This window comes from Desulfomicrobium baculatum DSM 4028 (genome assembly GCF_000023225.1).
Classification (GTDB): Bacteria; Desulfobacterota; Desulfovibrionia; order Desulfovibrionales; family Desulfomicrobiaceae; genus Desulfomicrobium; species Desulfomicrobium baculatum.
On the sequence record NC_013173.1, the window covers coordinates 1 to 230,686 of the forward strand.

A 230,686-nucleotide genomic window follows, 5' to 3' on the forward strand; every position below is an offset into this window, starting at 1 on the left:
TAGTTGTGAGTAGCTGCCGGAAGCATTGGAACTTTCACGACTTTAAGGCTTGAAATCAAAATTTCGAGAAATTAGCAGAAAATAGAAGATAATTTTATAGTGCCTGTGTAAAAGTTTTCATCAGGTATTGAAAACTAAATGTTGACAACGGGGGAGGCCCGGTTTTGCGGGACTATGACAGCTTCACGTCAGAGCCACAAAAGCCATGGATAAGAAGGAATTTCCATTATTTTAGCGGGTTGTCCTGTATAGAAAGTGTTGGGCCAAGTTGCGACTGGCTGGATAAACCGGAGTTGTCGCAGACCTGTCGTTTGGCTAGAAACCGTCCCCATGATTGACGCATGGCATCACATTTCGCTTTCTCTTGAGAAGAACCTCACTCCGGGCCATTATCAGCTCTGGATCAAGCCCTTGCAGGGGTGTCTTGATAACGACACGCTGGTGCTTTGTGCTCCCAATTCCTTTGTGTGCACCTGGGTCCGCGAGCGCATGCTCGGCAAGATCAAGGATGCGGCCGCCGAGACCCTGGGCTTTACCCCGACCATAGAACTCTGTTCCGCCCAGGCCGAAGCGCCCGTGGCCGCGCCCGTCCAGCCCGTACCCGCCAGAAAGATCATGACCCGCCAGATGGGCCTGCCCATGGCTCACGCCCTGCCTACGCAGACCGTGCAGAATTGGCGGCATCAGTTCGATGATTTTATCGTCGGGCCTTGCAACAACCTCGCCTATGTCGCATCCCGCAGCTTTTGCCAGGACGTGCAAGGCTCGGATCAACTTTTCCTTTGCTCCGCACCGGGCCTGGGCAAGACCCATCTGGCCCAGGCCATCGGCAGCGAGATCGCCCGGCAGACCAACCGGCAGCATTTGCGGGTTTGCTATCTGAGCGGGGAGGAATTCGCCTCGCAGTTGGTCATGGCCATCAAGGCCAAGGCCGTGGAGCAGTTCAAGGCCCGCTTCAGGTCCAACGTGGATCTGCTTCTGCTCGAAGACGTGCATTTTTTTCAAGGCAAGGAAAAAATGCAGGATGAGCTTTTGAATACCTTGAAATCGTTGCAGAATCAGGGCCGGCGGGTGGTCATGACCAGTACCTTTCTGCCCCGTGAGCTGTCCGACATCGACTCCAATCTGCTGTCCCGCTTTGCGCAGGGGTTCATGGCCGTCATCGACAAGCCCGACTTCCAGACCCGCATGGGTATCATCCAGGCCAAAGCCCAGGCGTCGCAGGTCAGCATGCCGGGCAGCGTGGCCGAGCTTCTGGCCGGCAGGATCAAGACCGATGTCCGCCAGCTTGAGAGCTGCCTGAAAAACATCATCCTCAAGGCCAAGCTCCTGAACATGGATATCACCATGGATCTGGCCTGGGAAATACTGCAGAATTACAACCTCGACAGCGCCTCCATAGATCTCGACAAGATTATCAGCTTCGTCTGCCAGGCCTACGGGTTCGGCTTTGACGACCTGCGCTCCAAGAGCCGCAAGCGCGACCGGGTCATCGCCCGCAACACGGCCTTCTACCTGGCACGCAAGCACACGGAACTGTCGCTCATGGATATCGGGCGTCGCTTCAACCGCAAGCACTCCACGGTCATCAAGGGCATCGCTTCCGTGGAACAGGAAGTCACCCGCAAGACGTCTCTGGGCAATCAGCTGGCCCGCACGATCAATCAGCTCCAAGCCTGATTTTTGGCCGCCCGGCCGCAGCGTTCAAAATAAAAAAAGGCCCATCCGCTCCGCGCGCATGGGCCTTTGTCTGTTGTGGCGCAGTCCTATTCGCCCGCTTTTTCCAGCAGTTTGTTTCCGCGAGACGTTTCAAGGGCGGCGGCGAGGGCCTCGACGATGCGCAGGTCGTAACTGTGTGTTGACGAGCGCAGGTTTTCCAGGGCCTGCTCCGGGCTCATGGCCGGCCTGTAGGCCCGGGGCCGGATCATGGCGCAAAAGCTGTTGGCCACGCTTAAGACCCTGGCCTGGAGGCCGATTTCCTCGTCGTGCAGGCCATTGGGGTAGCCGCTGCCGTCAAGGCGTTCGTTCATCTGATAGATGGCCTCGTAAACGGGCAATTCAAAGTCGATCTGGCGCAGGATGCCTGCGGCATGGTCGACATGTTTTTGTACCAGTTCTTTTTCTGCATCGGAGAGCTGGTCGACCTTGGTCAGGATCGTCTTGTCGATGAACATCTTGCCGATCTGGGACAGGTTGGAGGCGATCTCCACCGTGGACTTGTCTTCGGGGGAGAGGTTCAGGCTGTCGGCCAGCAGGGAGGACACATCGCGCATCAAGAGGGAATGCCCGGCCAGGTAGGGGTCCGTGAATTCGATGGCCTTGACCAGGGCCTCCACGGTCTGAGAGATGGCCTGGCGCTTGCGATCCTCGGCCTGCACCATGGCGGTGATGTCCCGGAATACGGAGACGATGCCTTGCGGGGTGTCGTGATCGCCCTTCAAGGTGACCTTGGTGATCTGGAAATGGTGTTCCCTTGATTTCAGGAAGATGCGCTCGGTCACGGTCACAGGCACTCCGGTCTGCAGGGTCTGGGCATCGGACTGCTCCAGGCGCTTGCCCGTGTCGAAGCCGAACAGGGCGACATCGTCCAGGCCGAGCACCTCGTCTTCCGGTCGCCCTACGCCCTCTGCCAAGGCCGGGTTGGCATAGGTGTAGTTGCCGCTCAGGTTTTTAACGGCGATGAAATCCGGGATCGAGTCGTTGATGGAATCCAGGAAGTTGCGCTGCTGCTCCAGCTCCTGGGCCAGGGTCTGAAACCTGCCGGCGATGCGCTTGTGGCTCTGGCCGATGGTTCGCCACCAGACAGCGCCAAAGAGCAGGCTTGTGACCATGGCGATGAGGCCGGCGATGAGCAGGGAGATCCGGGTGTACTCCTGCAAGCCTTGGGTTGCGCTGCGGGTGTCCACCTCCTGGACGACCCACAGATCAAGATCGGGGACTTTCACGCCCAGCGAAAAGACGGGTGTCTGGGCGCCCAGGCTGTTGCGTTTGTCAAAGTCGAGCCGCTGTCCCGAATCCAGTTCCGGCGGCGAGGACAGGTGTGCGATCCCGCCCGGGCTCCACGGCACGATCTCCTGAAAGCCGGCCTCGGTCATCTGCATGATCCGGGTCCGCTCCCCGCTGGTCGAAAGCGGGGTGTTGGAGAGCAGCGAGGTGATGGTCGTGCCCGCGCTCTTGGTCAGCATGGCCACGGCCACAGCCTTCTTTTCCCCGTTCTCTTCGGCCGTGGAGAAGATCGGCACGCACATGTCGATGACCAGGCCGTTGCCCGTCTGTCGCAGGGGCGAGAAGTGGGGCAGGGGGTAGGCGAAGGTCTTTTTGATCAGCGCGGTCTGACTGGGGGTGAGAGGGGTGACGCGCGAATCGGACCCGATGTAGGATTGCCCGCTGCGATGCACGATGCGGCCGGACAGGAAGCCCGCGAAGACCGTGAAGTCCGCGAAGGTCTGATGCATGAGGGGGAACTGGTCGGTCAGTTGGGCCATCTGATCATAGGATTCCCCTTCGGGGATGATGCCCGTGATGAGAAAGCTCGGATCCGCGTCGATGAGGTCCATGTCCGTGGCATAAAGCCGGAACAGGTCCGAGGAGATGAGCTTGTCCGTCTGTTCGACCAGGCCCGAAAGCCACGCCGAGAGGACTTCGGTGCGGCTGGTGGCCAGCAATTCGAGTCTGCCCCGGATCTGCTCGTGCAGCTCTCCCTGTTTGGCCCGGACGCTCCAGCCTACCCAGGTCAAAAGAGCCACGATGATCAGGGAGATGATGGCGACCCCCATGATCAGTTCCGACCTGTTCTTGCCCATGGCGGGCAGAGCCGCTTTGCTGCTTGATGCTGTCATATTCCCTTCTCCGTTAAGTTTAGTTCGCCACAGGGATGTGCGACCATCGGTGCTCCTCGTTCAAAGAGTATTGCGGAACGTAGTGTCTGTACTTGTCGTGCGTGAAAATCGCGTCGGAGATGTTGTTCAGGATGTAGGCATCTCCATGCGTAAATACTGCCAGAACAGCGTGCGCGATGCCTCTGATGCGGTCCTTCAGCACGACGATGCGCAGCTCGTTCTGCGAAAAGCCGAGCTCCCGCAGGGCAAAGTACTTGATGATGGCGTAATCCTCGCAATCGCCGGAAATTTTTAAAAATTCCTGGGGCGTGGCCCACCAGTCCGAGACCCCGTAGGCGTCCTGGTCCAGGCGATACGGCCATTTGTTGAAAAAGGAGTTGATCATCTTGAGCTGTTCCATGCGCTCCTTGCCCCTGGCCTGTTTCATGATGCGCTGCCAACTGGTCGCGCCGGGCGGACAGGCCGTGGCCGAAGTGCAGCTGCTTAGCGTCTGGATTTGCCCCTTGACCTTGGACAAAATCCGTTTCCATTTGGGCAGGGCGTTGAAATTGCCCCGAAAGGCCGCGCTCTGAAAAAGTCGCAGCGGCTGACCGCCGGTGTCTGCGCCGGCGCTCCGGGCTTGTTCCAATGGCGCTGCGGGCTGGGTCTGCGTGCCCTGGCGCCATACCGGCAGGGCCGCCCTTTGCGTCGGCGAATCCTGATTCTGCTGCGCCTGAGTTCCCTCCGGCGCGTTTGAATCCAGGTCTTGCGCCAAAGCTGCATCCGCTTCCGTGACCGGGGCTTGCTCCGCAGGGACGCTTGCCTGTGTGTCCGGGGGCTGGCTTTGTTCCGTCTGAACATGAGGATCCGCAACCTGGTCCGGTTTTTGGTCCGGTTGAACATCCGTTTGCATTTCTTGCGGCGAGGCCGATCTCGTGGCGTTGTGTTCCTGCTCGGGCCGGGCAGAGATCATTGTTCCGGCGTTCGTGTCTGCCCGTGCGTGCTTCGTCTGGGCGGGCTGGTCGTGCACAGGCGTGCCTCCGGTCCCCATTGCTGCGAAATCGCTTGGAAAGCATAGCGCCGCCGCAAGCAGCAAAAGAGACATGGAGACGGCCCATCTCAATCGGTCAACGCTCCCTCAAGGCGTTCTCCTTGGCCTTGAGAATGGGTTTCAAGAGATAGTCGAGCACGCTTTTCTTGCCGGTCAGGATGTCCACGCTGGCGGTCATGCCCGGGATGATCGGGAGCTTTTCGCCGCGATAGACAATGTTTGAGGCCTGGGTGCGCAGCTTGACCTTGTAGAAGCTTTCGCCCTTCTGGTCTTCAATGGTGTCGCCGCTGATCTGTTCGACGGAACCTTCGAGCCCTCCGTAGATGGAAAAATCATAGGCCGTGATCTTGATCATGGCCTTTTGGCCCGGATGCAGAAAGGCGATGTCGGCGGGTTTGATGTTGGCCTCGATGAGCAGGGTGTCGTCCAGGGGAATGATCTCAAGGATGGGTTCTCCCGGTTTGACCACGCCGCCCACGGTATTCAGGATGACCTGCTTGACCGTCCCTCGCACAGGGCTGCGCACGTCCGTGCGCGTGACGCGGTCCTGGCCGGCGGACAAGGCGTGCAGCTTGGAATTGAGCTCCACCTGGTGCTGGTTCATCTCCTGCAGGGCCGTGGCCTTGAACTCGGCCATGCGCTGGGCCTGGCGTTCCTTGATTTCCTGCGCCGCCTGCTGCGTGCGCGGGATGGCCACGTTGAGGCTCTGCAGGTCGCCGCGCAGGGAGCTGACGGTGCGCTGCAGGGAGATGTATTCGACCCGGGGATACACGTTCTTCTCCATCAGCGGCTTGGCGATATTCATCTGTTCCTGGGCCAGCTTCAGGTCCTGGGCCGCCTGATTGCGGCGGATGGCCATTTCCTGGGCTTCCTGCACGCGCTGCGTGTATTGGCTGCGCAGAATGTTCATCTCCTGGGTCAGTTGGTTCATGCGTGCCTGGTATATGGCCAGTTGGTCACTCACCGCTTTCGGGTTCTTGGTCTGCAGTTCTTCGGGAAATACGGGCTCCGTGCCCGAGGATTCGGCCTTGAGGCGGGCGATGGCGGCCTGGTGCTCCAGCGCCTGGCTGGCCGTGTCCTTCAGGGTGCTCTGGGCCATTTCGTTGCTGATGCGGACCAGGATGTCGCCTTTTTCCACGAGCTGGTTTTCCCGCACCAGGGTTTCGACCAAAATGCCGCCTTCGAGATTCTGGATGATCTGCACCCGCTGGGACGGGATGACCTGGCCCATGCCGCGCGTGACCTCGTCGAGGATGGCGAAGTGGGTCCAGACCAGGAGCGAGGCAAGGAGCAGGCAGATGGTCATGGACAACGCGTAGGCCCAGCGGTGACCCCGGCGATACATGGCCGCGTCGACCACGCTCATGTATTCAAGGTCTGAGTCGGAGTATACTTTATTGCGCATTTTTGGCTCCGTTACCGCGTTTTTGCAGTTCGGCCAGAACTTCATTGCGCGGTCCGTCGGCGATGATTGACCCACCCTCAAGGGCGATGACCCGTGTGGCCAGGGACAACAGGCTCGGTCTGTGGGTGATGAGGATGAGGGTCTTGCCTTTCAGGGCCGAGGAGAGGCGAAGTTTGAGCACGGCCTCCACGCCCACGTCCATGGAACTGCTCGGTTCGTCCAAAATGACGATGTCGGGGTCGAGCAGCAGGGTGCGGGCGATGGTGATGGCCTGGCGCTGGCCGCCGGACAGGGACAACCCCCGTTCCCCGACCTGCAGGTTGAAGCCGGCGGGGTTGTTTTTGATGAAGTCGGTGACTCCGGCGATGGTCGCAGCGCGCAGCAGCGCCTGGTCGCTGACGTGGGGCGCGCCGAGAGTGATGTTCTCGCGCACCGTGCCGTGGAACAGAAAATTGTCCTGGGCCATGTAGCCGATCTTGGCCCGCAGTTCGGCCGGATCGATCTGGCGGATATCGAGGCCCCCGATCTTCACCGCCCCTTTCTGCGGCTCGTAGAGGCCGTTGATCAGCTTGCCCAGCGTGGTCTTGCCTGAACCCATCTTGCCGATGATCGCCACGCGCTCGCCCTGGGCGATGTGCAGGCCGATGTGGGACAGGGCGTTGGTCAGGGCGCTGGGGTATTTGAAGCTCACATCCTCGAAGGTGATGGTGGCGCGAAGGTCCTGATGTTCCGGATGCTGGACGTCATCGGGGCGCTCGCTTGGGATCTGCATGAGCAGGTCCAGGTTCTTGAGCGCCATGCGGCTCTGTTGCAGGCGGGTCAGCATGGCCGCCACCGCGCCCAGCGGAGCCATGGCCCGGCCGACGAGGATGGAGCAGGCGATGAGCCCGCCCATGGTCATCTCGCCTTCGGAGATTCGGTACACGCCCCAGATGATGACGCCGCAATAGACGATCTGGGATGCGAACTGGGTGAAACTTAGGGAGAAGGTACTGAGCGACTTGGAGCGGATGGCCGATTTGGCGCCCATGCCGACGATGTTCTCCCAGCGGCCGAGCATGGAGCCTTCGGCCCGGCTGGTCTTGATGGTCTCAAGGCCGCTCACGGTTTCAACCAGCAAGGCGTTTTTCTGCGTCGATTCCTTGTAACCGCCTTCTATGGCGCGCTTCAGGGGGCCCTGCATGATGATGCCGACCAGGATGACTATGGGCGCGACCACGCCCGGCACAATGGCTATGGGGCCGCCGATGTAGAAGATGATGGTAATGAACAGGATCAGGAATGGCAGATCCACCAGCGCGAGCAGGGTGGTGGAGCTGAAGAACTCCCGCAGGGAATCGAACTCGCGCATGTTGTTGACCAGCGCCCCTGTGGATTCGGGCTTGTGGTCGAGCCGGATGGACAGGATGTGGCTCATCAGCTTGCTGGCGACCAGGATGTCGGAATTGCGTCCGGCCACGTCCACGAAATAGCCGCGCAGGTTCCTGAGCGCAAAATCGAAAAAGAAGGCGATGCCGACACCCACGGCCAGCACCCACAAGGTTTCCAGCGCATTGTTGGGTACGACCCGGTCGTACACGTTCATGGTGAAAAGAGGCGAGGCGATGGCCAGCAGGTTGATGAAAACCGTGGCCAGGATGACGTGCCGGTAAATGGGCAGAAAATGAAAAATGGTGCCCCAGAACCATTGCTTGGTGTTGAAGATCTTCAGCCCTTCGGTCCTGCCGTCCAGACTCGCTTTGGGGCGGGCGAAGACGGCGTGTCCGGTGTAGGTTTCCCTCAGCTTTTCGACCGGGGTGTCAAAGGGCGCGTCCGGGTTCTCGGGCATGATGATGCGGGCCGTGCCGGACGCCACGCTGACCAGTACGCAGGCCGAGCCGTCCTGCATGAGCAGGATGCAGGGCAGGTTCAGGGGGGAAATTTTATCAATGGCCGGCTTGTGCGTGATCTGGGCGTCGATGCCCTCGCGCCGCGCCGCGCGGATCACCGCGTACGGGGTCATGCCTTCCTGCGTGCGCGGCAGGCCCGCTTCCAGCGCCGTGGTGCTGACGGGGCGGCCCTGCATGCGGGATATGACGGACAAACACCCAACCAGCGGCGGGGTGAAATAGACCTGCGAGGGGTTGATCTGGGCGGTGATCGTCGGGCGCGGCTTGGCGGCTGACTGGGGAGCGGAGATGGGAATGGCGACCTTGGGATCATTCATGCGTGCTTGGCCTCAATGATATTGATATGATGCCGGAAACTAAGACGTGCCCTGTCATCTTGCAAGGGAAATTCGGTTTTTTCTCTCACCCGAAAGTATGAGTGGAATACCCGCCTGCGAGCGCCTTATTGGAGCTGTAAGACAAATGTCATACAGAATTCAGGGTGTTAGCTAATGATTACGAGTATCGATAAAATCATACCTTTTGAATTTTTTTCATACTTGACCCTTTTGCTCGGTATTCGCATTAGTAAGTACACAAAGGCAATAAATCTAAGTGGAAATATTTATCATTCCTGCAGTGAGCTTTTAGAGGCAAATGGTGTTCCTTGTTATAAATCGTGAAACGAAAAAATAACGTGACCGCACTGATGAATTGTAAACAAGCTAACGTCCTCAAAGTATTCGAAACTGCAACATGTGAAACCAGGCGGAGGTTATTATGGCTGCTACAACACAAGAATCCAGGCAGACGCTCAGGTCCCCCGAGGCCGGGCAGTCCGTAGTCGTCACCGCGATAGCGGGACAAGACATCGTGCTCGACTCCGCCTTTGATCAGGCCGAGCCGAAAGTGTATGACAACAGTGTTGTCTTCGAGTTTGCAAATGGCGGGCAGGTGGTCATCGAGTTCAGTGATCTCCCGGATGGCCAGGTCCCGAACATCATTTTGGCGGACGGCACGGTCCTCAATGTTCAGGAATTCCTAGCTTCCCTGGGTGAGGGAGATGTGGAGCCCGCAGCGGGCCCTGAAGGCGGCGCCACCGGAAGCGGCGGTGTCGGCGAGTACAGGGACGACGCGGGCAATCTTATCGATGGCGTGGACAAGCTGGGCGGCTTGGATCCGCGTGATTTCACCGCAATTACGGTGGAGGCCCTTGAGGCCGATGCCGATGTCGATGTCGAAGACGTCAATCCTCTGCCTTCGGCAGGACCGGCCTTCGGAGCCGCTGACGAAGACGGACTCCGCATCAGCGAACTGACCATGACCCCCTTTGACGGCAACGACGATGAAAGGGACGGCGATCATCCTGCCCAATTTGCGTATGCCGAAGGAACCCTCAATTATGATTTCGGAGGAGACGGCCCTTCCGCCACGAATCCGTTCGTGTGGAGCCTGGGCGGCCTTGAGGCGCTAGGTGTGGAATCACGCGGGCATGCCCTTCAGTATGAAGTCGTGGATGGCGGTACAACGCTGAACGCTTTTTATATCCTGGGGGAATATCCGTCCGAAGGAGAATACGATTCCAGCGTTGAATTCCAGGAATCCTTCAGGGTGGATGTATTCAGTCTGAACGTTACGGACCTGGCTGCCGGAACGTACAGATTCGAGCTTTATCAGCCCCTTGATCACTCCGTGTCCGGCACGGAAGATGACATCATCTACAATTTTTCCTTCACTCTGACCGATGGTTCCGGAGATTTCGTCGTAGGGGGCCTGAACATGATCGTCGATGACGATTCCCCTGTGGTCACGGCGAATGCCTCCGGCCTGCCTGAATTGATTCTCGACGAATCTCCTGTAGGCGAAGGCGATGGCTCCGGAATTGCCCAGAGCCCTCAGGAGACGTCCAATTTCAGCATCGCAACGGCCATCAGCCTGGACGGATATTTCGCGCTGGGCGTCAATCCTGATGTCGAAAATTCTGAAACCGTGCCCTTTGTATCCATCAATGCCGTCGGCAACGGCCAGCCGGATTATTACGCGTTCACGGTAACTGAAGCCGGCTCGACCGCTGTGTTCGATATTGATTACGGGGGGAATCACGGTGGCAGTTTTGATCCGTATATCCACTTATGGGATTCGGCGGGAGTCCGCATTGCGTCTGACGATGACCAGGGTGGTGATCCGGGAAGTTACAGTGGTCTTGACTCCTATCTGACGTATACATTCACGGCGCCCGGCACCTACTACATTTCGGTGGGACAGTTTCCAGGAGGCAGTACTCCGGATAACCCGATTCCGGTTGGTGGAACGTACCAGCTCCAGGTTTCCTTGCCCAACGCCATTACGGGAGAAGGGCATGGGGACGGAATACGCGTGTTGTCCGCCGATTTCTCCGGCAATTTTGACTTTGCCTACGGAGCTGACGGCCCCGGCATTATAGACAGCGTCGGTTATGAGTTGTCGCTTAGCGAAGAAAGCGTGTCTTCCGGGCTGTTCGCTCTGGGTGAAAACGGCGAGCCGGGCGCGGAGATCATGCTCGGGATGGAAGTGGACGGCTCCATCATCGGCACAGTTGATGGCGGAACTCCTTTCTTCCGCATCAGTGTGGATGGGGCGAGCGGAAGAGTCACTTTCGTGCAGTATGAAAACGTATGGCATGCCGCAGATGATGATCATGACGATTCCGTTTTCCTGGATCTTCCGGAAGGAACGATTCTCTTGACCGCCGTCGCAACAGATGGTGACGGGGATACGACCTCCGCATTTCTCGATTTGAGCACAGGCGTGTTTGGTATCGAGGATGACGGACCGACTCTCAATGTCGAGGCTGATGGCCAGGCAGCGGGCGGTTTGGCGTTGAACCTTGATGAGACCGTGGGTGATGATCGCGGGGCGGATGCCGACGGCAACACTGATGACGACGGCCCTGGGCTGGCTCGGGTCGTGACGTCTCTTGAAGGAGGTTTGACGGCGCTCTTTAATCTCGGAGGCGGCTACGGAACCGACGGAGCCGGCACGACCACGGGCTCTTTGAGCTTCGTGGGCTTTCCGACCACAGGAGGGCTGGAGACAACCCTGTCCTCGACTGCCGGCGGAATGATCACGCTGTTCCTTGAGAGCGGCGCGATTGTCGGACGTGACGCCGATGGCGGCGACCCGGTGCTGACGATCGAGATCGTGGAATCCCCTGCGGATTCCGGGCTTTACCAGCTGCAAACCACGCTTTACGAGGCGCTGGATCACGGCGATGACGGCAATGAGTTCGACTCCGCTCTGGACCTGCTCCTTGCTGACGAAGGCGCCATCAAGCTGCAGTACGAGGTGACCCGCACCGACGCCGACGGCGACAGCGTGACCGAAAGCGCGGCGGTGAACCTGATCGATGACGCCACTTCCGTTTTCAGCTTTGACGACGACGGCCCGACCCTGACGGTGGTGGCCGAGGTTTCGGAACAGGAAGGGGCGCAGCTTGCGATGAATCTTGACGAGACCGTGGGTGATGATCGTGGGGCGGATGCCGACGGAAACGATGACGATGCAAGTCCTGCCCTTGCACAGGTGACGAGCAGTGTGAGCGGAGGCCTGACGAGCCTGTTTGCCGCCCTCGGCGGCGACTACGGTTCCGACGGAGCCGGCACGACCACGGGCTCTTTGAGCTTCGTGGGCTTTCCGACCACAGGAGGGCTGGAGACAACCCTGTCCTCGACTGCCGGCGGAATGATCACGCTGTTCCTTGAGAGCGGCGCGATTGTCGGACGTGACGCCGATGGCGGCGACCCGGTGCTGACGATCGAGATCGTGGAATCCCCTGCGGATTCCGGGCTTTACCAGCTGCAAACCACGCTTTACGAGGCGCTGGATCACGGCGATGACGGCAATGAGTTCGACTCCGCTCTGGACCTGCTCCTTGCTGACGAAGGCGCCATCAAGCTGCAGTACGAGGTGACCCGCACCGACGCCGACGGCGACAGCGTGACCGAAAGCGCGGCGGTGAACCTGATCGATGACGCCACTTCCGTTTTCAGCTTTGACGACGACGGCCCGACCCTGACGGTGGTGGCCGAGGTTTCGGAACAGGAAGGGGCGCAGCTTGCGATGAATCTTGACGAGACCGTGGGTGATGATCGTGGGGCGGATGCCGACGGAAACGATGACGATGCAAGTCCTGCCCTTGCACAGGTGACGAGCAGTGTGAGCGGAGGCCTGACGAGCCTGTTTGCCGCCCTCGGCGGCGACTACGGTTCCGACGGAGCCGGCACGACCACGGGCTCTTTGAGCTTCGTTGGCTTTCCGACCACAGGGGGGCTGGAGACAACCCTGTCCTCGACTGCCGGCGGAATGATCACGCTGTTCCTTGAGAGCGGCGCGATTGTCGGACGTGACGCCGATGGCGGCGACCCGGTGCTGACGATCGAGATCGTGGAATCCCCTGCGGATTCCGGGCTTTACCAGCTGCAAACCACGCTTTACGAGGCGCTGGATCACGGCGATGACGGCAATGAGTTCGACTCCGCTCTTGACCTGCTCCTTGCGGACGAAGGCGCCATCAAGCTGCAGTACGAGGTGACCCGCACTGACGCCGACGGCGACAGCGTGACCGAAAGCGCGGCGGTGAACCTGATCGATGACGCCACTTCCGTTTTCAGCTTTGACGACGACGGCCCGACCCTGACGGTGGTGGCCGAGGTTTCGGAACAGGAAGGGGCGCAGCTTGCGATGAATCTTGACGAGACCGTGGGTGATGATCGTGGGGCGGATGCCGACGGAAACGATGACGATGCAAGTCCTGCCCTTGCACAGGTGACGAGCAGTGTGAGCGGAGGCCTGACGAGCCTGTTTGCCGCCCTCGGCGGCGACTACGGTTCCGACGGAGCCGGCACGACCACGGGCTCTTTGAGCTTCGTTGGCTTTCCGACCACAGGAGGGCTGGAGACAACCCTGTCCTCGACTGCCGGCGGAATGATCACGCTGTTCCTTGAGAGCGGCGCGATTGTCGGACGTGACGCCGATGGCGGCGACCCGGTGCTGACGATCGAGATCGTGGAATCCCCTGCGGATTCCGGGCTTTACCAGCTGCAAACCACGCTTTACGAGGCGCTGGATCACGGCGATGACGGCAATGAGTTCGACTCCGCTCTGGACCTGCTCCTTGCGGACGAAGGCGCCATCAAGCTGCAGTACGAGGTGACCCGCACCGACGCCGACGGCGACAGCGTGACCGAAAGCGCGGCGGTGAACCTGATCGACGATGCCGCCTCCTTCTTCAGCTTTGACGATGACGGCCCGAGCATGGTTGTGGGTGCGATCGCCGAAAGCGGGCTGACGCTGACAACGGACGACGCACAGACCATTGGTGCTGATTTCGATACGGACAGCGTTAATTTTGCCGCGGCCATACAGTCTGCGGTGACTCCGCTTTACGGTTCGGATGGCTCCGGCGGGACGGTGATCAGCGGTTTCGAATTGGCCATCAGTGGCGGTGGCGAATTGGATTCCGGGCTGAACAGCAACGGACTTGATATCATCCTGTCCAAGGACGGTGATGACGTAGTAGGACGAACCACTGCGGGCGAAGTCTTTCGGATCTCCGTGGATTCGACCGGAACAGTGGTCTTGAAGCAGTCGGCCGAAGTCGACCATATCGAAGGTACGCCCAATGATGATCTGATCAGCCTGGCGGATTCCAAGGTTTTCCTTGAAGCCACGGCGACCGTCACCGATGGAGACAACGACGTGGCGACCAGGACGCTCAGCGTGGATCTGGGCGGGAATATTCGCTTTGTCGACGATGTCCCGAGCGCTGAAAACGACTCCGTTTCCGCAGCTGAAAACTGGACCGGGGCCAAGACCTACAACCTGATGCTTATCGTCGACAGGTCGGGCAGCATCAACCAGACCGAGATGCAGGCCGCCGTGGTGGCCATGAACAGCCTCCTCGACAAGTATGCCGAAGTGGCCCTGGGCGGCGAGGCCGGAGTCCAGGTCCAGGTGGTCACGTTCGCGGTGGATGGAACATTGGTGCATGGCTCGCCGGTTTCAATCGCGGAAGCCAAGGCATATCTGGACATCCTCGACAATAGCGGCGGCAGCGGCAACACCAACTACGACGCGGCGGTGGCGGCCGCGACTCCCGCCATAGACGGCTGGCCAGTGGCAACAGCAGATCATGACAACGTGGTCTACTTCATCTCCGATGGCGCTCCCACAGTCGGCAATGGCACTGTCGGTCTGACCAATGCGGAAGAAGCCGCCTGGGAAACAACGCTGGAGAGCCGTGGAGCAACATCCTGGGCTATCGGCGTCGGCACCAGCAACGCCGTTGACGATGATCTGGCCGACGTGGCCTACCCGGATGGAAACGTCCTGTTGGCCAGCAACTTCAACGACTCGCTGCTTGACGCCTTGATCGGCACCGTGCCGGTCCCGACAACAGTCAGCGGCAACGTCCTGGACAACGACGCTTCGGGCGCGGATGGCTGGAATTCCCCGGCTCTGGTTTCGGCCAGTTTCGGCACAGACACACATGTCTTCTCTTCGCCCACTGATTCCCACACCTTTGACCTGGGTCTTGTCGGCTCGGTGCTCCTCAGGGGTGATGGAAGCTACATCTTCACGCCCGCCGAGGACGTGCAGGACGACATCTTCGCCGACCTTCTCTATACGGTTCGCGATGGTGACGGCGACGAGACTGGGGCAACCTTACGGCTGACCACCACGGATCTGAGCGAAGTCACGGCGGTCGGCGACACGGTCACCGTCATCCCCAGCATTCCCTGGGATGGCAATAGCGCCTTTACGGATAACGGCTCCGGAGTGCAGGAAGTCTATGACATCCAGTCAGTGCCTTTCGAAGTTGATGCCGGAGACTCGATCTATCTGACTCTTGAAGTGTCCGAGTTCATCAATCCTCCAAATTCGGGAGGTCAGGGTACGGACAGGATAAAGGTCGATATACTCGACGAGTTTAACACCGTCCGGGCGTCAGTGGTTCTTGAGTACGAGAATAATGCCTGGACCGCGACGGGTGATGGTGTGATAGGTTCCTCGTCGCTTTCCGGAGGCATCGCGACTCTCAATCTCGTAATCGACGGCGTGCCTGCCGGTGCCAATTTGAGGGTGGCCATAGATGTCAACAACCGGACCCCCGGCAATGAGAAGCTGACGGTACAGGCCACCACGCTTGTGGTCGGCGAAGGGGCCGAGTCCTCGTTCTGGCCGAGCGTCGGCACGGCTGCCATGGCTGTGCCCATAACCGGGGATCTCTTCGCCAACGACGCCCTCGGCGCTGAAGGTGCAAGCATCATGGCCGTGGCAGTGGGCGGTCTGGTCTTCACCGACGACAACAGCGACGGTCTCATCGTTGCCACCGGCTCCTATGGAGTGGTTACGGTCAACACCCTGACCGGCGCTTTCGAGTACGCGCCCAATACGACGGGGTCGGTGCCGGATCTCGGGGATTCCGATGTGTTCACCTACACGGTGGCGCAGGCTGACGGAGATTCGTCCATGGCCGATCTGACCATCAACTTCGCGGGCGCCGTCGGACAGACCGGCACCGGAAACTCCGAGACACTGGTGCTGTCTGTGGACACAGGCGGTTCCATGAGCGGCCTTGGCGGAAACGACCATCTGATCGGCGGCGAAGGTGACGACAGCCTCTATGGTGGCGACGGCTCCGATGTTCTTGAAGGCGGCCTGGGTAACGATTACCTCGGTGGCGGCGCGGGCAGCGACTTCCTGTCCGGCGGCGCGGGCAGCGATACCCTGGTGGGCGGTGCAGGTGATGACGTCATGACCGGCGGCGCCGGGCAGGATGTCTTCCGGTACATGGCCGGCGATCTGGCAAACGCCATTGACGGCGACACCATCACCGACTTCGAGTTGGGCGCAGGCGGAGACAGCCTCGATCTGCAGGCCTTGCTCACCGGCGCGACTGCGGGCACCCTCGATCAGTACCTCGACTTCACGGTGACGAATATCGCCGGAGGGGAGGCCACGGTCGAGATCAACGTGGATCCCGCCGGAACGGGCAATCATGCCACCACTCTGGCGACCATCACGGTCACCGGTGTGGGGGCAGGGGATACCGCCGACAGCATCATAGATACGATGATAAATCACAACATAGACATCTAAACCGGACCGGGGGAAAGGGAAGTCCCTTTCCCCCGCTTTTGAAGGACGATGCTCTCATCCCTGTCGGCGACGGCGGGGTATGTCACCATAAGAATAAGGATGGATGCGATCATGAAACCGAATCAGCCAACCCTGCCCATAAGGGAAGATTTCCTCTCCGAAAAAGGTCGGCTTCTGGAAGACGGAAGTGATTCGAATTCGTTGCGAGTCGTGGAGTTCGCGGGTCATTTCGTGCCCGACGATGGCCTGCTCATCAGCCCGCCCACAGGTGGAGAGCTGGCAGTTTGGCCCGATGGAAGCTATGCGTTTACCTCATCTCCTGCTACAGACCCAGGGGTTGCAACCCACTTCAGCTACGTGGTCGAGACCGCCGCCGGTTTGTCATTCATAGGCTCTTTTTCCCTGGGTGAAGAAACGGGAGTGTCCGAGGCCATGCAGGATTTCCAGGCATGGTCCCTGCCTGAACTGATGGATGCCGATGTCGCGGCCGCAGAGCTCATGGCCGATGTCTGGCTAGAAACCATGGAGGGCACCTTGCACGATACGTCGGGCTTGGCCCAGCATGCCGAACATCTGGCCGAACATCAGGCCGCACATTTGGCCGAACATCTGGATTCGGCGACCTTGGACAACGAATTTGACGACGGTCTGGCCCAGCTTATTCTTGGCTCGTTCAATTCGTGAAGCGTCCTCCGGGTCAGAGCATTGATGCCCGGCCGGACTCCGTCTCCTGACGCCGACAAAACCTCCGTATTGCCCGCCGATCACTTTCGCGCTGGCGCAGCCCAATCTCCGCGGATAGCCGTTATTCCTCTTTCAGCAATGAGAATATGCATAGCATGATAGTCATGAGATGGCTTTACGGCTCTTTTCATGGTCATTCTGCTCAGAGTTGAAAGGGGCGTTTATCGCCTGGTAATGCCCGCGCACCGTCCCCGCTCAGATGACATAATTGTCCGTAATCATGCGTAAGTATGAGGCGCAAGACAAGGGTGTATGAAGTCTCAGTATTTCTGTGTAGCGGTTTGATTTCCTCAATCCGCAGAGATGATTAGTGAAATCTGTCATTAGATACGCATTTAAGATTCATACTTCGAATAAAATCTTTCATACTTGACCCCAAGCCTCCATCCCCTCATAAAAAACGTCAAAGAATTTAAGATGGTTGTAATCGGGCATTGAACCCAAATTTTACATAACCCCCCAGGTGGAGGATTTCATGGCTGAAACTCAGAATTCCAAACAGAACGTACAGGCTCCCCAGGCTGGACAGACCGTGGTCGTGAACGCGATTCCGGGCCAGGACATTGTGCTCGAGGCTGCTTTTGATCAGGCCGAAGTGAAGATGGATGGCGGCAACGTGGTTTTCGAGTTCGCAAACGGCGGCCAGGTTGTCCTCGACTTCACGGATCTGGGCGAAGCCCAGGCCCCCAATGTTGTCATGCCTGACGGCACGATTCTGAACATGCAGGAATTTCTGGCCTCCCTGGGCGAAAAAGACATCGAACCCGCAGCCGGGCCCGAGGGCGGCGCTGACGGCAGTGGCGGTGTGGGTGAATATCAGGATGATGCGGGCGATTTGCTTGGTGGCGTGGACAAGCTGGGTGTGCTCGGACCGCGGGCATTTTCGGCTTTTTCCGTGGAGGCGCTGGAGGCCAACGGCAGTATTCCGACCTTGCTGGGCGGGGAGAGTGTCCTCGTGGAAGATGAAAAAATGCTACCTGAAGGTAACGATGAAGACGACGGTGGCGTCGGCTCCGTGACCGGCACTATTGTCGACAACGTGGATTGGGGTGCCGATGGCTTTGGCGAGGTGACCGGCTTCAATGTTGGAGGAGCATCCTTCTCTGCCGGTTCCACGGTTTTTTGGGGTCAGGATGGCACATTTCTGGGAACCTCCGGCGAGGGTGCTGCCGCTTCGCTGGTTGTAGGTGCCGATGGCTTTTACACGTTCACTTTGCTGGACAACATGCTGCTTGGTGAAGGCGTGCAAGGCGAGCAGATTAATGTGCTGGGCACGGTGCAGATTGTTGGTGCCGACACGACCGGTGATGAGGTTGAGATTCCGCTGACGCTGAACGTTCAGGATGATGTGCCGGAGATCGTCGGTGAGATGAATTCCGATACTGCGATCGTCGAAGATGAGGCTACGAGAGGCGGGATTAACGAATGGTGGGATGGTTTGAAAGGAAAGTTCGAAGGAACCATCGAAGATAATGTGAAGTGGGGTGCCGATGAATTTCGGGGAGTTACCGAATTCAGCATAGGTGAGCAGGTTTTCACGGTCGAGGCTGGTGAAAGCACTACCGTTTATTGGGACCAGCACGGCAAACTTCTTTCTCTTGGCGACGAGCCTTCCAATGGCCCGGAAATGAGTTTTGCGAGTTTCGGCAAGGGATACGATGGAGAATTTCGACCTGCCGCATCCCTGGAAGTCAAGAGCGACGGAACGTACATCTTCAGATTGCATGATAACATGCTCCTCGGTGTAGGAGAAAAGGGTGAGCAGATAGACGATCTGGCGACCGTCATGATCACGGGTTTGGACAACGATGGCGACGCGGTTCAGGTGGGTGTGAATCTGCAGGTCCAGGACGATGTGCCGCTTTGTTTGACTTGGCCTGACTACGCTATTGTCGAAGACGAGAAGATGGAGGGCGGCAACAATGAGCCGGGGAGCTGGTTTTTTCCGGACTTGCCGTCCCAGGTCGATGGCACGATTGAAGATAACGCAGCATGGGGAGCCGATGGATTCGGACGGGCTACAACTTTTGAAATTGATGGGTACTCGTTTGCAGTCGGAACTACCGTGTTTTGGAATCAACATGGCAATCTTATTTTGCCCGAGGGTATGGAAGGCGAAGATCAAGTTCAATTTAGGGGAGCTGTTTCGATATCCGAAGTTTCTGAAGAGCCAGAAGGAGCGGCAGCGTCCTTGATCGTGAATGGCAACGGTTCCTATACGTTCACGTTGATAGATAACATGCTTATGGACGGTAAGGGCGAACAATACGACTTGCTCGATCGGGTCAAGGTTAATGCTGAGGATGGAGATGGTGACAAGGTCAGCGTCTATGTGAATCTGATCGTCAAGGATGACAAGCCTGTTTTGGATGAAGATGGTGTGTTGCGCCTCACGTTGGAAGAGGAATCGGTACCGGGAGATGACGGCGTAATAGGGAACAATGAGCCAGGTGACGGTTTGAGTTATACTTCCGGTGAACAGTCCATGCGTGGCGCTGTAAAGTGGGGTGCCGACGATTTTGGGAAAGTTGTTCAGCTGCAATTCGGTTCTGGACGTGGGGTTGTTAGGATTGATGTCGATCAGGAAGATGGCGGCATTGTATATTTTGATGCAGATGGTAATCCTCAGTCAACTTCAGTTGGCTCGGCTGCGATTCTTGAGGTTCAAGCGGATGGCCAATACACGCTTACGGTAACAGGCGCTATGAATCACCTCTTGCAAGGAGAAGATCGCCTTCCCCTTGGTGCTGTTAAAATAATAGCTCAGGATGGCGATGGTGATAAAATTTCTGTGCGTTTAGAAGCAGAAGTTCAGGATGATGTGCCTGTAATCACCGTAACGGACCCAACTCCTGTTCCCGGTATAACCGTACAGTTGGTTGGCAGTGATGCCGGCTATAACAACACCTGGGGCTACTACATCAAGGCTGAGAATGGCGAGCCGGATACTGGCGTGGTTGTGTGGGATTCTGTAAAAAATCAGCCCGTAACAAGCGTGACGTTGCCTGAAGGGGTGCTGCCCGGCCAAGTTGGTTTTTTTCTCATCCCGAACGGCGATTCATTGAACCAAAACCTGACTTCCGGCACGGAGGTGACTTTTAGCTTGGTTAATGGGCAGTGGGTGGTGTCCGCACAAGGAGTGCCCTTGAATGGTGTAGGCGCTCCAGCTTTGTTTGATAACAGCGCGCTGAACGCTGATGGAAAGTCATATATAAATACCGTGGCAACCGGATCAGTCACCGGGAATCAGAATTGGGAAGATGTTTATGGCGGCGGCGATGGCGATTTTAATGATGTTATGCTTAATGTCACCATGCCCTTGCTTGTGGATGACAGCTTTTTGAATGTTGATGCAACCTCCGATGTAGGGCGGGCTCGCTTCAGTGTGGATTACGGAGCAGATGGCGCCGCTGAACTCGAGAGCAAGGTTTATAATTTGACCCTCGAGAAAAATGAATCGGGTCTGGAAGACACGGCGCTGAAGTCCAATGGTGAAAATGCAGCCGTGTTGTTGAAGACGGATGGAAGTACCAAGGTAATTGGTTATGTTTTGGTAAATGGGGTGGAAACCCCTGTGTTTACTCTGTCGGTTAACGCTGCAACGGGAGAAGTGACCCTGGACCAGCACCGCGCGGTTGTTCATCCGACAGCAGGTGACTCCAATGAAATAATCCGGGTTTTGGACGGAGCAATTTTGCTTGAACTCACCGCCAAGGATGGCGACGGTGACTTGGTAAGCGCGAGCCTCGACATAGGACGCATGCTCTATATCGCCGATGATGGTCCTGTGGCCAATGATGATGCCGATACAGCCGTGTGGCAGGTCGACAGGCTTGAGGCTTCCGGTAACGTTCTTACAGGAGTTGGCACGGCCAGCGAAGACGCCGGAAAGGATCTCCATGAAGGCATGACTGATGGTGCCGCCGCGGCAGTTGTCGGCGTGCGGTCCGGCGCAGAGGGTGAAACCTGGGTGGAAGGAGAAGACATCGCCAGCGGCGGAAGCGCGACAGTTTCCGGAAGTTATGGAACGCTGACCATGGAATCTGACGGTGACTATACGTACGCAGGTAAAGTCACAAATCTCGTGCTTAACGCCGATGACAACACGGAAGCGTTTAATTTTGGCACAAGTTACAGTGAAAATTTGGGTGAAGAGCTTCATCTTGACAACGCAGACGGAACAATAGTCAGCGTTGCAAATGGGTTAGGGGTAGCCGGGAAGACGCCTGACACCTCCAATTCCGTGTCCGACCAGCTTGGATTCTCGCCCAAGGAGGGCTCGGAAGCTCTCTCCGTCAATCTCGAGACCATGGCTGTTCGAGCAGTCGTCGATATCTCCAATTTGTACCAGAATGAATCAGGGCAGAGCGGAAATAATGGTGAAACAGGCCGGTGGGAAGCTTTTGATGCTGAAGGATTCAAAGTTGGTGAGGGTTACATTGGAGGGGAACTCTTTGACAATGTCAACGTGCATCAAGGGCAGGTTGAAGTCGAAGTCATGGGCGCAGATGGTAAACCTATAGCGTTTCAGTATATCGTGTTCAGCGCTGTTGATTACCTCGGTGGTGACAAGGCTAACGACAGTTCTGACTACTACGTGAAGGCTGTCAGTTTTGAAGAATACGTAAAGCCTGGATCCGAAGATGAATTTAGCTATCAGATGAAAGATGGCGACGGCGATACCGATAGCGCAACCTTGACCATTACAACCGGTCATGACTTGAGTTCCGGTGACATCGGAGTTGTGCATGAAGATGCGCTTTCCTCTGGAAATCTGGATAATTCTTCTCAAGGTCTGACCACCTCGGGCTCTTTGAACATGGGCGCGGGTGAGTACTCCCTCGTCGCGCCGGTGCAGAAGATCACCTCCGATGGCCACAATGTTGAGTTTGTGGTGGACAACACCGGGGAAGAGTCGATCATGTTTGGCAGGGTTGCCGATGGTGACTCTTTCAGAAACATCTTACAGGTCACGATGGACAAGGGCGACGGTTCTTACACGGTGACTTTGCTTGGGCAAGTTGATCATCAGTATGCGGTTGAGACCAGTGGGAACCCTGATGGAAGTGGCGCTGGTGAGACGGAAATGTTGTACCTGCAGTTTGTTGCTGCAAAAACAGCAGAAGGAACCACAGAATATCAAGGTTTTAATATTAAGATCGAGGACGATGCGCCTGTTATTCTTGCATCGCCGAATTTGGTAACCAACGGCAGCTTCGAGAACCCCGACGTGACGGGTTGGGGAACTTATGGAAATATCCCAGGCTGGAAGGCTGAAGCTGGTCAGATCGAGATTCAGGATTCTGGCGCCGGCGGTGTTGCGGCACAGCATGGTGGTCAGCTGCTTGAGTTGGATGCACATGGCGGAACTGCCACTAATGCTACTGTAACCCAGAGCATACCGACTGCGAATTATGGCAATTTAGTACTAAGTTTCTGGTTTGCATCTCGCGCTTATGGTGACATTGCCGAAACCAACACGGTTAAAGTGTATTGGGGTGATGTCGAGATCGGTGAAATAACCGATTCTGTTGCAGGTCGCTGGACGCAGCATAGTTTCAATGTTGCAGGAAACCCGGATGGTTCAGATGTCGAGCTGCGATTTGTTGGTGCTGGTACAGATGACAGTTATGGTGGCCTTATCGACAATGTGAGCGTGTACAGCATGCCCAGTGTCGATGAAGAAGGGCTGCACGTCGCGACTCCTGTTTTCACGACGGCCTCGTTGCCCGTGCTCTTTGGTGCTGACGGCCCAGGGGATATAGTGGTTGATTTGGATGTTGTCGGTTTGAAGTCGAACGGCGATCAGGTCAGCACGGCCTGGGATCCTTCTAGTCATATTTTGACGGGAACCGCTGGCGGCAGAACGGTTTTCACCTTGGAGGTTGATCTTGATACTGGAAAGTATACATTTTCTTTGAATGATCAGCTCGATCATGCCGCAACTTCTGATTTTATGGCGCTTGACTTCACGTTCACTGCTACTGACGGAGATGGGGACTTTGTTGACGGAACGTTTGCGGTGGGTGTGTTCGATGATGAACCGACCGCACACGCTGATTTTGATGGCGTCACTTCTGTGCCGAATAGTACCGCAGCACCTTTGGCAGTCGGGAATGTGCTGGATAATGATTCGATTGGCGCCGATGAAGACGCGACGGTGACCCATGTTTCGTTCGCGGGCAACACGTTTGCGGTTGATTCAGATGGCGTGTCAGTTAAGGGGAATTACGGCACGCTTTTCATGGAGCAAGATGGTAGCTATGAATATGTTTTGAATGGAGAAACTGTTATCACTAACGGTCTGAATGAGAACTTGGTGAGCATTTATGGGGCTACGACATTACAGATATTTGAGAGTAATAATGGCGTTTTGTCTTTAGATGTTTCTGAAATACAGCCTGGTGGTTATGCTTGGACTGGCGGAGAAAAGAAAGCGGGTTGGGGAGTGACGCAGAAGATGCCTGCCACAATAGATTCAGGGGAGTCGCTTGTTTTCAAATTTGTAGAACCTGTAACGACTCAGACCTTTACGTTTTCTTTAGGTCAGAACAATGCTGGGCAGGCCACGATCCCAAATTGGTACGCATTTTCATCCACAGGTTCTCTGCTCGGATCCGGGAATTTTGCGGACCCGAACAACTCCGGAGAATTGATTCCTGATTTGAAGGTCTCAATTTCTGGTGAAGTTTCTTATATAGTTTTTTCACACCAATCAGCCACCAATTCTCAAGGCTTTGTTATTTCGGGCATCTCATATGGAGAAGGCGATACGGGAATTGACCAGTTCGAATACACCATGCAGGATTTTGATGGAGACGTGTCCAGCGCAAGTCTTTACATAACCTCTGATGAGTACCGGGAAGGAGATGCAGGCAGTAATTCGTTGTATGGACACGAAGGAGACGATATTCTGCTCGGCCTTGGCGGAACGGATACGTTGATGGGTAACGATGGCAATGATGTCCTGCACGGTGGGGATGGCGATGATTTCCTCAACGGCAACAAAGGCGAGGATCAGCTTTACGGAGACGCCGGAAACGATACGATCCATGGGGGCATGGATGATGACGTCATTTATGGTGGGTCCGGTGACGATCTGATATATGGCGACAAGGGTGATGATACAATGTCCGGCGGAGAAGGTCGTGATGTCTTTAAATATGCTGGTGACGCTTTGGAAAATACCACCAATGGCGACGTGATTTTGGATTTCGATTACGATAAGGATCAGCTGGATTTGAGTGATTTACTCAATGGAAAAGATGCAGATGGTCTTGGTGACTATTTGAAGATTGAAAGTTTTGAATCAATTGATTCGACTACTGCTAAGGTCGTTATTCAGGTTGATGCTGATGGCAGTGATAATGATTCGGATTTTTCAACCACATTGGCCACTATTACCATGAATAACTTGGATCCAAGCATCGATGATACCAATATCCTGAATGCGATGCTGGCTGACGGCGCCCTTAAGATAGTTTAAGAGATTTGGAGAGGGGCGCGTTATGCCCTTCTCCAAACTTGATATTAAAATAAACCAATTGACGATTTATGCGAGACCAGCATGGAAAAACTCCCGTCTTCGCCCGTAGGCCTGCATCACGCCCAAACCGGCCACTTCTGGCCTGAGCCGGAATCTTCGGATTTTCTGCGTGTTGTGGAATTCGCGGGCTTCCAGGTTCCCGAGGACGGGCTGGTTTTGGCTCCGCCTTACGGGGGGGAGCTGACTGTCTGGCCTGATGGGCAGTACACTTTCGTCTGTCCTGTGTCCGGGGACGGCGGGCAGTCCATGGTTGCCACGCATTACAGTTATATTGTCGAAGCCATGGATGGCAGCACCTCTTTTGGTACCTTCGCCCTTGGCGAGCAGGCCCCGGAAGAGACCATGCCCGATTTTCAGTCCTGGTCCATGGATGACATTCTGGCTCTGGAGGATGTTGTCGGACTGTCCGTGAATGCGCATGGCCCTGTGGCGGAGTTCATGGGGGTTGATGCCGGCGCGGATTTGGATTTGTCCGGGGAAGCTGGCGGATTCTCGGTTGATGTTCTTGAGCAGATGATTAAAACTTCGTGTGAATCCTGAGTTGTCCTACAAACAAGTAGGACGTTAGTTTTTTATTAGAAAGGGAGTGCAAATCTCCCTTTTTTCATTTACAAGCTCCACTGCGATTATTAGAAGAAAATAAACTAAGTTCGTGTATTACTCTAGCAAGGAGAGGCTGTTTATGAATGCAAAAAAATTGAGCATTACTCTTGTCCTGGCGGTGATGTTTTCGGCCGGTGTGGCTCTGGCCGAAGATAGCATCACCCTTCAGAAAAGCGTTATCGACACTCTTCGATATGCGCCGCGCCTGGAAATGATCAAACACAACCGCGAAGCAGTGGGCCATGATTTGGACAAGTCCAAGGGCCGCTGGTATCCTAAGCTCGACATTCGTGGCGGATATGGAACGGATTCATACGACCAGGAAAACAATCCTGATGATAGTGATTGGGATTCCCGCGGAGAGATTTCCGCGATTCTGAGCCAGCGCCTCTATGACGGTGGCGAGGGTTTCAGTCAGATTCGTCTGGATGAAAGACGTGCGGCTTCCTTGGACTATCGCGTCTTCGACAACGCCGAGTCCCTGGCCCTGGATGCGGTCATCGCCAATATGGAAGTTTACCGTCAGCGTGAACTGCTCTTCCTGGCCGAAGAAAACGCCAAGGCCCATCGCGATATTCTGGGCTCTCTGCAGGAACGCGAAGAGGCCGGTGCGGGTAGCGTGGCCGACGTGAAACAGACCCAGGCCCGCCTGTCCATGGCCCAGGCCTCCATCGAAAAGACCCGTACGGCTTTGCAGGCAGCCTTGAATGAATACCAGCGTCTGACCGGAGTCCTGCCCGGCAAGATCGCCATGGCGCCCTATCCGCAGAACCTCATTCCCGCTTCTCTGGATGAAATGACTGCCCAGGCCATCGGCAACAATCCCAAGATCAATGCCGCAGGTGAAGACGTCAACGCTGAAACCGAGCGCGTCAACATCGCCAAGGCGAATTATCATCCTTACGTTTATGCCGAACTGTCTTCCTCTTATTCGGACGGCGTTGAAAATCAGGAATATTGGGAGCGCACTGACGCGGCCATGGTCCGCTTCAACTGGAATCTGTTCAATGGTGGCTCCGATGTCGCCGCTCACAAGGCTACCAAAGCCCGCAAGCGCCAGGCCCAAGCCGACAAGTACGACCTGACCCTTGCGGTCGAGAACGAGACCAAGACCACTTGGGCGCAGTACAAGTCCTCGCTGAGCGAAGTGAAGGAATACACCGAGGCCGTGCAGTACAACCGCGACACCAAGGGGATCTACCTGGAGCAGTTCGGCGTGGCACAGCGCAGCTTGCTCGATGTGCTCGATTCCGAGAACGAAGTGTTCCAGTCTTCCAGTCAGTTGGTCACTTCCAGCGTGAATGAGCAGATCGCGGCCTACAAGCTTCTGGCCCTGTCAGGCAACCTGATCACGGCTCTTGGAGTTGATCCGGCCCTGTACAAGGACCCCGCCGCTCAGATTGAAGAATGATTCGCCAGCGCGCGAGGTGAAGGATGACTTCGCCTCAACGTGATATCTCAAGCCCTTGCCGGATTCTTTCGGCAAGGGCTTTTTTTACGCATAAAATCTCATGGACAGTGTTACGTGCTCACGCTAGGTAACGACGACTTGGTCGGCAGATGGTGCTCCCAAGCCGCCTCGGCAAGGGCGATTTTTTTGTGTACATGCATCTTAAGGAGCAGAAATGCTTGCAGATTTTGGTAAAAGATTGATTCTGGGTCTTGTGGCCGCCGCCTGCGTGGTGGGCGTGCATGCCGCCATGGTTTTTTCCTCGGTAGGATGATGACACCGGCTTGAGATCAAGCCGCCTGCGAAGATAGCCTGCGTTATAAGAACGCCCGATGACGACCCTGTGCTTGTGCGCGGGGTCTTTGTATTGGTGAGGGAGGGGGGCGTGCCGGGATGACGCCGGAAAAAAAAGTCCCGGAGCGGCAGGGCGATGCTCTGCCGCTCCGGGAGGGAGGAGGGGATTGAGGGAAAACGTTTCTACAGGGTCATGCCGACCTGATAGATGGTCACGGACACTCCGTAGGCCAGGACCGTGTTGAAGCCCACGGAGAAGGCGGCCCATTTCCAGCCGATCTCGCGGCCAATGACGGCCACGGTCACGAAGCACGGGGCGTAGAGCAGTACGAAGGCAATAAGGCTCACCGCCACCCACATGTTCCAGGCAGGGTCGGTGCGCAGTTTTTCGGACAGCCCGGTGCTCTCTTCCGGGTCCACTTCGCCCAGGGAGTAGGCGGTGCCGAGGCTCGAAACGATGACTTCCTTGGCCGCGAATCCGCCCAGCAGGGCGATGTTGGTGCGCCAGTCGAAGCCAGCGGGCCTCGACACGGGTTCCAGCGCCGTGCCGACCATGCCGGCCAGGGAGGAACGCAGGGCCTCCTGGGCTTCGGCGTTGTCGATTTCTGTCAGGGCTTCTTCCAGGGCCTGGTCGTTGTCCCAGCTCATGGCCTGGGTGGCGAGGCGTTCATCCGCGAATCTGGCGGTCTGTTCCTCGGACGGGCCGGGAAAGGTCATGGCCGCCCAGAGCAGGATGGAGATGGCCAGGATCACGGTGCCGGCCTTTTTGATGTACTGCCAGACCCGTTCCCAGGTGTGCAGGCACATGCCTTTCAAGGTGGGCATGCGGTAGGGCGGAAGCTCCATGACAAAGGGCGTGGCCTCCCCCTTGATCACGGTGGAGCGCAGGAGCCGGGCCGCAAGCAGGGCCATGACCCAGCCGCCGAGGGTGATCCAGAACAGGGCGCTGGCTCCGGAGCCCGGAAAGAAGGCCGCGGCCAGGAGCAGGAAGACGGGCACCTTGGCGCCGCAGCTTAGGAAAGGCGCGGTCAGGACCGTGGCGATTTTCTCCTTGGGGCTTCTGAGGGTACGGGCCGCCATGACTCCGGGCACGGCACAGCCGCCGGGGATGCCGCCGGAGATGATGAAGGGCATGACCGAGCAGCCGTGCAGGCCGAAGATGCGGAAGACGCGGTCGAGCATGTAGGCCATGCGCGCCATGTAGCCCGAATCCTCCAGAAAGGAGAGAAAGAAGAACATGATCATGATCAGCGGGGTGAAGCCGAGCACACCGCCTACGCCGTCGATGATGCCGGAGACGATGAGCGAGCTGAGCAGCCCCTCGGGCAGTATGGATGTGGCCGTTTCGCTCAGCCAGCCAAAAAAGGACTCCACCCAGCCCATGGGTATCTCACCCAGGGTGAAGGTCAGTTCAAACATCAGGTAGATTATGGCGAACATGAGAAAAGGCCCCGCCAGGCGGTTCGTCAGCACGGCGTCGAGCTTGTCCGTGATGTCGAAGCGGGCCTGGGTGGTGGGCCGGGTCACAACTCCGTCCTTCAAGAGCCCGGTGATGAACCCGTAACGGTAGTCGGCAATGAGGCACTCCGGCTCCGTGTTCAGGGTCTTGCGGCAATGCTCGGCCAGGGCGGCGGTCATCTGCAGCAGCCGCGAATGCACATCCGGCGTTGACTGGCCCTGGGCAAGGACTTCGGCATCATTTTCCAGGTATTTGAGACTGAGCCAACGGGACGGGTAGCGCCCGTCCATGAAATTGGAGGACTCGATCACGGTCTGCATGGCGTCCAACGTCTCGTCGAGGTCACGGCCGTAGGAGATGCGTAGCTCCGTGCGCGTGGGGCGCCGTTCGAGCACGGCCCTGCGCGCTTCTTTCAGCAGCTCTTCGCGGCCTTCCCCCGTGCGCGCCACCATTTCGAGAATCGGCGTGTCCAGGAGTTTTGCGAGACGCCCCGTGTCGATGATCACGCCTTTGCGGCGGACCTCGTCCATCATGTTCAGCGCCACGATGACCGGAGTGCCGAGTTCCAGGATTTGGAGCACAAGATAGAGCGAGCGCTCCAGATTGGTGGCGTCCAGCACCGTGACCACGGCGTCGGGATTTTTCTCGATCAGAAAATTTCGCGCCACCAGTTCGTCCTGGGTGTAGGCGGTCAGGGAATAGGTGCCCGGCAGGTCGACCACGGTGATGTCGAGCTCATCGATCTTGAGGCGGCCTTCGCGTTTTTCCACGGTGATCCCTGGATAGTTGCCCACATGCTGGCGCGCGCCGGTCAGGTTGTTGAACAGGGTTGTCTTGCCGGAATTGGGGTTGCCCATCAGGGCCATGGTGGCGTTCATGAAACGTTTTCTCCGCTTGTGTTGACGTTGACCATGATCTGGTCGGCTTCATTGTTGCGCAGGGTCAGGGTAAAATCCCGCAGCCTTAAGGCCACCGGATCCTTGAGCGGGGCGCGGCCCATGATGGTGACCTGGGTGCCGGGCACAAGCCCCATGTCGCGAATGCGTCGGCCAAGCTCGCCGGAAGCGCTGATGGAATCGATGATGCCGGATTGATTGGCCTGCATGGATCTGAGGGTGATGGGTTGCTGCATGGGGGCTCCAAGTTAGTTGTGTCTAATCGCATGGATAAAAAAAAATACCTCTGGGCAGAGGCGTGTCGACACGAATGAGGCGTCCGGTCAGTCTTTTTTGGGGCAGCAGTCGTGAAGGGGCTTTGGTTCGAGCGTGCCTGAACAACCGGAACATCCGCAGCACGGGTTGCCTTTCTTGAAATGGCGGCGCAGGAGATAGACGGCCGCAGCGGCTATGATGCCTAGGGTGATGAGCATGTCGAAATTCATATCGTCTCCGGGAAGTGTTTGTCGTGACGAACTTATTATGCGGGCGGATGGTGGGAAGTCAATAAAAATGTTAGGCGTGATGAATAATTTTTTTGCGAAATGTGATGCGCGGGGGAATGCGGTCGTGGTTGTGACGAATGCCCCGTAGGGGCAGACCTGCGTGTCTGCCCTCTTTTCCCCGCGCCTGCCCGTTTTCGGGATGCGTGATGCAGGGCGGCCACGGGGAAGAGGGCGGCCACGTGGGGCCGCCCCTACGGAAATTCGCGGATTATCGGCAATGAGGGGATGATGGCCGGTGGGTTTACGGTTTGATGTACGCGCAGCCCTGCTGCTGCAGTTTAATCAGGGCGACCACTCCGGCGGGCACGGTTTCGCATCCGGGACAGAGGTCTGTTTCGGAGATGTCGAAGGCGCGCAGGGCGTTCTGGCACACGAAGACCGTTACCTCGGCCTGGATCAGGTTTTTGATGCGCTCCAGGAATTCATCCTCGCCGTTCTTGCGGAAAAATTTGACCGCGGGTCCATTGACCAGCAGATTGATGCGTGCTCCTGGTTTGGCGGCGCGCAGGTTTTCCATGTTGGTCAGGGCGATGCGCAGAACCTTTTCTTCGTCCAGGTCCAGGTGAAAGACGACCTTCATCGAGATCTCCTCGGTTGATATTGAAAGTTGAATGGAAACAAGCGGCTTACGATCCGGTGCCGGTGCTACGGTTTTTCATGTTGTCCAGGTGCGTACTGGCGTAAAACGCAGACAGCCCTTCAGGCAAGACTCTGTTTTCGCCTCGGCGCAGGCCGTCGAGGTAGTCGATGGTGCTGTCCAGAATGTCCTTGCCGCCCATCGGGCCATGGGATGGAATGACCTTGCCGACCCCTTCGTGCTTGCGCCAGCGGCGCAGCGCCTCTATCCATGCATCAAGGTCGCAGTCTGCGGGCACGCAGGGCAGGGGCGACTCCACCGCGTCCCCGGCCAGCAGGAGTTCCATTTCCGGGATGAAACCCACGATGGTATCCGGGGTATGCCCAGGCAGGGCGTGCAGCTGGACCGTGATGCCGCCAAGGTCCAGATCAAGGCGGCTCTCGAAGGTGATGTGCGGGGGGATGAGCTTGACCTCGTCCCATTTGCCCGGTTCGCGGGCTTGCATGTCGGCCAGGGTCTGCCGGGCCTCGATGCCGAAGCGATGGGCGCAGCCCACGTGGCCGACGATAATCGGGCTCTGCAAGGCCGCCGTGCCCTGCACATGGTCCCAGTCGGCGTGGCTGTAGACGACTATGCACTGCTGCCCGGCGCAGATTTCGGCGAAGCGGGTCATGTCGCGCGGGCTGGTCAGGGTGTCCCAAATCAGGCAAAAGCGGGTGCCTCGAATCAAGACGCTGCGGACTGAAAATTCCCCCGCGTCAATTTCGTGGATTGCGCTGAAGTGGCTCATGGCGGTCGCTTACGGTGTTTTTGACGGGCAGGGAAGAGGAAACATTGAAGAAAAATCCATTTGAAATAAGGAGCGGTTATGCCGATGCGTAATGTCGATTTTGCCTGGGATGATCTGATCGGTCTGCTGGGCGAAATAGGCCCTTTGACCGTGGCCTGTTCCGGAGGGATTGACAGTCGCTTCCTGGCCCACGCGGGGCTGCAGGCCGGGGTGCCGGTGGAGCTGGTGCATGTCTGCGGTCCTCATGTTGCGCCCGAAGAGTCTGAATACGCCCTCGCCTGGGCCGCGAGCAGGGGGCTGGGCGTCAGACTGCTGCGGTGTGACCCGTTGCATCTGCCCGAAGTCGCGACCGGCTCGAAGGAGCGATGCTACGCCTGCAAGCGTTTTCTTTTCGAGCAGATCCTGTCCGTCGCCACAGCGCCTGTTTGTGACGGCTCCAACTTTTCGGATGCGAAGGAGTTCCGCCCTGGCCGGCGAGCGCTGCTCGAACTGGGTATTCGCTCTCCTTTGGCCGATGCCGGGCTGACCAAGGACATGATTCGTGAGTTGGCCAGGCGGACGGGCCTTGCGCGTCCGGACCAGCAGGCCCGGGCCTGTCTGCTCACGCGTCTGCCGTATGGCCGGACTCCGGACTCGCAATTGCTGGTGCGTCTGGCCGCAGGGGAGCGGGTTGTGGAAGAGAGGCTTCAAGAGGCCGGATATGAGGAATTCCCCTTTCGGCTGCGACTCTGCGCTACAGGAGATTATGAATTGCATCTTGGCCGTGAGATTGATTCATCCCGCCTGCACCATGCATTGGAAGATGTGCTTCGCGCCGCAGGTTTTCCAAGCATCCAGGTGCGTAGCGTGCCCCGATTGAGCGGATATTTCGACAGATTGAACGATGAGCGGGAAACGTAATCCTTTCTTGCAGAGGAGCGCGCCGGGATGCTAGAGAGCGGTCAAGACGATTGATCAGATCCTTTGCGTACGTGCCATGGTGGCGCTGCGCTGTAATCCATGCTTGGAATGATCAATCGTCTTTTTTTATAGCCAGCGTGACCGCTTGAAGATCAGGACGATGCCCGCCGCGGCCAGCGCGACACCCAGACAGAAAGCGGCAAATCCCCATGGGCTCGCGGCTCCGGGGATACCGCCCACATTGATGCCGAAAAGTCCCGTCAAAAATCCCAGCGGCAGGAAGATGACCGTCACCACGGAGAGCATGAACATGCGCCGGTTCAACTGCTCCGTGGCGTGGTTCACAAACTCCTCATGGGCGAGGGCCGCGCGTTCACGAACCGCGTCAAGATTTTCTATGTGCCGGATAAGTTCGTCCGTGGTTTCGCGGATGCGGAAATGATCGTCCGGGCTCATCCATGGCACCTGCTCGGTGGTCAGCCGTGACAGGGCTTCGCGCTGCGGCGCGAGATAGCGGCGTAGCGCGATGGCCTGCCTGCGCAGATCCGCCAGATTCTCGCGGGCCGTGGCTCCGCGATGTTCGACGATTTTCTCTTCCACCTCGGCCATTTTGTCTTCCAATGCTTCGATGACCTCACCGATGTTGTCCGTCATGAGCCTCAGGAGCATCGCCAGGAATTCCCCGCTGCTTCGCGGACCCTGCCCTGCTTCGAGCAAGGTCTGGACAGCTTTCACGGATTTGAGCCGGCGTTTGCGCGTGGAGATGATCCGGCCTTCCTCGATCCAGATTCGTATGGAGACCATGTCCTCGGGTTCGGCGCCGGGGTTGAGGTTCACTCCGCGCAGCGTCAAGAGCAGCCCTTCGCCGTGATGAAGTACGCGAGGGCGTGTTTCCTCATCCAGCAGGGACTCGGCCACGGGAATGCTCAGCAGTTCGGATCGCAGCAGCCAGTCTCGGGCTGTTGCGTCGGCATAGTTCAGGTGGAACCATGCAAGGCCGTTTTCTTGCGGTACGTCTTGTCCCGGCATCCAGGCCTGAAGCGCTCCATGGCCTTGCCCGTCGAGAATCCAGTATGCGTTGGGAGTCGATGAGTTGGGCGTCGTCATTTCATGTGCTCCGCTGTCACCAAGCAATGGCTTTTGCAGGGGGAAGCGCCTATTTCCAGGGCGACCGGCAGGACAGGGGCACGCAATCGGCGCGGACCCAGCGGTCACGGCCTTCCTGCTTGGCCTGGTAGAGTCCCTGGTCCGCGGCCTGGATCAGGTCTGCGGGAATGCATCCGGGAATCGGGATGACCGAGCTCACACCCAGGCTGACGGTGAGCACGCCCCGGACCGGCGAATCCAGGTGTTCGATGGCAAGCTCGGTCACGGTCTGGCGCATGCTCTCCGCCACCACCTGCGCTCCCTCAAGGCTGGTGCCCGGCAGGATGGCCGCGAATTCTTCCCCGCCGTAGCGCGCGACCATGTCGGCGGGGCGCCTCAGCATGGTCGCCAAGGCCAAGGCCACGCGACGCAGGCAACTGTCTCCGGCCAGGTGGCCGTAGCGATCGTTGAAAAGCTTGAAATGATCCACATCCAGAATAATGAGTGAAAGGGGGGTTTTCTCACGCGCCATACGGCTCCACTCAAGGGAGAGCATTTCGTCGAACTGACGCCGGTTGGGGATGCCCGTCAGCCCGTCCAGGGATGACAAGAGCTGCAGCTGGCGATTTTTTTCTTCCAGCTCGGCCTGCAGCAGGTTCAGTTCGGCGATCCTGGCGTCAAGCTCCCGCGTCTTGCACTGCAGGGCCTGACGTTGGCGATGAATCTCGAGAAATATTCGGACCTTGCAGTAGAGCATCTGCGGGTCCAGGGGTTTGAACAGATAGTCCACGGCCCCGGAATCGTACCCGCGGAATATGTGTTGATGCTCGGTATGGCTGGCGGTGACAAAGATGATGGGGATGTGCCGGGTGCGCTTGTTGCCGCGCATCAGTTCCGCCGTCTCGAATCCGTCCATGTCCGGCATCTGCACGTCCAGAAGCACCAGGGCGAAATCGTGGTCGAGCAGGCGGGCCAGGGCTTCCTGACCGGAGCCCGCGCGCACGATGTTCAGCTCCGGGTTTTCCAGGAGGTGTTCCAGGGTCAGCAGGTTTTCCGGGCGATCGTCCACGATCAAGATATCAAGTGGTGTTGTCATGGCTCGGTCCAATCAGGTTGTTCAGAAAGGGGGCGATGTCGCGTAGGGGCAAAACATGGTCCACGTTGGTGGACTCCAGGGCGGCCCTTGGCATGGCTTCTGCCTGGGCCGATTCCGGTGACTGCACGATGGCCACCCCTCCCCGGCGCTTGATGCGGGCCAGTCCTTTGGCTCCGTCCTGGTTGGCCCCAGTCAGGACTACGCCGATGAGCGCGGCTCCGAAAGCGTCGGACGCGGTCTCGAACAGTACATCCACCGAGGGCCGTGAGAAATTCACTTTCGGGTCCACGCTCAAGGTCAGGCTCCCGTCCGCCTCCACCAGCAGGTGATAATCGGGTGGCGCCACGTACGCCACGCCGGCCTGCAACAGCTCCTTGTCCTCGGCCTCCTTGACGGTGAGTCCGCTCACCTCGTCCAGGCGCGCAGGCAGATAGGAGTCCGCCTGCGGCGAGAGGTGCTGCACGATGAGGACCGGCACGGCCAGATCCTTGCGCAGTCCCGGGACAAAAATCTTGAGGGCTTCAAGCCCCCCGGAAGAGACTCCGACGACCACTGCCTTGAACGCTCTCTTCATGCGTCCCTGCGCTTGCGGTATATTTTTTCCTTTTCCCGCACGACTTCAAATTTGTCCGCATGTTTGGAAAATTTGAGGCTTTCCTTGCTTCCCAGGCACAAAAACCCGCCTGGGCACAGACTGTCCACAAAAAGGCCCACCACCCTGTCCTGCAACTCGCGGTCGAAGTAGATGAGTACGTTGCGACAGACGATCAGGTGCATTTCGCCAAAAACTCCGTCCGTGACCAGGTTGTGCTCGGAAAAAAAGATCCGGTCCTTCAGGAACGGGCGCAGCACCGCGCGCTGGTCGTTGGCTGCATAGTAGTCGGCAAAAGAGTTTTCCCCGCCCGCCTGCTGGTATTTGGTCGTGTAGTCCTTGAGCTGCGCCAGCGGAAAGGCGGCTTCCCGGGCCTGTTCCAGAATGGCGCGGTTGAAATCCGTGGCGTAGATCTGCCCCCGCTCGCGCATTCCCGCCTCGTGCAGCAGGATGGACATGGAATAGACTTCCTGCCCGGCGGAGCAGCCCGCATGCCAGATCCTGAAGGACGGATAGGTGCCCAGCATGGGGAGAATATCGTTTCTGAGCGCCTTGTAGAACGGCGGGTCCCTGAACATCTCCGAGACGTTGATGGACAGATCCTGCAGAAAAATCAGGAACATGTTTTCGTCATGCAGGACCGCGTGCTGCAACTGCGAGATGGAACCCAGCCCGGACAGGCTGAGTCGGTACTCGGCGCGTCGCTTGAGGTGGGCCATGGAGTAATTGCGGAAGTCATACCCGTATTTGAGGTAGATGGCTTCCAGCAGCAGGCGCAGTTCGATGCGCTCGGTCTCGGGATGGACGTTCATTTCCGGTACAGCCAGACGCGCAGCAGCGAGAGCAACTTGTCCATGTCCACGGGTTTGGCCAGATAGTCGTTGGCCCCGGCCTCGATGCAGGCGTTTTTGTCCCCCTTCATGGCCTTGGCGGTCAGGGCGATGATGGGCAGGTCTTTGAGCTTGGGATCTTTGCGGATTTCACGCATGGCTTCGTAGCCGTCCATGACCGGCATCATGATGTCCATGAGGACCAGGTCGATTTCGGGATTTTCACGCAGCCTGGTCAGGCTTTCGCTGCCGTCCCTGGCGACCACGACCTGCATCCCTTTTTCTTCGAGAACGCTCGTCAGCGCAAAAATATTGCGCATGTCGTCATCGACCACGAGCACTGTGCGGCCGTCGAGCACGGATTCGGGCTCCGTATCCGTCCGGAGCATGCGCTGCTTTTCCTGGGGCAGATTGGCCTGGACGCGGTGCAGGAAGAGCGTTGTTTCTTCCAGCAAACGCTCGGGGGAGCGCGCCCCCTTGACGATGATGCTTTCTGCGTACCGCGAGAGCCTGCGCTCCTCCTCTTCACTGAGGTCCCGGCCGGTGTAGACGACCACGGGGAGGGTGGACGGCGTCGGCCCGGAGCGCAGTGTCCGCAGCACGTCAAAGCCGGACATGTCGTTAAGCCCGAGGTCCAGGATCATGCAATCGAAGTTCTGGGATTTGAGCAGTCCCAAAGCTTCCGCGCCTGACGCCGCGGTCACGGTCTCCACGTCGCCATTGCCGATCAGTGCGCGGATGGACTCCCGCTGCAAGGCATCGTCATCGACCACGAGCAGCCTGCGCATGGGCTTCTTGATGAACGAGTCAATCCTTTCGAGCAGCGTGCGCAGCGTTTCCAGTTCTACGGGCTTGGTCAGGAAGGCCAGCGCGCCCATGCGCATGGCTTCCAGGCTGCGATCCTCCGCGGAGATGAAGGACAGGGGGATGTGCCGCGTCTTGGGATCGTTTTTAAGCCGTTCCATCACTGTCCAGCCATTCATGCCCGGCAGGATGTTGTCGAGGATGATGGCGCTCGGACCATGAAAGTCGGCAAAGTGCAGGCCGGTTTCGCCGTCGGCCGCCAGCAGGGCTTTAAATCCCATCTCCCGCGCCTGGTCTCTCAGGATGCGGGCAAAATGCTGGTCGTCCTCGATGATGAGGAGCGATTTGTCGCCGGGCTTCAGATTGGCGCGATCGTCCTGCAGATAGGAAATGGGCGCCTCGGCTTGCGTCTTTGCAGGCTGGTGGGGCGTCATTTTTGGCTCGGGGGCGGACACCCGGGGACGGATTTCGTCCGTGGGCGCGTCGGCGTGGTGGCGTAAAGGCAGGATCAGGCTGAAGGTCGAGCCTTTGCCCTCCTGACTACGCAGGCGGATTTCTCCGCCGAGAAGCTTGGTCAGTTCCCGGGAAATGGATAGCCCGAGGCCCGTCCCGCCGTATTTGCGGCTGGTGCTTCCGTCGGCCTGACGGAAGGCCTCAAAGATAGTGCCCTGCTTGTCCTCCGGGATACCGATGCCCATGTCCGTGACCGCGATGCAGATCGCCTCTTCGGCCGAGGGGATGCCTTCGGGCAGATCGACTTCCGGTCCGGGGCGGGAGATGGACAGGGTTACGCTGCCGTGGTCCGTGAACTTGAAGGCATTCGACAGGAGGTTGCGCAGGACTTGCTGCAGCCGGTGCGTATCCGTGAGCATGGTTTCGGGCAGGGCCGGATCCTGTTCGACGAGAAAAGCAACGCCTTTTTCCACCGCGACACCTTTGAAGACCCTTTGCAGGTCCGAAATCATGGATGTCAGCGGCATTTCCTCCAGATGAAGTTCGACCTTGCCCGCCTCGACCTTGGACAGGTCGAGAATCTCGTTGATGAGGCGCAACAGGTCCGCGCCCGAAGAGTTGATGGCCGAGGCCGCTTCCGTCTGTTTCGGGGAAAGGTTGCCTTCCTTGTTGTGCGACAGCAGCTGGGACAGGATGAGGATGGAGTTGAGCGGGGTGCGCAGCTCGTGGGACATGTTGGCCAGGAATTCGGATTTGTATCTGCTCGCGCTCTCCAGTTCCTGGGCCTTGAGCTTGAGTTGCTCCTGGGCGCGCAGCAGCTCCTTGTTCTTGCGGCGGATGGCGCTCTTCTGTTCTTCGAGTTCCATGGCCCGTTCGCCCAGCTTGTCGTTCACGGAGCGCAACTCGTTTTGCTGATCCTGCATCCGCCGCTCGGATTCCTTGAGGGCGCGGGTCTGCTCGGCCAGTTCCTCGTTGGTGACCTGCAGCTCTTCCTGCTGGGCCTGCAGCTCGCTCTGGGACTCTTTAAGCATGTTGGTCTGTTCTTCGAGCTCCTCGTTGGCCACGCGCAGCATCTCCTGCTGTTCCTGCGCCTGCCGCAACAGGTCCGCGATCATGCCCCGCGAGGTGGCCATGTTGAAGAGAACTGCCGTGTTCTTGGCGATGTCGGTGATGAACTGCCTGTGCAGGGGCGAAAATGCGTACTCGCGGCCGACGAGGAATGCGCCGAGCAATTCCTTGCCCATGAACACGGGCGCGGCCAGAAAATGGGCGGGGACGATTTCGCCGGGGCCGAAATGAAAAGGCGGCGCCCCGTCTTCGACCCGGGCGAAGGTCAAAATTTCCCCTTCCAGCGCAGCTTGGCCGACCAGCCCTTCGCCTACGCGCAGCCGGGAGAACTGGCCTTGCCGGTTGGTGAAGGCATAGGAAGAGGTCAGCACCAGTTCGCCGTCATCATGCAGGAAAAAGAGCCCGATTTGGCTGTCCAGATGCTTGCACAGAAATGAGATGAAGAGCCGGGCCAGTTCCTGCGGGCTGTGTTCACCGCGCAGGGTGTCGTCGAGGCCTGTTTTGCCTTGGTTGAGCCAGTCCATGTCGCGCAGGTTGCGGGCCATGCTGTTCAGGGCTTTGGCCAGCATGCCCAGTTCGTCCTTTTGGCGCAGATCCAGACGGGCCTTCAAGTCTCCGGCGGAGATGGCCTCGGCGAAGTTCACGCCCTGTTCCAAAGGCTGGCTGATGCCCTTGGCCAGGCCGTAGGCGCCGGGCGCGATCATGAGGGCCAGCACCGCGCCGGTGACGCAGATGATCAGCAGGAACGTCCAGATGGGGCGCAGAATTTCGCCCTTGTTGATCTTGGAGATGAGAATCCAGTTGGTGCCCAGCACGTCCAGCGTATTGAAGGCCACCAGCACCGTAGTGCCCGCGCTGTCTTCGTAGGTGCCGCCTCCTCCGTCAAACCCCTTGTCCACGGCGTCATGCCAGTATGCCGGCGTGCGAGGCAGGGTGTAGCCGATGACGTAGAGGCCATTGCCCATCGTCTGGATATCACTGCGCATCTCAAACTTTTTTTGGGATTCGAGCCAGCGCAGCAGATAGGATTCGCCTGACTTGCCCAGGCCCTGCCGCGAGGGCATGATCTGGTTGATGAACTCGCCCGAAACGCGCGCGGCGATGACTCCGGCCACGCCGCCCTGCAGGTCGAGGACCGGATAGCCGATGAAGGCGGCCTGACTTCCCCCGCTTGGCTCGTAGGCGCTGAAATCCTCGAAGGCCACGTTTCCACTGCGCAGGACCCTCTCCCAAAGCCTGGCCAGGGCCGTATGGCGGTAGCGCCCGGTGGCCAGGCTGGTGCCAAGCTCCTCGCCCTGGCCGGCGGCGTACATGACGGTGCCGCTGTGGCGGTCGATCAGATAGATGTCTTCAAAGCCGTTGACGGCGATGTAGCCCTTGAGCTGGGAATCGTATCTGCCGTGGATTCTTTGATAGGCACTGGATTCGATGGGGTAGGGTTGGGCCGGGTCTTCCTCGCCGAGCGCGTTCAGGTCGTCCACTGCCTGCTGGGTCTGCCTCAGCCCGGCCATGAGTTTGAGTCCGTTTATGCGTTCGGTCAGAGTGGTCTGCAATTTGTCGCGCTTGATGGCCTGGATGCTGCCGAGTTGTTCAAAGGCCAGATCGAGGAGGGCGTTGGACGCGGAATAGCTGCCGATGAGGGCCACGATGCCCAGAGGAACTATTCCGGTCATGATGAACAGGAACAGGAGCTTGGGCTTCATCCGGATGTTGTCGAAAATCATGGTTCATCCTGGCGCTCTGAAGGGGATGCGTCCCCGAGGTCATGAAAAAAGGGGGCCACTGTGAAATAACTAACTGCGCTTACGTTAAATTTCTTTCAAGGGCAACGCGTCAGGTGCGGATTTCAGGAGCTTTTTTGGACGGTTGCAATAAAAACTACGGCATTGGACTTGCCTTTTGAAAGTGTCGCGCGTAGGTGGGTGTCCATCGTTTTTGTGTCCCGGACATGGTGTCCGGGCGACATGCAAAGGAGATCACAGTGGATTCTGGCGACAGTTGCGGCCCTAGGCCCTACTACCGACATCGTAAACTTTTTCGTCGAGCTTCCCGTCCTCATCGCGCCTGACCAGGCCGCCTGACGGAGCCTCGGCGCTGCGGCAGGTGGATCATGCTTTCCCACACTTTTCGTTCCCGTGCGGTCTTTTGCCGCCGTTTCATCCGCTCCGGGCAGTTGCCCCGGGCTGCGGACCGCTGCGCGGACCCGTACTCGTGATTCTTCAAATCGGTTTTGGGCCACGTTCGGGTTGTTCATGAACCCGGCGTATTTTTTTGCCTGTTCATACCATTTGAAGGACTCACGATATGATCACAATCCATAAGACCATCGATGGAATTCTGTCTCCGCAGGAGCACCTCGACGCCGACTGCTGGGTCAATCTGATCAACCCCTCCGAAGAGGAGTTGCAGCGTACGTCCATCCTGCTCGGCATCCCTCTCGACCATCTGACCGATCCTCTGGACGTCGACGAACGCGCCCGCCTGGAGCTGGAGGACGGGGTGCTGCTCCTGGTCCTGCGCGTGCCCGTGGAGAATGTCTCCGATCACCGCATTCCCTACCTGACCCAGCCCATCGGCGTGATCATCACGCCCACGGCCGTGGTCACGGTCTGCCGCTCTCCGCAGGATCTGGTCACCGGGATTTTGAACGGCCGCACCCGCATCGTGGACACGGCGGACAGGATGCGTTTCGCCATCCACCTCATGCAGCGCACGTCGCTCATCTACCTGCGTTTCTTGAAAGACATCATCAGGCGCTCCGACGTGATCGAGCAGCGGCTGCAGCAATCCATGCGCAACGAGGAGCTGATCGAGCTTTTGGGCATCGAGAAGAGCCTCGTCTATTTCACGACCTCGCTCAAGGCCAACGACATCATCATGGACAAGGTCCTGCGCATGCGCACCATCCAGTTGACCGAGGATCAGTCCGACCTGCTGGAGGACGCCATCACCGAGAACCGGCAGGCCATCGACATGTCCAAGATCCACAGCGACATCCTGTCCGGGACCATGGACGCGTTCGCCTCCATCATCTCCAACAACATGAACATGGTCATGAAGTTTCTGACGGGCTTCACCATCATCCTCATGATTCCCAACATCATTTCGGGCGTTTACGGCATGAACATCGCAACGCCGTTTCAGGGCTCGACGCATGCCTTCGCCATCGTCTCCGGGATCACCGTCGGCGGATGCCTGCTGGCCTGGCTGCTGCTGGCCAGGAAGCGCTGGATGTAGCTTTTTCGGAGCAAGAAGATGAAAGGCGGACCGGATGCGGCCCGCCTTTTTTCAGGCCTAGCGGTCGGCCCAGATCAGACGCAGGCCGAGCAGCATGAGGATGGCGCCCGCGCCCTTGTGCAGCCAGGCCGAGAGGGCGGGGCGCGCGGCCAGGCGGGAGTTGAGAGCCCCCGCGCCCAGCGCGACCAGGCCAAAGCCGAACATGGTCAGCACGACAAAGGTCAGTCCCAGAATCATCATCTGCATGGCCGGATGCCCCTGGGCCGGGCGCACGAACTGCGGAAAGAAGGCCAGGAAAAAGATCGCGACCTTGGGGTTCAAGAGGTTGGCGAAAATGGACTGGCGAAAGATGATGCGGGCCGTCTTGTGTTCTCCTTGCGCGGAGAGGGCCAGCGCCGGGTCGGCTGTCCAGAGCTTGTAGCCGAGGTAGAGCAGGTAGATGCCGCCCGCGACCTTGACCAGGGTGAAGGCCGTGGCCGACGAGGCCAGGATGGCTGAGAGCCCGAAGACCGCAAAAAGCGTGTGCCCGATGTTGCCCAGGCTGAAGCCCAGAGCGGCGGCCAGGGCGGCCGTGCGCCCCTGGGCCACGCCCCGGGTCAGTACGTAGATGATGTCCGGTCCCGGTGTGAAGATGAGTAGAAGCGAGGTCAGGCTGAAGATGAGAAGCTGGTCGAGACTGATCATGATTCCTCCGAGATGTATGTCTGCTCGATAATCGATGGCTTTCGGCCGGGCAAGGTCTTTGGTCGCGCTTTTCGGGTATGAAAAAAAGCGCCCCCGTTTGTCCAATTTCGGCAAACGGGGGCGCTTATTTTATGATGGAAAATGAGTTATTTGGCGAAGGTGCACTTGGGGTAGGTGCAGGTGTTGCACTGCAGGCACACGCCGCCTTCGCCGATACGGGCCAGGTCGCGGCGGGTGATGGGTACGCCTGCCAGCAGTCGGGGCAGGAGCACATCGAGGCTCGTGGTCTTGAAGAAGAGGGCGCAGGCGGGCACGCCCATGACCTGCACGCTGCCGATGCGGCCGATGAGGGTCATGGCTCCGGGCAGGATCGGCGCGCCGTGCAGGGCGTCGGTCATGCCGGCGTCTTCCAGACCCTTGCGGGTCACGTCGTCAGGGTCCACGGACAGCCCGGCCGTGGTCACGATCAGGTCCGCACCCAGGTCCAGCAGCTTTTTCACTCCGTCGGCAATGGCCTGACGGTCATCCGGAGTGAACTCCTCGCCCACGACCGTGGAACCCAGAGCTTCCGCCTTGGCGCGGATGATGGGCGCGAAGCGGTCCTCGATCAGTCCCTGGAAGACTTCCGTACCCGTGACCAGCACGCCGACCTTGGCCTGGCGCAGGGGGGCGATGGACATGATCGGCGCGTCGCCCAGGGCGGCCAGGGCGCGGCTGAAGTTGTCACGGGTGAGAAAGAGGGGGATGGCGCGGGTGCCGCCCACCAGGCGTCCTTCTTCGACCAGGGCGCAGTGCTGGCGCGTGGCGCACATGACATTGGGGGTCAGGTTGAAGCGTTCCAGGGCCTCAAGATCAACCTGCAGCAGGCCGGACTGGGCCGCGTGGAAGTCGATCTTGCCTTCGCGGGGCTCGCCCGAACACCTGATGCCGTCCCCGGCCATGCGTGCGGCAAAGCTCACGGCCGCGTCATTCTCGTGCACGAACTCGCCCTGGGGCAGGCTCTCGTCCTGCACGTAGATGCTGTTGCGGCCCATCTGCTGCAACCGGCAGACATCGCCTGCGGTGATGGTCTGTCCTGCCAGAAATTCCGGGCCCTTGCTTTCCCCTGGTTCTATGCGGGTCATGTCGTGCAGGGCCTTGCGCCCTACGGCTTCGGCCACGGGCACGCGAGTCGGCATGCATTCTTCGGCCGCCATGGCGCGGGAGTGCTCGTAGGGGGCCTCGCCCTGGCAGCCGCGGCAAATGGCTCCGTCGCTGACCGGGTAGGCTTCGTGGCAGACCGGGCAGCGGTCGATGCGGGTCATGTGGCTGTGTCCGAGCAGGCGCTTCTGCACTGTGACTCTTTCCAGCCGCAGGATGGTGTCGCCGGCGGTCTCGATCTCGCGGAACAGTTTCTCGGTGTCCTGGTCCTTCTTGGGCACGAGCTTTAAAAACCAGCCTTCAATCTCGGGCCAGTTTCCCAGCTTGTCCAGGTCAACGCTGACGCGCACGCCTTCTCCGGTGTACTTGTCGAAAAGGGATACGGCGTAGCGGCCGAGGTTTATGATCTTCATCCAGCCGTTGCCGATGCTGCACAGGGTCAGAAGCTGCACCGCGTCGGGCAGGCATTTCTTGCTTTCGACCACGGCCTCGAAAAGGATGTTCGGCGGCAGCGCGGCCTTGGCCATCTCGACCATGTAGCCGCCGATCAAAAGGCCGGGGGCGGGGTAGCCGTGAAACTCGGCGGCTTTGTTCTTGAATTCCTGAAACGTGTAGGATCCGATATGCATGTACGCCTCGCAGGGAAAGAGTGATAACTGACGGTGCAGAAGTAGCAGCGGGAGGGGCAAAAGAGAAGTTTGTGAAAAAGTTGGATAGCACGCAAGAAAAAAGCCGATCCTAAGACCGGCTTATAATCTGGAGCCCACAAGCAGGATTGAACTGCTGACCTCGTCCTTACCAAGGACGCACTCTACCGACTGAGCTATGTGGGCATTTCGTGTGGTCGGGATGAGAGGATTTGAACCTCCGGCCCCTTGAACCCCATTCAAGTGCGCTACCAGGCTGCGCTACATCCCGACACGAGAAGACGCTTCTAGGTAGACCCTTGGGCTTTGTCAAACACTTTTTTGATTTCAATCCGAAATAACGTGGCAACTTCTGGAATCATTCGTTTTTTTGGGAGGACAGAATCCGCGTCCCAGGCTTGCGAAGCTGTGCGCGGGCGGGAAAAGGGACCGCATGGCCCCCCATTCCCGCCCGCTGGACGGGCCTAGATCTTGAATCGCGAAACCTGATCCCGCAGACGCTCGGCGAGTTCGGAGAGTTCCATTGCGCTCTGCTGAACGGTCTGACTGCTTGCGGTCATCTCATCCGAGGCGGAGCGAACTTTTTCGATGTCGGTGCTGATGGAATGGGTCATGGACGAGCTGGTGGCCACATTGGAGTTGATCTCGGTGATGCCCGTGGACGCCTGACCGACGTTTTCGGCGATGTCGCGGGTGGTCACGGATTGCTCCTCCACTGCCGCGGCGATGGTGCCGACGATTTCGTTCATCTCGGCGATGACCCCGGTGATGTCGGAGATGTCGCCCACGGTCTGGGTGGTCACGGACTGGATGCCGGTGATCCGCTCGCGGATGTCTTCGGTGGCCTTGGCGGTCTGCTGCGCGAGTTCCTTGATCTCATTGGCGACGACGGCAAACCCGCGTCCGGCCTCGCCCGCCCGTGCCGCCTCGATGGTGGCATTGAGTGCCAGCAGGTTGGTCTGCGAGGAGATGGCGGTGATGGTCGAGGTTACGAGGCTGATTTCCTTGGCCGCCGCTCCAAGCTCGTCGACCCTGCCCGAGGCGGCCTTTGCCTTGGACACGGCGTTGGTCGTGGTGTTCTTGGCCCGCTCGGAGTTCTGGGCGATTTCCTGGATGGTGGCGGACATCTCTTCAGCCGCCGAGGCCACGGTGGTCATGTTCATGGAGGCCTGCTCCATGGCCGCCGATACGGAATTCATGTTGCCGCTGACCTCTTCGGCCGCGTTGCTGACCGTAGTGGCCATGTGCGCCGTCTGGGCCGACCCTTCAGTCATCTGGGAGGATATGGCCGACAGCTGCGTGGAAGCCGTGGCCAGGGACTGCGTGGCGGTATTGATTTCCCCGAGCATGTCCTTGGTGCGGGCGACCATGGTGTTCAGCGCGTCCGACAAATGTCCGATGGCGTCCTTGGCCGGGTGGGTGAAGGCGATGGTGTAGTCGCCTTCGGCGACCTGCAGGCTCTTGCCCGCGAGCTGGTTCAGGGGTCTTGCGATACTGCGGATCAGAAGAACCGCGATGAGCACGCCGAGCAGCATGACTCCGATTCCGACGAAGATGCATTTGGTGATGATCTCCTTGTCCAGCCCCCGAATCATCTGGGCGTCGCTCAGGCCGACGGCAAGATGCCAGTCCCAGGGTTCGAAATGGCGGGTATAGGTGATCTTGTGTTCGCCATTCCATTCGTAGTCGAGGAATCCGCCCTTGTGATTGCGGAAGAATTCGTCGATCCCCGGAACTTCAAAGATATTTTTCCCTTCGAGGGAGGGGTGGATGAGCACCTCTCCTTTGGAGTTGTACACAAAAAAATAGCCGGCTCCGCCCGCCTTGATGGTGGTCAGCATCTCGCGCAGCTGTGGGGTCAGTATCTTACGGCCCACAAAGAGGACGGCCACGATCTTGTCGTCTGCGTTGTAGACGGGCTTGTATGAGGTCACATACCAGTCATCGACCACAAAGGCTCGGCCGGTGTAGGTTTCTCCGCTCATGACGGTCTTGTACACAGGGCTGTCGGCGGGGATGTATGTATCCACCGCGCGGTCCGTCTCGTTGATGCGCACGTTGGTGGAAACCCGCAGGAGCTTGTCTTCCATGACCTGGAAGATGGTGGTCACTCCGCCGGTCATGTATTGCACCTTGTCCACGATGCCCGTGTTGCCGTTCATGACCGTCCCGTCGAGCATGAGCCTGGGTATGCTGACCTGTTCGGACTCCTTGCTGACCTGATTGATGATGGTTCGGTCCAGCATGTAGCTCGGGTCCAGGTCAAAAGAACCGTAGCGGTCCAGCTCGCCTTCCAGAATGGTCATGTCGCCGACGAGCTTTTCGAGTAAAAGGGAGTTCTGGGTTTCCAGAGAGGCGAAAACGGAGTTGTTGATATTTTCCAATGCGTCCCGCCCGAGACTTTCCAGCCCGTCTTTCACGAGTATGTTCGTGACCGCGATGACCGAAACCAGGGACAATATCAGGATGGACAGTATCCCGGTAAACAGCTTGGTGGTGAATTTGATGGACTGGGTGTTGAACATGCGCCCTCCTCGCTTGAGGCTGTGTGATACGATTTATGTAGTACAATGCATACGTATTCGGCATGAATTAATCAATGCTCATTATTAGTAATGCGTACTTAAAATAGTTCGATCACGTCTGGCCAGAGCAAGCTTCAGGCGCGCAGGGTGGCTTTGAGACGTGTGGGGTGCAAGAGCAGATCAAGGCCGGCTTCAATGCCGGGGACCAGGATATGGGCCGAGGAGAGTGCGGCCATGGCCACGCCTTCGGGCTGGAGCACGGCCACGGACAGTCCCGCCTCCATAAGCATCGAGGCATCGTTGGCGCCATTTCCCATGCAGACGCAGGAACTGACTCCGAGCGCGCGTACATATTCGGCCTTGGCCTCGCGCTCGCCTCCGGCCGGGAGGACGTGCACGGTGAAGTCGGTTTGGCCGAAGGTGGCGCGAACAGTGCCGAAAGTGTCCGCAGTCAGGATGTGGATCAGTAAATCGTGCTTGAGTTGGCTCAGCCGCGAGGAGACTCCGGGCTGAATCCGGCCGTCGATAGCCAGGGTGCCGTTGTAATCCAGCACCAGGTGGTGCAGGGCGCGCTGTCCGAATCCGGGGATGTCGAGTTCAATCATATTTATGCGCGGTCCTTGCCGGGGGAGGGGCTGTTTTTGGGATAAAGGCAGCATGATCGCCTGCCGGACCTTCTTTCGCATGAGTCTTGTCCTCATACATGTTCTGATCGGCGGCCTTGATAAGACTTTCCAGGCTCTGGGGAGGCTGGTGACGGCTTAAGCCGACAGAGGCGGAAATCCGCAGATCGGTGTCCAGGGAGCAGACCTGCCCAACGTCAAGGCTGGCCAGGGTCTGGCGCAGGCGGGTCACGAATGCCCGGGCCATGTGCTTGTCCGTGTCCGGGAGCAGGATCACGAATTCGTCGCCGCCAAGGCGCACCAGGATGTCGTATTTGCGGATCATGGCCTGGAGGGCTCTGGCCACCGCCACCAGAATGGCGTCTCCCGCCTCGTGTCCGAGGGTGTCGTTGACCGCCTTGAATCCGTTCAGGTCGATGAAAAGCAGGTGCACCGGGAGCTTCTTGCGCGCCGCGAAATCAAGGATGCGCCCGGCATGGCGTTCCAGGTACGTGCGGTTGTTCACCCCGGTCAGGCCGTCGCGAACGGTCAGTTCCTCAAGCTGGGCGTGCTCTAGGGCGGTGATCAGGGTGCAGGCCAGGATATCGCAGAAATGACTCAGAAAATCCGTGGCCTTGTCCGGAGCGTAGCGCCTTGGGTTGGGATCGTAGGCCGCCACGACTCCGATGATCTTGGAGTGCACGTATTTGTGTCCGAGGGCAAAGATGAAGCAGGAACCGGATGGCGGGTCCTCATCGAGGCCGAGGAAAAAGCCGGGTTTTTCAATATGCCTGACCTCGCCGAGAAAGAGCCTTGGAGCGTGCGGGCTCGGAGAGAATTGTTTCAGGCGTTCCCGGATCATGGCGGCCGAGGCCCGGCCGACTCCTTTGGGGATGCGCTGCTCGAAAAGGTCATGGTCGAGAACAACGTGCAGGGTGTGCAGAGTGCGCAGCCTGCGGATGGCATCCAGCGTCGCGGGGAGTTCTTCCAGGCGCTTTGTCTGCTGGACAAGGTCGACGGTCCCTCGAAAGGTTTCAAAAGCGTCCAGGATGGCCTTGTAGGCGGAGATCATGGAGTCGAAACTGATTTTTGACGCGCGCAGCCTGCGCTTCAAGCCGGCGTTTTCCACTGCCAGCGTGGACGAGGAGAGCGGCACGCGCAGGATGAGTTGCCTGGCCCAGGCAACAAGCTCTTTCAGGTGCGCTTTGAGCATGACCGAGTCGTTTGCACGTGCGCTGACTTCGATGGCGGCGACGAGGCTTTTGAGTTCCGTCAGGAGGGTGCTTTGTCCGCGCGGCATGGCTTTTTGCTCAGACCTGCGCGTTCAGGGCTGCCGGCGCTTCGGTCGCCTGCACGTCCGCCCTCGCCGTGGGCCGTGTGCGGCGGATGCCCCTTGGCGCGGGAATTTTGAAGTCGATCATGCCAAACTCCTTGGAAAGCGTACGTCCCGTAAGACTCCTAGCGCAACACCTGGGTGCGTGCAAGGTCAGGGAGCATCGGAGGCGCTCAGTCCTGCCAGGTAGCCCGTGGACAGGGCCGCCTGCAGGTTGAAGCCGCCCGTGTCGGCGTCCATGTCGAGCACTTCTCCGGCCAGAAAGAGCCCCGGGCAGACCTTCGATTGCATGGTCTTGGGATTGACCTCGGACAGTTCCACTCCGCCGGAGGTGACGATTGCCTCACGCAAGGGTCGGTAGCCGCTGACGGTGAAACGCAGCTCCTTGAGCCACAGCCGCAGACGCTTGCGCTCCTCGGCCGAGATCTGGTGGGCGGCCTTGTCTGCGGCCAGACGGGTCTGCTCCAGGCAAACCGGGATGAGTTTGGGCGGCATCAGTCCGCGCAGCAGGTTCTCCATGTGCATCTTGCCATGCTCGCCCAGGTCGCGCAGCAGGCGGGCATCGAGCTTGGCGGGGTCCAGGGCGGGCTTCAAGTCGATCAGGATTTCGGTCTTCTTGCGCTGGTCCACAGCCCGTACGGCGGCCTTGCTGAGGGTCAGGATAAGGGGGCCGGACAACCCGAAATGGGTGAAGAGCATCTCACCCATGTCTTCCCCGGTCTTTTTGCCATCGACGCGCAGTTCGACGCGAACATTCTTGAGCGACAACCCCTGCAGCTTCGCGGCGGTGTCTCCGGCGGTGATCAGCGGAATAAGCGCCGGAGCGATGGGCACGATGGCGTGCCCCAGGCTTTTGGCCAGCTCGTAACCGTCGCCGGTCGAGCCCGTCGCAGGATAGGAGGCCCCTCCCGTGGTCAGGATGACCCTGTCTGCCGCGAGGACCTGAGACCCGAAGGCGACCTCGAAACCATCTTCCCTGCGGCTGATGCCGCGTACCCGGCAGCCGGTGCGGATGGTAACGCCTTTTGTCCGGGCGTTGCGCACAAAAGCGTCGACCAGGTCCTGGGCGCTGTCGCTGGCGGGAAAAAGGCGTCCTCCGCGTTCTTCTTTGGTCGGAACGCCAAGGCTGTGCAGCAGTTCGACCGTGTCTTTGGTGAAAAAATGGGACAGGGCCGGACGCAGGAAACGAAAATTCTTGCCGAAATGAGTCAGGAACTCATCCAGAGGCGCAGTATTGCCGATATTGCCACGACCCTTGCCGCAGATTCTGAGCTTGCGGCCTGGGCGGTCCATGCGTTCGAGCAGTGTGACCGAGGTGCCTTTCGAGGCCGCGCTGGCAGCGGCCAGAAGACCGGCCGGTCCGCCGCCGATGACGATGACAGTTTTGTTCATGGGGTTCCTTCAAAAAATATCATTCTGAAGGGTGCGGGGCAGGATGTAAAGGCGCTTGAGCCGGGATCGGGCCCCGCGCATCAAAAAAACAGGGATTCAGGGGGCGGCGGTGCCTATCCTGCCCGGCCAGGGGCCGGTTTCGTGGCCGGGAAAAATGATCAGCCCGGACGGATCGCGAGTGGCATCCCGGTCTTGGGATGCCGCGCGCGATCCGTCGCGGGCTGTGTGGCGGTTTGAGGGTGCGGGCAAAGCTCCGTCCCAAGGCTTGGGGTCACTCTTCGTCTTCGAAGTCGCCCGACTGGTCGAAAATGGCGCAGGACTCCTCGGAGTCGTAGCGCACCACCAGCACGGAACACGCGGCATGTCGGACGACCTTGGCCGTGTTCGTGCCCAAGAGATAGTCCTGCAGTTTGAGGCGATGTGCGGGCATGACGACGAGGTCCGCATTTATTTTTTCAGCCATGCGTAGAATTCTTCTGTAGATCGAGCCCTGCGCAACAAGATAATTGGCTTCCACATCATCAGGTATATAGACACCAACCATGTCGTGCAGCATTTCCTCCGCCTCGCTGACAATCTTGTCTCCTGCGTCTGGTGGGAAATAGTTGGCGACAATCGGCATTCCCATGTCCGGAACAACTGTCAGAATGTATAACTGTGCTTTGTATAAGCGACAAAGCTCAATTGCTCTTTCCAGGCCCATGCAACGGGCGCGGTCATCAGACTCCTGCAAGTCAATGGGGACAAGAATACGTTTGTACATGAATCGCCTCGCCTTTTTTAGGTGGTGACTTTTTTCTTTTTCTTAGTCTTTTTTTGCGACATTTGCCAAGCGACCAAAAGGAAGAAAACGCAAACTCCCAGAATCTGCATTCCCAGTCGGTCGAAGGGCAGGTACGGCGCAAAGGCGCCCGGACGGAAGGTCGTGGCGCAAATGGCCAGCAGGGCAAGGCGCTCGACCCAGCTGCAGCTTTTGACCAGCCAGCCCTGGATCGCCGAGGCGAATGCGAACATGGCGATCGTTCCGGAAAAGAAGATCCAGGCGATGTGCAGGTAGTCGTCCAGCCAGATGATGTCTCCTGTGCTTGTCACGCCCGAAATCATCAAGAGATCGGTGTTGAAGAGGAAGATGAAGGGCAGGATCGCGGTGCGCAGGTCATAGGCGAAACCCTGCACACCGGTTTTAATCGGGTCGGAGCGCGCGATGGCCGCCCCCGCGTAGGCGGCGAGCCCCACCGGAGGCGTGTCGTCGGCGAGAATGCCGAAATAGAAGACGAACAGGTGGGCCGCGACGAGGGGAAAGACAAGCCCTGCGTCGGCCCCGAGTTGCACGATGACCGGCGCGGTCAGGGTGGCCATGATGATGTAATTGGCCGTGGTCGGCATGCCCATGCCTAGGATCAGGCTGGTTATGGCCGTGAAGATGAGCATCAGGACCACGTTGCCCATGGAGATGGTGTCGATGAGGGTGATGAAACGGCCGACAAGGCCGGTGATGGTCACCACGCCGACGATGATTCCGGCCGTGGCAGTGGCCACGCCCACGGAGATCATGTTGCGCGCGCCCATGATCAGGCCGTTCCAGATGTCGACGAGGCCCTGCCAGGCAGCGGCGGCGATGAACCGTTTGGTGTCTACGGCCGGGTCCAGGGTACCGGCGCGGCGATGGGCGCCCATGGTCAAAAATGCGATGATCGGACGCTGCACCAGCATGATCACGGTCAGGCTCTCGATGGCCAGAAGCGCCGAGGTCACGGGTGAGCGACGCACGATCACCAGGAAAAAGATCAGTACCGCCAGCGGGATGATGAAGTGACAGCCCCGCACCAAGGTCTTGAAGAAGGGCGGAAGCTGGCTGCGCGGGATGGCCTTGATGCCCATCTTCATGGATTCGACGTGCACGACCCAGAACAGGGCCAGATAGGAAATGATCGCGGGCAGGAAGGCTGCACGGACGACATCGAGATAGGGGATGCCGATGATTTCGGCCATGATGAAGGCCGCCGCGCCCATGACCGGAGGCATGAGCTGCCCGTTGGTGGAGGCCGCCACTTCTACGGCCGCGGCCTTGTAGGCCGGAAAGCCCACCTTTTTCATCAGCGGGATGGTGAAGGTGCCGGTGGTCACCGTGTTGGCGATGGACGAGCCCGAGACCAGGCCGGTCAGGCCCGAGGCCAGGACCGCGGCTTTGGCCGGACCGCCGCGAAAGGTGCCCAGCGCCGAGAAGGCCACGTCGATGAAATATTTTCCTCCGCCCGCACGGTCGAGCAGGGCGCCGAAGAGGACGAAAAGAAAGACGAAATCCGTCGACACGCCGAGCGGCACGCCGAATATGCCGGTGGTGGTCAGATACATGTCGCTGATGATGAAATCGAGCGGCACGCCGCGATGACGCAGCACTTCGGGCAGGTAGGGGCCGAAAACAGTGTAGCCCATGAAGATGCCGCCAAGGATGGTCAGGGCGGGCCCGAGGGAGCGCCTGGCGGCCTCAAGCAGCAGCGCGATCAGGATGATGCCCATCCAGATGTCCATGGTGTTGGGCAGGCCCTGGCGGTTGATGAGCTGGTCGTAATCCCACCAGATGTACAGCGCACCGGCCGTGGCCAGCGCCGCAAGGATCATGTCATAGTAGGGAATGTAGGTACGTATGGAGCGCCTGGCGAAATTGGGGATGACTTTTCTGGTCCATTTTACCCACATGGGCGGGGTATGCTGCTTGTAGGCAGGATAGGCCAGGAAGGCCAGGCACACCGCAAAACCCAGATGCCAGGCCCGGGCGATATGCGAGTCCAGGGGCTGGTAGGCCAGGTAGAGCTGGAAGCAGGACCAGCACAGGCACAAAAACGTGATCACGCCGGAGGCGAAAAAATTCGAGGGTTCCCGCGCGCCTGCTTCGACCATGGCCACAAGGTCTTCGGCTGCCTGTTTCATGCTGGCGGAAGACTCTTGGCCGGGGGCGGCGTTGTCTTGTTTGGGTGTTTCGTGTTCTGCCATGACAGTGTCCTTACGTCAGAGAAGTGAGGCGGAAGAAAGAGAAATCCTGTGAAAAAGACAAGGGGGCCTTGGGGCCCCCTTGTCAGGATGAGGCTACATCCAACCTTTTTCCTTGTAGTACTTGATCGCGCCGGGATGCAGCGGGGCGGAGAGGCCCTGCAGCATTTCCTTGGGGTTCAAGTTGCGGAAAGCGGCGTGGGAGGCTTTAAGTTCATCCAGGTTTTCAAACACGGTCTTGACCATGTCATAGACGACTTCTTCGGACACGGATTCGTTGGAGATGACGGTGGCGGTTACGGCGTAGGTTTCGACATCCTTGTCCACGCCCTTGTAGGTGCCGGCCGGAATCGTGGTCATGATGTAGTAGGGATGCTTGGCCACGAAGTCCTTGATGCCGTCGGAGTTGATGGCAATGATGTCAAGGTCGACGGACTGGGCCGGTTCTTCGACAGCGGCGCTGGGGTTGCCGACGGTGAAGAAGAAGGCATCGACCTTCTGGTCGACCAGGGCGCGGGAGGCTTCAGCCTGCTGCAGTGCTTCGGCGCTGAAATCCTTGTTGTAGTCGAGTCCGTAGATGCGCAGGACGTCTTCGGCATTGCCGCGCTGGCCGGAGCCGGGGTTGCCGATGTTGATGCGCTTGCCCTTCATGTCCATGACGGTCTTGATGCCGGCATCCTTGCGGGTGACCAGCAGAACGGTCTCGGGGTGCATGCTGAAGACGCTGCGCAGACCGGTGACGGGCTTTCCTTCCCAGTCGGCGGCGCCGTTGAAGCCCTGCCAGTTGCGGTCGGACTGGGCCACGGCGAAGTCGAACGCGCCGCGGTCAATGGCATTGATGTTGAAGACGGAGCCGCCCGTGGGCCGGCCGATATAGTTGTACTTGTCGGCCGCATGCTTGTTCATCATGTTGCTGAGCTGCAGCGCGACCTGGTAGTAGACGCCGGTGATCGACGCTCCGCCGAAGAGGATGTCCTGCTTGGCCATAGCCTGGGGAGCGGACACCGCCATTCCGAGAACGACAACAAGGGCGGCCAGCCATTTTCTTCCAACCATAAGCACCTCCATCAATGAATTGTTGTGACGTGAAAAAAATCCACTACATTATCGATCTTCTATGCTGAAGATTATTCGGTCTGTCAAATTGCGCGGGACGGAAAAATCAGCCGCTTTGCGCATGATTCCAGATTGCTGTGATGGTCGTGGCGGTGAGCGCCGCCCGGGCGCAGAGGGAATCTTTGAGAATAAACTCCAGATCGCTGTGGTCCAGATCGCCCACCGGGCCCAGCCCGTCGAGAACGGGCACGCCCAGACCGGCAATGAAGTTGGCGTCGGAAACGCCGGAGCGCAGCTCTTCCGGCAGGTCGTAGCCGAGGAGATGTGCCTGCTCGCGGGCGATGCTCCAGAGCCGCCGGTTGCCCTCGGATTGCGGCATGGCCGGGCGTCCGGACTGTACGCTCAGGGTGGTTGAGGTTCCACCGACGCTTTCTTTGGCGGCAATCCGGGCCAGGTTCTGTTCAAGCCGCAGCTGGCCGTCCGGGGTCAGGAAACGGGCATCGAGAGCCGCCGTGGCAAGTTCGGGCACGGTGTTCGGGCCGATGCCCCCCGTGATTTGCCCGACATTGAGCGTGATCTCGCGACCGTCGTTCAAGCCTTCCAGGGCGATGATCTTGTGCGCCAGCTCCAGGATGGCGCTGGCCTTGGCCCCGCCTTTGGCCGCATGCCCGGCCCGGCCGCGCACGGTCAGGTGCATGCCGAGCCGCCCTTTGCGACCGGTGACCACGTCGTTGTTTGCCCCGCCGCCCTCGAAAACCAGGGCGGCCAAGGCTCCCTTCGCCTGTTCTTCGATCCAGGGCCGGGAAGCGGGCGAGCCGATCTCCTCGTCGGAATTGCACAGTACGGTGACGGGTATCTCCTCCAGCAGCCCCAGCTGGGACAGGGCCTTCAAGGCGTAGAACGCGACCACGAGGCCGCCTTTCATGTCATAGACGCCCGGGCCGAAGCAGCGCTCTTCGTCTTCACGAAACGCGGTGAAACTGGTGTCTGCGGGGAAGACCGTGTCCATGTGTCCGACCAGCACGATGCCCTTCTCTCCCCTTGCGGCCGGGAGGGTCATGCCCTGGACCATGTTCCCGTGCTCCGTGAAAGGCAGGATGCGCGCCTCGGGCAGGATGCCGCCAAGAACTTCGGCCACGTCCACGGCCATGCGGTCCAGACCGGGCTTGTTGCGGCTCCCGCTCTGGATTTCCACCAGCCGTTGCAAAAGATCCAGGGCCTCCCTGCGGCGGGGCTCAAGATAGGACAGGATCGCGTCGTGCATGGCCGGGATCATTTTTCGTACTTGGCGAAGCCGAAGTCCTGCCGGGCATATTCCTGCGGCTCGGGATCGGGATAGCTGACCTGTTCGCCGCTCCAGGGCTTTTGCATCTTCACGTAACCCTGGCCGTGTTCGAGCACGTTGGTGCGGTGCAAGGGGATCTTGCCGCCGGCCGTGGCGATGTAGCGCGGGATGGCGTCGCCGGAGATGTTGCCGTACATGCTTTCGATGATGCTCTGGCCAACGGCCACGGGCACGCGCAGATGCTTGAACTGCGGGTTGCGGTAGCTGCAGTTGAAGACATAGTACGGTCTCACATAGGCTTCCTGAATGGTCTCGCACAGCTTCCACATCTTCACGCTTGAATCGTTGATCCCTTTCAAAAGCACGGCCTGGTTCATGACCGCGGCCACGCGCTTGGAGATGGCCTGGAAAGCGGCCTTGGAGACCGGCGTGATCTCTTGGGCGGTGTTGATCTGGGTGACCACGCGCAGGGGCTTTTTGTCGCTGCTGGCTTCCAGGATATCCAGGAGTTCGCTGTCGATGCGCTGCGGCGTGGTCACGGGGATGCGTGTGCCAAGCCGCTTCATGCGCACGTGTTCGATGGCGTCAAGCTGCCCCAGGAGCCATTCGAGCATGCTGTTGGGCAGGACCAGGCTGTCTCCGCCGGTGATCAGCACGTCGCGGATTTCGGGGTTGGCGCGGATGTACTCCAGGGCCTCGCCGTAGGCTTCCTTGCCGTAGAGGCGGTCCTTGGCGCCGATATGGGCGATGCGCAGGCAATGGGTGCAGTACATGGCGCACATGTTGGTGGCTTTGATGGTCACCACTCTGGGATAAAACTGGTCGATGAGCCGGGCCGGGGAATGGTCGGCGGCCACGGGCGGGATCTCGACTCCTGCGTTGTCGACCATCTCGCCGGTGGGCACGGCCTGCAGCAGGACCGGGTCGTTGACCTGGCCCGGCAGGATGAGGCTCGCGTAGTAGGGGGTGAGGCGCATGCGGTAGGTCCTGGTGACCCGCAGCACGTCCTCTATGGCCTTGGCCGGCAGATCGACGACCTTGGACAGGGTCTCGACGTCCTCGATGGCGTGGCGCAGCTGGCCGGAGTAGGAGTTCCAGTCGTCATCGCTCATGCTTAGCACGTTTTTGATGCGCTTTTGGTTTTCGAGCATCCGGTCCCAGACTTCGATGCCGCTGGGGGCTTCCTTGGGATGGCGGTCCAGGTATTCGCGGACCCTGCTTTGGGCCGCGTCGACGATGGGCAGGGCCTTGCCCACGCGTCCGCCCACGGTGACGCGGTGCTCGTCTATCTCTTCGTGTTTCACAGCCAGGGCCGTAAGGGCGTCTCGCGTCAAGCCCAGCTGCTCCGGAGTAAAGCCTTGGTCATCGTGGAATTTTTCCAGCGCCAAGAAAAGGGCGACGATGGGCGCGGTCAGCTTTTCGGCTTCCGCCTTTCTGAAAAGCTCGGCAATGGCCCGCTGCTCTTCGTCCGATGCCATCCCGTCTTTCTTCACGGTGAACAGTTTTTCAAAGAGATCTGTCGTAAACGCGTCCAAGGCATTGATGCTCATTTCTGTCCGTCCTCTTGAGATTCTTGAGTTTGCGAGTGTTTGCGGATGGAGTCGTTCAGCTGCTCGATGCCCAGGCGTATGTCGTCTTCGAGCATGCAGCGGTCACGGGCAACGGCCACGACCCTGCCCAGAAAGGTGCCGGGCATGACGGCCTGTTTGCCGCCCACGTGTTCGACCACGATCACCCCGTGTTCCTGGCCGTTGCAGACTACCTGGCGGAAGAGGGTCCGCTCGTCTTCGTCCACGGGGACGATGTGGTCGGTCTCGGCTTCATGTTCGAGCTTGAAGTTGTAGGTCCGCCAGCAGATCCCGTTCAGGGCCTCTTTCATTTCCATCATGTTGTCCGGAAAACGGTCGAACATCACGGCGTGGTATTCCAGCTCAAGCAGGCCGGGGGTTTCCGGCGGCAGGGCGTTTTCAAGCGTGCAGCACATCTCCATGGTCGTGCCCTGCTTGCGGGCGTTGACCTCCACGAAAAAAATCCGCCCCTCGGCGTCGACGATGTAGTCGCAGCCGAAGATGCCGCGATAGCCGCTGCGACCCATGACCTGCCCGATCCTGCGCGTGATCTCGCGCAGCTCCTGCTGAATGGCGTAGGGCTGCTCGGACGGAAATGTGGATCCGCGAAACTTGTTGCCGTCGTATATTTCCTGGTCGGCGGTGGCCGCGATGAACACATCCTGGGCGTTGGCCACGATCCCCAGAACCGTGGGGTCGGCCACATGCGGGATGTAGCGGCTGATGAAGAACTTGCCCCGCAGATGCGCGGTCTTGGTCTCGATCTCTTCCTGCGAGTGGGCAACAAAGCTGTTCACCCCGGCCGCGGAATAGGGCTGGCTGACAAACATGCCGTCCGTCCATTCGTCCCAGAGTTCCCGGGTAATGTTCAGCATGTCCTGCGCGTCCTGACTGACGCGGTAGTTGATGACCGGCGCGACGTCTTTCAAGCGCTGCAACTGATAGAGCTTGTTGTTCCAGATATTGGCGATGTGTCCGCTGGGCCCCAGCACGCGTACGCCGGGGATGAGCGCCAGGGTCAGTTCCGGCACGGATTCGAAGACATGGATGAAGACGTGCCCCTGCTTGTCGAGGAGTTGGCGGATGAGTTCATTGACCGTGTCCGATGCGGAGACAAGGGACGCAAAGGTGCGAGGCGGGATGCGGAAGCTGACTTTGCGGCCTTTTTCCCGGAAAAGCTCCCGGGCCATGGGGTTTATGACCATGGTGTTTTTGTGCGGATAGGATTCGAGCACATCCGGTAGGATGGAAATGAAATCGAAAGGCCGGCCGTGAATCTTGAAGAGCGTCTCCTTGAAGAATTGATTCAGGCAATCCGTTTTTATTTCCCCTATATACAGGAAGTAAAACGTGTCCGGGTCAAGTTTGAGGTCTGAAAAAAGAATATCTTCATCTTCGAGCATAACCGCGCCTCCAGGCAACAGAATTCGGGCCCGGCAACGCCATTGTCGCGGGCATTTGTCTCGCTGGCCCTATCGATTGATTCCGCAAACTGCAAATTTTTGCTTGGACCGGCTCATTGCCGCGCCCGGACTCCGGCTCGCATCCCCGGATTTTCGCGCATACAGGCACGGGGTTGATTTTGTGGCGGATTGCCGAGCTCTCCTTTCGCCGCTCAGTCCTGCTTGATGCGCAGAGTCATCGTGGCGGGCTGGCCGTCGGTGATGCGGTAGACAAGCTTGAGCGTGTCGATGGCCGTAGACATCCCCGGAATGTTGACGAGCCCCGAGGATTCTCCGGATTTGAGCTGCATGGGGGTGCGCAAGGGGATGGGGTCGCCCTCCACCGGGATGAGGGTCAGGCTTTCAAACGTGACTGTCGCGCCGTCGATTTTGAAACGCAGGTTGTCGATTTTGCCGAGCTTTTCACCCACCGGCAGGGTCGCGGAGGTGCCTGTGGCGGAAAGCTGGACGGGCTCAAGGGCGATCCACGGTCCGGCCACGGCCGCGGTAGCCGGCAGGATGCCCAGCACAAGAGTGCACAAAAGGATCAAGCTTTTCATAAGAATCTCCAGAACGTCTGTTTCAATGGTACGTACGCCGTGCACGGGCCGGGATCAAGGGGCGGGTTTGTTTTGGCAGAGGCCCGGCCCTGATGCCGCGCTGCGCGGGGCCGCAAAAAGAAGTATTCCCATAATTGAGATGAGCCTTTATCTGCGTTTCCATGTCACTTGATCCAGAAAAACGTCTGCGCGATCTTGAAGCCGAACTGGCGGTCTTGCAGGCCCGTTTGCGGGTCCTGGTCGACGGCTCGCCTCTGGGCATTTTTTTTGACGACGCCGGCGACAAATGCGTTTTCGTGAATACGACCTTCTGCGAGATGATGGGGCTGTCCGAGGCCCAGGCTCTGGGCGACGGCTGGGCCAGGACCGTCCATCCACAAGACCTGCCGAGATTGCTGGGCGAGCGGGCCAGTTCCGTGGCCGGGGGGGCGCCTCTTTTTCGCGCCGAGTATCGCTACTACCGCCCGGACGGCCGGGTGGGCTGGGTGGAGGAGCAGACCCGACCGGTTCACGGCCCGGACGGGACGCTCTTGGGCTACGTGGGTACGCTGGCCGAGATCAGCGGGCGCAAGGAAGAGGAGGCGGCGTTGGCGCGGCACAGCGAGGCGCTGGAGGAACGGGTCCGGGAACGCACCGCCGAGCTTTTGGCCCAGGCCGAGCGCCTGGCCGAGATGAACGCGGCCCTGAAAGTTCTCCTGCGGCAGCGCGAGGAAGACCGCGAGGAACTGGAACAAGCCGTGCTGGCCAATGTCCGTCGTCGCATCGCCCCGACCCTGGATCGCCTGGAAGGTCTCTGTGCCGGAGAGGAGGTCCGCGTGCTGACCGAGCAACTCCGGCAGGGCCTCAAGGAACTGACCGAGCCCTTTTGCCATCGCTTGTCCACGGTCTGCCAGGGCCTCACGCCGGCCGAGATCCAGGTCGCGGAGCTGATTCGCGAAGGGCTCGGCACCAAGGAAATAGCCGTCCGCCTCGGGGTCGGCTCTTCCACCATCGATACCCACCGCCATCATCTCCGCCGTAAGCTTGGGCTTAACTGCCGCCAGGACAGTTTGCGCTCCTACCTGCTTTCTCTTGAATCCGTCTGATATGGAGAAATCCTCCATATTTTCTCCGCAATAAACTGCTATTGTCATTTTGCGTCCAGACTGTTTCAACGACTGTCCAATCTCAAACGGAGGACAGCATGAAACCAAACGACGCAAATGACGATAAGACAATGCTCAACACGGGCCTGGCCCGGATGTTCAAGGGCGGGGTGATCATGGACGTGGTGAACGCGGATCAGGCCCGCATCGCCGAAGAGGCCGGGGCCTGCGCGGTCATGGCCCTGGAGCGGGTTCCCGCCGATATCCGGGCCTGCGGCGGCGTGGCCCGCATGTCCGATCCGTCCATGATTCGCGAGATCATGGCGGCGGTTTCCATTCCGGTCATGGCCAAATGCCGCATCGGCCACTTCATGGAGGCCCGCATTCTTGAGGCCGTGGGCGTGGACTACATCGACGAGAGCGAGGTTTTGACCCCGGCGGATGAGGAATTTCATATCGACAAGCACGCATTCAAGGTGCCGTTTGTCTGCGGCTGCCGCAATCTGGGCGAAGCATTGCGCCGCATTGCCGAGGGCGCGGCCATGATCCGCACCAAGGGCGAGGCGGGTACCGGGGATGTGGTCGAGGCCGTGCGCCATGCCCGGGCCGTGCAAAGCCAGGTCAGGCTGGTGCGCGGCATGCCCCCCGAAGAGCTGGTCACCTATGCCAAGGAGATCGGCGCGCCCGTGGAACTGCTGCGCCGGGTGCGCGAACTCGGGCGATTGCCCGTGGTCAATTTCGCGGCCGGCGGGGTGGCCACGCCGGCCGACGCCGCCCTCATGATGCAGCTCGGCATGGACGGGGTTTTCGTGGGGTCGGGGATTTTCAAGAGCGGCGATCCGGCCAGGAGAGCGCGGGCCATTGTGCAGGCGGTGACCCACTTCGACGATCCGTCCATTCTGGCCCGGGTCAGCGAAAATCTGGGCGAGGCCATGTCCGGTATCGCGGTTCGGTCTCTGGCCGCCGCGGAGCAGTTCGCAGGCCGGGGCTGGTGATGCGCATCGGCATTCTGGCCCTGCAGGGCGCCTTTGCCGAACATGCCGAAATGCTCGGGTCATTCGGAGTGCGGGCCGGACTGGTCCGCACTCCTGCGCAGCTGGAGGGCCTTGACGGGCTTATCCTGCCCGGCGGCGAGAGCACGAGCATGCGGCGTTTGGCAGGACAATTCGGGCTTGACGCCGCCTTGCGCGATTTCGGGGCGACCCGGCCGGTCTGGGGCGTCTGCGCGGGGCTCATCCTTGTGGCGGCCAGAGTGGACGGCGAGGAGCCCTTTCTGGGGCTGATGGACATGGGGGTCGCGCGCAATGCCTACGGACGCCAGCAGGAGAGTTTTGTATCCGGCCTGTCTTTTGCGGATCTCCCGGATTCCCGGCCCTACCCGGGCGTGTTCATTCGCGCTCCGCGCGTGCTTGAAACGGGCCCGGGCGTTACGGTCCTGGCCCGTCAGGGAGAGGCTCCGGTGGCTTTGCGTCAGGGGCATCTCATGGCCACGGCCTTTCATCCGGAATTGACCGCAGACGGGCGCGTGCATGGCTATTTTCTTGAATTGTGCGCAGATCAGGCAAAGAGAGTCGCGGCCGGATGAGAGCAGTGGTGCGTAAAGGCCGGCGCGGGCCGGCCTTTACGGTGAATTGCCGGTCTTCAAGATCCGCTGAACATGGCTCGCGGGTCAAAGCCCATGATGAAGGCGCCCCAGTGCTTGCCGTCGACAAAGATGGGCATGGACAGGTCGTTTAATATTTCGCCGGTGTCGCGCATGTAGGTTTGCAGCAGGAGCGGGTCGGTGTGCGAGCATCTGCGCTGTTCGGTGCGGTTGTTCTGGTAGACGCGTTGGTGCCTGCTGTAGAGCAGGTCCTTGGCCGGGTCGCCGGTCATGGGCTTGGACACGGCTCCGTGATGGATGGGCAGGTAGCCTTTGCGGTCGATGGCAAGGCAATAGATGGTCCCCGGGATTCTTTTCTGCGCTTCGTCGACGACGCTTTGCATCTCCTTGACAAAGGCATCGCTGAAGGCGGTGACGTATTTCTGGGGCGAGGTGTTCGGCACCGGCTTGTACTGCGTGTCGAAGACATTAATGCCCCGATCCTTCATGCTCTGAATTCGGGTCTGATAATCGTCGCGGATATCTTTGGCCGTATCGATGACCGTGTCGAATTTTCCTTCTCCGGTCTTGAACCTGGCCACCAGTTCGAGCATCTGCTCGGTGACGGAGTTCAAAGCGTCCACCGAGGTGGCCGAAGAGTTCATGTCTCCGGCGATTTCTTGACTGAGTGCGTTGATGTTGTTGACTTTCTCGGTGACGTCGTTGTTGTTGGTCGACAATTCTTCGATGGCGGCCGCGATTTTGATCAACTGGTCGTTGGCTGTTTCAAAATCTTCGATCATGCGTTCGAAATTGACCGTGGCCGCGGTCACGACCTGGTCCGTGTCCTTGGCGTAATCCAGGATCTGCGCGGTCTCGGTCTGGGTGCGTTCGACGATTTTGACCATGGCTCCGATATTGTTGGATATTTCTTCCGTGGCGGGCTTGATCCTGCGCGAGAGTTCGCGCACTTCTTCGGCCACCACGGCAAAACCCTTGCCGTGTTCGCCGGCCCGGGCCGCCTCGATGGTGGCGTTCAGGGACAACAGGTTGGTCTGTTCGGAGATGCCGTTGATGATGGTCACGATGCTCAGGATGTTGGCGGAGCTCGCGCCTAGGTCGTCCACGGTGTTGCGGAAGGATTCGACGATGGCGTTGATCTTGTGGATCTTGTCCGTGACGTCCTGGAGTTCGGTGTGCGACCGGTGGGCGGTGTTCAGGTTGCTGGTGGTTTTTTCGGCCACATACTGCGTGTTCTGCGCGATTTCGGCGATGGCCGCGTTGGCCTCGTTGCTGGCCACGGCCACTTCCTCGGCGATGGAGCCCTGGGCCGCAGTCTTGTTCCTGGTGTCGAACACGGACTTGGCCATGCGCGTGCTGTCGAGGGCGATGTCGATGCCCATCCTGCGAATTCTTTCCACCAGTTCGCGCACGCTCGCCAAAAAGCCGTTGTAGCAGACCGAGATGTGCTTCAAGTCCGGGTTGTCCAGGTCTTCCATGGTGCAGGACAGGTCGGCCTCCTGGCCCTGGATGTTCTGGAACACGGCGTTTATGTCGGCGATGCCCCGCTGCGCCTCGCGGTGCAGAATCTTCAGCGCCGCGGCTCCGATGCCCGCAGTCACGAGCAGGATGATCCCTGCCACGCCCCAAGTCAGCGGCGAGATGGCGGAGCTTGCCGTGAGGGCGATCCAGATCAGGCCTGCGGCATTGAGGGCCAGCAGGGTCAGGATTGTCGCTGTTATCTTGCCTCGCAGCGTGGAGAGCATGCCTGTATTATTCATTTTATACCTCGTGTACATGAATTGCGTGCGCGAGTGTATAACCGACCCCTTTGCAAAAGAGAAGGAGGCACCAGCCGGAAATGTCGACCCCCTGACCTGCGGCAGCGCGCAAAGCATCTCTATGGACAACGCCGGGGCGATGTCGTTATCAGGTACCTCCAAACAATGGAGGTGGCCTCTTGAGTATCTTGATAAAAAAAGTGCGCCTGAATGGAGAGCTGGTCGATGTGCTCATCAAGGGCAATCGTTTCGACTCCATCGGAACGGACGTGGACTCGTCCGCCGACGTGGTGATCGACGGGTCGGGCAAGGCCATCCTGCCATCCTTCCACAATGCCCACACCCATGCGGCAATGACGCTTCTGCGCGGCTATGCCGACGATATGGATCTGCATACATGGCTGGCCGATCACATCTGGCCCTTCGAGGCCCGGCTGACGGAGGATGACATCTATTGGGGCGCGAAGCTCGCCTGCCTTGAGATGATCAAGTCCGGAACGACCTTTTTCGCCGATATGTACTGGCATTGGAAGGGCACGGCCCGGGCCGTGACGGACATGGGCATGCGTGCGGCGCTGTCCGCGGCATTTTTTGATTTCGACGATCCGGTCCGTGCCGAAACCATGAAGCGGCAGGTCATGGATCTGCACGCCGCCAGCGTCGCGTTTCCGGACCGGATTCAGTTCATTCTCGGGCCTCACGCCATCTACACCGTGTCTTCGGACTCCCTGCGCTGGCTGGGGGAATACGCGAACCGGCACGGTCTTCTGGTGCATCTGCACCTTTCCGAGACGCAAAAAGAGGTTGAGGACTGTTTGGCCAAACATGGCAAAAGGCCGGTGGAGTATCTGCACGAGCTGGGTCTTTTGGCCCCGAACCTGATCCTGGCGCATGCCGTGTGGATGACCGGGAAGGAGATGGAGCTGCTGGCCGGGCACGGGGTGCAGGTCGTGCACTGCCCGGTCTCGAACATGAAGCTGTGTTCCGGGCAGTTCGACTACGCCGCCATGCAGGCTCATGGCGTCACCGTGGCCCTGGGTACGGACGGCTGTTCCTCGAACAACAATCTGGACATGATCGAGGAAATGAAGATCGCCTCTCTGCTGGCCAAGGTCACGTCCATGGACCCCACCGTCTTTCCGGCCCAGGAAGCTCTCGACGCGGCCACCGTGAACGGGGCGCGCATGTACGGCCTGGATGCGGGGTGCATTGCCTCGGGCAAGCTCGCGGATTGCATTCTGGTCGATCTGGAGCATGTGCGCATGGTCCCGAACCATCACCTTGTGTCCAACCTGGTCTACAGCGCGAACAGCTCCTGCGTGGACACGACCATCTGCGACGGCCGGGTGCTCATGCTCGGCGGCAAGGTCGAAGGCGAGGAAGAGATCCTGGCCCAGGTCCGCGCGACATTGGCCCGTCTGAATGCTCCGCGTGAGCCTGAGGGGGACGCATGCTCCTGATCTACACCGGCAACGGCAAGGGCAAGACCTCTGCCTGCGTGGGGCAGGCCATCCGCGCCTTGGGGCAGGGGCTTGCCGTGGCCTTCGGGCAGTTCATGAAGCGGGGCGATCTGGCTGGTGAACAGACCATGCTGGCCGAATTGCTCGGAGAGGATTTTCTGGCCTCGGGAGCGGGCTTCTTCCGGGACAACGACTTTGACACGCATCGCGAAAAGGCGGCGCAGCTTTTGCGATGGGCGGATGCGCGCGTGGAGCAGGGCGTTGACATGCTTATCCTCGACGAGACCCTTTACGCCCTGCACCATGGCCTGCTCCTGGAAGAGGAGGTGCGGGGGCTCGTTCAGCGTTGTCAGGACCGAGGCTGCCATCTGGTCCTGTCCGGGCGCGGCGCTCCGGCCTGGATGGTGGAGCTTGCCGACATCGTCTCGGACATCACCGAAGTCAAGCACGTCTACGCTAAAGGCGGCAAAGCCCGGCGGGGAATTGAATTTTAAAGGACGCGCGCCGGCTGTTTTTTCAATCGCCTTTCCCCAGATTCTCCGCTCTGATGACGACATTTCCGCACCCCGGACATACGCCCCGGCGCAGCCTGTTGCGCAGGATCGTGAAGCCGTTGCGCTCCACGACCATCTGGCCGCAGCCGGGGCAGATGGTGTTCTCCAAATCCGATCCAGGCACGTTGCCGACAAAGACATGAGAGAGCCCTGCGGCTCGTCCGATATCGTAGGCCCGCTTCAATGTATCAAGAGGCGTGGGAGCATGCCCCTGCATCTGATGGCAGGGGTGGAAGCGCGAGACGTGCCAGGGCGTATCCTGGCCCAGTTCGTCGTGCACGAAACGGGCTATGTCGCTCAGTTCCCCGTCCGAGTCGTTAAGCTCCGGGATGATCAGGGTTGTCACTTCGATGTGCCAGCCCAGTTTTTTCATGTGGACAAGGTTCTTCAGCACCGGCCCAAGGCGCGCGGCGCAGATGTCGCGATAAAAATCGTCGCGAAAGGATTTGATGTCGATGTTGACGGCCTGGATCAGGCCACCCAGCGCATCCAGGCATTGCGGGCTCTGGAAACCGTTGCTGACCATGATGTTGGCCAGCCCCGCCTCTTTGGCCAGGGTCGCGGTTTCGAGCATGAGTTCGAAGAAGATTGTGGGCTCGGAATAGGTATAGGCGATGGACGCGGCTCCCGACGTCTGCGCCATGCGAACGATCTCCCGTGGGGGGATTTTCTCTCCGGTCAGCGCCTTGCCCTGCCTAGGGGGCTGCGAGAGGCTCGCATTTTGGCAGAACGCGCAGGCCAGATTGCAGCCCTGGGTGCCAAGAGACAGGGTCTTGGTTCCGGGCAGGAAATGAAAGAGAGGCTTTTTCTCCACCGGATCGAGGTTTAGGGCCGCGACCTTGTCGTGCGACAGGGAGAAGAGCGTGCCGCCTCTGTTCTCGCGTACCCCGCACTGGCCCCGGGCGCCTTCCTCGATGCGGCAGAAATGGGCGCAAAGCTGACATTGCAGCGTATTTCCTTCCAGGGGGCGCCAAAGCAGCGCGGGCGTGTCCATGTCTTACTCCTTGATGTGGATCTCCGGAACGATGATGACGGGGCCAAGCTCGGAATCTTCCTCCGGGGGCGCCGGCGGCGGAGTGACCAGCATCAGCGAGCCGTTGTCCGGGTCTGACTGGATGAGTATGCTTCCGGCATCGTTTTGGTTTCCTGCGCCGCCGACCTGCATCACGGTATCCTGTCCCTCGCCGGAATCAATGATGATGCCTGCCAGGGCCGCCTGGGCGATGAAAAGGAAAAGAAAGCCAGGCACAAGAACCGACCTTGCCAACGACGTGTTTTTTGCTTTACTTGGTCCATCCGTGAGTTTATGCAACGTGGCCTCCAGATGAAGAACGATTTGCAGCAACGTAGCTGGTTGAAGGCGAAGAAACAAGGAGTTGTACATGTCCCAGCGAGACAAGGCCTATAAGGATGCCGGAGTTGATATCGAGGCGGGCAACACGTTCGTTTCCCGGATCAAGTCTCTGGTAGCATCGACCTATACCAAAGGCGTTGTCAACGATATCGGCGGTTTCGGCGGTCTTTTCAAGCCGTCCATGTCCATGGTCAACGAGCCGGTGCTGGTGGCGTCCACCGACGGCGTGGGCACAAAGCTCAAGCTGGCCTTCATGTTCGACAGGCATGACACCGTCGGCATCGATCTGGTGGCCATGAGCGTCAACGATATCATTGTCCAGGGTGCGCGGCCCCTGTTCTTTCTTGATTATTTCGCCACGGGCAAGCTCGACATCGACAAGGCCGAAGCGGTCATAAAGGGCATAGTAGACGGCTGCAAGGAAGCCCAGTGCGCCCTCATCGGCGGCGAGACCGCCGAGATGCCGGATTTCTACGCCGACGGGGAATACGACCTGTCGGGGTTCTGTGTCGGCATGGTCGACAACGACAAGGTCGTGGACGGCTCCAGCATCGGCGTGGGCGACATCATCATCGGTTTGGCCTCCTCGGGCGTTCATTCCAATGGGTATTCCCTGGTGCGCAAGCTTTACGCCCAGTCGGGGATGCAGCCAACGGACATTTTTCCCGGCACGGACCAGACCGTGGCCGAGGTTCTGCTCACGCCTACCCGCATCTATGTCGAAGCCGTGCGCAACGTCATGCGGGACTGGGAGATTCATGGCATGGTCCACGTCACCGGCGGCGGGTTCTATGACAACATCGTGCGCATCCTGCCCAAGGGCGTAACTGCGCAGATCCGTTTCGGCTCCTGGAGCATCCCGCCCGTGTTCGAGTGGCTGCGGACCCAGGGGGATCTGAGCTGGGAGGAGATGCTGCAGATCTTCAACAGCGGCATCGGCTACATCATGGTCGTCAAGAAGGATGTGGCCAAGGATGTGGTGCACCGGCTGGGCGCCCTGAAGCAGGACGCCTGGATCATCGGCGAGATTGTCGAGCGGGCCGAAAGCGAGGAGCAGGTCCGCATAGATTTTCCGGTCGCCGACGCCTAGCATCGCCAAAGATCTTTCAAGAACAAGCAAACCCCCGCAACGGATTCCGTGGCGGGGGTTTTTTTCGGGGCGCGGAAAGCGGATTTTCCGGGTTCGGCCGGGTGTCTAGGTCCAGAGCAGCGGCGTGCCGTTTTCGAGATAAGGATTGAAATAGCCGTAATTGATCCAGGGGCAGGCCTTTTTGAGTCGCTTCATGAAATTCCCCAGACCCATGGACGGTTCTGTCGGATCTCCCACGCAACCCAGGTACAGTTCGGGGTCAAGACTGAGGTTGCGCATCTGGATATAGTCGGGGCGGGCCGAAGAGACGAGGCCTGTCAGGGCTTCAAGCTCGCTCTCCACGTCATTTACGCCGGGGAAGAACAGGTAGTTGAGCGACACGAAAAGTCCGTGTTCCTTGGCCGTTGCGATGGTGCGGCAGACATCGGCGAAGGTGTAGCCGTGCGGGCGGTAGTAGCTGTTGTAGACGGATTCGCGCGCGCTGTTCATGCTCACCCGGATGGAATCAAGGCCGGCTTTGGCCAGGCCGGGGATGGTGTCCGGCAGGCTCGCGTTGGTGTTGATGTTGACCGTGCCCCGGCCCCCGCTGCTACGGAAGAGGGCGATGGCATCGGTCAACAGCGCGGCCTCGGTCAGGGGTTCGCCTTCGCAGCCCTGACCGAAAGACATGACCGGATTCTTGGCCCGCTTGGAGTGCAGTTGCATGATCTCGACAATTTCTTTGGCCGTGGGTGTGAAATCAATGCGATTCTGAGAGGACGGAAACCCCGAGTCCACCGGCTGATGCGAGATGCAGCCGTAGCAGCGGGCATTGCAGGTTCTGGCCGTGGGCAGGGGCGCTTCGAAGCGGCCCAGGGCCAGGTTTTTGGCGGCGGGGCAGCAAAAGGTCAGGGCGCAGCGCGAAAGATGCGCGATCAGGCGGTTTTCGGGATAGCGCTTGAGCAGATCCTGGGCACCCTTGGTGATCCGTTCCGGAGCAACCTGGGTGAAGACCTGCCTTCTGTCCTTATCGACCTGGGTGGCCGCGACCCAGAATCTGTCCTTGGCAAAGCCGATGGCTCCGTAGGCGAACAAGGGCAGTTTGGGGGCATCCGCGTCCGGCAGGTAGGCCGCCGAGGCCGACAGGGTATAGGACGGACAGACAAAGGCGGCCACGGCTCGCTCTTCCATGGCCTCGGCCTTGCCCGTCTCGGGGTCGAGTCCCAGAGCATGGCGGCCGGGCAGGAGATACACGTCGCTGCCTTCGGGCAGGGGAATGAGCTCGTCCGGGCGGGGCAGGGTCAGTTCGCGGCCTCGGCGCACGAGCATGAGCAGGTCGGGATGGTCGTACACATTGCCGTCCGCATCCGCGAAAACCATGACGGGCTGGATTTTTTTGCTGCTCAAGGGGTTCTCCTTTAAAAAAAAGAAGGCAGAGGTGCGCGTGCACCTCTGCCCCAGTGTGTTCGAAAACCAGAGGGCGATTAACGCTTGGAGTACTGGAACCGGGCACGGGCAGCGCGCTGGCCGTACTTCTTTCTTTCCTTGACGCGGGAATCGCGGGTCAGGAAACCGGCGCGCTTGAGGACGCCGCGCATTTCCGGATCGAATTCGAGCAGGGCGCGGCTGATGCCGTGGCGCACGGCCTGAGCCTGTCCGGAAAGACCGCCGCCGGTGACGCGGCAGGCGATGTTGAATTTTTCGAGGGTCTTGGTCAGCTTCAGCGGCTGACGAATGATCATCTGCAACGTGGCCCGGGGAAAGTAATCACCCAGTTCGCGACCGTTGACAGTGATGGTCCCTGTGCCTTTATACAGTCTGGTCCGGGAAACGGATGTCTTTCTTTTGCCGGTACCGTAGAAGAAATCTTGACTCATAATCTTCTCCATCCCTGATTAGATGTCCAGCACTTCAGGCTGCTGTGCCTGGTGAGGATGTTCCGTGCCGGTGTATACTTTCAGTTTCTTGATCAGCTGAAAGCCCAATGCGCTTTTGGGCAGCATGCCTTTGACCGCCTTGGTGATGACCGTTTCCGGGCTTTTGACCATCATTTCTTCCAGAGTGGTCTCCCGAAGTCCGCCTACGTAACCGGTGTAACGGTAGTAGGTTTTCTGGGTAGCCTTCTGGCCGGTTACCTTGATCTTGTCCGCGTTGATGACGATGATGAAATCACCGTTATCCATGTGCGGGGCGAACTCGGCCTTGTGCTTGCCGCGGAGGCGGGTTGCTATTTCCGTTGCAAGTCGGCCCAGGACCTTGTCCTTGGCGTCGACAAGGTACCATTTGTGGGTCAGTTCGCTTGCTTTGGGACTGTACGTCTTCATTTCTGTGGCTCCTGCCTGATAAACCCGAGTCGTTGCGGGTGCTTTCAACCTTGAGATCGGTGGTAACATGCACAAATGGTTGTGCTTTACCGCCGTAACCGCTACAACGTAACGAAACAATGCATGTGGGATAAGGGAAGAAACAGCTATCTGTCCTGCGGCGGCTTGTAAAGTATTTTTCTTGAATTTCGAAGAAAAAAATTCATCCGCCGATCACGTTCGGCACGAGCGGGAGGTTTACGGTGGCCAGTATACGCAAGGGTCTGCTTCAGCTTGTCTTTTCCGGGAGTTTCATGAAACGCTGGAACGACAAGATGCGCCCTATGGAACTTGTGGAGGTCGACAAGCAGGCCCACAAGATGATCGTCGCATGGCTCCTTTTCGAGCTCAACTCCCAGAATCTTTCGGCGGGCGAACGCGGTGCCCTTGGCGAGGACATCGTGCGCGGAGGGATCTACGATTATCTCTACCGCCTGGTCATTACCGATATAAAGCCGCCCATCTTCTACCAGATCAAGTCCAACCCGGCCCATTATCAGAAACTCACGGCCTGGGTTCTCAATGAATTGCAGCCGCGTGTCCAGCCGCTGGGCAAGGACTTCTGGGACGGCATGAAGGATCATTTCGAGCGGCAGGTCAGCGGCGACGCGAGCTTGGCCTCGCGCATCCTCGACGCCGCGCATCTTTTCGCCAGCAGATGGGAATTCCATCTCATCCGGGACATGAACAAATGGGATGAGGAAATGGACGACATCGAGGACAACTTCAGACGCGGTCTGGAGGCGCATCTGGATCTGACCGGCGTACGTCAGTTGATCGAGGGGCCGAGCACCCGGCTCGGCAAGTTCGCCTTCATGTGCGGACAGCTCAGGTTCCAGAAGCGATGGTCCCAGACCCCGCGCATCCCTGAGACTTCCGTTCTGGGGCACATGTTCATCGTGGCCTGCCTGGCCTATTTTTTCAGCATCGCCGTGGGCGCGTGTCCGGTGCGCAGAAAAAACAATTTCTATGCGGGACTTTTTCACGATATACCGGAGCTTCTGACCCGGGACATCATCTCTCCGGTCAAGAGTTCGGTCCAGGGCATCGGGGATCTGATCCGGGAATACGAAGGCCGGGAACTTGAGCGCCGCCTCTTTTCCATCCTCGACAGGTCGGTGTATGGGGGGCTTGTGGATCGGCTGGAATATTTTCTGGGCATTGAGGTCGGCTCGGAGTTCGAGTCCACCATCATGCGGAACGGCCGGGCTGAAATCGTGAGCTGGGACCAGCTGCAGGGGCCGTACAATCGGGATGAATTCTGTCCCAAGGATGGCCGGATGCTGAAAGTTTGCGATCACCTGGCCGCGTTTCTCGAAGCCTACACGGCCTTGTCCAACGGCATCACCAACGCCCATCTGCAACAGGCATCGTGGCGGATCAGGACATTGTACCAGAATCAGTCCCTGACCGAGGAACTGCACATCGGCGCGCTGCTGGCCGATTTTGATTGAGGAAGCGTCTTAAGGGGCCTTTTGAGCCTGTTACTCATTACCATAGAGGAAAGAATCATGATGTTACGTAAACGGGTCTGGGATATCATGCGTGAGGATTTCGCCTCTGTCCGCGAGGATTCGACACTTTCCGAGGCCATCACGGCCTTGCGCGAAATCCGTTCCCGGCAGGCGGACACAAGCTTCGTGCTGGTCTTTTCGAAGAACGACAAATTCATGGGCGTTCTGTCCATGTGGAATCTGATCCAGGGCATCGGCCCCTGCCTGCTCAAAGGGTCGGTCCTCGACGGCAACGAGGTTGACTGGGACAGCGCCTTTGCCTCGGCCTGCCGCAGCTGCTCGCAGGTGCGCATCTCGGACTGCCTGCAGCATGACATCCCCATGCTAAGGCCCAACGACCCGCTGGCCAGGGTGCTTGAGGTCTTTCTCGACTACCGCCGTGGACGGGCCGTGGTCGAAGAGGGCGGGCGCATCATCGGCGTGGTCTGCATGGCCGATCTGTTCAAGGAAATCAGCGATTCGCTGATGCCGTAGATTATCTGCGGTGAACCGTCCAACCGGCTCACCGCGATCTCTTTTTTTGCCGGAGGATCTCGATTCGCGGGGCCTGCGCGAGGCGTTTTCTCCGAAAGTGAGCTGCAATGAGCTGCAATAAAAAGGACTGGAGATTCGCGCCCTGCCTCCTGGTGGGCGCAGTTCTCGTCCTCTTCCTTCAGATGGTTCTTGCCTCGGGCGCGCTGGCCGCTCCCGAGAAAATCGTCGTGGCGGACGACAAGGATTATCCACCATACATGTTTCTTGACGCCTCGGGCGAGCCCAAGGGGATTCTGGTTGACATCTGGCAATTGTGGAGCAGGAAGACCGGTATCGCCGTCGAGTTTCAACTCATGGAGTGGAATGAGGCCCTTGCCGCGGTGCGGGACGGACGGGCCGACGCGGTGGGCGGGGTGGCCCGTACGCCGCAGCGTGAGGAAATGTTCGAGCTGACGACGCAGATCGCCGTCATCCCATCGGCCATATTCTTTCACGACCAGCTCGGAGGAATCAAAGACGTCAAAGATCTCACCGGATTTTCGATAGGAATCGTCAGCGGGGATGCGGCCCGGGACGTGGTCCTGTCCCGTCATCCGCAATTGCGGTTCGCGACCTTTCCCGGTGCGGGTGATCTTGTCGCGGCGGCCATTTCAGGCGAGATCAAGGTGTTTATCTCGGACGTGCCCGTGGCGCGGCATTATCTGGCCCGGCATGAGGGCGGTTCCGATTTTCGCCAGGCCATGGAGCTCGTCTCGACGGATTCTATGCACGGGGCGGTTCGCAAGAATAACAGCGAACTTCTGCACGTCGTGCAGGGCGGATTCGACCAGATCACGGAGTCCGAAATCAGCGCCATCATGAACGATTGGTCGGGCCTGCCCGTACATTCCGCTTTGCCTTGGCGCATGATCATTGTCGGATTTTGTTTTTTGACTGCGGTACTGCTGGGCGTTTTTTTATGGAATTTCTTTCTGCGCAGACGGGTTCAGAATAAAACGGCCGAATTGGCCGACTCTGTGCGCGAGGCGAGCGCGCGCGAGGAAGAATACAGGCTTCTGGTGGAGCATCAGACCGATCTGGTGGTCAAGGTCGATGTGGAAGGCCGTTTTCTCTACGTGAGCCCTGCATATTGCAAGACTTTCGGGAAGACCGAAGACGAGTTGCTGTGTTCGACCTTCATGCCGCTTATTCATGCAGATGATCTGGCCGCGACCGAAGAGGCCATGAAGGCGCTTTTCGTCCCGCCGTACACGGCCCACATGGAACAGCGCGCCATGACCGTTGACGGCTGGCGCTGGTTGGCCTGGAGCGATTCAGCCATTCTGGGGCCCGGCGGAGAAATCGAGGCCATCATCGGTGTGGGTCGGGACATCTCCGAGCGCAAGCAGACCGAGGAACTGCTGCGCCAGAGCGAGGAGCGCTTCGCCAAGGCCTTCCACTCCAGTCCCGCGCCGCTGATCATCTCCGACATCGCCACCGGCCGCTTCATCGACGTCAATGCGCGCTGGGTGGACATGCTCGGCCACGCCAAGGAAGAGCAGATCGGCCGGACCTCCAAGGAGGTCGGTATCTGGGCCGATCCGCGCCAAAGGGACGAAGCCATACAGATTCTGCGCAAGGAAGGTTCCTTCAAGGAGTTTCCCATCGAGTTTCTGACCAAGACGGGAGAAATCCGTTCGGCCCTCTGGTCAGCCGAAATCATCATTCTTCAGGATCGGGAGGTCATGCTGTCCCTGATTCTCGACTACACGGAGAGAAAAAGGGCCGAAGAGGCCCTGCGCAAAAGCGAGAAATTGTATCGCTCCGTCATCGACAACATACACGACGTATTTTACCGCACCGACGCCGAGGGGCGTCTGATCATGGTCAGTCCTTCGGGAGTCCGCCTGCTCGCCTACGAGCACGCGGAGGAGATGCTCGGGAGACCCAACGAGGAATTCTGGTTTGCCCCTGCAGCCCGTCAGGCATTTTTGGAGCGCATCCAAAAGGACGGGTTTGTCGCGGATTTCGAGGTGGTGCTCAAACGAAAAGATGGCGAGCCCGTGCTCGTGGCCACGTCGAGCGGGCTTTATCGTGATGAGGCGGGGATCGTTCTCGGGGTGGAGGGGATTTTTCGCGACATCACCGAACGCAAGCGCACAGAGGAACGGCTGCGCCAGTCCGAGGACAAATTTTCTCGCCTCTTCAAACTGTCCCCGGACGCCATTTCCCTCTCGGACCCGCAGAGCGGTTTGCTGGTGGAGATAAATGACGCCTATGCCGACCTGACCGGATACGGGCAGGCGGAGCTTATCGGCAAGACTTCCGTGGAACTGGGCCTGTTCGTCAATCCGCAGAGCCGCAGGCGGGTGGTTGAAGAGCTTGAGCGCACCGGCCATGTCAAGAACATGGAGGTCGAATTCAGGCGCAAGAACGGCAGCCACGTGCTGTGCAGCGTTTCGGGCCAGCTCATGACCATCGGGCAGGAGCGTTTTCTTCTCGCCGTGATACGGGACGTGACGGAGTTGAGGCGCATGCAGGAGATGATGATCCAAAGTGAGAAGATGGTCTCGGTGGGCGGGATCGCGGCCGGGATCGCCCATGAGATCAACAACCCCTTGGGGATCATCGTGCAGACGGCGCAGAATCTGGTGCAGCGCACGCGGCCGGATTTTCAAAAGAATATCGAAGTGGCCGAGAGTATCGGCCTTGATATGGCCTTGCTGGAAAGATACATGCAGGCCCGCAAGATTCTGTCCTTTGTGCAGGACATGCAGGCTGCGGCGCTGCGGGCAGCGGACATTATCCGCCACATGCTCGATTTCAGCCGCCGCAGCGAATCCAGACGCGCCAGTTGCGCAGTGCCGGCAATTGTGGACCGCGCCGTTGCCCTGGCGCAAAACGACTATGACCTCAAAAAGAGCTTCGATTTCAAAAGAATCCGCATCGTCAAGGAGTATGCGCCGGATCTTGCGGGGGCCGAGTGCACGGAGACGGAACTCGAACAGGTGTTTTTGAATCTGTTGCGTAACGCGGCCCAGGCCATGAGCATGGATGATTCTGTGCCCGTCGATCCCATGATCGTAATCCGTTTGTCGAACGTGGCCTCGGGCGTGCGCTGCGAGTTCGAGGACAATGGCCCGGGCATGACGGCCGAGGTTCGCCGCAGGGTCTTCGAGCCGTTCTACACCACCAAGCCTCCGGGAATCGGGACCGGGCTCGGGCTTTCCGTGTCCTATTTCATCGTGACCCGAGGACACGGCGGCAAGATGTGGGTGGAGTCGGCTCCCGGCGCCGGGACCAGATTCATCATCGAACTGCCCGGCAACGGATTGCGAAGCGAAGGGGGGCAGGACGAAAATTCCGCATGAAGCCTGTCCCGGCAGTGGCCTCAAAGCGAAAGCCCCCGCGACACAGGTGTCGCGGGGGCTTTCGCTTTCATTTTGAGGGTCGGCTACTCGCTTTTCAGGGAGCGCACTTCCGGCCAGATCTCGTCGATGGCTTCGACGGTCTTGACCGTGATGCGTTTTCTGAGTTCCTTGGGGATCTCGTCCAGGTCATGGGCGTTACGGGCCGGGATGAGCACCTTCTTGACCCCGTGGCTGACCGCCGCCAGGATTTTTTCCTTGATGCCGCCCACGGGCATGACCCTGCCGCGCAAGGTGATCTCGCCGGTCATGGCCACGTCCGAGGCCACAGGCTCGTTGCTGATGGCCGACATCAGCGCCGTGACCAGGGTCACGCCGGCGGACGGCCCGTCCTTGGGCGTGGCGCCGGCCGGGACGTGGATGTGGATGTCATGCGTGTCGAAGAAGTCGTCGGCAAGTTTCAGGCTCGCGCTCTTGGTGCGGGCATAGCTTAGGGCCGCCTGGGCGCTTTCCTTCATCACCTCGCCGAGCTTTCCGGTCAGGATGAGCTTGCCCTTGCCCGGCAAGAGGCTGCACTCGATGTGCAGGATCTCGCCGCCATAAGGCGTCCAGGCCAGGCCCAGGGCCACTCCCGGAGGCATGGAGCTTTCACGCTCCTCATCCATGAATTTGGGCTGCCCCAGGAGCTTGATGAGCGCGGACGTGGTCACGCGGAATGGCCCCTTCTTGCCCTCGGCCACCCGGCGCGCGTATTTGCGGCAGATGGACCCGATTTCCCGTTCCAGGTTGCGCAGGCCCGCCTCGCGCGTATAGCCCCGGATGATCTCGGCCAGCACGGCGTCGGAGATGATCAGGGTATCGTTTGTGAGGCCGTTTTCCTTGATCTGCCGGGTCAACAGGTAGCGCCTGGCGATAATGGTCTTTTCCTGCTCCGTGTAGCCGGGGATGCGGATGACCTCCATGCGGTCCAGAAGTGCCGACGGGATGGTATCAAGCATGTTGGCCGTGCAGATGAACATGACCTTGGACAGGTCGTAGGGCACGTTCAGGTAATGATCCGTGAAGGAGTTGTTCTGTTCCGGATCAAGCACCTCCAGCAGGGCCGAGGACGGATCGCCCCTGAAATCGTTGCCGAGCTTGTCGATCTCGTCCAGCATGATGACCGGGTTGATCGTTCCGGCGTCCTTCATGGACTGGATGATGCGGCCGGGCATGGCCCCGATGTAGGTGCGGCGGTGGCCGCGGATTTCGGCCTCGTCACGCATTCCGCCCAGGGACATGCGCACGAACTTGCGCCCCAGGGAGCGGGCGATGGATTTGCCCAGCGACGTCTTGCCCACTCCGGGAGGGCCGACGAAGCACAGGATAGGTCCCTTCATGGACGGGTTGAGTTTGCGCACGCTCAAGTATTCGAGGATGCGCTCCTTGACCTTCTCCAGGTTGTAATGGTCCTCGTGCAGGATCTTGGCGGCTTCCTTGATGTCGAGCCGGTCCTTGGATGTTTTCTTCCAGGGCAGGTCGATGAGCCAGTCGATATAGGTCCGCAGGATGGTTGCCTCGGAGCTGTCCGGGTGCATGGACTCCAGGCGCGAGAGCTGCTTGTCCGCTTCTTTTTTCACCTTTTTCGGCAGGCCGAGGGCGTTCAGCGTTTTTCTGAGCTCTTCCATCTCCTCGCCTTCGCCGCCCTTGTCGCCAAGCTCGCGGCGGATGGCTTTGAGTTGCTCGCGCAGGAAATATTCCCGCTGCGCCTTGTCCATCCCTTCCTTGGCCATGCTCTGGATCTTGGCCTGCATGGAGGCCACTTCCACTTCCTTGACCAGTTGCGAGTTGACCAGGTTCAGTCGCTCGATGGGGTCGTGGCTCTCAAGGATGCGTTGGGCCTCGGAGGACTTCATGCGCAGGTTGGACGCGACCAGGTCGGCCAGGCGGCCATGCTCGTTGACGGCGTTGAGCACATTCATGATCTCGCCGGCATCGATGCCGCGCAGGGTCAGGATTTTTTCGCTTTGTTCCTTGACCGAACGCAGCAATGCTTCCTCTTCGGGTCCGGGATTTTCGACGACAAGTTCGTCGATGGTCTGGATGTTGACCATGTCGAAGGGGTCGTGCTGCACAAAATCAGTGATTCTGGCCCGGGTCAGACCCTGGACCAGGACTTTCAGCCGGCCGTCGGGCATTTTGAGCATGCGCATGATCATGGCCACGGTGCCGGTGGTGTAGAGGTCCTCGGGAGAGGGATCGTCCACGCCCTCGTCTTTTTGCGTGCTGATGAAGATGTACCGGCTGCCGTTAAGGGCCGCGTCCACTGCCTGCACGCTTTTATCGCGTCCGACAAAGAGGGGCAGGATCATGTAATTGAAGACAACTATGTCCCTGACCGCCAGAAGAGGCATGGTGGTCGGGATTTCCGCTTCCTGGACGGAGCTGTCGGCGCTGGCTGTATCTGAATTTTCGCCCTGAAGTTCTTCTTTTTCCGGGGAAAACGTTTTTTTGTCGCTCATGAAGGTCTCCTCGTGGTGTTGTATTCGCGTAATTGTAATCCGCGAAAAGCAAATTCAGTCAATTATAAGGCTCCTGGAGCCTCAGGCAAGAAAAAAAATGGATTTTTTCCCTTTTGGGAATAAAAAATCAGAGCAGGCCTTGGGCGCGGAAGCTGGAGTAGGTCTCGGCGGTCACGATGATGTGGTCGAGCAGGCGCAGGCCGAGGTCATCAGCCAGGCGGGCAATGGTCTCGGTCAGGGCCTTGTCCTGCGAGGAGGGGACGGGGTTGCCGCCGGGATGGTTGTGGACCAGGATCAGTCCGCCGGCATGGTGGCGCAAGGCCAGTTCAAGGATTTCTCGCGGGTAGGCCGCGGTTTGATCCACGGTGCCCTGAAAGACGCGTTCGAAGGAGATGAGCCTGTTCTGGTTGTCGACGAGGATGACCCAGAATTCCTCCTTGGTAAGATGCCCCAGGCGAGAGCAGACCATGTCCCGGACCTGGTCCGGGGAGGAGAATTTTTCTCTGCGGGCGATTGAACCGCAGGCCTTGCGCGCGCGGCATTCGTGCAGGGTTCGCCAGAATCTGGCTGCGCCTTCGCCAAGGCCCGGTATCTCGGCTATGCGTCCGGGATCGGCGAGCAGCGCGTCGCCAAGCGATCCGAAGCGGGAGATCATCTCCTTGGCGATGGACTTGGTGTCCTTGCGGGGCAGGGCATAGGTCAGCAGCAATTCCAGAATTTCATAATCGGACAAGGCCCGGGGGTCGTTATCCAGACGCTCGCGCAGACGTTCGCGGTGCCCCAGATAGTGGGCGGTGTCCTCTTTCACCACAGGCGCTGGGCTTCCTTGACCAGGTTCTCCATGGCCTGAGCGGGCTTTAGCCGCCCGGTTTTGATGTCCGTGTCGGCCTGCAGCACGATATCCCAGAAACGGCTGATGCGCGCAGGTCCCAGACGCTGGGCCAGGCGTTTCTTTTCCGTCTTCAGGCTTGGATAGAGTTGCACCTTGCCGTCTTCCCCGTGCAGAAGCTGCCAGAGTTGACGGGCTTCGCGCAGCATGAGCGAGGAGACCGGGAAGACCATGTCGCCGCCGGCCATGGCGGGATCGTTCAGGAGTCGGTCCCAGGCCTTCTGGCGACCGGCGGGAGTCTGCAGGGAGCGCAGAAAGGCGAACAGATCAAAAGCCTCTTCGGCATCAAGGGCTGCGAGGTGTTCCGGCTGGATTGATTTTTCCGGGCCGGCCAGGAGCAGAATTTTTTCCAGCTCGTTGCGCAGGGCGATGGTGCTGAGCGGCAGGGATTCGGCCAGGATTTTTTTGACGCCATGGGCGTAGGTCAGCCCGTGGCGTGCGGCGAAACGATCCAGCTCCTGGCCGATGGTGGCGCGTGAAAGTCCGGGATGTTCCCAAACCCAGCCCCTTTTTTGCGCGGCGTCCCAATATTTGCCCTTGCTCACGGTCTTTGGCACAGTGGATTTGCCGGATTTCCATTCGCCTTCAAGACAGAAAATGGGCCAGACCGAAGGCCTGGCCATGGCCAGGAGGGCTCCCATGCGGGACCAGAATTCGTCATTCTGGTCCTGCGCCCGACGCAGGACCACGGCGTTGGGCGGCCCCATCATGGAGGGAACGGTCAGGGTTTGCCAGAAGCGACCCGAAAGCTCTTCGTCTCCCCAAAAGGTGCGGACGGCAAAGCCATGGCCTTCGAGAAGTTCGCCCACGCGGTCTTTGAGAAGCTCGGGGTCCGCGCAGACGAGAAAGGAAAATCCCTGTCTGGTCATGTGGCGAATCAGAACTTCTGGCCCAGCTGGTCGGCCACTTTGCGCATCGCGAGGTCAATGGCTTCCTGGGTCGCTTCGCGTTTGCCGCTGGTAGACTGCAGCGTGCCGGAGCTCGACTGGGTTTCGCTGGGACCCCGATAGGACTCAGAGGCCGTGATCGGGCCGGAGGTCCAGATCAAGGCGTTGGTCTTGGTGCTGAAAAAGGTCACCACCATCTGAATGCTTGCTGCGGACTTGAGGGTTATGTCATCGCGGCCTTTAAGAGAGTCGGCGGTGCTGTACGAGCGCACGTCGATGTTGACCGTGGCCTCGGCCTCGCTGCGGTCCACCCAGGTCACGTTGCCGCGACGGGTCAGCTCGTCGCGCAGGCTGCTCCGGAGCATGGGTTCTATCCATGTTTCGGTGGTCGGATTGGTGACCTTGTCCAGGTAGAGGCGCGTGCTGTCCTGGGGCAGTTGAATGGGAGCCCTGGCAGTGAGCTCATATCCGCATGCGGGCAGCGACAGGGCGATGCAAAGCACCGCCCATAGCAGGTTACCTGACAACCACGTTGACCAGTTTTCCGGGAATGACGATTGTTTTGACAATTGTTTTGCCCTCGATGTGTCGTGAGACGTTTTGATCGTTCATGGCCTGAGTCTCTATCTCTTCCGAGGTCGCATCCGCCGCCACGGTGATCTGGCTGCGAAGCTTGCCGTTGACCTGCAGAACCACGGTCACCTCGCTCGTTCTGAGGGCTTCCGGGTCGTGGGCAGGCCATGGCTCGGCGGCCAGGGTGCGGGTGTATCCCATGCGGTCCCAGACCTCTTCGCAGACGTGCGGAGCGATGGGCGACAGAGTCACCAGGAGGGAGGAGATGGCCGATGACAAGAGGCGCGGGCCGTTTTTGCTTGCGCGCAGGTCGTCCTTGGTCGCGTAGAGGGAGTTGACCAGCTCCATCATGGCGGCAATGGCCGTGTTGAACTGGAATTTGTTTTCGATGTCGCGCTCCACCCGGCGCACGGTATCGTGCTCCTTGCGGCGCAGTTCAGCTTCGCTCTCGCCGAGCGTTCCCTCCACGCTTACGCACGTGCCGACAGGGGAGAGGACGTCATCGAGCTCGTCCACCAGACGCCAGAGACGGTTCAGAAAGCGGCTCGCGCCTTCGATGCCCTTGTCGTTCCATTCCAGATCTTTTTCCGGCGGAGCGGCGAAAAGACAGAACAGGCGGACCGTGTCCGCTCCGTACTTGGCGATCATCTCGTCGGGATCGACCACGTTGCCCTTGGACTTGGACATCTTGGAACCATGCAGCAGGACCATGCCCTGGGTCAGCAGGTTCTTGAAGGGTTCGTCATGGGTGAGGTAGCCCTCGTCGCGCAGAGCCTTGACGAAAAAGCGCGAATACAAAAGGTGCAGGATGGCATGCTCGATACCTCCGATGTACTGGTCCACGGGCATCCAGTAGGCGACCTCGGCCGGGTCGAAAGCCGTGGTCTCGTTGCGGGCGGAGGTGTAGCGGGCGAAATACCAGGATGACTCGACGAATGTGTCCATGGTGTCCGTCTCGCGCCGGGCGGGCTTGCCGCAGGTCGGGCAGGGTACGTTCACGAAGCTTTCGCACCCGGGCAGGGGCGAGCGTCCGTCGGCGTTGACCTTGACGTCCAGGGGCAGCTCCACCGGGAGCTGGCTGGCGGGCACGGGCACGATGCCGCAGTCGTCGCAATAGATGACCGGGATGGGCGCGCCCCAGTAGCGCTGGCGTGAAATATTCCAGTCGCGCAGCCTGTAGTTGACCGTGGGCTTGCCCAGACCGCCTGCGGCGAGATGGTCGATGATGGCCTTCTTGGCGGCCTCGCTGTCCATGCCGTCGAACTCGCCTGAGTTGGCCATGACGCCGGGGTCGGTGAAGGCCTCGGTCATGGTCGCAAGGTCAAGGGCGCCCTCCCGGGGCATGATGACAATCTGTTTGGGCAGGTCGTACTTGGCCGCAAATTCAAAATCGCGCTGATCGTGGGCCGGTACCGCCATGACCGCGCCCGTGCCGTAGCCCATGAGCACGAAATTGGCCACATAGATGGGCATTTCGCGGCCCGTAAGGGGATTTATGCAGTACTGTCCGGTGAAGACGCCTTCCTTTTCCAGGTCATCGGCGGTGCGGACGATGCGGTCCATTTTGGCGATGCGGTCCACGAATTCGCCTACCGCGGCTTCCTGGGCGGTTCCGGCGACAAGCTTCTCCACCAGAGGATGTTCCGGAGCCAGGCTCATGAACGTCGCGCCGAAGAGCGTGTCGGGCCGGGTCGTGAACACGGGGATCGCTTCGTCCAGATCTTTGACCTTGAAGGAGATCTCGGCACCGATGCTTTTGCCGATCCAGTTGCGCTGCATGGTCAGCACCCGTTCGGGCCAGCCGTCGGTCAGCTTGTCCAGATCCGCCAGAAGCTCCTCGGCATAGTCGGTGATGCGCAGGAACCACTGTGAGAGCTGCTTCTGCTGCACCTCGGAGTCGCAGCGCCAGCACAGCCCTTCCTCGACCTGCTCGTTGGCCAGCACGGTGTGGCAGCTCGGGCACCAGTTGACCGGCGCGTTCTTGCGATAAACCAGTCCTTTTTCCAGAAATTTGAGAAAGAATTCCTGCTCGAAACGGTAGTATCCCGGGTGGCAGGTCGCGATTTCCCGGTCCCAGTCATAGGAGTAGCCCAAACGTTTCAGCTGGGCGCGCATGTAGGCGATGTTTTCGTAGGTCCACTTGGCGGGGTGGGTGTTGTTCTTGATGGCCGCGTTCTCGGCGGGCAGGCCGAAGGCGTCCCAGCCCATGGGATGGAAGACGTTGAAGCCCTGCATGCGCTTGTAGCGGGCGACCACGTCACCGATGGAGTAGTTGCGCACATGTCCCATGTGGATGCGTCCCGACGGATAGGGGAACATTTCCAGGACATAGTATTTTTCGCCGTCCCGGGACATGTCGGTCCGAAAACAGGCCTTCTCTTCCCAGGCCTGCTGCCATTTTTCCTCGATCTGCTTGAAATCGTAATGCCTCATGCTTTCCTCAAGATTCCGTGTTGCCGGACTGAATTGTCTTGTGTTCGTTACGCTGGGCACCCTTGGCTGCGGCGTCGAGCACTCCGTTGACAAAAGTCTTGGAGTTGTCGTCTCCGAAATCCTTGGCCAGTTCGATGGCCTCGTTCATGGCCACCTTGATGGGGATGTCGGGACAGAAGAGCATCTCAAAGAGGGAGAGCCGCAGGATGGTCAGTTCGACCTTGGCGATGCGATTGAGTTTCCAGTGCTGCGAGTGCTGGGTGATGATCTCGTCGATGCTGTCGTAATTGTCGAACACTCCTTCGACCAGGGTCCAGGCGTAGGAATCCTGGCGCTCCATGTCGAATTCCTCTTCGGTCCAGAAATTGTCAAAGGACTTTATGAGTGAATCCTTGGACATTTTCTGGCCGAAAACCAGCGAATAGATGACCTGAAAGGCGAAGCGGCGTTGATGCCGACGGTTGTGCGTCACGAAAGCTCCCCTAGATCTGCTGCAGTACGCGCAGGGTTTCCAGGGCCGCGGCCGCGGCTTCCACACCCTTGTTCCCGCCCTTGCTGCCGGCGCGTTCGATGGACTGCTCCAGCGTGTCCGTGGTCAGGAGGCCAAAGCCGATGGGTACGCCGGTGTCCATGGACACATGGGCGATGCCCTTGGTCGCCTCGCTGCAGACATAGTCGAAATGGGGGGTGGCGCCACGGATGACCGCGCCTACGCAGATGATGGCGTCGGCCTTGCCGCTTCTGGCGACTTTCTGGGCCACCAGCGGCATTTCGAATGCGCCGGGGACGCGGATGAGGGTGATGTTCTCGCGGACGGCGCCGTGACGAAGCAGATAATCCACGGCCCCGCCGATGAGGCGGTCGACGATGAAGTCGTTGAAGCGGCTGGCGATGATCGTGAACTTCTGGTCCTGGGCCTGCATCTGCCCTTCGATGGTTTTGACGTGCAGCATGTCTCTACTCCCTTAAAAATTATTTGTTTTCGGCTTCGAATTGCAACAGATGGCCGAGTTTTGAATGCTTGGTGTGCAGATAGCACTTGTTGTCGTCACAGGCCGGGATTTCGATGGATATCCGCTCCTCGACTTTGAGGCCGTAGCCTTCGAGGCCAATGATCTTCTTGGGGTTGTTGGTCAAAAGGCGCATGCGCTTCACGCCCAGGTCGACCAGGATCTGCGCCCCGAGGCCGTAATCGCGCAGGTCGGGGGCGAAGCCCAGTTCCAGATTGGCTTCCACGGTGTCGCGGCCTTCGTCCTGCAGGTGGTAGGCCTTGATCTTGTTGCCAAGGCCAATGCCGCGGCCTTCCTGGCGCATGTAGAGGATGACGCCCGCGCCCTCGTCGTTGACCATCTGCATGGCCCGCTGCAACTGGCTGCCGCAGTCGCAGCGCATGGAGCCGAATACGTCTCCGGTCAGGCATTCGCTGTGCACGCGCACCAGCACGGGGGTCTCTTCGTTGATCTCGCCTTTGACCAGGGCGATGTGGGTGTGGCTGTCGATGTCGTTCTCGTAGGCCACGATGGTGAACTCGCCGTAGCAGGTGGGCATGCGCGCCTCGGCCACGCGGCGGACCAGGGAGTCCTTGCGGGAGCGGTAGGCGATGAGATCGGCGATGGTGGCGATCTTCATGTCGTGCTCTTCGGCGAACTTTCGAAGGTCGGGCATGCGCGACATGCTGCCGTCATCGTTCATGATCTCGCAGATGACGGCTGCGCCCTTGAGCCCGGCCAGGCGGGCCAGGTCCACGGAGCCCTCGGTCTGTCCGGCGCGGACCAGGACCCCGCCGGGCTTGGCGCGCAGGGGAAAGATATGCCCGGGGGTGGCCAGGTCTTCGGGGGTGGTCTGGTCGGCCACGGCGGTCTGGATGGTCAGGGCGCGGTCGTGGGCGGAGATGCCTGTGGTCACGCCCTGCTTGGCTTCGATGGACACGGTGAAGTTGGTTCCGAACTTGGAGGTGTTGCGCCGGGCCATGAGCGGCAGTTCCAGCTTGTCGACCAGGGCCGGTTCCAATGCGAGGCAAATGAGGCCGCGGCCGTATTTGGCCATGAAATTGATGGCCTCGGGAGTGACCATTTCGGCGGCGATGGTCAGATCGCCTTCATTTTCCCGGTCCTCGTCATCGACCAGGATGATCATCTTCCCGGCCTTTATTTCCTTGATGGCCTCTTCGGCCGAACATTTGTGCATGCTTATCCTCTTTTATGGGCTTTTCCGACTTGGGGGGTCTTAAAATCCGTGTTCTTTAAGAAAATCAGGGGTGATGGCCGATGATGCGCCCGTGGAGCGACCCTCGCGCCACGGTTCGAGCATGCGCTGCACATACTTGCCGATGACATCGGTCTCCATGTTGATCCGCCGTCCCTGCGCCCAGTCCGAAATGGTTGTTTCCCGTTGCGTAGCCGGGATGATGTTTACTTCCAAATATCCCTGACCGCAATCGTTGACTGTCAGGCTTATCCCGTCCAGGGCCACGGAGCCCTTGGGGATGACCTGGCTCGAATAGGAGGCCGGGAAGCCCAGACGGTAGATCCGGGACTGACCGGCCTGACGGATGGACAGGACCTCTGCCAGACAATCGACATGCCCGGAGACGATGTGGCCGCCAAGACGGTCTCCCATGGCCAGGGCGCGTTCGAGATTGACCGACGAGGATACGCCCAGCGCGCCGAGGTTGGTTACGGACATGGTCTCGCCCGAAGCATAGGCGGTGAACCAGCCGGCACCGAACGTTTCCACGGTCAGGCAGACCCCGTTCACGGCGATGGATTCGCCAAGGGCGTAGTCGGTCAGGGCAAAGTCCGGTCGCACGGTGAAGCGGGTCTCGCTGCCGCGCCGGTCCATGGCCGCCACCCGGCCCAAACCCTGGATGATACCTGTGAACATTCCTACTCCTTTGCTCGTAGCCGCAGATAGAGATCGGTTTCGAAAAATCCCTGCTCGACGAGCCGAAATTCCCAGCAGTCCTGCATGGACAGGGCCTTGCGGCCGGCAAAGGCCGACCTGGCCTCTTCATCGCCCAGGACCTTCATGGCCTGGAATATGCGCAGTTCGTCGACCAGTCCCTGCCTCTGCATGGATCCGGCCAGATGCCCGCCGCCCTCGGTCAGGGTGTAGTGGCATCCGCGGTCCTTGCGCAGCAGCTGCAGCCCCGCGTTCAGGTCAAGGGTTTCGGCAGGCGTCTTCAAGCAAGGCAGGCCCCAGACCGTCACGCCCAGTTCCGTCAGGCGCGTGGCGCGAATGGAACGGCTTTGCGCCTCGGTTGTCCAGAAAATGATCTGGTCCGGCCGGGTGGACAGAAGATTCGAGTCCTGGGCCGGATCCGGAAGAGAACGGGACACGATCACGGCCAGCGGCTGCGGGCCGTCGTATCCGGGCAGCCGGCAGGTCAGGCTCGGGTTGTCGGCGCGGAAAGTGCCCCCGCCGACAATGACCGCCTGGCACCAGGTTCGCAGCCTGTGCACTTCGCGGCGCGAAGCTTCGCCCGAGATCCAGGCCGCCTGGCCGTCGCGGGTGGCGATCTTGCCGTCCAGGGTGGTGGCCAGCTTGAGGATGGAATACGGGCGGGCCGTGGTCTGCCAGACCAGAAAATCGGCGATCAGGTCGCGGCATTCCTGTTCGCGCACGCCCATGCGCACCGTAACGCCCCGGCCGCGCAGAAAGTCGGCGCCGCCTCCGGCGACCGTGGGGTTGGGATCGGCACAGCCCACGACCACCTCCGGTACCCCCGCCTCCAGGATGGCCCTGGTGCAGGGCGGCGTCTTGCCCTGGTGGTTGCAGGGCTCAAGGGTGACGTAGAGAGTGCACCCGCGAGGATCGACACCCTTGGCCTGCGCATCGCGCAGGGCTTCGACTTCGGCGTGAGGCTGTCCGCAGGCCGTATGCCAGCCCTCGGCCACGACCTCGCCGCCGCGCGTCAGAACCGCGCCGACGCAAGGGTTGGGCGCGGTGCGCCCCCGGCCTTGCTCGGCCAGGCGGATGGCCTGATCCATGAACGCGCAGTCCTCATGCATCGGCTGGCTTCTCCAGTCGCGTATAGGGGATTTTTGCTTCGTCGAGCATTTCCCGGGACATTTCGTCGGGGTAGCCCTCGGCGAAGAAAATGGCCCGCACCCGGCAGTTGATGAGCATTTTTGCGCAGAGGATGCACGGTTGGGTCGTGCAGAAGATATCCGCGCCCTCGATGCCCACCCCGTGGATGGCGGCCTGGATGATGACGTTCTGCTCGGCATGCAGGGCGCGGCAGAGTTCATGGCGCTGGCCCGAGGGGATGCCGAGCTTTTCGCGCATGCAGCCCAGGTCAAGGCAATGCGTCAGCCCCGCCGGCGCGCCGTTGTATCCTGTGGCCAGAATGCGTTTGTCCTTGACGGCCAGGGCTCCGACCTTTCGCCGCAGACAGGTGGAGCGCTCGGCCACCAGGTAGGCGATGCTCATGAAATACTGCGGCCAGGGGATGCGGTTGTCCATGGTCACCTCTTTGGAAACGAATCAACCACAGGGCCTGCAGATTGGCCCTGTGGTTGGAGAAAGGTGGTAGAAAAAAGCGTGGTCTACCAGGCGAAAAGCGGGAACTGGCCCGCGAATTTCTCCACTTCCAGCCGAATCTCGGTCAGTCTGGACTCATTGTCCAGGTTTTCCAGGATGGCGACAATCCATTTGGCAACCTTGCGCATGTCGTCGCTCTTCATGCCGCGCGTGGTCAAGGCCGGCGTGCCCAGGCGCACCCCGGAGGTGACGAAGGGGGAGCGGGTCTCGAAGGGCACGGTGTTCTTGTTGACGGTGATGCCGCCCTTGTCGAGGCCGATCTCGGCGTCCTTGCCGGTGATGTCCTGGGCAGTCAGGTCCACCAGCATGAGATGGTTGTCCGTGCCGCCGGAGACCAGATGGTACCCGGCTGCCGTCAGTTCGGCCGCCAGAGTCTGGGCGTTGGCGACGACCTGCTGCTGATAATCCTTGAATTCCGGGCGCAGCGCCTCGGCAAAGGCCACGGCTTTGGCCGCGATGACGTGCATGAGCGGTCCGCCCTGGATGCCGGGGAAGATCTGGGAGTTGAGGGTCTTGCCGAATTCCTCGGTGCTCAGGATCATGCCGCCGCGAGGACCGCGCAGGGTCTTGTGCGTGGTCGTGGTGGTGAAGTGGGCGTGCTCGATGGGCGAGGGGTGCAGGCCCGTGGCCACCAGGCCCGCGATGTGCGCCATGTCCACCAGCAGTTTGGCCCCCACCTTGTCGGCGATGGCCCGGAAACGGGCGAAATCGAGGGTGCGCGGGTAGGCGCTGGCCCCGGCGATGATCATCTGGGGCTTGTGTTCCAGGGCCAGGGCTTCGACTTCGTCATAGTTGATCTGGCCGGTTTCCTTCTCGACCCCGTAAAAGGCGGTCTTGAACAGGCGTCCTGAAAAATTGACCGGGCTGCCATGGGTCAGGTGACCGCCATGGGACAGATTCATGCCGAGGATGGTGTCGCCGGGCTGGATGGCCGCGAAATACGCGCCCATGTTGGCCTGGGAACCGGAGTGGGGCTGAACGTTGGCGTATTCGGCGTTAAAGAGCTGGCGGGCCCGCTCCATGGCCAGGTTTTCGGCCATGTCCACGAACTCGCAGCCGCCGTAATAGCGTTTGCCCGGATAGCCTTCGGCGTATTTGTGGGTCATGACGCTGCCCATGGCGGCGCGGACCGCAAGGGAGGTGAAGTTCTCCGAGGCGATGAGTTCGAGTTTGGTGATCTGGCGGTTGGTCTCCAGCTGGATCGCTTTGGCGATCTGCGGATCCTGGCGGGTGAGTTCGTCCATGGTGCCTCCACTCTGTTGAGCCGCGCGCTGGCGGCGGATCGTTATTTGAAACTGCGCAGGATGATGGAGGCGTTGGTGCCGCCGAATCCGAACGAGTTGCTGATGCCGTATTCCAGTTCCATTTTCCTGCTGGCGCCCGGCGTGTAGTCAAGGTCGCAGTCCGGGTCCGGGGTGTCCTGGTTGATGGTGCCCGGAACGATGCCGTTCTGCAGACTCAAGGCTGTGAAGACCGCCTCGGCGCCGCCGGCGGCGCCGAGCAGGTGCCCGATCATGCTCTTGTTGGCGGTGATGGGCATCTTATATGCGTGATCTCCGAAAACGGCCTTGATGGCTTTGGTTTCGGTCTTGTCGTTGAGCTTGGTCGATGTGCCGTGCGCGTTGACGAAGGTGACCTGTTCGGGAGCCAGTTCGGCGTCGCGCAGGGCGCACGTCATGGCCTGGGCCATGCCCGTGCCCGACTCTTCGGGGGCGGCGATGTGATATGCGTCCCCGGAAGCGCCGTAGCCGACGACCTCGGCGTAGATTTTGGCTCCACGCGCCAGCGCGTGTTCAAGCTCTTCGAGCATGAGCAGGCCCGCGCCCTCGCCGATGACGAAGCCGGTGCGGTCGGCGTCGAAGGGGCGACTGGCCTTGAGCGGTTCGTCATTGCGGGTGGACAGGGCCTTCATGGCCGTGAAACCGGACACGCCCATGGGCGTGATGGTCGACTCCACGCCGCCGGTGATGCAGGCCTTGACCCGGCCGAGCTTGATGTCGGAATACGCGTAGCCGATGGCGTGGGTGGCCGAGGCGCAGGCCGAGGTGGTGACCAGGTTCGGGCCCTTGGCGCCGGTGTGGATCGAAATCTGCCCCGAAGCCATGTTGGCGATGAGCATGGGGATGTAGAAGGGTGAAACCCGTCCCGGCCCGGATTTGAGCAGCTTGCTGTGAAAATCCTCGATGGTGGACAATCCGCCCAGGCCGCAGCCCAGGAGCACGCCGACTTCGGGGGCGGTGGCCTCGTCCATGACCAGGCCGCAGTCTTCCATGAGCTGCTTGCCGGTGGCCACGGCGATCTGGACAAAGCGGTCCATGCGCTTGGCGTCCTTGACCCCGACATAATCCGTCGGATCGAAATTTTTCAGTTCCCCTGCGATCTTCGCATCGAATTCGCAGCAGTCGAAAAGAGTGATGGGGCCAATGCCGCAAACTCCTCCGACAAGGTTGGTCCAGCTTTCCTGCAGGGAATTGCCAATGGGGGTCATGGCCGCAAGGCCTGTAATGACAACGCGTTTTCCAATCATGATCTTCTCGAAAATTTAGGACGTGCCTGACGGAACATTCCATCCGGCTGTGCATGAAAAAAAAGGTACCCCAGACGGACCGGGGTACCGTGTCATGGCGACGATACGGGTCCTAGGACTTGGACTTGATATAATTGATGGCGTCCTGGACTGTGGCGATCTTCTGTGCGTCTTCGTCATCGATCTCGATGTCGAATTCTTCTTCCATGGCCATGATCAGTTCGGTCAGATCCAGGGAATCGGCGCCCAAGGACTCCACAAAGGAGGACTCAAGCTTTACTTCTTCCGCGGATACGCCCAGCTGCTCGACAACCAGTTCTTTGACTTTTTCTTCAATAGACATTTTCATCCTCCAAAGTGTGTATTCGTACGTAATGTGGAATCAGGCTACAGATACATGCCGCCGTTGATTCCGAGCACCTGACCGGTGATGTATTCAGCCTGGTCGGATGCAAGATAGGCCACGGCATCGGCGATTGCCTGCGCCGAACCGAGGCGTCCCAGAGGAATGCGTTCAAGATATTTGTCCCGCACGTCCTGGGGGAGAGTTTCAGTCATGTCGGTCTCGATGAACCCCGGCGCGATGGCGTTGACGGTGATGCCGCGTGATCCGAGCTCAAGAGCCGCGGCCTTGGTCAGCCCGATGAGGCCGGCCTTGGATGCGCAGTAATTGGCTTGCCCTGCATTGCCCATCTGCCCCACGACGGAGGAAATATTGACGATACGCCCTTTTCGCTGCTTGAGCATGATCTTGGCGGCCTGCTGCAGACAGACGAAGGCCCCGGTCAGATTGATCTGGATCACCTGCTCCCACTGCTCGCGCTTCATGCGCATGATCAATCCGTCCTTGGTGATGCCGGCATTGTTGACCAGGAGTTCAAGGCTGACCTTGTCCTTGATCTCGGTGGCAAAAAAATCGGCGACGGCGTCCCAGTCGCTGGCGTCAAGCAAAAAACCCCGGGCTGCGCCACCATCGGCCATAACTTCAGCGCATACGGCTTCAGCCAGTTCCGGCCTGCTGACGTAGGTGAAATAAACCTGGTACCCCAAGCCTGCAAGTTTTTTTACGATCGCCTTGCCGATCCCTCGTGTGCCGCCTGTGACCAGGGCGGTCCTGACCAGTTCGCTCATGATTGACCTCGTGGTTTGCTTGAAAAGTGCGAATTGAGTGGTTACTCAATGACCACTAAAATTGCAACAAGGCCGATGCCCAGGTAAATCCGCCGCCAAAGGCCGTGAGCAGAACTTTCATTCCGGGCTGGATACGGCCGCTGGCCTCGGCTTCGGTCAGGGCGATGGGTATGGAGGCTGCCGAAGTGTTGCCGATCCGGTCCACATTGACGTAAATTTTATCCGAGTCCACATTCAATTTTTTGCCTATGGCTTCGATGATGCGGATATTGGCCTGATGAGGAATGATGAGGTCGATGTCGTCGGTGGTCAGTCCGTTCCGTTCCAGCAGAGTTCCGGAAATTTCGACCATGCAGCGCACGGCGTGTTTGAAGACGTCGCGCCCGTTCATCTCGACAAAATATTCCGGTCCGATGGACTGCCCAAGCACCGGCTTGCAGGCCGAACCGCCGCCATGGATGGTCAAAAGACCGCCCACGGAGCCGTCGGCCTTGAGCATGGCGTCAACGACCTTGATCCGGCCCGGATTCCCCTGCCCGGTGACGATGGCCGCGCCCGCCCCGTCTCCGAAGAGCACGCAGGTCGTGCGGTCCTCGAAGTTGAGGCGGGAGGTGGTCACTTCGCTGCCGACGATCAGGATCCTGGCGTCCGGGTACATGCAGGCGTAGGCCCTGGCCGTCTCCAGGCAATACAGAAAGCCGGAACAGGCCGCGGCCAGATCAAAGGCCGGCAGGCCTTTGAGACCCAGCATGTCCTGCAGCAGGCAGGACGTGGTCGGGAGGTTGTAGTCTCCGGAAAAAGTGCCGACAAAAATATGTGTGAGGTCCTGGGCGGTCATTCCCGCATTCTCCAGGGCCTTGCACGCGGCATGGTAGGCCAGCACGGAGCAGGGTTCGTCTGCCTTGGCGAAATGTCTGGTTGCGATGCCGGTCCGCGTGCGGATCCATTCGTCGGACGTGTCGACGATATGTTCGAGGTCCGAATTCGTTACAAGTGTCCGGGGCAGGTGCATACCCAGTCCCGAAATGAAGCACGGTGAAGACATGAGAGGATTCCTACATTCCCTTGAGGGGCGATGCGTCACGTTGCAAGCTAAAGGCCCGCGGCTTCCTGCCTGAGGGCGGAGGCCTTGCCGGTGCGGGAGAAGAGGCTCAGTTCCGTGTTGGCGTGCAAGCCTTCCACGAGGTAGTCGTTGGCCTTCTTTTCGACGAAAATAGCGGCTTGCTGCAGTGCGGTGGTGATGGCCCGCGCATTGGATTTGCCATGGCAGACAATGGCGATGCCGTTCAAGCCAAGAATGGGGGCGCCGCCGTATTCGGCGTAGTCGATTTTCTTGGCGAAACGCTTGAAGGCGGGCAGGGCGATGAGCGTGCCCAGGCGTGACCAGATGGACTTCTTGAGCTCCGTCTTGAGCATGGACGCCAGGGCCGAACCCAGCCCTTCGCTCAGCTTGAGGGCCACGTTGCCCACGAAACCGTCGCAGACGATGACGTCGGTTTCGCCGGTGAAGACGTCCCGACCTTCGACGTTACCGATAAAATTGAGAGAGGAGCCTTTGAGCAGGGTAAAGGCATCCTTGGTCAGGCTGTTGCCCTTGCCTTCTTCTTCTCCAATGCTCAAAATGCCGACTTTCGGGTTGGCGATGCCCAGCACGCAACGGGCCAGCACTTCGGCCATGAGGCCGAACTGGACCAGATTGTACGGCTTGCAGTCCGCGTTGGCGCCAACGTCGATGAGCACGATGGGCTTTTTGAGCGTCGGCATGATGGAGGCCAGCGCCGGTCTGTCCACCCCGCCGATGCGGCCGAGGATGAACATACCGCAGGCCAGGGCCGCTCCGGAGTTGCCGGCCGTGACCACGCCGTGCGCCCGGCCTTCGCGCACAAGACGAAAGGCCACCTGCATGGAGCTGTCCTTCTTGCGCCGAAGCACGTCCGAAGGCTTTTCCGCCATGCCGGCCACCTGGGTGGTGTGAACGATTTCAAAGCGCACGTCCGCGTGGGCGTGCCGCTCCAGCTCCTTGCGGATGGACGGTTCGTCGCCCACAAGGATGAGCCGGACTCCTGTCTCACGGGCAGCCGCGAGGGAGCCCGGAATATTAATTTCCGGGCCGAAGTCTCCCCCCATGGCGTCCACGGCGAGACAGATGTCTTTAGGCATCTGCAGCCTTGGTGTACTGGCGTCCCTTGTATTTGCCGCAACCGGGGCAGATGCAATGGGACAGGCTGGCTTCACCGCATTCGCAGTACACGACGTTGGGGATGGCGACATGGTCATGGGAGCGACGCATGTTTCTTCTGGACTTGGATGTTTTCTTCTTAGGCAATGGCATGATGGCACCTCTATCTTGAAAGCGATCTAATTGGTTTTGATTTTAAGCCCTTGCAACGCCCTGGCCAAAGGAGATTGGCTGCCGGGATTGTCGCAGGCGCATGATTCCAGGTTCCTGTTTTTTCCGCACTGCGGGCATAGCCCCAAACACGTATCGGCGCAAAGTATTTTTTCGGGCAGGGCCAGCAGGAATTCTTCCCACAAAAGACCCGCCACGTCCAACTCCCAGCCGGTGTCGACGTTGCGCAGGTGGCTCGGTTCGTCTTCGAGCAGGTCCACGTCTTCATGGGCTTCATAGGCATCGAAGTCGTGATCGATAACCACTTCGGCCTCTTCCAGACATCGGTGACACACGGTTTTGACGGTGCCGCCAAGATGGCCCTGAATCAGGTATCCGTCCTGCTGGGGGACGATGTTCAGCTTGGCCGCGAAGGGCGTGACGATATCCATATCGTACTGGAATTCTTTCCAGAATTCCCGCCAGATATCCTGGTCGTCAAATGAAAATTCCCGACCATGCGCCGGGAGATTCGTCAGTCCAATCCAATGTTCAACCATGTGTGCACCTCGAAACGGGACGTGTATATGGGGATTCTTTTTCCTGTCAAGGATTTTTACTTGCCATCCCCGGCGTCCGGATATATGGGTCCAAATTCCTCTGGCGGCAAATCATGATCATGGCCGGCCGGAACGTCTCGGAGCTGCCAGGCCATGACAGCTTAAGATATCAAAGCACTATTTTAGGAGGACGTTATGTCAAAAGTTTGCGATATTTGCGGGAAGGGCCCCCAGGTCGGCAACAATGTCAGCCATGCCAACAATAAGACCAAGCGGCGCTTCATGCCCAATCTTCAGTCCGTTCGCGCTCAGCTGAAGTCCGGCGAAGTGAAGCGGATGAAGGTCTGCACCCAGTGCATCCGCTCTGGCGCTGTGACCAAGCCCGCAGTCAACTAGGCTTCCCTCTTTTCCCAACAAAAAAGGCGACTCGAAGTCGCCTTTTTTGTTGCCTGCCGCTCTACTTGGCGAGTTGCTGGTTGACGAACTCCCAGTTGATCAGCTTGCCTAAGAAATCCTGCAGGTAATCGGCCCTCCGATTCTGGTAATCGAGGTAGTAGGCATGCTCCCAGACATCTGCGGTGAGCAGGGCCTTGGCCCCGTGCGCCATGGGCGTGTCGGCGTTGCCGGTCTTCATGATCTCGAGCTTTCCGTTTTTTTCCACCAGCCATGCCCACCCGCTGCCAAACTGGGTCATGCCGGCTTCCTTGAAGGCCTTGGCGAAATTTTCGTAGTTGCCAAATGCCTTGTTGATGCCTTCGGCTACGGCTCCGGTGGGTGCTCCGCCACCGCCGGCCTTCATGCAACGCCAGTAGAAAGAGTGGTTCCAGACTTGGGCCGCGTTATTGAAAATGCCCGCCTTGGCCGGGTCGTTCGCCGTGGCCATGACAATTTCCCGCAGCGTCTGTCCTTCGAGATCCGTGCCCGCGATCAGCTTGTTGGTATTGTCGATGTAGAGCTGATGGTGTTTGCCATGATGAAAGTCCAAGGTCTTGGCGCTGATGCACGGACTCAAAGCGTCCTTGGAGTAGGGAAGATCCGGGAGCACGAAGATCATACAAGCCTCCTATTAATGTATAGAACGTGATGCCAATTCGGGCGCGATTCCTGCCCCAAAAGCGGGCAGGGCGTGGAAATTGGAAGGTAGTTCAAAGTGAATCAATGAAGGTGATCTGTCAACAGGAGCCCGCGAAAATGTGTGCTCACTTTTAGGTGCGGTCAGTACAGGACAAACTTGGCCAGACGGCCGTCAAGGCCCCCGTTTTTGAGGGGTTTTTTCCACTGCGGCTTCAGGCCGATGCATTTGAGCCACGCCCTGTCTCCAAAATAGATGTAGGCCGTGGAACCGGCGCAACGCTGTTTCAGGTGGTCTCCGAATTTCTTGAACCAGAGCGACATGTCTTCGCTTTTGCCCAGGCGGATACCGTAAGGCGGATTGCAGATGATGGTCGTGCTTGTCATGTCGCTGCGCTCGAAAAAATCCCTGCGGCCGACGATCACTTCGTCCCCGCCAGGCAGCCTGGACATATTGACCCGCGTCGCTTCCACTGCGACGGCGTCGATGTCGCTCCCGCGCAGATCGGCCTCAAGTTCCACCGTGGTCTCGGCGGCGAGTTCCAGATCCCATAGCCGGGGGTTGAAATCCGGCAACCGGTTGAAGCCGAATTTGCGGCGCAGCAGCCCGGCCGGGAGGTTGGTGGCATGCATGAATGCTTCGCACAGGATGGTGCCCGAGCCGCAAAGCGGATCAATGAGCGGCGATTTGCCGTCCCATTCGCTCATGCGGATTATCGCCGCCGCCACGGTTTCGTTCATGGGCGCTTCCACGCTCTGCACGCGGTAGCCGCGCCGGTGCATGGACCCGCCGGAGACATCAAGGCTGATCGTGCCTACGTTTTCATGGATGTGCAGGTGCAGCCACAGGTCGGGGTCGCGGGGATCGACGCTGGGCCGGATGCCGGTGTGATCCCGGAACCAGTCCGCCACGGCGTCTTTGAGCTTCAGGCCCGCGTATTGCGAATGACCGATGGCGCTCTTGGAGACATTGGCGAAGATAGCGAAGGTCTGGTCCGGACTCAGGAAATCCGACCAGCGCAGCTCCGCGGCTGCGTCGTACAAGGCCTGGTCCGTCGGGCAGGCGAAGCGGGCCAGCGGGGCCAGGACGCGTGAGATCAGCCGCGCGCGGTAGACGATGCGGTACAAAACCCGGGCAGTGGCCTTGAAATGCACATAGCGAAAGCCGCACGCGCAGTCGGTGGCCCCGAGTTCCTGCAGTTCGGTCCGGGCCAGGTCCTCGATGCCGTCCGCCACTTGGGCGGTGTAGGTGTGTTCTTGCTGATAGATATACATGAAAAAGCCCGGTTGCCCGGGCTGTGCGCTAAAGGGTCAGGGCCTTGCGGAAGCGCGCCAGGGTGCGGTCGCGTCCGAGAACTTCCATGGTTTCAAAGAGGCCGGGGCTCATGGTCGTGCCGGTGATGGCCACGCGGATGGGCTGGGCCAGAGCCTTGAACTTGAGGCCGGTTTCTTCCAGATAGGCGGTGACCATCTCTTCGAGGCTCTGGTGGTCAAAAGCCGGCAGGGCTTCCATGCGCTCGGCCAGGACGTTAAGATGCTCCCTGGTTTCCGGGGTGAGAAATTTGGTCACCGCCGCCTCGGCATAGGGCAGACTCTCGGCGTCGTGCAGGAAGAAGGTCGCCTGTTCGGCCATTTCCTTGAGGGTCTTGGCCCGTGGCTGGAAAAGGGGCACGATGGCCTCGAGGTAGTCCCGCGCCGGTTCAAAGTCCGTGTTTTGGCGGATCATTTCGTCCAGCAGGTTTGCCAGCCTTGGCACATCGCCGATCTTGATGAAGTGGCTGTTGGTCCAGTTGAGCTTGTCCATGTCGAAGACCGAGGCAGATTTGCCAAGGCCCCCAAGGGAGAATTTCTCCAGCAGTTCGGCCATGGTGAAGAGCTCGTCGTCGCCGTGAGACCAGCCCAGGCGCACCAGATAGCTGAGCATGGCCTCGGGCAGGTAGCCGAGGTCCTTGTACATCATGACCGAGGTCGCGCCGTGGCGCTTGCTCATTTTTTTCTTGTCGGACCCAAGGATCATGGGCACGTGGCCGAACGTGGGCAGGGGAAATCCCAGCGCCTCGTAGATGAGGATCTGTTTGGGCGTGTTGTTCTGGTGGTCGTCGCCGCGCAGGACGTGGGTCACGCCCATTTCCGCGTCGTCCACGACCACGGCCATCTGGTAGATGGCGGAGCCGTCGGCCCGGCGGATGACGAAATCATCCATTTCCTGCACATCCCAGGAGATGGGGCCCTTGATGGCGTCGTCGAAAACCACCTTGCCCGTGAGCGGAGTCTTGAAACGGACCACCCGTCCCGGGCCGGGTCCAAGGCCCAGTTCCCGGCATTTGCCGTTGTACTTGGGCTTGAGGCCCGCTGCGCGGGCGGTCTCGCGCATGGCTTCCACTTCCTCCGACGTGCAGGAGCAGTAGTAGGCTTTGCCCGTTTCCACGAGCTTGTCCACGTAGCTGTTGTAGAGGTCGCCGCGCTCGCTCTGGAAATAGGGACCTTCGTCGAAATCCAGGCCCAGCCAGTGCATGGCGTCGATGATGGCGTCGGTCATTTCCTGGGTCGAGCGGGCCTGGTCCGTGTCCTCGATGCGCAGGATGAACTTGCCGCCGTTCTGGCGGGCGTAAAGATAGTTGAAAAGCGCCGTGCGGGCGCCTCCGATATGCAGATACCCAGTGGGGCTGGGGGGGAAACGGGTCACTATTGGGGTCATGTTGCTCTTCCAAAAAGTCGGCGCATTGCGCCGGCTGGTTCCGCATCCGGGGTTGCTCGGCCTGCCGGCGCGGGATGAGTGTTGCGATGAAAATATGCGGCCGCTCGTTCAGGCCGGGCTGCGTGGTCCGGCTAGACGGCTTCGACGGCCTTGATGCCGGGGACCATCTTCTTGACGGCGCGTTCGATGCTGCTCTTGAGCGTCATCTGTGCCATGGGGCAGCCTTTGCAGGCTCCGGACATGCGCACCTGCACGATGCCGCTGGGCAGGATGTTCACCAGTTCGACGTAGCCGCCGTCAGCTTGCAGAATGGGGCGCACGGTATCAAGCGCCTTTTCGACCTGTTCTCGCATGGCTTGCTCCGGGGCCGGCGCGTCGGAAACAGCGCCGGCGGATTTCGATCATTCTTCGAAAAGAAGGCCCGCCATCAGCTTTTCAGGATCGCGTCGTTCGGGGACGGTTTCCTGGGGGATGCTGCCGTCATTCCATTCTTTGGATACGTAGAGACCGCAGTAGCAGGCTCCGAATTCGGCCACGTCGGGATCGCGGTAGACGCAGGGGCAGAAAATGTCCTTGTCCAGGTCTCGGTTGCCCGAGGCCAGGCGGCACGGGCAGGCCATGTAGCCGTAACGCTCGCGGTTGATGAGCAGGCTCTCCATGAGGTCAAGCACGAATGCCTTGTCCTTGTTGAAGAAATAGCCCTTGGCTTCCTGCAGGGGGCGCAGCTTTTCGTAAAGTTCTTCGGGAGTCATCATCTCTCCAGGGCTTCTTTGATCTGATCCTGCTTGAAGCCGACGATGGCTTCCTCGTCCACGAGCAGGGTCGGGAAGGACAGCTTGGGATTGATCTTCTTGATGGCCTCGATGATCTGCTTGCGTTCGTCGCCTTCGAGCTTGTCGACAAAGACGCAGTCATATTTGGCGCCGCAGTCGTCGAGATACTCTTTGGTTTTTTTGCAATGGATACAGGTGCTTAATGCGTAGAGTGTGATGGCTTTGTCAGGCATGGATCCTCCTTGCTATGTCGTGGGCGTTGCGATAGCCCTTGGCCGTCTCTTTGATTGGGATGCTATAAAGATTAATCGCCCCGCCGTCCACGCCGGGATGGGGCATATCGCCGGAGAACAACCATGCGCGAAAAATTTCTGGTTTTCGGATCGCCACGAATCACCGAGGATGAGATAGAGGAAGTCGTCTCCTGCCTGCGTAGCGGCTGGATCGGCACTGGCCCGCGGGTGGCCGAGTTCGAGCGGCGTTTTGCCGCATACAAGGACGCCGAGCATGCCGTGGCCGTCAATTCCTGTACCGCCGCCCTGCATCTGAGCATCCTGGCCGCCGGGATAGGGCCCGGCGACGAGGTCATCACCACGCCGCTGACCTTTTGCGCCTCGGTCAACGCCATCATCCATGCCGGGGGCACCCCTGTTCTGGCCGACGTGGATCCGCGCAGCATGAATATTGATCCAAAGAGCGTGAAGACAAAGATCACCTCCCGCACCAAGGCCATCCTGCCCGTGCATTTCGCAGGTCGGGCCTGCGACATGGATCCGCTCTGCGCCCTGGCCGACGAGCATGGCCTGACGATCATCGAGGACTGCGCCCACGCCATCGAGACCGAGTACCACGGCCGCAAGGCCGGGTGTTTCGGGGATTTCGGCTGTTTCAGCTTCTACGTGACCAAAAACGTCATCACCGGCGAGGGCGGACTCATCCTCGCCAGAAAGCCGGAGCATGCGGCCCGGCTCAAGGTTCTGGCCCTGCACGGCATGTCCAGCGACGCCTGGAACCGTTTCGGCGATTCGGGCTACAAGCATTATCTCGTGACCGAGGCCGGGTTCAAATACAACATGATGGATTTGCAGGCGTCCCTGGGTCTGCGCCAGCTCGACAAGGTCGAAGCGTACTGGCGGCGGCGGGAGGCTATCTGGGCCCGCTACATGGACGCCCTGGCCGATCTGCCGCTGACTTTGCCCGCGCCCGTCGAAGCGGATACCCGGCATGCATATCACCTGTATTCCGTGATGGTCGACGAGACGCGAACCGGGATCAGCCGCGATGCCTTCCTGACAGCCATGACGGGGCGCAAGATCGGAGTCGGCGTGCATTATCTCTCCCTACCCGAGCATCCGTACTACCAGGAGCGCTTCGGGTGGTCGCCGCAGGACTACCCGCACGCGCGTGATATCGGCCGTCAGACCGTGAGTCTTCCTCTTTCGGCCAAACTGACGGATGAGGATGTGGATGACGTGATCACGGCCGTGCGCGGGGTGCTGGCCAAATCCTGAATTGCGGAAGACGTGATACTGGTTTGACAAGGACGGAAAAAAGCAGGTTCATCCGGCTTTTTTCCGTCCTTTTTACGTGAGATGGCTCAGTTTGCGCCCAAAGCTCCAGCGTTCGATCCAGAACAGCAGCACCGCGATCCAGACCATGCCAAATCCCGTGAACTGGGTGCGGGAAAAAGGCTCGTGGTACATGAAGACGCCAATCAGGAACTGGATGGTCGGCGCGATGTATTGCAGAATGCCGATCATGGACAGGGGGATGCGGTGTGCGGCGGCCGCGAACATGACCAGGGGGAAGGTGGTGACCACGCCCGCGCCGACCAGCAGCAGGTCCGAACCGGCACCTGCATGCAGGAACGCGCTCGTACCCGCTGCCTCGCTCCAGCCAAGCCAGACCAGGGCGGGGGCAAGCAGCAGCCCCGTCTCCAGGGTCAGGCCTTCAAAAGCGCCGAGCGGTGCCTTTTTCTTGACCAGCCCATAGAGGCTGAAGGTCGTGGCCAGGGACAAGGCGATCCAGGGCAGGCGGCCATAGTCGAAGGTCAGGTAGATCACGCCCGCCGCCGCCAGCCCCAGAGGCGCCCATTGCAGGGGGCGCAGCCTTTCGCGCATGAAAAAGACGCCGAGCAAGACCGAGAGCAGGGGATTTATGAAATATCCCAGGCTCGCCTCCACGATATAGCCCGCGTTGACGCTCCAGACATAGATGAACCAGTTCACGCCGATGAGCAGGCTGGCCAGGATGTAGCTGCCCCACACCGCAGGGCTCAGGCTGCTTCGCAATTTCGCGACGCGTCGGGTCAGGATCAGAAAGACGGCCAGGACCACGAAGGACCAGGTTATGCGGTGGGAGAGCAGCTGGGCTGTGGGCACGTGACCCAGAAGCTTCCAGTAGATGGGCAGCATGCCCCAGCTGACATAGGCTCCGATGGCGGCGACAATGCCTGGGTTCATGCTCTTTTCTCCTTGGCGGAACGGATGGCGGACATGCGTAATCTCTTTGGCGCTCAGTGCCACGCGATGTGGTTTGGTCCCAGTTGCCTCATTTGGGTCTGCACCCACTGCGCTCTTTGCCGCAGATAGGCGGACGGACGGGATGGCGAAAATTTTCTGGGGCTCGGGAGCGCAGCGGCCAGCAGGGCCGCCTCGTGCGTGGTCAGTCTGGCGGGCGTCTTGCCGAAGAATCGTTTGGAGGCCGCCCCGACACCGTACGTGCCGTCACCGAATTCGGCAATATTCAGGTAGACTTCCAAAATCCTTTCCTTGGACCAAAGAAGCTCGATCAGCACCGTGAATCCGGCTTCCAGGGCCTTGCGCACATAGCTGCGCCCGGACCACAGAAAAAGATTCTTGGCCGTTTGCTGAGAGATGGTGCTAGCCCCCCGGACTCTTTGATTCTTTTTGTTATGCTCCACCGCCCGCGCGATGGCATCGACGTCGAAGCCGAAATGGTTCGGGAAGTTCTGATCCTCCGCCGCCACCACGGCCAGCGCCATGTGCCTCGGGATGCGTCGCAGGGGCGTCCATTCATGCATAACGGCAGGGCCGGGAGCTGAATCGAGCATCCGCTCCACATGGCGGGTGAGGATGAAGGCGCTGGTGGGCGGCGGCACGAAGCGCAGGAGCAGGATGACGGCCACTATTCCCGGCAGAATCCAGCCGGCCGCGCGCAGGGCACGGCGAAGCAGGCCCTTTGATGCGGCGTGCTTTTTCGCGGCAGGGCGGTGCTGGTTGCGCCGGGGGCTGGAAGTGGTTGTCTTGCGTGCCATGTTGGAGCTAGTAGATGTTGCATAGAGGGCGGCGTGCCCGGCCATCGCTTGTGCGCCGCCGTCATGCCAAAGTCAATCCGCCTTGCGATCCGTAAAACAAAGGACGAAGATGAATCATATCCACAATGAAACGCTGGCCACCATCCATGCACGGCACAGCATCCGTCAGTTTGAACCCCGCGACCTGTCCGAGGACATGGTCATGGCCATGCTCGACGCCGCCAATCAGGCCCCTTCGGCTCATAACCGCCAGTCCTGGAAGTTTGTCATTCTGGAAGGGGACGCCAGGAGCAATCTGGCCGAACTGGTTTCTTCGGCTTCCAAGACGTTCCAGAAACCGGCCTCGTCGCTGTTGCGCATGGCCGCGCGCAGCATCGCCTCGGCCCCGGTGACCATCGCCGTGATCAACACCGGCGACCTGATCAGCCACGGCACGGAGCTTTTCCATGTCGACCGGGAGATGGGCTTTGATTTTTTCCGCACCATGGAGATCCAAAGCTCGGCCGCGGCCGTGGAAAACCTGCTGCTGGCCGCGACCTCCATGGGCCTTGGCGCGGTGTGGCTTGGCATTTTGTACCTGATCAAGGATGAAATCCTGAGCTTTCTGCAGGAGCCCAAGGGCGAGTTCATGGCCGTCATCCCCGTGGGGCACCCCGTACGGCCGACCCAGGGGCCCAGCAAGAAGTCTCTTGAGAACGTGATCAAGAAAATCTGAATTTCGCGGGGGCAGCATGACGAAAACGCGTATCGAGACCGACAGCATGGGGCCCGTCGAGGTGCCGCAGGATCGCTACTGGGGAGCGCAGACCCAGCGCTCTCTGAAATACTTCCGCATAGGCGGCGACCTCATGCCCCCGGAGATCATCCATGCCTTCGGCATTTTGAAACTCGCGTCGGCGCAGGCCAATCTGGAATTAGGCAAGCTGTCCCCCCACGTGGCCGAGCCCATCATGGCGGCCTGCCGGGAAGTCATGGACGGAAAGCTGGCCGGGCATTTTCCCCTCCATGTCTGGCAGACGGGCAGCGGCACCCAGACCAACATGAACGTGAACGAGGTCGTGGCCAACCGGGCAATCGAGCTGCTTGGCGGGGCGCTCGGCAGCAAGACGCCCGTGCATCCCAATGATCACGTCAACATGTCCCAGTCCTCCAACGACACCTTTCCGGCGGCCATGCACATTGCGGCCGTGCTCATGCTCACGGGCACATTGATCCCGGCCGTGACGGCCATGCATGCCGAGCTTGCACGCAAGGCCAGGGAGTGGAACGGCATCGTCAAGATCGGCCGCACCCATCTGCAGGACGCCGTGCCCATGACCCTGGGTCAGGAGTTTTCGGGATACGCGGCCCTGCTGGAGGATAATCTGGAGCGGCTGCGGGGCTGCCTGCCGCATCTGTGCCGACTGGCGCTGGGCGGGACGGCGGTGGGCACGGGACTGGGCACTCCCCCGGATTTCGCCGAGCTGGCCACGAGTCGGATCGCCGCACTGACGGGGCTGGCGTTCGTGCCGGCCCCGAATTTCTTCGCCGCCCTTTCAGCCCATGACGCCGTGGTCATGGCTTCGGGAGCCCTCAAAACTCTGGCCGCCTCGCTCATGAAGATCGCCAACGACATCCGCTGGCTGGCCTCGGGTCCGCGCGCGGGGCTCGGCGAGCTTATCCTGCCCGCCAACGAACCCGGTTCGTCCATCATGCCCGGCAAGGTCAACCCGACCCAGTCCGAGGCCATGACCATGGTCTGCGTGCAGGTCATGGGCCTGGACGCGGCCATCGTGTTCGCCGGTTCCCAGGGTAATTTCGAGCTGAACGTCTTCAAGCCCGTCATGATCTTCAATCTGCTGACGGGCATGCGTCTTTTGGCCGATGCCTGCGCAAGCTTCACGGTCCACGCGCTGACGGGCCTTACGCCCGACGTGAACGTCATCGCCCGGCATGTGGGGAATTCGCTCATGCTGGTCACGGCCCTCTCGCCGGTCATCGGCTACGACAAGGCCGCCGAGGTGGCGCACAAGGCGCACGCCGAGGGCACAAGCCTGAAAGAGGCCTGCCTTGAACTCGGCTATCTGGACGGGGAGACGTTTGACGGATTGGTCCGGCCGCTTCGGATGGCCAGGCCGCATGAGGCCGGGTGAGGCCGAGTGAGGCTGGGTGAGAACGGATGAGTTGCCCGCCATTCCTGTTTTCAAGAATGGCGGGTCCGGGTATCAGGAGTCGCGGTGTTTCGCGGTTCCAAGCTCCGCCAGCCGGATATACTTCTGGAACGCGTAGAAAAACGAATTGACCGCCAGCACGAAGCCGGCCTTGCCGTCCAGAAATCCGCGCCGGAAGAAATAAATCTTCATGAACCTGGCCAGCCCGTGGCCGACCGCCGTGGCCACGCCCGCCCGCTTTCCCTTGGCGTGCATTTCCTCGGCGGCGATCTGCGTGTAGTAATTTATCTTTTCCACATGCTGCTTCAGGTTTTCGTACGGGTAGTGGATGATGTCTCCGGCCAGACGCCGGGTTTTTCCTTTTGGTTCAAATCCGTAGTGCGGACCCGAAACATGCACGCCCGTGTCGGCCAGTTTGAAGACCCGGGGCAGCAGATCCGGGTACCAGCCGCTGTGACGCAGGAAACGGTCGAAATAGAAGGACGTGCGGGGGCAGAGAAAGGCGCTCATGTCTGCCGGGTCCTGCAGCGCCTGGATGACGGACGCCCGCAGTTCGGCCGACAATATCTCGTCCTGATCGAGGGAGACCACCCAGGGCGTGGTGATGCGCGCGAAGGCGAACTCGAACTGCTTCTTGGGGCCGGGCCAGGGGTTGACCAGCACGCGGGCCTTGCGGGCGGCGGCGATGTCGTGCGTCGCGTCCGTGCTGCCGGAGTCCACGACCAGGATCTGGTCGCAGAAATCAAGGGACGCGAGGCAGGCGCCCAGATGCTTCGCTCCGTTCAGGGTCAGGACCAGGCCTGTGACTTCCGGTTTAGCCAAGGCCTTTTTCCTCCAGGCCGCGCAGGATGGAATCAAACACGGCGTCCGGATTCCTGCCCGCGTCCACGACCAGGAAGCGGCCGCGGTGCAGGGCGGCCCAGGTCAGGTAGCCTTCGCGGATGCGGGTGTGGAAGGCCATGCTCTCGGCCTCGAAGCGGCCTTCGGTGGCGGTCTTGTTGTCCTGCATGTTGCGGGTCAGGGCGCGCCTCAGGCCGATCTCCGGCTCCACGTCCAGGAGGATCGTCATGTCGGGCCAGAGTCCCTGCACCGCCACGTCGTTCAAGTGGTGCAACAGGCTCGGGTCAAGGCCGCGTCCGTAGCCCTGGTAGACCACGGTGGAGTCGGCAAAGCGGTCGCAGATCACGGTGCGTCCGTCTTCCATGGCCGGGCGGATGACCGAGGACACGTGCTGGGCGCGGTCGGCCAGATACAGGAAAAGTTCGCTGGTGGAGGACAGGTCGCTGTTCTTGGGATCGAGCAGGATGCGGCGCAATTCCTTGCCCAGGCGGCTGCCGCCGGGCTCAAGAGTGTGCAGGACGTCGTGTCCCTGACGCACGAAATGTTCGATGAGCTTTTTGCACTGCGTGGATTTTCCGCAGCCCTCCATGCCTTCAAAAGTAAGAAACATACCTCCCCCTCCTTACGAGTTGCCGGATGTTGCGGTGATGCCCATAGCCTTCAAAAGCGATGATTCCCCGGACCTGGGCGCCGTCTTCTTCGGCGTTTTGGGCTCGGGCTCCGGCGCCCTGGCCGGGACCGGCGTGCGCATGGGCTGATACAGGTAGCGGCCAAGAGTACGGTGATATTCGCTCCAGCCGCTGACCTCCTCACCATCGGGCGCGGTCAGGGCTCCATGCACGGTATTGATCTTGGCGTCCAGATTATCCGCGTAGTGCAGGATGAACGCCTCCACGGTCTGCGGCAGGCAGGGCGAACCAAAGGCCAGCTCCCCGTGGTGGGCGATGATCAGGTGCTTCAAATGCATGGCCAGGTCTTCAGGCAGGTCTTTGGTCTTGCGCAGAAAAGGCTCCAGGACTTCCAGGCCGATCTGGATGTGCCCCAGCAGGCGGCCGGCATCGGTGTATTCGCGGCTGATGCCGTGGGAGAGTTCGAAAGCCTTGCCCAGATCGTGGAACAGGGCGGCCACGAGCAGAATCTCCTTGTCCACCTGCGGATAAAGCTCCGACAAGGCCTTGCAGATGCGCATGATGGCCAGGGTGTGTTCCAGCAGCCCCCCGGCGTAGGCGTGATGAATGGCTTTGGCCCCGGGCGCGCTCAAAATGGACGCGCGGATGTGTTCGTCGTGCAGCACGCTCTTGCACAGGGTTTTCCAGGGCTTGAAGGTCAGTTCGGCGTGCAGGAATTCTTCCATGTCCTGCAGGAGTTCCTCCGGGGGAATGGCGGAGGACGGCACGAAGTCGGTCAGGTCCAGGCCCGCTTCGCTCGGGTCGATGACGGCCATGTCGCTTATGTTCATCTGCAGCTGGTCCTTGAAGGAGGCCACCTGTCCGTTCACGGCCACGAACTGCTCGGGCTGGAGGGCGTCGAATTGCTGGCTCTGGGGGAACCAGATCCGGGCTTCGATGTTGCCGGTGCGGTCCGTCAGGGTCAGTTGCCAATAGGGGCCGTTCTTGGCTTCCTTTCGCTGGGCCTTGGAAAGGGCAAATACCTCGGAAATCGAATTTCCTTCATCCAAATCGCGTACGTAGGTTTTTTTGTGCTTCATTAAGTTGCTATTCCTGCATGCATGGGGTAATGGCGCAAACGAGGGCGAGGTCAATATTTTCTATAATAATTGGGCAGTTGCACAATATTTAAAAGATTTTCGCGTGATCGTTTCCCACATCGTCTACAGGCAAGTTTTCAACTTTGGCAAGAGGCCGGGCGTATCCGGCCGGATTGACGACCAGAATTGGCGGGGCGTGTCCTTTTTTCATACCCACGAAAGAAACCCCAACACTTTATCGAGCGGTTATGTCCAAAAAGAAAGGTCAAGCAAAGGTGACGATTTATCCGGATTGGTGTAAGGGCTGCGGAATATGCGCGGCTTTTTGCCCGTCCAAGGTGCTCGAACTCTGGCCGGATGGCAAAGCGCATGTGGTGCGCGAGGAAGACTGCGTGAATTGCGGATTCTGTGAGCTGCATTGCCCGGATTTCGCGATCTCCGTGACCCCCAAGGAGGTCAGCCGCAGAAAGACCGACGCGTTCGATGCCTCGCAAGGCGGGCCTCTGGACCCGTCCGCGGGCACCGACCCGGGGCCGGAGGAAAATGTTGGAACACCTAACCGGGAAGACGAACATGGCGACAAAAAAGCGTAAGAAAACGGAAATATTCGCCCTCGGCAACGAGGCTGTGGTCGAGGGTGCGCTCCTGGCGGGCTGCAACTTCTATGCGGGCTACCCCATAACGCCGTCCACGGAAATCGCGGAGGTCATGTCCTCGCGGCTGCCCCTGGTCAAGGACGGGGTGTTCATCCAGATGGAAGACGAGATCGCCAGCATGGGCGCCGTCATCGGTGCGTCCCTGGCCGGACGCAAGGCCATGACCGCGACTTCGGGACCTGGTTTTTCCCTCATGCAGGAGAATCTCGGCTACGCCTGCATGACCGAAGTGCCCCTGGTCGTGGTCAACGTCATGCGCGGGGGACCCAGCACCGGGCTGCCGACAAGCCCGGCCCAGGGCGATGTGCAGCAGGCCCGCTGGGGCTGTCATGGTGATCATCCCATCATCGTCCTCTCGGCCAGCGACGTGCAGGAATGTCTGGAAATGACCGTGGTCGCCTTCAATTTCGCCGAAAAATACCGCACGCCCGTTATCCTGCTTCTGGATGAGATCACGGCCCACACCCGGGAAAAGATCTCCATCCCCGGGCCGGAGGATTTTGAGATCCTGGCGCGGGTCACTCCGTCCATGCCGCCTGAATGGTACGTCTCCTACGAGGAGACCATGCGCGGGGTCCCGGCCTTGCCGCCGCTCGGCTCCGGGTACCGTTTCCATGTCACGGGCCTGACCCATGACCAGAACGGATTCCCCACTTCCAAGCCGGACGAGGTCAAGGCGCTGATGCACCGTCAGTTCCGCAAGATCGACCAGTTCTTTTACGATATTCAGCTTTTTGACGAGGTTGGTTGCGAGGACGCCGAAGTGGTCGTCGTGGCTTACGGCTGCGTGGCCCGTTCGGCCGAGCTTGCCGTGCACATGGCCCGCGAGCGCGGGGTCAAGGCGGGGCTTCTGAAGCTCAAGACCCTGTTTCCCTTTCCCAAAACCGCGGTGCAGACCCTGGCCCGGCAGTGCAAGGCGCTCATTGTGCCGGAGATGAACATGGGCCAGATCTCGCGCGAGGTGAAGCGGGTCAACAACGGCCTGACCCACGTCATTACCAACAACCGCGTCGACGGCCAGATCATCACCCCTTCGGAAATCTTCAAAAACATCATGCAGGCGTGACCATGGCACAGGTAACACAACTCATTCACGACTACCTTCGGCACAACAAGAAGTTCCCCCATGTCTACTGCGCAGGGTGCGGGCACGGCATCGTGCTCGGATCGCTTATTCGCAGCGTGCACGGTCTGGGCTATTCCAAGGACGACGTCGTGCTCGTGGCCGGCATCGGCTGTTCCGGACGCATGGCCGTGTACGTGGACTTCAACACCGTGCACACCACCCACGGCCGGGCCCTGACTTTTGCCACCGGCATCAAGATGGCCAACCCTGCGCTCAAGGTCATCGTGGTCATGGGCGACGGCGACGCCATGTCCATCGGCGGCAACCATCTCATCCACGCGGCCAGGCGCAACATCGGTCTGACCGCGCTGGTTCTGAACAACAACATCTACGGCATGACCGGCGGCCAGGCTTCCCCGACCAGCCCCGAAGGGACCGTCTCCGCGACGTCGCCTTTCGGTCAGCTCGAGCGCAGCTTCGACATCGTGGACATGGCCATGGCCAGCGGCGCGAGCTACGTGGCCCGCGGCACGGTTCTGCACGCCAATATGCTCGACGGCCTCATCTCCGACGCCCTGGAGAAACCGGGTTTCAACCTGGTCGAGATTCTGACTCCATGCCACACCCAGTACGGTCGCAAGAACAAGTACAAGACCGTGGTGGACATGTATCAGTGGTACAAGAAAAATACCGTGAAGCTTGACCGCTATAGACAGCTCACCCCGGAAGAGCAGGCAACGTTCACACCCATCGGCGTGTTCAGGGACGAGATGCGCCCCGGCCTGGAGGTGCGATACGAGGAACTGCGCAACAAGCTTCAGGAGCAGCCAAATGCCTAAACAGCACGAACTGAATCGATTCGAAATGCGGCTTTCCGGCACGGGCGGCCAGGGTATCCTGACCCTGGGCAAGATCATGGGCCAGGTGCTGGCCATCGATCACGGCTTTTACGTCACGCAGACCCAGAGCTACGGTCCCGAGGCCCGAGGCGGAGCAAGCCGGGCCGATCTGGTTATAAGTTCGCACAGAATCAGCTATCCAAAACCCGTGAATCTTGACATGCTCGTGGCTCTCAGTCAGGAGGCCTGCAACCTGTATTTTCGCAACTTAAAACCTGCCGGCTTCCTGCTGGTGGATACCTCGCTCGTGACCCAGACCCCGTCCAACATATATTGGGGGTTGCCGTTCACGAGCATGGCCCGGGACAAGATCGGCATGCCTCAGACCACCAACATCATCTGTCTGGGGGCGCTGAGTCATTTTCTGCCGTTCATGAATTTTGCCAACGTGAAAAAAGCCCTGGCATCCGTCTTGCCCGCCAAGATCCTGGATGTGAACGTCAAGGCGCTGACCCTTGGCCATAGCCAGGCCAAGAAACTTTATCCGGACGCACCCGAAAAATGGACATTCTTCTCACCAACGACGATGGAATCAGAGCAGTAGGACTGCGCGCCCTGTACGGCGCGCTGATCAAGGCCGGACACCGGGTGCACGTGGCTGCGCCCATGACCGAGCAGAGCGCGGTGGGGCATTCGGTGACCCTGTTTTCACCCCTGCGGGTCAAGCAGGTGGAGGAAACAGGGTTTTCCGGCCTCGGCATTTCCGGAACTCCGGCGGATTGCGTCAAGCTGGCCCTGAGCCATCTTTTGCCGAAAAAGCCGGACATGATCGTGTCGGGAATCAACTCGGGCGCCAACGTGGGCGTGGACGTGCTCTATTCGGGCACGGTCTCCGCGGCCACCGAAGGAGCCCTGGCCGGCATTCCGGCCATGGCCGTGTCCGTGGATGACTATCATCCCGAAGAGCTTTCCGCCCAGGCCGAATATGCCGTGGGCATGCTAGGAAAGGATTTCTGGTCCGGTTTTCCGCGCTACTGCGTGCTGAACCTCAACTTTCCGTCCGGTCCTCTGGCCGACGCCAAGGGTCTGAAGGTCTGCCGCCAGACCAGTTCGACCTACCGGGACTGGTACGATGAGAGGACCGACCCCCGTGGAAATCCGTATTATTGGCTTTGCGGCGTCATTCCGCCGGAAAATGTCGACCCCGATTCCGACCGGGGCTTGCTGAGCCGGGGTTATATCACCGTCACGCCCCTGACCTTTGACTTGACTCACGCAGTGTATATGGAAACCCTGAGCCGGCAATTGGCGTAGAACGAAAATCGAATTTCAAGGAGACGATCATGCCCCTGACCACACCCAAGGAAATGTTTGCCCGAGGTTACGCCGAAGGCTTTGCCATCGGCGGTTTCAACGTGAACAACATGGAAATCATCCAGGGCATCATGGAGGCCGGAAACCTCGAAAAATCCCCGCTCATCCTGCAGGTTTCCGCCGGTGCCCGCCGCTATGCGGGACAGGGGTACATCATCAAGCTCATGGAGGCCGCTCTGGCCGAGAATGACCTGCCGGTCTGTCTGCACCTCGATCACGGCCAGAATTTCGAGATCTGCAAGGAAGTCATCGACGGCGGCTTCACCTCCGTCATGATCGACGGTTCGCATCTGTCTTTCGAGGACAACATCGCCCTGACCAAACAGGTCGTGGCCTACGCCCATGACCGCGGCGTGTGGGTCGAGGCCGAGCTCGGGCAGTTGGCCGGCGTGGAGGACGACGTGGATGTGGAGCACAGCGTGTACACCAATCCGGACCAGGCCGCCGAGTTTGTCGGCCGCACGGGCTGTGATTCGCTGGCCATCGCCATCGGCACCAGCCACGGCGCCTACAAATTCGCGGGCGAGGCCAAGCTGGACTTCGATCGCCTGGAGAAGATCAAGGCCCTCTTGCCGGATTATCCCATCGTGCTGCACGGCGCGTCGTCCGTGCCCCAGGAATTTGTGGACATGGCCAACCAGTACGGCGCCCAGATCGCCGGAGCCAAGGGCGTGCCCGAGGATCTTTTGCGCAAGGCGGCCGCCTCGGCCGTGTGCAAGATCAACATCGACACGGACATCCGCCTGGCCATGACCGCGACCATCCGCAAGTACCTGGCCGAGAACCCGTCGCATTTCGACCCCCGCCAGTACCTGCAGGTGGCCAGAACAGCGGTGCGGGACATGGTGGCGCACAAGATCAGAAACGTGCTTGGTTCATCCAATAAAATATAAGCGCAAGAGGAAGAGAACATGGCTGTCAAAATCGCACTTAACGGCTTTGGTCGCATCGGACGCTACCTGGCCCGCATTCTGGCCGGAAACACGGATGTCGAACTGGTCTGCGTCAACGCGCGCGGCGACAACGCGTCGCTGGCGTATCTGCTCAAATACGACTCCGTCCACGGCACCTTTGCCGGTGAGGTCGAGCCCAACGAACAGGGTTTTCTGCTGAACGGAAAGCAGGTGCTGGTCACCCGCAACGCTCCCGACGCCTGGGACTGGAAGGGCATCGACATCGTGGTCGAATCCACCGGCAAGTTCACGGACCGCGAAAGCTGCGAGAAGCATCTGGCCGCCGGCGCAAAAAAGGTGCTGATCTCCGCCCCCGGCAAGAACGCCGACCTGACCGTGGTCATGGGCGTCAATGACGGCCTCTACGATCCGGCCAAGCACAACATCATCTCCAATGCCTCCTGCACCACCAACTGTCTGGCACCTGCGGCCAAGGCGTTGAACGACACCTTCGGCATCAGGCACGGTCTCATGACCACCATCCATTCCTACACCATGAGCCAGCGCATGCTCGACGGCACCCACAAGGACATCCGCCGCGGTCGTGCCGGGGCCATGAACATGCTGCCCACGACCACGGGCGCGGCCAAGGCCGTGAGCATGGTCATCCCGGCCCTGGCGGGCAAGCTCGATGGCATGGCCGTTCGCGTGCCCACGCCCAACGTGTCGCTGGTGGACCTGGTGGTGGAAGTGGAGAAGAAGGCCACCGTGGCCGAGGTCAACGCCGTCCTGAAGGCCGCGGCCAGCGGACCCGAAGGCGGGGCCATGGGCTACACGGAAGTGCCGCTCGTTTCCATGGACTACGTCGGCAGCATCTACGGCGGCGTGGTCGACGGCCTGTGCACCTCGGTCATGAACGGCACCATGGTCAAGATCATCGTCTGGTACGACAACGAGGCCGGTTTCACCAACCAGCTGCTGCGCCTGATCAAGACGGTCGGAGCATCTTTGTAATCCCTTATGATTCCGATGCAATTACAGAACGCCCGGCCAGTCCGGGCGTTCTGCTTTGAAGCGCGGCTTGCAATTCGGCCCCGCCTTTTCTAGTCTTTTTTGGCAGTGAATCCGTTTTTTGTCCGTGAGCGTCATGGGCGGCTTCTTCCAACTGCATTGTCATTTCGCGCGCAGGCTCCCGCGATGTCAATTCTTTGGTCCCGGCTCAGATGTCTTGCGCCAGCCCTCGTGGGACCGGAGGGCCGCCGAGGTGTCTCTCGGTGGAAATATTTCGGGCGATGCGCTTATGGACAGTGTTGAACAATGCCATGGAAACGACGTGTGGAGGGATAGATGGATCGTGCCGCTTTGGCCGCAATTCTTGACCGGCTGTGCTCCGCTTCCGAAGAGACGGGGACCGTCGAGTTCAAGTCGAATTGGGATAATCCTCACGACATCGGCGAATATATTTGCGCCCTGGGCAACACCGCTCGCCTGGACAATGAGGATCGGGCCTGGTTGCTTTGGGGTGTGGAGAACGGGACCCATCGCATTACAGGGACGGTGTTTGATCCGTTTTCGGCAAAGGGAGAGGGGAATCAATCTCTTATAATGTGGCTGATGCAGAAGATCAGCCCAAAGCCGGATTTTCAGTTTCATCGTCTGGAGCATGCGGATGGTCCGGTTATCATGCTGGAAATCCACCCTCCGCGCATGGCACCGCTGGCCTTTCAAGGAGAGCGGTTTATTCGGGTTGACAGCCATAAGACGAAGCTTGCGAAGTATCCTGCAATCGAGGGACGCCTATGGGCCGCACTGGAGAGCCCTGAAGATTGGTCCAGTCAGATAATTCCAGGTGCCACATTTGATGATCTTGATCCTGACGCCGTGTCTTTTTGCCGGCAACGGTTTCTTGATCATCTGTTGAAAGGGGAAACCGATCCGGAACGGCAGGAGAAAATCCGGACGGATGCCCATGGTTGGGATATCACCACGTTGCTCAACAAAGCCCGACTGACTATTCAGGGCCGGATAACCCGTTCCACACTTCTTTTGTTGGGTAGAGACGAATCGGCGCATTTTCTGTCTCCGGCGGATGTCAAGATCTCGTGGATTCTCCGCGATGACCAGCACAGGATGATAAGCAGTCAGCATTTTGGCATGCCCTTGTTGCTGGCTACGGATGCCGTTTTCCGCCGTATCCGCAATGTGCCCATCGAGTACATGCCGGACGGTAGCCTCTTTCCCGTTCCGATTCCTCAATATGACAATTGGGTTATTCGCGAAGCCCTGCATAATTGCATCGCGCATCAGGACTATCGACTCGGCGGCAAGATCAATGTGGTCGAATACCCTGACAAACTGGTTTTTTCCAATTTGGGTTCATTCATCCCGCAAAGCGTGGAATGGATGTTGGAAAATCAGTCTCCTCCCGAGCGTTACCGGAATCAGTGGCTTATTGATGGAATGATTCGACTACGCATGATTGATCAGGCGGGAAGCGGGATTCGGCGCATGTACGAAACACAACGCGAAAGGTATTTCCCTTTGCCGGACTATGATTTCGCGGAGGAAATCGACGGGTATCCTCGGGTGAGGCTTTCTTTGAGTGGCAAGATTCTGGACTCAAACTATACGCAATTGCTGATGCGTCGGGCAGATCTTAAACTTAGACAAGTTTTTCTCTTGGATAAGGTGCAAAAAGGACTGTCTATTTCTGCGAATGAAGCACGCGCTTTACGGGAAGGCAAACTTATCGAAGGTCGAGCGCCGAATTATTTCATTTCAGCCAAAGTGGCGGAGTGGACAGACCAGAAGGCACGGTACATCCATAACCGTGCTTTTGATGATGAACATTATCGGAAGATGATTATTGAATATCTTCGACAATACAAACAGGCTTCCCGGCAGGAGTTGGACGAATTGTTGCTGCCTAAGCTGTCTGATGTCCTGACGTTCAAGCAAAAGCGCGATAAGATTAGGAATCTCCTTCAAGCATTGCGGAGAGAAGGTCATCTTCAAAATCTTGGTGGGAGGCAGTCTTCTGTGTGGGCTTTGGCTTCGGAGGTTTGAATGGCTAAGCTAAAGGGCGTTGTTTTAGCAAAGCTTAGCTAAGAAATTCAGGGATGTTTTTTTTAAAAACCTTGAAATAATAAGATAATTTGTTGCTATGAAGTTTCATTTTGAGCCGGATCTTGACTACCAGTACGCCGCCATCGACGCCGTATGCTCCCTGTTTTAGGGCCGTTTTCTGCAGCTTGCGAAACCAGCCAACCTTTTCTAGTCTTCCTTTCCCCGATTCCGAAATTCCCTTTTTCCCGAGAGCACCATGAGCGGTTTTACCCATCTGCATTGCCATTCCGAGTACAGTCTTCTGGACGGCGCCATTCGCCTCAAAGACCTGTGCGCCCGGGCCGTTGATTTCGGCTTTTCATCGGCCGCCATCACCGACCATGGCAATCTCTTCGGCTCCGTACCCTTCTACCTTGAGGCCAAGAAGCACGGCATAAAACCCATCATCGGCAGCGAGGTCTACATCGCCGACGATATGTTCGAGCGGGAAAACAAAAAGCGCTTTCACCTTGTTCTTCTGGCCCAGAATCTGATCGGCTATCACAATCTGGTCAAGATCGTGTCCGCCGGTTTCCTGGAAGGGTTTTATTACAAGCCCCGGGTGGACAAGAAATACCTGCGCGCCCATAGCGAGGGCCTTATCTGCCTGTCGGCCTGCCTGCAGGGCGAAGTGCCCTATGCCTTGCGCCACGGGACCTTCGACAGCGCCCTTTTGAAGGCCCGCGAATACATGGAGATTTTTCCGGACCGGTTTTATCTGGAGCTGCAGTCCAACGGTCTCAAAGAACAGGAAGTGGTCAACGACAGGCTCATGGAACTGGCCAACGAGACCGGGCTGCCGCTGGTCGCCACCAACGATTGCCACTACTTGGGCAAGGACGACTACGAGGCCCACGACATCCTCCTGTGCGTAGGCACAGGCAAGATCGCCTCGGAAAAGCAGCGTCTCAAATTCGACACCAACGAATTCTACTACAAGGCCCCGGAAGAGATGGAGGCCGCCTTTGCCCATTGCCCCGAGGCCGTGGAGAACGCGGGCCGCATCGCCGACATGTGCGAGGTGGAACTAAAGCTCAAGCAGCATTTCTTTCCGGTCTACGACGTGCCCGAGGGCGTGACCCTGGACCAGGAATTCCGCCGCCTGTCCGAAGAGGGGCTGAAGGAGCGCATCGCGGCCCTGCCTTACGAGGTGGACGAGTCCGTTTACCGCGAGCGTCTTGAACTCGAACTTGGCGTCATCATCGAAAAGGGCTTTCCAGCCTATTTCCTGATCGTGCAGGACTTTATCAACTGGGCGAAATCAAAGAATATCCCAGTCGGCCCAGGCCGTGGGTCGGCGGCCGGGTCGCTGGTCTCGTACGCACTCAGGATCACGGATCTGGACCCCATTCGCTACGCGCTCTTCTTCGAGCGGTTTTTGAATGTGGAGCGTGCGTCCATGCCTGATATCGACGTGGACTTCTGCTATAACCGCCGCGACGAGGTCATCAAATACGTCTCGGAAAAATACGGGGCCGACCATGTGGCCCAGATTGTGGCCTTCGGGACCATGAAGGCCAAGGGCGCCATCCGCGACGTGGCCAGGGCGCTCGATGTCAGCCTCAAGGACGCCGATCGCATCGCCAAGCTCATTCCCGACGACCTGAAGATGACCCTGACCAAGGCCCTGGACGAAGAGCCGGAGCTGAGGAATCTCATCGACAGCGATCCGCAGTACAAGAAGCTCTACGACGTGGCCCGGCGCCTGGAGGGCCTGGCCCGGCATTCGTCCATCCACGCCGCCGGCATCGTCATCTCCCAGAAGCCCATGGTCGAGTACCTGCCCCTGCACAAGGGCAAGAACGGGGAGGTCGTGACCCAGCTGGACATGAAGAAGGTCGAGCTGATCGGCCTCATCAAGTTCGACTTTCTGGGCCTTAAAACCCTGACCGTCATCGACGACGCCCTGAAGCTCATCCGCAAGAACAACAAGCCCGTGCCGATCTTGGAAAAGCTGCCTCTCGACGACCCGCAGACTTTCGAGCTCCTCTGCCGGGGCGAGACGGACGGCGTGTTCCAGCTGGAATCCGACGGCATGCGCCGGGTGCTGCGCGGCCTCAAGCCTTCCTGCTTCGAGGACATCATCGCGCTTCTGGCCCTGTACCGCCCGGGGCCGCTGGAATCCGGCATGGTCGACGACTTCATCGGCCGTAAGCACGGCCTGCGCAAGGTCGAGTACGAATTCGAGGAACTGGCCCCGGTGGTCCACCCCATTCTGGAGGATACCTACGGGGTCATCCTATACCAGGAACAGGTCATGAAGATCGCCTCGGACCTGGCCAAGTATTCTCTGGGCGAGGGCGACAACCTGCGCCGGGCCATGGGCAAGAAGGACCCGGCGGAGATGGCCAAGCAGCGGGTGCGCTTTCTGGACGGCGCGCGCGAGAACAACATTTCCCAGGAGGCCGCCGAGTACATCTTCGACCTCATGGAAAAATTCGCGGGCTACGGGTTCAACAAATCCCACAGCGCGGCCTACGCGGTCATCTCCTACCAGACCGCCTACGTGAAGGCCCATTACCCGGCCGAGTTCATGGCCGCCATCATCACCTCGGAGGTGTCCAACACCGACAAGATCCTGGCCCATGTCAGCGCCTGCCGGGACATGGACATCGAAGTCCTGCCCCCGGACGTGAACAGGAGCTTCAACGAGTTCACCGTCGAGGGCGAGTCCATTCGCTACGGTCTGTCCGGCATCAAGGGCGTGGGCGAGGGGGCTGTCGAGTCCATCGAGGAGGAACGGGAGAAGGGCGGGGATTTCACCAGCCTGCTTGATTTCTGCCAGCGCGTGAATCTGCGCAAGGTCAACAAGCGGGTGCTCGACTCCCTCATCAAGTCCGGGGCCATGGACAGCTTCGGATGCTCGCGCAGGGCGCTGCTGGAAAACCTCGACAAGGTCCAGGCCATGGCCCAGAAGCGGGCCAAGCGCAAAACCTCCGGCCAACTCTCGTTCATGGGCATGGTGGAAGAGAACACCTGCAACCTTACGGGGCTGGGCATCGAGGACGACGAGGCCGCGCTGCCGGAATTCGGGGATGACGAGAAATGCCGCATGGAGAAGGAGGCTTTCGGATTCTTCCTCATCGGCCATCCGTTGCAGCCTTTCCGCCAGGAGATCAGGCGGCTCGGCTATCCGTCCCTGGCGCAGTGCGCGGACCTGACGGAGAAGTCGCCGGTGCAGGTGCCTGTCCTGGTCACGTCGATGAAGACCATCAACACCAAGAAGGGCGATCGTATGGCCTTTTGCGGCATCGAGGACCTGAGCGGTTCGGGCGAGGCCATTGTTTTTTCGGAGCCGTACGTGACCTACCGCGAGCTCTTGACCTGCGAGGAGCCGCTGCTCATGACCGGCGTGGTGGCCAAGCGCGAGATGAACGGCGAGGAGAGCGAGGACGGGCCCAAAAAGTCCAAGATTCTGGCCGAGTCCTTCAAGCTGCTCTCGGAGGTGGTCGGGTCGGGCACGGAGCCGGTGGTCCTTTTTGTGCGCGCCAACGGAAAGGACCCTGACTGGATCGGGCTGGGGGAGATCGTCAAGCGGTATCCGGGACAGGCCCCGGTGCAGGTCGATCTTGCTCGCGGGGAATACGTGTGCCGACTGCAGTTCGGGCCGGACTTCATGGTTGCGCCGTGCCCGGATTTCTGGCGGGATTTTGAACAGTGGCGACAGATCTGAACACGACAGGAGAGGGCATGACACAAGGGCAATGGCGGCTTCGGGTGAGCTCGGATTTCAGCTCTTCGCATCAGCTGCGGCATTACGAAGGCAAGTGCGAGAACATGCACGGCCACAATTTCACGGTGGAGGTTGATGTGGTCGGCGAGAGCCTTGACCCGAAGCTCGGCATCCTCATGGATTTCAAGGCGCTCAAGCGTCTGCTCAAAGAGGTGACCGACGAACTCGATCACCGGCATCTGAACGACCTGCCGGATTTCGCCGAACAGAATCCCTCTTCCGAACTGCTAGCCCGCTTCGTGTTCCTGCGCATGAAGAACCTCCTGGCCCCGTACCCGGTCCGCCTGACGGAGGTCATGGTTTCGGAAAAGGCGAGTTCCAGAGCCTATTACTCGGAAGTGCAGGGCTGATGCGGGCGGTCCTGCAGCGGGTGCGCTCGGCTTCCGTTTCCGTCAAGGGCCGCACGGTGGGCGAGATCGGACCGGGCATCGCCGTGCTGCTCGGCTTCGGCGGCAGTGACGATCCGGACATGGTCGGCGGACCGGTCTGGAACAAATTCATGCAGAAGCTCCTTGGCCTGCGGCTTTTTCCCGACGCTGGCGGTCCCATCAACGCGAGCCTGGCCGATCACGGCGGCGCCGTCCTGGTGGTCTCGCAGTTCACTCTCTATGCCGATGTCAGAAAGGGCCGTCGCCCCTCCTTTTCAAAAGCCGCCCAGCCCGAGGCCGCCTTGACCCTGTACACGTCCTTTGTGGCCGATTTGCGTCGGCAGTGGCCGCTGGTGGCCGAGGGCGAATTCGGCGCGGACATGGACGTGTCCCTGGTCAATTGGGGGCCGGTGACCATCTGGCTGGACAGCGACGAATTCTAGTCTCTTTTTGGCAGGCATGTTGCTACGAGTTTTGCGAACGTTCATTTTTTGACAGGACACAGCATGCATGCCGCCATCTTGATTTTTTTCCTTCCGCAAGCCGCCCGTGGCGCGGCCCGTGGTGTGGTCTGAAGCCATGACCGCCGAAACAGACTACTCCGCCGAACGCATCCAGTTGCCCGACGGGTCCGTGGATGTGCGCGTCCTGCGCGAAGGCCGCGTTCAGCACCTGGGCGGCAAGCGCGGAGCCGAGAACGAATTGCGCCGGACGGCGGATATTCCTGTCAACGGCGTTTTGCCCGTCTTTCTGGGCTCCGGGCTGGGAGTTGGCCTGGCCGACGTGCTGGCCAAGGTCGCGGGCCCGGTGGCCGTGGTCGATGCCGAACCATCCATCGGCCTGTTGACCGGAGTGCTTCAGAAATGGAAGGGCGATCCCCGCGTGTTCTGGATAGTCGAGGCCGATCCGGCTGTTGCCCTGGATCACTTGACCCGCTGGCAGATCCGGCACGGCGGCCTGCCTTTCGCGCCGGTGCGCGATCCGTTTTACGCCCGCTTGCGGCCCGCTCTGTATCGCGATCTGGCCGACCGCCTGGAGCTCAGCCGCAAGGTCGATTTCTGGAGCCGGGCGCGTTATCCCAAGTTCCGCTCCAGCGTCCCGCGCGTGCTGCTCCTGACCAGCTCCTATTTTCTGATGGGCGAGCTTGAGGCCGCCTTCGCCCGCCTGGGCTACGCGACCTCGCTGGTGCAGCTGCCCAGCCAGGAAGTGGGCAGCCAGGAATTCGTCGAATCCATTCTTTCGGAAATTCTGGCTTTCCGTCCGGACTTCGTGCTGACCATCAATCATCTCGGCGTTGACAAGGAGGGCATCCTGACCGCGCTTCTGGCGCGCATGGAGCTGCCCCTGGCGTCCTGGTTCGTCGATAATCCGCACCTCATCCTCTACGTCTACGAGAATCTGGCCTCGGATTGGGTCACGCTTTTCACCTGGGACGTGGACAACATCGAGTCGCTCAAAGCGCAGGGCTTTTCCCGCGTTCATTACCTGCCCCTGGCCACGGACCCGCACCGTTTCGCCTACGCGCCGGACACGACCTTTAAGCGCGATGTCGCCTTTGTCGGCAACTCCATGCTGTACAAGGTGCACGCCAAATTGCGGCATTACGACTTTCCCCCAGCCCTGCTTCGGGACTTCGAAGATCTCGGGCAGGCCTTCATGGAGAGTGGAAGCCTGTCCGTGAAGCGTTTTCTGGAAGAGGAACGGCTGGGGCATCTGGCGGCCTTCCAGGCGCTGCCCGATGTGGATACCCGGCTCGCCTTCGAGACCCTGATCACCTGGCAGGCGACCCTCCTGTACCGCTTGCGGCGGGTTCGCGAGCTCCTGCCCTTCAATCCCCTGCTGGTCGGCGATCCGGGCTGGCGCGAGCTCCTGCCCGAGGGGGGCTGGACCTATCACCGCGAACTGAACTACTACGCGGACCTGCCCGGATTTTATCCGGCCACGCGCATCAATTTCAACTGCACCAGCCAGCAGATGAAGGGCGCGGTCAACCAGCGCGTCTTCGACGTGCCGGTCTGCGGCGGTTTTCTGCTCACGGACCACCGGCGGCAGATGGAGGCGCTTTTCGAGCCGGGCCGGGAGATCGTCTGCTATCAGGAGCCGGGCGAGATCGCGGGACTGGTCCGCCATTACCTCCGCCTCGACGGCGAGCGGAAAAAGATCACCCAGGCCGCACGTTCCCGCATTCTGGCCGAACACACCTACGACCTGCGCTTAAAGTCCCTGGTGCGGACCATGCGCTCCATCTACGGGTAGCCGGTGAAAAAGCCCATCCTGGTCATCCAGATGCAGCGCATGGGGGACCTGATCCTGTCCTTCCCCCTTTTTTTGTGGCTGGAGCGGGCATTTCCCGGCCACCCGGTCTGGGTCATGGCTGAGCCGGGTTTTGCCAGGCCGCTTGCGCGCCTGAGTCCGCAGGTGCGCTATTTCGGTTATGGGCAGGGCGGGGATGTGCGCAGCGAAGCATTCCATCTGGTCATAAATCTCAGTCACCGGGCTGAAAGCATGGCTTTGGCCGGCAGTCTGCGCTGCGACGCCCTGGTTGGCGGTTACCTTCGGGACGGAGTGACCCGCATCAAGGGAGACTGGCAGGAATACCGGGCGTCGCTGACCCACAACAACCGGCACAACCGTTTTCATTGGGCCGATCTCAATGCCCTGGACGTGATCCCGCACGGGATCATGGACCAGACCCGCTGGCCCGCGCCGCGTCAGATGCCCCCGGACATTCGTCATGTCGGCCTGTTTCTTGGCGCAAGCGAACCGGACAAAAGGCCCAGCGCCGCGTTTTGGGTCGGACTCATCGCGGAGCTGGAGCGGCGAGGGCTCGTCCCGGTGCTTCTGGGCGGACCGGGCGAGCGGGAATTGTGCCGCGAGGTGCTTCGTCTCGCCGCGCGACCGGTGGCCAGCGCCTGCGGGTCCCTGGGACTGGATGCGTTCGCCATGTACGGGCAGAGTCTGGCCGCCATGATCACCCCCGACACCGGACCCATGCATCTGGCGGCCTGGTCCGGCCTCAAGGTGCTCAATCTGTCCATGGGCCCGGTGCATGCCTTTGAGACCGGCCCCTACCAGCCGGGGCACGTGGTGCTGCGCAGTTCAAGGGATTGCGTTGGTTGCTGGCGCTGCCGTTTTGATCTTCCGCGTTGTCATGAACGATTCAAGCCCGCACGGGTGGCCCGGGTGCTTGAGGCCATGCTTGGCTGCAAGGGCAACCTCTCAGGGTTGCGGCTTCCCGGACTTGAGATTTTTGCCACCGGCCGCAAGGGCGGCCTCTATGACCTGATACCCCTCTCCGCCCACGCCAAGGCCGGGCAGCGACTGTCCGCATACTGGCAGGCATTCTGGCTGCACGCCTTTGGGCGAGGCTCCCTGGACGACTGTCTGGCTGCGGCCGGGAAGCTGCGCGATGACCATGCCGCCCTGGTGCGCGTCATGACCGCCGGGGCTTTGCGTTTTTTCCGCATGGCCAGCAGCGCCTCCGACCCGGAGCTGCCCATGCGCGAGTGGAACCGCACGTCTTTGGCGCTGCGCCCCTTAAGCGGGTACGCCGCCGTTCACCTGTCCAATCATGACTGCTCCGTGGCTAGCCGCAAGCGCGTGCTGGCCCTGGCCGAGGCGCACCTCGGCTTTCTTCGCCAATCGTGACTTCATTCTAATCAAAGCAAAAAAGGCGGCCAGTGGCCGCCTTTTTTGCTTTGATTTTTAGGTGGTTGTTATTGCGCTGAGGCCTGCAATCCGTTTTCCTGCCAGCCGCCTCCGAGGGCGGTGAAGAGCTCGACCGTGGCCAGTTTTCGGGCCAGGCGGGCATCGAGCAGGTTCTGTCTGGCCGTGAACAGGGTGCGTTCGGCGTCGTGCACGGCAAAGGCGCTCTCAAGACCTGCCGAAAAGCGCTGATCGACCAGCAGTCGGCTTTTTTCGGCGCTGGCCGCGCGACGGGCCTGGGCCTGAACCTGCCCCTCGTAGCCCTGGTTTTTGGCCAGGGCGTCGGACACCTCGCGAAAGGCGTTCTGGATGGTCTCTTCGTACTGCGCGATGCGGATCTGCTGTTCGGCCTTGGCCGCTTCGAGTTTGGCTTTGTTCCGGCCTGCGTCGAAGATGGGCAGGGTGATGCTGGGCACAAAGGTCCAGACCCGCTGGGCCGAATCGAACAGGTCGGTCAGTTCCAGACTGGCCAATCCCGCCGTGGTGGTCAGGCCGATGCGCGGGAAGAACGCGGCCCGCGCCGCGCCGATTTCGGCGCCCGCGGCCCAGAGGCGGTGCTCGGCTTCAAGGATGTCGGGGCGGCGGGTCAGGAGCTCCGAAGGAAGCCCCGGCGTGACCGCCGTGTTTAGAATCACATCATTGATGGCCTGCGCCGGGAGGTTCATATCCGAGACCGGCACCCCGGCCAGCACGGCCAGGGCGTTTTCGTCCATGACCACCTGGGCCGTGAGCCGCGCGACCTCGGCCTGGGCCACGGCCACGACTTCCTCGGCCTGATGGCGGGCCAGTTCCGTGCTCATGCCGTGGGCCAACTGCGCCAGGGTCAGGTCCAGGGTCGCTTGGCGGCTTTCCAGGGTTTCCCGGGCCAGAGCCAGATGCTCGCGGTCCCCGGCCAGGGTCAGGTAGCCCCTGGCGACCTGGGACACGAGGCTGATGTGCGCGGCCCGGCGGGCTTCCTCAGTGGCCAGGTAGCTCTCCAGGGCCGAGTCTTCCAGACTTTTGACCCGGCCAAAGAAATCAAGCTCGAAGGACGAGATGCCAAGGCCCACGTTCCATTGCCGATCGATCCCTTCGATCCCGCCGCGCAGATCTCCGGGCGATCGCGTGTTGGAGTTGACGCCCGAGGCGTCAACGTTCGGGACACGATCGGCGCGGGCGATGCCGAATTGCGCCCGGGCCTTGTCCATGGCCAGCACGGCCTGGCGCAGGCTTCTGTTCTGGCCCAGCGCGGTGGCGATGAGTTTCTGCAGGGCCGGATCGGGAAAGGCGTCCCGCCAGCCGAGTTCGTCGATTCCGGCCTGGACTGGGCCGGACTGGGCCGGTGCGTTCCACGCTTCGGGTACGGGCATGGCCGGGCGTTCCCGTTCAGGGGCGAGCGTGGCGCAGCCGCCAAGCGCGACGAGCGCGATCACGAGTATCAATCTTCGCATGGGTGGCCTCCGGGGATTATGGCGCGAGTGGTCGCGTTTTTGGGTTCCTTGCGGGAGAGTCCCCTCTTGGCCACGATGACGAAGAAGACCGGGATAAGCAGGGAGCCGATGATGGTCGAGGCGATGGTGCCGCCGATAACGCCCGTGCCGATGGAGTTCTGCCCGCCGGACCCCGCTCCGGAGTTCAGGGCCAGCGGCAGAACGCCCAGGCCAAAGGCCAGGGAGGTCATGAGGATGGGCCGCAGGCGCTGTCTGGCCGCCTCGACCACTGCGGTCATGAGGTCCATGCCCGATTCGGCCAGGCTTTTGGCGAACTCGACGATGAGGATGGCGTTTTTGGCTGCCAGGCCCATGGTCGTGAGCAGACCGACCTGGAAGTAAACGTCGTTGGTCAGGCCGCGCAGACTGACGGCGGCCAGTGCCCCGACGACGCCGATGGGCACGACCAGGATGACCGATGCCGGCAGGCTCCAGCTTTCGTACAGGGCCGCGAGGCAAAGGAAGACCACGAGGATGGAGAGACCGTAGAGCAGGGCGGTCTGGGAACCGGCCTGGCGTTCCTGGAAGGACAGGCCCGTCCAGGAGTAGCCGATGCCTTCAGGCAACTGGCCGGCCAGGTTCTCCATGGTCGCCATGGCCTGGCCCGAGCTCTTGCCCGGTGCTGGCGCGCCGAGGATCTGCATGGCCGGGACGCCGTTGTAGCGCTCCAGACGGGGCGAACCCGAAGTCCAGTGCGCCGTGGCGAAGCTCGACATTGGTACCATCTGGCCGGATTTGCCGCGCACGTGCCAGCGGGCGAGGTCTTCGGGCATCATGCGGTAGGGCGCCTCGCCCTGCATGATGACCTTCTTGACGCGCCCCTTGTCCAGGAAGTCGTTGACATAGGAGCTGCCCCAGGCCGTGGCGATGACGCCGGTCACGTCGGACACGGCCAGACCCAGGGCGCCGGCCTTGTCCCAGTCGATGTCGATGCGATACTGCGGCGTGTTGTCCAGGCCGTTAGGGCGGACCATGGCCAGATCCGGATGCTGGCTGGCCATGCCGAGAAGCTGGTTGCGGGCGGCGGTGAGCTTTTCGTGGCCGAGGCCTGCCATGTCTTGCAACTCGAAGTCGAAGCCGGCCGCGTTGCCCAGTTCCATCACCGCCGGCGGGGCAAAGGCGAAGACCTGCGCGTCGCGGTACTGCGAGAAGGCGGCCATGGCACGTCCGGCAATGGCCTTGACGTGCGTGTCGGGACCCTTGCGCATGCTCCAGTCCTTCAGACGTACGAAGCACATGGCCGTGTTCTGGCCGCTGCCGGCGAAACTGAAGCCCGCCACGGCCATGAGCGATTGCACGGAGTCCTTCTCGGCTTCCAGGAAGTGGGTTTCGATGCGTTCCAGCACATTCAGGGCGCGGTCCTGGGTCGCGCCGATGGGCAACTGGACCTGCACGAAGAGCATGCCCTGGTCCTCGTCCGGGAGAAAGCCCGTGGGCAGCCGCTGGAACAGGAACATCATGGCGGCCAGGATGAGGGCGTAGAGGATCATCGATCGCCCCCAGCGCCGGGTCATGGACCCGACCAGCTTCTGATAGCCGTTCGCGGTGCGGTCGAAGCCACGGTTGAACAGGCCGAAGAAGCCGCGCTTGCCTTGGCCGGGCTTGGCAGGCCTGAGCATGGTGGCGCACAGGGCCGGGGTCAGGATCAGGGCCACCAGGACGGAGAGGACCATGGCCGAGACCACGGTGATGGAGAACTGGCGGTAAATGACGCCCGTGGAGCCGCCGAAGAAGGCCATGGGTACGAAGACGGCGGACAGCACCAGGGCGATGCCGACCAGGGCCCCGGAGATCTGGGTCATGGACAGGTGGGTCGCGTCCCTGGCCGACAAGCCGTCTTCATGCATGATTCGTTCGACGTTTTCGACCACGACGATGGCGTCGTCCACCAGCAGGCCGATGGCCAGGACCATGGCGAACATGGTCAGGGTGTTGATGGAATAGCCGAAGGCCGCCAGCACCCCGAAGGTGCCGAGCAGAACCACGGGCACGGCGATGGTCGGGATGAGCGTGGCCCGGAAGTTCTGCAGAAAGAGGTACATGACCAGAAAGACCAGGACCACGGCCTCCAGCAGGGTGCGGACCACCTCTTCGATGGAGATGCGCACGAAGGGCGTGGTGTCGAATGCTTCCACGACCTTCAATCCGGCGGGGAAGGTCGAACTGATGCTGTCCGTGTATTCGGCGATGGCCTCGACGGTCTTCAGCGCATTGGCACCGGTGGCCAGCTTGATGGCCAGGGCCGCCGAGGGTTGACCGTTGTATCGGGAGACGACCTGCGAATTTTCCGCCCCCAGTTCCACCTTGGCGACGTCGCCCAAACGCACCGTGGATCCGTCGGTGTTGGTCTTTAAGAGGACGTTCCGGAATTGCTCGGGAGTCTGAAGACGGTCCTGGACGCTGACCGTGAAGTTGATGCGCTGTTCCGCAACCGAAGGCAGTCCGCCCAGTTGACCGGCGGAGATCTGGGCGTTCTGGGCCTTGATGGCGGCGGCGACGTCCGCCGGGGTGAGGCTGTAGGTATGCAACTGGTCAGGATTGAGCCATATGCGCATGGCGTGCTGCGAGCCGAACAGGGTGACCTCGCCGACTCCTTCCACGCGGCTCATGCCGTCAAGAACATTGGCGGCCACATAGTCGGCCAGCTGCGCCCTGGCCATGGACCCGTCTTCGGAAACGAAGCCGAGCACCTGTACGAAGTTCCTGACCGCCTTGGTGACCTGCACGCCCTGGGCCTGCACTTCCTGCGGCAGCAGCGCCATGGCCAGTTGCAGCTTGTTCTGGACCTGTACCTGGGCAATGTCCGGGTTGGTGCCGGCCTTGAAGGTCAGGGTGATTTCGGCCTGACCCGAGGATTGGCTGGTCGAGGACATGTAGTCCAGATTGTCGATGCCCTTCATCTTCTGTTCGATGACCTGGGTGACCGCATCTTCCAGGGTCTTGGCCGACGCGCCTGGATAGGTCGCGCTGATGGCCACCGATGGAGGAGCGATGGGCGGATACTGGGAGATGGGCAGGCCCGTTATGGCCAGCACGCCGCCAAGCATGGCGGCGATGGCCAGAACCCAGGCGAATACCGGGCGATTGATGAAAAAATGTGCCATGATAGTTCCTTACATCGCGTCTTGGGCAACACGGACCTGCACGCCGGGGCGCGCCTTCTGCAAACCTTCGATGACCACGCGATCTCCGGCGGCCAGCCCCTGACGAACAATCCAGTCACCGCCGACCGCACGGTCCAGTTCCAGGGGGCGGGCAGCCACCTTTTCCTCGCCGTCCACGACCATAGCCAGGGGCTGTCCCTCCGCATTGCGGACCACGGCCTGTTGCGGGATGAGCAGCGCGCTGGCCAGCACCCCTTCCTCGACGACGGCGCGGACATACATGCCCGGCAGAAGGTCTCGCTCGGGATTGGGGAAGACGGCGCGCAGCGTGACGGAGCCGGTGCTCTGATCGACACTGGCCTCGGCCAGCTGCAGGACGCCTTCATGGGCGTAGACGGCGCCGTCTTCGAGGATGAGGCTCACTTTCGTCGCGGCCTCGCCGGCGGACTGGACGGCCCCGCTTTTCAGGGCGTGCTTCATGCGCAAAAGTTCCGTGTTGGACTGGGTCAGGTCGACATAGATGGGGTCGAGCTGCTGCACGGTGGCCATGGCCTGGGCCTGATTGGCCGTGACCAGCGCGCCGGGGGTGATGGTGGATCGGCCGATGCGGCCGCTTATGGGCGAGAGGACTTTGGTCCGCTCAAGATCGATGTGGGCGGCTCCAAGCTCGGCCTGAGCCGCAGCCACATTGGCCTCGGCCAGGGCCAGGCCCGCCTGCACTTCGTCGTGGTCCTGCTGGCTGACGGCCTTGGTACGGATCAGGTCGCGGTAGCGTATTGCCTTGAGACGAGCCGGTTCCAGTTCGGCCTTGGCCTTGGCCACGGCGGCCTTGGCGCGGGCCACGGCCACTTCATAGGTGGAGGGGTCGATCTGGTACAGGAGCTGGCCGGCCTTGATCTCAGCGCCTTCGGTAAAGGCCCGCTTCTGGATGATGCCGCCGACCTGCGGCCGGATTTCAGCCATCTGGTACACGGCGGTGCGTCCCGGCAGTTCCGTGGTCAGCCGGACCTCCTCTTCCTGCATGGTCACCACGGCCACTTCCGGTGCCGGAGCAACCCGGACCGCAGCGGGCTGGTTGGCCTGAGAGGGGCTGTTCCAGACAAGATAGCCAAGGCCGACGGCGACCACTATGACAACGGGAATGAGTATTTTCTTCATTTTGTCCTTCCTGGAGTACGGTTTTGAAAATTGTATGTGAACAAGTGTTCACTTTGATGGCAAAAAAAAATCAGGGGGCCACGCCTTGGGCAAACATTTTCCAGTTGGCCTCGGCCTGGGTTTTGGGGTCGATCATGTCGCCGCGTCTGCTGTACAGGATGGCGATGGTCAGGAACTGTCCCAGAAACTGCACGAATATCTGATCCGCATCGATATCGGCGCGAATTTCTCCGGCAGCCTGTCCCTGGCGGATGATTCCGGCCACCTCGGACTGGTGCCGCTGATGATTGGCAAGCAGCCTGTCCCGCAGATGGGTCTCGTCGCTCCACAGCGCGTCCGAGAGCACAAGATTGGGCAGCGCGCGGTAACGTTCGACCACGCTGATGTGCAGGTCGTAGCAGCGGCGCAGCTTGGTCAGGGCCGGGCCCGGTTCTTCGAGTGCTTGACGGATTCCTTCGGTCTTGACGTCGTCGAGCAGGTCCAGGACGCTGGCCAGGATGTCGGCCTTGCCGCCGGGAAAATGCTTGTACAGGGCCGGAGCGGTCACGCCCACGACGCGGGCCACGTTGCGCGCGGTCAGCGCCCCGACACCCTGGTCGGCAACCAGCGCCAGGGCCGCTTCGGCGATCTGCTCGCGGCGAATTATTGTGGTCAGTCGTTTTGCCATGGAGGGCTTAGTTAACGATCGTTCACTTTGTCGTCAAGGATAAATTGAGAGAGAAAATGAAGAAATTTCGTTGTGAGAAATGGTCCGTCAGACAACGCTCGAAGTGAGCTATCTTCACTTTAGCGGACACACCAACTCCCCACCTGCCAAGGAGGGGTGCCCGAAGGGCGGGGTGGTTGCCTCTTGCGCATGGAGAGAGAAGAGCATCTGTTGCGAAAAGCCGACAACAGTCCTTGAGGTGCTGGCGGGGCGTATTATTGTTGTGGTTGTCTCGGGGAAGACAGGTCACTCTGACGGGTATACATTTACCTTTATGGGGATGATGGCTTCTGTGAGCAAGGGGGAAGCCTTTGTTTTGAAGGGGGACGAATCGGGGCGCAAAATTGTTGGCTTTTAAGGCCTTATGTCACGATTCTGTGTTAGGAAGTTTCCTGCTTCAAGTCCTGAAAAAATGGTGCTAGGCAAGTTTCAAGAGAATTGGCATAAGAAAGATACGAGGATGCCATGCACAAAATTCGGACATTTACCATCGCCTGTTCACAGTGCGGCTCCACGGTGGCGCAGAGAAATCCCTTTCCAACGGTGGATATTGTGCTTCACCGCGCCGGAGAGGGGATATTGCTCATCGAGCGCCGCAACCCGCCGCATGGATGGGCGCTACCCGGCGGGTTCATCGATTACGGGGAAAGCGCCGAGCAGGCTGCCGTTCGCGAGGCGCTGGAAGAGACAGGCCTTGACGTGCGTCTGACCGGGCTGCTTGGTGTCTATTCCGATCCGGATCGTGACCCGCGTTTTCATACCCTGAGCGTGGCGTACATGGCGCAGTGCGAAGACAATGAGATCCCTTGCGCAGGAGACGACGCCAAAAATGCCCGGTTTTTCCCTCTTGACGCATTGCCGACTGACATGGCCTTTGATCACCGCAGAATCATTGCTGATTTTGCCAAGAAAATAAGCAGGAGCGCATGATCACACCGCCCCACGATATTGTTTTCCTGACTTCCGAAATCTATCCTTTCTCCAAGTCCGGAGGATTGGCTGACGTCATGGGGATTTTGCCCCTGACCCTATCCCGCATGGGGGTACGGGTGGCCGTGATCACGCCCTTCTACGGCAGGCTGTCCACGGGACATTACCCTGTCCACCTGGTGCAGGAGAATTGCCCGGTGGGCTACCCTTGGGCCGACACCACGGCCGACATCTACCTGGCCGATTATCACGGCCTGCCCGTCTATTTCATAGAGCGCGGCGAGTATTTTGATCGCCGTCAGTACTATTGCACGCACAAAGGCGATTATTTCGACAACTGCGAGCGGTTCATCTTTTTCTGCCGTGCAGCCCTTGCCGCCATCCGGCACATGGACATGGGCGCGCGCATTGTTCATGCCCAGGACTGGCACGCAGGCCTGGCCATGGCCTATCTGGCTTTCTGGCGGCGTATCGATCCTTTCTGGGCGGGTGTGCGCACGGTCATGTCCATCCACAATCTGGCGTATCAGGGGCGTTTTTCCTACCGGCTCTTCGAGCAATCAGGGCTGCCCCTCGATGCCTGGAACATGGAAGGCGTGGAGTTCTACAACAGCTTCAACCTGCTCAAGGCCGGCATCGCCTATGCCGACAAGATCACCACGGTCAGCCCCAGCTATGCCGCCGAGATCATGACCCCGGAGTTCGGGTGCGGCCTGGAGGGCATCCTGACCCGCCGTAAGGCCGACCTGATCGGGATTTTGAACGGCGCGGACTATTCCATCTGGAGCCCGGAAAACGACGAGGTCCTGGAGTGCACCTATTCGGCGGACAAGCCTGAAGGCAAGGAGAATTGCAAGAAGCATCTCATGGGCATGCTCGGGTTGTCGCCGGATTTGGCCGAGCGCCCGCTTTTGGGCTTCATCGGACGCCTGCGTGGCCAGAAGGGCATCGACATTGTGCTTGAGATCATCCCCGAACTCATGAAGCTCGATGTGGGGCTGGTGGTTCTGGGCGAGGGCCGCGCCGAGTTCGAGGCCATGCTCATGAGCATCATGGAAGACTATCCGGGCAGGATCGTGGGGATCATCGGCTATACGGAGGAGATGTCGCATCTCATTCAGGCCGGGGCGGATATTTTTCTCATGCCGTCACGTTACGAGCCGTGCGGCCTGACGCAGATGTACAGCCTGAGCTACGGCACTCCGCCCGTGGCCACCGCGGTGGGCGGCCTGCGGGACACCATCACCCCCTATCCCGGTTCCGGCGCCAATGGTTTCATTTTCGCCGACCCCACGCCGGAGGCGCTTTTGGCCACGGTGCGCAAGGCGGTGCAGGTCTGGGAAGATCGCAATGCCTGGAGAGAAGTTCAGGTCAGCGCCATGCAAACACGTTTTTCTTGGGAAAACTCCGCGCGCAAGTATATGGATGTCTACACATCCCTGCACGGAGATCTTTTAGACACATGGAGGATACTATGAGTATTGAAAAAAAATATCTGAAGACAAAGAACATTTGCAAGGTCACCTTTCATCTGCCGGCCGGCGCTGCAAGTGGGGCCGAAACGGCGTTTCTGGTGGGGGAATTCAACGACTGGGCCATGCACACGCTGCCCATGAAGAGGCTCAAAGACGGCTCCTTCAAGCTGACAATCGACCTGCCCAGCGGCACTACATACCAGTTTCGCTATCTGCTCGACGATGATCGCTGGGAGAACGACTGGAGCGCGGATTCCTACTGCTACAGCGAGTATGGAAACTGCGAAAACTCCGTTGTCGAAGTCTAGGCGGCGAGCATAAACCCGTACTCGATTATCGCTTACGCATTGCTTTTTGAACGCGAAGTCCGTAATTTCTGCCCCTGTTTTCATACATTTTCAGTACAAGGAGCAGACTATGGATGCGCAACAACCCGCCTATAAGGATATTGCGCCCCGTTTGCGGGGGCTCCGGGATGCCATGGACTTGAGCGAGGAGGATATGGCCGCGCAACTGGGCGTGACGGCCGCCGATGTCCTCGGTTACGAGTCCGGAGAGCATGAGATCCCGGTCAGTTATCTTTTCAACGTGGCCCAGGCGTTTCAGGTCGACCTGACCGTGCTCATGTCCGGCAAGGAAGCGCACCTGCACACCGCATCCCTGGTCAAGAAGGGCAAGGGCATGAGCGTGGAGCGGCGCAAGGACTATGATTACAAAAGCCTGGCCTACCGCTTCGTCGGCCGCAAGATGGAGCCCTTCGTCGTCAAAGTTCCCCCCAAGGACACGAATTCCCTGACCTTCAACGAGCACCCCGGCCAGGAATTCATCTATGTCCTCTCCGGCAAGCTCGAAATCACCCTCGGCTCCACGGTTCATGTCATGGAGCCCGGCGACAGTCTGTATTTCACCTCGCGTACTCCTCACGCCCTGCGTGGTCTGGACGGCCAACCGGCCGAATTTCTGGACGTGATTATCTAGGGGGCGGGCCGCAAGCTCCACCCCCGCAAGTCACTCCCCCAGAAAAATCAATCCAACACCAGCGGAGCACCCATGCATACAAAACTGCGCCCTTCGTCTTATGAAGAGTTTCAGGCCTCTTTTTCTCTGGATATCCCGGATAAGTACAATTTCGCCTTTGATATGGTCGATGTAGCCGCCTTGGCGGATCCGGCCCGCTTGGCCATGGTCCACGTGGATGACGCTGATGTGCGCCGCGAATACACGTTCGGCTATTTTTCCGAACAGTCGAGCCGTCTGGCGGAAGCGTTGCAGAACCTCGGCATCGGGCGCGGCGACAAGGTCATGATCATCCTGCACCGCCGGGTGGAGTTCTGGACCGTCATGCTCGCCCTGCACAAGCTCGGCGCGCTGGGCGTGCCGTCGCCTGCGCTCCTGACGGCCAAGGATATCACCTACCGGGTCAATTTCGCCTCCATCAAGGGAGCCATCGTCGACACGTCCGTGCGTGCCACCGTGGAAGCGGCCAAGCTCGACTGCCCGACCCTGACCGTGCAGGTGCTGGCGGGTCTTGAGCAGGCGGAAGGCGATTGGCACAGCTTCTCGCAGATCGTGGCAGGCGCCTCCCCGTCCTACCCCCGCCCGGCCGACGCGGCCTGCGGCGAGGATCCGGCGACCATTTTCTTTTCTTCCGGCACGACCGGACACCCCAAGATGGTGCTGCACAATTTCAACTACCCCTTTGGGCACGTCATGACAGGTTCCTACTGGCACGACATAGAGCCCGGGAATCTGCATCTGACCCTGGCCGACACGGGCTGGGCCAAGTCCACATGGGGCAAGTTCTACGGACAGTGGCTGGCCGGGGGCGTGGTTTTCGTCTGGGATTTCCGGGGCAAGTTCGAGCCGGCCAGGCTGCTTAAAGTCATCGCCGAGAACAAGGTCACCAATTTCTGCGCGCCGCCCACGGTCTATCGGTTCCTGATCCGCGAAGATCTTTCGGCCTACGACCTCTCAGCGTTGCGTCATTGCACCACCGCCGGCGAGCTTTTGAATGACAGCGTGTTCGAGACCTGGGTGGAGAAGATGGGCATGCCCATATACGAAGGTTACGGCCAGACCGAAACCACCCTGCAGATCGCGACCTTCCCCTTCATGAAACCTAAAGCGGGGTCCATCGGCAAACCCTGCCCCGGCTGGGACATCCGGCTCCTGGACGAAAACGACGAGCCCTGTCCTCCCGGCGTGGAAGGGGAGATTTGCATCGGCATAGAGCCCACCCGTCCGATGGGCCTCTTCAGTTGCTACCTGCAGGACGAGGCCAAGACCGCAAGCGTCATGCACGGCGGCTTCTACCGCACCGGCGACAAGGCCTGGATGGACGAGGACGGCTACTTCTGGTTCCTGGGCCGCATCGATGACCTGATCAAGAGCTCCGGCTACCGCATCGGACCCTTCGAGGTCGAGAGCGCTCTCATCACCCACCCCGCCGTGGTCGAAGCGGCCGTGACCGGCGTGCCCGATCCCGACCGGGGTCAGGCCGTCAAAGCCACCGTCACCCTGGCCGCAGGCTTTGATCCTTCACCGGAACTGACCAAGGAACTGCAGGACCACGTCAAGAAAGTGACTGCGCCCTACAAATACCCGCGCATCATCGACTACGTGAAGGAGCTGCCCAAGACCATCAGCGGCAAGATCAAGCGCGCCGAGATCCGGGCCAAGGACGAGGCGTAGGAAGGGGAAGAGGGGGCGAGGGAAGAGCGGGGCGCTGCCCCGCACCCCGCAAGGGGCGCGCCCCTTGACCTGGGTAAGGGGATTCATTTTGAGGCCATGCGTGTTGCGTGGCCTTTTTATTGCTGATCTGCGGGCATGGTGTCATTATTTCTTTGCGGCATGACCCTCATCAGGACTGACTCGGGGCCCAGCTCATGAAAACATGGATTTTCTATCCGCCTCTCAAGGCCATGTCCGGTGGGTGCATGGTGCTTTTGCAGATTGCCCGCCAGTTGCAGGACCTGGGCTCGCTTGGGGGCATCCTGTATTGGGAAAGTCCTCCCGCCGCCAAATGCCAGGGCCTGCCGTGGGTCCGGGCGGGCGAGGCTGCCATGAAGGCTGGGGACACCTACGTTGTTCCTGAGGGTTGGCCCAACGCCCTGGTGCTGGGCCTTAAGAGAGGCTGCCGGACCATCGTCTACTGCCAGAACTGGTCCTATCTCTTTCACGGCCTGGAACCGGGGATACACTGGCGGGACCTGCCCGTGGAATTCCTGGCCGTGTCCGATCCCGTGGCCTGGCATATGGAGCAGGTCCTGGGCAAACAACCGCCGATCATCCGCCCGGCTCTGGACACGCGGCTTTTCCATCCCCCTGCGTCCAAGCCCGGCGGAACGCTTCGCATCGGCTTCATGCCGCGCAAGAACAAGGCCCTGGCCGAGCAGATCCGACGCATCTTCGAGGAGCGCAACCCGCGAGCCGGAGTGGAGTGGATTCCGATCCACGGCTTGGACCGGCCTGGTGTGGCCGAGGCGCTGCGCTCCTGTCATGTTTTCCTGGTCACGGGATTCCCCGAGGGCTGTCCGCTCCCGCCCCTTGAAGCCATGGCCTGCGGCTGTCTGTGCGTGGGCTTCACCGGCTTTGGCGGCTGGGATTACATGCGCCAAGTCGAGCCGCACGGATATGCGCCGCATGGCTATGCGCTGCGCGATGTGCCCTGGGGCGGCAACGGCTGGTGGTCGGCGGACGGGGATGTGCTGGGGGTTGTGGTGGGGTTGGAGCGTGCCGTGCAAGCACTGCCTCAGGGTTCGGCTATTCTTGCTCAAATGGCCCAGACTGTCGCTACGTATGGTACTGACGACCAGTTGGGCGAAATCGTGGCTGCGTTGCCGCAGGGCAAAACGGTCCGATGACTCGCGCAACGCCCAACCGCCCAAGAATCCTGCTCATTTCGGCGAAGCACTATCTCATGGCCGAACTCATCGCCGGATGCCAGGCCCTGGGCTTGGAGCATGCCTATCTGTTTCTGGGCGGGATTTCATCGTCGACAGAGCTTGAGGAGACGTTGCGCGGCGAGGTGGACAGATTTTTCCCTGATTTTCTTTTGACCATGAATCATCTCGGGCTGGACCGCGAAGGGCTGGTCAGCGAGTTCTGCCGTCAGCGGGAGCTGCCCGTGCTGAGCTGGTTCGTGGATCGTCCTGATCTTTTTCTTCCGCAGTACCGCAATATGGATAATCCTTACCTTGCCTACGCCGTATGGGACGCCGACGCAGTCAAACCTCTTGAGGACGCGGGGCATGGGCAGATCTTTCATCTTCCCCTGGCCGCCGATCTGGGCCGCTTGGAATTTGTTCCGGACGCGCCCGCCTTGCGGGGTGTGGCCTTTGTGGGCAACTCCATGCAGGCCGCAACGGACAAATGCTGGAGACTTTCTGGACAACCGGACACCCTGAGGGGGCTGTGGGAGGATGTTGCCGGAAAGTTCGCGACCAGCGCGGTGCGTGATCTGCCCGAATTTGTTGCCAGAGAGAATCGTAATGTCAAAGCGCTGCGCGAAAGCTGCGATCCAGCGTCACGGGCCGCCCTGGACAGCTTCGTGTATTGGAGGGCGACCCAGCTTTACAGGCGTGATTGCCTGGAAGCGCTCCTGCCGTTTGGGCCGGTTGTGGCCGGTGACGAACATTGGCGGACGCTGCTCGGCAACGCATCGTGGACGTACACCGGGCCGCTGCATTATTACTCCGATCTGCCTGATTTCTATCGCTCGACCAGGATCAATTTCAACACCACCAGCATGCAGATGAAAGGAGCCCTCAACCAACGCGTCTTTGACGTCCCGGCCAGCGGCGGGTTTCTGCTCACGGACTACCGCGCGCAGCTGGACGGCGCCTTCGAGGTGGGCCGGGAGGTCGTTTGCTATCAAGGAGTTGAAGAGATCAGCGACCTTGTCCGCCACTATCTGGCCAACCCTTTCGCTCGTCGGGAAATATCCCTGCGGGCGCGAGCACGTATCGAGCAGGAGCACACCTACGCCCACCGCATCGAAACGATCTGTGTGAACATGAAGCGGATGTACGGAACCCCCGCATGAACCTGTTCACCCTGATCCTGCATTACGGCCCCGTGGAGAGGACCAGGCGTCTGCATGAGCAGTTGCTCGCGGCCGATCCCGCGCAGCGGGAGAAGATCCTGGTCTTCGACAACGCAAGCCCCGAACCTTACGACGGCGCGTGGCTGCGTGCGGAACGGAATCTTTACTGGGCCGGGGCGTTTGAACATGTCATGGGAATTTTGGCGGGGCAGGGCGCGTCTCATGTCTGGTTTTTGAACAACGACGCACTCTTCGTCTCGAAACCGCCCCTGATCGACCGCGTACGCCAGCGGCTCGCGCGGGCTGAGCGTTTGGCAGGCCCGGTGGGCGTGTATTCCCCTGCGGTGACGGCCAACCCCTATCATCCGCAGATGGTGGAGCGGCCCAGTGGGCAGTACAGGCAGGTGCGCTATGTGGACGGGATCGCGCCGTTGGTCAGCGTCGATTATTGGCGCCGGGCCGGGGGTATCGATTTTGCGGGAAATCCGTATGGCTACGGGGTGGATGTCTGGTTTTCGAGCAGGGCGGAGGAGCTTGGGTTTGCCTGCGTGGTCGATCATCAGGTGGTCATCCGGCACAGCTATCATTCCACTGCGCGTGAAGTGGACGGGTTTTTGGCCAGGGCGGCAGAGGCGGAATCCGCATATCTTTCGGAGCGCTTCGGGAAGGACTTCAGGAGCGTTCTGGCGCAAATGGCCGCAGAAGGAACAGATTTCGGTTGATCGTCTCTGCTCAATCCAGAGAGGCTGCCAAATTCGTGGCTTCCCGGTTCTGGCCCAGTTGCCGCAGGGTTTTGATCTGTTCGAGTATTCTGGCTTTGGTGTCGGCCTGATACATGTAGCAGTCTATGGACAGACGCGTCTGCATTTCATGGCTTTGAGCCAAAAGGCCCAGGGCTGTGATGAATTCGGTCGGGCTGGATGCGGGGAACGTGCCGGAGATGTGTGGGTACAGGTCTGAGTGGATCATGGCGCAATCCGATGGCAGACGCAGGCCCGCTATGGATTGGCCGATGCCGGTGACCAGAAGCCCGAAGAGCAGAACGTCGGGGTTGGTTATTGGCCTTGGCGAGTTGCTGAGTTGTTGCATGCATTGCGTCGCCAGAACGGGCTCGGTCATGGCCTTCACGACTCCGGTTTTGGGATTCCACCGGAAATGATTTTCCAGCCATTTTGGCCAGTCGAAAGGCACCACGAGCCCGCCCCGCAGGATCGCCGTCAGAGGGGATTGGCTGCCGCGCAGGCAGGCGTAGAGTTCATTGCAATGGAAAGATCCTGGCCTGTGCGTCGCATCCAGGATTCCCCCACTTTCTTGTCCCCCAAAAACGCTGATGCGCAATCGATGTCCGGGCGCATTGGTCCGCAGGCGCTCAATATCCTGGCGGATGATCTCGGGTTTCGCGTCGTCGTCTTCCAGGAGGATGACGTCCATGTCTTTTTTTTCCGGAAGATTGCGGCCATGGACCCAGTCCAGGATGGCCTCGGCGGCTCGCTGGACGCTCCGGCCGTCGCGTCCGTGGTCCAGGGCCATGGCGTAACGTTTCCGGATCGCGGAGCGCCGCTGTGGCTGCGCCAGTTCAGTGCGCACAGCCTGGAGCAGCTCCTCCAGGGAATTGACCAGCACGGCGGCGTCTCTGGTCATGTACTCGATATCCTCGGCCCGGTAGAGAGGGAACTCTTTGAGCCGCGGGTTGTTGAAGAGAATGACCGGCTTGTCCAGCAGCAAAAATTCGATGAAGATCGAGGACACATCGCTGATCATGAGGTCCGCCGCGTGCATCATTCCGGAGTAGTCGGCGTCTTCAAGGTAGAAGATGCTGTGGTTGGACGCGGCGATGTTTGCGTACAACTCTTTGAATCTGTCCTCTGTCATGTTGTGCAGCTTGATCAGCAGCACCGTGTCCTTGTCCGCGACCTTGCGGATTCCTTCCTGCAGGCAGTGGATGGCGGAGAGTTCCGGATTGTAGGTCGGGGCGAAGAGCACGATCCGTTTGGAAGGGTCGATGCCCAGGCGCTCACAGAATTGTTCCCTGGTCTGGACCTGCTGCCCGAAAAGCTGATCCGATTTGATGAAACCCGTTAAACGGATGGGGATGAAGACATTGTCCAGGAGCCTGCGGCGGTGCAGCGGGCCAGGCACGAGAAGCAGCTGCGAGAGGTTCTCGCGCCGTGTTATCTCGGAATCCGTGTAAAAGGCGCCTTTGCAGATCATGCCGTGTCCGACATTGATCACATTTCTGATCTGGGGGATGCGAAAATGGCAGGCATCGGCCACAATGGTCACGTCCGGTTCGAAATCTTCCAGATTGGCGTAAAAGGGGGCTTTTTGTTCGAGCCTTCGAATCTGCGCTTCGGGCAGGCCCCATTGTGGAATTTCCGGGGTTCCCGGGAAGAAATCGGGCGCGGAAAAAGCGGTGACCGCCAATCCGTTCCGACTCAGATACTCCTCGATGGGCTCAAGGAATGGCAGGTGCAGGCTGCGTTCGACGTAAAAAAGAATTTTTTTCAGATCGCTCATATTTCCTTGCCGTCCGCGAGCTTTCAGCGCTCGTGGCGTGAAAGCCAGCCCATGTAGAGTTTTTCCCAAAACGGTTCGCCCGAAGATTTCGCCCATTGCACGCGACGAATAGCCTTGCGGTGCAGGTCCTTGGATTCCGTGGCGATCTTTTCAAGCTTTTCCAGCGCATGCTGCGCCAGTTCTGGTTTGCCTGCTTTCTGGGCCGCTTTGAGCATCTGGATGTAGCGCATCTTGCTCGGATGGAAATGTGCCGCCAGGGTTCGGATATGCAGGGCTTCCTGAAATGATTGGCGTGCATCGAGCCATCCGGCCAGAAGGTCATAGCCTTCTTCCCAGAGGGGTTCCTGGTCAAGCATGTCGAGGCAGAGACGGGGATTGCCGCCATCTGCCAGGGCGACAAGCTCTGCCGAGCGCGTCGCGGAGAGGCACACAGAGGCCAGGAGCCATTCATTGAGCCGGATGTCGTACCCGTCTTGCACGACATGGCGGTGGAGGTCCGGAGTGAGGCTGCGCTCATGCCTGGACAACAGCAGCGCGGAATTCGGCTGGTCGTTGTCGAACCGGCCTACAGTCTGACTGGTGTGATGGTAGACAACGCTCTCGGGAACACAGCGAAAACGATATCCCTGCGCGCCAAGGGTAAGGCACAAATCGATATCTTCGCAGCCGTTCTGGTACCCTTCGAAAAAACCGCCGGCGTCCATGAAGACTTTTTTGGACATGCACAGGGCCGCGGCGGTGATTGCTTTTGGATGTCTGTGCTCAAAGATCACCGGGTGCTTTGCTGGAAAGTACTCGTAGAGATGCTCGGCCTGCGCTCCTGGAAGAAAGGCAATCCCCAGATGCTGGACCAGATTGCTTCCCGGATACAGAAGCAACGGGCCGACGCCGCCCAGGCTTGCGTCTTCGCTTTGGGCTTGAAGGAGTGGCGGGAGCCAGTTCGGGGTCAACTCGGTGTCGTTGTTCAGGAAAAAGAGCGTTGGGGAGGACGCAATCTTTGCGCCGAGGTTGCAGGCATGGGCAAAGCCATGATTGCGATCGCAATGGATCGCCCGGAAAGAATCGCCCCAAAGTGATGCCCCCAAAGCATCAAGCTCTTCGCGGGTTTGATCCGTCGAGGCATTGTCGACAACGACCACCTCGATGATCTCTGAAGTATGTCTGTGAAGCGAACACAGGCACTTTGAGGTGAATTCCCATTGGTTGAAGACCGGGATTATGATGGATACTCTGTAAGGTTGCGTGGGCATTATCATCAATTTTAGGGAGTTCCTGTTTCGGCAGCAAGATTTTTGATGTATTCCGATTTGTCTTTGTCATTCTTTAAAATGTCATGAAATTTTGATTGAATGTACTTTATCATATTTTTTGCGTCATCAGTTTGCTTCATTGATATTTTAAATTCAGCATAATCAATGCACGAGCTGTAATCAGTTTGTCTTTGAAATAGTCTATGCAAATATTTTAAAGCTTCCTTATCATTTTTATTCTTTTTGCAAATTTCAAAATTTATGTAGTCTATGATTTCTTTTTTATGTTCGTTTATACATATTTTTTTGACAAGATGTTTTGCGAGGTCTGTTTTTCCTAGATAAATATTTTTTAAAACCATGTCGTAATATGCTTTCGTCTGACTCTTTTCGTCATTTCTGTCTTTGATCAGGCGTTTCACGAATTCAAAATCATCCAGAAATTGTTCTGATTTATTTGCAAATTTTTGTGCGAAGTCGTCATGAACAGTCGCCTTGTCCAGTTGCTGGAAGAATGCGTCGTGCTTTCTTTTTCCGGCTTCGTCGGAACGATCGGCTCTGCCTCGTTCTATTTTTTTGCAATAATCTTCGTGTGATCTGTAATAGTAGTGGTTGAGCTGGATGCTCTTTGCCGTGAAAGGGCCTTGGGATTCCGCCAGTGGAAAGCAGTTTTCGTCAACGCAGAACCAGGGTTCGTTATAGATGAATCTGTGCGGGTCGCAGGAACCTTTCACTCTCCCGGGCTGCACGATGGATTTGATGTGCATATTTTTCGGATAGTCCAAGGGGAAACGCTGTACGTAACTTTGCAGCTGCATCTGCGGTGGCCTGGTCAGGTATCCTGAAGATCCGAATTCGACCCAGTGCACTCCGAGTCCGCCGAAATCTTCATAGTCGGTCAGAATCAATCGAACGTCTTCGGATTGTTTCGGGACGATGAACTCATCGACATCGATGAAGGCAATCCATTTCGATTTTTTTTCATATTCACGCAGGCAGCGGTCGTAGGCTGCCATCTGCTGCTCTTTGCCCGTGATCTCAAAGAAATCCACGATTCCGTGATCGATATACTCTTGGACTGAGTTTTTCAGGCTGGGAGAACTGTCATTATCGAAAATGATGATTTTCTCGGCGCCCACCAGCAGATGATGGTTGATCCATTCTTTGATGAACGGATGCTCGTTCTTGGCGATGCAGCAGACACTCAGATAATTCATGCGTTTTCAAGTTATGGGATTGAGATTGTCGCCCAGGCCCTGTGCGGCGGCTTGGCGCATTTCGGGGGCAGGCAGGGTCTACTCGGCGAACATGCTCAGCGCCTGCTTCAAGTCTTCCTCGAAATCGACCTCGATGCAGCGGTAGGCGGAGATATCCACGGCGGAAAAATCGACGCCCTGCTTGATGAGCATTTCCACGCCCATTTCGAAATAATCCTGTTCCTTGCACCGGGCCAAAGCCTGCAGGAAGACCGGGATGTCATTTTTTTGAATGCGGTTCACGCCCACGGCTTCACCCTCGGGCGCGGCGACCTTTTTTGAAATTTCAAGGATCAGTCCGTTCTGGTCTGCCCGGTACTTGACCTCTTCCTCGCCGCATTTCTTGCGGTCCACGGCCACGGCATTGCCCGCATGAGCCGCCATCTCCCGGATCACGCCCTCGTCGAAGACCACGTCTCCATTGCACCAGATGACGTCGTCATCCAGAAATTCCAGTGCGCAGCACAGGCTCTTGGAGGTGTTGGTGATGTAGTAGATGGGGTTGTAGCGGTAATAGACGTCGGGAAACTCCTCCATGATCAGGTTCTTCTTGAACCCCACGACCACGAAGATCTCGTTGATCCCGAACTGGCGAAAAATCCGGATCTGCCGCCCGAGAATGCGCTCTCCAGTGGGAAGCATGGACAGGCATTTGGGAAACGGCCTGCCGAGCCGACTGCCGACGCCCGCGGCGAGGATGACTGCTTTCATGAAGGACCTCATTTGTTGGGAATCTTAAGCAAGATTGGTACCCATATGAGCGCGCGTAGAATTTAGCTCTGGGCTTAGTGGACAGTTATTTTGCTTTGAGTGCAGCTTCTCTGTACCGTTCTGCTTTTTTGAGGTCCCCTTTTTCGGCATAATGCGCGGCAAGACGCAGCAATGATGTTGCTTTGGAATTGACTACGGGTTGGGGAGCGAGGCTGTTTTGAGCCATCCAACAATCTTTGATCTGCTTAAAAAGACGCTTTCGAATGGGTCTGTTTTTTGGGAGATCGGTCATCTTTTGGACATTGGGCGCGTTCAGAATCTCAGGCGTGAAATTGCATGTTGAGAACTGACCGCACAGTGAGAGTAACTGTTCACGAGACATGCTCTTAAACCACCAAGGATGCCTTTGGATGATTTCCAGTTTTGAATTGATGTTTACGTCGGACCGTTCACCGAAACGTTTCTCTTGGATTCGGTACATGAATTGCGGAGTCTCTGTATGGAGACTGGACCAGCCGGATTCTGCCGCCTTTATCCAAAACTCCCAATCCTCTCGGTCAGTCATGGTCTCATCAAAACCTTCAACTTCGTCCCAAAGCTCGCGCCGGAAAATCGAAGTGATAGGAGAAGGGCAGACAGTGAGCATCTCCTTCAGGTCAAAATCGAAATGATAAAAAATATGATGAACTCTTCCAAACTGTAGTGTAATTGGAGTGATCCATCCTGCCTCGGGATTCTGTTCAAGGCAGGAGACTGCTTCTTCTAAATATGTTGATCCCAGCATATCATCTGCATCCAGAATACAGACATATCTTCCAATCGATTCAGAGACCCCTCTATTTCTCGTACAACCTTTGCCTTTATTGGTTTGGTCTAAAATAGTTATGGGTTGATCCGAGTATCTTTGAGCCAGGTTTTGAGCAGTTTCAAGAGAATCGTCAGTTGATCCGTCGTTAACAATAATCAGCTCCCAGTTTGAATAGGATTGGTTGACAACGCTCATAACGGATTCTTTTAAAAACAGACCTTGGTTGTACAACGGGATAACGACGCTGACGATTGGAGCTCTGGTGTCATTTGGTTTACTCTGAGACGGAGCTAGCAGCACCTGTCTGAACACCGTGCTCAGTATTTCAGACCCGCCAAAAGAAAGGTAAAAATCCGTGCAAATTTTCTTGGCCTCGGCGTTTTTGCCGAGTTTACAAAGAAAAAGGGCCAGCGCCCAAAAGTGAAATTCAATATCGGCGATATGAAGAGGATTGGACTCATTGATTAAAGAGATCGCTTTTAGAATTTCTTTCTTGTGAAACTCGCACTTGAAAGCCAGTGTCTCCGGCAAGATACGCGAATGAGATAAAAATGTACGGATCCCTTTTTCGGTTGTGCCTGGATAAAGGAATCCTGGATTTGATTCCCAGGAAGAAGCGAACTCCACAATTGCATTGGCTGCTCTTTGAGAAGCACTGCCGTCAGTATACTCATAGACGGCCTTTACGGCTTTGTTACGCTTTGCTTGTTGTTCCGGCAGATCAGCTAGGGCTAATTCAATCGCATCAAGCAGGTCGTCGGGATGATCACAATTGACGCCGACATCCGCGTGTTCCCAGAAGCGTAGGCCGTGTTCTATGTCTCGCCTGTACCAGGGGGCATTGAGGACTACCACCGGTCGATCCGTGGACGCGAATTCAAAAAGTGTCGACGAATTGTCGCAAATATAGATGTCAGCCCTGTTCATAATATTATCGAAATTACGAACAATTTCAATTTTGTATTCGGCGTATATCGGAGATAATTGGTCGATGATTCGAGGGTGTCCGTGTCCTAATATCTTCCAACGATTTTGCAGTCCAAGTGCTTTGATTGCTGATTTAAAATAAAGGTATGCTGATCTGGTTTCAGGCAGTGTCTTTCTATCAAAATGAAAAGATAAGGCTATATTTGGAGTAGGATTAGAAAGAAAAATTGGTTCTGCGTGCCATTTATCCAAAGCGGGGCATCCAACGGCGCGTTTAACAGAATAGGGATAGCGTAATTGAAATATTTCAAGAAGCCTCTTGCTTGGAAGGATATCAAGTAAAATATTTTTTCTTTCAAAATAATATAGCGGCGAATCAATATATGTTTGCCCTGCACCGTGCTCAACATAAACCATTGGCCTGTTAATACCTAACAAAAAATCAACTTTATAAAAAGTAGCCAAAACAAGTGGATTCTGAGATGAAAGTATTGTATCCTCAATTTCTATAAATGATTTAGCGATATGTTTGTTTTTTATCCTGTTGAGATCAGTAAAATCACGAGAATTGTCATGCTGAGTAATAATGAAAAAAGTTCCCTTCAAATTGTCAGGAATTGATTGCCATATAGGCTTTAAGTGATCAAAATGATGTCTTTCCCAAACAATAAAATCGATGCTCATAGATTAATCCAGATTGAATATAGCATAATGTATAAATGTTTATGGTATGGCTACTTTGCTTCTTAAAGTAATGCATTTTTTTGTCTGAAAAAGCAGGTCTGCAATCTCTTTATCTGAAGGGGAAAGAGTGCTGGCTTGAGAGATATAATGCATTGCATTTATAGGATCACCAAGCATCAAGTAGTGCATTGAAATAATTTTGAGCAGGTTTGAATTTACTGGGTCAAAATGTGATAAAGCTAAATATAGATATAAAGATATGTTATAATTTTTAAGGGCAAAATATTTTTTGGCATGTTTTGTTAATAAGGTAATTATGTCAGAGTCATTCAATTCAAAATTATGATTTTTTTCTGTACCTTGAATATTCATTGATTTAACAAAATTAAAATATTCGTCTATGTACCGGGTTTGGGTTTTTTTCATGATTTGCGAAAATATAGCGTGATGACTTTGAAAGTCATTCATTAGTTCGAGAATATATTTTTTCTTTTTTAATAGAGAGCTGTTGCTATGATCGTTTATTAAGTATTTCTCACATGTTAATAAGGCATCATTGAGTGCGTAAATTTCAATAAATCGATCAATAATTTTTAAATAAGCAGTTTGAAAAGCGATGAGTTTTTCGTTTTTCCAATTTAAATTGTTAAATAAATTTTCTATTTTTGTTTTTTCTAAAATATTATTTGTAATTTTAGCTTCATAACTAAAATCAGTTTTGATTGGATTTTTAATCCCTGTAATGTTGTTATTGTGAAATCTAATATAATTAAGGTATTTATCAACATGTTTGCAAGTAAATTTTCCTGCAAGAGCAACTCTACTCCAAAATTCCATATCGTGTGCTCGAAGAAAATTGATGTCGTATTCGCCTATTTCTGAATATATACTTTTACGTACGAGTGTTCCAAGGTTAGGGAGTGGATTTTTGGTCATAAATCTTCGAAGCATTTCATCATTTTTATTATGCCAATCTATATGTGAGTATTGCTTTAAGACATAACCTTTTTCATCGATACAAAAATGATTTGAATAAAATATATCTACATCACTAAATGAATCCATTAAATTGACATACTCTTCGATAATTTTGGAAGATATAAAATCGTCGCTATCAAGCCATAAAATAAAATCACCACTTGATTCGAAAATGCATCTGTTACGAGTGTCCGGTGCGCTTGTATGTTCTTTTTGAATGTACTTTAAGTTTTTTATTCCATAACTAAGAACGATATCTCTTGTGTTGTCTGTAGATCCATCATCTACAACAATAATTTCACAATTTTTATATGACTGATTTGCAGCTGATTTTATAGCTGATGAAATAAAATTTTCTCTATTATAGGTTGGTATACAAATAGAAATTAATGGATTTTCAATTACTTTGCTAGATTTTATTTTGCGATAGTTTGCGTTTGGAGTTCTAACGAAACTTGCCCCAGATTTTAGGAGGAGGACTTCTTCATTGTTGCGAAAATGTTTCCAGCTTTCAATGAATTCGTTATAATCAGGATGTTTCTTTTTAAGACGTGCTCTTGATTGCCGTTGCTTTTCTCGCTTCATTTCAAGATGGCTTTGATCCGATGCAAAGTCATGGAATATAATCGGATCAGGGCTGTAAATCTGCTTTCGCATATCAGGCTCAATTTCGAGAAGGCGTCGTGATAAATCGACTCCTCCTCCTCCAAATCTGATTGCATCATCCCAGCCGTCAGCCTTGAAAAATGCTGAGGCAAGATACGATGTGTTTCCTTCAATATCAGCATAAATTGGGAAGGGCTTTGGTCCTAGGTAGTAATGTTTCGCTTGTTGGTTAAGGGGGTTGTTTGTTTTTGGCTTGCAAACTCCGCGTACAGCGATAACATCGAACTTTGTATAGCAGCTTAAATGGCTATCGATAATATTGTCTGCAGGAATTGCATCATCGTCTAGAAAAAAAAGTATTGGAGATTTAGCGAAAATGCTTCCTATATTACGTGCTAAATAGGCTCCAGAATTGCTGTTAAGACGTACGTAAGTATCGATATTGGGTTTCAAAGCATCAAATATCCCAAGATCGGAGCCGTTATCGACAAAAATAATCTCAAAGGGTTGGGTACGTTGTTTTTTCAGGATTTGTAGGCAGTTTGTGGTATCAGGATGAAGGCGCCATGAGATGATGATAACAGAAACTGCTGGTATTTTATTATCATTAATAATTTCTGCGTAGTCAAAATGTGAAGAGTAGTCGAAAAGCTTATGTAGCCAGTTAATGCTTGAAAGATAGCTTTCAATTTTATGGACAGTTGTGAAGCTATTGCTTGTTAAAATGTTCTTATTGGGAGGTTTGTTTTCAAAATCTTTCCCCGCCTGTTCGTGGGTCAATAAGATGCTTGCTGGCTTAAATGAAAATATTAATTCTCGGAGTAGTTTTGCAACCGGTTCATAGGAGAAATTTTGTTGAATTAAATTTCTGCAGTTAGTGCTGAAATTATTCCATAGGATTTCATTTTCATAAAGTTGGATTGTTTTTTGTGCAAACTCTTCTGGAAAATCCGCGATAAAGCAATTTTCTCCATCAATTAGATCAAATCCCTCTGCCCCAATGGTTGTTGCCACAATAGGGAGGCCGTTAGCCATAGCCTCCCCGAGTTTGCCCTTCATTCCGGCTCCGTAGGTCATGGGGCAGATGAAAACACGAAATTGCGCCAGAGCCTTTTCTAAGTCATGGACAAACCCATGAACGCATATAGTTGGGCCAGCTAATTGACTAAGTTTAGTGTCAGCCTCTCGGCCTAGAATATGTAACCGAAGTTTAGGATACTTTTTGGAGACGTATGGAAAGATTACTTTCACGAAGTGTAAAACAGCATCAATGTTATGGTTGATGTTAAAATTGCCGAGATATACTAGATCGCCGCGTTGATCATAAGAAGTATTCACAGTTGATATTTGGTGAATATTCGGAATTACATAAATAGAAGGGGAGTCCAATTTTAACCCCAAAATGTCATTTTTTTCATCTTCGGTCACTACAACTACCGCATCAGCATTCGGATAATTTGTTTTTTCTAAATCAAGAAATTTTTTTGCTGTAAATAAATCGTCAGGTGATCGGGTGATTGCGTATCGGCGGTGATATTTTTTTGCATGCAAATCCATAGTATCAAGAATGATTTTAACTTCAGGTCGTCGATTGCGCACGTTGTTCATCAACTGCGACATGGATTCGAAAAAAATAGGAGTCCAAAGGTTCGTTAACCAAAGGATGTCCGGTTTCGAGGCGAGAATATTTTGAACGTGTTCATGGGGACTGCCGTTTAGTCGTATAGTGTTTACTTCTGGTATCGATTTAATGTATCGTGTATCATCGAGAGACGTATAAAAATAAATGTAAGTAATATATATTCCCATATTTGAAAGTAATTTTACTATATGATAAATACGAGTATTCGATGATCCAACGTCAAATCGTGGTAAGTAATTGCTAACGATGGTCAGATTGATATTTTTTAAATAATCTTTTTGCATTTTATTTTCCATTTAACGATTTTAATGTCATTGCGCATTTCAATATGCGGTGTTAATATTTTATTAAAACATGTGTATGTAAATATTTTGCCTGTATAATATGAAATGATTTGTGTCCACAGGAAGTCAGAGGGGTTTGCAATGCTCATCACTGATATCAAACGAATACCAAGGAGGCAACATTGGTCATGTCGCTCAGATTTAATAGGCGATCAGTGATCGACACGGCAAAATCAACCCGATAACCATCCAGGCAGACAGAAAATGATGTTGCTATTTTTTTTGCGAGAAGTGTGCCAATTGTCAATTTTGCTACCCGTGGATAGTTTCATTCGGTTGTTCAATTCTGGGTAGGGGGTAACCATGGAGCCACGCATTATCATTTACGCTACTTGCCAAGGTGAGTACCTTGCCAAATTTTTGCGCGCATCCCCCGGCTTGCGTGGCTATGCTGTCGATGTTTATCGTAATTATGGACAACCGGGTGTCTTTCAGCCACCAAATATACCAGATGAAGCGTTGGATAGGTGTGATTTGCTTATCTACCACGCTGTGAGTAACGAGGCGGGGCGGGCTGCAGTGGCGCAGTTGCTGAGCAAGCTGCAGCGGGGTGCGCTCCGTGTCGAACTACCGTATGTTACGTCCAATCTCTATTGGCTGTTGCATTACCGCACATGGACCCCTTTGGGCGTGTCTCACGCTAGACGGTATGGGCTAATTCCTTACCGTAGCGAAGCACTGGATATGCTGGTGGACTGCGGCTTGGACGAGGACGAGGTGGTGCGGTTATACAGTTCTCTGCATATAGATCAAGTGTTGAACGTGGATGCCGCCGTGGCCGAAACCTTCTCTTACTGGGACGACCTGGATCGGCGGGCGGATGGCATATCCGTGGCACCTTTTTTGCGCGAACGTTACCGCAACGAAATGCTGTTCTATATGTTTAATCATCCTTCCAAAGCAGTGTTTCGTTATATGGCTGATCAGCTACTGGCCCGGCTGGGACTTCCCGGTTTGCCAGACGAAGCGTTGCGGGGGCAGGACTGTGGGCAGAAGGAAATGGTGCCTATACATCCGGGGCTAGCCCACCGTCTGGGGCTGCGTTTCGTGCGTGCTGCCTCTCGATATTTGGTTAACGGACGGATGATGGGCTTCGAGAATTATGTGCGCATGTACTACCGGTTACGACGGCAGGAAATTGCCCAGGTCGCGACTGTGGTAAAGAGAGGAGTGGTATGAACGATCTTATGTACTTGGATGGCGAACGGTTGACACGTATGCTGGGACTATCGAGAGGGTGGCGGATATCACCCCTGAGAGCGAGATACCGCACCTGTTCCGGTCGCTACCGCTGGACGTGTTCGGTCAGTTACCCATCAATCGCCCTCCCTCCTGTTTTCCAAAAGTCGATCGGCTATTGCCCGTTATGCCGCCCGATGACATTCAGCAACTCTGGCAGGCGTTTGTGGTCATACACTCATGGCGCAGAGCTGCGCCTTCGTGAAGAGTATGCAGCGTACGTAGTTGCTATATCGCGGCACGCCTTGGAGCACGCAGCAGGTGCTGGATTACGGCTGTGGTTGGGGGCGCCTGATGCGCTTAATGTATAAGTTTTTTCCGGCGTCGCAGCTACATTGAGTGGATGCTTGGTCCGGTTCCTTGAGTCTGTGCACAGATTTTGGCCTGCCCGGCAGCTTTTCACTGTGCGAAGAGGTGCCCTCAGGGCCGCCCGTGCTTGGCCAAAAGTTCGATCTCATCTATTCTTTTTCGGTCCTGACGCGCTTGTCGGAAGACTGTCATTTGGCAGTGTTGGGTTCGTTGCGGCAAGCAATCAGCAATGAGGGGATGCTTTTTGTCACCATCCGTCCGGAAACCTTCTGTGATGCCGCCCGCGACCTTAGTACCGCTACGGTCCTTAAGCGTCGCCACATGCAAAGCGGGTGTCAAGGTGTCGTGAGGATCGGATTCGATGCGCGTTGCAAGGCTACTCCTCCGGGGCACGACCAGCAGAACCGGTCGGGCTGCTCGCCGGACAGGATCTTACGACGGATGGCCACAAGGACGTCGTTGTTCCAAAAGTCCATCACGGTTGGGAAGTCGGAGGCATATCCTAGGGTGTTGATGTCACCGAGCACCACCGCGTTGCAGGCGTGCGGAATTAGGTTTTCGTCGTATCGGGCCGGGTCTATGCCTTTAACCGGCCAAATCTGGATTTTTTCCCAGAAGACGGTGCACTTGCCGCCCGGATCGTCGAAGGGCGTTGGTAGCTGCACGGTGATTCCGCATTTCTCACCCATGCGGCGCATATGTTCAAGACTCTTCGTGATCTCCACGTCGGCTTTGTGATAAACATTGTCGATTGCTGTGAAATTGTTGAACATATGTGGGAATAGACCCACCACGTTCAATTGCATTTTGATGCGGTGGGTTGATAGCACGTCGATAATCTTGGGGATGGCCTTGTAGTTGCCTCGTGACAGGATGCACGAGCCGATGATGCGTATGCCGTGGTTCGAGAAGATCCGCAGCGTGGCCAGCAGATCCTTGAGTGAACTCCCTTTCTTGATGCTGTCGAACACTCCTTCGTCTCCGGCGTGCAAATCGGTGACGATGTAGGAGATCACATCCTTTCGTTCTAGAATCTTGCGCAGATAGTTGCCGCGTTCCATGACCGAGGAGTTGAAGTTCGACTGGAACGAGGCTTTGCCGTAGCGTTCGGCAACGTAGTCGATCATGTCCATGATGCCGTCATGAAGAAACGGTTCACCTGTTGCGCAGATGTGCACATGCGGCACCCGCCCGGCGTGGAAGAAGTCTACATGCTGGCGGAACCGTTCCACGCTCATCTTGTACTTCAGGTTGTACACATTGGATTTTCCATTTCGTGCGTCGTGCGAATGGTACGAGCAGAACGTGCAGCGGTTGGTGCATGCACTACCGATGGCCACAGTGGCCCAGCGGGGAGGATAACTGACGATGGCTGTTCTCAGGCTCTCCTGTCGGTATCGCTCGGCGTCCTGCCGCATCAATTCCTCGCGGTTGGACTGCCAACTGTCTTTCTGCGAAGTAGCTTGCTGCTGCGGTATCATCACTGACCTCCCGAGGTGCTCATGCGCTTGCGGCCAACGATAGATATGGCGCTGAATGCGCGGTCCTGGGGGGAACTGCCGTCGTCGATGTCGCGGATGGGCAGCATCCCGGTTTTGGCAAAGACGTCGCGAAGTTCATCATAGGTGAGCTTCGCTGCTACAGGCGCGGAGTACCAGTCGAAAATATCGTATCGTTTGGGAAAAAGGCAAATGTGCCGGGCCACGTCAGCGTACAGACCCTTGCGTACCAGAAAGCCGGTGAGTTGGGCGAGGATGTCGGAGAATTCGTGCAGTTCCGCCAAGCTGAAGGTAGTGGTAACTCGGCGGATGGCTGCGTCATTCTCTTCCATACGGTCATTTCCGCGCTGGTAGGCCCGCACTGAGAACAGGCCACCTGGCTTCACCAGTCGGGCCAAGTTGGCCGCCGCGTCGAGCGGTGCGCCGGTGTGCTGGATGACTCCGATGGTGAACACCACGTCGAAGTATCCCTGTTGGAAGGGTGGGTGCAGAATGTCGCCTTGTACCACTTGCGCCACCTTGCCGTATTCACGCAAGTTGGCGAAGGCCACGTCGGAGGCGCGGGTGAGGTCCATGGAGACCACTATGGCGTCTGCGTCGAACGCCGCGCGCGAGAAACGTCCATTGCCACAACCCGCGTCCAGAGTCAGTTTGTCGGCCACATCGTCCCGGCCGAGCAGTGATTTTTCGTGGAACCAGCGCAACGACTCGGCGACGTGACTCGCATCGCTACCCGTTTCTTCCGTCCATCCAAGGCGCGAGTAGTATTCCCATTCGTGTCCGAAGTTGTCCTGGGTGTGTTTCTGGATATCTGAAATTTCGCGTATCTCACCTGGCCAGCAGTGGAGTAGCTTCTCCGGTGCGATCGAGTGCCTGCGGCAGAAGTCCGAGGCGTCGAACAGGTAGGTGGGAACCATGCGTGGAATATGCTGGGCGATGGGGTAAACGGTGCCGCAGGCGCCGCAGGTGAGCAACCCTTCGCGAATGCCGGCGGTGGTTTTGTCGAAAATGTCCAGTGCCAGCGCGCCATAACAGGCCGGGCAGCGCAGGTAACGGTGCATGGAAGTGAGCATTGTTTCTCCTGTCTAGGGCGGGGTGTTACGCAGGCGTCGCGTACAGCACCGTTTCCCATTCGTTGACGTAATGGTGGCTCAGGTGCAACCGGTAGCCTAGGCCAAGCCCCTGAATATAGTCGGGAATATCGTGGAAGTCTTGCGGGCTGTGGTACAGGCAGATGGCCAGCTTCGGCCGGAAGCGGCGCAGGGTCCGCTCGGCCCCCCTCAGGGCGTTCAGTTCCGCCCCTTCGATGTCCATCTTGACGAAGTCCACGCGGGGCAGCTTGGCGGCCTCGCACGTCTCGTCAATGGTGGTAGTGTGTATTTTTAGCGGAGCATGGTTGGACTGGTCAATGCGCGAACCGCCTCCCCCGGCGATGAATGAAAGTGTTTCGTTCGGCTGGTGCCACACGCCGCGCCGTACCAAGGTGGTGCGATTGGCAAGGTGAGGGTTCATGCACATGTTTTTGTTGAAGACCTGCAGAAAGAGCGGGTACGGTTCGAAGCAGATAACGAGCCCTTCCGGCCCGACGGCACGCGCGAATTGTAGCGACACGTCACCAAAAGCCGCACCGCAGTCCAGCACTACGTCACCGGGTCGCGCGCATACGCTCTGCTCACCATCCGTCCAGTAGTACGAGGGGGCATGCACCATCCGGTAGAGCTCCTCGCCGATAGTGTATATCCGCAAGGGACCTTCCTCTGTTCTGAGCTCGAACAGCGAGAAGATGTCAGTCGTCCATTTTTCCTGGATGGCCGCCACTAGATCGGTATCGGCCTGGGCTGAACGGTCCGCAGCGCGAAGGAGTTCGCCGCGCATCTTGGTGTTGCGGGGGCCATGGTATGGCAGACGCACCCTGAGGTGCCCCAGCACTGCGAAAGCAGCCAACTTCACCAATAGGTCTCTTGAACCGGAATCCGCCAGCAGTGAATAGAGCAACGATTTGGTGGCCACCTCGCGTTCGAATATCTCGCGGCGGGAAATAAACATCTCTTCCGCTGAGAGTCGCGGAGTGTTTTCCAGGGTGAGCAGGTCTTCTAACTGCGCGTCGCGGTCGCCGAGCTGGTAAAATCGCTGGTGATTGTCGGTGTGCACGGCACGTAGCGAGTCGAGGATGGTCGCGATCAGCGCGGCCGCAAAGCTTGCGGCGTGGGTGGGTTGGTTCATTGGATTCTCCGGGCGGATCATCTGGCGCGGGCGGCCAGTATTTCCTGTTGTTCCATGCCGTGCAAGAAGGCAAGACATGCATTTTTTCCCCAATACTGTTCGAGGAAGCGCGCTAGACGGTTCAGCGTGGTGCCGTCGATGGCGGGCCACGCCTTTGCTTCCCACGGGAAATGGAACAGCAGCCCCAGTAGGTGTCCCAGCGCCGCCGAGGGGGAGTTCACGAGGCGTAGCGAACCGATGTTGGGATAGGGAAATTCACCGATGACGGTCTTCTGTCCGGCGGGTAGGTGGTAGAACAAGTTGTGCGGTCCCTTGTCGTGCCGTTTGGCCGCGCCGCCCCGGTGGTGTAGATTTATGTCGTGATAGACGATTGTGGCGTTATCGCTGAGGAATGGTAACGCCAGGATGGTGTCCATGGTGGCCCAAGGGTGGGTATGATTACCATCAACAAAAAGGAAGTCGATCTTCTGGTCGCCCACCACATCGCCGATTTCGAAGCTGCTCTTACCAAGGTGTAGGCTATAGCCCCTTGGAGGAGTGTCAAAGACTTCGCGCACCAGAAACCCGGGGGTGCGGCTGGAATCGAAATAGCAGTGGTCCAGGTACTCCACTGCGGCAAGGCGGAAATCATTGCCCAGCAGTTGCAGTGCCGTGAGCATGTGAACAGTGGACGCTCCCGCAGCGGTGCCGATCTCCAGGACGAAGCGCGGACGCTCGTCCAGAATGCGGTTGATCAGAAACTCGGCCTCCGTTTTGCTTATCTGTCCATAGTTGGCCCCAGCGGGGATGATGTGGTCATGCACCCTATCGAGGTGCCCCATGATGTGGCTGTAATGCTTCGACCTGTCGAATGGTTTCGTCATGCCTCTCTCGTCCCGTGATGAAATGCTAAGTGGGCGCTGTTATGAAGCGTGTCTAGTACTCGGTTGATTTTTTGAATGCAATTCACATGCCTTGTCTGTGTTATCCAAGTTCCCATGGTGAGTGCTCCAGCCATGCGGCGAGCACCAACATGTGCCAGCCTTTGTGCGCGGTGTTGGTGGCATGGCGGTCCACCTGTTCGCCGGGCAGCAGGCTGCGAATGCGCCGCTTCCGTCCCAATAGATAATAGGCGCGCAACGGCTGCATGTCAGGGTGCAGCAGCCAGTCACGCACGCTGGTGCCGAAGCCTTGCTTGCCTCGTCGCCGGATGCTTTCCGGCCATATTTCGGCGAAGGCTTGGCGCATGATAATTTTGTGTCGCGTGCCGTCGGTCTTGAACTGCCATGGCAGCGAAATGAGGAACGACGCCAACTCGTTGTCCAGGAAAGGAGCGCGCAGTTCCAGCCCGTGGGCCATGGCGGCGCGATCGATCTTCTTCAGGATATCCGCTGGCAAGAAAGTGGCGATGTCTAAGCGCATGGCGTCGTCCACGCTTCCCGAAGCGTGCACGATGCGCGGACGCTGGACTCGTGGTAGCTGCATATCGGCGATTTCCGCCTCCGAAAAGTGGGTTACATCGGCCCAGTGCCGCTCTGCTGATCGGCTCCAGCCGACGCGTCCACCCTGTGGATCTGTCGCACCCGCCAGTGGCCCGTACCAGTAGTCGTACCCTGCCAGCAGTTCATCACCGCCGTCGCCAGTCAGGGCAACCTTCACGTGTTCACGCACTCGTCTGCACAACATGTAGGTGGGTAGGGCCGAGGAGTCAGCGAAGGGTTCGTCGTAGACTCGGCACAGGGTCATCAGCATGGCCGGCAGGTCCAAGACATCGTCGGCCAGTTCCACGTGGTCTAAGCCATAGGCAATTGCGACCTCACGTGCGAAGGGGCGTTCGTCGCGCGGTCCCGCGAAGCCGAAGGCAAACGAGCGCAGCGGCATCTCACGCACGGCATGCGCGGCGATGGTGGTTGAGTCGAGACCACCCGAAAGCAGCAGTCCCACCTCCACGTCTGCCACCAGACAGCCTCGCACAGCACGCGTCATCAGAGTGCGGAATTCTTCGGCCGCCTCCTCGGGGGAGGGCGGATGTTCCATGGGTGCGGGGGGCTGCCAGTAAGGGAATACGGTGGTGTTGTCGTTTTCGTGCACCAGGGCATGGCCTGGAGGAAGACTGTGTACGTCTCGATAGATAGTCATGCCTTCCGGTACGTAGCGCAGCGTCAGAAAGTTGGCGACGGCTGTACGATTAATGACCGGGCGCACCAACCCACTTCGGATGATGGCTTTGATTTCCGAGGCGAAGACCAGGGAGCCGTCGTCAGTGTGGGCGTAATATAGGGGTTTTTCGCCGAAGCGGTCTCGCGCGCAGAGCAGGCGCTGTTCGCGGTCATCCCACAGGGCGAAGGCGAACATACCCGGCAGACGGGGTACGCAGGCCACGCCGTAAAGAGTGTATAGTGCGGGGATCAGTTCCGTGTCAGAGGTAGAGCGCAGGGGCACGGATAGCCTGGCCCGCAATTCTTTGTAGCCGTATAGTTCGCCGTTGAAGACCACTGAGATGTTTTTGCCATAGGCGAAGGGCTGGTCGCCGGTGGATAGGTCGATGATGCTGAGGCGCGTATGGCCTAGGGCACAGTTCTCGAAGAACTGTTCGCCCTGCGCGTCGGGCCCGCGATGCGCGATGGCCTCTCGCATGGCTACAAGCGCGGGGCTGAAACGTCGGGCGTGCTTACCCGCTATACCTGCTATGCCGCACATGGATTTGCTCCTTTAATCTCAGCGCTCCGAGCCATTACCGTAGATATGGTTCCAGCGTTGCGGTGGAAACATGATGGTCTGCATGTGGTCAGCGTCGGGCGCATCTAAGGCGTTGCGCAGGGCGTTCACCACGCCGTTGTCGTCATAGGCGGTGGCCTCCAGCGGTTCCTTGTGGCCCAAGGTTGCTCCTGATCTGTCCGCTAGGATGCGCGCCTCAAGGAAGACGTTGTCGATGTACACGGTTTCACGGTGCTGCCGACCGGCCTTCGCGCCGATTATGGCCGCGCGAAAATCCGGATCCCGTTCCGCCCAGGCCTGCCATCGCGGCAAGGCATTATTCACAAACCGTTCGTGTTTGTGGGACTGCACGAAGCACTTCTTGGCGATGTCCACGTAATGCTGCCCGTAATCGTGCAGCCCCACCACAAAGTCCTTCTGAAAGAAGAGAAAGCCCCGCTCCACCATGTGGTCGATGGTGGTGGCCTCGGGCCTCAGGGTATTGCCTTCTTCGGGGATTAGGGCAAGGGCAAGCGGCAGGTGTTTGGTCCGGTACAGATGGTTGCCGGCTGGACGCAGCAGGTTGAATAATTTGTCGTGCACTAGCCCCTGTACCACGAAGGTGTTGGCCTGCTGGCGGTCGGCGAACAGCAAAACCTCGGCCACAAAAGCCGCCCGCACCAGCACGTCGGCGTCGATGACCAGTGTCCACTTGCGACTCTGCTCAATGCCGATTTCGAAGCACCGCCGCACCGCGCGACTGAACGGCACCTCGCGGATAACGTGCACGTGTTCTTCGGGTAGAATCTGGCGTAGCAGGTGTAGGCAGGCATCGGTGGTGCGTTCGCCCACGGTGCGCACCACGGCCGTGGTGTCAGCCAGCAGTTCGCTGACGGTGCGAGTAGCGCGCGGTACATGGATTGTGGGCACCGTTATGCAGGAGGACGCAATGTTCCCGGCGCGGGGAGGGGCCTGCGCGGCCATTCGATCAAACAGTCGAGCGAAGCGCGGTCCGGCTTGAGCCATGGTGTGGTGTTGCAGCACCGTGGCGCGGGCTCTCTTGCCCGCCTCCACCCGCGCGGTGCGGTCGGCCAGCAGCGGGGCCAAGCAGCGAGTCATGGCCTGCGCGGTGACCTGCTGGGCTACCATGCCCCCACCCCTCGCCGCGAAATCGGGTATGCCGCCTGTACCTGGAAAGCAGACCGTGGGTACACCGCGTTCCGCAGCTTCGAGGCTGACGAGAGGAAAGGGATCTTCGCGTGAAGTCATCAGGAAGATATCTCCGGGAGCCATTAGCTGGGCGGGTGCATCCAACTTGCCAAGGTAGGTGACGTGGTTGCGTGCTGGGCTGCGTTCTTTGTCCAGAAATAGACCACGCACGAGATCGTCTTCGGGATGGCCAGCCCAGAACGCCCGAAAACCGGTGATGCCCTGTGCCAGCAGAGCTTCGGCCACGTGCAGAAACAGGTCGGCTCCTTTGCGGTGGCTGATGGAACCGCAGCCCCAAAGTATAGGCCAGTTGGCAAGAGATGCGGCGTTTTTCGGCCCGTCAGCGCAGTCTGGATTGGCGGACGGCATTGGTAGTGCGGCCCTCCGCGAGATGTCCAGTGTGGTTTCGGTGTCCTCAATGGCACCATTGATGACGGTGATCCGGTCGTCCGGCACGCCGAAGCGGTTGCGCAACATGTCCGCCACGGGGGCGGACACGGCCACAAAGCCGGTGGAATGGCGCAGCAAGGCGGCCTGTACTTCCGGTGTGGCGTAGCGATCAACACTAGAACCCAGTTCTGCGATGCGTGTGATCATGGGCTTGCCGAAACCGGAAAGCAGCTCATAGGCCTTGGCAGAAACTACAGTGTTGCCGAAGATGACGTCCGGCATGCCACCGGTCAGGGCGGCAACACGAGCCAGGGCCGCCTCCGACTGCGTTGCGGTGTCCGGCAGGTCGCGCCAAAGCATGAAGGGGGCCAGCCGGGCGAATTCCGCCGCAAGCGGGCCATCGCCCAGCGCTAGTACGCCAATGCGCCACGCTGTGTGCGCGCGGAACCAGCGTAGGATGCGCAGAAAGGAGTGCTGTGCTCCGGCGATACAGCAGTCGTGTGTGATGAAAAGAGCGTTCATCCTATTCAGCCTCCTGCGGCGTTGTTGGCTTCCGGCTAACGAAGACTTCCAGGAATTCACCGTCAATGCCGTAGTGGCGGTCGCGCTCTAGGCTGACCACGGTGGTCATACCCGTCAGGCGGTGAATGATCTCGGGCATGTCGATGCCCCAGTCGATGGTCACCAGTGAACCGCCTCTGTCAACAGGGTTGCCATGGTACTGCGGCGGGGCGAGATGGCGGACCAGTCCATCCACCAGTTCTGCACGTCTGCGGGTGCACGTCTCGTCAGCATACCAGGGCACCGTGAACACGTGGAAGCCGCCTGGTTTCAGCACCCGGGCAATCTCGCGCAATGCAGTGGCGGAATCCATCAGGTGTTCCATAACGTCCTGCGATACAACCATGTCGAATGAGGCATCGGCGTATGTTAGCGCCTCCATGTTCTGCGACACGCATCCATGCCGGCGAGAGAAACTGCCGAAGGACACGTCCGGCAGGTAATGCGATGCGCTGTACCGTCTGCACTGTGAGCGCAGATAGTTTGATGAAGCTCCGCCGGGCGCGAATTCGTGCAGAGTCAGTGTGCGCCAGTGGGGCACAAAGCGATCCAGAGCCCGAATCAGCGCTCTGAAGCGGGGAATGGAGCCGCAACGCAGGCAACGGTAGTGGTCGCGCAGCCACGTCTCTGCGCTGACGAAGATGGTCTCCTTTTCGCAGATCGGACACCAGCCAGGGTTCTTGCAATGCAGGGCGGAACTCATGCTTGTCCTCCATTCACGAAACGGGCCAGCACCCGCACCGAGCGGGCGGCCCGTTCCTGTGAAAACCCCACCTCCACGGGAACGAACTCGCGGTCGGCTGTGAGAGCAATTCTGAACGGCGGTTGGCCGGGCTCAATGTCGAAGGTGGCTTGTCCGGTGGATCCGTACTTTATGGTATCGGAAGTGGTGCTTTGCTCCTCGTTGTGCGGATTATCGCGTAACGGGAATGGCAGTTTGGTGTCGCCGATGGACAGGTTCACGACCGGCGTCGTGCCCCCATATAACATAGGGCGTTCGGCGGTAACACTCAGAAGCAGCCTCCCCCCACCAGGAGGAGGTGTGATGTCCATTCGTGCTTCCCGACCCATCCAGCGGCCGGTATCCTCTGTCCCGCCCACGAAGCCTTGCGTGTAGGAGACTGGCGAGGGAGGATACGTGTCGTTGCTGGCCCGTATTCGTTCCAGGTCATTCAGGCGGAGTTCCAATTGCAGGTCCAGCGTGCGCACCCCAGCGTCCAGTGCGGCGGCGGTTGCCTTTAGATAGGCGTCGCCGCGCAGCAGGTCCGGTTCCAACGCGCAGCCCTCGCCCCATTCGTTCCATGCGTTGATGAATACTAGGCGTTCGTCGGCAGGCAGTTTGGTCACTGATTCTACGGCGTGTGAGAGCCAGCGGCGGTATCTGTCGGGAGATGGGTCCAACAGCACCACGGAATCCTTGGGTCTGCGCGGAGTGTTGTCCCAGCGTGGGGTGACGCACGGGTATCTGCGATAGGATGCGGCGGGTTTGGTCAGTTGTCTGGCCACAAATTCGTCGTAATCGTACACGCGGTGTTCGCCGAACGCGAGGTCACGCCGGGGATCACCCAGGTTTGCCCAGTCGGGCTGGAATTCCACGGCTGCGTCGAAGCCGATGCCGTCGGGGGCGTCGCGTTCGGCGCTCATGCCTTCCACTTTGCACAGATATAAACCTGGCAGACCGGCGCGTTCGGCCATTACACGCCAGCGCGAAACGGTGGTTGCGGGGTCGGGTAGCAGACGGGTGCGGTACACCAGTAAGAGCGGCTTGCCGTTAACGCGGATATATCGTGAGTCTTGCATGAAGCGCAGCAGCAGACGAAAATGGGCAGCGTCGTCCTCTGGCGAATGGCGCTGTTTTAGCAACAGTTCACGATTGCCGCCGTCCCAGTTGCGCGACCAGTTCTCGTTGGCCCAGCATAAGCAGAAGGGTAAGGAGATGTCGGAGGATAGGTAGTTTTCGATGGGCGTTTCAAGAATGCGTCGCCCGTGGAACCAGTAATGGTAGAAGCAGAAACCATGCAACCCGTGCCGCCGGGCAAGATCGGTCTGATTGCGCATGACGTTGATGTCAGTCAGGTCGTACCAGCCCAATTCTCCAGGAATCAGCGGTTGATCGTGTCCAGGGAAGGCTGGTACGGTGCGCTGTACGTTGGTCCAATCTGTGAAACCTTCACCCCACCAATTGTCGTTTTCCGGCACACGGTGGAACTGGGGCAAGTAAAAGGCCAGCAGGCGGGCGTCCGCCTGATCCTGCATCACGTCGATGGGGATATTGGCGGTGCAGGGGGAATCGGCGGACTTAGAGTGAGGAGCACTCTGTAGGCTGGATGCGTTTGCCGGACCGATGCGTCTGCCCAGAAGGGCTCGGTCATTGCTCACAACACGCTGGCCAGGATTCAGTGGAGGTTCGTGCGCTATTAGTCGATGCGTCCACTTGCGCAGGAATATTTCCCGGTTGATGATCAGATGACGACGAATACCTTTACTGGGGTCTAGCCCAGCAGTGGTGGAGCCGAAATGAATTACAACAGACGAGGGTTCGTACACTACGGCCTTGCCAATTTCCCGCATGGCGAAGCACAGGTCAGTTTCTTCGTAGTAGGCAGGCGAATAACGCATGTCGAAGCCGCCCAATTCTCGAAACAAGTCGGCTCGCACGAGTAGGCAGGCTCCGCTGCAGTAGTCCACTTCGCACGGACGGTTGAATTTGGGGAGCGCTGGATGGTCGTGTCTACCGAAGTTGGAGGCTGTACCGTCGCTGTGTACCACAGCGGCCGCTTCTTGCAAGGTGCCATTAGGGTAGATGAGACGTGAGCCAGCAGCTCCAGCCCATTCGGCCTCGTCTAAATGACGTGCCAGTGGTTCCAGCCAGCCCTTAAGCGGAATGGTGTCGTTGTTCAGGAATAGCAGGTAGTCGCCAGTGGCAGCTTTTGCGCCCTGGTTGCAGGCTTCGGTGAAACCCTTGTTTTCCGTGTTGTGAATTGCCGTGATGTCTTTTCGCGCTTCCAGCATGAGCCGTGTCTCGTCCGACGAGCCGTTGTTCACGACAATGACTTCGTAGTCGGAGTAAGACGTGTTGGCTTTGAGGGCCGCAAGGCACTGCCGAGTGTATTCGGCATGGTTAAAAACCGGAATGATGATGGACACCTTTCGGGGTTTTGCAGGTGCGAACGGAGGGGTGAATGTTAATGATCCTTGGTGAATGTCTTTAGCTGCTTCTGTTAAGGTTACCGTTTCCCTCGCGGCGAGGGTGAGTAGGGTTAGCAGTGCCGTAGAACTGTCTTTGCAGATGGGATAGCCACATCGTGCATGCACCCAATTGCGCCACGCTGTGCGTGAAACGTCGGTGCAGGCTGTTTCTTGTGTAAGTACTTGAGAGGCGGTGGCTGCCGAGGCTTCGGGATGGGCTTCCAGTGCGGCGAGCAACCGTACGAGAACCTCGGGTTTCGGGTTTACGGCCACAGTGAGGCCACGTGCCATGCGCAGAGCTACGGCAAGGGCAGCTCCAGCGGCTTCGTCGCCTACTTCGGAGCGAGACGTCTCCGCATTCCAAGTAACGAGTCGGACTTGGGGAAATACCGTCGCCAGGCTGGTTATAGGCGCGTGTTCGATGTCTTGGTCTGCTGCATCGATACGACGCTGTGAGATCACGATAATTTCAAGGTCGTCGCGTAGAGGTGTCAATGTTTGAACAATTTCATTCAGTATCTCAGTCGACACTGGGGCACGTATGACTATGGTGAAGGCGGGTTGAGAATTATCGCTGGAGACGAAAAGGTCCTTGAACAAACCATCGATGGATGCGGCTTGTCGGGTTGTCCAATACGTGCGTTCACGAAGATTTGCCGCCATAGCGATGCGTTCGGCGCAAGTGTTGATTCGCTGAATAGCAGCAGCCGGTATTGTGATATTTACAGTCGATAATAATGGCATGTCAAAATTCGTCTGGAATTCCATTAGGATGGAGGAGATTTTGAAAGTACGCGATTGTCTGCACCAGTCCTTCGCGTAAGCCAACCTGCGGTTCCCACCCATAACGTTCCCTAGCCAGCGTAATGTCGGGCTTTCTTTGTTTCGGGTCGTCCGTGGGCAGCGGTTCGAGTGAAATCTTTGATGAGCTTCCCGTCATCTCAATCACCTGCTGGGCCAACTCGAGAATCGTGAATTCCCCAGGGTTCCCCATATTCAGCGGGCCGCAGAACTCATGATCATTGCGCATGAACCGCAGCATCAGCTCCACCAGATCATCCACGTAGCAGAAGGACCGTGTCTGCGAGCCATCCCCGTAGATGGTGATGGGCTTGCCTTGCAGGGCCTGCATGATGAAATTTGAGACAACCCTACCGTCGTTGGGGTGCATTCGCGGGCCGTAGGTGTTGAACAATCTTCCGACCTTGATGGGCAGGCCGTGCTGGCGGTGGTAGGCGAAGAAGAGGGATTCCGCACAGCGTTTGCCTTCGTCGTAGCAGGAGCGGTGGCCGATGGGGTTGACGTTGCCCCAGTAGGATTCCGGCTGCGGGTGGACGTCGGGGTCGCCGTAGACTTCGGAGGTCGAGGCCTGGAAGATCGGGATGCGCAGACGCTTGGCCAGGCCCAGCATGTTGATGGCCCCGTGCACGCAGGTCTTGATGGTTTGCACCGGGTCGTGCTGGTAATGGATGGGCGAGGCCGGGCAGGCCAGATTGTAGATCTCGTCCACTTCCAGGTAGAGCGGGAAGGTCACGTCGTGGCGGATCAGCTCGAAACGCGGGTTCGGGAGCAGATGCTCGATGTTCTGGCGCGAGCTGGTGAAAAAATTGTCCACGCAGATGACTTCGCAGCCTTCATCCAGCAGACGTTCGCAGAGGTGTGATCCCAGAAATCCGGAACCGCCCGTGATAAGAACTCGTTTTCGTAAGTGCATGTGTTTCCCGCCATCCTGGCAGAGGTGTCAAATTACTTTCAGCCTGGGGCCGCCTGACAATGTTTAGCACTTGGCGTGCCAAGGGGTGACGGCACAAAAGAAAGGTTTAGATTTGCTAAAGAATCGGCGGTGGACTGTGACGAAGTGGAGGATTTTACTCTTTTCCGAAATATTTATCACGCATGATTGCAGCGAAATGTTTTGCGAGCTTTTCGTATTCAGGAAGTCTGCTCCAGATGGATTCTGCCATCTCCTGGCGGTAGATATGACTGAGTTGATTTCTGTCATTGATTGCCTGGATGAAAAGTTCGTACATCGGATAATCACAGTAACCAGCTTCCACGAATTCTTTTGCGACAGATTTTGGAGTTACGGCATCAACGCCATCCACCTCGTAAAGAAACGCCTGGATTGTTTTCCACAGTAGTTCTATTGTAAATTCAAACTTTTGTATTTGTCCTGATTTGATATTGTCTGCAACGAGTTCTTGAAATGATGTTGGTTCGAGGGTCAGTGCATCGCTGAAATTTGAGAGCGCATCACCCAGGTTGTTCAATTTGCGCGCGAGCTTTGTTTCCATACGACAACCTCTTGCGTGGCAGTGTTCTTGAATTCTGGAGGTGCGGTGTCCATGTTCACGAGATCCACCCGGTGGGGAATGATGCTGTCTTCCAGTTCAGTCAGAAGGCGGTCACGAGTTTTGAGAAAGGTTTTCTCATCCAGCCCGCTGAAACCAATGTCGATGTCGGAACTGCGCCGCTCGGTCCCACGTGCCCGCGAGCCAAACAAGAAAATGGTGCAATCGAGGTCCTTGGTGACCTTGAGTGCCAGCATTCGCATTTGGTTCAGGTAGTTATCCTGATGTGAATGGGATGGATGCGTGGCCTTCATTGCTTCCCCCTCATCCCCCCATCTGCTTGGTCGCGTACATCTTCATTTTTCGCGCTTCGGCGAATTCGGCGTTGACGGCCAGGGCGCGGTCGGCGGCGGCGATGGCGTTTTTCCAGCGCTTCATGTCCAGATAGACCCGCCCCAGGTTGAAGTAGATGACCTCGTCGTGGGACTGGCGTTCCAGGGCCTGAATGTAGAATTTTTCGGCTTCTTCGAGCCTGCCGGATTTGCGCAGGGCCATGCCCAGCTTGTTGAAGATGTGGGCCGAGTCCGGGTTGTCCGCGTAGGCCGATTTCAGGTATTCCAGCGCTTCGTCGTATTTCCCGAATTCCAGGAAGATGTCGGCCACGGCGATTTTCAGTTCCGTGTCGGTTTTGGCCGCGTCGATGAGTCGACCGCAGACCTGCTGGGCCTTGGAGGTTTCGTCGCTCTCAAGCAGCTTTTTGGCCAGTTCCAACTGCTTGCGCCGGTATTCCGCCAGCGCTGCCAGGTGCGAGTTGGCCTCGTCGGCAAGATTTTCCTGCAGAAAGGTCAAGAGGCCATAGAGGCTGGCAAGAAGTTCCCGTTCTTCGCCGGGCTTGTAGCTGATCTGGAGAGGGTAGATTTTCTTGAGTTCGCGGTCGTTGGCGAGGTGGTAGGCAGCCTTGTCCAGGGATTCGGTGAAGGACTGCATCTCATGCTTCATGAGCTCGGCCTTGAGGATGAATCCGACCGCTTCATGCAGATTGGCCACGGCGGCAAGGAGCTTTCCCTGTTTGAGCAGCATATTGACTTCTCCAAGCTGTTTTTTGGCCTTGAGAATCTCTGCTGACATGGGCGCTCCTTGCGCGACGTGCGCTATTTAGGTGTTTATTGGACCTGGCCGGTTTCGACCATGCGTCTGAAACGCGCAAAAAAGTACTGGCTGTCGTGTGGTCCTGGTCCGGCCTCGGGATGGTGCTGCACTCCGAAAATGGGCCTCGTCTTGTGCCGGAAACCTTCCAAAGTCTGATCGTTCAGATTGAGGTGGGTCTGCTCCAGGAAGTCCAAGTTGGAAATCTCTACGCAAAAACCGTGGTTTTGTGAAGAAATTTCAATCTTTCGGGTAATATCGTCGCGTACGGGATGATTGATGCCGTGATGTCCGAATTTGAGCTTGAAACTGGTACCGCCCAGAGCAATTCCGAGAAGCTGATGCCCGAGGCAGATGCCGCCCACAGGATAGAGTTCACACAGCTCTTTAATGATGCCGATCTCTGTTTTCAGGGTGGCCGGGTCGCCGGGGCCGTTGGACAGGAAGACGCCGCTGGGCGCCAATTTTTTGACCAGCTCCACCGGAAAGGTCGGGGGCACGGCCAGGATGGTCAGGTTCTGGGCCGCGAGCAAGCGCAGGATGTTCCACTTGATGCCGTAGTCATACACGACAACGCGCAGGCTGCCCTCGGATTTCTCGGGCCATAGGGGCAGATCGCCATCCATTTTCGCGGGCACCGGGCCTGTCCCGTTCCAGTAATAGGGCTCCTTGGGAGCCACGAACTCGACCAGGTTGGCGCCTTCCATGGAGGGCAGGGCTTTTGCCTTGGCGACAAGCTCTTCCGGAGTCAGGTCGGCCGTGGAGATGATCCCGCGCATGGCGCCCTGAATGCGCAGGTGGCGGGTCAGCGCGCGGGTGTCTATCCCTTCCAGGCCCATGATGCCGTGGCGCTTCAGGTAGTCCGGAAGGCTCTCCTTGGATCGCCAGTTCGAGGGCTTCTTGCAGCATTCCTTGACGATCATGGCCGGGCAGTGGATGCGAGAGGATTCCACGTCCTCCAGGTTGACGCCGTAGTTGCCGATGAGCGGGTAGGTCATGCAGACCATCTGTCCGTAATAGGACGGATCGGTCAGGATTTCCTGATATCCGGACATGCCGGTGTTGAAGATGACTTCGCCGCCGGCTTCGCCGGGGCCGGTGAAGGACTGACCCGCAAAGCAGGTGCCGTCCTCAAGGGCCAGAATAGCTTTCATATATGATGTTCTCCTCGCATGAGTGCTGTGACTGTGGGCAGATCTTCTGGGCGGTCCACGCCGTGGCTCTTGTGCCGCGTGAGGGCCACATGGATGGGGATGCCGGCTTCGAGCAGCCGCAGCTGTTCCAGTTTTTCCAGTTTCTCCAAGGGACTCTCGCCCAAAGCGCTGAATTTTTCAAGGACGTGCATGCGCAGTCCATAAAGGCCGATATGTCCTATATATTCCGGTGAGTTGTCGCGTCCGAAGGGGACCTTGGCGCGGGAGAAATAGAGCGCCCGGCCATCTGCCGCGCGTACGATCTTGACCCGGTCCGCTGACTCGGCCTCTTTGGCGCTGATGATGTGCCCCAAAGTGGTGACGTGTACGTGCGGATCATCGAAGGGCTGGATCAGTTCGGTCAGCATTTCGGGGTTCAAGGCCGGCTCGTCGCCCTGGACATTGACGATGACGCTGTCCGGGGCCGCGCCCAGGAGCCGGGCGGCCTCAAGCACCCGGTCCGTGCCGCTGGCGTGACCTGGGCTGGTCATGAGCGCGGTGAGCCCGAAGTCCCGGGCGGCGCTGAAGATGCGCTCGTCGTCCGTGGCCAGGGCCACGGCGCCCACCTGCGGGCACAGGCCTGCGCGCCGCATGACGTGCCAGAACATGGGCTTGCCGTGGATGAGGGCCAAGGGCTTACCCGGAAAACGGGAGCTTTCGTATCTGGCCGGGATGATGGCGATGACCTCAGGCATGGGGACTCCGGTGAAGGTAAGGGCGGATGAGTGCAATGGATGCGGCCGTGGCTCCCTGCCGTGCGTGCACGTACGTCAGGGCCGCTGCGCGCACCTCGCTGCGTGGCGGCGCAGGGGAGAGCAGGAAGCGGGCGAGTTCCGGGATGGAAGCGGATTTGAAAACCAGGCTGCCGAATATTTCCCCGCCCACCCAGTCGAAATTTCGGGTGTGCGGGCCCACGCAGGGCAGCGCGCCCTGTGCCAGGGGTTCAAGAAAGTTCTGTCCCCCCAGCCGCGCCAGGCTGCCGCCCACAAAGGCCCGACTCGCCAGGGCGTAGGCCGGGTTCATTTCGCCGAATGCATCCCAGAGCACGACGCTCCCCGGCTGCGCCTGGCCGTGCAGTGAGCTGCGCAGCGCGAAAGGTATCCCGCTGCGGGCAAGCAGCCCTTCCCAGGCGGGGATGCGGTGCATGTGCCGGGGAAAAAGGCCGATGACGCAATGCGAATTGCCCTCGCGCAGTTGCCGGATCAGTTCCAGCACCAGCGGTTCTTCCTGCTCGCGCACGGAGCCGAGCACCACAAAAGGGTGATCCCGGAGGACGAGCCCGGCCAGAGGGTTTTCATCGAGGGGCAGAAGCGGGGTGTTCATGGCGCGGTCGAACTTGATGTTGCCGGTGACCGTCGTCCTTTGGGCTCCGAAGATCAGCCCGAAGCGCAGCGCGTCGGCCGGGGCCATGGCCCCGATGCGTTGCGGCGCCCAGAGGCGCAGCAGCGGCCCAAGGAACAGGTAGCCGGCCAGGGATTTGGCCGTCATGCGCGCGTTGACGACAATCACCGGCACGCCCCTGGCCGCGCAGGCCATGAGCAGGCCCGGCCAGATCTCGGTTTCAAGGAGCACCACCGCCTTTGGGCTGGCCGTATCCAGCATCCGGCCCATGAGCAGCGGCAGGTCAAAAGGCAGCATGCGGGACTGCAGGTTCGGCGAATCTATCCTACTCAGTACATCAAGCCCTTGGCTGGTACAGGTCGTGACCAGGACCGGCACGTTCGGCAGGTGTTCAAGAAGGCCTGCCACCAGGGCGCATTCCCCGGCGGAGGCTCCCTGGATCCAGATTTCGCAAGGAGCGGGTTTACCCAGCCCCAGCCGCTCTTTCCAGCCTTGACGCATTCTGGCCGAGAAAAAGGCGAGCGGCCCGGCCAGGCACCAGAGCAGGGTGTAGGCCAATCCAAAGAGCTGGCCAAAGAACTGGCCAAACGCCGGGGCACGACGCGGCATCACGGTCTTTTGCGTAGCCCGAGCTCGATGAGCCGGGTCAGGAGTTGCTCGAAAGACAGGCCCACGGCCTGGGCCTCCTGCGGCAGGAGGCTGGTGGCGGTCATGCCGGGCAGGGTGTTGACTTCCAGCAGGTACGGCATGCCGTCCGCCGTGACCATGAAATCCGCGCGGCTGTAATCGGACAGACCAAGCGCGTCGTGGGCGGCGCGGGCCATGACCTGCAATCGTTCGGTCAACTCTGCCGGAATCGGGGCCGGGCAGATCTCTTCCGTGGCTCCGGCCACGTACTTGCTTTCGTAGTCAAAGAATTCTCCGCTCTTGGGGCGGATCAGGATGGGCGGCAGGACGCAGCCTTCGAGCACCCCGCAGGTCAGCTCCTGGCCGCGGATCAGCGCCTCGGCCAAAAGATCCTGCCCGGCGATTTCAGGCTGGGCCAGATAGGCTTCGAGTTCGTCCTCGGACGCGACGATGCCGACGCCAAGGCTGGAGCCGCCGGTATTCGGCTTGACCACCAGAGGAAATGGCAAGAGGGGTCGCCACTCGGCGACATGGCTCGCGGGCACGAATTCCCAGGCCGGAGTGGGCAGGCCGGCGGCCTCGAAAATCTGCTTGGAAACGGCCTTGTTCAGGGCCAGGAGCGAAGCGCGGGAGTCCGAACCCTGGTACGGCATACCGATGCGTTCCAGCAGGCACTGGACGAGGCCGTCTTCGCCGGGTGAGCCGTGCAGGTTGATGAAAGCGAATTCATGGCCCGCTGCCGCCTCGTACAGGCCGCGCAGGTCGCGGGCGGGATCGAAGTGGGTGACCTGGTGGCCCAGGGTGAGCAGGCCTTTTTCGATCTGTCTGGCGCCGCTTAAAGCGACTTCGCGTTCACCGGACCAGCCCCCGGCGATCAAAAGGATATTCATGTATATTTTCTCCCAAAAAAGTACTTAAGAGCTGTTCGAGCTCGCGGCCCTGATTGAAGGCGCGGGTTATCCATTCCCGGCTGCGCTCGGTGTGTCCGTAACGGTCGAAGAGGTCCGCGAAGCGTTCCTCCATGCCGACGATGGTGTCGTGTTTGACCCGTTTGTCCGCGTAAATGATGGTTAGGGGCAGGAAATGCCTGTCCAGGTCCAGGGCGCCCGGCCAATAGACATGATGCACGACCCCTTGGGCGATGCGCGGGTTTCGGATCAGGTCCATGACCCATGCCGCGCCGATCTGGCTGTGATTTCCTCCGTGTTCAATGGAGTAGGTCTTGCCCAGATCGTGCAGGAGTCCCGCTGCGCGGACCGATTGCACGAAGTCGTCTTGACTGAGTCCGCCCGGATTGCCAAGCCCCTTCCGTGCCGCGAGCGCGGCCAGGGTCGTGGCCACCCCCGCCACCAGTTCGCTGTGGGTTTTTATATGCTCCAGCATCCCGTACGCATCCCACCATTCCCGGCATTCGAGGTCGCTCGGGATGCGGCCCCACGATTCTGAGGGGATGAGGGTCAAGGGGACATCGTGGTGGTACATGTGTTGACCTTTAAGGACGTGCTGACGCGGGAAGAGTTCATTGACACAAGACATCCAGGGATTTAGCAACAGCGTTGACAAAAAGCAAAGCGGGAGATGCGCTCTATGTGCCTAGCGATTCCAATGGAAGTGCTCAAGATCGAGGGACAAAATGCCGAGGTGCAGGTTGGCGGGACACGGCATGTTGTTCGGCTGGATGTGATTTCCGAATTCCCGGAAGTGGGCGACTACGTCATCGTCCATGCCGGCTTCGCCCTGACCCGCCTGGACCGGGAGGAAGCCATCGCCACCCTGAAACTTTTCGAGGAAGGGCTGAACATTGAACTTGTTTGACAATTTCAAGGATCCCCAGCTGTGCAAGACCCTGCTGGCCCGCATCCACGCCGAACTGGACGGGGAACTCAGGTTCATGGAAGTGTGCGGAACGCATACGGTTTCCATTTTCCGCAGCGGAGTGCGCTCCCTGCTCTCCGACAAGGTCGTGCATCTCTCCGGCCCCGGTTGCCCGGTCTGCGTGACCCATGACAGCGAAGTCGCGGCCTTCCTCGAACTGGCCGGCAAGAACGCCATCATCACCACCTTCGGCGATCTGATGCGCGTGCCTGGTCCGGAAAAGAAAACTTTGAAGAGCGCCCAGGCCGAAGGCGCCCGCGTCAAGGTTGTCTACTCCCCCTTTGACGCCCTGAAGATCGCCCAGGACAACCCGCATGACAAGGTCGTTTTCCTGGGCGTTGGCTTCGAGACCACGGCTCCGGCCATCGCCGCCACGGTCAAGGTGGCCCGCGAGCAGGGCATCGGCAATTTTTCCGTTCTCTGCTTTCACAAGCTCGTTCCTCCGGCCCTGGACGCCCTGGTCGGCGACCCCGAGCTTCAGGTGCAGGCATTCTTGCTGCCCGGTCACGTCTCCGCCATAATCGGCGTGGAGCCGTACCGTTTCCTGGCTTCCAAACATGGCTTGCCGGCCGTGGTGGCGGGGTTCGAGCCCGTGGACATCCTGCAGGCCCTGTACATGTTCGTGACCATGCGTAACGAGGGCAAGGTCGAGGTCGTCAACGCCTATACCCGCGTCGTGTCCGACGAGGGCAACCCCAAGGCCGTGTCGATCATGAACGAGGTTTTTTCGTCCTGCGACGCCCTGTGGAGGGGCATCGGCCTTATTCCCGGCAGCGGGCTCACCATTCGCGACGAGTACGCTGATTATGACGCCATGCGCGTTTTCGACATGAAGCTGCACGATGTCCCGGAAATCAAGGGGTGCCGCTGCGGCGACGTGCTCAAGGGCAAGATGTCGCCGGAAAAATGCCCGCTTTTCGGCAAGGCCTGCACCCCTGCCTCCCCGGTGGGGCCGTGCATGGTCTCCACCGAAGGGTCGTGTGCGGCCTACTACAAATACAGGATTTAGCAGAGGCCGCCGCAAATTGATTCTGGACTGCGTTGCTCCCCGTTTTTGGAGGGCTCATGTAGTCGGCTACACATCGCCCTCCAAAAACGGCTCGCGCCTTGCCAGAATCAATTTTCGACGGTCTCCGGGATTTTTCATTTTAGACCAGTTTGCAATGGTGTCACGCAAGGGGGAAGCGAGTGGAAAGAGTTCTTCTTGATTACGGCAGTGGCGGCAAGGCTTCGCATCGGCTCATCGGCGAGCTTTTTCTCAAATATCTGGGCAACGAGGTTCTCGACCGTCTCGACGACGCGGCCCTCCTGCATGTCAGCAGCCCCATTTCCATGAGCACCGACACCTTCACCGTGGACCCCATCTTTTTTCCCGGCGGCGATATCGGATCCCTGGCCGTGCACGGAACGGTCAATGACGTGGCCATGCTTGGCGCGCGTCCGAAATACATGACCTGCGGATTCATCATCGAAGAAGGCCTGCCCATGGCCGATCTGGAGCGTATTGTTCAGTCCATGGGAGAGGCCGCCCGCGAAGCCGGCGTGCTGGTGGTCTCGGGCGATACCAAGGTCGTGCCCAAGGGCACTGTGGACAAGATTTTCATCAACACCACCGGCATCGGCGAAATTTTTGTGGCCGAGGCCCCAAGCGGGCATCGCGCCGCCCCCGGGGACGCGATCCTGATCAGCGGCTTCATGGGCGACCATGGCCTCGCCATCCTGTCCAAGCGCGAAGGCCTGACCTTCGAGGCCCCCGTGCTTTCGGACTGCGCGTCCCTCAATCATCTTATCGTGCGTTTGCTTGAGGCCATCCCTTCCGTGCATGTGCTGCGCGATCCCACTCGGGGCGGCCTGGCCACGACCTTGAACGAAATCGCCGGACAGTCGGGTGTGGAATGCCGGATTTTTGAATCCAAAATCCCGGTTCGTCCCGAAGTCAGCGGCGGCTGTTCCTTTCTGGGCCTCGATCCCCTGTATCTGGCCAACGAGGGCAAGTTCATCTGCATCCTGCCCCAGGAGCACGCCGAGGCGGCCCTGGCCATCATGCGCTCGGACCCGCTTGGCGCGGACGCGGCGCAGATCGGCGACGTGCGCGCAGAGCACCCCGGCAAGGTCGTGCTGGAAACGCCTCTGGGCGGCACCCGGCTCATGGACATGCTCGAAGGCGAACAGTTGCCGCGCATCTGCTGACATGACGTGCTCCCGTGCCTATGTGGCCATCGATTTTGAAACGGCTGATTCGTGCCGCGACAGCGCCTGCGCCGTGGGCCTGACCAAGGTCCAGGGCGGCGAGATCGTGGACCGGCTATATGGCCTGATCCGTCCGCCGCGCTCGCGCTTTTCGCCATTCTGCGTGAACGTGCACGGCATCCATTGGTCCGACGTCAAGGACGCTCCGGCTTTCCGGGAGTTCTGGATCGAGAATGCGGGCTTTCTGGAAGGAGCTGATTTTCTGGCCGCGCACAACGCCAGCTTCGACCGCTCGGTACTTGGCGCGTGCTGCACCATGGCCGGGCTGCCCGCGCCATCCCTGCCTTTTGTCTGCACCGTGGAACTGGCCCGCAACCAGTGGAATCTGCGGCCCACCAAATTGCCGGACGTATGCCGTCACCTGGGCCTTGACCTCAATCATCACCACGCCGGGTCGGATGCCGAGGCCTGCGCCCGCATCGTCATGGCCGCCGTAGATGAAAACCCCCGCTGTCTGACTCCTTTCGGAATATAGGAGCATATATGTCTTTGTCTTTGGCCCAACTGCGGGCCCATATCTTTCTTGTCATTCTGGATAGATTCTCCGGCAGTGCCGAGCGCCGCCAGGAGGCGCTGGCCGAGTATTTTCTGGTGACCATGCCCAATGTCCCGGAGGACGCGGCCAAACGGCTCGCTGAACTCATCCCGGACCTCATGCCTGACCTGTATTCCAAATGGATCGGCGAATTCGCCGACAGGCTCTTTGAAACAGTGCCGGACGAACAATTGCAGCACCTGTGCGATGGCACTGTGGAAAACAACGCCGCCCTGGGGCTGGTTTTCCTGATGTTCATGGAATCCGAGCGCATGGAAAAGCAGACCGAGGACGATTTGCGGGAATACGCACGCAAGCATTCCGGTGCGGAGGACATGGGCGACCTGGTGGCGGAATATTTGCGCGGCAAGGTCGCGGCCCTGCGGGCGGACGTGGGCGGCGCGAAAGTGCAGTAGCGGGCGGAGCGGAAGAGGCTGTTGAGGGGCGCGGGGGGCGGGGCGCGGCGGTTGGCCCGGACAGGGACCGCCGAAACTCCTTCGCGGGCCTCGTAGAGTTGAATCATCGCCCCTGTCGGACATGGACCGGCGCTTCAAGCGGCAGGCGATGATTCAACAAACGATGCCAGGCTCAGTCAGACAGTCGACGGCCCCTGTCCGGGCCAACCGCCACATCCCGCAGTGACTTGACCTGTCTTCGCAATAGAGGACACGTTCATTTCCCTAAACGGCTATCTTGATGGATAGCCGTTCATATTTCTCAGGCGGTTGATACCCAATCGACGAATGCCTTACGGCCGCGCTTCCCCGCGCAGCAATGCGGAAGAAACACAAGTTCAAAATGAAAAAGCCCGCCCAGGCAAACCTGGACGGGCTTTTTGTAATTCAAAGAGCCAAGGCTTAGGCGAAAGCCTTTTCGAACTTGGGCACAACGTCCTTTTTGCGGGACATGACCTTGGGCAGCCATGCCTTTCCGTCCACGGGCTTGACGCCGAAGGCCTTCTCGACCACGGCGGCGTCGTCGGAGGCGATCAGGATCTCGGAGCCTTCCTTCATGATGTCGGTCAGCAGCAGGAACACGGAGTGGTTGCCCTTCTCGGCCTTCAGGGCCTTGATGTCGGCAGCCAGGTCGCCCTTGACGGCGTCGAGGATGGACAGGTCGACGACTTCCAGCTGGCCGATGCCGACCTTGGTGCCGTTCATGTTGAAGTCCTTGTAGTCGCGCAGAACCAGCTCGCGGGCCGGGGTGCCTTCAACGGCGGACTTGACCTTGAACATTTCCATGCCCAGGGCGGCCAGGTCGGAGATACCGGCGATCTTGCCCAGTTCGGCAGCGGCTTCCTTGTCGGCCGGGGTGCAGGTCGGGGACTTGAAGATGACGGTGTCGCTCAGGATGGCGCAGAGCATGATGCCGGCGATGTTCTTGGGAACTTCAACGCCGTGGAACTTGTACATGGCGGTCAGAACGGTGGCGGTGCAGCCAACGGGCCAGATCCAGCATTCCAGGGGGCTGGAGGTGGTCAGGTCGCCCAGCTTGTGGTGGTCGACGATGCCGAGCACTTCAGCCTGCTTGATGTCGTCGGGCAGCTGAGCCAGGTCGGAGGTGTCGACCAGGAAAACTTTCTCACCGGCAAATTCGGTCTTCACGGCGGGAGCGGCGACGCCGAACTTCTCGAGGATGAACTTGGTCTCGGGGGCCAGTTCGCCCTGGGCGGTGGGGGTGCAGGCTACGCCGAGCTTGCTCTTCAGGTCGGCCAGCGCGATGGCGCTGCAAACGGTATCGGAATCGGGATTCTTGTGACCAAAAACATAAACGGACATGGTATTCCTCCTACAAGGGTTTATTGGCAAACAAAGACATTGTGCTAAATATCACAATTATTCGCGGCTGCCAAGAGAGAACATTGGAGGTCAGAGACTGGAGAGGACGCCGAGAAGCAGGCTGACCGCGGCCAAAGCGTAGGCCTTGCGTACACGCAGAGCGAGAATGGCCCCGGCGCAGGCTGCGATCCAGAGCATGGTCCACGTCGGCTGCGGACCTCCGGCAACCCAAGGCCGGACGGTTTTCAGGCCGATGAGGAGAGGCAGCAGGCAGAGCCAAAAGAGGGAGAAATTGAGCAGGAAAAATTCTACCAAAGCTTTTGCGGTGAGCCGGTGCGGCGCGAAGATGGCTGTGTTGCCCTGGCGGTTCCAGGTCAAAAGCTGGTTATAGCCGGCGTTTTGCCGTTTGCGGTAGAGTTGTTCGACCCACGCGCCAAGGTAGGCCAGAGGCAGGGTCGCGATGACGACCAGCACGGTGGTGCGCATGTCGGCATCCGGTAGGCAGGCCAGAATGGTCAGCGTGGCGGCCAGGGAAAAGAGCGCCTGGGGCGGGATGTAGGTTCCGGCCGGGAACAGATCAAGCCAGAGCAGTTCGAAGAAAATGCCCGCGCTTAAAGCCGGCTGGAGGTTGAAGGACAGTCCCGCCCAGAGCAGGGCGGCGAAAAGCGGACGATGGATGAAGCCGAGGTCGATGGCGACCCGGGTCAGGGACAGGAGGGCAAAAAAAAACTTCCTCCGGCCAGCAGGATGAGGTCGTGAGTGCTTACCATGCCGATTTGGGTTGAGACGTTTTCATCATAAAGTAATCTTGGCCGTTGCCGACGGCACGCAGCGGAAGTCGATTTCCACACCGTGATCGGCGAAATACTTCAGGCAGGAACGGTCTTCCGCTCCCAGGGCAATGTGTTCGCAAATCTGCTCTTTGCCCGGTCCGTAATGCAGATTGCCGATGTTGACCAGGGAAAAGGACAGCCCGGTCATGTGCGCGGATTTGGCATCGGCGCAGTCGGAAAAAAGAATTAGCACATGATGGTCCGGGTTTTTCGTGCGAATGCTTTTCAACATCGAAGCAGCTTCGGACACCGGACAGCATTGAAAGGAGATGCCGCTCGGAACGGCCAGACTCATGATTTCCTGCCGCAATTCATCGGCGGCGAGGTCGTCGTTGGCCACCAGCAGGGTTTTGGCCCTGATGTGCGGTAGCCAGGCCTCAATGATCTGGCCGTGGACGAGTCGGTTGTCGATACGGAACCAGAGCACTCTTACGCCTCGGTGATTTTGCGGGTCAATACTTCGCCGGCGACAACGATGCCCTGAATGGCCGCGTTTTTGGCGTCCGTGGCCAATTGGGACAGGTCCTGGGTGCGCATTCCCAGAATCCTGAGCAGCATGGGCAGGTTGGCGCCGGTCAGGACGTCGACTTTGCCCGGTTGCAGGAGAGACAGGCTGATATTGGATGGAGTGCCCCCGAACATGTCGGTCAGGATGATCACGCCGTCGCCTGTTTCCATCTGTTTGACGGTTTGCTTGAGATCCGAGAGCAACGCGCTCATTTCCACGGTTCCTTCCACAGCTATATGGGCGCACTGCTCCTGCGGTCCCAAAATTGTCTGGGCCGCTTCAAGCAGATATTTTCCAAACTGGCCATGGGTTACCACGATCACTCCAACCATTACTCCTCCAGATTATCCAAGACTGAAATGCCGATGTTCGACAGATACATTGAAGCCCTGACCGCGCAGATGTGCCAGCACTGCCTCGGTCACGGCCACGGAACGATGTCGGCCACCCGTACAGCCGAAGGCCATGGTCAAACGGTAGCGCCCTTCCGTCGCGTAGAGCGGCAGGGCAAAATCCAGAAATTCAAGAAGTCTGCGCAGATACTCGCGGCCAGGGTTGCTGCCCAGCACGTAGCGGGCGATGGCCTCATCCTTTCCGGACATGGGTCGCAGCGCTTCGTCGAAATAGGGGTTCGGCAGAAAGCGCAGGTCCGTGACGTCGTCCGCCTCGGTCGGGGCGCCGTACTTGAAGCCGAACGAAATCAGGTGCACCCGCATGCCTTGGCTGCGGGAGGAGAGGCTCTCCCATTTGTCCTGAATGACTCGACGCAGATCGTGCACCGAATAATGCGACGTGTCGATGACCAGATCCGCCTGGGTGCGGATGGGCTCGAGTATTTCCCGCTCCCTCTCCAGTGCCCCTTCCAGACCGAGGTTGCCCGAGGTCAGGGGATGCGGGCGGCGGGTGGTAGCGTATCTGCGCAGCAGGATCTGGTTGGAAGAATCCGTGAAGATGACTGTCGGCCGCACGGAAAACTTCTGGATATCAAGCAGCACTTCCTTCCACTGTCCCACGAAATCGGGTTGGCGCAGGTCCATGCCCATGGCCAGCCCTGGGTATTCCTTGGCCGAGGAATTGAAGAACAGCTCGATGAGGGCCGGGGCCATGCGCGCCGGAAGCCCGTCGACACAGAAAAAGCCCATGTCCTCGAAGACCTTGAGCGCCGTGCTTTTGCCTGAACCGGACATGCCGGAGACAATGACCACGTTTTTCTGTTCAGATTCCAGCTGCATGGAGTTCTCCGGACATGTTCGGTCGGCCTAGACGGTCTGCAGCAGTTGCCACAGCCCTTCCTGGCCGGGAGAGTTGGTAAAGGCCTGACGGAACGAGCTGTCTTTTAGCAGGCGGGAGACCGTGGCCAGAAGCTTCAAATGCAGGCCGACCACGCTTGAAGGGGCCAGCACCGTGAAAAAGATGCTGGCCGGTTTGTGGTCCAGACTGGCAAAATCCACTCCTTCGTGGCTGCGGCCGACAATGACCAGAACCTGATCGATACTGTCCAGCTTGCCATGGGGTATGGCGATCCCATCCCCGATGCCCGTGGTTCCGAGCAGTTCCCGATCCATGAGGACCTGGGTCACGCGCTTGGGGTCAAGATCGGGGTATTTGGCCGACAGCCGCGAAACGAGTTCGGCCAGGACCTCGGGTTTGGTCCTGGCCGAGAGGTCGGAGATGATCAAATCCTTGTCCAGGTATTCAGCAAGCTTCATTCCCTATACCCCGGGGTCGATCAAACCGAAATCTCCGGTTTTGCGACGATAGATGACATTGATCCTTTCACTTTCCGCGTTGAGGAAAACAAGGAATTCATTGTCCGTGCTTTCGAGCTGCAGGGCGGCTTCTTCAACGATCATGGGCTTGGGCGAGAAGTCGTCTTCGGTCTTTTGGATAACGGGCTTGCGCTTGGCGTCCGCGTCGTCGTCAAAACCGCCGGCGTCCATGAGAGGGCTGTCGCTGCCGCTTTTGCGACGGCTCTTGTCCTTGTCGCGGGTCTTACGCATCTGGGCTTCAAGCTTGTCCCAGACCATGTCGACGGTGGAGTACATGTCCTCGCTGTCTTCGCGGGCGGAGATATGCACATTCTTGCCCGTCAGCACTATATCGGCAATATGCCGGAATTTCTCCACTTCGAGGTTGACCTGCAGGTCGGCGTCGGGCGTGCCGGACATGTATTTGGCGAGCTTGCCGAAGCGGTCCTTGGCGTATTTGCGCAAATGGTCGGAAGGATCGAAGTTTTTGAAATTGAAGGTAATCCTCATGGAAGCCTCCTCGATTGTTGAGGGTCAGCCCGTGGTCCGTCCAAGAGGAGCGGCCCGAGGGCGGGGTGTCAAAAAACTTGTTTTCGCTTGGATGAAGAATCTATCCCCAGCACCGCGCGATACTTGGCCACGGTGCGCCGGGCGATGTTCACATCCAGTGTTTCCTTCAGCACCGCCGCGATCTTTTCATCGCTGAAGGGGTGCTTGGGGTCCTCCTCGCTGACCATTTTCTTGATGATGGCCTTGACCGACTCGGAGCCGACCTGGGTGCCGTCATCCATTTCCAGCGCGGAGTTGAAGAAAAATTTCAGTTCCATGATGCCATGCGGGGTGGCCACGTACTTGTTCGTGGTGATCCGGCTGACCGTGGATTCGTGCATTTCAATGTCGTCGGCCACATCTTTTAAAATCAGCGGTTTCAGCTTGGTCACCCCGTGCTCGAAAAAGCCCCGCTGGAATCTGACAATGCTTTCAACCACTTTATATAATGTTCTTTGCCTTTGGTGCAAGCTCTTCATGAGCCACATGGCGGATCGCATCTTGTCGTGCAGGTATTCCCGGTCCGGGCCTTTGACCGCAAGGTGCATGTCGTCCATGTAATAGGGGCTCAGCTGCAGCTTGGGTAGGCCGTCGTCGTTCATGACGATGACGAAATCCCCCTCGTATTCGTATACGAAAACATCCGGGCTGACATAGATGGTGCTCTCGCTCCCGTAGCTGGCTCCGGGCATGGGGTCCAGGGACTGAATGATGTCCAGATAGGCTTTCAGGTCTTCCATCTGGATTTTGAACTTGCGCAGGAGCGGTTTGTAGCGGCGCTTTTCGATGTCTTCGAGATGGTCGGCCACCAGGGAAACGAGAATCGGATCGTCCTGGCCGAGCATCTCCAGCTGAATGAGCAGGCATTCCTTGGGCGAGCGCGCGGCCACGCCCACGGGGTCGAAGCGCTGCAGGCGATGCAGCATGGACTCGACCAAGGCCAGGGGAGAGAGCGTTTCGGAGGCGATATCCTCGGCCGAGCTCATCAGATAGCCTTGGGAATCGAGGTTGCCGATGATGGCTTCGCCGATCATCTCCTCTTCTTCGGTGATGTTGGACAGGCAGAGCTGCCACAAGAGATGCCCATCCAGGGATGGCTTGCCCGAGAGCCTGGCCTCGTAGGACATCATCTCTTCCAGGGCTTCGGTCTCCTTGAACTGTACCTGCTTGGCGGTGCTTGAAAAATCGCCGAGGTAGTTTTCCCAGTCCGCGTTGCGCATCAGTTCCGCGTCTTCGTGCGAAACTTCGGGACGTGATTCCATCGGAGCCTGGATATCGTGCTCTTCGGAAATTTCCTTGACCCCTTCTTCAAGCATGGGGTTCTCCAAGAGCTCTTGCTGAACGGCTTCAAGGAGCTCGAATCGGGAGAGCTGGAGCAGCTTGATAGCCTGCTGCAGCTGTGGGGTCATGACCAGCTGCTGCGTCAGCTTGAGGTTTTGTCGGAGTTCAAGGCCCATAATGGATTTAATCTCACCGTGTCAGAGGATTGCAGACAAGAAAACTACCTAGTACCGAATCTGCCATAAAGGTTAGGCCCTGGCAATCCTTGGAAAATCGTGTCCGCTAGAGGCTGAATCCCTCGCCGAGATACACCTTGCGCGCGCCCGGGTCGGCGACGATCTCTTCGGGGCTGCCGTTCAAGATGATCTGACCGTCGTAGACCAGGTACGCCCGGTCGCAGATCTGAAGCGTCTCACGGACATTATGGTCGGAGATAAGCACGCCGATGCCTTTGCCGCGAAGGTCCTGGATGATGGTCTGGATGTCGTCCACGGCCAGGGGGTCGATGCCGGCGAAGGGTTCGTCCAGAAGAATGAATTTGGGATTCTGGATCAGGGCGCGGGCAATTTCCAGCCTGCGGCGTTCTCCACCGGACAGAAAGGCCGCCAGTTGACCCTCGAGTCGGGTGATGCCCAGCTCGTCCAGAAGCCTGTCCGCCGTGCGCTGCTGCTCGTCCTTGGAAAAACCGGAGTATTCCAGGATCAGTTGCAGGTTCTGGCGCACGGTGAGTTTTCGAAAGATCGAGCTCTCCTGCGGCAGATAGCTCATGCCTGCGCGGGCCCTTTTGTGCAAAGGCCAGCGGGTGATGTCCATGCCGTCCAGAAGAACCTGGCCCCGCGTCGGCGGCACGATGCCCGCCAGCATGTAAAAGGTCGTCGTTTTGCCGGCCCCGTTGGGTCCCAGGACGCCAACCACCTCGCCCTGGCGCACATCAAGATCGATGTCGCGTACGACATCCCTGAGCCCGTAGCGCTTGGCCAGCTTCTGGCCGGTCAGCGTGGTCACTGCCCGGCCCCCGGCTTGCTTGCGGGGGTGTTGAAAATGGCTTCGACCCGCCCTTTGCCGCCCAGAACTTCGCTGCGGCTTTCCTTGATGAAGAGCTTTATGACCTCGCCCTGGATCTTGTTGGCGCCTTCCATGAGCATGGGATTGTCTTCCATGGTCAAGAGGTCCTTGTCGGCTTCGTAGGTCGCCTTGCCGCAGGTGCCGGTGCGGCCCTGGTCGGCCTTGATGCGCACGTTGCCCTTGGCGATGATCTTTTTGATGGACCCCTGCTCGTCAGCCACGCTCTGGGTGGCATTGCCGGAGCCTTCCTTTTTTTCCAGGAGCACGGTCAGCGTGTCGGACCACAGCTGGATGTCCTGGCGGATGACGTACACGGAGCCGGTGAAGACCACCTGATCCCCTTTCTGGGTGTAGGTCATGGTGTCGGAAGTGATCTTGACCGGGACGTCTTTGGCTGGGGCGGTTTGTGCGGCCCAGAGTGGAGTCGCGCAGGCAAGGAAGAGAAAAAGTATGAGTGAGCGCATTGGTAACCCGCTTGTCAGTTCATGATAACCTGGACGTTGCCTTGGGCCAGGAAGTCCCCTGTGTCCAGAAAATATGTCAGAGTGTCTGAGCGACCCCGCATGGATTCGCCAGTCAGTTCAACCGTGCCGCCGAGGAGAAGAGTGCTGTTTTGGCCGGTGTAGTCAAGGGTTTCGGAGCGCATCACGTATTGGCCCTGGGTGCCGTGAACCCCGCCCCACATCCTGGCCCGGTCTTCTTTCTGCCAGACCTGGCCCTCGGGAGCCCGGACTTCAATGGGTGCTCCGCCTTCCTCGCCCCAGTATACTATGATCGGGTCGGTGAGTGTCAATTCGTCACCGTTTTCGGCATAGTCGGCGCCCGTGGCGTTCAGGTTCCACAGTTTTTTGCCGTCCTTGCCCTGGCTTAGGTTCACGCCCTTGAGGCTGAGGTCCACGTCCAGATTCTCGATGGAGAGGTTCTCCAGCCGTTCGGGCCAGAGCAGCCGTTTTCCCAGCATGGCGATTCCGGCCAGGACGGCAAGGGCCAAAAGGCCGATCACCACGCGTTTCATTCCCGGACCCAGCCCTGCCACATGTCTTCGAGTTTGCCCTGGGCGCGCAGCACGAAATCGATGGCTTCGCGCACTGCGCCCTGGCCGCCCATGGCCCTGGTGGTCCAGACGGCGAGTTTGAGTATTTCGGGCCGGGCATTGGGCACGGCGATGGGCAGTCCGACCAGGGACATGGGTGCGGCGTCGACCCAGTCGTCCCCGACATAGGCCATGTTCGAGAGGGGGATGCCGGTCTGTTCGGAAATTCCGCGCAGGACCGGGGCCTTGCGGTGATGGCCGGGATGGTAGTGGGTGATGCCAAGCTCCGTTACCCGGCGGCGTACGGCCGGAGAGTCCAGGCCGGTGATGACCGCGAATTCCAGCCCCGCCTGGGGGGCCATCTTGATGGCCAGTCCGTCCTGGACGTTGAAGCGCTTCAGCACGCAGCCCGATTCGTCATAATAGAGGCCGCCGTCGGTCAGCACCCCGTCCACGTCCAGAACCATGAGACGCACGTCCCGGGCGAGGCGCTCAGCATTCATTGGGGATGCTCCAGATGGCAGCCAGTTCGGAGAGCAGCGTGCGGGCCTTGGCCAGAGGCCAGGAATTGGGACCGTCGCACAGGGCCTTGTCCGGGTCCGGGTGGATCTCCATGAACAGACCCTGGCAGCCGCAGGCCACGGCGGCCCGGGCCAGGGGCGGCACGAATTCGCGCTGGCCGCCGGAGGACATGCCCCGCCCGCCGGGCAGCTGCACCGAATGGGTGGCGTCGAAGACCACGGGGCAGCCGAACTGCTTCATGATGATCAGGGAACGGAAATCCACGACCAGATTGTTGTAGCCGAACATGGAGCCGCGCTCGGTCAGCCAGATGCGGTCGAAGCCTTCGGAGCGGATCTTTTCCACCGGCCCCTGCATGTCCCAGGGCGCCATGAACTGGCCTTTCTTGATGTTCACGATGCGCTCGGTGCGGGCGGCGGCCAGCAAGAGGTCGGTCTGGCGGCAGAGGAAGGCCGGGATCTGCAGCACGTCGGCCACTTCGGCCACCAGGGAGGCCTGGCGCGGCTCATGGATGTCCGTGATCACGGGCAGCCCGGTGCGGCTCTTGATCTGGGCCAGCCAATCAAGGCCCATGTCCAGCCCTGGGCCTCGAAAGCTCGCTCCGGCCGTGCGGTTGGCCTTGTCGTAGGAACTCTTGAAGATGAGCGGCAGGTTCAGGTCGCGGGCGATGGCCTGCAGCTCCACGGCCACGGTCATGGCCAGGTCCAGGCTTTCGAGTACGCAGGGACCGGCGATGAGGAACGGGCGTCCGGCGACCAGGGTGGAACAATCAATCATGGTATTCTACTCGGGTTTCTTGTTGGCCACGGCCGCGCGAATGAATTCACGGAACAGCGGATGCGGCTGCATGGGGGTGGAGGTGAACTCCGGATGGAACTGGCAGCCCAGGAACCACGGATGATCCTTGATCTCCACGATCTCGACCAGGCTCTTGTCCGGGGACAGGCCGCTGATGGTCAGGCCGGCATCCTCGAAGCGGCTTTGGTAGGAGCTGTTGAATTCGTAGCGGTGGCGGTGGCGCTCGGAGACCTCGACGGCATTGTAGGCTTCGAAGGCGCGGGTGTCTTTTTCGATCACGCAGGGGTAGGCGCCAAGACGCATGGTCCCGCCCTTCTCACTGGTCATGTCGCGGCGCTGCACGCATTTCTTGCGGAAATCGAACCATTCCTTCATCAGATAGATGACCGGGTCCGGCGTGGTCAGGTCGAATTCCTCGGAGTTGGCCTTGGTCAGGCCCATGACGTTTCTGGCGTATTCGATGACCGCGCACTGCATGCCGAGGCAGATGCCGAAGAAGGGGATCTTGTTTTCGCGGGCGTAGGTGATGGCCGCGATCTTGCCTTCCACGCCGCGAATGCCGAAGCCGCCGGGAACGAGGATGCCGTCGGCGGAAGCGAGCATGGCGGCCACATTCTCGGACGTGATCTCTTCGGAATTGACATACAGAAAACGAATGGCCGCGCTGTTGGCCACGCCGCCGTGGGTCAGGGCCTCATGCAGGCTCTTGTAGGCTTCCTTCAAGTCCACGTACTTGCCGACGATGGCGATGCTGACTTCGGTTTTGGGATTGTGCAGGTTGTAGACGAGATCCTTCCATTCCTGCAGATCCGGATTTTTGGCCGCCAGACGCAGCAGGATGGCGATCTTCTGGTCCACGCCCTCATGATAAAGCGTCAGGGGCAGTTCATAGATGTGGTTGACGTCGATGGCGGTGAAGACCGCGTCCCGGTCCACATTGCAGAACAGTGAAATTTTACGCTTGATGTCGTCGCCAAGGTCCACTTCGGAGCGGCAGAGGATGATGTCCGGCTGGATGCCCAGGCTGCGCAGTTCCTTGACGGAATGCTGGGTGGGCTTGGTTTTGAGTTCGCCCGCGGTCTTGATGTAGGGCACCAGCGTCAGATGGATGTAGAGGACGTTGTCCTTGCCGAGGTCCGCGCGCAGTTGGCGGATGGCCTCCAGGAAGGGCAGGCCCTCGATGTCGCCCACGGTGCCGCCGATCTCGACCAGGGTCACGTCCAGGTCGTCGCTGGCCAGGCTGAGGATGGACGATTTGATCTCGTCGGTGATGTGCGGGATGACCTGCACCGTGCCGCCGAGGTAGTCGCCGCGGCGCTCCTTGGTGATGACGGTGTTGTAGATGCGCCCGGACGTGTAGTTGTTGCGCTGGCTCAAGTGGGTGCCCAGGTAGCGCTCGTAGTGCCCAAGATCCAGATCCGTCTCGGCGCCGTCGTCGGTGACGTAGACTTCGCCGTGCTGGAAGGGGTTCATGGTGCCCGGGTCGACGTTGATGTACGGGTCAAGCTTCTGGATGGAAACCCGAAGCCCCCGCGCCTTTAACAGAGCCGCGATGGATGCGGCGGCCAGTCCTTTACCCAGAGAGGACAATACCCCGCCGGTCACAAAAATGAATTTGGTGTTCATCGCTGCCTCGCTCACCTGAATAGTTCTTCGGTCTGAGTCCGCGCATTGCGGGTCAGACATGGTCCACAAAACAAATGGGCCACCTGTCGGCAGCCCGAAATTTGACATCCGTATGTCCGCCGGCACAATTGGCAGCGGACTTCCGGCTTGTCAAGCGGCCCCTGGTGTCCTGCAAACACCTTGGGTTCAATAGCAGAAAGAACGCGGAGTGCAAACAGTCCGAAAGGCCGATTTTCAGGCTTGCGCCGGTTTTGCTTGGACTGTAATGGGCTTGGGTACTTAATCAAACAGCACGGCTACGGCCGTTTTTGGAGGGGTGATGGCTCAGGTCAAAACATTGGTAATTACCGGCTACGGTACTAATTGCGAGCGGGAATGCGCCTTTGCGGCGGATCAGGCTGGTTCGGACCAGACCACTATCGCCTATTTTTCCGACCTGACGGCGGACAAGGTTGCGCTGGCCGACTACAATTTTCTGATCCTGCCCGGCGGTTTTCTCGATGGCGACGATCTTGGCTCGGCCCAGGCGGCGGCCCTGCGCTGGCGGCACATGAAGACCGCGAGCGGCAAGTCGCTGATGGAAGAACTCAAAAGCTTTCTCGACGCCGGGGGCCTCATTCTGGGTATCTGCAACGGCTTTCAACTGCTGGTCAAACTCGGCCTGCTGCCCGCTCTGGACGGGGCCTATTTCACCCGCCAAGTTTCGCTCAGCCACAATGATTCGGCCAAGTACGAGGACCGCTGGGTGACACTCAAAATCAATGCGGATTCCCCCTGCGTGTTCACCAAGGGCCTCGACTATCTCTATGTTCCCGTGCGTCACGGCGAGGGCAAGCTCGTGCCCGGCGACGAGTCGACCTTGCCGCGCCTGCAGGCGCAGAACCTCATCGCCCTGCAGTACGTGGACCCAGAGACGAAGGAAGTGACCCAGGAGTACCCGGCCAACCCCAACGGCTCGCCTCTGGGCATCGCCGGGCTGACCGATCCTTCCGGTCGGATTCTGGGACTGATGCCGCATCCCGAGGCCTACAACCACCCGACCAACCATCCGCGCTGGACCAGGGGCGAGACGTCCACTCTGGGCACGGATCTGCTCAAGGGCGGGATCGAGTATCTGAAGGCCAAATAGGCGGTCATAAAACGTGTCCAAAGAGGATGCAAAGATCATTGACAGCGCCCCCGTGACTTTCTACTGTGCGCCTTCCCCGACGCCGGGCCTGGATGACCTGCTGATCTGGGAGCCCTTCATGTGCGAAGCCCTGCAGCTTGCAGGTCTGGCAGAAGGGCGGGGAGACGTCCCGGTGGGCGCGGTGGTGGTCGACGGGAATGGCCGTATCCTGGGCCGGGGCGAAAACAGGACCATATTTGAAAACGACCCCACGGCCCACGCCGAAATTCTGGCCCTGCGTCAGGCTGGCGCGAAAGTCGGAAATCACCGCCTGACCGATGCGGTCCTGGTGGTCACCCTGGAGCCCTGCATCATGTGCCTGGGCGCGGTCATTCAGGCCAGATTGGCCGGGGTAGTCTACGCGGCCAAAGACCCCAAGGCCGGATGCCTGGTCAGCCGCATGAGCGGCACCGAGCTGCCCTGGAGCAACCATCATTTCTGGTCTTTGGGCGGGGTGCTTGAGCAGGAATGCAGCGCGAAACTGAGCGGCTTTTTCCAGAAACGCCGCCAGGAAAAGAAAATTTCAAAAAACCTCGCGGAGAGGTAGCGAAGTCCGGCCGTAACGCGCTCGACTCGAAATCGAGTTACCGGCTAATCCCCGGTACGTGGGTTCGAATCCCACCCTCTCCGCCATTTAAATAATTCAAGGGCCTGGATGTAAAAATCCAGGCCCTTATTCTTTATTCAATGGTCCACTGCGGCCATCGATTCCGGTTGACTGGTTATGTTATCAGGGTTGAGTAGTTCAAGATTCGGGATCTGCCCTCGTCCCCCCCTAGAAGTCTCTCACAACTCGGCAATGAAGGCTTCCATCTGAGCAGCCAGTTCTATTTTTTCGCCTTCGCCAAAGCCTCATCCACCTGCTGGATCATTTCACGCACTGTCCGTGCGTCAACATCAATGGTGGCGGCTGCGGCCTGCAGATCCTTTTCGGTAATGTTCAGCCCTTTGTTGTTCACCATGCAGGTCTGTTCCCCGTTGATACCTTCGGAAGGGTTCAGGTCATAAACCGGGGCCATGCGCCACTGATTATCCTTGTCCAGCAGGAAGGAAAAGTTTTTAGAATGATCGTCCTTGTTGCCGGAACGCACGTTGAACACCATGAGGCGGACCATCTTTTGTACTTCGCGCATGTCCTTGGTGAGCAGCAGTGTCAGGCGCAACAGACTTTCATAGGTTAGCGACGGTTCGCGATGCGAGGCGTGCAGCAGGCCGCAGGCGGTGTGCACATGCACTTTCATGCCCTGTATTCTGTCAAAGCGTTTGACGCCAAAGTAGCCTGGTGTGGTCTCGGACGGGAAGAGATGTGTCTCAGGCATATCGAGCCCGGCTTCTCTGGCGGCGATGGAGTAAGTATATTCCATCAGCCCGGTATCTGGTGACTCGTGCGTGGAGCGAAATTTGATAATCCAGGGCTCTCCATCCGCGCCTTGAGGCGCAATGCAATAATCATCGGCAACGTTCACCAGAATTTTGGGCCTGGCCCCGGCGGATGAGCCATTAAGCTGGATGAGTCTGTCCAACTGGTTTGCATCCACTGGGGCGTCACGCAAGACCTTGAGGGATTCTTCGGCCAACGCATCCAATTCCGTCACAGAAACAACCTCGTCGGCCCGATCACTTGCGGGGGTGTACTCGAGTGCCCCCATTCCATGCGTGCCCACCATGGCAAGACGTTGAAGAGGCAAGCAGGCATGCAGAGACGTGCCTTTCTTGCGCAAGGCCCTGTCCAGCAGGAGCAGCCCCCATCCGTCCGGCAAACTGTCGTTAAAGACACCGAACAGACCGTCAAAGGTGCGCTTGGGGTCTTCCTTGACCTCCGGGCTTAGGGGGAGTTTAAACGGCGAGATGTTGATGCCAGAATCGAGAAACTCCGGTGCATACTGGAACAGTATAGTGCCGCCCTGTTCGGCAAGCTTGCCCATATAGCGGCGTTCGCCATGGGCGTGTAGATGGACATCAAGATTCATGGCGTTTTCTCCCGGCTCTTTTACGGGGTGTGGGCTCTTCCAGTGTGAACAGGTTCTCTGGGCGTGGAGGGATGAACAATTCCGCAAAGGCCCCAAGGTCGTTAAGGACCATTGCAATGGACAAGAGAGAAGACAGAGAGATTTCTCCCGTTGTCTCAAAGCGCTTCACTGAACCAAGAGAAACACCGCTACGCGCTGCCAGTTCCTTCTGGCTCATATTGAGCGCGAGACGCCGAGCCTGAGCCCTGGCGGCAATATCACAGCGGACTTCTTGAGGAGTTTTGAGGATTGAGTCTAGCATTTTATCCCTTAGTTTGGATTTTGCAAATAGTAGCTAAAATACGAGACGAAGACAATATTATAAACTATGGCCGGCTGCCGTGATTTGTGGGGGCCCATTCTCGGTCGCCAGCTGCTTGAGCCTACCCGTCATGCCGTGGAAGAATTTACATAACGTGACGCACACAACTTGAGTCGTTTTGAAGCCCAGCCTTCTGCCTCCGTCAATTCTGCTTCTTTCGGCAACCCGAACGGGAAGCCTTTCCGCACAATCCGTTCCCGTCTTTAGCTCTCCATCTCCTGGCCATTGGGAGTTTCAGAGGTGGCTTTTTTGGGAGCCGTTGCTTTTCCGGGCCACCTTTCGGCAGGCCGATCCTCTCCGAGCGACCCGTCATATATCCCAGTTGCGGTATATGCGGCGGATTCAGGCATAAGCCTCTTTTCGAACGTTTAAATAATGTTGCTATTGTTTTACAAAATCAGACTGTTACGGACTACTGTCCGCAGGATCGTCTTGGCGTAATCGTTGCTTGATCAAGGTGTTGCCGAGCAGGAACGTTCTTCCTCGTATGAGTTAAATGGGGAGAGTGTCTTGGGATAAATTCCTTCTTTTTGCCGGCATGCAAACATGCTGACCGAGGGGGGGCGCTCGAACGAACCGGATTTGCCATTTAAAGCCAGTTTGACACCGTATCAGGAGAGTCGCTCGTGAAGAAGTTTCAACCAATGAACCTGTTCGTCGTCTGCCTGCTTTTGCTCCTGCCCTTTTCAGTTCATGCGGAGGACCTTCAGCCTGCCGCCGATTCTGCGCCCATTGCGGTGGACGCTTCACCTTCCGGGTCCACTGATATCTGGGCGGGAGCGGTGGGCCACGGTTTTCGCGCCGGGACGCAGACGTTTCGTCTCGGTGTCGGGATGGGGTACGGAATCAAGATTTTCGGGGCCCGGGAGCGGCACGACCTCCTTCCGATGACGGTTTCTTACGGCCGCATGGTCGGCGATGTCGTGGGGGGCGGACACTGGTACCGAGGAAATTTCGAGGTGCGCGGGGAGGTCTTTCTCGCTCCGCAGGTCAATTCCGATGGTTACTGGACCATCGGACTGACGCCCCATTTGCGCTATAATTTTGCCAGCGGCACGCGCTGGATTCCCTACGTCGATGTCGGTATGGGCATTGCCTTCACCGAAATCCGTGCCCCCGACCTGGGCGCATCGTTCCAATTCAATGAACAAGCGGCGGTTGGAGTGAACTATTTTTTTACCGACGACGTTGCGGTCAACTTCGAGATCCACTTTCTTCATCTTTCCTCTGCCGGCCTGTCCAAACCCAACCAAGGGGTGAACACGCTGGGGCCCTGCATAGGAGTGAATTGGTTTTTTTGAGTAGCGGCGTTGTCGGGCCGTCAGATTTCAAAGGGCACTAATGAATTGACCGGTTTTTATTGAAATTCCCCAAGGGCTGTAAAATCTGCTCAGTCTTCTCCCATCCGCTCCATCATTTTGAAATACCCCCCTGTTTTCCTAAATCCAGGAAAACAGGGGGGTATTCGTTTTGAGGAAAGCTGAAAGATTATTGCTTGACCATGGGCTGGTCGCAACACACGAGTTCGCCCTCACCGCCTTCTTTCACGAGCACGACGGCGCCACACGCTTCACATTTGTAAACCTCGCCTTTTTCCGAAGACATAGAGTTCTCCTTGTTGAATGTTGTAGTTGGTCGTGATTTGTCGCAAGGAGCATGCCGGACGGGAGTTGGACACGCTTATGAGGGTAACGTCTTGATTCTGTGATGAAAATGGCGAGAGAACAGCGGACGCCGCGCAGGCGGAACCGTGGAGCAAGCCATCATATGTGATAATTTTGCGGAATGTCACGGATCATGGAGATGAATGACGGAGCGCCGTTTTTTCGTCCAGGTTCATGAAGCTTGAAATGTCTTGAATCCGATCACCTTCATGAATAATCGAACGGGCCTGTGCTTTGCAGCGCAGGCCCGTTCGATTGGTGAAAGCTGGGCGGTTGCCCGGCAAGGGCGGGGCGAGTCCTTAGTACGGCTGCTGAGTGGTGTTCGGATTGACGCGGATTTCCACGCGGCGGTTCATCTGGCGGCCTTCCGGGGTGTCGTTGGTGGCCACCGGGCGGGATTCGCCGTAGCCCATGGCCGTTATGCGGGACGGGTTGACCCCGCGTTCGACAAGCAGTCGCTGCACGCTCCAGGCGCGGCGCTCGGACAGGGCCTGGTTGTAGGTGTCGGAGCCGGTGCTGTCCGTATGGCCCTCGACCACGATGGTGGTCTGGGGGTACTTGACCAGGACCTGGGCGATTCGTTCAATCTCGGTGTAGAGGCCGGGTAGGACCACGTCGGAGTCCACGGCAAAAGTCACGTCTCCTTTGAGGGTCAGGGCCAGGAGGTCTCCCTCGCGCCGGACGGCCACTTCTTCGGACTGGGACAGGGCCTGGCGCATATCCGCTTCCTGGTTGTCCATCATGCGTCCGACTCCGGCTCCGGCCAGGCCGCCGATGGCCGCTCCGGCTGCCGCGCCGATGAGGGTGCCCTTGGTATCCTTGCCGATGATCTGGCCCACAATAGCTCCTGCCGCAGCGCCGCCAGCCGCGCCATAGGTGGCTCCCTTGGTTGTTTTGGACTGCTGATCCATGGTGGCGCAGCCGCTGATGGCGATTGCGGCGACAAGTACGATGAGAATCAATTTTTTCATGGCTATGCCTTCCTTGCTCGGCTAAAATTTATCGGTCATTCTTGTTTTATAAAACTTTCTGGAGGCGGGTCAACGTCATGACCGGACATTGACCACCGGCGAGCGTTCCAGAATCCCTTCCATCATTGTGGGCATTGTTTTTCTCGCGTTCGCGCCGGGACGTCGAACAGCGGATCCTGGCCATACGTGCGGATGTCCCGGCCCATGGCTTGGGCGCTGTGGAAGAAGGCGAAAAATTGAATCATCTTCTGGAGATCGAAGCGTCTGATCGCACCGTCTTTGCGCAATCCCCACAAACGGTTTTCGGCCCCTTTCAGGGCGCGTTCAAGTTTGTCTCCATGCAGGCCGGACCCGGAGGCAATGCCGCGCATGGTGTCCACGGTGCTGGATACGAGTTCGCGCAGTTCGTTTTCCATCAAGATTTCGTAGCCTTGTTCTTGTTCGCTGTTTAACGCTTGCAGCATGGTCTGGAGATGGCCTCCGCATTTTTCGAGGGTTCGGATTTTGAGCCCCAGCAGGTCCGTATCCTCATTGTAGATCCGCCGCTCGTGGCGAAGGACCTTCTGGAAAAGGGCGCGGTCTTCAAGCAGGTCCGTCTGCAGTTGCTGGAGGAGGCGCGCATCAAGCCCGGACTGCATGGCCAGAAACGCGTTCATGATCGTCTCGTAGTGCCCGGCGCAGTCGTCGAAGCGTGCCTTGAGTCTGGTCTTGAGCGTGGTTCCCGCGCGCAACGGCCAAAGAACGATGCTGACCAGAAACGCGGAAGCCACGCCCAAAGCGATCTCCACGACCCGAAGCATGCCGAAGACAAGACGATTGTCCTGATCGGTGGTTCCGGCCAGGACCACGATGCACACGGTGATGGCGGCCATGCGGTATCTGGCGTTGAAGCGGGTCATGTACGCGCAGAACGTCACCGACAGAAACAGGGCGAGCACCGTCATGGCGGGGGTCTCGGGAAAAAGCAGGATGGCGGCAATGCCGATGACGGCCCCGACGGCGGTCCCGGATAAGCGGTAGAGGCACATCTGGACGGAGTCCGCGACATAGACCTGCATGACGATGACTGCGGACAAGGCCGCCCAGTATCCGTATTTCAGATCGAAAAAAGAGGCGATGGCGTAGGCCAGCACTGCGGCGCCGCCGGTTTTCAGGCCATGGCGCAGCATGGCTGGATGTGAATTTGGATCGATGAAGGCCATGGTTTTCCTTGAGGCATTGCGCGGAGACGTCGGTTTTGGCGCGGAGCTCTCGATGTCGGTGCGGGCAGATTTTTTTTTGTAAGTAAACTCGTCCTGGACCGCAATGGCCGGTCGTGGAAGGGCATCGGCCTGCCTCTTCACAACCGATTTGCGCATCCTCGGCCCGTGCATTATGGCCTGTTGAGCTTGAACCCGAAAACCTTCAAAAAACGAAGTTCCCCCTTGAGCCCACTCACTCCCGCACAGTTTGCCCAGGCAGACGCCATTATCGCCGCGCATCGTGACACACAAGGTTCTCTTATCACTGTTTTGCGGCTTTGTCAGGACATTGTCGGATATTTTCCCCTCGAACTCATAAGGTATATCGCGAGCGGGATGAATCAGCCCTTGTCCACGGTTTATGGGGTCATCTCCTTCTATTCCCTCTTTTCCCTGAAACCCAAAGGGCGGCACAACATCCGCGTCTGCACTGGCACGGCCTGCTATGTGCGCGGTGTGCGCGAGGTGCTGGACCGGGTGGAGCGCCGCTTCGGCGTCAAGGCCGGGGGCACGTGCGAGAGCGGCCGCTTCAGCCTGGAGCCGGTGCGCTGTCTGGGCGCGTGCGGCCTGGCTCCGGTCATGGTCGTGGACCGCGACACCCACGGCGGGGTCACGCCCGACTCGGCCTGCGAAATTCTGGAGGGCTACGAATGAGCGCGTCAGACAAACTCGACCGCGCCGGACTCCTGGCCCTGCGCGAGCAGGAGAAGGCTCTTCTGGACACGGCCGCGCCGCGCATCTTCTGCTGCAGCGGCACGGGCTGCCACGCCACGGGGTCCATCCCGCTCATCGCGGCCCTGCGCGAGGAGGCTGCGCGACAGGGGGGCTGCGTGCAGGTCATCGAAACGGGCTGCAACGGCTTCTGCGCCCTGGGGCCGGTGGTCATCATGCAGCCCGGCGGCATCCTGTACTGCAAGGTGCGCGTGGAGGATGCGGCCGATGCGGTCGCCTCGGCCGGGGCTGAGCCCGTGGAGCGCCTGCTGTACCGCGATCCGGCGGGCAAGGCCGTGGCGAGCATGGACGAGATCCCGTTTTTTGCCCTGCAGCGGCCCTGGACCCTGCGCAACAAGGGGCGCATCGACCCCGAGAACATTGGCCACGCCATCGCCCACGACGGCTACCAGGGGCTGGCCAAGGCGCTTTTCGACATCGCGCCGGAGGGCATCATCGAGGAAATGCGCCTTTCGGGCCTGCGCGGACGCGGCGGGGCGGGGTTTCCTACGGGCCTCAAATGGAAGTTCGCCGCCGCCTCGCCCGGCGATGTGAAGTACGTGCTCTGCAACGCCGACGAGGGCGACCCCGGCGCGTTCATGGACCGCTCCATCCTTGAGTCCGATCCGCACGCGGTGCTCGAAGGCATGATCATCGCGGCCGTGGCCATCGGCGCGCATCAGGGCTACATCTACTGCCGCTCCGAATACCCCCTGGCCATCCAGCGCCTGACCTTAGCCATCGGGCAGGCCCGGGAACTCGGTCTTCTCGGGGAAAGCATCCTGGGCAGCGATTTTTCTTTTGACCTTGAAATCTATCAGGGCGCGGGAGCCTTTGTCTGCGGCGAGGAGACCGCGCTCATGCGCTCCATCGAAGGCCGTCGCGGCATGCCCCGGCCCCGGCCGCCATTTCCGGCGCAGCAGGGTTTGTGGGGCAGGCCGACGGTCTTGAACAACGTCGAGACCCTGGCAAATGTCGGGCGCATCATCCGCCTCGGCGGCGGGCACTACGCCGGCATCGGCACCGAGGGCAGCACAGGCACCAAGGTCTTCGCCCTGTCCGGCGACGTGAACAACATCGGGCTGGTCGAGGTGGACATGGGCACGCCGCTGTCCGTGCTGGTGAACGACATCGGCGGCGGGGTGCCCGGCAAGCGCGCGTGCAAGGCCGTGCAGCTGGGCGGCCCGTCCGGCGGGAGCATCCCGGCGCACCTGCTGGACACGCCCGTGGACTACGAGGCCATCGCCAAGGCCGGGGCCATCATGGGTTCGGGCGGGGTCATCGTCATGAACGACCGCACCTGCATGGTCGACATGGCCCGCTTCTTCATGGACTTCATCCAGGACGAGTCCTGCGGCAAGTGCACGCCCTGCCGGGAGGGGACCAGACGTCAGCTCGAAATCCTGACCCGCATCTGCGAAGGACGGGGCGCGCCCGGCGACCTGCGCACCCTGGAGGATCTGGCCGCCGTGATCACCGATGCATCCTTGTGCGGTCTGGGCCAGACCGCATCCAATCCGATCCTCTCGGCCCTGCGCCATTTCCGGGACGAATTCGAGGCCCACATCATGGACAAGCGCTGCCCGGCCAAGCGCTGCGTGGCCCTGCTCAAATTCGAGGTGGACGAGTCGCGCTGCCGCAAATGCGGGCTGTGCCACAAGGCCTGTCCGGCCGGGGCCGTGATCTGGGCCAAAAAACAGACCGCCCGCATCGACCGCGAGAAATGCGTGCGGTGCCTGGCTTGTTTTTCGGCCTGTCCCTTTGACTGCATCGACTGACGGAGAGACCATGGAACTGACCATCAACGATACGCCGTGCGTCTTTTCTCCCGGACAGACGATTCTCGAAGTGGCCACGGACCACGGCATCTTCATTCCGACCCTGTGCCATCTGCCCGGCTGCACGCCCACCGGCGCGTGCCGCATCTGCGTGGTCGAGGTCTGGGGCGCACGCACGCTGGTCGCGTCCTGCGCGGCGCCTGCGTCCGAGGGCATGATCGTACATACCGATTCCGAGCGCGTGATCCGCGCCCGCAAGACGGTCCTGCGCCTCATGCTGGACTCCGGAAATCACGACTGCCTGCTCTGCCCGGCTGCTGGTGATTGCACTTTGCAGAGCCTGGCCTACCGCTACGGCGTGGGCACAGGAACCTTTGAGCGCACGAAGCCGCGCTACCGGCCCGAGACCGGCAACCCGTTCATCGTCCGCGATTTTTCCAAATGCATCCTCTGCGGCCGCTGCGTGCAGGCCTGCAACGAGGTGCAGGTCAACGAAGCCATCGACTTCGGCTACCGTGGCGCGGCCACCAAGATCGTGGCCGGATGCGATACCACTCTGGCCGAGTCGGACTGCGTGTTTTGCGGCGAGTGCCTGCAGGTCTGCCCGACAGGGGCGCTCAGCATGACGGATGCCCGCCGCAAGCCGCGTCTGTGCGAGACGCGCCCGGTGCGCACGACCTGCCCGTATTGCGGGGTGGGCTGCCAGATGGATGTGTATGTGCAGGGCGGCCGCATCCGGCACGTGCGGGGAGCTGAGGACGGGCATAACGAAGGCAGCCTGTGCGTCAAGGGCCGCTTTGCCCTGGATTTCACCGCCCATCCCGATCGCCTGACCACCCCGCTCATACGGCGGGACGGAGAGCTTGTCCCTGCCGGGTGGGACGAGGCGCTTGATCTGGTGGCGTCCCGACTTCTGGCCGTGCGTGAAGAGCACGGGCCGCAGGCCCTGGGCTTTCTGGCCTCGGCCCGCTGCACCAACGAGGAAAACTATCTCTTCCAGAAGCTGGCGCGGTGTCTTGGCACCAACAACGTGGATCATTGCGCGCGGCTGTGTCACGCCTCCTCCCTGGTGGCCCTGGTACGGGCTTTCGGCAGCGCCTCGGCGACCAATCCCATGGCTGATCTCGACAATGCCGAGGTCATTCTGGTCACCGGCTCCAACACCACCGAGACGCACCCCGTGTTCTCAAGCCGCATCAAGCGCTTGGCCCGCACCAAAGCCACGCTTGTGGTCGTGGACCCGCGCGCCGTCGGCCTGACCCGTCACGCAAGTCTTTGGCTGCGGCCCAGGCCCGGCACGGACATCGCCTGGATCAACGGGCTCATGCACGTCATTCTGCGCGAAGGCCTGGAAAACCGTGCTTTCATCGGCAGCCGCACCGAAGGGTTCGAGGAATTGCGCGCGGCGTTAGGTCCGTATACCCCCGAATACGTGCAGTCCGCGACCGGAATTCCCGCCGTCGATCTTGAGCGGGCGGCCCGCCTGTATGCCCGCGCTGGGGCGGCGACGATCCTGTATTGCATGGGCATCACCCAGCACACCTGCGGCACGGACACGGTGCTGGCCCTGGCCAATCTGGCCCTGCTCTGCGGACAGGTCGGGCGGCCGGGGGCGGGGATCAATCCGTTGCGTGGGCAGAACAACGTGCAGGGCTCCTGCGACATGGGCGGCTTGCCGGGCGTCTTGCCCGGATACGGGCGGGTGGACGACGATGCTGCTTTGGGCCGGATGGAAAGCCTGTGGAAGACGTCCTTATCCAAGAATCCCGGCCTGACCGCCACGGAGATGTTCGCCACTCCGCAGGTCCGGGCCATGTACGTCATGGGCGAGAACCCTGCCGTGTCGGATGCGGATGTTTCCCATGTGCAAGCCCGGCTGGCGGGTCTTGATTTTCTGGTCGTGCAGGACATTTTTCTGACCGAGACGGCGCGGTTGGCCGACGTGGTCCTGCCTGCGGCGTCCGCGCTGGAAAAGGACGGCACCTTCACCAACACCGACCGCCGCGTGCAGCGCGTGCGCGCGGCCGTGCCGTGTCCGGGTCAGGCGCTTCCCGACTGGCGCATTTTGAATCTTCTGGGACCGCGTCTGGGCGTATCCATGGGGTATGATCATCCCGGGGAGATCATGCGCGAGATCGCTCTGGCCGCGCCCATATACGGCGGCATCGACTACCGTCGCATCAAACGCGAGGGCCTTGTTTGGCCCTGTCCGGATGCGGCCCATCCCGGTACCCCCCTCCTGCACCGCGAGACTTTTCCCCGGGGCAGGGGGCGTTTTGTGCCCACGCATGCGCAAGTCCCGGCGGAGATGCCCGACGCGGACTATCCTTTTCTGCTCAGTACCGGCCGGGTGCTTGAGCATTACCACACCGGCACCATGACCCGCAAAAACGAGGGGCTGAACAGGCTGGTGCCCGCATGCCAGGCAGAGATTCATCCGGAGGATGCGAAGCGGCTTCAAATCGTATCCGGTCAGCAGGTCCGTGTCGCGTCGAGGCGGGGGGAGATCACGGTCACGGCCCTGCTGACGGACCGGGTCGCGCCAGGCATGGTTTTCATTCCTTTCCATTTCGCTGAGGCGGCGGCCAACGTTTTGACCAATTCCGCCCACGACGCGGCGGCCAGGATTCCGGAGTTCAAGGTCTGTGCGGTGCGTATCGAGCCTGAATGAGGCCGCGTCGTATTCAGGCGGCCACGAACCAGGCGTGAAATTCCCGCTTGGCCTTGAAACCCACGCCCACGGCTCCCTTGTGCAGGTACAGGCAGTAGGCCCAGTCCGGGCCATAGGCGCTGCTGGTCGAGGACCAGTAGGCTTCGCGGATGTCCGTGAAAGGATGATTCGAGGGCAGGGCGGGGTTGTGGTGCTCGGCGTCGACCAGCGATTCCAGCTCGCGGATGCTCGGCAGGCGCCATTTGCGGCCTTTCTTGCTCCGCTTTTTTGCCTCCCGTAACGCGTCTTCCCAGGCGCAGATCCCGCATTGGTCCGTTGATCTGGTCCACAAAAGTCCGGTCAGCAGATCGCGCACCCCGTCTTCTTCCATGTCAAAACGCGGTTCCGGCCACGGCGCGCCGCTGCGTAGATCCCCGTCCTGACCCGTCGCGGCGCAGTCGATGATTGTCCCGAAAGCGTCCCAGCAGCGCCGCTGTCCGGTGCGCGAAAGAACGGGGCTTTTGCCGCGCACCGGCCAGACCATGGCGTCGCGGGTCTTGTCACCGTAGAACATGCGCCCGCCTTCCAGATGCACGTGCCAAGCGTAGGCCGGCGCCAGGCTGGCCGTGGTCGAGGTCCAGTACCAGGTCTGGCTGACCGTGAAGGGATGCCCGGCGGGCAGGGCCGGGCGGTGATGGCTGTAGCTGACCAGGCTGGAAAGCTCGCGGCGGTTCGGCAATCGCCAGTCGGCATGGTCGAAGGCGTTTCCCTCGTTCATGAGCTTCACGGCGGACAGGGCTTCGGTCCAGGACATGGGAAAGTCCCCCAGGCTGGCCGTGCGCGGCCAGACGAGGCTTGTCAGCCGGTCCAAAACGAGGTCGTTTTCCAGTAACTCGAATCGAGGTTCGGGCCAGGGGAGTCCGGTTCGGAATTCCCCATCCTGCCCGCTGCCTGCGCAGTCCACGGGCTTTCCTTCAGCGTCGAAGCACAAGGTCTGTCCCGTGGCCAGAATGTGGCGAATGGCGCTGGCGGGCATGAGGGGGCCTACTCCGCGCAGTCCACGCACAGCGTGGCTTCGGGCATGACCAGCAGACGGCCGACGGCGATGTCCTCACCGCATTCGGCGCAGACCCCGAAATGTTCGTCGTCAACTCTGTCCAGGGCGCGTTCAAGCCGCATCAGGGTTCGTCTGGAATCCGTCAGGCGCTGTTCGCTGATGGCCTGGTTGGCCATGGAGTCCATGCGCGACAGTCGTCCGATGGGCTGGTCCAAAGACACGGGCTTGGAGGTTTCCTGCAGCTGGGCGATGGTGGTTTTGAGTTCTTCCATGCGCTTCTCGATGCGCGTTCTGATTTCGCGGCGTTGTTCCGGGGTCATTGTCTGGTCCTTGAAAAGGTTGTGCGGCCGCTCCTTCCCAGGGAGAGGGCGCGCGACGTGAGACGTCACTATAGGAACCAAAACAAGGCAGGGTCAATGCGCTGGTCGGAATACGGGCATGAAAAGCCTGGAAGGGCCGAAAGCCTGAGCTTCCGACCCTTCCAAATTCTGTTTTCTGGCCGATCCTTATTTGGGCGTGCGAAAGTAGAGCATGGACTGGGCGCTCATCTTTTTCACGATCTCCTTGCCCTCGGCCTCGAGCTCCATTTTCAGGATTTCCTTTTCTCCGAAGCGGATGGCGTCGGTCAGGCAGACCTCGGCGCAGACCGGCTTTTCGCCCACATGCACCCGGTCCCAGCACAGGTCGCATTTGTGGGCCTTGTTTCTGGCCGCGTCGAACTGGATGACTCCGTATGGGCAGGCTTCGATGCAGTCGCGGCTGCCCCGGCATTTATTCGCCATGATGCGCACGATGCCGGTCTCAGTATCTTTGACGATGGCTTCGGTCGTGCACGCCTTGATGCAGGCTGCGTTCTTGCAGTGCTGGCAGGGCATGACCCAGGAACGGATGGCGATGTCCGGGTAGGTGCCCTGGCGGTCGCTTTCCACGCGCAGGTAATAGGGGATCATGCCCGGCGCGTCCGTGGCGTGGTCTGTGAGGCCGTGATAGTTGCGGCAGGCCGCCACGCAGGTCTTGCAGCCTATGCAGCGGTCCAGGTCAATGGCGAGACTTAATTGTTTCATGGTTTGCCTCCTTCATCCTTCCACGGTGACGCGGGTGGACACGTGCGATTCTCCGCCGACGACATCCTGCCAGTCGAGCGTCATGCCCGAGTCCGGGATGAGGATGTTGTCGCTGACCCCTTCGCCAAGCACCGCCACCCGGCCGACAGTGGCGCCGAACCCGTGATGCAGGCCCAGACAGTCAGGCCGGATGCGCTCGGTGCATTTGGCCCGGACTTTGAGCGTGCCGGTACGGGAGCGCACGCTGACCAATGCCCCGTCCTCGATGCCGAGTTTCTTGGCCGTGGCCGTGTTGATGAGTAGCGGATTTTCCATGAGCCCGCCCACCGGGTCGCGCAGCTGCGGGTTGTTGTGGGTCCACTGGCCTGAGCCCTGGTGGAAGATGGTCCGGTAGGAGATGAGGATGTAGGGGAATTCCCCGGCGTCGGCCTCGTATTCCGGGGCCAGACCTACGCGCGGCATGGCCTGGTTCACGTCCTCCAGGTCCTCCCAATACAGCTGGACCTTCTTGCTCGGGGTGCCGAAACCGTTCTGTTCGTATTTGCGAAAGCCCGTGGTTCCGGGCGACCAGAGCCCGCCCATCTCCCGCAACGTGTCCACGGACAGGTCAAGGCTCGCCAGCTGGATATCGTAGTATTCCAGGTCGTCCTTGAAGGCGAAGTATTCGGGGCACAGACGCTTGCCGAGGTCGATGAAGACCTCGTTGGAGTGCCTGCATTCGCCCGGCGCTTCGACCACCGGCTGGCGCAGGGCCACTCCGTGGCCGAAGTTGTACCACCATGGCATGAAGAGCAGCTCCCAACGCTCGAAATAGCTTTTGTCCGGAAGCACATAGTCGGCGTACCTCGCGGTATCGGAGAGCATGATTTCGTAGCTGACCAGCATTTCAAGCTGATACTCCCCCTTGTCGTTCGTCATGGTCACGGCCTTGCGCCATTCCTCCTGGCCCATCTCGGTCAGGGCCGGGTTGCACTCGGCCACGATCAGGACCTTCAGGTCGCCGTTCTTGATGGCCTGGGCTTCGTACCAAGTCGGCTCCATGATGAAGGAATACTTGCCGAACGTGTCCTTGTCCGGCCCGGTGCGGTGCCACCCCTTTGCCGCCAGGTCCGGGCCGGTCGGGGCCGGGAGGACCGGGGAGAGCGGGGTCAAGTCGGGCAGGGGCTGTCCGCCGGGGTTGTCGATGTTGCCGGTCACGGCCAGGAAGTTGGTCCAGGCATGGCCGAAGTCCAGGGCCTGGCCGAGCATGATGCCCTTGAAGCTGTCTACGCCAACGGAGGGTGCCGAGGCGCACATTTCGGCCAGCTTCACGATGTCCTGGGCCGGGACATCGCAGATTTTGCTCATGGCCTCGGGGGTCTTGTCCGCCAGATAGCTCTGGAGCTTTTCGAAGTCGCCCTCGCGGATCCAGTTCTGAGCGAACCCCTTGTCGTAGAGCCCGTTCATGACAATGTGATGGGTCATGCCCGTGAACAGGGCCGTGTCCCCCGAAGGTCTGATGGGGATCCACCAATCGGCCTTGGCCGCGTCGGCGGTGAAGATGGGGTCGATGACCACGAGGATGGCGCCGCGATCCTTGGCGTTCAAAATATCGCGGGGTACGGCCGCGTCATCAAGGCAGCCCATGGCGTGGCGGCCGGCCAGGATGATGACCCCGCCCCTCGGCACGGAAGCGAAATTAGGCGGGATGTGATGATTGGGCACGCCGCCCATGGCCTTGATGCAGGCCACGATCTTGGCCGAGTCGCAGTGCGGCAGGGCCGTGTTGATGAAGCCGCCGTAGGCATTCAGGAAACGCCATTTGGGGTCGGTGATGGAGTGGGGGAAGAAGCTGGCCGTGAGCTTGTGCGCATCCCCACGGTCGCGCAGGTCTGAGAGCTTTCCGGTGATGGCGTGCAATGCCTCGTCCCAGGAGCAGGGCTCGAATTTGCCTTCGCCGCGCTTGCCGACCCGCTTCAGGGGCCGGGTCAGGCGGTCGGGGCTGTACTCCAGCGAAACTCCGGCCATTCCCTTGACGCAGGCCTTGCCCCTGGCCTTGGGGTTGCCCCGGATTTCCTTGAGCACCCCGTCCTCGACCCGGGCCAGAATGGGGCATTCGGCCTTGCAATGGTAACACACGGTGGGAATCCATTTACTGTCCATGTTTTTCCTCCTTCGTGTTTGACCCGGGAATGGGCCCGGATCTGCCCGATATCGGCGCTGCGGACGGGCATTCATCCGTCCGCGCGACCAGCACCCGCGCGCCGAAGAAATGATGCAGGGACATGACGGCAAGCCCGGCCGACATGACCCAGAGTCCTGCGGTATAAGCGCCCTCGCTCCACGGCTTGGCGCACATGAGCAGGGACGCGAGAACGCAGATGCCCGTGCCGGCGATGTCGGGCTTGTCCATGCCCAGGTTGAGCCATGATCGTGGGCAGCCCTCGTCCGGGGCCGGGCATTCGAACCAGACGCGGTTCCAGACCACGGTGAAGACCACGGCCAGGACCGCGCCCCAGGCCATGTGCAGGGGCAGCATGGCAATCGGGACCGGCAGCGGCAGGATGGCCGGGATGGCTGCGGTGGCGGCGGCCGGGGGATGGTCGGCGTCCAGGATCTGCATGAACACGGCCGAAAAAAAGACGGCCAGGCCGAGTTTGGCGGGGATGGCAAGGCTTGTGCCGCCAAACATCGCCTCACCTGCCGCGACGCCCAGCAGACCGCCCACGGCGGAGATGAAATGTCCGACGATGACCGATTTGGGCCGGGCCACGCGCAGGTAGGTGCAGGTTGCGCCGATGAAGCAGGTCGCGGCCAGGGGGGGATAGAGCACGCTCACGCCGGTGGCATCACAGGCCAGGGCGATGAGCGCCAGAAACAGCCCCGCACCCGTGGAGCCCCACAGGATTCTCGACAGGGAGATGACTCCGGGCCGATAAAGGTCCCGCCTGAATTCGCGCCTGTTCGGCAGTACCAGCCGGATTTCGATCATGGCCTGTCTCCGTCAATATTTTAAGGACGTATATTGATTGCCCATACGATGATTATCCGCCGGACGTAAAGGCGACCGGGAAAATTATCGGATTACGGGGTTGCGGGCAGTTCCAGGAGATCCGAAGTTATGACGGGAGAAATGCTTCGTGATGGAAGAGAAAAAGCAGCGCCATGTGGTCATGGGCTGCTTTTCTTCTCAGATGATTGCGCGGTGATGTCGGGATTGGTTTGGTGCAGGGCAAAAAAAATTACAGGCCGTAATTCGGTCTTTTAAATTTGTCGTTGACGTCCAGAATCAGACAACGTTCAAGCCGCCCGGAAATTTTTCCTTCTGTCGGAGGCCTCGGCCATTTCCAGGCCGACTCCGTACCTGCTCGAAAACAGACCTTCCTGCGGGGCGCACCAGCGGACCATGCCTACGCAGTAGGTTTCGCCGAGCCGCTGCGCGTTTTCGGCTCCGGGACGGAAGAGGATTTTCACAGGCTCTCCCCGGGTCAGGGGATGGTCCATCTCGATCATCAGGCCCCTGTCACTGTAGTTGACGATGCGGGACTCGAACGGGCCTTTGGACGATGCATACAGTTCAACGCTGCAACGCTCCAGACTGGCCTTGCGTGGCGATCTTCTTTTGTTGATCATGACCGAATCCTCCCGAATTTATCTGGAAAACGTCATACAGTTAAGTCGGACTGCGGCTTTTGTCCAGCCCTGTAAGACAAAAAACATCGCTGTTACACGTTCAGATCATGCATGAGCCTGACCACGGCCAGTTCCTTGGCCTTGGCTTCCACGTCCACGGTCATGGTCCGGCCATGCCAGCATTGCGGAATATCGGCCGGGTCGATGTAGTCGGCGTGGGGCCTTTGGTTGGCGTTCCAGCCCTCGCGCGGGGATGAAATGTGGCAGTATGGCTCGCGGCCGTGCCAGGTCGTCGCCGCAAGTTCCGTGGCCTCGCAAACGCCCAGGCCATCGGGATTGCAGCGATGATGGTGCGCGTCGTAGACCAGCGGCAGGCCAAGCTCCGTACACAGGGGCAGCAGGTCGGCCACGGTGTAGCTCACGTCGTCGTTCTCCACGGAGAGCCGCGCGGCCACGTTTTCGGGCAGGCGCTTGAAGGCTTCGGCGAAGCGGGCCAGGGCTGCTGTCTTGTCCCCATAGACCCCGCCGCCGTGGATGTTGATGACGTCCGCGCCGACCATTTCGGCCAGCAGGGCGTGGTATTCCAGTTCGCGCACGGAGTTTGCGACCACGTGAGCATGGGGCGAGGACAGGACCACGAACTGGTCCGGATGGAAGCTCAGGCGGATGTCGTGTACCTGCGCGAACGTTCTGACGGCGGACATGCGCGCGGCGATGGTTTCGGCCTGGGACAGGTCTTCCAGGGCGTAGCCGACTTCGGGGTGGGTCATGCGCGGAAACAGGGGAGAGCTGATGCGGAAGGCTCCGATGCCGAGCCGCTGCGCCGCCCGCACGGCCAGGAGCAGATTGTCCGCGTTGTGCAGGCAAATGCCTGATACCTTGGCCAGGGCAGCGTTGCGATCCATGGCGCCGAGAACCTTGGCCGTGGTGGCGCGAAAGGAAATTTTTTCGGCCACGAAGAGGCAGCACAATCCGAAACGCATGATGTTCCTTGCGGGTGAAGAGGATTAATGAACCACGGGCAGCTCGGCCCAGGAGGTGGTATAGCTGGGGGAGCGGCGCTCCTGGCGCATGTGCCATTCCTTTTTCCCAAGGCCGGAGGCGGCCAGGGTCAGGGTGCCCCGGCCATGGACGGTGTTGATGCGGTCCATGACCCGCATCAGCGCGTCGCGTCTGGTTTTCTCCTCTCCGTGGGGCTCCAGGAAGGAGAGCTGGCGGCCAGTGGCCGGGGAGAGGTCCTGCAGGATCACGCCCGCCTTCTGGTATCTGTAGCCCGGCTTGTGGATGTCCCGCAGGATTTCAAGGGCCGGGCCATGCAGCGCGAGGGTGTCGGCCGTGGGCGCGGGCAGGGCGCGGCAGCGGCTTCCGGCGTACTGGGGCCCGGGCTGGAAGCGGTTTGTCTCCAGAAAGACTTGCACGGCTCCGGCCACGAGTCCCTTGCGGCGCAGTTTTTCCCCGGCCCGCTGCACGTAGGCCGAGACCGCCTCCTCCAGACTCGCGAGATTCTCGATGCGCGTGCCGAAGGAACGTGAGCAGACCAGGGAACGGGCTGGGGGCGGGGCGTCCTCCAGGGCGATGCACGGGATCTGGCGCAGCTCCAGCACGGTGCGCAAACCGGTCACGGTCAGATGGCGTCGGACCCAGTCGTCGTCCCGGCCTTTCAGCTCCAGCGCGGTACGCACCCCGCAGTCGCCAAGACGCCGCGCGCTCCTGCGGCCGATGCCCCAGATGTCGCCCGTTTCCAGGCCGCTCAGGACCCGGTCGATATCCTCCTCGTCTTCCAGAAGGCGCACGCCGTCGCCGCTTTCCTTTTTGGCCAGCCGGTTGGCGATCTTGGCCAGGGTCTTGGTCCGGGCGATACCCACGCAGACCGGGATGCCGGTCCATTGCCGCACGGTGCGGCGGATTTCTTTCGCCGTGCGCAACAGGGAGGCGCTGCTGAAACCCCGCAGCAGCAGAAAACATTCGTCGATGGAATAGACTTCCGCTTCCTCCGAGAAGCCCGCCAGGATGCGCATGACCCGCGCGGACATGTCGCCGTAGAGTGCGTAGTTGGAGGAGAAGACGTGCACGCCGCTGCGGCTGAAAAAGGCCTCGCGCTTGTAGGCCGGTTCGCCCATCACGACGCCCAGGGCCTTGGCCTCGTTCGAGCGGGCGATGACGCAGCCGTCGTTGTTGGAGAGCACGACCACGGGCTTGCCTTCAAGGCTCGGGTCGAAGACCCGCTCGCAGGACGCATAAAAATTGTTGCAGTCGACCATGAGGTAGAAGTCGCGCATCTAGAGCTTCCGCACCACACCCGTGACCACGCCCCAGACGTGCAGGTCCTGGCCTTCGGTCACCGTGATGGGCTGGTAGCAGGGGTTTTCCGGGGCGAGCAGGGTCTGCCCGTTTTTCATGACCAGGCGTTTGACCGTCAGTTCCCCGTCCAGCACCGCGACCACGATTTTGCCGTGGGCGGGCTGTTCGGAGCGGTCCACGACCAGGACGTCGCCGTCGCTGATGCCCGCGCCGGTCATGGAATCTCCGCTGACCCGGACCATGAATGTGGCGGCGGGGTTACGGATCAGATAGGTGTTCAGGTCCAGGGCCGTTTCGATGTAGTCGTCGGCCGGAGACGGAAAACCGGCCGAGATGCGGTCCAGATAGAGGGGCGTGCCGTGACGTGGCTCACTGACGGCGCGGCCCAGGATTTCGAGCCGCTCGCGGCTGGGGGTGCTCAGCTGAAGAAGGTTTGACATGCATGAACCATTGCCTCCCGTCTTGGCTTCCGTCAACGCCGGGATTAGTACTGCTCTCGACAGACGGCAAACACGAACCGGGAACCGCTACACTGCGTGTCCTCAAGGGAGAATACATGACCATCACCGCCTGCACCCTCGATTGTCCCGATGCCTGTTCCCTTGTGGCCGAAAGCGGCGTGGATGGCCTGCGTCTGCGCGGCAATCCGGACCACCCCTTCACGCGCGGCTTTGCCTGCCCCAAGCTCGACGTGCATCGCAGACGCCAGATCAGCCCGCACCGCCTGCGTTCCCCCCGGCTCAAGGTGGACGGGCGCTGGCAGGACATAAGCTGGGACGAGGCCATGGGGCTGTGCGCCGAGAAGATCGCCCTGTACCGGGACGAGCCCCGCTCCATCCTGCATGTGCGCGGTTCGGGCAACCGGGGCGTGATCAAGGCGCTGTCGAACCTTTTTTTTCGCAGGCTGGGAGCCTCCGGCCTGCACGGGTCGTTGTGCGACGAGGCCGGGATAGCGGCGTGCACGGAAGATTTCGGCTGCCTGCGCACCAACGACATTTCGGACATTCTGAACACGTCGGCCCTGGTCAACTGGGGCCGCGACCTGGCGCGTGGCTCGGTGCACACGGCGGCCCTGGTCCGCGCCCTGCGCAAGAAGGGCGTGCCGGTGCTGACCATCGCCCCCGGAGAGGACACAGCCAAAGGTTTCACGGACCATTTCGTGCGCGTGAGGCCGGGAACGGACCGTTTCCTGGCCGCGGCCGTGCTGCGCGAGGTGCTGCGCCGCCAGGGAATCGCGCCGGAGGTGGGGGCCGCGTGCCGCGACCTTGCCGGCTTCGAAGAGCTGCTCGCCGGGTGCGGGCCGGAGCTTCTGGAGTGGTGCGGGGCGACGCCTGCGGATGTAGCGCTGCTGGCGGACCATTACGCCGGGCCCATGCCCGTGGCCACGCTTCTGGGTTGGGGGCTGCAACGCTATTGTTTCGGCGGCCAGAACGTGCGCTTCATCAACGCCCTGGCCATGCTCTCGGGCCAGGTGGGTAGAAGCGGCGGCGGGACCTACTACGGATTAAGCTCCATGGCCAACTTCGAGCTGCCCTGGAAGACGGAGACGGCGTACGGCCGGACCCTGCTCATGCCCGACCTGGCCCGGGAACTCCGCCGCGCCGACCCTCCCGTGCGCATGGCCTGGATCGAATGCATCAACCCCGCCAACCAGTTCCCGGAGGCGGCCGAGGTGGCCCGCGCCCTGGCCGGGCTCGATTTTGTGGTGGTCGCCGACGCCTTCATGACGGACACGGCGGAGGTGGCGGATCTGATCCTGCCCGTGGCGCTGATGCTCGAACAGGAGGATGTCGTCGGCTCCTTCCTGCACGAGTACGTGCAGCTGAGCGCCAAGGCCGTGGAGCCGCCGCAGGGCGTGCGCACGGATCACCGGATTTTGTCCGATCTGGGGGCCCGGCTCTCTCCCCCGGTGACTTTGCCAGGGCCCGAGGAGGCCCTGCGCCAGGCGCTCGGTTCCTCCACGCTGAATGGGAGTCTCGAAGAGCTGCGCAGCCGGGGGTATGTCCGTTCCACCCACGGGCCGGTGGCCTTCGAGGGCCTGCGCTTCGGGCACGCGGACGGTCTCTACCGCCTGCCGCCCCGTCTGGACCCGCCGATGACGACCATGGACGACGGCTATCCCCTGCAGCTCTTGACGCTCATCAACCGCCGCTTCGTCCATTCCCAGATCCTGCCCGAGGATCAGACCGGCGAGCCCGTGGTGAGCGTGCACCCGCGCACCCTTGAGGGGCTCGGCATCGAACCCGGAGCGGGTTGGCTGGTCACGGCGCTCGGACGGCTCGCGGTGCTGTTCGCGGCGGACGAGTCCATGCACCCGGATTGCGCGGTCTACCGGCGTGGGCCGTGGGGCAAATTGGGAGGCGGGGTGAATCGTATCATCGGGTTCGTGGAGACGGACATGGGCGGGGTCGGCGCGTACTATGAGCAGCGCTGCCGTCTGGAGCGCAGGGGTCAGTAGCGGCCGTTCTTGACCGTGGTCACGTAGAGTTCGTAGTCGGGGTCGTTTTCGACATTGACGCCCGGGTAGGACGGTTCGCTCCATTCGAAGCGGTCGCCCCTCCATGCCACGATCGTGCGCCGCGCCTTGAAGGCCGCGTCCACATAGACCACCTCCACGGTGCTGCGCGTGTCGTAGGCGGAGGCGTCACAGACGATGCCGACCTTGGTGAAGGCCTGGCCATGAATGGTGACGGGATAGCCGGTTCTGATCTTGGGCCGCATGGACTGCTTTCCCTGGTTGATGGTTTGACGGGAGGCCTTTGGGGCCGGTGCTTTTCGCGAAGTATCGCGGTTTTATTTTTCTGGAAAGAGAAAATATCCGCCACGGCTCGTGGCGGGTACGATTTATGGCGCTCCGGTTCGGCGCGTTTGCAACTGGAGGCGTTCGGTTCAGGCCGCCGGTGCGTGAAACTTCGACATATATCGGCGCGTAAGCCTGCAGAGCCGGCCGTTCAAGACGATTTTTTGCCGCATACGCGAGCGATGATCTTGGTCAGGTCCTTGATGGAGACGGGTTTGGCCAGATATTCGTCAAACCCGTCTTCCAGATACTTTTCCCTGTCCCCGTGTAGGGCGTGGGCCGTGAGCGCGATGACGGGCAGGCTGTGCCCGAATCTTTCCCGAATATGCCGTGTGGCCATGCTTCCATCCATGACCGGCATCTGGATGTCCATGAGCACGCAGTCCACGGTGGCCGTTTGCAGAAGATCAAGCGCTTCCTGGCCATTGACGGCGCAGATGACCCGGTGTCCGAGTTTTTCGAGGGATTTTTGCAGGAAGAGGCGGTTGATGGGGTTGTCCTCGGTCACGAGGACGGACAGCCCCTGCACAAGCAATTCGTCGCCCAGGTCCGGGTCCTGCGCGGGCTCTTCCGGCAGCGCCCGTTCGACCGGGATGTTGAAGAAGAAGGTGGTTCCCACCCCTTCCGTGCTGCGCACCCCGATGGAGCCTCCCATGGCCTCGATGAGCTGCTTGACGATGGCCAGCCCCAGCCCCGTGCCCTGATAGGTTCTGGTCGGAAAGCGCGCCGCCTGGGTGAAGCGCTCGAAGATACTGTCCTGCTTGTCTGCGGGGATGCCGCACCCGGAGTCCATTATTTCAAAATGGAGCATCATGCGGGCGCTGTTTTCTTCGGAAGTCAGCCCGGTCAGACGCAGTTCGATCTTTCCTTTTTCCGTGAACTTGACCGCATTGCCGACCAGATTGAAGAAGATTTGGCGAATCCTGTTCTCGTCGCCGACCACGGCCTGCGGCAACTCTTCAGCAAGGACAAGGGACAGGGTGACGCCCTTTTCCCGAATGCCGGGCTTGAAGAAGGCGATGGTGGCTTCGAGCATGCTTCTGGCGTTGAAGCGGTTTTTTTGCAGCTCGATTTTTCCGGCTTCGACTTTCGAGAAATCGAGGATGTCGTTGATGATGTGCAGCAGATTCTGTCCGGATTGGCGGATAAGGGTCAGATATTCCTGCACGCCCGGGTTGCCGGGATTGCCGATGGCCAGCTCGGCCAGCCCCATGATCCCGGTCAGGGGAGTGCGGATTTCGTGGCTCATGTGCGCCAGAAAAAGGCTTTTGGCCTCGTTGGCCTCATCGGCCTTGCGCCTGGCCGATTGCAGTTGCAGCAGGGTCTGTTTGCGGATGTGCACAACCAGGGTCAGGGAGATGATGATGACCAGCAGGGCGATGACGATACTCCCGAAGATCAGGAAGAGCCGCTTGTTGGCTTCGAAGATGTTTCGGGGTCGATGCACGATGACGGAGCCTTTGGGCAGGGCCTTCTCGTCCAGGTTGAAACGCGTCAGCTCCCGGTGATCAAAGAGAAATCGATTGGCGATTTCCTTGACTACGGGCAGCGCTGAAGGCGCGGTCCCATCCAGGATTTGCAGGGCCATGCGGGCCGCGATTCTGCCGTGTTCGGCGCCGTTGACCAATTTGCCGCCCACGATGCCGTGTCCCAGGAAAAAATCCCAGAATCCATAAATAGGGCTCTGCGTGTTGGCTCTGACCAGGGCCACGCTGGGGCCGAAATCAAGCATGCGGCCATCCAGTCCTGCAATGGCGTTGCCCAGAAAGACAAGTGTTTTTGGGCTTAGGGCCGCGACTTTTTCCAGCAGGGCCGGGGTGGGGATGTCCTGCCAGAAGTGAAAGCGCAGCCTTCCGGCATAGGAAGGCATGAGATGCAGAAACTGGCTGCGGTTTGACCTGTCCGTGCTCGAAAGAGATCCTCCGATGACGACCACGTTGCGCGTATCGGGGTGCAGGGCCAGGGCTGCGTCCAGTGTCTCGCGCGCGGAGATTATCTCCGATACGCCTGTGATGCCTTCCGCGTCGCCAAGCATTTCCGGCTGGAAATTGTTCACGCCGCAGAAGATGATGGGCACGTTTTCAAAGAGCTTGTCGCGGTGTCGCAAAACGAAGCTGAACGCCGCGTCATCGGAGACAATCACCGCGCTTACGGCGTGATCGCGCACGTGGGTTGCGATCAGTTCCGACTGCATCGAAAGAATGTGTTCTTGCGGGTAGCGTTTGGCGTCCAGGTACTCGGTGCTGAGCGACCAGGGCTTGCCGGATCCGGAAAAGGTCTCGACGATGCCCTGATGTATGTCGTCGGTCCAGCTCAGGCCCGGATTGTAGGAGTGAATGACCAGAATATCGGGGACGGTCTGGGCCTGCGCGCAGAGAGCGCTCAGGCCCAGCAGCATCAGCAGCAGGGAAAAGGCTTTATTCCACAAGTGCCGTCGCCTCCTGAAGGAGACCTTCCGGGATGTCGATGCGCAGTTTTCTGGCTATTTTCATGTTGAGCATGGTCAGCCCCCGCGTCGTGCCTACGCTGGGGATATCCGCGACGCGCTCGCCGTTCAGGATGCGCAGGGCCATGCCCCCCGCCAGGGTTCCGTGTTCGAATCCTGTCTGGATCACGCCGCAGAGGGCTCCGTCGGCGACAGTGTAGTCGAAAAAACCCACGGAGGGGAGGACCACGTTCTCCCGGGTCCAGCGCATGACTTCGTGGTCTGGGACGACCTGTCCCGCGGCATCGGTCAGGTTGTGGTAGTTCAGGATGGCGAGGGCGTCGTGGGTTGAGCCGCTGGAGCTCAGGATCTGCCGCCAGTTTTCATAGGTGTCGACAATGATCCACTCGGCTTCGATGTCTGCCGGGGTCGAGGCGCGCATCGAACGGACCGCTGCAAGGCTTGAGGGCCGGGAGTCCAGGAGCACCAGGATTTTGCGGATGTCCGGACGCAGGCGGCGCAGCAGCTTCAGGCTTTCGCCCCAGGCGAGTTCCTCGACCACGCCCGTGACGTTGACGGCCGGATAGCCATACTGCGCCGGATCCTGGTTGACCCCGCAGAAGACGAAGGCCGGAGCCGAGCTGTTGCCGGCGAATTGCGCCGCGAAATACTGCTGCGCATCGTCGTCGCTGGTGATGACCACGTCCGGTTTGAAGTTGAGCATCGTCTCGGTCGCGATCCGTCCTGCGGCGGTGAGTCTGGTCTCGTCGCCTTTGATGCGGTTGACGTTGGTGTCCATGAAAACGGTGCGCAGTTCGATTTGATGCCTGGAAAGCATCCTTTCCAGGGCGTCATGGATGTCGGCGGTCCAGGTGAAATTACGGTCGTAGCTGTGCACGATCAGGACCTTTTTGCCGGTATTGCCGCCAGTCTCGCCGAGGTGAGGGAACAGGGCCGCGAGGAAGGCCAAAAGGATGATGTGCGGGATTTTCCGAGACATATTTTTTTCTGTCACACAATGTCGTTGCCCGCAATATGCGCCGGAGGTTTTGCAGCGTCTGTCCGGCGCGCGTTTTTGCGTGCTTCCCGCCGGGAAGGTTCTGGAAATCAATGCCTGCCTTTCGCCGTGTCCGACCTTTTCGCGCTTTCCCGGTGCAGCATTTCCGAAATGGCGCTCATCAGTTCCTTGATATCGACAGGTTTGGACACATAGGCGTTCATGCCCGCTTTCAGAAATTTTTCCCGGTCGCCGTCCATGGCGTAGGAGGTCATGGCGATGATGGGGATGTTTCTCGCGCAGTCTCCGGCATCGCCATGACGGATGCGCACCGTGGCCTCGACGCCGTCCATGACCGGCATCTGCACGTCCATGAGCACAAGATCGAAGGGTTCGCTCCTAAGGGCCTCAAGTGCCTGCCGTCCGTTCTGCACATGCCTGACCGAGGCCCCGAAAGCGCCAAGGAGCTTCACGCCCAGAATGCCGCTGAAATGGTCGTCTTCGGCCATGAGCACGTTCAAACCGTCCAGAGCGGGAGCAAAAAAGGATTCGCGGGCAGGCGTGGACGCGGTGTTCGGTGCGGCGGCGCCGAAGGTGACGCTGAAATACATGGTTGTGCCCACCTCAAGCTCGCTGACAACGGAGATGTTGCCGCCCATGAAGCTCACCAGGCGTTTGCAGATGGACAGGCCAAGACCTGCGCCCTGATAGCTGCGGGTGAAGCCTTCCGTAACCTGGGAGAAGGGCTGGAAAAGGTTGCCCAGCTTGTCGTCGGGGATGCCGATGCCGGTGTCGGCGACGGAAAAGAGCACGCGGCACTGCCCGCCGTGCACGGAGGGCAGCAGAGAGGCGTCGACGGTTACGCCGCCCGAGTGGGTGAACTTGAGGGAATTGCCGACCATGTTGCTGAGGACCTGCTGCAGCCGCGTCGCGTCTCCGAGGATTTGACTGGGGATGGCCGGGTCCACGTCAAAGCGGAGCTTCAGGCCTTTTTCCCTGGCGGTGGGCGAGAAGAGGTCCCCGGTCTGGCGCAGCACTTCGGACAGCTCCATGGGCGCGCTCTGGATGCTGAGCTTGCCCGCTTCGATGCGCGAGAGGTCCAGAATGTCGGTCAGGAGCCGGACCAGCCGGTTGCAGGACTGGATCGCCGTGTCCGTGTAGTCTTCCTGCACTGGATCAAGTTTCGTGAGCTGCAGGAGTTGAAGCATGCCCATGACGCCGTTCAGCGGCGTGCGGATTTCGTGGCTCATGTTGGCCAGAAATTCGGACTTGGCGCAGTTCGCGGCTTCGGCCAGATCCCTGGCCCGCAGGATTTCCTCTTCGGCCCGCTTGCGGTCGCTCAGGTCCATGGAAATTTCGATGCGCACGAGGCGTCCGTCGGTCCAGGGGATGACCTGGTCGAAGTTCCTGTACCATTTGCGGGTTACGGGATTGAAGCATTCCCAGGCGATGACTCCTTTGGGGCGGCCCGTTTCGTCAAGCAAGCTGCTGTTCGTGCAGTGGCCGCAGGGCGCGGATTCGTGGTTGAACGCTGTGTGGCAGAGCTCCCCGGTACAGTCGCGTCCAAAGCTGTCTTTCATATACTGGTTCATGAAGAGGATGCGATAGTTTTTGAGGTCGGCCACGTAGACATCCACGGGCAGGCTGTCGAGGATGGTCAAGAGCGTCCGGTTGCTGCCCGCAAGCTCCTCCTGGGCCTGACGGCGGGCGATGGCCGCGCCCAGGCTGGCCGAGACGATGTTCAGGACATGCTCCTCGATGGGCGTCCAGGAGCGGGGATCGCGCACCGAGTCAAAGCCGAGAAATCCCCACAACGTGCCGTGCAACTGGATGGGCACCACCAGGATGCTGATGATGCCTTGTGGTTCGAGGATTTCTTTTTCATCCGCGGGGAAATCGCGGACCAGCCCCTTGATGGAGCGTCCGGCGCGCAACTCCGCCAACCAGCGGGGGGTCACGTCGTTCATGGGCAGGTTTTGGAGGTCTGGATTGTCGATCTGGGTCGGAATTCCGTCCCGCGTCCATTCGTAGATCTGGCTGGTCAGCACCGTGCCGGAATCCGTCTCGGGGTGGTTTCTGAAAACGTACACGCGGTCCGTGTCCGTACCCTGACCCAGGCGTGCCAGGATCCTGGCCATGGACTGCTCCAGGTCGGGTTCGAGGAGAAGCTCAAGAGATGTGGTGGCCGCTAGCTCCAGGGCCTTTTCCCGCAAGAGGGAATTTTTTTCCGCGAGCTTGCGCGGCGTGATGTCGATAATCAGCCCTTCAAGAGTTGTTATCTCGCCGTTGCAGGACGGCACGGGCACGCCCACTTCCCAGACCCATTTGGGCTGTCCGTCGGCGGTCATGATCTCGAATTCGAGCTGCACCTGGGCGTGATTTTTTATGCCTTCTTTCCAGCTTTTCCGGATTTCAGGCATGTATTCGGGCAGGACGAGATCATTGAACGAGAGCCGTCCGCCGCTAAGCAACTCCTCCGCGCTGTATCCCGTGAGGCCCTGGCAACCTTGCGAGATGAAGTCCATGCCCAGTTCCGCGTCGTTGTGGCGGCGAAAGGCCATTCCGGGAAGGCTGTCGATCAACACTGATGTCTTGTCTCTTGCCGGTCCGGTATTTCCGGCCATGCAGCGTTCATCCGACGGGAGGTGAGAGGGCATCCGCAACTCGCTGGCGTTATGGGTGGAGTGGCCGCTGGGCAGCCGGTTTCATGGGTGATGCCTAAGTTTGGGTTTGACAACCTTATCAAGACCCATGCCGGGAAGATTCGGTTTTTCCATTTTGTTTCATCATTTCCGGAAAATATCAATCAACGCGCGATTTATTCCAGTGAAAACAACAAAAAAGGGACCAGGATGAACATCCAGGCCCCTGGTTTCCTGCGGTGGAGATGATGGCCGCCGAAACGCGCGGTTCATTGATGCGCAGAGCCCTCGCATTCACGATTTGTCGTTCTTTCTGGTCTGCATTCGTGAAATGATATCCTGGCCGAGAACCGACAACCGGTATTTCTGCAAACTGCTTCTGGGTTTTTCCGGGATGGTCATGACAATCACGCCCTGCTCCAACGCGGGATTGAGGTAGCGTTCGCGCAGATGCGTGCGATCCTTGAGATCCAGGGCGTTGCGAATTTCCGCATTGCCCAGGGGACCAGCCGTGTTCAATAGTTTAAGCAACGCCAGTACGGAAGGATCCACTGGTGGGGTGACTGGTGGGGTGACTGGTGGGGTCTGCTCTGGAACCATCGGACCTCCCCCAAGAAGGATCAGATAGGTCTCCGCAAAGAGGAATTCCAGACGCAGACCGTTGGCTTCAATCCGTAGCACGGGATCGGGAGTGCCGTCCTCCCGGCAAGCTTGGAAAATGCGCTCGATACCACGGCCCCAGGCTTCGATTTCACCGGCACGGAAAAAGACGTTGGCGATTTCCGGATTGAAGGGATGGGACACATGGCCCGCCAGCAGGGTCTGATCGGTCCATCCCTCCGGCAGCACTGCAGGGTTCCAGATCACCAGACGGTCATTATAGACGCGAATTTGAATAGGGGCGGCCACGGCGTAATCCCGATGGACCAGGGCATTGAGCACCGCCTCACGCAGAGCCCCGCGCGGCACGGGAAAGCGCTCCACGCGCAGGATATCCTCGTAGGTCACAGCCGCCTTGAGATATTTTGTCTGGAGCAGGTCCAGGATTTGCCGGGTCTGGCTGAACAGATCGCCAGTGACTTCGTCGTGGTAGGCCAAGTCCGAGGGTGAGCGGAAAAAGCCGATCTTCACGAACGCCCCGGCCACGTAAGCCTGCGGCTCCGGGTGGAACAGCAGCACGGCGGCGCGTTTCAGATACGCCCCTTCGGTCAGCTTCAGCTTGAGCAGTAAGCCGGCGTCTTCTTCCTCCAGGTCCGCCATATCCAGACGGCCGCTGCGAGTGGCGAGTTGACGGAACCGGGAGAACGCGGCGGCGGAGAGGTCACTCGATTGGATTCCCGGCACGGGCGCGCCGTCCCATGTTCGTCCGAAGCGGCGCAAAAGGAAGCGATCCAGGGCGGGTCCTTTCAGTTCCTGCAGGGTGCTGCCGCTGCGTTGGTAGTAGTGTCCTTTGTAGCTGATGGGTGCCGGGTGCGCGGGGGTGACAATTTTCAGATACTCTTTGCCAGCTTCCTCATGCAGATGGACGCCGACCACGATGCCCAGCAGGTCGCGCGTCTTGTTGGGCAGGTCCTCCAGCAGTTTGTGGGCATCAGCCAGACCGAGCACCTCGCCCCGGTCATTGCGGCCAATGTGCAGCACGCCACCCTGGGCATTGGCAAAGCCACAAATCCATTTCAGGTACTCGTCCCGCCAGGATTCTTTCCATTCCATAAGCTGATTTTCTTTCACAGCAGGCGTATCCTCCCGGTCAAAAGTTCCTGCTTCGGGAAAGCGCTATTAGTCGCAGCCTGCCACCTAAGCCCGATCAGTTCGGAAGTGTCAATAATGAGAGGTGATAATATGAATTTGGAATGGAATTTGGAGAGGTCTTTTGTTGAAAAGAAAAAGGGCCTGGATTGTTATATCCAAGCCCTTTGATTTCTCGTGGTGGAGATGAGGAGGATCGAACTCCTGGCCTCTGCATTGCGAACGCAGCGCTCTCCCAGCTGAGCTACATCCCCACGTGTGGGAAGCCTGATATGGGGTCCGGGCTCGGTTGTCAACAGGCGGCCGTCCAAAATGCGTTCTGGACTGCCGGCTCCAGTTAAATCAGGTAGCTTTGCAGGATCATGCCTTCCGGAACCGGGGCCTTGTCCTGGTAGATTTCCCAATAGGTCTGCCGGGCGCGGCCCAGGGCCTGGTATACGGGGTGTTCGGTCTGGGCCCGCATTTGGGCGCAGGGCGCGTTGTTTTCATCGACCATGACCAGCCGCTGGGCGCGGTTCAGGATGCCCGCCGTGCCGATGGATGCGATGGCCGCGATCTCTCCGGCTTCGGCCCGGGCGATGAGTTCGCCGTAGGTCATGTCCCGTTCCTCCACCCTCACTCCCGCTTCGCGCAGGATGGCGCAGATGCCCTGGATGGTGACCGAGGGCAGGATCAGCGGGCTTTCGGGGATCTTGACCACCGCGCCGCTGGCCAGGGCGATAAGACAGCAGGAGGAGTCCCATTCCGTGACACGCCGGTCGCGCAGGGGCAGGTCCAGACGATCGTCCAGAAACAGGGCCGAGCTGGCCTCGGGCAGGATGCTGCGGGCCTCGTCCACGGCCTTGACGCTCAAAAGATAGTTGACTCCCAGCTTCAGATTGCCCGTGCCGTTGGCCCCCACGGCCCGGACCAGATGCGGCACGACCACGCCGCTGAAGGGTTCGCCCATGTAGCGGTCGTAGGTGCAGGTGACCATGCGGATGGACGGGTTCTCCGGGAAGGTCACGCCGATGGACTGGGACTCGTCCACGGTGAAGGGGCGCAGGTAGCCCTGTCCGCCGGATTTTCCCATGTCGTGGATGAACTCCGACAGTTCCGGGCTGCGCAGGTAGTGCAGGATCATGGCCTCCAGTTCCTCTTCCGAGGGAACCAGGGTCTGTTGGGCCGTGCCCAGATTGAAGGAGATGGAGCGCCGGAAGCGCTGCAGGTTCTTGTGCAGGTTCAGGAACTGGATATGCAGACCGCCGTCTTCGGCCGGACCGACAAAGTAGCGGATGCCTTCGAAGGCGAGGCACAGTCCGTAGTGGATGGAGCGGGACACCGCCGGGACCTTGTCCGCCATGGGGACCATGGCGAAGGATTTGCCCTGGAGCAGGTAGCGCGACTGGAAATCAGCCCATTTGATGCCTTCAAATCCGGCCATGGGTCCTCCGTGGGATGGTGAATGGTTTATTGGTGAATGCGCGGCAGCAGCGGCTTGGGATTCGGCCGTCGGTTCGGATCGCGTGGAGCAGGCTCCGGATGAGTGTTCACGGGGTGCCGCTTGAATGCGTTCATGATCCGGCCCGTTGCGCGGCCTTGGGACCGGGACCGCCCGCGGGGTAGGTGTGCAGGGTCAGTTCGCTGTCCGGGCAGTCGCAGCGGTCCAGGATGGGGGTCAGGAAGCCCCAGCACAGTTCCACGGCGTCCTGCCGCCAAAAAAGGGTCTGGTCGCCGGTGATGCAGTCCAGCAGAACCTTGGCGTAGTCGTTCAGACGGCCAGGGCCCGCGCCCGCGCCGTAGGAGAACTCCATGGACTGCCCCTGCAGGCAGAGCGTGGAGCCCCGGCCCTTGGTCTGGACCTCCAGACGGACCACCTCCTGCGGGTGGATGCCGATGACCAGCCGATTGGGAGGGATGATCTCGCCCTGGGTCTTGCGGAACATGGATACGGGCACGCTCTTGAATTGCACCGTGATCTCGGTGTGCTTGGCCTCCAGACGCTTGCCCGAGCAGAGATGGAACGGCACGCCCTGCCAGCGCCAGTTGTCCAGATAGACCTTGAGCCAGGCAAAGGTCGGCGTGGTCGAGTCCGGGGGGATTCCCGGTTCCTGCAGATAGCCGGGTACGGACTGGCCATCCGACATGCCCGGTCCGTACTGCCCGAGGATGAGCTGTTCGTCCAGGCGCTCCAGATCGAGCGGACGCAGGGCCCGGAAGACCTTGGAACGTTCGTCGCGGACCAGTTCGGCCTCGAACATGGACGGCGGTTCCATGGCGCACAGCGAAAGCAGCATCATCATGTGGTTCTGGAACATGTCCCGGAGCACCCCGGCCTGATCGTAGAATTCGGCGCGGTGGCCGATGCCCAGGGTTTCTGCTGCGGTGATGCGGATGTGGTCGATGTAGCGGCGGTTCCAGATCGGCTCGAAGAGGGCGTTGGCGAAGCGCAGCAGGAGCACGTTCTGCACGGTTTCCTTGGCCATGTAGTGGTCGATGCGGAAAATCTGTCGTTCCTTGAAATAGCGGTGCAGGACCGTGTCCAGTTCCTGCGCCGTGGGCAGGTCGCGGCCAAAGGGTTTTTCCACGACAATGCGCACGCTTGCGCCTTCTTCCTCCCTGCCCAGGTCGGCCTCGCCGAGCATGGTGGCCAGAGGGATGTAGGCGGCGGGGGGCACGGCCAGATAGAAAAGCCGGTTTCTCGGCTTCCCGTCGTCAAGATCGCCCAGGGCCAGGCTCAACGTGTAGCCGGATTCCGAGGCGTCGGGATCCAGGCGCAGGTAGCGGACGCGCGGGACCAGGTCGGCCATGCAGGATTCGGGGATGGATCCGCCCAGTTTTTCGCCCATGAGGCGCGTATACTGCGGCGTGTCCAAATCCTTTCGCCCCACGGCCAGAATAGACGAGTCATGGCTGAGCAAGCCGTTTTTGCACAGGGAGGCCAGAGCCGGGTAGATCTTGCGCATGGCCAAATCTCCGGTGGCGCCGAATATGACAAGGTTGACCGGCGCGGCCTGGGTCGGGGTGGGGCAGGAAGGTGTCATGGTGCTCCCGGGGCGATGAGAAGGTTTGGAGCGACCAGAAATATCAGGACGAAGCCAAAAGGCAAGCTTCGGTTCATCGCCATGGCCTCTGCCCGGCGAGGGCTTTTTCAGCGGAAAAAGAGGGCCACTCCGGCCAGGGTGACCAGGGCGCCGATAACGCTGCGCCGGGAGACCTTGTGCCCGAACAGGACGGCCAGGCCGAGGGCGAAGAGGGGGCTGACCGAGATCAGGGTCTGGGCGATGGCCGCGCCCGTCAGCTTGAGGGCTGCCTGTTGCAGCCAGATGCCGAGGAACGTGCCCAGAAAGACGGCCAGGGTGAAGAACGCCCATCCGTTTCGGGCCGTGCCGACGGCTCTCCAACAGGCCCGGCGCAGTACGACTTCGGGCTTCAGCAGAGGCAGCACGGTCCACAGCACCAGACTGGCCGCGGCCAGACGGATGAGGGCGGCCCAGAGGGGAGTGATTGCGGTTGCGACCATGACCTGCCGGGACATGACCATGCCTGTGGCCTGGCACAGGGCGGCCAGGGTGGCGAAGCCGAGGCCCGGCAGATTCAGGCCTTTCTGTTGCGGCTGATGTTCCGTGACCACCCAGAGGATGCCGCTCATGGTCAGAAAGATGCCCGCCCAGGCCCAGAATCCGATGGCCTCGTGCAGGAAGCACAGAGCCAGGACCCCGGTCAGCGGCGGGGCCAGGGATTCGACCAGGAGGGTCTGGCTGGGGCCGACCCGCCTGATGGCCGAAAAATAGGCGCTGTCGCCGATGCTGATACCGACGATGCCGCTGCCCGCCAGCCACAGCCACTGGGGGGGTGTCAGTTCCGGGGGCGCGTCGCCAAGGACGAAAACGGTCGCGCTGAGCATGATCACGGCGATGCTGCCCTTGATCAGATTCAGAAACAGCGCCGGAGCCTGATTGCCGGTGCGGGCGTAAATGATGGTGGCCAGGGCCCAGATGAAGGCCGCCGCGAGGGCCGCGAGCTCACCGGCAAAAGGCATGACCGTCACGCCTGGGGAAGAAACGCGGTCTGATTGGCGAAGAAGAATTTCGTGTCGAACGGGCCGAAGCTGCCGGTTTCGGCCATGAGGGTGAAGTACTCGACCCGGCCGTAGCGGCGGGTCAGGTCTTCGCGCACGCCCATCCGCTCGTAGTAGTCGGCCTTGCCGATCGGGCGCTCGCTCTCTGTCAGGTCATAGACCGCGTCCTCGACTTCGGCCCAAGCATGGACCACATAGCCCGCACCGCCGGGGATCCAGGCGTGGACGACCTCGGCCAGTTCGCTTTCGCTGCAGATTTCCATGGCCGCCGCAAAAGATTGTTCCCTGAAATGCATGTTCACTCCTTGGTGATGGTGTCCATGAGGGCAGCGCCCAGGGCGTTGCCGACTTCGTAATGCTCTGGAAAAATGGCATCTGTGCCAAGCCGCGCGGCCACCGCAGGCAAAAGGAACGGAGCGGCCGCGCCGATGCCGATGATGCGGGGACGAACCCGGACCGTGATGTCCAGGAGCTCGTTTGGCCCGGAGTGGTTGAAAAAACGGGCCAGGGCCGGTCCGACTTCCCGGTTGCCCAGCGCGGTGAGGATGGTGGCGGCGATGGTTGCGTGGGCTTTTTCAAGCACATGCTCGCAGAACGCTTCCGGAGCAAGGCGCAGCAGCGCGGCCAGCACGCGTGCCCCATCCATGGCGGGCCTGGCGTCACCCAGGCGCAGGCGTCCGAGCACATGCAGGGCGTCTGTGGGAGTGAATCCGCAGGTGATGACCTGTTTTGCGGCCTGCAACCTGGCGATGGTTTTTTCCAGACTCGATTCGGCCAGCCCCAGCTCCTGCCGCAGGCGCACGGGCGTGGCCGGTCCATGCTCGGCCAGCCAGCGCAGGACCCGGTCGTCCTTGGGCTCGGTGCCCGGAGCCAGCTGTACGCACTGGGCGCAGAGGTCCGCGCCGAGCCAGTCTTCGGGGCGCGTCATGGTCTCAAGGGCCGCGCCATCAAGATGCAGGTGGATCTGGGACAGCGGCACGACCCGGGCCGGACCAAGGGAAAGTCCGCCGTTTTCGACACGCGCCAGACTGTCGCCGCCAATGCCTACGGTGTACATCTCCACGGCCCGCACATGCGTGCGCCAGGAGCCGATAGTCATGCCCTCCTCGCGGACCACGGGCAGGCCGTCCTTGATCAGGGTGATGTCCGTGGTGGTGCCGCCCACATCCACGACCAGCGCCGTCTCGCCTTTGGCTGCGTGGACGCCGAACAGGGCCGTGGCCGCCGGGCCGCTGGCCACGGTGGCCGAAGAATTGCGGACGGCATCCTGCAGGTCCATGCTCTGGCAGTCCCCGCGCACGATGCGCACCGGACAGGACAGGCCAAGGCGCTGCATGGACAGGGCGATGCTGCGCAGGAAGTCCTGCATGACGGGCAAGAGGCGGGCGTTCAGCACGGCCGTGGCCGCGCGTTCTTCCATGCCCGGGCGGGTGCTGGCCTGGTGGGAGCAGAACACGGGCCTGGGGTCCATGAGTTCAATGGCCTTGGCCGCGACCAGTTCGTGGGTCGGGTCCTCGAAGGCGAGCATGGCGCAGACGGCGTAGGCATCCACATGACCCTTCATGGCGGCGATGCCCTGGATCAGAAAATCCATGCCCAGCGGTTCTGATTCGACGCCTCTGGCCTTGTGCCCGCCGGGGATGAAGCGCATGTCCGCCGCCGGGATGCGCAGGCGCTTGTCGTGGCCGATGACGAAGAGTCCGACCTCCGCCCCTTTGTCCTCCACGAGCGCATTGGTGGCCAGGGTCGTGGACACGGTCACCAGCTCGACTTTTTGCGGATCCAGGCCCGAGGCCAGGAGCACGTTCTCCAGGCTGCGGGCGATGGCCCTGGCCGGGTCGTGGGGGGTGGTCGGGGTCTTGACGCCGGCCAGAACCCGACCCGATGAACGGTCGAGAGCTATGGCATCCGTATAGGTGCCGCCGGTGTCGATGCCGATGACGCAGTGTGGTGAGGACATGAAAATTTCCTTTCTAAGGATGAGCCTTCAGACGCGATTGCCTTAAGGATTTCCGCCAGTCCCGTCCAGTGGGACGGTGCGTTGGAAGGATCCGGGAATGCCGCTTTTTTATGACGATCATCCGCCGGTGGTTGTATCCTTCCGCAAAATATGCCAGCAGGAAGATGGTCGAAATTCATGTCGCGGAATCGCCGCGCGCATGGGCAACCAAGGAGATATTCGTGCACGAAGAACTGCATTTGATCATGGGAGGGGAGGCCGGTCAGGGCCTGGATACCGTGTCCGGGCTGCTGGTGAAGGCCGTGGTCCGCTCGGGCAGGCATCTGCTCGGGGCCCATCATGTCATGTCCCGGGTACGGGGCGGGCACAACAATTTTCGCCTGCGCATCGGCTCGCGTCCCGTGCAGGGACCGCCGGATACCTTTCACCTGCTGGCGGCCATGAGCCGGGAGAGCGTGGATCTGCACAAGGACAAGCTCAAGGATCCGGGCATCATCCTGGCCGACGCGGCCTGGGAGCTGCCTGCGCGTCCCGGCATGGTGGCCATCCCCTTTGAGGAGCTCGCGTCGCGTCCTGTGTTCCGCAACGTGGCCTTGCTTGGCGTGATCGGGGCCATGCTGGGCCTTGAGGCATCCCTGTTCGAGGAACAGCTAAAGGAAGAGTTCAGCGACAAGGGGGAAAAGATCGTCTCCAGCAACCTCGATGTGCTGGCGTCTTCCATGAAGTGGGCCGTTGAAAATGCGCCGAGCCTGCCCCTGCCCAAAGCCGATGCCTCGATCAAGATGCTCAGCATGGACGGTAACCAGGCCGTGGTTCTGGGCGCGCTGGCGGCCGGGGTGCGTTTTTGCGGCTACTATCCCATGTCTCCGGCGACTTCCATCGCTGAAGGGTTGGTGCAGATGGCTGTTGAAATGGGCGTCGTGGTGGAGCAGGCCGAGGATGAGATCGCGGCCGCGAACATGGCGCTGGGCGCGTCCTACGCCGGAGCGCGGAGCATCGTGCCCACCTCCGGCGGCGGGTTCGCTCTCATGACCGAGGCCGTCAGCCTGGCCGGAGTCTCGGAGACGCCCGTGGTCTTTGTCGTGGTGCAGCGCCCCGGCCCGGCCACGGGTCTGGCCACGCGCACGGAGCAGGCGGATCTGGAACTTGTGCTCTATGCCGGGCATGGCGAATTTCCACGCGCCATCCTCGCTCCGGCCACGCTGGAGGATTGCTTTTATCTGACCCATAAGGCGTTTGATCTGGCCGAAAAAAGCCAGGGCCCGGTCTTCGTGCTCTCGGACCAGTATCTGGCCAGCGCCCCGCGGTCTGTCGCGCCCTTTGATCTGGAGGTGCTTGCGCCCATTGCGGAGCCTGACCTGAACGATGCCGAGCCGGAGAACTACCGTCGCTACAACTGGGACAATCCCATATCCCCCCGGCGCATCCCCGGGCACGGGCAGAGCCTGGTCCTGGCCGATTCCCATGAACACGACGAGGCCGGACACATCATCGAGGACGGAGGCATCCGCGTGCGCATGCAGGACAAGCGCCAGGCCAAGATGGAGGTGATCCTGTCAGAAGTCCTGCCGCCGGAGTTCTCGGGCGACGAAGAGCCGGACCTGCTGCTGGTCGGCTGGGGATCCACCTGCGAGGTCTTGCGCGAAGTGACCGCAGGCCTGCGCGCAAGCGGGGTCAAGGCCGCCTGCCTGTGCTTCACCCAGGTCTGGCCTCTGATTCCCGAAACCTTCATGCCGCGTCTTGAAGCGGCACGGACAGTCGTGACGGTGGAAGGGAACAGCACCGCCCAGTTCGCGGGCCTGCTGCGCAAGACCACAGGTTTTCACATCCACGACACCGTTCTGCGCTATGACGGCCGGACCCTGACGGCCGGGTTCGTCATGGAGCGGCTGCAGCCCATCCTGGAGGCTTTATGATCGACACCAAGACCTACGGCGAATTCAAGACCAGCTGGTGCCCCGGCTGCGGCAATCATGACGTGCTCGTGGCCGTCAAGGACGCCCTGGCCGATCAGGGCATTTTGCCGCATCAGTTCGTGATGGTCTCCGGCATCGGCCAGGCGGCCAAGATCGTGCACTATCTCAAATGCAACGGTTTCAACGGGCTGCACGGGCGCGCCCTGTCCCCGGCCCAGGCCATCAAGCTGGCTAGTCCGGAGATGACCGTGCTGGTGGAGTCGGGTGACGGCTGCACCTACGGCGAGGGCGGAAACCATTTCCTGGCCGCCATCCGCCGCAACGTGAACATCACCCTCATCGTGCATGACAATCAGATCTACGGCCTGACCAAGGGACAATCGAGCCCCACGACCATGACCGGGCACAAGACCAAGAACAACCCCCTGGGCGTCTTCGATCAGCCTTTCAATCCCGTGGCCGTGGCCGTGGCCATGCGCGCCTCTTTCGTGGCCCGGACCTTCTCGGGGTTTCATGAGCATGCCGTGCAGACCATCGTGCAGGCCATGCGGCACCCCGGCTTCGCCCTGGTGGACATGCACTCGCCCTGCATTTCGTTCAACAAGGTCAACACCTTTGCCTGGTACAAGGCCCGGTGCAAGGAAGCGAGCCATGATCCCAAGGACTGGGCCGCCGCCATGACCGTGGCCCAGACTTTCGGCGAGGAAATTCCCATCGGCGTGCTGTTTCGCGAGGAGCGGCCTTCCAAGGACACGATGCTTCCGCAGTGCGCAGACGGCGCTCTGTATAGCAAGGCGGTGGACATGGCGGCCGTGAAACGGTGCATGCTCGCCTACGCCTGACCCCGGGAGCGTCTTGCCAAGTGACGGGCATACGGGTAGGGCCACAAAAAAAAAGAAGGAGAGTTCCATGGCCAAAGCACGTGCCCGTCACATTCTGGTGGCAACCGAAGAGGTTTGCCAGGCTCTGAAAAAGAAGATCACCGAAGAGGGCGGAGATTTCGCCGAGATCGCCCGCAATTATTCACAGTGCCCGTCCGGCAAGCGCGGCGGAGATCTGGGCACATTCGGCCCCGGTCAGATGGTGGCAGAATTCGACCAGGTTTGCTTCAACGAGGCCGTCGGCGTCGTGCACGGACCGGTCAAGACCCAGTTCGGCTTTCACCTGGTGGAAGTGACCGAGCGCTCCTAAAAGGCAGGGCGCTGAGCCTGTCTGTGAAAACCGGGCTGCTTGGTGGTCCGGTTTTTTTTGGGGAAGAGAAGAAAATGGGACCTCTGGGACGTATGGGGGCGTATAAAAAAGATACCCCATGCGTCCCATAGGCCCCATAGGTCCCATTTTTTAAGAGGAACTCCATGGAAGATCACATTCAGTTCGATGCCGATGCCTGCGCCCTCCTGCTCCTGGACCAGCGCAAACTGCCCCTGGTGGAAGAGACTTATCCCTGCCGCACGGTGGAGGACGTCATCTACGCCCTGCAGACCATGGTCGTGCGCGGGGCGCCTGCCATCGGCGTCAGCGCCGCCTACGGATGCCGCATAGCGCTGAAGCAGGCCATGGCGGCCGGAGCGTATTGGCGCAACGAGCTTGAGCGCCTGCTTTCCATGCTGGCCCAGGCCCGGCCCACGGCGGTCAATCTGGCCTGGGCCGTGGGCGTGATGCGCGAGGCCGGAGCAGGCATCCAGGACCCGCGCGAACTGGGCGAGGTCTGGTCGGCGCTGGCCATGAAGATCCACGCCGAGGACATTGCCATGAACAAGGCCATGGGCCGTTTCGGCGGGGCTTTGCTGGACGACGGCGACACGGTCATGACCCACTGCAACGCCGGAGCCCTGGCCACGGCCGGGTACGGTACGGCCCTGGGCGTGATCCGGGGCGCGGTGGACATGGGTAAGAAGATTTCCGTCATCGCCAACGAGACCCGGCCTTTTCTGCAGGGCGCGCGGCTCACGGCCTATGAACTGCACAAGGATTCCATCCCCGTCACCGTGGCCTGCGACAACGCCTGTTCGCTGCTGATGAAGCGCGGGCTGGTGCACAAGGTCGTGGTCGGGGCGGATCGCATCGTGGCCAATGGCGACGTGGCCAACAAGATCGGCACCTCCGGCGTGGCCATCCTGGCCCGGCATTACGGCATCCCTTTCTACGTGGCTGCGCCCAGTTCCACCTTCGATCTGGCCACGCCCGACGGCAGCCTCATTCCCATCGAGGATCGCACCCCGCTGGAAGTGACCCATGTGGGAAGTACGCAGATAACCCCGGACGGAGTCCCGGTTTTCAATTTTGCATTCGATGTCACGGATCATTCGCTGATCACGGGCATCATCACTGAACGCGGGGTTCTTTCCCCTCCCTACACATCGAGTATCGCCGATATCATCGGCCAGGACCCAAGATCATGAACCAGCACCTTCCCATGGTGGCCCTTATCGGGCGTCCCAACGTGGGCAAATCCACTCTTTTCAACCGCCTCATCAAAAGGCGGGTCTCCATTACCCACGACATGGCCGGCGTGACCCGGGACAGCATCTTCAGCGAGGTGCGCGGCGAGACGCGCACCTACATGCTCATCGACACGGGCGGACTTGTTCCCGACTCCAGCGACGAGATCGAGATCAGCATCTTTGACCAGGCCAGAGAGGCCATGGCCGGAGCGGACCTGATCCTGTTCATTGTCGACGGCCGGACCGGGTTGCACCCCCAGGACGAGCAGGTCGGGCAGTATCTGCGCCAGAGCGGCAAGGAAGTGCGCGTCCTCGTCAACAAGGTGGACGGCCCCGAGCAGGAAGAAACCCTGGCGGCGGATTTTTACAGCCTGGGCTTTCCCCTGCAGTGCGTGTCCGCCTCCCACGGTTTCGGCATGGGCGATCTGCGTGAGATGATCGAAACGGCGCTGCCGAAGGACGAGTGCGAAAACGTCGAGCAGCCCCAGGGAGGCCTCAAGATCGCCCTGCTTGGCCGCCCCAACGCGGGCAAGTCCTCGACCATCAACGCGCTTCTGGGCAAGAAGCGGCTCATGGTCAGCGCCGAGGCCGGCACCACCCGCGACTGCGTGGACGTGACCGTGCAGCGCGGCGGCAAGACCTACACCTTTGTGGACACCGCCGGGGTGCGCCGCAAGTCCAAGGTCATCGATTCCCTGGAATATTTCAGCGTCGTGCACTCCATGCAGGCCGCCAAGCAGGCCGACGTGGTCGTGCTGGTGCTCGACATCATGGACGGCGTGGTCGGGCAGGACAAACGGCTGTTGTCCTTTCTGGACACGGAGAAGGTTCCCTTTGTCATCGTCGTCAACAAGATCGATCTCTTGAGCAAGGATCAGCTGGCCAAGACCAAAAAGGATCTGGTGGACCAGTTCGCTTTCTGCGCCCATGTGCCGGTTCTCTATTCCTCGTCCGTGTCCATGGCGGGGCTGGGCGGGCTTTTGCCCCTGATCGAGAAGCTCTGGGAGCAGTGCGGCCAGCGCGTGACCACGGGCGAACTCAACCGCCTGGTCAAGATGGTCACCGAACGGCATCAGCCGCCGGTCATGGGCGGTCGCCGGGGCAAGATCTACTACATGACCCAGGCCGACTCCCGGCCGCCGACCTTCGTCTTCTTCGTCAACGACGAGAAGCTCTTTCACGGCAGTTACGTGCGCTATCTGGAAAATCAGCTACGCAAGGTCTTCCGCATGGACAAGACGCCCATCCGCATGGTCTTCCGTTCCAGCCACGACAACGAAAAAGGCAAGTAGGACCGGGCTCCCTTGACCGGGCTTTGGCCATGTCCTAGTGTCCGTCCACGCCCCGGACCGCGAGTTCCGGGCCATAAAAAGACGCCCAAAGGAGGATGTATGGTTCAGAAAGCTGACAAGATTTGGTTCGACGGTAAGCTCGTGCCCTGGGACGAGGCGCAGGTCCACGTTCTGACCCACACCCTGCATTACGGCGTAGGCGTTTTCGAGGGCATCCGCTGCTACGTCTGTTCCGACGGAAGCTCGGCCGTATTCCGGTTGCAGGAGCATGTGGAGAGGCTCTTTCTGTCGGCCAAGATCAACGAGATGGTCATCCCCTTCACGCAGCAGCAGATTTTCGACGCCATCATCGACACCTTGAAAGCCAACCGCCAGCCCGAGGGCTACGTCCGGCCCCTGTGCTTCATCGGCGCCGGAGCCATGGGCGTCTTTCCCGGCGACAACCCCATCCAGACCATCATCGCCACCTGGCCGTGGGGCGCGTATCTTGGCGCCGAAGCCCTGGAGAAAGGCATCCGCATCAAGACCTCGACCTTCACCCGGCATCACGTCAACGTCATGATGACCAAGGCCAAGACCTGCGGCAACTACGTCAACTCCGTGCTGGCCAAGCGCGAGGCCCTGGCCGACGGCTATCACGAGGCCCTCATGCTCGACGCCGAAGGGTATGTGTCCGAGGCGACCGGGGAAAATATTTTCATGGTCCGCAACGGCGTGGTCAAGACTCCGCCCCTGGGCTCCATCCTGGCCGGCATCACCCGCGAGACGCTCATGATCCTGGCCGAGGACCTCGGCTACACCGTCGTCGAGGACCGTTTCACCCGTGACGAGCTGTACTGCGCCGACGAGGCCTTTTTCACCGGTACGGCGGCGGAGGTCACGCCCATCCGCGAAATCGACCGCCGCACCATCGGCCAGGGCAGTCGCGGCCCGGTCACGGCGGCCTTGCAGGACGCCTATTTCAAGCTGCTGCGCGGCGACAATCCGAAGTACGGAAAGTGGCTGGCCCGCTACACGATCTAGACCTTTCGATCCTTGGACGCATGCCGGGTTCCGCCTTGCGGGGCCCGGCGTTTCATGAACTTCCGCACCCCCTCCACGTACCATGAGCCAGGAAAGCCTTACCGCCCGTTACCGCCCTCAGAGTTTTGCAGAAGTGGCCGGCCAGGACGCTGTCAAGCGCATCCTTTCCCGGGCTGCGTCCACCGGACGGGTCGCGCCGGCCTATCTGTTCAGCGGGACGCGCGGGGTGGGCAAGACCACCCTGGCCCGCATCTTCGCCAAGGCCCTGAACTGTCAGAACGGCCCCGCCTCCGAGCCCTGCAACCAGTGCCCGATCTGCCGCCAGATCACCCTCGGTTCGGCCGTGGACGTGGTCGAGATCGACGGCGCCTCCAACACCGGCGTGGACAATGTCCGCCGCCTGAAAGAGGACGTGGGCTACGCGCCGCTGGAGTGCCGCTACAAGGTCATCATCATCGACGAAGCGCACATGCTCTCCAAGCAGGCCTTCAACGCGCTCCTCAAAACCCTCGAAGAGCCGCCAGGCCACGTGACCTTCATCATGGCCACCACGGAGCCGGAAAAATTTCCCCAGACCATCATCAGCCGTTGCCAGCATTTCGTCTTCAAGCGTCTGCCCCAGGCCGAACTGGTGCGGCACCTGGATGGCGTGCTCAAGCGCGAATCCTTTCCGGCCGAGCCTTCCGCCGTGACTCTTGTCGCCCGGCGCGGGGCCGGATCGGTGCGCGACGGCATGTCGCTTTTGGGCCAGGTCATGGCCCTGGGTTCCGATTCCCTGACCCTGGCCGACGTGCGCGAGGTGCTGGGCCTGGCCGGTGGCGAGGTCTTTGTGCGCCTGATCGAATGCGTGCAGTCCCGCGACCTGCAAGGCCTGCACGCCCTGCTGACCCAGATCCTGGACCAGGGCGTGGACCTGGGTTTCTTCCTGCGCGAGCTGGCCGGTTGCTGGCGCAATCTTTTTCTGTTGCACCAGATGGGTGACGCCGCGCGAAGCATCATCGACCTGCCGGCCGAAGAGGTGGACATCTGGGCCGCTGTCGCGCCCGGCTTTTCCCTTGGGCATTTGCACGCGGCCTGGCAGATGACCATGGACAGCCAGCGCAAGGTGCTGACCAGCATGGAGCCGGCCCTGGCCCTGGAACTTTTGCTCCTCAATCTGGCCTGCCTGCCGGATCTGCTGGCCATGGGCGCCGGTGACGCCCGCCCCGGCGGCGATCCCGGCGGCGGAGCTGCCCCGGGGCGCCCCGCCCCGCCCCGGCCTCAGGCACCGCCCGTCCCGCCCCGGTCCGTTTCCGCGCCGGCGCGCCCTGCCTCGCAGCCTCCGGCGTCGACGGTTACGCTGCGGGAAGCGCAGGCTGATTTCAAAAGCCGGGCCGATGGTCCCGGCGCTGTTCCGCCCAGCTCCGCCACGCAGGCCGCGCCTGCCACGCAGTTCGCGCCCGTCGCCCAGCCCGCGCCCGTCCCCCAGCCCGCGCCCGTCGCCCAGCCCGCGCCCGTCGCCCAGGCCGCGCCTGTCGCACAGGCCGCGCCTGTCGCACAGGCCGCGCCTGCCGGTCCCAGGAATTGGGCCGGATTCGTGGCTTTTTGCGCCAAGCGGGGGGAGGGGGCAAAGCCTCTGCCAGGTCTGGACAAGGCCCAAGGGGAGCTCCGGGGCGCGGAGCTTGTGCTGACCAGCCAGCATATTTTTTTGTGCGACCGCTTAAAAGCCAGCATGCCTTTGTTGACGGAAGCGGCGCGTGCCTATTTCGGCCCGGGGGTGGCCGTGCGGGTTGATGCCCCTGCGGAGTCGGTGCGCAGGACCCGCACCGAATTGCGCGAGCTGGCGCTGGCCGATCCCGTGGTGCGTGAGGCTCAGGAAAAATTTCAGGCCCGGATTGTCGAGGTCCGGCCCCCAGCAAACGGAAATTCCAAGGAGAGCGAGATATGAACGAACTTATCAGACAGGCGCAGATGATGCAGAAGAAGATGCTGCGCACCCAGGAAGAGATAGGCAAGAAGGAAGTGGAGACCAGCGTCGGCGGCGGCATGGTCACGGTCAAGGCGACCTGCTCCGGCGAGATTTTGTCGGTGGTTATCGACCCGGCCGTGCTCGAAGACGTGGAAATGCTCCAGGACATGGTCCTGGCCGCGGTCAACGAAGCCTTGAAGAAGGGCAAGGACATGATGCAGGGCGAGATGGCCCAGATCACCGGCGGGATGAAGATTCCCGGTCTTTTCTAGGGCATATCGGTGCAGCGCCTTCCCGCCCCTTTGCAAAAGATAGTTGATCAGTTTTCGGCCCTGCCCGGGGTGGGGCCGAAAAGCGCCTTGCGCATGGCCCTGACCCTGCTCAAATGGCCCGAGGAGTCCGTGCGTTCCTTTGGCCGGGACATCGAGGGCCTGCGCAGCGCCCTGCATATCTGCTCGCGGTGCTGCGGCCTGGCCGACAGCGATCCCTGCCATCTCTGCGCAGACCCCAAGCGGACGCCGGAACAGCTCTGCCTGGTCTCGGAATGGGACAGCCTCATGGTCATGGAGGAATCCGGCATCTTCAAGGGCCGTTATCTGATCCTGGGCGGCCTGCTTTCTCCCCTGGACGGGATCGATGCCAGGTCGCTCGAGATGGACAAGCTCGAATCCATCCTGCGCGAGGGGCAGGTGCGCGAAGTCATCCTGGCCCTGGGTTCGACCATGGAGGCCGAAGCCACGGGGTCCTATGTGCACAACCTGCTGACGCGCAGCTTTCCGGACGTTGCCGTGACCCGTCTGGCCCAGGGCATTCCGCTGGGCTCGGAGCTCAAGTACGTGGACCGCGAAACCCTGAAACAGTCCCTCAAACACAGGCAGTCCCTGTAGCCCCATGTGCAGCATACAGGGCGAAGTCATTACCGTCGTCTACCACAATCCCGATAACGGGTACGTCATCGCGCGGCTGGATTCGCCGTCCGAGCCCGGCCAGGTCAACGTGGTCGGGCTGCTGGGCGATGTGGCTCCGGGTGAATCCCTGCGCCTGACCGGCGAGTGGGTCGAGCATCCCAAGTTCGGACGGCAGTTCAAGGCCGAGTCCTGCGAGCATCTTCTGCCTGCGTCCATAAACGGCATCCGCCGCTTTCTGGGCTCCGGCGCGGTCAAGGGCATCGGCGAGAAAACCGCCGACCGCCTGATCAGCCGCTTCGGCAGCCAGATTCTCGACATCATGGATTCGGACCCCGAGCAGCTGCTGGAAGTGGAGGGCATCGGCCCGGCCAAATTGAAGACCAT

Annotated in this window: 194 protein-coding genes and 4 tRNA genes (1 of these 198 cut by a window edge); 66 read left to right on the forward strand and 132 right to left on the reverse strand. The window is 59.5% G+C overall.

Features of this window, described 5'->3' with window-relative positions:
- The first annotated feature begins 330 nt into the window (after nucleotides 1–330).
- The gene (gene dnaA / locus DBAC_RS00005) at nucleotides 331–1,680 is read left to right on the forward strand and encodes a chromosomal replication initiator protein DnaA (protein WP_012805216.1); all 1,350 of its coding nucleotides are present in this window, start codon (nucleotides 331–333) and stop codon (nucleotides 1,678–1,680) included.
- 86 nt (nucleotides 1,681–1,766) lie between these two features.
- Here dnaA and DBAC_RS00010 read toward each other — a convergent pair whose 3' ends face one another.
- The 4 genes from DBAC_RS00010 to DBAC_RS00025 all read right to left on the reverse strand — a co-directional run bounded on the left by DBAC_RS00010 (nucleotide 1,767) and on the right by DBAC_RS00025 (nucleotide 8,480).
- Complete coding sequence (locus tag DBAC_RS00010; RefSeq protein ID WP_012805217.1) at nucleotides 1,767–3,839, reverse strand: HD domain-containing phosphohydrolase; 2,073 nt, start codon at nucleotides 3,837–3,839, stop codon at nucleotides 1,767–1,769.
- Nucleotides 3,840–3,858: 19 nt separating this feature from the next.
- Nucleotides 3,859–4,848: a transglutaminase-like cysteine peptidase gene (locus DBAC_RS00015; RefSeq protein ID WP_012805218.1), complete on the reverse strand. Its 990-nt coding sequence runs from the start codon at nucleotides 4,846–4,848 to the stop codon at nucleotides 3,859–3,861.
- Nucleotides 4,849–4,945: 97 nt separating this feature from the next.
- Nucleotides 4,946–6,274 (reverse strand): HlyD family type I secretion periplasmic adaptor subunit, encoded by a 1,329-nt coding sequence (locus tag DBAC_RS00020; RefSeq protein ID WP_012805219.1) that lies wholly within the window; start codon nucleotides 6,272–6,274, stop codon nucleotides 4,946–4,948.
- Nucleotides 6,264–8,480, reverse strand: coding sequence for a type I secretion system permease/ATPase (locus tag DBAC_RS00025; protein ID WP_012805220.1), 2,217 nt, complete (start codon nucleotides 8,478–8,480; stop codon nucleotides 6,264–6,266). Before DBAC_RS00025 ends, DBAC_RS00020 begins: the two co-directional genes overlap by 11 nt.
- A 442-nt stretch (nucleotides 8,481–8,922) precedes the next feature.
- Here DBAC_RS00025 and DBAC_RS00030 point away from each other — a divergent pair, with 442 nt between their 5' ends.
- The 5 genes from DBAC_RS00030 (at nucleotide 8,923) to DBAC_RS00050 (ending at nucleotide 26,585) form a co-directional block, all read left to right on the forward strand.
- Entirely contained in the window at nucleotides 8,923–16,281 is a 7,359-nt protein-coding gene (locus DBAC_RS00030) for a DUF5801 repeats-in-toxin domain-containing protein (protein ID WP_012805221.1), read from the forward strand.
- A 111-nt stretch (nucleotides 16,282–16,392) separates the two neighbouring features.
- Nucleotides 16,393–16,965: a hypothetical protein gene (locus DBAC_RS00035; RefSeq protein ID WP_043810172.1), complete on the forward strand. Its 573-nt coding sequence runs from the start codon at nucleotides 16,393–16,395 to the stop codon at nucleotides 16,963–16,965.
- 535 nt (nucleotides 16,966–17,500) lie between these two features.
- Nucleotides 17,501–24,511 (forward strand): T1SS-143 repeat domain-containing protein, encoded by a 7,011-nt coding sequence (locus tag DBAC_RS00040; RefSeq protein WP_012805223.1) that lies wholly within the window; start codon nucleotides 17,501–17,503, stop codon nucleotides 24,509–24,511.
- Between the two features lie 81 nt (nucleotides 24,512–24,592).
- On the forward strand, nucleotides 24,593–25,111 hold the full coding sequence (locus DBAC_RS00045) for a hypothetical protein (protein ID WP_012805224.1): 519 nt from the start codon (nucleotides 24,593–24,595) through the stop codon (nucleotides 25,109–25,111).
- Nucleotides 25,112–25,253: 142 nt separating this feature from the next.
- Nucleotides 25,254–26,585, forward strand: coding sequence for a TolC family outer membrane protein (locus tag DBAC_RS00050; protein ID WP_012805225.1), 1,332 nt, complete (start codon nucleotides 25,254–25,256; stop codon nucleotides 26,583–26,585).
- Between the two features lie 516 nt (nucleotides 26,586–27,101).
- On the opposite strand, the gene feoB is transcribed toward DBAC_RS00050, so the two are convergent.
- The 5 genes from feoB to DBAC_RS00070 all read right to left on the reverse strand — a co-directional run bounded on the left by feoB (nucleotide 27,102) and on the right by DBAC_RS00070 (nucleotide 31,185).
- Nucleotides 27,102–29,255, reverse strand: coding sequence for a ferrous iron transport protein B (feoB, locus tag DBAC_RS00055; protein ID WP_012805227.1), 2,154 nt, complete (start codon nucleotides 29,253–29,255; stop codon nucleotides 27,102–27,104).
- Entirely contained in the window at nucleotides 29,252–29,509 is a 258-nt protein-coding gene (locus tag DBAC_RS00060; protein WP_012805228.1) for a FeoA family protein, read from the reverse strand. Before DBAC_RS00060 ends, feoB begins: the two co-directional genes overlap by 4 nt.
- A gap of 87 nt (nucleotides 29,510–29,596) precedes the next feature.
- Nucleotides 29,597–29,758, reverse strand: coding sequence for a FeoB-associated Cys-rich membrane protein (locus tag DBAC_RS18205; protein ID WP_012805229.1), 162 nt, complete (start codon nucleotides 29,756–29,758; stop codon nucleotides 29,597–29,599).
- A gap of 301 nt (nucleotides 29,759–30,059) precedes the next feature.
- Nucleotides 30,060–30,398, reverse strand: a complete 339-nt coding sequence (locus DBAC_RS00065; RefSeq protein WP_012805230.1) for a DsrE family protein — start codon at nucleotides 30,396–30,398, stop codon at nucleotides 30,060–30,062.
- Between the two features lie 46 nt (nucleotides 30,399–30,444).
- Nucleotides 30,445–31,185, reverse strand: a complete 741-nt coding sequence (locus tag DBAC_RS00070) for an MBL fold metallo-hydrolase (protein ID WP_012805231.1) — start codon at nucleotides 31,183–31,185, stop codon at nucleotides 30,445–30,447.
- A gap of 78 nt (nucleotides 31,186–31,263) precedes the next feature.
- Between DBAC_RS00070 and larE the strand changes: the two genes are divergently transcribed.
- A complete protein-coding gene (gene larE / locus DBAC_RS00075; RefSeq protein WP_012805232.1) occupies nucleotides 31,264–32,085 on the forward strand; it encodes an ATP-dependent sacrificial sulfur transferase LarE in 822 nt (273 codons plus the stop codon).
- Nucleotides 32,086–32,211: 126 nt separating this feature from the next.
- Here larE and zntB read toward each other — a convergent pair whose 3' ends face one another.
- Genes zntB through DBAC_RS00100 form a run of 5 tightly spaced genes read right to left on the reverse strand, consistent with a single transcriptional unit; the run spans nucleotide 32,212 to nucleotide 39,738 of the window.
- Nucleotides 32,212–33,192, reverse strand: coding sequence for a zinc transporter ZntB (gene zntB, locus DBAC_RS00080; protein ID WP_012805233.1), 981 nt, complete (start codon nucleotides 33,190–33,192; stop codon nucleotides 32,212–32,214).
- A gap of 49 nt (nucleotides 33,193–33,241) precedes the next feature.
- Nucleotides 33,242–34,267: a diguanylate cyclase domain-containing protein gene (locus DBAC_RS00085; RefSeq protein ID WP_012805234.1), complete on the reverse strand. Its 1,026-nt coding sequence runs from the start codon at nucleotides 34,265–34,267 to the stop codon at nucleotides 33,242–33,244.
- Complete coding sequence (locus DBAC_RS00090) at nucleotides 34,251–34,841, reverse strand: chemotaxis protein CheB (protein WP_012805235.1); 591 nt, start codon at nucleotides 34,839–34,841, stop codon at nucleotides 34,251–34,253. Before DBAC_RS00090 ends, DBAC_RS00085 begins: the two co-directional genes overlap by 17 nt.
- Complete coding sequence (locus tag DBAC_RS00095) at nucleotides 34,838–35,671, reverse strand: CheR family methyltransferase (RefSeq protein ID WP_012805236.1); 834 nt, start codon at nucleotides 35,669–35,671, stop codon at nucleotides 34,838–34,840. The genes DBAC_RS00090 and DBAC_RS00095 overlap by 4 nt, the downstream gene beginning before the upstream one ends.
- A complete protein-coding gene (locus DBAC_RS00100; protein WP_012805237.1) occupies nucleotides 35,668–39,738 on the reverse strand; it encodes a response regulator in 4,071 nt (1,356 codons plus the stop codon). Before DBAC_RS00100 ends, DBAC_RS00095 begins: the two co-directional genes overlap by 4 nt.
- Before the next feature lie 580 nt (nucleotides 39,739–40,318).
- Here DBAC_RS00100 and DBAC_RS00110 point away from each other — a divergent pair.
- Nucleotides 40,319–41,251, forward strand: a complete 933-nt coding sequence (locus DBAC_RS00110) for a magnesium transporter CorA family protein (protein WP_012805238.1) — start codon at nucleotides 40,319–40,321, stop codon at nucleotides 41,249–41,251.
- Nucleotides 41,252–41,308: 57 nt separating this feature from the next.
- On the opposite strand, the gene DBAC_RS00115 is transcribed toward DBAC_RS00110, so the two are convergent.
- The 15 genes from DBAC_RS00115 to DBAC_RS00185 all read right to left on the reverse strand — a co-directional run bounded on the left by DBAC_RS00115 (nucleotide 41,309) and on the right by DBAC_RS00185 (nucleotide 58,476).
- Nucleotides 41,309–41,935, reverse strand: coding sequence for a LysE family translocator (locus DBAC_RS00115; RefSeq protein WP_012805239.1), 627 nt, complete (start codon nucleotides 41,933–41,935; stop codon nucleotides 41,309–41,311).
- 146 nt (nucleotides 41,936–42,081) lie between these two features.
- On the reverse strand, nucleotides 42,082–43,704 hold the full coding sequence (locus DBAC_RS00120; RefSeq protein ID WP_012805240.1) for an FmdE family protein: 1,623 nt from the start codon (nucleotides 43,702–43,704) through the stop codon (nucleotides 42,082–42,084).
- A gap of 128 nt (nucleotides 43,705–43,832) precedes the next feature.
- Nucleotides 43,833–43,908, reverse strand: a tRNA-Thr gene (locus DBAC_RS00125).
- 8 nt (nucleotides 43,909–43,916) lie between these two features.
- Nucleotides 43,917–43,993 (reverse strand) — tRNA-Pro (locus DBAC_RS00130).
- Between the two features lie 193 nt (nucleotides 43,994–44,186).
- The gene (locus tag DBAC_RS00135) at nucleotides 44,187–46,247 is read right to left on the reverse strand and encodes a methyl-accepting chemotaxis protein (protein ID WP_012805241.1); all 2,061 of its coding nucleotides are present in this window, start codon (nucleotides 46,245–46,247) and stop codon (nucleotides 44,187–44,189) included.
- Between the two features lie 134 nt (nucleotides 46,248–46,381).
- Entirely contained in the window at nucleotides 46,382–46,852 is a 471-nt protein-coding gene (locus tag DBAC_RS00140) for an HAD family hydrolase (protein WP_012805242.1), read from the reverse strand.
- Nucleotides 46,845–48,149, reverse strand: coding sequence for a sensor domain-containing diguanylate cyclase (locus DBAC_RS00145; protein WP_012805243.1), 1,305 nt, complete (start codon nucleotides 48,147–48,149; stop codon nucleotides 46,845–46,847). Before DBAC_RS00145 ends, DBAC_RS00140 begins: the two co-directional genes overlap by 8 nt.
- A gap of 186 nt (nucleotides 48,150–48,335) precedes the next feature.
- The gene (locus DBAC_RS00150; RefSeq protein WP_012805245.1) at nucleotides 48,336–49,574 is read right to left on the reverse strand and encodes a BaiN/RdsA family NAD(P)/FAD-dependent oxidoreductase; all 1,239 of its coding nucleotides are present in this window, start codon (nucleotides 49,572–49,574) and stop codon (nucleotides 48,336–48,338) included.
- Nucleotides 49,575–49,845: 271 nt separating this feature from the next.
- Nucleotides 49,846–50,337 (reverse strand): universal stress protein, encoded by a 492-nt coding sequence (locus tag DBAC_RS00155; RefSeq protein WP_012805246.1) that lies wholly within the window; start codon nucleotides 50,335–50,337, stop codon nucleotides 49,846–49,848.
- A gap of 17 nt (nucleotides 50,338–50,354) precedes the next feature.
- A complete protein-coding gene (locus DBAC_RS00160; protein ID WP_012805247.1) occupies nucleotides 50,355–52,568 on the reverse strand; it encodes a TRAP transporter permease in 2,214 nt (737 codons plus the stop codon).
- A gap of 93 nt (nucleotides 52,569–52,661) precedes the next feature.
- Nucleotides 52,662–53,621: a TAXI family TRAP transporter solute-binding subunit gene (locus DBAC_RS00165; RefSeq protein ID WP_012805248.1), complete on the reverse strand. Its 960-nt coding sequence runs from the start codon at nucleotides 53,619–53,621 to the stop codon at nucleotides 52,662–52,664.
- Between the two features lie 106 nt (nucleotides 53,622–53,727).
- Nucleotides 53,728–54,885, reverse strand: coding sequence for a M20 family metallopeptidase (locus DBAC_RS00170; protein ID WP_167320904.1), 1,158 nt, complete (start codon nucleotides 54,883–54,885; stop codon nucleotides 53,728–53,730).
- An 8-nt stretch (nucleotides 54,886–54,893) separates the two neighbouring features.
- A complete protein-coding gene (locus DBAC_RS00175) occupies nucleotides 54,894–56,456 on the reverse strand; it encodes a KamA family radical SAM protein (RefSeq protein ID WP_012805250.1) in 1,563 nt (520 codons plus the stop codon).
- The gene (locus tag DBAC_RS00180) at nucleotides 56,453–57,877 is read right to left on the reverse strand and encodes an ATP-grasp domain-containing protein (protein ID WP_012805251.1); all 1,425 of its coding nucleotides are present in this window, start codon (nucleotides 57,875–57,877) and stop codon (nucleotides 56,453–56,455) included. The genes DBAC_RS00175 and DBAC_RS00180 overlap by 4 nt, the downstream gene beginning before the upstream one ends.
- 212 nt (nucleotides 57,878–58,089) lie before the next feature.
- Nucleotides 58,090–58,476, reverse strand: coding sequence for a hypothetical protein (locus DBAC_RS00185; protein ID WP_012805252.1), 387 nt, complete (start codon nucleotides 58,474–58,476; stop codon nucleotides 58,090–58,092).
- A 161-nt stretch (nucleotides 58,477–58,637) separates the two neighbouring features.
- Here DBAC_RS00185 and DBAC_RS17510 point away from each other — a divergent pair, with 161 nt between their 5' ends.
- The 3 genes from DBAC_RS17510 (at nucleotide 58,638) to pdxT (ending at nucleotide 61,146) form a co-directional block, all read left to right on the forward strand.
- On the forward strand, nucleotides 58,638–59,561 hold the full coding sequence (locus tag DBAC_RS17510) for a PAS domain S-box protein (protein ID WP_012805253.1): 924 nt from the start codon (nucleotides 58,638–58,640) through the stop codon (nucleotides 59,559–59,561).
- 98 nt (nucleotides 59,562–59,659) lie between these two features.
- Nucleotides 59,660–60,556: a pyridoxal 5'-phosphate synthase lyase subunit PdxS gene (gene pdxS, locus DBAC_RS00195; RefSeq protein ID WP_012805254.1), complete on the forward strand. Its 897-nt coding sequence runs from the start codon at nucleotides 59,660–59,662 to the stop codon at nucleotides 60,554–60,556.
- Nucleotides 60,556–61,146: a pyridoxal 5'-phosphate synthase glutaminase subunit PdxT gene (gene pdxT / locus DBAC_RS00200; RefSeq protein ID WP_012805255.1), complete on the forward strand. Its 591-nt coding sequence runs from the start codon at nucleotides 60,556–60,558 to the stop codon at nucleotides 61,144–61,146. The genes pdxS and pdxT overlap by 1 nt, the downstream gene beginning before the upstream one ends.
- Nucleotides 61,147–61,202: 56 nt before the next feature.
- Here the strand turns inward: pdxT and DBAC_RS00205 are convergent, their stop codons facing one another.
- A complete protein-coding gene (locus DBAC_RS00205; protein WP_012805256.1) occupies nucleotides 61,203–62,924 on the reverse strand; it encodes a methyl-accepting chemotaxis protein in 1,722 nt (573 codons plus the stop codon).
- A 179-nt stretch (nucleotides 62,925–63,103) separates the two neighbouring features.
- On the opposite strand from DBAC_RS00205, the gene DBAC_RS00210 reads away from it, so the two are divergent.
- Together DBAC_RS00210 and DBAC_RS00215 are read left to right on the forward strand one after the other, a co-directional pair.
- On the forward strand, nucleotides 63,104–64,384 hold the full coding sequence (locus tag DBAC_RS00210; protein WP_012805257.1) for an amidohydrolase: 1,281 nt from the start codon (nucleotides 63,104–63,106) through the stop codon (nucleotides 64,382–64,384).
- Nucleotides 64,375–64,878, forward strand: coding sequence for a cob(I)yrinic acid a,c-diamide adenosyltransferase (locus DBAC_RS00215; RefSeq protein ID WP_012805258.1), 504 nt, complete (start codon nucleotides 64,375–64,377; stop codon nucleotides 64,876–64,878). Before DBAC_RS00210 ends, DBAC_RS00215 begins: the two co-directional genes overlap by 10 nt.
- Nucleotides 64,879–64,900: 22 nt before the next feature.
- Here DBAC_RS00215 and amrS read toward each other — a convergent pair whose 3' ends face one another.
- Complete coding sequence (gene amrS / locus DBAC_RS00220) at nucleotides 64,901–65,932, reverse strand: AmmeMemoRadiSam system radical SAM enzyme (protein WP_012805259.1); 1,032 nt, start codon at nucleotides 65,930–65,932, stop codon at nucleotides 64,901–64,903.
- A gap of 3 nt (nucleotides 65,933–65,935) precedes the next feature.
- Complete coding sequence (locus DBAC_RS00225) at nucleotides 65,936–66,187, reverse strand: hypothetical protein (protein ID WP_012805260.1); 252 nt, start codon at nucleotides 66,185–66,187, stop codon at nucleotides 65,936–65,938.
- 133 nt (nucleotides 66,188–66,320) lie between these two features.
- On the opposite strand from DBAC_RS00225, the gene purM reads away from it, so the two are divergent.
- Entirely contained in the window at nucleotides 66,321–67,382 is a 1,062-nt protein-coding gene (purM, locus tag DBAC_RS00230) for a phosphoribosylformylglycinamidine cyclo-ligase (protein WP_012805261.1), read from the forward strand.
- 105 nt (nucleotides 67,383–67,487) lie between these two features.
- Here the strand turns inward: purM and DBAC_RS00235 are convergent, their stop codons facing one another.
- From DBAC_RS00235 to rplM, 3 genes are all read right to left on the reverse strand, one after another.
- Nucleotides 67,488–68,768, reverse strand: coding sequence for a radical SAM protein (locus DBAC_RS00235; protein WP_012805262.1), 1,281 nt, complete (start codon nucleotides 68,766–68,768; stop codon nucleotides 67,488–67,490).
- A gap of 77 nt (nucleotides 68,769–68,845) precedes the next feature.
- Nucleotides 68,846–69,238: a 30S ribosomal protein S9 gene (rpsI, locus tag DBAC_RS00240; RefSeq protein ID WP_012805263.1), complete on the reverse strand. Its 393-nt coding sequence runs from the start codon at nucleotides 69,236–69,238 to the stop codon at nucleotides 68,846–68,848.
- 18 nt (nucleotides 69,239–69,256) lie between these two features.
- Nucleotides 69,257–69,685: a 50S ribosomal protein L13 gene (gene rplM / locus DBAC_RS00245; RefSeq protein ID WP_012805264.1), complete on the reverse strand. Its 429-nt coding sequence runs from the start codon at nucleotides 69,683–69,685 to the stop codon at nucleotides 69,257–69,259.
- 242 nt (nucleotides 69,686–69,927) lie between these two features.
- Between rplM and DBAC_RS00250 the strand changes: the two genes are divergently transcribed.
- The 3 genes from DBAC_RS00250 to DBAC_RS17515 all read left to right on the forward strand — a co-directional run bounded on the left by DBAC_RS00250 (nucleotide 69,928) and on the right by DBAC_RS17515 (nucleotide 75,062).
- Nucleotides 69,928–71,178: an HD domain-containing protein gene (locus DBAC_RS00250; RefSeq protein WP_012805265.1), complete on the forward strand. Its 1,251-nt coding sequence runs from the start codon at nucleotides 69,928–69,930 to the stop codon at nucleotides 71,176–71,178.
- A gap of 57 nt (nucleotides 71,179–71,235) precedes the next feature.
- Nucleotides 71,236–71,712: a CBS domain-containing protein gene (locus DBAC_RS00255; RefSeq protein WP_012805266.1), complete on the forward strand. Its 477-nt coding sequence runs from the start codon at nucleotides 71,236–71,238 to the stop codon at nucleotides 71,710–71,712.
- Between the two features lie 107 nt (nucleotides 71,713–71,819).
- Nucleotides 71,820–75,062 carry a PAS domain S-box protein gene (locus DBAC_RS17515; RefSeq protein ID WP_012805267.1) on the forward strand — a complete coding sequence of 1,081 codons (3,243 nt, stop codon included), beginning with the start codon at nucleotides 71,820–71,822 and terminating at the stop codon, nucleotides 75,060–75,062.
- 83 nt (nucleotides 75,063–75,145) lie between these two features.
- Here the strand turns inward: DBAC_RS17515 and lon are convergent, their stop codons facing one another.
- The 19 genes from lon to DBAC_RS00355 all read right to left on the reverse strand — a co-directional run bounded on the left by lon (nucleotide 75,146) and on the right by DBAC_RS00355 (nucleotide 93,431).
- On the reverse strand, nucleotides 75,146–77,560 hold the full coding sequence (gene lon, locus DBAC_RS00265; protein WP_012805268.1) for an endopeptidase La: 2,415 nt from the start codon (nucleotides 77,558–77,560) through the stop codon (nucleotides 75,146–75,148).
- 127 nt (nucleotides 77,561–77,687) lie between these two features.
- Nucleotides 77,688–78,368: a RadC family protein gene (gene radC, locus DBAC_RS00270; protein ID WP_012805269.1), complete on the reverse strand. Its 681-nt coding sequence runs from the start codon at nucleotides 78,366–78,368 to the stop codon at nucleotides 77,688–77,690.
- Nucleotides 78,365–79,318, reverse strand: coding sequence for a DNA polymerase III subunit delta (locus DBAC_RS00275; protein ID WP_012805270.1), 954 nt, complete (start codon nucleotides 79,316–79,318; stop codon nucleotides 78,365–78,367). The genes radC and DBAC_RS00275 overlap by 4 nt, the downstream gene beginning before the upstream one ends.
- A gap of 8 nt (nucleotides 79,319–79,326) precedes the next feature.
- The gene (lptE, locus tag DBAC_RS00280) at nucleotides 79,327–79,863 is read right to left on the reverse strand and encodes an LPS assembly lipoprotein LptE (protein WP_050762018.1); all 537 of its coding nucleotides are present in this window, start codon (nucleotides 79,861–79,863) and stop codon (nucleotides 79,327–79,329) included.
- Complete coding sequence (gene leuS, locus DBAC_RS00285; RefSeq protein WP_012805272.1) at nucleotides 79,853–82,342, reverse strand: leucine--tRNA ligase; 2,490 nt, start codon at nucleotides 82,340–82,342, stop codon at nucleotides 79,853–79,855. Before leuS ends, lptE begins: the two co-directional genes overlap by 11 nt.
- 7 nt (nucleotides 82,343–82,349) lie before the next feature.
- On the reverse strand, nucleotides 82,350–82,814 hold the full coding sequence (gene nusB / locus DBAC_RS00290; protein WP_012805273.1) for a transcription antitermination factor NusB: 465 nt from the start codon (nucleotides 82,812–82,814) through the stop codon (nucleotides 82,350–82,352).
- Between the two features lie 10 nt (nucleotides 82,815–82,824).
- Nucleotides 82,825–83,295, reverse strand: coding sequence for a 6,7-dimethyl-8-ribityllumazine synthase (gene ribH / locus DBAC_RS00295; RefSeq protein WP_012805274.1), 471 nt, complete (start codon nucleotides 83,293–83,295; stop codon nucleotides 82,825–82,827).
- A 19-nt stretch (nucleotides 83,296–83,314) separates the two neighbouring features.
- A complete protein-coding gene (locus tag DBAC_RS00300; protein ID WP_012805275.1) occupies nucleotides 83,315–84,529 on the reverse strand; it encodes a bifunctional 3,4-dihydroxy-2-butanone-4-phosphate synthase/GTP cyclohydrolase II in 1,215 nt (404 codons plus the stop codon).
- 39 nt (nucleotides 84,530–84,568) lie between these two features.
- A complete protein-coding gene (locus DBAC_RS00305) occupies nucleotides 84,569–85,225 on the reverse strand; it encodes a riboflavin synthase (RefSeq protein WP_012805276.1) in 657 nt (218 codons plus the stop codon).
- 2 nt (nucleotides 85,226–85,227) lie between these two features.
- A complete protein-coding gene (gene ribD, locus DBAC_RS00310; protein WP_012805277.1) occupies nucleotides 85,228–86,352 on the reverse strand; it encodes a bifunctional diaminohydroxyphosphoribosylaminopyrimidine deaminase/5-amino-6-(5-phosphoribosylamino)uracil reductase RibD in 1,125 nt (374 codons plus the stop codon).
- Nucleotides 86,345–86,806 (reverse strand): deoxycytidylate deaminase, encoded by a 462-nt coding sequence (locus DBAC_RS00315; RefSeq protein ID WP_012805278.1) that lies wholly within the window; start codon nucleotides 86,804–86,806, stop codon nucleotides 86,345–86,347. Before DBAC_RS00315 ends, ribD begins: the two co-directional genes overlap by 8 nt.
- Nucleotides 86,807–86,889: 83 nt before the next feature.
- Nucleotides 86,890–88,128: a serine hydroxymethyltransferase gene (gene glyA / locus DBAC_RS00320; RefSeq protein ID WP_012805279.1), complete on the reverse strand. Its 1,239-nt coding sequence runs from the start codon at nucleotides 88,126–88,128 to the stop codon at nucleotides 86,890–86,892.
- A gap of 41 nt (nucleotides 88,129–88,169) precedes the next feature.
- Nucleotides 88,170–89,411 (reverse strand): beta-ketoacyl-ACP synthase II, encoded by a 1,242-nt coding sequence (fabF, locus tag DBAC_RS00325; protein ID WP_012805280.1) that lies wholly within the window; start codon nucleotides 89,409–89,411, stop codon nucleotides 88,170–88,172.
- Nucleotides 89,412–89,523: 112 nt separating this feature from the next.
- Nucleotides 89,524–89,754 carry an acyl carrier protein gene (gene acpP, locus DBAC_RS00330; RefSeq protein WP_012805281.1) on the reverse strand — a complete coding sequence of 77 codons (231 nt, stop codon included), beginning with the start codon at nucleotides 89,752–89,754 and terminating at the stop codon, nucleotides 89,524–89,526.
- A 44-nt stretch (nucleotides 89,755–89,798) separates the two neighbouring features.
- On the reverse strand, nucleotides 89,799–90,542 hold the full coding sequence (gene fabG, locus DBAC_RS00335; RefSeq protein ID WP_012805282.1) for a 3-oxoacyl-[acyl-carrier-protein] reductase: 744 nt from the start codon (nucleotides 90,540–90,542) through the stop codon (nucleotides 89,799–89,801).
- Between the two features lie 55 nt (nucleotides 90,543–90,597).
- Nucleotides 90,598–91,587, reverse strand: coding sequence for a beta-ketoacyl-ACP synthase III (locus DBAC_RS00340; protein ID WP_012805283.1), 990 nt, complete (start codon nucleotides 91,585–91,587; stop codon nucleotides 90,598–90,600).
- A gap of 47 nt (nucleotides 91,588–91,634) precedes the next feature.
- Nucleotides 91,635–92,702 carry a phosphate acyltransferase PlsX gene (gene plsX / locus DBAC_RS00345; RefSeq protein ID WP_012805284.1) on the reverse strand — a complete coding sequence of 356 codons (1,068 nt, stop codon included), beginning with the start codon at nucleotides 92,700–92,702 and terminating at the stop codon, nucleotides 91,635–91,637.
- Nucleotides 92,695–92,874, reverse strand: a complete 180-nt coding sequence (gene rpmF, locus DBAC_RS00350; RefSeq protein WP_012805285.1) for a 50S ribosomal protein L32 — start codon at nucleotides 92,872–92,874, stop codon at nucleotides 92,695–92,697. The genes plsX and rpmF overlap by 8 nt, the downstream gene beginning before the upstream one ends.
- 26 nt (nucleotides 92,875–92,900) lie before the next feature.
- Nucleotides 92,901–93,431 (reverse strand): YceD family protein, encoded by a 531-nt coding sequence (locus tag DBAC_RS00355; RefSeq protein WP_012805286.1) that lies wholly within the window; start codon nucleotides 93,429–93,431, stop codon nucleotides 92,901–92,903.
- Nucleotides 93,432–93,626: 195 nt separating this feature from the next.
- On the opposite strand from DBAC_RS00355, the gene rpmB reads away from it, so the two are divergent.
- Complete coding sequence (gene rpmB, locus DBAC_RS00360; RefSeq protein WP_012805287.1) at nucleotides 93,627–93,827, forward strand: 50S ribosomal protein L28; 201 nt, start codon at nucleotides 93,627–93,629, stop codon at nucleotides 93,825–93,827.
- Nucleotides 93,828–93,888: 61 nt separating this feature from the next.
- Here the strand turns inward: rpmB and DBAC_RS00365 are convergent, their stop codons facing one another.
- The 6 genes from DBAC_RS00365 to DBAC_RS00390 form a co-directional block, all read right to left on the reverse strand.
- Entirely contained in the window at nucleotides 93,889–94,485 is a 597-nt protein-coding gene (locus DBAC_RS00365) for a superoxide dismutase (RefSeq protein WP_012805288.1), read from the reverse strand.
- 161 nt (nucleotides 94,486–94,646) lie between these two features.
- Nucleotides 94,647–95,777: a THUMP domain-containing class I SAM-dependent RNA methyltransferase gene (locus DBAC_RS00370; RefSeq protein ID WP_012805289.1), complete on the reverse strand. Its 1,131-nt coding sequence runs from the start codon at nucleotides 95,775–95,777 to the stop codon at nucleotides 94,647–94,649.
- Nucleotides 95,778–95,805: 28 nt separating this feature from the next.
- Nucleotides 95,806–97,200 carry a glutamate--tRNA ligase gene (gltX, locus tag DBAC_RS00375; protein ID WP_012805290.1) on the reverse strand — a complete coding sequence of 465 codons (1,395 nt, stop codon included), beginning with the start codon at nucleotides 97,198–97,200 and terminating at the stop codon, nucleotides 95,806–95,808.
- Between the two features lie 131 nt (nucleotides 97,201–97,331).
- Nucleotides 97,332–97,553, reverse strand: coding sequence for a NifU family protein (locus tag DBAC_RS00380; RefSeq protein ID WP_012805291.1), 222 nt, complete (start codon nucleotides 97,551–97,553; stop codon nucleotides 97,332–97,334).
- A gap of 48 nt (nucleotides 97,554–97,601) precedes the next feature.
- A complete protein-coding gene (locus DBAC_RS00385) occupies nucleotides 97,602–97,952 on the reverse strand; it encodes a ferredoxin-thioredoxin reductase catalytic domain-containing protein (protein ID WP_012805292.1) in 351 nt (116 codons plus the stop codon).
- Entirely contained in the window at nucleotides 97,952–98,206 is a 255-nt protein-coding gene (locus tag DBAC_RS00390; protein ID WP_012805293.1) for a glutaredoxin family protein, read from the reverse strand. The genes DBAC_RS00385 and DBAC_RS00390 overlap by 1 nt, the downstream gene beginning before the upstream one ends.
- Before the next feature lie 123 nt (nucleotides 98,207–98,329).
- Between DBAC_RS00390 and DBAC_RS00395 the strand changes: the two genes are divergently transcribed.
- Nucleotides 98,330–99,484, forward strand: a complete 1,155-nt coding sequence (locus DBAC_RS00395; RefSeq protein WP_012805294.1) for a DegT/DnrJ/EryC1/StrS family aminotransferase — start codon at nucleotides 98,330–98,332, stop codon at nucleotides 99,482–99,484.
- A 72-nt stretch (nucleotides 99,485–99,556) separates the two neighbouring features.
- Here the strand turns inward: DBAC_RS00395 and rarD are convergent, their stop codons facing one another.
- Together rarD and mtgA are read right to left on the reverse strand one after the other, a co-directional pair.
- On the reverse strand, nucleotides 99,557–100,435 hold the full coding sequence (rarD, locus tag DBAC_RS00400) for an EamA family transporter RarD (RefSeq protein ID WP_012805295.1): 879 nt from the start codon (nucleotides 100,433–100,435) through the stop codon (nucleotides 99,557–99,559).
- A 53-nt stretch (nucleotides 100,436–100,488) separates the two neighbouring features.
- Nucleotides 100,489–101,250, reverse strand: coding sequence for a monofunctional biosynthetic peptidoglycan transglycosylase (gene mtgA / locus DBAC_RS00405; protein WP_143890732.1), 762 nt, complete (start codon nucleotides 101,248–101,250; stop codon nucleotides 100,489–100,491).
- Between the two features lie 109 nt (nucleotides 101,251–101,359).
- On the opposite strand from mtgA, the gene DBAC_RS00410 reads away from it, so the two are divergent.
- Entirely contained in the window at nucleotides 101,360–101,965 is a 606-nt protein-coding gene (locus tag DBAC_RS00410) for a nitroreductase family protein (protein WP_012805297.1), read from the forward strand.
- A 16-nt stretch (nucleotides 101,966–101,981) separates the two neighbouring features.
- Complete coding sequence (gene fumC / locus DBAC_RS00415) at nucleotides 101,982–103,382, forward strand: class II fumarate hydratase (protein ID WP_012805298.1); 1,401 nt, start codon at nucleotides 101,982–101,984, stop codon at nucleotides 103,380–103,382.
- Nucleotides 103,383–103,454: 72 nt separating this feature from the next.
- Here fumC and DBAC_RS00420 read toward each other — a convergent pair whose 3' ends face one another.
- The 3 genes from DBAC_RS00420 to DBAC_RS00430 are packed head-to-tail and all read right to left on the reverse strand — an operon-like array spanning nucleotide 103,455 to nucleotide 105,948.
- Nucleotides 103,455–104,222, reverse strand: a complete 768-nt coding sequence (locus tag DBAC_RS00420; protein ID WP_012805299.1) for a glycosyltransferase family 2 protein — start codon at nucleotides 104,220–104,222, stop codon at nucleotides 103,455–103,457.
- Complete coding sequence (tmk, locus tag DBAC_RS00425; RefSeq protein ID WP_012805300.1) at nucleotides 104,215–104,850, reverse strand: dTMP kinase; 636 nt, start codon at nucleotides 104,848–104,850, stop codon at nucleotides 104,215–104,217. Before tmk ends, DBAC_RS00420 begins: the two co-directional genes overlap by 8 nt.
- A gap of 12 nt (nucleotides 104,851–104,862) precedes the next feature.
- The gene (locus DBAC_RS00430; protein WP_012805301.1) at nucleotides 104,863–105,948 is read right to left on the reverse strand and encodes a 3'-5' exoribonuclease YhaM family protein; all 1,086 of its coding nucleotides are present in this window, start codon (nucleotides 105,946–105,948) and stop codon (nucleotides 104,863–104,865) included.
- A 248-nt stretch (nucleotides 105,949–106,196) separates the two neighbouring features.
- Between DBAC_RS00430 and DBAC_RS17520 the strand changes: the two genes are divergently transcribed.
- The 8 genes from DBAC_RS17520 to DBAC_RS00470 all read left to right on the forward strand — a co-directional run bounded on the left by DBAC_RS17520 (nucleotide 106,197) and on the right by DBAC_RS00470 (nucleotide 113,842).
- Nucleotides 106,197–106,541, forward strand: coding sequence for a 4Fe-4S dicluster domain-containing protein (locus tag DBAC_RS17520; RefSeq protein ID WP_012805302.1), 345 nt, complete (start codon nucleotides 106,197–106,199; stop codon nucleotides 106,539–106,541).
- Nucleotides 106,522–107,670, forward strand: a complete 1,149-nt coding sequence (locus tag DBAC_RS00440) for a 2-oxoacid:acceptor oxidoreductase subunit alpha (protein ID WP_012805303.1) — start codon at nucleotides 106,522–106,524, stop codon at nucleotides 107,668–107,670. Before DBAC_RS17520 ends, DBAC_RS00440 begins: the two co-directional genes overlap by 20 nt.
- 2 nt (nucleotides 107,671–107,672) lie before the next feature.
- Nucleotides 107,673–108,509 carry a 2-oxoacid:ferredoxin oxidoreductase subunit beta gene (locus DBAC_RS00445; protein ID WP_012805304.1) on the forward strand — a complete coding sequence of 279 codons (837 nt, stop codon included), beginning with the start codon at nucleotides 107,673–107,675 and terminating at the stop codon, nucleotides 108,507–108,509.
- On the forward strand, nucleotides 108,502–109,113 hold the full coding sequence (locus tag DBAC_RS00450) for a 2-oxoacid:acceptor oxidoreductase family protein (protein ID WP_012805305.1): 612 nt from the start codon (nucleotides 108,502–108,504) through the stop codon (nucleotides 109,111–109,113). The genes DBAC_RS00445 and DBAC_RS00450 overlap by 8 nt, the downstream gene beginning before the upstream one ends.
- Entirely contained in the window at nucleotides 109,071–109,823 is a 753-nt protein-coding gene (surE, locus tag DBAC_RS00455) for a 5'/3'-nucleotidase SurE (protein WP_012805306.1), read from the forward strand. The genes DBAC_RS00450 and surE overlap by 43 nt, the downstream gene beginning before the upstream one ends.
- Before the next feature lie 29 nt (nucleotides 109,824–109,852).
- Nucleotides 109,853–110,776, forward strand: a complete 924-nt coding sequence (fba, locus tag DBAC_RS00460; protein ID WP_012805307.1) for a class II fructose-1,6-bisphosphate aldolase — start codon at nucleotides 109,853–109,855, stop codon at nucleotides 110,774–110,776.
- Between the two features lie 18 nt (nucleotides 110,777–110,794).
- A complete protein-coding gene (gap, locus tag DBAC_RS00465) occupies nucleotides 110,795–111,790 on the forward strand; it encodes a type I glyceraldehyde-3-phosphate dehydrogenase (protein WP_012805308.1) in 996 nt (331 codons plus the stop codon).
- Between the two features lie 333 nt (nucleotides 111,791–112,123).
- Complete coding sequence (locus tag DBAC_RS00470) at nucleotides 112,124–113,842, forward strand: RNA-binding domain-containing protein (protein ID WP_012805309.1); 1,719 nt, start codon at nucleotides 112,124–112,126, stop codon at nucleotides 113,840–113,842.
- 34 nt (nucleotides 113,843–113,876) lie between these two features.
- On the opposite strand, the gene DBAC_RS18650 is transcribed toward DBAC_RS00470, so the two are convergent.
- The gene (locus DBAC_RS18650) at nucleotides 113,877–114,122 is read right to left on the reverse strand and encodes a hypothetical protein (RefSeq protein WP_143890734.1); all 246 of its coding nucleotides are present in this window, start codon (nucleotides 114,120–114,122) and stop codon (nucleotides 113,877–113,879) included.
- Between DBAC_RS18650 and dnaE the strand changes: the two genes are divergently transcribed.
- The 5 genes from dnaE to DBAC_RS00495 all read left to right on the forward strand — a co-directional run bounded on the left by dnaE (nucleotide 114,099) and on the right by DBAC_RS00495 (nucleotide 121,630).
- Nucleotides 114,099–117,554 (forward strand): DNA polymerase III subunit alpha, encoded by a 3,456-nt coding sequence (gene dnaE / locus DBAC_RS00475; RefSeq protein ID WP_012805310.1) that lies wholly within the window; start codon nucleotides 114,099–114,101, stop codon nucleotides 117,552–117,554. The two genes, DBAC_RS18650 and dnaE, sit on opposite strands and share 24 nt — an antisense overlap.
- A gap of 17 nt (nucleotides 117,555–117,571) precedes the next feature.
- A complete protein-coding gene (gene queD, locus DBAC_RS00480; RefSeq protein WP_012805311.1) occupies nucleotides 117,572–117,964 on the forward strand; it encodes a 6-carboxytetrahydropterin synthase QueD in 393 nt (130 codons plus the stop codon).
- The gene (dtd, locus tag DBAC_RS00485; RefSeq protein WP_012805312.1) at nucleotides 117,964–118,425 is read left to right on the forward strand and encodes a D-aminoacyl-tRNA deacylase; all 462 of its coding nucleotides are present in this window, start codon (nucleotides 117,964–117,966) and stop codon (nucleotides 118,423–118,425) included. The genes queD and dtd overlap by 1 nt, the downstream gene beginning before the upstream one ends.
- Nucleotides 118,426–118,543: 118 nt before the next feature.
- The gene (locus DBAC_RS00490) at nucleotides 118,544–120,238 is read left to right on the forward strand and encodes a CgeB family protein (protein WP_228644913.1); all 1,695 of its coding nucleotides are present in this window, start codon (nucleotides 118,544–118,546) and stop codon (nucleotides 120,236–120,238) included.
- Between the two features lie 3 nt (nucleotides 120,239–120,241).
- Nucleotides 120,242–121,630, forward strand: coding sequence for a glycosyltransferase family 9 protein (locus DBAC_RS00495; RefSeq protein ID WP_012805314.1), 1,389 nt, complete (start codon nucleotides 120,242–120,244; stop codon nucleotides 121,628–121,630).
- Between the two features lie 68 nt (nucleotides 121,631–121,698).
- Here the strand turns inward: DBAC_RS00495 and DBAC_RS00500 are convergent, their stop codons facing one another.
- The 4 genes from DBAC_RS00500 to DBAC_RS00515 form a co-directional block, all read right to left on the reverse strand.
- Nucleotides 121,699–123,117 (reverse strand): efflux transporter outer membrane subunit, encoded by a 1,419-nt coding sequence (locus DBAC_RS00500; RefSeq protein WP_012805315.1) that lies wholly within the window; start codon nucleotides 123,115–123,117, stop codon nucleotides 121,699–121,701.
- Nucleotides 123,105–126,260, reverse strand: a complete 3,156-nt coding sequence (locus DBAC_RS00505; RefSeq protein ID WP_012805316.1) for an efflux RND transporter permease subunit — start codon at nucleotides 126,258–126,260, stop codon at nucleotides 123,105–123,107. Before DBAC_RS00505 ends, DBAC_RS00500 begins: the two co-directional genes overlap by 13 nt.
- Before the next feature lie 9 nt (nucleotides 126,261–126,269).
- On the reverse strand, nucleotides 126,270–127,418 hold the full coding sequence (locus DBAC_RS00510; protein ID WP_012805317.1) for an efflux RND transporter periplasmic adaptor subunit: 1,149 nt from the start codon (nucleotides 127,416–127,418) through the stop codon (nucleotides 126,270–126,272).
- Between the two features lie 70 nt (nucleotides 127,419–127,488).
- Nucleotides 127,489–128,085 carry a TetR/AcrR family transcriptional regulator gene (locus DBAC_RS00515; RefSeq protein ID WP_012805318.1) on the reverse strand — a complete coding sequence of 199 codons (597 nt, stop codon included), beginning with the start codon at nucleotides 128,083–128,085 and terminating at the stop codon, nucleotides 127,489–127,491.
- 504 nt (nucleotides 128,086–128,589) lie between these two features.
- Between DBAC_RS00515 and DBAC_RS00525 the strand changes: the two genes are divergently transcribed.
- From DBAC_RS00525 to DBAC_RS00560, 8 genes are all read left to right on the forward strand, one after another.
- A complete protein-coding gene (locus DBAC_RS00525; RefSeq protein WP_012805319.1) occupies nucleotides 128,590–129,054 on the forward strand; it encodes an NUDIX domain-containing protein in 465 nt (154 codons plus the stop codon).
- Complete coding sequence (gene glgA, locus DBAC_RS00530) at nucleotides 129,051–130,532, forward strand: glycogen synthase GlgA (RefSeq protein WP_012805320.1); 1,482 nt, start codon at nucleotides 129,051–129,053, stop codon at nucleotides 130,530–130,532. Before DBAC_RS00525 ends, glgA begins: the two co-directional genes overlap by 4 nt.
- Nucleotides 130,529–130,837 carry an isoamylase early set domain-containing protein gene (locus DBAC_RS00535; RefSeq protein WP_012805321.1) on the forward strand — a complete coding sequence of 103 codons (309 nt, stop codon included), beginning with the start codon at nucleotides 130,529–130,531 and terminating at the stop codon, nucleotides 130,835–130,837. The genes glgA and DBAC_RS00535 overlap by 4 nt, the downstream gene beginning before the upstream one ends.
- Nucleotides 130,838–130,946: 109 nt before the next feature.
- Complete coding sequence (locus DBAC_RS00540) at nucleotides 130,947–131,507, forward strand: helix-turn-helix domain-containing protein (protein ID WP_012805322.1); 561 nt, start codon at nucleotides 130,947–130,949, stop codon at nucleotides 131,505–131,507.
- A gap of 72 nt (nucleotides 131,508–131,579) precedes the next feature.
- Nucleotides 131,580–133,220 carry an AMP-binding protein gene (locus DBAC_RS00545; protein WP_012805323.1) on the forward strand — a complete coding sequence of 547 codons (1,641 nt, stop codon included), beginning with the start codon at nucleotides 131,580–131,582 and terminating at the stop codon, nucleotides 133,218–133,220.
- A gap of 194 nt (nucleotides 133,221–133,414) precedes the next feature.
- Nucleotides 133,415–134,392, forward strand: coding sequence for a glycosyltransferase (locus tag DBAC_RS00550; protein WP_043810188.1), 978 nt, complete (start codon nucleotides 133,415–133,417; stop codon nucleotides 134,390–134,392).
- A complete protein-coding gene (locus tag DBAC_RS00555; protein ID WP_012805325.1) occupies nucleotides 134,389–135,573 on the forward strand; it encodes a CgeB family protein in 1,185 nt (394 codons plus the stop codon). The genes DBAC_RS00550 and DBAC_RS00555 overlap by 4 nt, the downstream gene beginning before the upstream one ends.
- Nucleotides 135,570–136,295 (forward strand): glycosyltransferase family protein, encoded by a 726-nt coding sequence (locus DBAC_RS00560; protein ID WP_012805326.1) that lies wholly within the window; start codon nucleotides 135,570–135,572, stop codon nucleotides 136,293–136,295. The genes DBAC_RS00555 and DBAC_RS00560 overlap by 4 nt, the downstream gene beginning before the upstream one ends.
- A gap of 10 nt (nucleotides 136,296–136,305) precedes the next feature.
- Here DBAC_RS00560 and DBAC_RS00565 read toward each other — a convergent pair whose 3' ends face one another.
- The 6 genes from DBAC_RS00565 to DBAC_RS00595 all read right to left on the reverse strand — a co-directional run bounded on the left by DBAC_RS00565 (nucleotide 136,306) and on the right by DBAC_RS00595 (nucleotide 147,236).
- Nucleotides 136,306–138,090, reverse strand: a complete 1,785-nt coding sequence (locus tag DBAC_RS00565; RefSeq protein ID WP_012805327.1) for a CDP-glycerol--poly(glycerophosphate) glycerophosphotransferase — start codon at nucleotides 138,088–138,090, stop codon at nucleotides 136,306–136,308.
- A gap of 23 nt (nucleotides 138,091–138,113) precedes the next feature.
- Nucleotides 138,114–139,346, reverse strand: a complete 1,233-nt coding sequence (locus DBAC_RS00570; protein ID WP_012805328.1) for a glycosyltransferase family 2 protein — start codon at nucleotides 139,344–139,346, stop codon at nucleotides 138,114–138,116.
- 5 nt (nucleotides 139,347–139,351) lie between these two features.
- Nucleotides 139,352–140,557, reverse strand: coding sequence for a glycosyltransferase family 2 protein (locus DBAC_RS17525; protein WP_012805329.1), 1,206 nt, complete (start codon nucleotides 140,555–140,557; stop codon nucleotides 139,352–139,354).
- A gap of 78 nt (nucleotides 140,558–140,635) precedes the next feature.
- The gene (locus tag DBAC_RS00580) at nucleotides 140,636–141,307 is read right to left on the reverse strand and encodes a phosphocholine cytidylyltransferase family protein (RefSeq protein WP_012805330.1); all 672 of its coding nucleotides are present in this window, start codon (nucleotides 141,305–141,307) and stop codon (nucleotides 140,636–140,638) included.
- 85 nt (nucleotides 141,308–141,392) lie between these two features.
- A complete protein-coding gene (locus tag DBAC_RS00585; protein ID WP_012805331.1) occupies nucleotides 141,393–143,726 on the reverse strand; it encodes a glycosyltransferase in 2,334 nt (777 codons plus the stop codon).
- A gap of 39 nt (nucleotides 143,727–143,765) precedes the next feature.
- Nucleotides 143,766–147,236: a glycosyltransferase gene (locus tag DBAC_RS00595; RefSeq protein ID WP_012805332.1), complete on the reverse strand. Its 3,471-nt coding sequence runs from the start codon at nucleotides 147,234–147,236 to the stop codon at nucleotides 143,766–143,768.
- 363 nt (nucleotides 147,237–147,599) lie between these two features.
- Here DBAC_RS00595 and DBAC_RS00600 point away from each other — a divergent pair, with 363 nt between their 5' ends.
- Nucleotides 147,600–148,475 (forward strand): WcbI family polysaccharide biosynthesis putative acetyltransferase, encoded by an 876-nt coding sequence (locus DBAC_RS00600; RefSeq protein WP_012805333.1) that lies wholly within the window; start codon nucleotides 147,600–147,602, stop codon nucleotides 148,473–148,475.
- A gap of 704 nt (nucleotides 148,476–149,179) precedes the next feature.
- Here DBAC_RS00600 and DBAC_RS00605 read toward each other — a convergent pair.
- From DBAC_RS00605 to DBAC_RS00685, 17 genes are all read right to left on the reverse strand, one after another.
- Complete coding sequence (locus tag DBAC_RS00605) at nucleotides 149,180–150,325, reverse strand: radical SAM protein (protein ID WP_012805334.1); 1,146 nt, start codon at nucleotides 150,323–150,325, stop codon at nucleotides 149,180–149,182.
- A complete protein-coding gene (locus tag DBAC_RS00610) occupies nucleotides 150,325–151,416 on the reverse strand; it encodes a methyltransferase domain-containing protein (RefSeq protein WP_012805335.1) in 1,092 nt (363 codons plus the stop codon). Before DBAC_RS00610 ends, DBAC_RS00605 begins: the two co-directional genes overlap by 1 nt.
- 25 nt (nucleotides 151,417–151,441) lie before the next feature.
- Nucleotides 151,442–152,566, reverse strand: a complete 1,125-nt coding sequence (locus DBAC_RS00615; RefSeq protein WP_012805336.1) for an FkbM family methyltransferase — start codon at nucleotides 152,564–152,566, stop codon at nucleotides 151,442–151,444.
- A 17-nt stretch (nucleotides 152,567–152,583) separates the two neighbouring features.
- Nucleotides 152,584–153,429, reverse strand: a complete 846-nt coding sequence (locus DBAC_RS00620; RefSeq protein WP_012805337.1) for a class I SAM-dependent methyltransferase — start codon at nucleotides 153,427–153,429, stop codon at nucleotides 152,584–152,586.
- A 100-nt stretch (nucleotides 153,430–153,529) separates the two neighbouring features.
- Nucleotides 153,530–155,245, reverse strand: a complete 1,716-nt coding sequence (asnB, locus tag DBAC_RS00625) for an asparagine synthase (glutamine-hydrolyzing) (protein ID WP_012805338.1) — start codon at nucleotides 155,243–155,245, stop codon at nucleotides 153,530–153,532.
- Nucleotides 155,246–155,263: 18 nt separating this feature from the next.
- A complete protein-coding gene (locus tag DBAC_RS00630) occupies nucleotides 155,264–157,363 on the reverse strand; it encodes a glycosyltransferase family 4 protein (RefSeq protein ID WP_012805339.1) in 2,100 nt (699 codons plus the stop codon).
- 1 nt (nucleotide 157,364) lies between these two features.
- Nucleotides 157,365–158,105 (reverse strand): class I SAM-dependent methyltransferase, encoded by a 741-nt coding sequence (locus DBAC_RS00635; RefSeq protein WP_012805340.1) that lies wholly within the window; start codon nucleotides 158,103–158,105, stop codon nucleotides 157,365–157,367.
- Entirely contained in the window at nucleotides 158,102–161,335 is a 3,234-nt protein-coding gene (locus DBAC_RS18210; protein WP_012805341.1) for a glycoside hydrolase family 99-like domain-containing protein, read from the reverse strand. Before DBAC_RS18210 ends, DBAC_RS00635 begins: the two co-directional genes overlap by 4 nt.
- Before the next feature lies 1 nt (nucleotide 161,336).
- The gene (locus DBAC_RS00645; RefSeq protein WP_012805342.1) at nucleotides 161,337–162,305 is read right to left on the reverse strand and encodes a UDP-glucuronic acid decarboxylase family protein; all 969 of its coding nucleotides are present in this window, start codon (nucleotides 162,303–162,305) and stop codon (nucleotides 161,337–161,339) included.
- 154 nt (nucleotides 162,306–162,459) lie between these two features.
- A complete protein-coding gene (locus DBAC_RS00650) occupies nucleotides 162,460–162,885 on the reverse strand; it encodes an HI0074 family nucleotidyltransferase substrate-binding subunit (protein ID WP_012805343.1) in 426 nt (141 codons plus the stop codon).
- Nucleotides 162,858–163,196, reverse strand: coding sequence for a nucleotidyltransferase family protein (locus DBAC_RS00655; RefSeq protein WP_012805344.1), 339 nt, complete (start codon nucleotides 163,194–163,196; stop codon nucleotides 162,858–162,860). The genes DBAC_RS00650 and DBAC_RS00655 overlap by 28 nt, the downstream gene beginning before the upstream one ends.
- A gap of 10 nt (nucleotides 163,197–163,206) precedes the next feature.
- Complete coding sequence (locus tag DBAC_RS00660; protein ID WP_012805345.1) at nucleotides 163,207–164,010, reverse strand: tetratricopeptide repeat protein; 804 nt, start codon at nucleotides 164,008–164,010, stop codon at nucleotides 163,207–163,209.
- Between the two features lie 35 nt (nucleotides 164,011–164,045).
- The gene (gene carA / locus DBAC_RS00665) at nucleotides 164,046–165,182 is read right to left on the reverse strand and encodes a glutamine-hydrolyzing carbamoyl-phosphate synthase small subunit (protein ID WP_012805346.1); all 1,137 of its coding nucleotides are present in this window, start codon (nucleotides 165,180–165,182) and stop codon (nucleotides 164,046–164,048) included.
- Nucleotides 165,179–165,916 (reverse strand): 3-deoxy-manno-octulosonate cytidylyltransferase, encoded by a 738-nt coding sequence (gene kdsB / locus DBAC_RS00670; RefSeq protein ID WP_012805347.1) that lies wholly within the window; start codon nucleotides 165,914–165,916, stop codon nucleotides 165,179–165,181. Before kdsB ends, carA begins: the two co-directional genes overlap by 4 nt.
- The gene (locus tag DBAC_RS00675; RefSeq protein ID WP_012805348.1) at nucleotides 165,909–167,171 is read right to left on the reverse strand and encodes a 3-deoxy-D-manno-octulosonic acid transferase; all 1,263 of its coding nucleotides are present in this window, start codon (nucleotides 167,169–167,171) and stop codon (nucleotides 165,909–165,911) included. The genes kdsB and DBAC_RS00675 overlap by 8 nt, the downstream gene beginning before the upstream one ends.
- A complete protein-coding gene (locus DBAC_RS00680) occupies nucleotides 167,171–168,079 on the reverse strand; it encodes a D-alanine--D-alanine ligase family protein (RefSeq protein ID WP_012805349.1) in 909 nt (302 codons plus the stop codon). The genes DBAC_RS00675 and DBAC_RS00680 overlap by 1 nt, the downstream gene beginning before the upstream one ends.
- Nucleotides 168,042–168,671 carry an HD domain-containing protein gene (locus DBAC_RS00685; RefSeq protein ID WP_012805350.1) on the reverse strand — a complete coding sequence of 210 codons (630 nt, stop codon included), beginning with the start codon at nucleotides 168,669–168,671 and terminating at the stop codon, nucleotides 168,042–168,044. Before DBAC_RS00685 ends, DBAC_RS00680 begins: the two co-directional genes overlap by 38 nt.
- Nucleotides 168,672–168,776: 105 nt before the next feature.
- On the opposite strand from DBAC_RS00685, the gene DBAC_RS00690 reads away from it, so the two are divergent.
- The 5 genes from DBAC_RS00690 to DBAC_RS00710 all read left to right on the forward strand — a co-directional run bounded on the left by DBAC_RS00690 (nucleotide 168,777) and on the right by DBAC_RS00710 (nucleotide 172,265).
- Complete coding sequence (locus DBAC_RS00690; protein WP_012805351.1) at nucleotides 168,777–169,004, forward strand: HypC/HybG/HupF family hydrogenase formation chaperone; 228 nt, start codon at nucleotides 168,777–168,779, stop codon at nucleotides 169,002–169,004.
- Nucleotides 168,991–170,073, forward strand: a complete 1,083-nt coding sequence (gene hypD, locus DBAC_RS00695; RefSeq protein ID WP_012805352.1) for a hydrogenase formation protein HypD — start codon at nucleotides 168,991–168,993, stop codon at nucleotides 170,071–170,073. The genes DBAC_RS00690 and hypD overlap by 14 nt, the downstream gene beginning before the upstream one ends.
- Nucleotides 170,074–170,252: 179 nt before the next feature.
- Entirely contained in the window at nucleotides 170,253–171,254 is a 1,002-nt protein-coding gene (hypE, locus tag DBAC_RS00700; protein ID WP_012805353.1) for a hydrogenase expression/formation protein HypE, read from the forward strand.
- A gap of 1 nt (nucleotide 171,255) precedes the next feature.
- A complete protein-coding gene (locus DBAC_RS00705; protein WP_012805354.1) occupies nucleotides 171,256–171,789 on the forward strand; it encodes a 3'-5' exonuclease in 534 nt (177 codons plus the stop codon).
- 8 nt (nucleotides 171,790–171,797) lie between these two features.
- Complete coding sequence (locus tag DBAC_RS00710) at nucleotides 171,798–172,265, forward strand: hypothetical protein (RefSeq protein ID WP_012805355.1); 468 nt, start codon at nucleotides 171,798–171,800, stop codon at nucleotides 172,263–172,265.
- A 441-nt stretch (nucleotides 172,266–172,706) separates the two neighbouring features.
- On the opposite strand, the gene DBAC_RS00715 is transcribed toward DBAC_RS00710, so the two are convergent.
- The 14 genes from DBAC_RS00715 to pyrG all read right to left on the reverse strand — a co-directional run bounded on the left by DBAC_RS00715 (nucleotide 172,707) and on the right by pyrG (nucleotide 183,590).
- On the reverse strand, nucleotides 172,707–173,627 hold the full coding sequence (locus DBAC_RS00715; protein WP_012805356.1) for a manganese-dependent inorganic pyrophosphatase: 921 nt from the start codon (nucleotides 173,625–173,627) through the stop codon (nucleotides 172,707–172,709).
- 90 nt (nucleotides 173,628–173,717) lie between these two features.
- Nucleotides 173,718–174,113, reverse strand: coding sequence for a hypothetical protein (locus tag DBAC_RS00720; RefSeq protein ID WP_043810193.1), 396 nt, complete (start codon nucleotides 174,111–174,113; stop codon nucleotides 173,718–173,720).
- A gap of 309 nt (nucleotides 174,114–174,422) precedes the next feature.
- Complete coding sequence (locus tag DBAC_RS00725; RefSeq protein ID WP_012805357.1) at nucleotides 174,423–174,887, reverse strand: PTS sugar transporter subunit IIB; 465 nt, start codon at nucleotides 174,885–174,887, stop codon at nucleotides 174,423–174,425.
- 2 nt (nucleotides 174,888–174,889) lie between these two features.
- A complete protein-coding gene (locus DBAC_RS00730; RefSeq protein ID WP_012805358.1) occupies nucleotides 174,890–175,300 on the reverse strand; it encodes a PTS sugar transporter subunit IIA in 411 nt (136 codons plus the stop codon).
- 12 nt (nucleotides 175,301–175,312) lie between these two features.
- Nucleotides 175,313–176,200 carry an RNase adapter RapZ gene (gene rapZ, locus DBAC_RS00735; RefSeq protein ID WP_012805359.1) on the reverse strand — a complete coding sequence of 296 codons (888 nt, stop codon included), beginning with the start codon at nucleotides 176,198–176,200 and terminating at the stop codon, nucleotides 175,313–175,315.
- A 27-nt stretch (nucleotides 176,201–176,227) separates the two neighbouring features.
- A complete protein-coding gene (locus DBAC_RS00740; RefSeq protein WP_012805360.1) occupies nucleotides 176,228–176,677 on the reverse strand; it encodes a PTS sugar transporter subunit IIA in 450 nt (149 codons plus the stop codon).
- Between the two features lie 3 nt (nucleotides 176,678–176,680).
- Nucleotides 176,681–177,226: a ribosome hibernation-promoting factor, HPF/YfiA family gene (hpf, locus tag DBAC_RS00745; protein WP_012805361.1), complete on the reverse strand. Its 546-nt coding sequence runs from the start codon at nucleotides 177,224–177,226 to the stop codon at nucleotides 176,681–176,683.
- A gap of 68 nt (nucleotides 177,227–177,294) precedes the next feature.
- Nucleotides 177,295–178,722 (reverse strand): RNA polymerase factor sigma-54, encoded by a 1,428-nt coding sequence (rpoN, locus tag DBAC_RS00750; RefSeq protein ID WP_012805362.1) that lies wholly within the window; start codon nucleotides 178,720–178,722, stop codon nucleotides 177,295–177,297.
- Nucleotides 178,723–178,828: 106 nt separating this feature from the next.
- Nucleotides 178,829–179,551 carry an LPS export ABC transporter ATP-binding protein gene (gene lptB / locus DBAC_RS00755; RefSeq protein WP_012805363.1) on the reverse strand — a complete coding sequence of 241 codons (723 nt, stop codon included), beginning with the start codon at nucleotides 179,549–179,551 and terminating at the stop codon, nucleotides 178,829–178,831.
- Nucleotides 179,548–180,075, reverse strand: a complete 528-nt coding sequence (locus DBAC_RS00760) for an LptA/OstA family protein (protein ID WP_012805364.1) — start codon at nucleotides 180,073–180,075, stop codon at nucleotides 179,548–179,550. The genes lptB and DBAC_RS00760 overlap by 4 nt, the downstream gene beginning before the upstream one ends.
- A gap of 14 nt (nucleotides 180,076–180,089) precedes the next feature.
- On the reverse strand, nucleotides 180,090–180,626 hold the full coding sequence (gene lptC / locus DBAC_RS00765; protein ID WP_012805365.1) for an LPS export ABC transporter periplasmic protein LptC: 537 nt from the start codon (nucleotides 180,624–180,626) through the stop codon (nucleotides 180,090–180,092).
- Nucleotides 180,623–181,147, reverse strand: coding sequence for a KdsC family phosphatase (locus DBAC_RS00770; protein ID WP_012805366.1), 525 nt, complete (start codon nucleotides 181,145–181,147; stop codon nucleotides 180,623–180,625). Before DBAC_RS00770 ends, lptC begins: the two co-directional genes overlap by 4 nt.
- Nucleotides 181,137–181,943 (reverse strand): 3-deoxy-8-phosphooctulonate synthase, encoded by an 807-nt coding sequence (kdsA, locus tag DBAC_RS00775; RefSeq protein ID WP_012805367.1) that lies wholly within the window; start codon nucleotides 181,941–181,943, stop codon nucleotides 181,137–181,139. The genes DBAC_RS00770 and kdsA overlap by 11 nt, the downstream gene beginning before the upstream one ends.
- Nucleotides 181,944–181,949: 6 nt before the next feature.
- Nucleotides 181,950–183,590 carry a CTP synthase gene (pyrG, locus tag DBAC_RS00780; RefSeq protein WP_012805368.1) on the reverse strand — a complete coding sequence of 547 codons (1,641 nt, stop codon included), beginning with the start codon at nucleotides 183,588–183,590 and terminating at the stop codon, nucleotides 181,950–181,952.
- A gap of 319 nt (nucleotides 183,591–183,909) precedes the next feature.
- Between pyrG and DBAC_RS00785 the strand changes: the two genes are divergently transcribed.
- The 3 genes from DBAC_RS00785 to DBAC_RS00795 all read left to right on the forward strand — a co-directional run bounded on the left by DBAC_RS00785 (nucleotide 183,910) and on the right by DBAC_RS00795 (nucleotide 185,391).
- The gene (locus tag DBAC_RS00785; RefSeq protein ID WP_012805369.1) at nucleotides 183,910–184,719 is read left to right on the forward strand and encodes a phosphoribosylformylglycinamidine synthase subunit PurQ; all 810 of its coding nucleotides are present in this window, start codon (nucleotides 183,910–183,912) and stop codon (nucleotides 184,717–184,719) included.
- Between the two features lie 13 nt (nucleotides 184,720–184,732).
- Nucleotides 184,733–185,305, forward strand: coding sequence for a tRNA adenosine(34) deaminase TadA (gene tadA, locus DBAC_RS18215; protein WP_012805370.1), 573 nt, complete (start codon nucleotides 184,733–184,735; stop codon nucleotides 185,303–185,305).
- Nucleotides 185,296–185,391: transfer RNA gene (locus DBAC_RS00795), tRNA-Ser, on the forward strand. The genes tadA and DBAC_RS00795 overlap by 10 nt, the downstream gene beginning before the upstream one ends.
- 194 nt (nucleotides 185,392–185,585) lie before the next feature.
- On the opposite strand, the gene DBAC_RS00800 is transcribed toward DBAC_RS00795, so the two are convergent.
- Together DBAC_RS00800 and DBAC_RS19995 are read right to left on the reverse strand one after the other, a co-directional pair.
- On the reverse strand, nucleotides 185,586–186,728 hold the full coding sequence (locus DBAC_RS00800) for a type II toxin-antitoxin system HipA family toxin (protein WP_012805371.1): 1,143 nt from the start codon (nucleotides 186,726–186,728) through the stop codon (nucleotides 185,586–185,588).
- On the reverse strand, nucleotides 186,718–187,029 hold the full coding sequence (locus DBAC_RS19995) for a helix-turn-helix domain-containing protein (protein ID WP_012805372.1): 312 nt from the start codon (nucleotides 187,027–187,029) through the stop codon (nucleotides 186,718–186,720). The genes DBAC_RS00800 and DBAC_RS19995 overlap by 11 nt, the downstream gene beginning before the upstream one ends.
- Nucleotides 187,030–187,715: 686 nt before the next feature.
- On the opposite strand from DBAC_RS19995, the gene DBAC_RS00805 reads away from it, so the two are divergent.
- Nucleotides 187,716–188,390, forward strand: coding sequence for an acyloxyacyl hydrolase (locus DBAC_RS00805; RefSeq protein WP_012805373.1), 675 nt, complete (start codon nucleotides 187,716–187,718; stop codon nucleotides 188,388–188,390).
- 187 nt (nucleotides 188,391–188,577) lie between these two features.
- Here the strand turns inward: DBAC_RS00805 and DBAC_RS00810 are convergent, their stop codons facing one another.
- The 3 genes from DBAC_RS00810 to DBAC_RS00820 all read right to left on the reverse strand — a co-directional run bounded on the left by DBAC_RS00810 (nucleotide 188,578) and on the right by DBAC_RS00820 (nucleotide 190,926).
- Nucleotides 188,578–188,694, reverse strand: a complete 117-nt coding sequence (locus DBAC_RS00810) for a desulfoferrodoxin FeS4 iron-binding domain-containing protein (RefSeq protein ID WP_012805374.1) — start codon at nucleotides 188,692–188,694, stop codon at nucleotides 188,578–188,580.
- A 358-nt stretch (nucleotides 188,695–189,052) separates the two neighbouring features.
- Complete coding sequence (locus tag DBAC_RS00815) at nucleotides 189,053–189,724, reverse strand: YiaD family glycine zipper/OmpA-like lipoprotein (protein WP_012805375.1); 672 nt, start codon at nucleotides 189,722–189,724, stop codon at nucleotides 189,053–189,055.
- 122 nt (nucleotides 189,725–189,846) lie between these two features.
- Nucleotides 189,847–190,926 carry an FUSC family protein gene (locus DBAC_RS00820; RefSeq protein WP_012805376.1) on the reverse strand — a complete coding sequence of 360 codons (1,080 nt, stop codon included), beginning with the start codon at nucleotides 190,924–190,926 and terminating at the stop codon, nucleotides 189,847–189,849.
- A gap of 165 nt (nucleotides 190,927–191,091) precedes the next feature.
- Between DBAC_RS00820 and DBAC_RS00825 the strand changes: the two genes are divergently transcribed.
- From DBAC_RS00825 to fdhF, 3 genes are read left to right on the forward strand one after another with little or no spacing between them, the layout of a single operon-like run.
- Entirely contained in the window at nucleotides 191,092–191,619 is a 528-nt protein-coding gene (locus tag DBAC_RS00825; RefSeq protein WP_012805377.1) for an NADH-quinone oxidoreductase subunit NuoE family protein, read from the forward strand.
- Nucleotides 191,616–193,454 carry an NADH-quinone oxidoreductase subunit NuoF gene (gene nuoF, locus DBAC_RS00830; RefSeq protein ID WP_012805378.1) on the forward strand — a complete coding sequence of 613 codons (1,839 nt, stop codon included), beginning with the start codon at nucleotides 191,616–191,618 and terminating at the stop codon, nucleotides 193,452–193,454. The genes DBAC_RS00825 and nuoF overlap by 4 nt, the downstream gene beginning before the upstream one ends.
- Nucleotides 193,455–193,464: 10 nt before the next feature.
- Nucleotides 193,465–196,125 carry a formate dehydrogenase subunit alpha gene (gene fdhF, locus DBAC_RS00835; RefSeq protein WP_012805379.1) on the forward strand — a complete coding sequence of 887 codons (2,661 nt, stop codon included), beginning with the start codon at nucleotides 193,465–193,467 and terminating at the stop codon, nucleotides 196,123–196,125.
- A gap of 13 nt (nucleotides 196,126–196,138) precedes the next feature.
- Here the strand turns inward: fdhF and DBAC_RS00840 are convergent, their stop codons facing one another.
- The 9 genes from DBAC_RS00840 to DBAC_RS00880 all read right to left on the reverse strand — a co-directional run bounded on the left by DBAC_RS00840 (nucleotide 196,139) and on the right by DBAC_RS00880 (nucleotide 204,578).
- A complete protein-coding gene (locus DBAC_RS00840; protein ID WP_012805380.1) occupies nucleotides 196,139–197,140 on the reverse strand; it encodes an Lcl C-terminal domain-containing protein in 1,002 nt (333 codons plus the stop codon).
- A gap of 8 nt (nucleotides 197,141–197,148) precedes the next feature.
- Nucleotides 197,149–197,481: a TraR/DksA family transcriptional regulator gene (locus DBAC_RS00845; protein ID WP_012805381.1), complete on the reverse strand. Its 333-nt coding sequence runs from the start codon at nucleotides 197,479–197,481 to the stop codon at nucleotides 197,149–197,151.
- A gap of 186 nt (nucleotides 197,482–197,667) precedes the next feature.
- The gene (locus DBAC_RS00850; protein ID WP_012805382.1) at nucleotides 197,668–198,225 is read right to left on the reverse strand and encodes a 4Fe-4S dicluster domain-containing protein; all 558 of its coding nucleotides are present in this window, start codon (nucleotides 198,223–198,225) and stop codon (nucleotides 197,668–197,670) included.
- Nucleotides 198,226–198,237: 12 nt separating this feature from the next.
- Nucleotides 198,238–200,367 (reverse strand): molybdopterin-containing oxidoreductase family protein, encoded by a 2,130-nt coding sequence (locus DBAC_RS00855; protein WP_012805383.1) that lies wholly within the window; start codon nucleotides 200,365–200,367, stop codon nucleotides 198,238–198,240.
- On the reverse strand, nucleotides 200,357–201,196 hold the full coding sequence (locus DBAC_RS00860; RefSeq protein ID WP_012805384.1) for an HPP family protein: 840 nt from the start codon (nucleotides 201,194–201,196) through the stop codon (nucleotides 200,357–200,359). The genes DBAC_RS00855 and DBAC_RS00860 overlap by 11 nt, the downstream gene beginning before the upstream one ends.
- A 308-nt stretch (nucleotides 201,197–201,504) precedes the next feature.
- A complete protein-coding gene (locus tag DBAC_RS00865) occupies nucleotides 201,505–201,837 on the reverse strand; it encodes a PilZ domain-containing protein (protein WP_012805385.1) in 333 nt (110 codons plus the stop codon).
- Between the two features lie 92 nt (nucleotides 201,838–201,929).
- Nucleotides 201,930–202,820 carry a UV DNA damage repair endonuclease UvsE gene (gene uvsE / locus DBAC_RS00870; protein WP_012805386.1) on the reverse strand — a complete coding sequence of 297 codons (891 nt, stop codon included), beginning with the start codon at nucleotides 202,818–202,820 and terminating at the stop codon, nucleotides 201,930–201,932.
- 24 nt (nucleotides 202,821–202,844) lie between these two features.
- Nucleotides 202,845–204,116 (reverse strand): Y-family DNA polymerase, encoded by a 1,272-nt coding sequence (locus tag DBAC_RS00875; RefSeq protein WP_012805387.1) that lies wholly within the window; start codon nucleotides 204,114–204,116, stop codon nucleotides 202,845–202,847.
- A complete protein-coding gene (locus DBAC_RS00880) occupies nucleotides 204,117–204,578 on the reverse strand; it encodes a LexA family protein (RefSeq protein ID WP_012805388.1) in 462 nt (153 codons plus the stop codon).
- Nucleotides 204,579–204,694: 116 nt separating this feature from the next.
- On the opposite strand from DBAC_RS00880, the gene DBAC_RS00885 reads away from it, so the two are divergent.
- On the forward strand, nucleotides 204,695–206,596 hold the full coding sequence (locus DBAC_RS00885) for a molybdopterin-dependent oxidoreductase (protein WP_012805389.1): 1,902 nt from the start codon (nucleotides 204,695–204,697) through the stop codon (nucleotides 206,594–206,596).
- Here the strand turns inward: DBAC_RS00885 and DBAC_RS00890 are convergent.
- The 11 genes from DBAC_RS00890 to DBAC_RS00940 form a co-directional block, all read right to left on the reverse strand.
- Nucleotides 206,590–206,859 carry a hypothetical protein gene (locus DBAC_RS00890; RefSeq protein WP_012805390.1) on the reverse strand — a complete coding sequence of 90 codons (270 nt, stop codon included), beginning with the start codon at nucleotides 206,857–206,859 and terminating at the stop codon, nucleotides 206,590–206,592. The genes DBAC_RS00885 and DBAC_RS00890 overlap by 7 nt on opposite strands.
- A 230-nt stretch (nucleotides 206,860–207,089) precedes the next feature.
- Nucleotides 207,090–209,366, reverse strand: coding sequence for an ATP-binding protein (locus DBAC_RS17530; protein ID WP_012805391.1), 2,277 nt, complete (start codon nucleotides 209,364–209,366; stop codon nucleotides 207,090–207,092).
- Nucleotides 209,356–210,363 (reverse strand): ABC transporter substrate-binding protein, encoded by a 1,008-nt coding sequence (locus DBAC_RS00900; protein WP_012805392.1) that lies wholly within the window; start codon nucleotides 210,361–210,363, stop codon nucleotides 209,356–209,358. The genes DBAC_RS17530 and DBAC_RS00900 overlap by 11 nt, the downstream gene beginning before the upstream one ends.
- 107 nt (nucleotides 210,364–210,470) lie before the next feature.
- Nucleotides 210,471–212,984 carry an ATP-binding protein gene (locus DBAC_RS17535; protein ID WP_012805393.1) on the reverse strand — a complete coding sequence of 838 codons (2,514 nt, stop codon included), beginning with the start codon at nucleotides 212,982–212,984 and terminating at the stop codon, nucleotides 210,471–210,473.
- A 312-nt stretch (nucleotides 212,985–213,296) separates the two neighbouring features.
- Nucleotides 213,297–214,715, reverse strand: coding sequence for a Fic family protein (locus DBAC_RS00910; RefSeq protein WP_081434486.1), 1,419 nt, complete (start codon nucleotides 214,713–214,715; stop codon nucleotides 213,297–213,299).
- Between the two features lie 214 nt (nucleotides 214,716–214,929).
- Nucleotides 214,930–215,005, reverse strand: a tRNA-Ala gene (locus DBAC_RS00915).
- A gap of 83 nt (nucleotides 215,006–215,088) precedes the next feature.
- Nucleotides 215,089–216,174, reverse strand: coding sequence for an aminotransferase class IV (locus DBAC_RS00920; protein WP_012805395.1), 1,086 nt, complete (start codon nucleotides 216,172–216,174; stop codon nucleotides 215,089–215,091).
- 130 nt (nucleotides 216,175–216,304) lie between these two features.
- Nucleotides 216,305–217,774, reverse strand: coding sequence for a glucose-6-phosphate dehydrogenase (gene zwf, locus DBAC_RS00925; protein ID WP_012805396.1), 1,470 nt, complete (start codon nucleotides 217,772–217,774; stop codon nucleotides 216,305–216,307).
- Between the two features lie 107 nt (nucleotides 217,775–217,881).
- Nucleotides 217,882–218,772 (reverse strand): DMT family transporter, encoded by an 891-nt coding sequence (locus DBAC_RS00930; RefSeq protein ID WP_012805397.1) that lies wholly within the window; start codon nucleotides 218,770–218,772, stop codon nucleotides 217,882–217,884.
- Between the two features lie 5 nt (nucleotides 218,773–218,777).
- Nucleotides 218,778–219,107, reverse strand: coding sequence for a hypothetical protein (locus DBAC_RS00935; RefSeq protein WP_012805398.1), 330 nt, complete (start codon nucleotides 219,105–219,107; stop codon nucleotides 218,778–218,780).
- A gap of 2 nt (nucleotides 219,108–219,109) precedes the next feature.
- Nucleotides 219,110–220,771, reverse strand: coding sequence for a hydantoinase/oxoprolinase family protein (locus DBAC_RS00940; RefSeq protein ID WP_012805399.1), 1,662 nt, complete (start codon nucleotides 220,769–220,771; stop codon nucleotides 219,110–219,112).
- A gap of 221 nt (nucleotides 220,772–220,992) precedes the next feature.
- Between DBAC_RS00940 and DBAC_RS00945 the strand changes: the two genes are divergently transcribed.
- The 10 genes from DBAC_RS00945 to recD2 all read left to right on the forward strand — a co-directional run.
- Nucleotides 220,993–222,687, forward strand: a complete 1,695-nt coding sequence (locus DBAC_RS00945; RefSeq protein ID WP_012805400.1) for a 2-oxoacid:acceptor oxidoreductase subunit alpha — start codon at nucleotides 220,993–220,995, stop codon at nucleotides 222,685–222,687.
- Nucleotides 222,684–223,529 carry a thiamine pyrophosphate-dependent enzyme gene (locus tag DBAC_RS00950; RefSeq protein WP_012805401.1) on the forward strand — a complete coding sequence of 282 codons (846 nt, stop codon included), beginning with the start codon at nucleotides 222,684–222,686 and terminating at the stop codon, nucleotides 223,527–223,529. Before DBAC_RS00945 ends, DBAC_RS00950 begins: the two co-directional genes overlap by 4 nt.
- A gap of 13 nt (nucleotides 223,530–223,542) precedes the next feature.
- The gene (locus tag DBAC_RS00955; RefSeq protein ID WP_492207376.1) at nucleotides 223,543–223,878 is read left to right on the forward strand and encodes a peptidylprolyl isomerase; all 336 of its coding nucleotides are present in this window, start codon (nucleotides 223,543–223,545) and stop codon (nucleotides 223,876–223,878) included.
- Between the two features lie 164 nt (nucleotides 223,879–224,042).
- Nucleotides 224,043–225,089, forward strand: coding sequence for an S-methyl-5-thioribose-1-phosphate isomerase (gene mtnA, locus DBAC_RS00960; RefSeq protein ID WP_012805403.1), 1,047 nt, complete (start codon nucleotides 224,043–224,045; stop codon nucleotides 225,087–225,089).
- On the forward strand, nucleotides 225,086–226,423 hold the full coding sequence (der, locus tag DBAC_RS00965) for a ribosome biogenesis GTPase Der (RefSeq protein ID WP_012805404.1): 1,338 nt from the start codon (nucleotides 225,086–225,088) through the stop codon (nucleotides 226,421–226,423). The genes mtnA and der overlap by 4 nt, the downstream gene beginning before the upstream one ends.
- A 99-nt stretch (nucleotides 226,424–226,522) precedes the next feature.
- Nucleotides 226,523–227,446, forward strand: coding sequence for a branched-chain amino acid transaminase (locus DBAC_RS00970; protein WP_012805405.1), 924 nt, complete (start codon nucleotides 226,523–226,525; stop codon nucleotides 227,444–227,446).
- An 82-nt stretch (nucleotides 227,447–227,528) separates the two neighbouring features.
- Nucleotides 227,529–229,373, forward strand: a complete 1,845-nt coding sequence (gene dnaX / locus DBAC_RS00975) for a DNA polymerase III subunit gamma/tau (protein ID WP_012805406.1) — start codon at nucleotides 227,529–227,531, stop codon at nucleotides 229,371–229,373.
- Nucleotides 229,370–229,666: a YbaB/EbfC family nucleoid-associated protein gene (locus DBAC_RS00980; protein WP_012805407.1), complete on the forward strand. Its 297-nt coding sequence runs from the start codon at nucleotides 229,370–229,372 to the stop codon at nucleotides 229,664–229,666. Before dnaX ends, DBAC_RS00980 begins: the two co-directional genes overlap by 4 nt.
- A gap of 9 nt (nucleotides 229,667–229,675) precedes the next feature.
- On the forward strand, nucleotides 229,676–230,281 hold the full coding sequence (recR, locus tag DBAC_RS00985; protein ID WP_012805408.1) for a recombination mediator RecR: 606 nt from the start codon (nucleotides 229,676–229,678) through the stop codon (nucleotides 230,279–230,281).
- Between the two features lie 4 nt (nucleotides 230,282–230,285).
- On the forward strand, nucleotides 230,286–230,686 hold the 5' end (the start) of the coding sequence (gene recD2 / locus DBAC_RS00990; RefSeq protein ID WP_012805409.1) for an SF1B family DNA helicase RecD2. The gene runs 1,774 nt beyond the window's last position; only the first 401 of its 2,175 coding nucleotides appear in the window; it begins with the start codon at nucleotides 230,286–230,288; its stop codon lies off the right edge, out of view.

Bases quoted from the DNA above. Each gene is read 5' to 3' on its own strand.
- dnaA (WP_012805216.1), top strand. From the start codon at position 331: ATGATTGACGCATGGCATCACATTTCGCTTTCTCTTGAGAAGAACCTC.
- DBAC_RS00010 (WP_012805217.1), bottom strand. From the start codon at position 3,839: ATGACAGCATCAAGCAGCAAAGCGGCTCTGCCCGCCATGGGCAAGAAC.
- DBAC_RS00020 (WP_012805219.1), bottom strand. From the start codon at position 6,274: ATGCGCAATAAAGTATACTCCGACTCAGACCTTGAATACATGAGCGTG.
- DBAC_RS00025 (WP_012805220.1), bottom strand. From the start codon at position 8,480: ATGAATGATCCCAAGGTCGCCATTCCCATCTCCGCTCCCCAGTCAGCC.
- DBAC_RS00030 (WP_012805221.1), top strand. From the start codon at position 8,923: ATGGCTGCTACAACACAAGAATCCAGGCAGACGCTCAGGTCCCCCGAG.
- DBAC_RS00035 (WP_043810172.1), top strand. From the start codon at position 16,393: ATGAAACCGAATCAGCCAACCCTGCCCATAAGGGAAGATTTCCTCTCC.
- DBAC_RS00040 (WP_012805223.1), top strand. From the start codon at position 17,501: ATGGCTGAAACTCAGAATTCCAAACAGAACGTACAGGCTCCCCAGGCT.
- DBAC_RS00045 (WP_012805224.1), top strand. From the start codon at position 24,593: ATGGAAAAACTCCCGTCTTCGCCCGTAGGCCTGCATCACGCCCAAACC.
- DBAC_RS00050 (WP_012805225.1), top strand. From the start codon at position 25,254: ATGAATGCAAAAAAATTGAGCATTACTCTTGTCCTGGCGGTGATGTTT.
- feoB (WP_012805227.1), bottom strand. From the start codon at position 29,255: ATGAACGCCACCATGGCCCTGATGGGCAACCCCAATTCCGGCAAGACA.
- DBAC_RS00060 (WP_012805228.1), bottom strand. From the start codon at position 29,509: ATGCAGCAACCCATCACCCTCAGATCCATGCAGGCCAATCAATCCGGC.
- DBAC_RS18205 (WP_012805229.1), bottom strand. From the start codon at position 29,758: ATGAATTTCGACATGCTCATCACCCTAGGCATCATAGCCGCTGCGGCC.
- DBAC_RS00065 (WP_012805230.1), bottom strand. From the start codon at position 30,398: ATGAAGGTCGTCTTTCACCTGGACCTGGACGAAGAAAAGGTTCTGCGC.
- DBAC_RS00070 (WP_012805231.1), bottom strand. From the start codon at position 31,185: ATGAGCCACTTCAGCGCAATCCACGAAATTGACGCGGGGGAATTTTCA.
- larE (WP_012805232.1), top strand. From the start codon at position 31,264: ATGCCGATGCGTAATGTCGATTTTGCCTGGGATGATCTGATCGGTCTG.
- zntB (WP_012805233.1), bottom strand. From the start codon at position 33,192: ATGACGACGCCCAACTCATCGACTCCCAACGCATACTGGATTCTCGAC.
- DBAC_RS00085 (WP_012805234.1), bottom strand. From the start codon at position 34,267: ATGACAACACCACTTGATATCTTGATCGTGGACGATCGCCCGGAAAAC.
- DBAC_RS00090 (WP_012805235.1), bottom strand. From the start codon at position 34,841: ATGAAGAGAGCGTTCAAGGCAGTGGTCGTCGGAGTCTCTTCCGGGGGG.
- DBAC_RS00095 (WP_012805236.1), bottom strand. From the start codon at position 35,671: ATGAACGTCCATCCCGAGACCGAGCGCATCGAACTGCGCCTGCTGCTG.
- DBAC_RS00100 (WP_012805237.1), bottom strand. From the start codon at position 39,738: ATGATTTTCGACAACATCCGGATGAAGCCCAAGCTCCTGTTCCTGTTC.
- DBAC_RS00110 (WP_012805238.1), top strand. From the start codon at position 40,319: ATGATCACAATCCATAAGACCATCGATGGAATTCTGTCTCCGCAGGAG.
- DBAC_RS00115 (WP_012805239.1), bottom strand. From the start codon at position 41,935: ATGATCAGTCTCGACCAGCTTCTCATCTTCAGCCTGACCTCGCTTCTA.
- DBAC_RS00120 (WP_012805240.1), bottom strand. From the start codon at position 43,704: ATGCATATCGGATCCTACACGTTTCAGGAATTCAAGAACAAAGCCGCC.
- DBAC_RS00135 (WP_012805241.1), bottom strand. From the start codon at position 46,247: ATGTTCAACACCCAGTCCATCAAATTCACCACCAAGCTGTTTACCGGG.
- DBAC_RS00140 (WP_012805242.1), bottom strand. From the start codon at position 46,852: ATGATTGAACTCGACATCCCCGGATTCGGACAGCGCGCCCTGCACCAC.
- DBAC_RS00145 (WP_012805243.1), bottom strand. From the start codon at position 48,149: ATGCCGCGCGGACAAAGCACCCTCCTGACGGAACTCAAAAGCCTCGTC.
- DBAC_RS00150 (WP_012805245.1), bottom strand. From the start codon at position 49,574: ATGAACAAAACTGTCATCGTCATCGGCGGCGGACCGGCCGGTCTTCTG.
- DBAC_RS00155 (WP_012805246.1), bottom strand. From the start codon at position 50,337: ATGTACAAACGTATTCTTGTCCCCATTGACTTGCAGGAGTCTGATGAC.
- DBAC_RS00160 (WP_012805247.1), bottom strand. From the start codon at position 52,568: ATGGCAGAACACGAAACACCCAAACAAGACAACGCCGCCCCCGGCCAA.
- DBAC_RS00165 (WP_012805248.1), bottom strand. From the start codon at position 53,621: ATGGTTGGAAGAAAATGGCTGGCCGCCCTTGTTGTCGTTCTCGGAATG.
- DBAC_RS00170 (WP_167320904.1), bottom strand. From the start codon at position 54,885: ATGCACGACGCGATCCTGTCCTATCTTGAGCCCCGCCGCAGGGAGGCC.
- DBAC_RS00175 (WP_012805250.1), bottom strand. From the start codon at position 56,456: ATGAGCATCAATGCCTTGGACGCGTTTACGACAGATCTCTTTGAAAAA.
- DBAC_RS00180 (WP_012805251.1), bottom strand. From the start codon at position 57,877: ATGCTCGAAGATGAAGATATTCTTTTTTCAGACCTCAAACTTGACCCG.
- DBAC_RS00185 (WP_012805252.1), bottom strand. From the start codon at position 58,476: ATGAAAAGCTTGATCCTTTTGTGCACTCTTGTGCTGGGCATCCTGCCG.
- DBAC_RS17510 (WP_012805253.1), top strand. From the start codon at position 58,638: ATGTCACTTGATCCAGAAAAACGTCTGCGCGATCTTGAAGCCGAACTG.
- pdxS (WP_012805254.1), top strand. From the start codon at position 59,660: ATGAAACCAAACGACGCAAATGACGATAAGACAATGCTCAACACGGGC.
- pdxT (WP_012805255.1), top strand. From the start codon at position 60,556: ATGCGCATCGGCATTCTGGCCCTGCAGGGCGCCTTTGCCGAACATGCC.
- DBAC_RS00205 (WP_012805256.1), bottom strand. From the start codon at position 62,924: ATGAATAATACAGGCATGCTCTCCACGCTGCGAGGCAAGATAACAGCG.
- DBAC_RS00215 (WP_012805258.1), top strand. From the start codon at position 64,375: ATGCTCCTGATCTACACCGGCAACGGCAAGGGCAAGACCTCTGCCTGC.
- amrS (WP_012805259.1), bottom strand. From the start codon at position 65,932: ATGGACACGCCCGCGCTGCTTTGGCGCCCCCTGGAAGGAAATACGCTG.
- purM (WP_012805261.1), top strand. From the start codon at position 66,321: ATGTCCCAGCGAGACAAGGCCTATAAGGATGCCGGAGTTGATATCGAG.
- rpsI (WP_012805263.1), bottom strand. From the start codon at position 69,238: ATGAGTCAAGATTTCTTCTACGGTACCGGCAAAAGAAAGACATCCGTT.
- rplM (WP_012805264.1), bottom strand. From the start codon at position 69,685: ATGAAGACGTACAGTCCCAAAGCAAGCGAACTGACCCACAAATGGTAC.
- DBAC_RS00255 (WP_012805266.1), top strand. From the start codon at position 71,236: ATGATGTTACGTAAACGGGTCTGGGATATCATGCGTGAGGATTTCGCC.
- DBAC_RS17515 (WP_012805267.1), top strand. From the start codon at position 71,820: ATGAGCTGCAATAAAAAGGACTGGAGATTCGCGCCCTGCCTCCTGGTG.
- lon (WP_012805268.1), bottom strand. From the start codon at position 77,560: ATGAGCGACAAAAAAACGTTTTCCCCGGAAAAAGAAGAACTTCAGGGC.
- DBAC_RS00275 (WP_012805270.1), bottom strand. From the start codon at position 79,318: ATGACCAGACAGGGATTTTCCTTTCTCGTCTGCGCGGACCCCGAGCTT.
- leuS (WP_012805272.1), bottom strand. From the start codon at position 82,342: ATGAGGCATTACGATTTCAAGCAGATCGAGGAAAAATGGCAGCAGGCC.
- ribH (WP_012805274.1), bottom strand. From the start codon at position 83,295: ATGCTGCACGTCAAAACCATCGAAGGGCAGATGCAGGCCCAGGACCAG.
- DBAC_RS00300 (WP_012805275.1), bottom strand. From the start codon at position 84,529: ATGCACAAATGTTCGGCCGAAGAGGCCATCAAGGAAATAAAGGCCGGG.
- DBAC_RS00305 (WP_012805276.1), bottom strand. From the start codon at position 85,225: ATGTTCACAGGTATCATCCAGGGTTTGGGCCGGGTGGCGGCCATGGAC.
- ribD (WP_012805277.1), bottom strand. From the start codon at position 86,352: ATGCATGAGGACTGCGCGTTCATGGATCAGGCCATCCGCCTGGCCGAG.
- DBAC_RS00315 (WP_012805278.1), bottom strand. From the start codon at position 86,806: ATGGACAACCGCATCCCCTGGCCGCAGTATTTCATGAGCATCGCCTAC.
- glyA (WP_012805279.1), bottom strand. From the start codon at position 88,128: ATGGACGAACTCACCCGCCAGGATCCGCAGATCGCCAAAGCGATCCAG.
- fabF (WP_012805280.1), bottom strand. From the start codon at position 89,411: ATGATTGGAAAACGCGTTGTCATTACAGGCCTTGCGGCCATGACCCCC.
- acpP (WP_012805281.1), bottom strand. From the start codon at position 89,754: ATGTCTATTGAAGAAAAAGTCAAAGAACTGGTTGTCGAGCAGCTGGGC.
- fabG (WP_012805282.1), bottom strand. From the start codon at position 90,542: ATGAGCGAACTGGTCAGGACCGCCCTGGTCACAGGCGGCACACGAGGG.
- DBAC_RS00340 (WP_012805283.1), bottom strand. From the start codon at position 91,587: ATGTCTTCACCGTGCTTCATTTCGGGACTGGGTATGCACCTGCCCCGG.
- plsX (WP_012805284.1), bottom strand. From the start codon at position 92,702: ATGCCTAAAGACATCTGTCTCGCCGTGGACGCCATGGGGGGAGACTTC.
- rpmF (WP_012805285.1), bottom strand. From the start codon at position 92,874: ATGCCATTGCCTAAGAAGAAAACATCCAAGTCCAGAAGAAACATGCGT.
- DBAC_RS00355 (WP_012805286.1), bottom strand. From the start codon at position 93,431: ATGGTTGAACATTGGATTGGACTGACGAATCTCCCGGCGCATGGTCGG.
- rpmB (WP_012805287.1), top strand. From the start codon at position 93,627: ATGTCAAAAGTTTGCGATATTTGCGGGAAGGGCCCCCAGGTCGGCAAC.
- DBAC_RS00365 (WP_012805288.1), bottom strand. From the start codon at position 94,485: ATGATCTTCGTGCTCCCGGATCTTCCCTACTCCAAGGACGCTTTGAGT.
- DBAC_RS00370 (WP_012805289.1), bottom strand. From the start codon at position 95,777: ATGTATATCTATCAGCAAGAACACACCTACACCGCCCAAGTGGCGGAC.
- gltX (WP_012805290.1), bottom strand. From the start codon at position 97,200: ATGACCCCAATAGTGACCCGTTTCCCCCCCAGCCCCACTGGGTATCTG.
- DBAC_RS00380 (WP_012805291.1), bottom strand. From the start codon at position 97,553: ATGCGAGAACAGGTCGAAAAGGCGCTTGATACCGTGCGCCCCATTCTG.
- DBAC_RS00385 (WP_012805292.1), bottom strand. From the start codon at position 97,952: ATGACTCCCGAAGAACTTTACGAAAAGCTGCGCCCCCTGCAGGAAGCC.
- DBAC_RS00390 (WP_012805293.1), bottom strand. From the start codon at position 98,206: ATGCCTGACAAAGCCATCACACTCTACGCATTAAGCACCTGTATCCAT.
- DBAC_RS00395 (WP_012805294.1), top strand. From the start codon at position 98,330: ATGCGCGAAAAATTTCTGGTTTTCGGATCGCCACGAATCACCGAGGAT.
- rarD (WP_012805295.1), bottom strand. From the start codon at position 100,435: ATGAACCCAGGCATTGTCGCCGCCATCGGAGCCTATGTCAGCTGGGGC.
- mtgA (WP_143890732.1), bottom strand. From the start codon at position 101,250: ATGGCACGCAAGACAACCACTTCCAGCCCCCGGCGCAACCAGCACCGC.
- DBAC_RS00410 (WP_012805297.1), top strand. From the start codon at position 101,360: ATGAATCATATCCACAATGAAACGCTGGCCACCATCCATGCACGGCAC.
- fumC (WP_012805298.1), top strand. From the start codon at position 101,982: ATGACGAAAACGCGTATCGAGACCGACAGCATGGGGCCCGTCGAGGTG.
- tmk (WP_012805300.1), bottom strand. From the start codon at position 104,850: ATGTTTCTTACTTTTGAAGGCATGGAGGGCTGCGGAAAATCCACGCAG.
- DBAC_RS00430 (WP_012805301.1), bottom strand. From the start codon at position 105,948: ATGAAGCACAAAAAAACCTACGTACGCGATTTGGATGAAGGAAATTCG.
- DBAC_RS17520 (WP_012805302.1), top strand. From the start codon at position 106,197: ATGTCCAAAAAGAAAGGTCAAGCAAAGGTGACGATTTATCCGGATTGG.
- DBAC_RS00440 (WP_012805303.1), top strand. From the start codon at position 106,522: ATGGCGACAAAAAAGCGTAAGAAAACGGAAATATTCGCCCTCGGCAAC.
- DBAC_RS00445 (WP_012805304.1), top strand. From the start codon at position 107,673: ATGGCACAGGTAACACAACTCATTCACGACTACCTTCGGCACAACAAG.
- DBAC_RS00450 (WP_012805305.1), top strand. From the start codon at position 108,502: ATGCCTAAACAGCACGAACTGAATCGATTCGAAATGCGGCTTTCCGGC.
- surE (WP_012805306.1), top strand. From the start codon at position 109,071: ATGGACATTCTTCTCACCAACGACGATGGAATCAGAGCAGTAGGACTG.
- fba (WP_012805307.1), top strand. From the start codon at position 109,853: ATGCCCCTGACCACACCCAAGGAAATGTTTGCCCGAGGTTACGCCGAA.
- gap (WP_012805308.1), top strand. From the start codon at position 110,795: ATGGCTGTCAAAATCGCACTTAACGGCTTTGGTCGCATCGGACGCTAC.
- DBAC_RS00470 (WP_012805309.1), top strand. From the start codon at position 112,124: ATGGATCGTGCCGCTTTGGCCGCAATTCTTGACCGGCTGTGCTCCGCT.
- dnaE (WP_012805310.1), top strand. From the start codon at position 114,099: ATGAGCGGTTTTACCCATCTGCATTGCCATTCCGAGTACAGTCTTCTG.
- DBAC_RS18650 (WP_143890734.1), bottom strand. From the start codon at position 114,122: ATGCAGATGGGTAAAACCGCTCATGGTGCTCTCGGGAAAAAGGGAATT.
- queD (WP_012805311.1), top strand. From the start codon at position 117,572: ATGACACAAGGGCAATGGCGGCTTCGGGTGAGCTCGGATTTCAGCTCT.
- dtd (WP_012805312.1), top strand. From the start codon at position 117,964: ATGCGGGCGGTCCTGCAGCGGGTGCGCTCGGCTTCCGTTTCCGTCAAG.
- DBAC_RS00500 (WP_012805315.1), bottom strand. From the start codon at position 123,117: ATGCGAAGATTGATACTCGTGATCGCGCTCGTCGCGCTTGGCGGCTGC.
- DBAC_RS00505 (WP_012805316.1), bottom strand. From the start codon at position 126,260: ATGGCACATTTTTTCATCAATCGCCCGGTATTCGCCTGGGTTCTGGCC.
- DBAC_RS00510 (WP_012805317.1), bottom strand. From the start codon at position 127,418: ATGAAGAAAATACTCATTCCCGTTGTCATAGTGGTCGCCGTCGGCCTT.
- DBAC_RS00515 (WP_012805318.1), bottom strand. From the start codon at position 128,085: ATGGCAAAACGACTGACCACAATAATTCGCCGCGAGCAGATCGCCGAA.
- DBAC_RS00525 (WP_012805319.1), top strand. From the start codon at position 128,590: ATGCACAAAATTCGGACATTTACCATCGCCTGTTCACAGTGCGGCTCC.
- glgA (WP_012805320.1), top strand. From the start codon at position 129,051: ATGATCACACCGCCCCACGATATTGTTTTCCTGACTTCCGAAATCTAT.
- DBAC_RS00535 (WP_012805321.1), top strand. From the start codon at position 130,529: ATGAGTATTGAAAAAAAATATCTGAAGACAAAGAACATTTGCAAGGTC.
- DBAC_RS00540 (WP_012805322.1), top strand. From the start codon at position 130,947: ATGGATGCGCAACAACCCGCCTATAAGGATATTGCGCCCCGTTTGCGG.
- DBAC_RS00545 (WP_012805323.1), top strand. From the start codon at position 131,580: ATGCATACAAAACTGCGCCCTTCGTCTTATGAAGAGTTTCAGGCCTCT.
- DBAC_RS00550 (WP_043810188.1), top strand. From the start codon at position 133,415: ATGAAAACATGGATTTTCTATCCGCCTCTCAAGGCCATGTCCGGTGGG.
- DBAC_RS00555 (WP_012805325.1), top strand. From the start codon at position 134,389: ATGACTCGCGCAACGCCCAACCGCCCAAGAATCCTGCTCATTTCGGCG.
- DBAC_RS00560 (WP_012805326.1), top strand. From the start codon at position 135,570: ATGAACCTGTTCACCCTGATCCTGCATTACGGCCCCGTGGAGAGGACC.
- DBAC_RS00565 (WP_012805327.1), bottom strand. From the start codon at position 138,090: ATGAGCGATCTGAAAAAAATTCTTTTTTACGTCGAACGCAGCCTGCAC.
- DBAC_RS00570 (WP_012805328.1), bottom strand. From the start codon at position 139,346: ATGATAATGCCCACGCAACCTTACAGAGTATCCATCATAATCCCGGTC.
- DBAC_RS17525 (WP_012805329.1), bottom strand. From the start codon at position 140,557: ATGAATTATCTGAGTGTCTGCTGCATCGCCAAGAACGAGCATCCGTTC.
- DBAC_RS00580 (WP_012805330.1), bottom strand. From the start codon at position 141,307: ATGAAAGCAGTCATCCTCGCCGCGGGCGTCGGCAGTCGGCTCGGCAGG.
- DBAC_RS00585 (WP_012805331.1), bottom strand. From the start codon at position 143,726: ATGAGCATCGATTTTATTGTTTGGGAAAGACATCATTTTGATCACTTA.
- DBAC_RS00595 (WP_012805332.1), bottom strand. From the start codon at position 147,236: ATGCAAAAAGATTATTTAAAAAATATCAATCTGACCATCGTTAGCAAT.
- DBAC_RS00600 (WP_012805333.1), top strand. From the start codon at position 147,600: ATGGAGCCACGCATTATCATTTACGCTACTTGCCAAGGTGAGTACCTT.
- DBAC_RS00605 (WP_012805334.1), bottom strand. From the start codon at position 150,325: ATGATACCGCAGCAGCAAGCTACTTCGCAGAAAGACAGTTGGCAGTCC.
- DBAC_RS00610 (WP_012805335.1), bottom strand. From the start codon at position 151,416: ATGCTCACTTCCATGCACCGTTACCTGCGCTGCCCGGCCTGTTATGGC.
- DBAC_RS00615 (WP_012805336.1), bottom strand. From the start codon at position 152,566: ATGAACCAACCCACCCACGCCGCAAGCTTTGCGGCCGCGCTGATCGCG.
- DBAC_RS00620 (WP_012805337.1), bottom strand. From the start codon at position 153,429: ATGACGAAACCATTCGACAGGTCGAAGCATTACAGCCACATCATGGGG.
- asnB (WP_012805338.1), bottom strand. From the start codon at position 155,245: ATGTGCGGCATAGCAGGTATAGCGGGTAAGCACGCCCGACGTTTCAGC.
- DBAC_RS00630 (WP_012805339.1), bottom strand. From the start codon at position 157,363: ATGAACGCTCTTTTCATCACACACGACTGCTGTATCGCCGGAGCACAG.
- DBAC_RS00635 (WP_012805340.1), bottom strand. From the start codon at position 158,105: ATGAGTTCCGCCCTGCATTGCAAGAACCCTGGCTGGTGTCCGATCTGC.
- DBAC_RS18210 (WP_012805341.1), bottom strand. From the start codon at position 161,335: ATGCCATTATTATCGACTGTAAATATCACAATACCGGCTGCTGCTATT.
- DBAC_RS00645 (WP_012805342.1), bottom strand. From the start codon at position 162,305: ATGCACTTACGAAAACGAGTTCTTATCACGGGCGGTTCCGGATTTCTG.
- DBAC_RS00650 (WP_012805343.1), bottom strand. From the start codon at position 162,885: ATGGAAACAAAGCTCGCGCGCAAATTGAACAACCTGGGTGATGCGCTC.
- DBAC_RS00655 (WP_012805344.1), bottom strand. From the start codon at position 163,196: ATGAAGGCCACGCATCCATCCCATTCACATCAGGATAACTACCTGAAC.
- DBAC_RS00660 (WP_012805345.1), bottom strand. From the start codon at position 164,010: ATGTCAGCAGAGATTCTCAAGGCCAAAAAACAGCTTGGAGAAGTCAAT.
- carA (WP_012805346.1), bottom strand. From the start codon at position 165,182: ATGAAAGCTATTCTGGCCCTTGAGGACGGCACCTGCTTTGCGGGTCAG.
- kdsB (WP_012805347.1), bottom strand. From the start codon at position 165,916: ATGCCTGAGGTCATCGCCATCATCCCGGCCAGATACGAAAGCTCCCGT.
- DBAC_RS00675 (WP_012805348.1), bottom strand. From the start codon at position 167,171: ATGCCGCGTCGTGCCCCGGCGTTTGGCCAGTTCTTTGGCCAGCTCTTT.
- DBAC_RS00680 (WP_012805349.1), bottom strand. From the start codon at position 168,079: ATGAATATCCTTTTGATCGCCGGGGGCTGGTCCGGTGAACGCGAAGTC.
- DBAC_RS00685 (WP_012805350.1), bottom strand. From the start codon at position 168,671: ATGTACCACCACGATGTCCCCTTGACCCTCATCCCCTCAGAATCGTGG.
- DBAC_RS00690 (WP_012805351.1), top strand. From the start codon at position 168,777: ATGTGCCTAGCGATTCCAATGGAAGTGCTCAAGATCGAGGGACAAAAT.
- DBAC_RS00705 (WP_012805354.1), top strand. From the start codon at position 171,256: ATGACGTGCTCCCGTGCCTATGTGGCCATCGATTTTGAAACGGCTGAT.
- DBAC_RS00710 (WP_012805355.1), top strand. From the start codon at position 171,798: ATGTCTTTGTCTTTGGCCCAACTGCGGGCCCATATCTTTCTTGTCATT.
- DBAC_RS00715 (WP_012805356.1), bottom strand. From the start codon at position 173,627: ATGTCCGTTTATGTTTTTGGTCACAAGAATCCCGATTCCGATACCGTT.
- DBAC_RS00720 (WP_043810193.1), bottom strand. From the start codon at position 174,113: ATGCGCACCACCGTGCTGGTCGTCATCGCGACCCTGCCTCTGGCCTAC.
- DBAC_RS00730 (WP_012805358.1), bottom strand. From the start codon at position 175,300: ATGGTTGGAGTGATCGTGGTAACCCATGGCCAGTTTGGAAAATATCTG.
- rapZ (WP_012805359.1), bottom strand. From the start codon at position 176,200: ATGCAGCTGGAATCTGAACAGAAAAACGTGGTCATTGTCTCCGGCATG.
- DBAC_RS00740 (WP_012805360.1), bottom strand. From the start codon at position 176,677: ATGAAGCTTGCTGAATACCTGGACAAGGATTTGATCATCTCCGACCTC.
- hpf (WP_012805361.1), bottom strand. From the start codon at position 177,226: ATGAGGATTACCTTCAATTTCAAAAACTTCGATCCTTCCGACCATTTG.
- rpoN (WP_012805362.1), bottom strand. From the start codon at position 178,722: ATGGGCCTTGAACTCCGACAAAACCTCAAGCTGACGCAGCAGCTGGTC.
- DBAC_RS00760 (WP_012805364.1), bottom strand. From the start codon at position 180,075: ATGCGCTCACTCATACTTTTTCTCTTCCTTGCCTGCGCGACTCCACTC.
- lptC (WP_012805365.1), bottom strand. From the start codon at position 180,626: ATGAAACGCGTGGTGATCGGCCTTTTGGCCCTTGCCGTCCTGGCCGGA.
- DBAC_RS00770 (WP_012805366.1), bottom strand. From the start codon at position 181,147: ATGAATGCTGAGCGCCTCGCCCGGGACGTGCGTCTCATGGTTCTGGAC.
- kdsA (WP_012805367.1), bottom strand. From the start codon at position 181,943: ATGATTGATTGTTCCACCCTGGTCGCCGGACGCCCGTTCCTCATCGCC.
- pyrG (WP_012805368.1), bottom strand. From the start codon at position 183,590: ATGAACACCAAATTCATTTTTGTGACCGGCGGGGTATTGTCCTCTCTG.
- DBAC_RS00785 (WP_012805369.1), top strand. From the start codon at position 183,910: ATGGCTCAGGTCAAAACATTGGTAATTACCGGCTACGGTACTAATTGC.
- DBAC_RS00800 (WP_012805371.1), bottom strand. From the start codon at position 186,728: ATGAATCTTGATGTCCATCTACACGCCCATGGCGAACGCCGCTATATG.
- DBAC_RS19995 (WP_012805372.1), bottom strand. From the start codon at position 187,029: ATGCTAGACTCAATCCTCAAAACTCCTCAAGAAGTCCGCTGTGATATT.
- DBAC_RS00810 (WP_012805374.1), bottom strand. From the start codon at position 188,694: ATGTCTTCGGAAAAAGGCGAGGTTTACAAATGTGAAGCGTGTGGCGCC.
- DBAC_RS00815 (WP_012805375.1), bottom strand. From the start codon at position 189,724: ATGAAAAAATTGATTCTCATCGTACTTGTCGCCGCAATCGCCATCAGC.
- DBAC_RS00820 (WP_012805376.1), bottom strand. From the start codon at position 190,926: ATGGCCTTCATCGATCCAAATTCACATCCAGCCATGCTGCGCCATGGC.
- nuoF (WP_012805378.1), top strand. From the start codon at position 191,616: ATGAGCGCGTCAGACAAACTCGACCGCGCCGGACTCCTGGCCCTGCGC.
- fdhF (WP_012805379.1), top strand. From the start codon at position 193,465: ATGGAACTGACCATCAACGATACGCCGTGCGTCTTTTCTCCCGGACAG.
- DBAC_RS00840 (WP_012805380.1), bottom strand. From the start codon at position 197,140: ATGCCCGCCAGCGCCATTCGCCACATTCTGGCCACGGGACAGACCTTG.
- DBAC_RS00845 (WP_012805381.1), bottom strand. From the start codon at position 197,481: ATGACCCCGGAACAACGCCGCGAAATCAGAACGCGCATCGAGAAGCGC.
- DBAC_RS00850 (WP_012805382.1), bottom strand. From the start codon at position 198,225: ATGAAACAATTAAGTCTCGCCATTGACCTGGACCGCTGCATAGGCTGC.
- DBAC_RS00855 (WP_012805383.1), bottom strand. From the start codon at position 200,367: ATGGACAGTAAATGGATTCCCACCGTGTGTTACCATTGCAAGGCCGAA.
- DBAC_RS00860 (WP_012805384.1), bottom strand. From the start codon at position 201,196: ATGATCGAAATCCGGCTGGTACTGCCGAACAGGCGCGAATTCAGGCGG.
- DBAC_RS00865 (WP_012805385.1), bottom strand. From the start codon at position 201,837: ATGATCAACAAAAGAAGATCGCCACGCAAGGCCAGTCTGGAGCGTTGC.
- uvsE (WP_012805386.1), bottom strand. From the start codon at position 202,820: ATGCGTTTCGGATTGTGCTGCCTCTTCGTGGCCGAAAAAATTTCCTTT.
- DBAC_RS00875 (WP_012805387.1), bottom strand. From the start codon at position 204,116: ATGCGCGACTTCTACCTCATGGTCGACTGCAACAATTTTTATGCGTCC.
- DBAC_RS00880 (WP_012805388.1), bottom strand. From the start codon at position 204,578: ATGTCAAACCTTCTTCAGCTGAGCACCCCCAGCCGCGAGCGGCTCGAA.
- DBAC_RS00885 (WP_012805389.1), top strand. From the start codon at position 204,695: ATGACCATCACCGCCTGCACCCTCGATTGTCCCGATGCCTGTTCCCTT.
- DBAC_RS00890 (WP_012805390.1), bottom strand. From the start codon at position 206,859: ATGCGGCCCAAGATCAGAACCGGCTATCCCGTCACCATTCATGGCCAG.
- DBAC_RS00900 (WP_012805392.1), bottom strand. From the start codon at position 210,363: ATGTCTCGGAAAATCCCGCACATCATCCTTTTGGCCTTCCTCGCGGCC.
- DBAC_RS17535 (WP_012805393.1), bottom strand. From the start codon at position 212,984: ATGGCCGGAAATACCGGACCGGCAAGAGACAAGACATCAGTGTTGATC.
- DBAC_RS00910 (WP_081434486.1), bottom strand. From the start codon at position 214,715: ATGGAATGGAAAGAATCCTGGCGGGACGAGTACCTGAAATGGATTTGT.
- DBAC_RS00920 (WP_012805395.1), bottom strand. From the start codon at position 216,174: ATGGCCGGATTTGAAGGCATCAAATGGGCTGATTTCCAGTCGCGCTAC.
- zwf (WP_012805396.1), bottom strand. From the start codon at position 217,774: ATGACACCTTCCTGCCCCACCCCGACCCAGGCCGCGCCGGTCAACCTT.
- DBAC_RS00930 (WP_012805397.1), bottom strand. From the start codon at position 218,772: ATGCCTTTTGCCGGTGAGCTCGCGGCCCTCGCGGCGGCCTTCATCTGG.
- DBAC_RS00935 (WP_012805398.1), bottom strand. From the start codon at position 219,107: ATGCATTTCAGGGAACAATCTTTTGCGGCGGCCATGGAAATCTGCAGC.
- DBAC_RS00940 (WP_012805399.1), bottom strand. From the start codon at position 220,771: ATGTCCTCACCACACTGCGTCATCGGCATCGACACCGGCGGCACCTAT.
- DBAC_RS00950 (WP_012805401.1), top strand. From the start codon at position 222,684: ATGATCGACACCAAGACCTACGGCGAATTCAAGACCAGCTGGTGCCCC.
- mtnA (WP_012805403.1), top strand. From the start codon at position 224,043: ATGGAAGATCACATTCAGTTCGATGCCGATGCCTGCGCCCTCCTGCTC.
- der (WP_012805404.1), top strand. From the start codon at position 225,086: ATGAACCAGCACCTTCCCATGGTGGCCCTTATCGGGCGTCCCAACGTG.
- DBAC_RS00970 (WP_012805405.1), top strand. From the start codon at position 226,523: ATGGTTCAGAAAGCTGACAAGATTTGGTTCGACGGTAAGCTCGTGCCC.
- dnaX (WP_012805406.1), top strand. From the start codon at position 227,529: ATGAGCCAGGAAAGCCTTACCGCCCGTTACCGCCCTCAGAGTTTTGCA.
- DBAC_RS00980 (WP_012805407.1), top strand. From the start codon at position 229,370: ATGAACGAACTTATCAGACAGGCGCAGATGATGCAGAAGAAGATGCTG.